The 230,686-nt window shown below is 30.0% G+C and carries 205 protein-coding genes, 18 tRNA genes, 4 pseudogenes, 4 riboswitches and 4 other annotated features (2 of these 235 cut by a window edge); of the genes and pseudogenes, 183 read left to right on the top strand and 44 right to left on the bottom strand.

All coding sequences use genetic code 11. The features are described from left to right. The 7 genes from proC to ACQZHJ_RS17765 all read left to right on the top strand — a co-directional run. Nucleotides 1-195, top strand: partial view of a pyrroline-5-carboxylate reductase gene (proC, locus tag ACQZHJ_RS17795; protein WP_430486806.1) — the 3' end only. It extends 606 nt beyond the left edge of the window; 195 of the gene's 801 nt are visible here — the last part of the coding sequence; its start codon lies beyond the left edge, outside the window; the stop codon is at nucleotides 193-195. 406 nt (nucleotides 196-601) lie between these two features. Continuing rightward, entirely contained in the window at nucleotides 602-1,087 is a 486-nt protein-coding gene (locus ACQZHJ_RS17790) for a PTS sugar transporter subunit IIB (protein ID WP_430486805.1), read from the top strand. Nucleotides 1,088-1,131: 44 nt separating this feature from the next. Continuing rightward, nucleotides 1,132-1,923, top strand: a complete 792-nt coding sequence (locus ACQZHJ_RS17785; protein ID WP_430486804.1) for a PTS mannose/fructose/sorbose/N-acetylgalactosamine transporter subunit IIC — start codon at nucleotides 1,132-1,134, stop codon at nucleotides 1,921-1,923. Beyond that, nucleotides 1,923-2,729 carry a PTS system mannose/fructose/sorbose family transporter subunit IID gene (locus ACQZHJ_RS17780; protein WP_430486803.1) on the top strand — a complete coding sequence of 269 codons (807 nt, stop codon included), beginning with the start codon at nucleotides 1,923-1,925 and terminating at the stop codon, nucleotides 2,727-2,729. The genes ACQZHJ_RS17785 and ACQZHJ_RS17780 overlap by 1 nt, the downstream gene beginning before the upstream one ends. 102 nt (nucleotides 2,730-2,831) lie before the next feature. After that, on the top strand, nucleotides 2,832-3,236 hold the full coding sequence (locus tag ACQZHJ_RS17775) for a PTS sugar transporter subunit IIA (RefSeq protein ID WP_430486802.1): 405 nt from the start codon (nucleotides 2,832-2,834) through the stop codon (nucleotides 3,234-3,236). 22 nt (nucleotides 3,237-3,258) lie between these two features. Then, nucleotides 3,259-3,522, top strand: coding sequence for a preprotein translocase subunit YajC (gene yajC / locus ACQZHJ_RS17770; RefSeq protein ID WP_430486801.1), 264 nt, complete (start codon nucleotides 3,259-3,261; stop codon nucleotides 3,520-3,522). A gap of 141 nt (nucleotides 3,523-3,663) precedes the next feature. Further along, nucleotides 3,664-4,389, top strand: coding sequence for a GntR family transcriptional regulator (locus ACQZHJ_RS17765; protein ID WP_430486800.1), 726 nt, complete (start codon nucleotides 3,664-3,666; stop codon nucleotides 4,387-4,389). Between the two features lie 131 nt (nucleotides 4,390-4,520). On the opposite strand, the gene ACQZHJ_RS17760 is transcribed toward ACQZHJ_RS17765, so the two are convergent. The 5 genes from ACQZHJ_RS17760 to sdaAB all read right to left on the bottom strand — a co-directional run bounded on the left by ACQZHJ_RS17760 (nucleotide 4,521) and on the right by sdaAB (nucleotide 9,752). Then, nucleotides 4,521-5,861, bottom strand: coding sequence for a class II D-tagatose-bisphosphate aldolase, non-catalytic subunit (locus ACQZHJ_RS17760; RefSeq protein ID WP_430486799.1), 1,341 nt, complete (start codon nucleotides 5,859-5,861; stop codon nucleotides 4,521-4,523). Between the two features lie 31 nt (nucleotides 5,862-5,892). After that, nucleotides 5,893-6,750: a tagatose bisphosphate family class II aldolase gene (locus ACQZHJ_RS17755; protein WP_430486798.1), complete on the bottom strand. Its 858-nt coding sequence runs from the start codon at nucleotides 6,748-6,750 to the stop codon at nucleotides 5,893-5,895. Between the two features lie 68 nt (nucleotides 6,751-6,818). Continuing rightward, entirely contained in the window at nucleotides 6,819-7,988 is a 1,170-nt protein-coding gene (locus tag ACQZHJ_RS17750; RefSeq protein ID WP_430486797.1) for an SIS domain-containing protein, read from the bottom strand. 201 nt (nucleotides 7,989-8,189) lie between these two features. After that, the gene (gene sdaAA, locus ACQZHJ_RS17745; protein ID WP_430486796.1) at nucleotides 8,190-9,071 is read right to left on the bottom strand and encodes an L-serine ammonia-lyase, iron-sulfur-dependent, subunit alpha; all 882 of its coding nucleotides are present in this window, start codon (nucleotides 9,069-9,071) and stop codon (nucleotides 8,190-8,192) included. Beyond that, nucleotides 9,072-9,752, bottom strand: a complete 681-nt coding sequence (sdaAB, locus tag ACQZHJ_RS17740; RefSeq protein ID WP_430486795.1) for an L-serine ammonia-lyase, iron-sulfur-dependent subunit beta — start codon at nucleotides 9,750-9,752, stop codon at nucleotides 9,072-9,074. It lies immediately after the preceding gene. Nucleotides 9,753-10,250: 498 nt separating this feature from the next. Between sdaAB and ACQZHJ_RS17735 the strand changes: the two genes are divergently transcribed. The 6 genes from ACQZHJ_RS17735 to ACQZHJ_RS17710 all read left to right on the top strand — a co-directional run bounded on the left by ACQZHJ_RS17735 (nucleotide 10,251) and on the right by ACQZHJ_RS17710 (nucleotide 14,905). Beyond that, a complete protein-coding gene (locus ACQZHJ_RS17735; protein WP_430486794.1) occupies nucleotides 10,251-11,537 on the top strand; it encodes an adenylosuccinate synthase in 1,287 nt (428 codons plus the stop codon). 130 nt (nucleotides 11,538-11,667) lie between these two features. Next, entirely contained in the window at nucleotides 11,668-12,147 is a 480-nt protein-coding gene (locus ACQZHJ_RS17730) for an NUDIX hydrolase (protein ID WP_430486793.1), read from the top strand. Nucleotides 12,148-12,265: 118 nt separating this feature from the next. Next, complete coding sequence (locus ACQZHJ_RS17725) at nucleotides 12,266-12,457, top strand: DUF1858 domain-containing protein (protein ID WP_430486792.1); 192 nt, start codon at nucleotides 12,266-12,268, stop codon at nucleotides 12,455-12,457. 239 nt (nucleotides 12,458-12,696) lie between these two features. Beyond that, nucleotides 12,697-13,239 (top strand): rubredoxin-like domain-containing protein, encoded by a 543-nt coding sequence (locus ACQZHJ_RS17720; RefSeq protein WP_430483659.1) that lies wholly within the window; start codon nucleotides 12,697-12,699, stop codon nucleotides 13,237-13,239. 141 nt (nucleotides 13,240-13,380) lie between these two features. Further along, a complete protein-coding gene (locus tag ACQZHJ_RS17715) occupies nucleotides 13,381-14,121 on the top strand; it encodes an acyl-[acyl-carrier-protein] thioesterase (RefSeq protein WP_430486791.1) in 741 nt (246 codons plus the stop codon). 25 nt (nucleotides 14,122-14,146) lie between these two features. Then, a complete protein-coding gene (locus ACQZHJ_RS17710; RefSeq protein WP_430486790.1) occupies nucleotides 14,147-14,905 on the top strand; it encodes an acyl-ACP thioesterase domain-containing protein in 759 nt (252 codons plus the stop codon). A 249-nt stretch (nucleotides 14,906-15,154) separates the two neighbouring features. Here the strand turns inward: ACQZHJ_RS17710 and ACQZHJ_RS17705 are convergent, their stop codons facing one another. Next, nucleotides 15,155-16,399, bottom strand: coding sequence for an NAD(P)/FAD-dependent oxidoreductase (locus tag ACQZHJ_RS17705; protein ID WP_430486789.1), 1,245 nt, complete (start codon nucleotides 16,397-16,399; stop codon nucleotides 15,155-15,157). A 105-nt stretch (nucleotides 16,400-16,504) separates the two neighbouring features. Here ACQZHJ_RS17705 and ACQZHJ_RS17700 point away from each other — a divergent pair, with 105 nt between their 5' ends. The 11 genes from ACQZHJ_RS17700 (at nucleotide 16,505) to ACQZHJ_RS17650 (ending at nucleotide 18,103) form a co-directional block, all read left to right on the top strand. Beyond that, the gene (locus tag ACQZHJ_RS17700; RefSeq protein ID WP_430486788.1) at nucleotides 16,505-17,086 is read left to right on the top strand and encodes a hypothetical protein; all 582 of its coding nucleotides are present in this window, start codon (nucleotides 16,505-16,507) and stop codon (nucleotides 17,084-17,086) included. Between the two features lie 184 nt (nucleotides 17,087-17,270). After that, nucleotides 17,271-17,345, top strand: a tRNA-Glu gene (locus ACQZHJ_RS17695). A 4-nt stretch (nucleotides 17,346-17,349) separates the two neighbouring features. After that, nucleotides 17,350-17,425: transfer RNA gene (locus ACQZHJ_RS17690), tRNA-Val, on the top strand. A 13-nt stretch (nucleotides 17,426-17,438) separates the two neighbouring features. Then, nucleotides 17,439-17,515, top strand: a tRNA-Asp gene (locus ACQZHJ_RS17685). A 7-nt stretch (nucleotides 17,516-17,522) separates the two neighbouring features. Then, a tRNA-Glu gene (locus ACQZHJ_RS17680) sits at nucleotides 17,523-17,597 on the top strand. Nucleotides 17,598-17,605: 8 nt separating this feature from the next. Beyond that, nucleotides 17,606-17,681: transfer RNA gene (locus tag ACQZHJ_RS17675), tRNA-Val, on the top strand. Nucleotides 17,682-17,695: 14 nt separating this feature from the next. Then, nucleotides 17,696-17,772 (top strand) — tRNA-Asp (locus tag ACQZHJ_RS17670). Nucleotides 17,773-17,777: 5 nt separating this feature from the next. Beyond that, nucleotides 17,778-17,852 (top strand) — tRNA-Glu (locus ACQZHJ_RS17665). A gap of 5 nt (nucleotides 17,853-17,857) precedes the next feature. Beyond that, nucleotides 17,858-17,933: transfer RNA gene (locus tag ACQZHJ_RS17660), tRNA-Val, on the top strand. Nucleotides 17,934-17,945: 12 nt separating this feature from the next. Next, nucleotides 17,946-18,022 (top strand) — tRNA-Asp (locus ACQZHJ_RS17655). Between the two features lie 5 nt (nucleotides 18,023-18,027). Continuing rightward, nucleotides 18,028-18,103: transfer RNA gene (locus ACQZHJ_RS17650), tRNA-Thr, on the top strand. A gap of 83 nt (nucleotides 18,104-18,186) precedes the next feature. Here the strand turns inward: ACQZHJ_RS17650 and ACQZHJ_RS17645 are convergent. Together ACQZHJ_RS17645 and ACQZHJ_RS17640 are read right to left on the bottom strand one after the other, a co-directional pair. Next, on the bottom strand, nucleotides 18,187-19,188 hold the full coding sequence (locus ACQZHJ_RS17645) for an ATP-binding protein (RefSeq protein ID WP_430486787.1): 1,002 nt from the start codon (nucleotides 19,186-19,188) through the stop codon (nucleotides 18,187-18,189). Further along, nucleotides 19,185-20,183 (bottom strand): DnaD domain protein, encoded by a 999-nt coding sequence (locus ACQZHJ_RS17640; protein ID WP_430486786.1) that lies wholly within the window; start codon nucleotides 20,181-20,183, stop codon nucleotides 19,185-19,187. The genes ACQZHJ_RS17645 and ACQZHJ_RS17640 overlap by 4 nt, the downstream gene beginning before the upstream one ends. A 191-nt stretch (nucleotides 20,184-20,374) precedes the next feature. Between ACQZHJ_RS17640 and ACQZHJ_RS17635 the strand changes: the two genes are divergently transcribed. Beyond that, complete coding sequence (locus tag ACQZHJ_RS17635) at nucleotides 20,375-21,427, top strand: peptidoglycan DD-metalloendopeptidase family protein (protein ID WP_430486785.1); 1,053 nt, start codon at nucleotides 20,375-20,377, stop codon at nucleotides 21,425-21,427. Here ACQZHJ_RS17635 and ACQZHJ_RS17630 read toward each other — a convergent pair. The 4 genes and pseudogenes from ACQZHJ_RS17630 to ACQZHJ_RS17615 all read right to left on the bottom strand — a co-directional run. After that, entirely contained in the window at nucleotides 21,424-22,620 is a 1,197-nt protein-coding gene (locus ACQZHJ_RS17630) for a S8 family serine peptidase (protein ID WP_430486784.1), read from the bottom strand. The genes ACQZHJ_RS17635 and ACQZHJ_RS17630 overlap by 4 nt on opposite strands. A 66-nt stretch (nucleotides 22,621-22,686) precedes the next feature. Then, complete coding sequence (locus ACQZHJ_RS17625; protein ID WP_430486783.1) at nucleotides 22,687-23,118, bottom strand: DMT family transporter; 432 nt, start codon at nucleotides 23,116-23,118, stop codon at nucleotides 22,687-22,689. A 52-nt stretch (nucleotides 23,119-23,170) separates the two neighbouring features. Beyond that, the gene (locus ACQZHJ_RS17620) at nucleotides 23,171-23,650 is read right to left on the bottom strand and encodes a dUTP diphosphatase (protein WP_430486782.1); all 480 of its coding nucleotides are present in this window, start codon (nucleotides 23,648-23,650) and stop codon (nucleotides 23,171-23,173) included. Between the two features lie 586 nt (nucleotides 23,651-24,236). After that, nucleotides 24,237-24,338, bottom strand: a pseudogene (locus ACQZHJ_RS17615) (2'-5' RNA ligase family protein); the annotation flags it as partial. 396 nt (nucleotides 24,339-24,734) lie between these two features. Here ACQZHJ_RS17615 and ACQZHJ_RS17610 point away from each other — a divergent pair. The 22 genes from ACQZHJ_RS17610 (at nucleotide 24,735) to ACQZHJ_RS17505 (ending at nucleotide 44,580) form a co-directional block, all read left to right on the top strand. Further along, nucleotides 24,735-25,988, top strand: coding sequence for a UDP-N-acetylglucosamine 1-carboxyvinyltransferase (locus ACQZHJ_RS17610; protein WP_430486781.1), 1,254 nt, complete (start codon nucleotides 24,735-24,737; stop codon nucleotides 25,986-25,988). Between the two features lie 20 nt (nucleotides 25,989-26,008). Next, on the top strand, nucleotides 26,009-26,800 hold the full coding sequence (locus tag ACQZHJ_RS17605; RefSeq protein ID WP_430486780.1) for an MBL fold metallo-hydrolase: 792 nt from the start codon (nucleotides 26,009-26,011) through the stop codon (nucleotides 26,798-26,800). 15 nt (nucleotides 26,801-26,815) lie between these two features. After that, nucleotides 26,816-27,370 carry a GerMN domain-containing protein gene (locus tag ACQZHJ_RS17600; RefSeq protein WP_430486779.1) on the top strand — a complete coding sequence of 185 codons (555 nt, stop codon included), beginning with the start codon at nucleotides 26,816-26,818 and terminating at the stop codon, nucleotides 27,368-27,370. 145 nt (nucleotides 27,371-27,515) lie between these two features. Beyond that, on the top strand, nucleotides 27,516-28,016 hold the full coding sequence (locus ACQZHJ_RS17595; protein WP_430486778.1) for an SEC-C metal-binding domain-containing protein: 501 nt from the start codon (nucleotides 27,516-27,518) through the stop codon (nucleotides 28,014-28,016). Between the two features lie 216 nt (nucleotides 28,017-28,232). Then, complete coding sequence (locus tag ACQZHJ_RS17590; RefSeq protein ID WP_430486777.1) at nucleotides 28,233-28,874, top strand: lactate utilization protein; 642 nt, start codon at nucleotides 28,233-28,235, stop codon at nucleotides 28,872-28,874. Nucleotides 28,875-29,104: 230 nt separating this feature from the next. Continuing rightward, nucleotides 29,105-29,476: an HsmA family protein gene (locus ACQZHJ_RS17585; RefSeq protein ID WP_430486776.1), complete on the top strand. Its 372-nt coding sequence runs from the start codon at nucleotides 29,105-29,107 to the stop codon at nucleotides 29,474-29,476. 149 nt (nucleotides 29,477-29,625) lie between these two features. Continuing rightward, entirely contained in the window at nucleotides 29,626-30,105 is a 480-nt protein-coding gene (gene rlmH / locus ACQZHJ_RS17580) for a 23S rRNA (pseudouridine(1915)-N(3))-methyltransferase RlmH (protein WP_430486775.1), read from the top strand. A gap of 154 nt (nucleotides 30,106-30,259) precedes the next feature. Next, a complete protein-coding gene (locus ACQZHJ_RS17575; RefSeq protein WP_430486774.1) occupies nucleotides 30,260-31,840 on the top strand; it encodes an SIR2 family protein in 1,581 nt (526 codons plus the stop codon). 55 nt (nucleotides 31,841-31,895) lie between these two features. Continuing rightward, the gene (locus ACQZHJ_RS17570) at nucleotides 31,896-32,732 is read left to right on the top strand and encodes a hypothetical protein (RefSeq protein WP_430486773.1); all 837 of its coding nucleotides are present in this window, start codon (nucleotides 31,896-31,898) and stop codon (nucleotides 32,730-32,732) included. 187 nt (nucleotides 32,733-32,919) lie between these two features. Next, on the top strand, nucleotides 32,920-34,491 hold the full coding sequence (locus tag ACQZHJ_RS17565) for a DNA primase family protein (protein WP_430486772.1): 1,572 nt from the start codon (nucleotides 32,920-32,922) through the stop codon (nucleotides 34,489-34,491). 168 nt (nucleotides 34,492-34,659) lie between these two features. Next, nucleotides 34,660-36,261: a recombinase family protein gene (locus ACQZHJ_RS17560; protein WP_430486771.1), complete on the top strand. Its 1,602-nt coding sequence runs from the start codon at nucleotides 34,660-34,662 to the stop codon at nucleotides 36,259-36,261. 135 nt (nucleotides 36,262-36,396) lie between these two features. Beyond that, nucleotides 36,397-37,242 (top strand): hypothetical protein, encoded by an 846-nt coding sequence (locus ACQZHJ_RS17555; RefSeq protein ID WP_430486770.1) that lies wholly within the window; start codon nucleotides 36,397-36,399, stop codon nucleotides 37,240-37,242. Between the two features lie 168 nt (nucleotides 37,243-37,410). After that, the gene (locus ACQZHJ_RS17550; RefSeq protein WP_430486769.1) at nucleotides 37,411-38,466 is read left to right on the top strand and encodes a hypothetical protein; all 1,056 of its coding nucleotides are present in this window, start codon (nucleotides 37,411-37,413) and stop codon (nucleotides 38,464-38,466) included. Between the two features lie 140 nt (nucleotides 38,467-38,606). Continuing rightward, a complete protein-coding gene (locus tag ACQZHJ_RS17545) occupies nucleotides 38,607-38,858 on the top strand; it encodes a Mor transcription activator family protein (protein WP_430486768.1) in 252 nt (83 codons plus the stop codon). Nucleotides 38,859-39,011: 153 nt separating this feature from the next. After that, a complete protein-coding gene (locus tag ACQZHJ_RS17540) occupies nucleotides 39,012-39,326 on the top strand; it encodes a hypothetical protein (RefSeq protein WP_430486767.1) in 315 nt (104 codons plus the stop codon). A 115-nt stretch (nucleotides 39,327-39,441) separates the two neighbouring features. Continuing rightward, nucleotides 39,442-39,885 (top strand): JAB domain-containing protein, encoded by a 444-nt coding sequence (locus ACQZHJ_RS17535; protein ID WP_430486766.1) that lies wholly within the window; start codon nucleotides 39,442-39,444, stop codon nucleotides 39,883-39,885. A 2-nt stretch (nucleotides 39,886-39,887) separates the two neighbouring features. Continuing rightward, nucleotides 39,888-40,193, top strand: coding sequence for a DUF960 family protein (locus ACQZHJ_RS17530; protein ID WP_430486765.1), 306 nt, complete (start codon nucleotides 39,888-39,890; stop codon nucleotides 40,191-40,193). An 11-nt stretch (nucleotides 40,194-40,204) separates the two neighbouring features. Beyond that, a complete protein-coding gene (locus ACQZHJ_RS17525) occupies nucleotides 40,205-40,561 on the top strand; it encodes a hypothetical protein (RefSeq protein ID WP_430486764.1) in 357 nt (118 codons plus the stop codon). Between the two features lie 291 nt (nucleotides 40,562-40,852). Further along, on the top strand, nucleotides 40,853-41,938 hold the full coding sequence (locus ACQZHJ_RS17520; protein ID WP_430486763.1) for a DNA cytosine methyltransferase: 1,086 nt from the start codon (nucleotides 40,853-40,855) through the stop codon (nucleotides 41,936-41,938). Nucleotides 41,939-42,025: 87 nt separating this feature from the next. Further along, a complete protein-coding gene (locus ACQZHJ_RS17515; RefSeq protein WP_430486762.1) occupies nucleotides 42,026-42,850 on the top strand; it encodes a TdeIII family type II restriction endonuclease in 825 nt (274 codons plus the stop codon). Between the two features lie 347 nt (nucleotides 42,851-43,197). Further along, the gene (locus ACQZHJ_RS17510) at nucleotides 43,198-43,350 is read left to right on the top strand and encodes a zinc-ribbon domain-containing protein (protein ID WP_430486761.1); all 153 of its coding nucleotides are present in this window, start codon (nucleotides 43,198-43,200) and stop codon (nucleotides 43,348-43,350) included. A gap of 198 nt (nucleotides 43,351-43,548) precedes the next feature. Then, nucleotides 43,549-44,580 (top strand): TRM11 family SAM-dependent methyltransferase, encoded by a 1,032-nt coding sequence (locus tag ACQZHJ_RS17505; RefSeq protein ID WP_430486760.1) that lies wholly within the window; start codon nucleotides 43,549-43,551, stop codon nucleotides 44,578-44,580. A gap of 115 nt (nucleotides 44,581-44,695) precedes the next feature. Here ACQZHJ_RS17505 and ACQZHJ_RS17500 read toward each other — a convergent pair whose 3' ends face one another. The 5 genes from ACQZHJ_RS17500 to ACQZHJ_RS17480 form a co-directional block, all read right to left on the bottom strand. Further along, entirely contained in the window at nucleotides 44,696-46,036 is a 1,341-nt protein-coding gene (locus tag ACQZHJ_RS17500; RefSeq protein WP_430486759.1) for an MFS transporter, read from the bottom strand. 129 nt (nucleotides 46,037-46,165) lie between these two features. Further along, on the bottom strand, nucleotides 46,166-47,170 hold the full coding sequence (locus tag ACQZHJ_RS17495) for an extracellular solute-binding protein (RefSeq protein WP_430486758.1): 1,005 nt from the start codon (nucleotides 47,168-47,170) through the stop codon (nucleotides 46,166-46,168). Beyond that, nucleotides 47,160-47,939, bottom strand: a complete 780-nt coding sequence (locus ACQZHJ_RS17490; protein WP_430486757.1) for a DUF3919 family protein — start codon at nucleotides 47,937-47,939, stop codon at nucleotides 47,160-47,162. The genes ACQZHJ_RS17495 and ACQZHJ_RS17490 overlap by 11 nt, the downstream gene beginning before the upstream one ends. 19 nt (nucleotides 47,940-47,958) lie before the next feature. After that, complete coding sequence (locus tag ACQZHJ_RS17485) at nucleotides 47,959-49,356, bottom strand: sensor histidine kinase (protein WP_430486756.1); 1,398 nt, start codon at nucleotides 49,354-49,356, stop codon at nucleotides 47,959-47,961. After that, nucleotides 49,346-50,020: a response regulator transcription factor gene (locus ACQZHJ_RS17480; protein WP_430486755.1), complete on the bottom strand. Its 675-nt coding sequence runs from the start codon at nucleotides 50,018-50,020 to the stop codon at nucleotides 49,346-49,348. Before ACQZHJ_RS17480 ends, ACQZHJ_RS17485 begins: the two co-directional genes overlap by 11 nt. A 199-nt stretch (nucleotides 50,021-50,219) precedes the next feature. Here ACQZHJ_RS17480 and ACQZHJ_RS17475 point away from each other — a divergent pair, with 199 nt between their 5' ends. The 6 genes from ACQZHJ_RS17475 (at nucleotide 50,220) to ACQZHJ_RS17450 (ending at nucleotide 55,116) form a co-directional block, all read left to right on the top strand. Continuing rightward, on the top strand, nucleotides 50,220-51,098 hold the full coding sequence (locus ACQZHJ_RS17475) for a hypothetical protein (protein WP_430486753.1): 879 nt from the start codon (nucleotides 50,220-50,222) through the stop codon (nucleotides 51,096-51,098). 16 nt (nucleotides 51,099-51,114) lie between these two features. After that, nucleotides 51,115-51,795 (top strand): response regulator transcription factor, encoded by a 681-nt coding sequence (locus tag ACQZHJ_RS17470; protein WP_430486752.1) that lies wholly within the window; start codon nucleotides 51,115-51,117, stop codon nucleotides 51,793-51,795. 90 nt (nucleotides 51,796-51,885) lie between these two features. Next, entirely contained in the window at nucleotides 51,886-52,815 is a 930-nt protein-coding gene (locus ACQZHJ_RS17465) for an ABC transporter ATP-binding protein (RefSeq protein ID WP_430486751.1), read from the top strand. After that, entirely contained in the window at nucleotides 52,815-53,591 is a 777-nt protein-coding gene (locus tag ACQZHJ_RS17460; protein WP_430486750.1) for an ABC transporter permease, read from the top strand. The genes ACQZHJ_RS17465 and ACQZHJ_RS17460 overlap by 1 nt, the downstream gene beginning before the upstream one ends. An 88-nt stretch (nucleotides 53,592-53,679) precedes the next feature. Next, nucleotides 53,680-54,582, top strand: coding sequence for a sensor histidine kinase (locus ACQZHJ_RS17455; RefSeq protein WP_430486749.1), 903 nt, complete (start codon nucleotides 53,680-53,682; stop codon nucleotides 54,580-54,582). Nucleotides 54,583-54,777: 195 nt separating this feature from the next. After that, nucleotides 54,778-55,116 (top strand): zinc ribbon domain-containing protein YjdM, encoded by a 339-nt coding sequence (locus ACQZHJ_RS17450; protein ID WP_430486748.1) that lies wholly within the window; start codon nucleotides 54,778-54,780, stop codon nucleotides 55,114-55,116. A 99-nt stretch (nucleotides 55,117-55,215) separates the two neighbouring features. Here the strand turns inward: ACQZHJ_RS17450 and rd are convergent, their stop codons facing one another. Continuing rightward, nucleotides 55,216-55,377 (bottom strand): rubredoxin, encoded by a 162-nt coding sequence (rd, locus tag ACQZHJ_RS17445; protein WP_430486746.1) that lies wholly within the window; start codon nucleotides 55,375-55,377, stop codon nucleotides 55,216-55,218. Nucleotides 55,378-55,743: 366 nt separating this feature from the next. On the opposite strand from rd, the gene ACQZHJ_RS17440 reads away from it, so the two are divergent. The 3 genes from ACQZHJ_RS17440 to ACQZHJ_RS17430 all read left to right on the top strand — a co-directional run bounded on the left by ACQZHJ_RS17440 (nucleotide 55,744) and on the right by ACQZHJ_RS17430 (nucleotide 61,701). Then, nucleotides 55,744-57,909: a YhgE/Pip family protein gene (locus ACQZHJ_RS17440; RefSeq protein WP_430486745.1), complete on the top strand. Its 2,166-nt coding sequence runs from the start codon at nucleotides 55,744-55,746 to the stop codon at nucleotides 57,907-57,909. A gap of 21 nt (nucleotides 57,910-57,930) precedes the next feature. After that, on the top strand, nucleotides 57,931-60,087 hold the full coding sequence (locus ACQZHJ_RS17435; protein ID WP_430486744.1) for a YhgE/Pip family protein: 2,157 nt from the start codon (nucleotides 57,931-57,933) through the stop codon (nucleotides 60,085-60,087). A gap of 126 nt (nucleotides 60,088-60,213) precedes the next feature. Next, nucleotides 60,214-61,701, top strand: coding sequence for an N-6 DNA methylase (locus ACQZHJ_RS17430; RefSeq protein ID WP_430486743.1), 1,488 nt, complete (start codon nucleotides 60,214-60,216; stop codon nucleotides 61,699-61,701). On the opposite strand, the gene msrA is transcribed toward ACQZHJ_RS17430, so the two are convergent. Then, nucleotides 61,698-62,171, bottom strand: a complete 474-nt coding sequence (gene msrA, locus ACQZHJ_RS17425; RefSeq protein WP_430486742.1) for a peptide-methionine (S)-S-oxide reductase MsrA — start codon at nucleotides 62,169-62,171, stop codon at nucleotides 61,698-61,700. The two genes, ACQZHJ_RS17430 and msrA, sit on opposite strands and share 4 nt — an antisense overlap. A 21-nt stretch (nucleotides 62,172-62,192) precedes the next feature. Beyond that, the gene (locus ACQZHJ_RS17420) at nucleotides 62,193-62,783 is read right to left on the bottom strand and encodes a sugar O-acetyltransferase (RefSeq protein WP_430486741.1); all 591 of its coding nucleotides are present in this window, start codon (nucleotides 62,781-62,783) and stop codon (nucleotides 62,193-62,195) included. Nucleotides 62,784-62,919: 136 nt separating this feature from the next. Between ACQZHJ_RS17420 and ACQZHJ_RS17415 the strand changes: the two genes are divergently transcribed. The 4 genes from ACQZHJ_RS17415 (at nucleotide 62,920) to ACQZHJ_RS17400 (ending at nucleotide 67,529) form a co-directional block, all read left to right on the top strand. Then, on the top strand, nucleotides 62,920-63,717 hold the full coding sequence (locus tag ACQZHJ_RS17415; protein WP_430486740.1) for a staygreen family protein: 798 nt from the start codon (nucleotides 62,920-62,922) through the stop codon (nucleotides 63,715-63,717). Between the two features lie 93 nt (nucleotides 63,718-63,810). Further along, a riboswitch (SAM riboswitch) is annotated at nucleotides 63,811-63,919 on the top strand. Nucleotides 63,920-64,051: 132 nt separating this feature from the next. Beyond that, complete coding sequence (locus tag ACQZHJ_RS17410) at nucleotides 64,052-65,338, top strand: O-acetylhomoserine aminocarboxypropyltransferase/cysteine synthase family protein (RefSeq protein WP_430486739.1); 1,287 nt, start codon at nucleotides 64,052-64,054, stop codon at nucleotides 65,336-65,338. Beyond that, nucleotides 65,339-66,205 carry a homoserine O-acetyltransferase/O-succinyltransferase family protein gene (locus tag ACQZHJ_RS17405; protein WP_430486738.1) on the top strand — a complete coding sequence of 289 codons (867 nt, stop codon included), beginning with the start codon at nucleotides 65,339-65,341 and terminating at the stop codon, nucleotides 66,203-66,205. Nucleotides 66,206-66,239: 34 nt separating this feature from the next. Then, nucleotides 66,240-67,529 (top strand): homoserine dehydrogenase, encoded by a 1,290-nt coding sequence (locus ACQZHJ_RS17400; RefSeq protein WP_430486737.1) that lies wholly within the window; start codon nucleotides 66,240-66,242, stop codon nucleotides 67,527-67,529. Nucleotides 67,530-67,570: 41 nt separating this feature from the next. On the opposite strand, the gene ACQZHJ_RS17395 is transcribed toward ACQZHJ_RS17400, so the two are convergent. After that, nucleotides 67,571-68,926 carry a YjiH family protein gene (locus tag ACQZHJ_RS17395; protein WP_430486736.1) on the bottom strand — a complete coding sequence of 452 codons (1,356 nt, stop codon included), beginning with the start codon at nucleotides 68,924-68,926 and terminating at the stop codon, nucleotides 67,571-67,573. Between the two features lie 310 nt (nucleotides 68,927-69,236). On the opposite strand from ACQZHJ_RS17395, the gene hcp reads away from it, so the two are divergent. After that, nucleotides 69,237-70,886 (top strand): hydroxylamine reductase, encoded by a 1,650-nt coding sequence (gene hcp, locus ACQZHJ_RS17390; RefSeq protein WP_430486735.1) that lies wholly within the window; start codon nucleotides 69,237-69,239, stop codon nucleotides 70,884-70,886. Between the two features lie 82 nt (nucleotides 70,887-70,968). On the opposite strand, the gene ACQZHJ_RS17385 is transcribed toward hcp, so the two are convergent. After that, a complete protein-coding gene (locus ACQZHJ_RS17385; RefSeq protein ID WP_430486734.1) occupies nucleotides 70,969-71,163 on the bottom strand; it encodes a hypothetical protein in 195 nt (64 codons plus the stop codon). Between the two features lie 91 nt (nucleotides 71,164-71,254). Next, nucleotides 71,255-72,547: an NCS2 family permease gene (locus ACQZHJ_RS17380; RefSeq protein WP_430486733.1), complete on the bottom strand. Its 1,293-nt coding sequence runs from the start codon at nucleotides 72,545-72,547 to the stop codon at nucleotides 71,255-71,257. Nucleotides 72,548-72,731: 184 nt separating this feature from the next. On the opposite strand from ACQZHJ_RS17380, the gene ACQZHJ_RS17375 reads away from it, so the two are divergent. From ACQZHJ_RS17375 to ACQZHJ_RS17315, 13 genes and pseudogenes are all read left to right on the top strand, one after another. Continuing rightward, nucleotides 72,732-73,505: an SDR family NAD(P)-dependent oxidoreductase gene (locus ACQZHJ_RS17375; RefSeq protein ID WP_430486732.1), complete on the top strand. Its 774-nt coding sequence runs from the start codon at nucleotides 72,732-72,734 to the stop codon at nucleotides 73,503-73,505. 67 nt (nucleotides 73,506-73,572) lie between these two features. Then, nucleotides 73,573-74,451, top strand: coding sequence for an SDR family oxidoreductase (locus tag ACQZHJ_RS17370; RefSeq protein ID WP_430486731.1), 879 nt, complete (start codon nucleotides 73,573-73,575; stop codon nucleotides 74,449-74,451). A gap of 158 nt (nucleotides 74,452-74,609) precedes the next feature. Next, a complete protein-coding gene (proB, locus tag ACQZHJ_RS17365; protein WP_430486730.1) occupies nucleotides 74,610-75,419 on the top strand; it encodes a glutamate 5-kinase in 810 nt (269 codons plus the stop codon). A gap of 3 nt (nucleotides 75,420-75,422) precedes the next feature. After that, the gene (locus ACQZHJ_RS17360; protein WP_430486729.1) at nucleotides 75,423-76,670 is read left to right on the top strand and encodes a glutamate-5-semialdehyde dehydrogenase; all 1,248 of its coding nucleotides are present in this window, start codon (nucleotides 75,423-75,425) and stop codon (nucleotides 76,668-76,670) included. A gap of 190 nt (nucleotides 76,671-76,860) precedes the next feature. Further along, a complete protein-coding gene (locus ACQZHJ_RS17355) occupies nucleotides 76,861-79,614 on the top strand; it encodes a sigma 54-interacting transcriptional regulator (RefSeq protein ID WP_430486728.1) in 2,754 nt (917 codons plus the stop codon). A 235-nt stretch (nucleotides 79,615-79,849) separates the two neighbouring features. After that, nucleotides 79,850-80,155, top strand: coding sequence for a PTS sugar transporter subunit IIB (locus ACQZHJ_RS17350; protein WP_430486727.1), 306 nt, complete (start codon nucleotides 79,850-79,852; stop codon nucleotides 80,153-80,155). 74 nt (nucleotides 80,156-80,229) lie between these two features. Then, nucleotides 80,230-80,535: a PTS lactose/cellobiose transporter subunit IIA gene (locus ACQZHJ_RS17345; protein ID WP_430486726.1), complete on the top strand. Its 306-nt coding sequence runs from the start codon at nucleotides 80,230-80,232 to the stop codon at nucleotides 80,533-80,535. Between the two features lie 88 nt (nucleotides 80,536-80,623). Then, the gene (locus ACQZHJ_RS17340) at nucleotides 80,624-81,520 is read left to right on the top strand and encodes an N-acetylglucosamine kinase (RefSeq protein WP_430486725.1); all 897 of its coding nucleotides are present in this window, start codon (nucleotides 80,624-80,626) and stop codon (nucleotides 81,518-81,520) included. Between the two features lie 19 nt (nucleotides 81,521-81,539). Continuing rightward, the gene (locus ACQZHJ_RS17335; RefSeq protein WP_430486724.1) at nucleotides 81,540-82,631 is read left to right on the top strand and encodes a DUF871 domain-containing protein; all 1,092 of its coding nucleotides are present in this window, start codon (nucleotides 81,540-81,542) and stop codon (nucleotides 82,629-82,631) included. Nucleotides 82,632-82,906: 275 nt separating this feature from the next. Further along, entirely contained in the window at nucleotides 82,907-84,241 is a 1,335-nt protein-coding gene (locus ACQZHJ_RS17330) for a 6-phospho-beta-glucosidase (RefSeq protein WP_430486723.1), read from the top strand. Between the two features lie 90 nt (nucleotides 84,242-84,331). Beyond that, a complete protein-coding gene (locus tag ACQZHJ_RS17325) occupies nucleotides 84,332-85,615 on the top strand; it encodes a PTS sugar transporter subunit IIC (RefSeq protein ID WP_430486722.1) in 1,284 nt (427 codons plus the stop codon). 234 nt (nucleotides 85,616-85,849) lie between these two features. Next, a complete protein-coding gene (locus ACQZHJ_RS17320; protein WP_430486721.1) occupies nucleotides 85,850-86,464 on the top strand; it encodes a DNA-3-methyladenine glycosylase in 615 nt (204 codons plus the stop codon). 42 nt (nucleotides 86,465-86,506) lie between these two features. Next, nucleotides 86,507-87,980 (top strand): annotated as a pseudogene (locus ACQZHJ_RS17315) (4Fe-4S dicluster domain-containing protein). A gap of 59 nt (nucleotides 87,981-88,039) precedes the next feature. Here ACQZHJ_RS17315 and ACQZHJ_RS17310 read toward each other — a convergent pair. Continuing rightward, entirely contained in the window at nucleotides 88,040-88,717 is a 678-nt protein-coding gene (locus ACQZHJ_RS17310; protein ID WP_430486720.1) for a hypothetical protein, read from the bottom strand. A 637-nt stretch (nucleotides 88,718-89,354) separates the two neighbouring features. Between ACQZHJ_RS17310 and ACQZHJ_RS17305 the strand changes: the two are divergent. From ACQZHJ_RS17305 to ACQZHJ_RS17290, 4 genes and pseudogenes are all read left to right on the top strand, one after another. Beyond that, nucleotides 89,355-90,405: pseudogene (locus tag ACQZHJ_RS17305) on the top strand (carbamoyl phosphate synthase small subunit). Nucleotides 90,406-90,417: 12 nt separating this feature from the next. After that, nucleotides 90,418-93,621 carry a carbamoyl-phosphate synthase large subunit gene (gene carB / locus ACQZHJ_RS17300; protein ID WP_430486719.1) on the top strand — a complete coding sequence of 1,068 codons (3,204 nt, stop codon included), beginning with the start codon at nucleotides 90,418-90,420 and terminating at the stop codon, nucleotides 93,619-93,621. 642 nt (nucleotides 93,622-94,263) lie between these two features. Beyond that, on the top strand, nucleotides 94,264-94,917 hold the full coding sequence (locus ACQZHJ_RS17295) for a VanZ family protein (protein WP_430486718.1): 654 nt from the start codon (nucleotides 94,264-94,266) through the stop codon (nucleotides 94,915-94,917). 280 nt (nucleotides 94,918-95,197) lie between these two features. Further along, entirely contained in the window at nucleotides 95,198-95,482 is a 285-nt protein-coding gene (locus ACQZHJ_RS17290; RefSeq protein WP_430486717.1) for a hypothetical protein, read from the top strand. A 51-nt stretch (nucleotides 95,483-95,533) separates the two neighbouring features. On the opposite strand, the pseudogene ACQZHJ_RS17285 reads toward ACQZHJ_RS17290, so the two are convergent. Next, nucleotides 95,534-97,436, bottom strand: a pseudogene (locus ACQZHJ_RS17285) (glutamine synthetase). Between the two features lie 311 nt (nucleotides 97,437-97,747). Between ACQZHJ_RS17285 and murI the strand changes: the two are divergent. The 9 genes from murI to ACQZHJ_RS17240 all read left to right on the top strand — a co-directional run bounded on the left by murI (nucleotide 97,748) and on the right by ACQZHJ_RS17240 (nucleotide 107,709). Beyond that, a complete protein-coding gene (murI, locus tag ACQZHJ_RS17280; RefSeq protein ID WP_430486716.1) occupies nucleotides 97,748-98,530 on the top strand; it encodes a glutamate racemase in 783 nt (260 codons plus the stop codon). A 182-nt stretch (nucleotides 98,531-98,712) separates the two neighbouring features. Beyond that, entirely contained in the window at nucleotides 98,713-98,982 is a 270-nt protein-coding gene (locus tag ACQZHJ_RS17275) for an STAS-like domain-containing protein (RefSeq protein ID WP_430486715.1), read from the top strand. A 234-nt stretch (nucleotides 98,983-99,216) separates the two neighbouring features. After that, on the top strand, nucleotides 99,217-99,729 hold the full coding sequence (locus ACQZHJ_RS17270; RefSeq protein WP_430486714.1) for a peptidylprolyl isomerase: 513 nt from the start codon (nucleotides 99,217-99,219) through the stop codon (nucleotides 99,727-99,729). A gap of 26 nt (nucleotides 99,730-99,755) precedes the next feature. Then, nucleotides 99,756-100,130: a DUF3783 domain-containing protein gene (locus tag ACQZHJ_RS17265; RefSeq protein ID WP_430486713.1), complete on the top strand. Its 375-nt coding sequence runs from the start codon at nucleotides 99,756-99,758 to the stop codon at nucleotides 100,128-100,130. Between the two features lies 1 nt (nucleotide 100,131). After that, nucleotides 100,132-100,803, top strand: coding sequence for a S24 family peptidase (locus tag ACQZHJ_RS17260; protein WP_430486712.1), 672 nt, complete (start codon nucleotides 100,132-100,134; stop codon nucleotides 100,801-100,803). Between the two features lie 138 nt (nucleotides 100,804-100,941). Further along, nucleotides 100,942-102,669 carry a S8 family serine peptidase gene (locus ACQZHJ_RS17255; RefSeq protein ID WP_430486711.1) on the top strand — a complete coding sequence of 576 codons (1,728 nt, stop codon included), beginning with the start codon at nucleotides 100,942-100,944 and terminating at the stop codon, nucleotides 102,667-102,669. Between the two features lie 11 nt (nucleotides 102,670-102,680). Beyond that, the gene (locus ACQZHJ_RS17250) at nucleotides 102,681-104,387 is read left to right on the top strand and encodes a S8 family peptidase (RefSeq protein ID WP_430486710.1); all 1,707 of its coding nucleotides are present in this window, start codon (nucleotides 102,681-102,683) and stop codon (nucleotides 104,385-104,387) included. 2 nt (nucleotides 104,388-104,389) lie between these two features. Beyond that, nucleotides 104,390-106,306 (top strand): S8 family peptidase, encoded by a 1,917-nt coding sequence (locus ACQZHJ_RS17245; RefSeq protein ID WP_430486709.1) that lies wholly within the window; start codon nucleotides 104,390-104,392, stop codon nucleotides 106,304-106,306. An 83-nt stretch (nucleotides 106,307-106,389) separates the two neighbouring features. After that, nucleotides 106,390-107,709 carry a peptidoglycan-binding domain-containing protein gene (locus ACQZHJ_RS17240; protein ID WP_430486708.1) on the top strand — a complete coding sequence of 440 codons (1,320 nt, stop codon included), beginning with the start codon at nucleotides 106,390-106,392 and terminating at the stop codon, nucleotides 107,707-107,709. A 32-nt stretch (nucleotides 107,710-107,741) separates the two neighbouring features. Here ACQZHJ_RS17240 and ACQZHJ_RS17235 read toward each other — a convergent pair whose 3' ends face one another. Continuing rightward, on the bottom strand, nucleotides 107,742-108,794 hold the full coding sequence (locus ACQZHJ_RS17235; protein WP_430486707.1) for a YkvI family membrane protein: 1,053 nt from the start codon (nucleotides 108,792-108,794) through the stop codon (nucleotides 107,742-107,744). A gap of 154 nt (nucleotides 108,795-108,948) precedes the next feature. On the opposite strand from ACQZHJ_RS17235, the gene ACQZHJ_RS17230 reads away from it, so the two are divergent. The 10 genes from ACQZHJ_RS17230 (at nucleotide 108,949) to ACQZHJ_RS17185 (ending at nucleotide 119,001) form a co-directional block, all read left to right on the top strand. After that, nucleotides 108,949-110,034, top strand: coding sequence for a hypothetical protein (locus ACQZHJ_RS17230; RefSeq protein WP_430486706.1), 1,086 nt, complete (start codon nucleotides 108,949-108,951; stop codon nucleotides 110,032-110,034). Between the two features lie 94 nt (nucleotides 110,035-110,128). After that, nucleotides 110,129-111,064 carry a TIGR01212 family radical SAM protein gene (locus ACQZHJ_RS17225; protein WP_430486705.1) on the top strand — a complete coding sequence of 312 codons (936 nt, stop codon included), beginning with the start codon at nucleotides 110,129-110,131 and terminating at the stop codon, nucleotides 111,062-111,064. A gap of 133 nt (nucleotides 111,065-111,197) precedes the next feature. Beyond that, nucleotides 111,198-111,941 (top strand): 2-phosphosulfolactate phosphatase family protein, encoded by a 744-nt coding sequence (locus tag ACQZHJ_RS17220; protein WP_430486704.1) that lies wholly within the window; start codon nucleotides 111,198-111,200, stop codon nucleotides 111,939-111,941. A 263-nt stretch (nucleotides 111,942-112,204) separates the two neighbouring features. Further along, nucleotides 112,205-112,642, top strand: coding sequence for a hypothetical protein (locus ACQZHJ_RS17215; RefSeq protein ID WP_430486703.1), 438 nt, complete (start codon nucleotides 112,205-112,207; stop codon nucleotides 112,640-112,642). Between the two features lie 266 nt (nucleotides 112,643-112,908). Next, complete coding sequence (locus tag ACQZHJ_RS17210; RefSeq protein ID WP_430486702.1) at nucleotides 112,909-113,616, top strand: MIP/aquaporin family protein; 708 nt, start codon at nucleotides 112,909-112,911, stop codon at nucleotides 113,614-113,616. Nucleotides 113,617-113,648: 32 nt separating this feature from the next. Continuing rightward, nucleotides 113,649-114,209 carry a glycerol-3-phosphate responsive antiterminator gene (locus tag ACQZHJ_RS17205; protein WP_430486701.1) on the top strand — a complete coding sequence of 187 codons (561 nt, stop codon included), beginning with the start codon at nucleotides 113,649-113,651 and terminating at the stop codon, nucleotides 114,207-114,209. Nucleotides 114,210-114,287: 78 nt separating this feature from the next. After that, nucleotides 114,288-115,790, top strand: coding sequence for a glycerol kinase GlpK (gene glpK, locus ACQZHJ_RS17200; protein ID WP_430486700.1), 1,503 nt, complete (start codon nucleotides 114,288-114,290; stop codon nucleotides 115,788-115,790). A 163-nt stretch (nucleotides 115,791-115,953) separates the two neighbouring features. Continuing rightward, nucleotides 115,954-117,384 carry an NAD(P)/FAD-dependent oxidoreductase gene (locus tag ACQZHJ_RS17195; protein WP_430486699.1) on the top strand — a complete coding sequence of 477 codons (1,431 nt, stop codon included), beginning with the start codon at nucleotides 115,954-115,956 and terminating at the stop codon, nucleotides 117,382-117,384. Nucleotides 117,385-117,397: 13 nt separating this feature from the next. Then, the gene (locus ACQZHJ_RS17190) at nucleotides 117,398-118,651 is read left to right on the top strand and encodes an FAD-dependent oxidoreductase (protein ID WP_430486698.1); all 1,254 of its coding nucleotides are present in this window, start codon (nucleotides 117,398-117,400) and stop codon (nucleotides 118,649-118,651) included. 2 nt (nucleotides 118,652-118,653) lie between these two features. Continuing rightward, complete coding sequence (locus ACQZHJ_RS17185; protein WP_430486912.1) at nucleotides 118,654-119,001, top strand: DUF1667 domain-containing protein; 348 nt, start codon at nucleotides 118,654-118,656, stop codon at nucleotides 118,999-119,001. A gap of 460 nt (nucleotides 119,002-119,461) precedes the next feature. On the opposite strand, the gene ACQZHJ_RS17180 is transcribed toward ACQZHJ_RS17185, so the two are convergent. Further along, a complete protein-coding gene (locus ACQZHJ_RS17180) occupies nucleotides 119,462-120,637 on the bottom strand; it encodes a class I SAM-dependent rRNA methyltransferase (protein WP_430486697.1) in 1,176 nt (391 codons plus the stop codon). A gap of 150 nt (nucleotides 120,638-120,787) precedes the next feature. Here ACQZHJ_RS17180 and ACQZHJ_RS17175 point away from each other — a divergent pair, with 150 nt between their 5' ends. From ACQZHJ_RS17175 to ACQZHJ_RS17155, 5 genes are all read left to right on the top strand, one after another. Next, on the top strand, nucleotides 120,788-121,108 hold the full coding sequence (locus tag ACQZHJ_RS17175; protein ID WP_430486696.1) for a hypothetical protein: 321 nt from the start codon (nucleotides 120,788-120,790) through the stop codon (nucleotides 121,106-121,108). A 53-nt stretch (nucleotides 121,109-121,161) separates the two neighbouring features. Beyond that, a riboswitch (TPP riboswitch) is annotated at nucleotides 121,162-121,262 on the top strand. Between the two features lie 161 nt (nucleotides 121,263-121,423). Continuing rightward, nucleotides 121,424-122,089 (top strand): thiaminase II, encoded by a 666-nt coding sequence (gene tenA / locus ACQZHJ_RS17170; protein WP_430486695.1) that lies wholly within the window; start codon nucleotides 121,424-121,426, stop codon nucleotides 122,087-122,089. Continuing rightward, nucleotides 122,089-122,697, top strand: coding sequence for an energy-coupled thiamine transporter ThiT (gene thiT / locus ACQZHJ_RS17165; protein WP_430486694.1), 609 nt, complete (start codon nucleotides 122,089-122,091; stop codon nucleotides 122,695-122,697). The genes tenA and thiT overlap by 1 nt, the downstream gene beginning before the upstream one ends. A 215-nt stretch (nucleotides 122,698-122,912) precedes the next feature. Then, nucleotides 122,913-124,841 (top strand): ABC-F family ATP-binding cassette domain-containing protein, encoded by a 1,929-nt coding sequence (locus ACQZHJ_RS17160; protein WP_430486693.1) that lies wholly within the window; start codon nucleotides 122,913-122,915, stop codon nucleotides 124,839-124,841. A gap of 163 nt (nucleotides 124,842-125,004) precedes the next feature. After that, nucleotides 125,005-125,613: a DUF1643 domain-containing protein gene (locus ACQZHJ_RS17155; protein WP_430486692.1), complete on the top strand. Its 609-nt coding sequence runs from the start codon at nucleotides 125,005-125,007 to the stop codon at nucleotides 125,611-125,613. 152 nt (nucleotides 125,614-125,765) lie between these two features. On the opposite strand, the gene ACQZHJ_RS17150 is transcribed toward ACQZHJ_RS17155, so the two are convergent. Beyond that, on the bottom strand, nucleotides 125,766-125,981 hold the full coding sequence (locus tag ACQZHJ_RS17150) for a (2Fe-2S)-binding protein (protein ID WP_430486691.1): 216 nt from the start codon (nucleotides 125,979-125,981) through the stop codon (nucleotides 125,766-125,768). 343 nt (nucleotides 125,982-126,324) lie between these two features. Then, nucleotides 126,325-126,611, top strand: a binding site (T-box leader). A gap of 96 nt (nucleotides 126,612-126,707) precedes the next feature. On the opposite strand from ACQZHJ_RS17150, the gene ileS reads away from it, so the two are divergent. Then, the gene (gene ileS / locus ACQZHJ_RS17145) at nucleotides 126,708-129,827 is read left to right on the top strand and encodes an isoleucine--tRNA ligase (RefSeq protein ID WP_430486690.1); all 3,120 of its coding nucleotides are present in this window, start codon (nucleotides 126,708-126,710) and stop codon (nucleotides 129,825-129,827) included. A gap of 82 nt (nucleotides 129,828-129,909) precedes the next feature. On the opposite strand, the gene ACQZHJ_RS17140 is transcribed toward ileS, so the two are convergent. Further along, a complete protein-coding gene (locus ACQZHJ_RS17140; RefSeq protein ID WP_430486689.1) occupies nucleotides 129,910-130,236 on the bottom strand; it encodes a rhodanese-like domain-containing protein in 327 nt (108 codons plus the stop codon). A 329-nt stretch (nucleotides 130,237-130,565) separates the two neighbouring features. Between ACQZHJ_RS17140 and ACQZHJ_RS17135 the strand changes: the two genes are divergently transcribed. The 5 genes from ACQZHJ_RS17135 to ACQZHJ_RS17115 all read left to right on the top strand — a co-directional run bounded on the left by ACQZHJ_RS17135 (nucleotide 130,566) and on the right by ACQZHJ_RS17115 (nucleotide 135,042). Then, the gene (locus ACQZHJ_RS17135; RefSeq protein WP_430486688.1) at nucleotides 130,566-131,564 is read left to right on the top strand and encodes a LacI family DNA-binding transcriptional regulator; all 999 of its coding nucleotides are present in this window, start codon (nucleotides 130,566-130,568) and stop codon (nucleotides 131,562-131,564) included. A gap of 99 nt (nucleotides 131,565-131,663) precedes the next feature. Continuing rightward, nucleotides 131,664-132,089: a thioredoxin fold domain-containing protein gene (locus ACQZHJ_RS17130; RefSeq protein WP_430486687.1), complete on the top strand. Its 426-nt coding sequence runs from the start codon at nucleotides 131,664-131,666 to the stop codon at nucleotides 132,087-132,089. A gap of 6 nt (nucleotides 132,090-132,095) precedes the next feature. Further along, complete coding sequence (locus ACQZHJ_RS17125; RefSeq protein WP_430486686.1) at nucleotides 132,096-132,788, top strand: cytochrome c biogenesis CcdA family protein; 693 nt, start codon at nucleotides 132,096-132,098, stop codon at nucleotides 132,786-132,788. A gap of 112 nt (nucleotides 132,789-132,900) precedes the next feature. Then, nucleotides 132,901-133,536, top strand: coding sequence for a hypothetical protein (locus ACQZHJ_RS17120; RefSeq protein ID WP_430486685.1), 636 nt, complete (start codon nucleotides 132,901-132,903; stop codon nucleotides 133,534-133,536). A 135-nt stretch (nucleotides 133,537-133,671) separates the two neighbouring features. Continuing rightward, nucleotides 133,672-135,042, top strand: a complete 1,371-nt coding sequence (locus ACQZHJ_RS17115; RefSeq protein WP_430486683.1) for an MATE family efflux transporter — start codon at nucleotides 133,672-133,674, stop codon at nucleotides 135,040-135,042. Nucleotides 135,043-135,086: 44 nt separating this feature from the next. On the opposite strand, the gene ACQZHJ_RS17110 is transcribed toward ACQZHJ_RS17115, so the two are convergent. Continuing rightward, nucleotides 135,087-135,266 carry a hypothetical protein gene (locus tag ACQZHJ_RS17110; protein ID WP_430486682.1) on the bottom strand — a complete coding sequence of 60 codons (180 nt, stop codon included), beginning with the start codon at nucleotides 135,264-135,266 and terminating at the stop codon, nucleotides 135,087-135,089. A 111-nt stretch (nucleotides 135,267-135,377) separates the two neighbouring features. On the opposite strand from ACQZHJ_RS17110, the gene ACQZHJ_RS17105 reads away from it, so the two are divergent. The 7 genes from ACQZHJ_RS17105 to ACQZHJ_RS17075 all read left to right on the top strand — a co-directional run bounded on the left by ACQZHJ_RS17105 (nucleotide 135,378) and on the right by ACQZHJ_RS17075 (nucleotide 145,346). Then, nucleotides 135,378-135,956 carry a nucleoside recognition domain-containing protein gene (locus ACQZHJ_RS17105; RefSeq protein WP_430486681.1) on the top strand — a complete coding sequence of 193 codons (579 nt, stop codon included), beginning with the start codon at nucleotides 135,378-135,380 and terminating at the stop codon, nucleotides 135,954-135,956. 12 nt (nucleotides 135,957-135,968) lie between these two features. Continuing rightward, a complete protein-coding gene (locus ACQZHJ_RS17100; protein WP_430486680.1) occupies nucleotides 135,969-136,487 on the top strand; it encodes a spore maturation protein in 519 nt (172 codons plus the stop codon). A 442-nt stretch (nucleotides 136,488-136,929) separates the two neighbouring features. Beyond that, nucleotides 136,930-139,527, top strand: a complete 2,598-nt coding sequence (adhE, locus tag ACQZHJ_RS17095; protein ID WP_430486679.1) for a bifunctional acetaldehyde-CoA/alcohol dehydrogenase — start codon at nucleotides 136,930-136,932, stop codon at nucleotides 139,525-139,527. A gap of 153 nt (nucleotides 139,528-139,680) precedes the next feature. Beyond that, nucleotides 139,681-140,925, top strand: coding sequence for an aminopeptidase P family protein (locus ACQZHJ_RS17090; protein WP_430486678.1), 1,245 nt, complete (start codon nucleotides 139,681-139,683; stop codon nucleotides 140,923-140,925). A 109-nt stretch (nucleotides 140,926-141,034) separates the two neighbouring features. Next, a complete protein-coding gene (locus ACQZHJ_RS17085; RefSeq protein ID WP_430486677.1) occupies nucleotides 141,035-141,373 on the top strand; it encodes a phasin family protein in 339 nt (112 codons plus the stop codon). A 196-nt stretch (nucleotides 141,374-141,569) separates the two neighbouring features. Next, nucleotides 141,570-143,183: an ABC1 kinase family protein gene (locus tag ACQZHJ_RS17080; RefSeq protein ID WP_430486676.1), complete on the top strand. Its 1,614-nt coding sequence runs from the start codon at nucleotides 141,570-141,572 to the stop codon at nucleotides 143,181-143,183. 92 nt (nucleotides 143,184-143,275) lie between these two features. After that, a riboswitch (Lysine riboswitch) is annotated at nucleotides 143,276-143,451 on the top strand. Nucleotides 143,452-143,630: 179 nt separating this feature from the next. After that, nucleotides 143,631-145,346: a Na+/H+ antiporter NhaC family protein gene (locus tag ACQZHJ_RS17075; protein ID WP_430486675.1), complete on the top strand. Its 1,716-nt coding sequence runs from the start codon at nucleotides 143,631-143,633 to the stop codon at nucleotides 145,344-145,346. A gap of 40 nt (nucleotides 145,347-145,386) precedes the next feature. Here the strand turns inward: ACQZHJ_RS17075 and ACQZHJ_RS17070 are convergent, their stop codons facing one another. Both ACQZHJ_RS17070 and ACQZHJ_RS17065 read right to left on the bottom strand, forming a co-directional pair. Next, nucleotides 145,387-145,896 carry an FUSC family protein gene (locus tag ACQZHJ_RS17070; protein WP_430486674.1) on the bottom strand — a complete coding sequence of 170 codons (510 nt, stop codon included), beginning with the start codon at nucleotides 145,894-145,896 and terminating at the stop codon, nucleotides 145,387-145,389. A gap of 32 nt (nucleotides 145,897-145,928) precedes the next feature. Further along, nucleotides 145,929-146,522 (bottom strand): FUSC family protein, encoded by a 594-nt coding sequence (locus ACQZHJ_RS17065; RefSeq protein WP_430486673.1) that lies wholly within the window; start codon nucleotides 146,520-146,522, stop codon nucleotides 145,929-145,931. Nucleotides 146,523-146,683: 161 nt separating this feature from the next. Next, nucleotides 146,684-146,940: a binding site (T-box leader), on the top strand. Between the two features lie 75 nt (nucleotides 146,941-147,015). Here ACQZHJ_RS17065 and metG (ACQZHJ_RS17060) point away from each other — a divergent pair. Further along, complete coding sequence (gene metG, locus ACQZHJ_RS17060) at nucleotides 147,016-148,953, top strand: methionine--tRNA ligase (RefSeq protein ID WP_430486672.1); 1,938 nt, start codon at nucleotides 147,016-147,018, stop codon at nucleotides 148,951-148,953. A 207-nt stretch (nucleotides 148,954-149,160) separates the two neighbouring features. Then, the gene (gene metG, locus ACQZHJ_RS17055) at nucleotides 149,161-150,705 is read left to right on the top strand and encodes a methionine--tRNA ligase (RefSeq protein WP_430486671.1); all 1,545 of its coding nucleotides are present in this window, start codon (nucleotides 149,161-149,163) and stop codon (nucleotides 150,703-150,705) included. Nucleotides 150,706-150,966: 261 nt separating this feature from the next. Here metG (ACQZHJ_RS17055) and ACQZHJ_RS17050 read toward each other — a convergent pair whose 3' ends face one another. Further along, entirely contained in the window at nucleotides 150,967-151,647 is a 681-nt protein-coding gene (locus ACQZHJ_RS17050) for a Crp/Fnr family transcriptional regulator (RefSeq protein ID WP_430486670.1), read from the bottom strand. A gap of 102 nt (nucleotides 151,648-151,749) precedes the next feature. Here ACQZHJ_RS17050 and ACQZHJ_RS17045 point away from each other — a divergent pair, with 102 nt between their 5' ends. The 12 genes from ACQZHJ_RS17045 to tnpA all read left to right on the top strand — a co-directional run bounded on the left by ACQZHJ_RS17045 (nucleotide 151,750) and on the right by tnpA (nucleotide 162,562). Beyond that, complete coding sequence (locus ACQZHJ_RS17045) at nucleotides 151,750-153,249, top strand: DUF445 family protein (RefSeq protein WP_430486669.1); 1,500 nt, start codon at nucleotides 151,750-151,752, stop codon at nucleotides 153,247-153,249. Nucleotides 153,250-153,267: 18 nt separating this feature from the next. After that, nucleotides 153,268-154,041 (top strand): TatD family hydrolase, encoded by a 774-nt coding sequence (locus ACQZHJ_RS17040; RefSeq protein WP_430486668.1) that lies wholly within the window; start codon nucleotides 153,268-153,270, stop codon nucleotides 154,039-154,041. A gap of 239 nt (nucleotides 154,042-154,280) precedes the next feature. After that, nucleotides 154,281-155,303, top strand: a complete 1,023-nt coding sequence (locus tag ACQZHJ_RS17035) for a ubiquitin-like domain-containing protein (protein ID WP_430486667.1) — start codon at nucleotides 154,281-154,283, stop codon at nucleotides 155,301-155,303. Between the two features lie 154 nt (nucleotides 155,304-155,457). Continuing rightward, nucleotides 155,458-156,006, top strand: a complete 549-nt coding sequence (gene rnmV / locus ACQZHJ_RS17030) for a ribonuclease M5 (RefSeq protein ID WP_430486666.1) — start codon at nucleotides 155,458-155,460, stop codon at nucleotides 156,004-156,006. A gap of 11 nt (nucleotides 156,007-156,017) precedes the next feature. Next, entirely contained in the window at nucleotides 156,018-156,875 is an 858-nt protein-coding gene (gene rsmA, locus ACQZHJ_RS17025) for a 16S rRNA (adenine(1518)-N(6)/adenine(1519)-N(6))-dimethyltransferase RsmA (RefSeq protein ID WP_430486665.1), read from the top strand. A 98-nt stretch (nucleotides 156,876-156,973) separates the two neighbouring features. Next, on the top strand, nucleotides 156,974-158,281 hold the full coding sequence (locus ACQZHJ_RS17020; protein WP_430486664.1) for a hypothetical protein: 1,308 nt from the start codon (nucleotides 156,974-156,976) through the stop codon (nucleotides 158,279-158,281). Between the two features lie 139 nt (nucleotides 158,282-158,420). After that, nucleotides 158,421-159,002 carry a hypothetical protein gene (locus ACQZHJ_RS17015; protein ID WP_430486663.1) on the top strand — a complete coding sequence of 194 codons (582 nt, stop codon included), beginning with the start codon at nucleotides 158,421-158,423 and terminating at the stop codon, nucleotides 159,000-159,002. 100 nt (nucleotides 159,003-159,102) lie between these two features. After that, nucleotides 159,103-159,873 carry a prolipoprotein diacylglyceryl transferase gene (locus ACQZHJ_RS17010; RefSeq protein ID WP_430486662.1) on the top strand — a complete coding sequence of 257 codons (771 nt, stop codon included), beginning with the start codon at nucleotides 159,103-159,105 and terminating at the stop codon, nucleotides 159,871-159,873. Further along, the gene (locus ACQZHJ_RS17005) at nucleotides 159,863-160,702 is read left to right on the top strand and encodes a hypothetical protein (RefSeq protein WP_430486661.1); all 840 of its coding nucleotides are present in this window, start codon (nucleotides 159,863-159,865) and stop codon (nucleotides 160,700-160,702) included. Before ACQZHJ_RS17010 ends, ACQZHJ_RS17005 begins: the two co-directional genes overlap by 11 nt. Nucleotides 160,703-160,722: 20 nt before the next feature. Further along, nucleotides 160,723-161,577 carry an Mrp/NBP35 family ATP-binding protein gene (locus ACQZHJ_RS17000; protein WP_430486660.1) on the top strand — a complete coding sequence of 285 codons (855 nt, stop codon included), beginning with the start codon at nucleotides 160,723-160,725 and terminating at the stop codon, nucleotides 161,575-161,577. A gap of 167 nt (nucleotides 161,578-161,744) precedes the next feature. Further along, entirely contained in the window at nucleotides 161,745-161,933 is a 189-nt protein-coding gene (locus ACQZHJ_RS16995; RefSeq protein ID WP_430486659.1) for a ferredoxin, read from the top strand. A 173-nt stretch (nucleotides 161,934-162,106) separates the two neighbouring features. After that, entirely contained in the window at nucleotides 162,107-162,562 is a 456-nt protein-coding gene (gene tnpA, locus ACQZHJ_RS16990; RefSeq protein WP_124044959.1) for an IS200/IS605 family transposase, read from the top strand. A 103-nt stretch (nucleotides 162,563-162,665) separates the two neighbouring features. On the opposite strand, the gene ACQZHJ_RS16985 is transcribed toward tnpA, so the two are convergent. The 3 genes from ACQZHJ_RS16985 to ACQZHJ_RS16975 form a co-directional block, all read right to left on the bottom strand. Continuing rightward, on the bottom strand, nucleotides 162,666-163,109 hold the full coding sequence (locus tag ACQZHJ_RS16985; RefSeq protein WP_430486658.1) for a PadR family transcriptional regulator: 444 nt from the start codon (nucleotides 163,107-163,109) through the stop codon (nucleotides 162,666-162,668). Nucleotides 163,110-163,111: 2 nt separating this feature from the next. Then, complete coding sequence (locus ACQZHJ_RS16980) at nucleotides 163,112-163,957, bottom strand: DegV family protein (RefSeq protein ID WP_430486657.1); 846 nt, start codon at nucleotides 163,955-163,957, stop codon at nucleotides 163,112-163,114. A 148-nt stretch (nucleotides 163,958-164,105) separates the two neighbouring features. Further along, the gene (locus tag ACQZHJ_RS16975) at nucleotides 164,106-165,173 is read right to left on the bottom strand and encodes a DUF3048 domain-containing protein (protein WP_430486656.1); all 1,068 of its coding nucleotides are present in this window, start codon (nucleotides 165,171-165,173) and stop codon (nucleotides 164,106-164,108) included. A 260-nt stretch (nucleotides 165,174-165,433) separates the two neighbouring features. Here ACQZHJ_RS16975 and ACQZHJ_RS16970 point away from each other — a divergent pair, with 260 nt between their 5' ends. The 6 genes from ACQZHJ_RS16970 to ACQZHJ_RS16945 all read left to right on the top strand — a co-directional run bounded on the left by ACQZHJ_RS16970 (nucleotide 165,434) and on the right by ACQZHJ_RS16945 (nucleotide 175,033). Further along, a complete protein-coding gene (locus tag ACQZHJ_RS16970) occupies nucleotides 165,434-167,551 on the top strand; it encodes an anaerobic ribonucleoside triphosphate reductase (RefSeq protein WP_430486655.1) in 2,118 nt (705 codons plus the stop codon). A 98-nt stretch (nucleotides 167,552-167,649) separates the two neighbouring features. Further along, nucleotides 167,650-167,749: riboswitch (purine riboswitch) on the top strand. Between the two features lie 86 nt (nucleotides 167,750-167,835). Continuing rightward, nucleotides 167,836-168,828, top strand: a complete 993-nt coding sequence (gene add, locus ACQZHJ_RS16965) for an adenosine deaminase (RefSeq protein WP_430486654.1) — start codon at nucleotides 167,836-167,838, stop codon at nucleotides 168,826-168,828. Nucleotides 168,829-169,011: 183 nt separating this feature from the next. Beyond that, nucleotides 169,012-170,157: a homocitrate synthase gene (gene nifV, locus ACQZHJ_RS16960; protein ID WP_430486653.1), complete on the top strand. Its 1,146-nt coding sequence runs from the start codon at nucleotides 169,012-169,014 to the stop codon at nucleotides 170,155-170,157. A 158-nt stretch (nucleotides 170,158-170,315) separates the two neighbouring features. Further along, a complete protein-coding gene (locus tag ACQZHJ_RS16955; protein WP_430486652.1) occupies nucleotides 170,316-172,235 on the top strand; it encodes an aconitate hydratase in 1,920 nt (639 codons plus the stop codon). Between the two features lie 18 nt (nucleotides 172,236-172,253). Further along, a complete protein-coding gene (locus tag ACQZHJ_RS16950; RefSeq protein WP_430486651.1) occupies nucleotides 172,254-173,249 on the top strand; it encodes an isocitrate/isopropylmalate dehydrogenase family protein in 996 nt (331 codons plus the stop codon). A gap of 425 nt (nucleotides 173,250-173,674) precedes the next feature. Continuing rightward, nucleotides 173,675-175,033 (top strand): MATE family efflux transporter, encoded by a 1,359-nt coding sequence (locus tag ACQZHJ_RS16945; RefSeq protein WP_430486911.1) that lies wholly within the window; start codon nucleotides 173,675-173,677, stop codon nucleotides 175,031-175,033. Nucleotides 175,034-175,107: 74 nt separating this feature from the next. Here the strand turns inward: ACQZHJ_RS16945 and ACQZHJ_RS16940 are convergent, their stop codons facing one another. Then, nucleotides 175,108-175,716 (bottom strand): HD domain-containing protein, encoded by a 609-nt coding sequence (locus ACQZHJ_RS16940; protein WP_430486650.1) that lies wholly within the window; start codon nucleotides 175,714-175,716, stop codon nucleotides 175,108-175,110. Nucleotides 175,717-175,825: 109 nt separating this feature from the next. Between ACQZHJ_RS16940 and nrdG the strand changes: the two genes are divergently transcribed. From nrdG to ACQZHJ_RS16915, 5 genes are all read left to right on the top strand, one after another. After that, nucleotides 175,826-176,335 (top strand): anaerobic ribonucleoside-triphosphate reductase activating protein, encoded by a 510-nt coding sequence (gene nrdG, locus ACQZHJ_RS16935; protein WP_430486649.1) that lies wholly within the window; start codon nucleotides 175,826-175,828, stop codon nucleotides 176,333-176,335. Between the two features lie 141 nt (nucleotides 176,336-176,476). Next, on the top strand, nucleotides 176,477-177,028 hold the full coding sequence (locus ACQZHJ_RS16930; protein ID WP_430486648.1) for a YcxB family protein: 552 nt from the start codon (nucleotides 176,477-176,479) through the stop codon (nucleotides 177,026-177,028). A 182-nt stretch (nucleotides 177,029-177,210) separates the two neighbouring features. Beyond that, nucleotides 177,211-178,689: a leucyl aminopeptidase gene (locus ACQZHJ_RS16925; RefSeq protein WP_430486647.1), complete on the top strand. Its 1,479-nt coding sequence runs from the start codon at nucleotides 177,211-177,213 to the stop codon at nucleotides 178,687-178,689. A 68-nt stretch (nucleotides 178,690-178,757) separates the two neighbouring features. Continuing rightward, nucleotides 178,758-179,396, top strand: a complete 639-nt coding sequence (locus tag ACQZHJ_RS16920; protein ID WP_430486646.1) for a histidine phosphatase family protein — start codon at nucleotides 178,758-178,760, stop codon at nucleotides 179,394-179,396. Between the two features lie 134 nt (nucleotides 179,397-179,530). Continuing rightward, nucleotides 179,531-180,019, top strand: a complete 489-nt coding sequence (locus ACQZHJ_RS16915; protein ID WP_430486645.1) for a DUF3426 domain-containing protein — start codon at nucleotides 179,531-179,533, stop codon at nucleotides 180,017-180,019. Nucleotides 180,020-180,059: 40 nt separating this feature from the next. Here the strand turns inward: ACQZHJ_RS16915 and asnS are convergent, their stop codons facing one another. Then, on the bottom strand, nucleotides 180,060-181,457 hold the full coding sequence (gene asnS / locus ACQZHJ_RS16910; protein WP_430486644.1) for an asparagine--tRNA ligase: 1,398 nt from the start codon (nucleotides 181,455-181,457) through the stop codon (nucleotides 180,060-180,062). Nucleotides 181,458-181,523: 66 nt separating this feature from the next. Continuing rightward, nucleotides 181,524-181,772: a binding site (T-box leader), on the bottom strand. Nucleotides 181,773-181,878: 106 nt separating this feature from the next. Between asnS and ACQZHJ_RS16905 the strand changes: the two genes are divergently transcribed. Then, nucleotides 181,879-182,856: a cytochrome b5 domain-containing protein gene (locus ACQZHJ_RS16905; RefSeq protein WP_430486643.1), complete on the top strand. Its 978-nt coding sequence runs from the start codon at nucleotides 181,879-181,881 to the stop codon at nucleotides 182,854-182,856. Nucleotides 182,857-182,892: 36 nt separating this feature from the next. Here the strand turns inward: ACQZHJ_RS16905 and ACQZHJ_RS16900 are convergent, their stop codons facing one another. After that, entirely contained in the window at nucleotides 182,893-183,591 is a 699-nt protein-coding gene (locus tag ACQZHJ_RS16900) for a metallophosphoesterase family protein (protein ID WP_430486642.1), read from the bottom strand. A gap of 182 nt (nucleotides 183,592-183,773) precedes the next feature. Here ACQZHJ_RS16900 and ACQZHJ_RS16895 point away from each other — a divergent pair, with 182 nt between their 5' ends. Next, on the top strand, nucleotides 183,774-184,850 hold the full coding sequence (locus ACQZHJ_RS16895; RefSeq protein ID WP_430486641.1) for a M24 family metallopeptidase: 1,077 nt from the start codon (nucleotides 183,774-183,776) through the stop codon (nucleotides 184,848-184,850). Nucleotides 184,851-184,994: 144 nt separating this feature from the next. Here the strand turns inward: ACQZHJ_RS16895 and ACQZHJ_RS16890 are convergent, their stop codons facing one another. The 4 genes from ACQZHJ_RS16890 to murC all read right to left on the bottom strand — a co-directional run bounded on the left by ACQZHJ_RS16890 (nucleotide 184,995) and on the right by murC (nucleotide 189,844). Continuing rightward, entirely contained in the window at nucleotides 184,995-186,221 is a 1,227-nt protein-coding gene (locus tag ACQZHJ_RS16890; RefSeq protein WP_430486640.1) for a NupC/NupG family nucleoside CNT transporter, read from the bottom strand. 96 nt (nucleotides 186,222-186,317) lie between these two features. Further along, a complete protein-coding gene (locus tag ACQZHJ_RS16885) occupies nucleotides 186,318-187,136 on the bottom strand; it encodes a purine-nucleoside phosphorylase (protein ID WP_430486639.1) in 819 nt (272 codons plus the stop codon). Nucleotides 187,137-187,235: 99 nt separating this feature from the next. Then, a complete protein-coding gene (locus tag ACQZHJ_RS16880) occupies nucleotides 187,236-188,255 on the bottom strand; it encodes a LacI family DNA-binding transcriptional regulator (protein ID WP_430486638.1) in 1,020 nt (339 codons plus the stop codon). A 215-nt stretch (nucleotides 188,256-188,470) separates the two neighbouring features. Then, on the bottom strand, nucleotides 188,471-189,844 hold the full coding sequence (gene murC / locus ACQZHJ_RS16875; protein ID WP_430486637.1) for a UDP-N-acetylmuramate--L-alanine ligase: 1,374 nt from the start codon (nucleotides 189,842-189,844) through the stop codon (nucleotides 188,471-188,473). A gap of 359 nt (nucleotides 189,845-190,203) precedes the next feature. On the opposite strand from murC, the gene purR reads away from it, so the two are divergent. The 41 genes from purR (at nucleotide 190,204) to ACQZHJ_RS16670 (ending at nucleotide 229,723) form a co-directional block, all read left to right on the top strand. Then, nucleotides 190,204-191,007, top strand: coding sequence for a pur operon repressor (gene purR / locus ACQZHJ_RS16870; protein ID WP_430486636.1), 804 nt, complete (start codon nucleotides 190,204-190,206; stop codon nucleotides 191,005-191,007). A 110-nt stretch (nucleotides 191,008-191,117) separates the two neighbouring features. Next, on the top strand, nucleotides 191,118-191,390 hold the full coding sequence (gene spoVG / locus ACQZHJ_RS16865) for a septation regulator SpoVG (RefSeq protein WP_430486635.1): 273 nt from the start codon (nucleotides 191,118-191,120) through the stop codon (nucleotides 191,388-191,390). 211 nt (nucleotides 191,391-191,601) lie between these two features. After that, complete coding sequence (gene glmU, locus ACQZHJ_RS16860) at nucleotides 191,602-192,966, top strand: bifunctional UDP-N-acetylglucosamine diphosphorylase/glucosamine-1-phosphate N-acetyltransferase GlmU (RefSeq protein WP_430486634.1); 1,365 nt, start codon at nucleotides 191,602-191,604, stop codon at nucleotides 192,964-192,966. Nucleotides 192,967-193,022: 56 nt separating this feature from the next. Continuing rightward, on the top strand, nucleotides 193,023-193,982 hold the full coding sequence (locus ACQZHJ_RS16855; protein WP_430486633.1) for a ribose-phosphate diphosphokinase: 960 nt from the start codon (nucleotides 193,023-193,025) through the stop codon (nucleotides 193,980-193,982). A 270-nt stretch (nucleotides 193,983-194,252) separates the two neighbouring features. Then, a complete protein-coding gene (locus tag ACQZHJ_RS16850; RefSeq protein ID WP_300348576.1) occupies nucleotides 194,253-194,939 on the top strand; it encodes a response regulator transcription factor in 687 nt (228 codons plus the stop codon). Then, nucleotides 194,939-196,348: an ATP-binding protein gene (locus ACQZHJ_RS16845; protein WP_430486632.1), complete on the top strand. Its 1,410-nt coding sequence runs from the start codon at nucleotides 194,939-194,941 to the stop codon at nucleotides 196,346-196,348. The genes ACQZHJ_RS16850 and ACQZHJ_RS16845 overlap by 1 nt, the downstream gene beginning before the upstream one ends. 21 nt (nucleotides 196,349-196,369) lie before the next feature. Next, on the top strand, nucleotides 196,370-197,527 hold the full coding sequence (locus ACQZHJ_RS16840) for a S1C family serine protease (RefSeq protein ID WP_430486631.1): 1,158 nt from the start codon (nucleotides 196,370-196,372) through the stop codon (nucleotides 197,525-197,527). Between the two features lie 133 nt (nucleotides 197,528-197,660). After that, nucleotides 197,661-198,227, top strand: a complete 567-nt coding sequence (gene pth, locus ACQZHJ_RS16835; protein ID WP_430486630.1) for an aminoacyl-tRNA hydrolase — start codon at nucleotides 197,661-197,663, stop codon at nucleotides 198,225-198,227. 28 nt (nucleotides 198,228-198,255) lie between these two features. Next, on the top strand, nucleotides 198,256-201,765 hold the full coding sequence (gene mfd, locus ACQZHJ_RS16830; protein ID WP_430486629.1) for a transcription-repair coupling factor: 3,510 nt from the start codon (nucleotides 198,256-198,258) through the stop codon (nucleotides 201,763-201,765). 100 nt (nucleotides 201,766-201,865) lie between these two features. After that, a complete protein-coding gene (locus ACQZHJ_RS16825) occupies nucleotides 201,866-202,891 on the top strand; it encodes a peptidylprolyl isomerase (protein ID WP_430486628.1) in 1,026 nt (341 codons plus the stop codon). Nucleotides 202,892-203,090: 199 nt separating this feature from the next. Next, complete coding sequence (spoVT, locus tag ACQZHJ_RS16820) at nucleotides 203,091-203,639, top strand: stage V sporulation protein T (RefSeq protein ID WP_430486627.1); 549 nt, start codon at nucleotides 203,091-203,093, stop codon at nucleotides 203,637-203,639. 105 nt (nucleotides 203,640-203,744) lie between these two features. Beyond that, on the top strand, nucleotides 203,745-205,277 hold the full coding sequence (locus ACQZHJ_RS16815) for a putative polysaccharide biosynthesis protein (RefSeq protein ID WP_430486626.1): 1,533 nt from the start codon (nucleotides 203,745-203,747) through the stop codon (nucleotides 205,275-205,277). A 27-nt stretch (nucleotides 205,278-205,304) separates the two neighbouring features. Beyond that, nucleotides 205,305-206,756 (top strand): nucleoside triphosphate pyrophosphohydrolase, encoded by a 1,452-nt coding sequence (gene mazG, locus ACQZHJ_RS16810; protein ID WP_430486625.1) that lies wholly within the window; start codon nucleotides 205,305-205,307, stop codon nucleotides 206,754-206,756. A gap of 216 nt (nucleotides 206,757-206,972) precedes the next feature. Next, nucleotides 206,973-207,248, top strand: a complete 276-nt coding sequence (locus tag ACQZHJ_RS16805; protein ID WP_003450698.1) for an HU family DNA-binding protein — start codon at nucleotides 206,973-206,975, stop codon at nucleotides 207,246-207,248. 116 nt (nucleotides 207,249-207,364) lie between these two features. Further along, the gene (locus ACQZHJ_RS16800; RefSeq protein WP_430486624.1) at nucleotides 207,365-207,625 is read left to right on the top strand and encodes an RNA-binding S4 domain-containing protein; all 261 of its coding nucleotides are present in this window, start codon (nucleotides 207,365-207,367) and stop codon (nucleotides 207,623-207,625) included. 131 nt (nucleotides 207,626-207,756) lie between these two features. Next, complete coding sequence (gene yabP / locus ACQZHJ_RS16795) at nucleotides 207,757-208,056, top strand: sporulation protein YabP (RefSeq protein ID WP_430486623.1); 300 nt, start codon at nucleotides 207,757-207,759, stop codon at nucleotides 208,054-208,056. Nucleotides 208,057-208,072: 16 nt separating this feature from the next. Next, a complete protein-coding gene (yabQ, locus tag ACQZHJ_RS16790; protein ID WP_430486622.1) occupies nucleotides 208,073-208,447 on the top strand; it encodes a spore cortex biosynthesis protein YabQ in 375 nt (124 codons plus the stop codon). A gap of 96 nt (nucleotides 208,448-208,543) precedes the next feature. Further along, nucleotides 208,544-208,864 (top strand): FtsB family cell division protein, encoded by a 321-nt coding sequence (locus tag ACQZHJ_RS16785; protein ID WP_430486621.1) that lies wholly within the window; start codon nucleotides 208,544-208,546, stop codon nucleotides 208,862-208,864. Nucleotides 208,865-208,925: 61 nt separating this feature from the next. Then, nucleotides 208,926-209,333 carry a S1 domain-containing RNA-binding protein gene (locus ACQZHJ_RS16780; protein ID WP_430486620.1) on the top strand — a complete coding sequence of 136 codons (408 nt, stop codon included), beginning with the start codon at nucleotides 208,926-208,928 and terminating at the stop codon, nucleotides 209,331-209,333. Nucleotides 209,334-209,573: 240 nt separating this feature from the next. Further along, nucleotides 209,574-209,662, top strand: a tRNA-Leu gene (locus ACQZHJ_RS16775). Nucleotides 209,663-209,667: 5 nt separating this feature from the next. Further along, nucleotides 209,668-209,743 (top strand) — tRNA-Met (locus ACQZHJ_RS16770). 3 nt (nucleotides 209,744-209,746) lie between these two features. Next, a tRNA-Met gene (locus ACQZHJ_RS16765) sits at nucleotides 209,747-209,823 on the top strand. Between the two features lie 16 nt (nucleotides 209,824-209,839). Beyond that, nucleotides 209,840-209,928: transfer RNA gene (locus ACQZHJ_RS16760), tRNA-Leu, on the top strand. A 5-nt stretch (nucleotides 209,929-209,933) separates the two neighbouring features. Continuing rightward, a tRNA-Met gene (locus tag ACQZHJ_RS16755) sits at nucleotides 209,934-210,009 on the top strand. Between the two features lie 3 nt (nucleotides 210,010-210,012). Then, nucleotides 210,013-210,089, top strand: a tRNA-Met gene (locus ACQZHJ_RS16750). A gap of 17 nt (nucleotides 210,090-210,106) precedes the next feature. Then, nucleotides 210,107-210,195 (top strand) — tRNA-Leu (locus tag ACQZHJ_RS16745). Between the two features lie 393 nt (nucleotides 210,196-210,588). Next, a complete protein-coding gene (gene spoIIE, locus ACQZHJ_RS16740) occupies nucleotides 210,589-212,979 on the top strand; it encodes a stage II sporulation protein E (protein ID WP_430486619.1) in 2,391 nt (796 codons plus the stop codon). Nucleotides 212,980-213,195: 216 nt separating this feature from the next. After that, complete coding sequence (gene tilS / locus ACQZHJ_RS16735; RefSeq protein WP_430486618.1) at nucleotides 213,196-214,605, top strand: tRNA lysidine(34) synthetase TilS; 1,410 nt, start codon at nucleotides 213,196-213,198, stop codon at nucleotides 214,603-214,605. Between the two features lie 2 nt (nucleotides 214,606-214,607). Then, nucleotides 214,608-215,159, top strand: coding sequence for a hypoxanthine phosphoribosyltransferase (gene hpt / locus ACQZHJ_RS16730; RefSeq protein ID WP_430486617.1), 552 nt, complete (start codon nucleotides 214,608-214,610; stop codon nucleotides 215,157-215,159). A 74-nt stretch (nucleotides 215,160-215,233) separates the two neighbouring features. Then, nucleotides 215,234-217,039: an ATP-dependent zinc metalloprotease FtsH gene (ftsH, locus tag ACQZHJ_RS16725; protein ID WP_430486616.1), complete on the top strand. Its 1,806-nt coding sequence runs from the start codon at nucleotides 215,234-215,236 to the stop codon at nucleotides 217,037-217,039. Between the two features lie 189 nt (nucleotides 217,040-217,228). Next, nucleotides 217,229-218,899 (top strand): formate--tetrahydrofolate ligase, encoded by a 1,671-nt coding sequence (locus tag ACQZHJ_RS16720; protein ID WP_430486615.1) that lies wholly within the window; start codon nucleotides 217,229-217,231, stop codon nucleotides 218,897-218,899. 202 nt (nucleotides 218,900-219,101) lie between these two features. Beyond that, nucleotides 219,102-219,881 carry a type III pantothenate kinase gene (locus ACQZHJ_RS16715; RefSeq protein WP_430486614.1) on the top strand — a complete coding sequence of 260 codons (780 nt, stop codon included), beginning with the start codon at nucleotides 219,102-219,104 and terminating at the stop codon, nucleotides 219,879-219,881. A gap of 6 nt (nucleotides 219,882-219,887) precedes the next feature. Next, nucleotides 219,888-220,856 (top strand): tRNA dihydrouridine synthase DusB, encoded by a 969-nt coding sequence (dusB, locus tag ACQZHJ_RS16710; protein ID WP_430486613.1) that lies wholly within the window; start codon nucleotides 219,888-219,890, stop codon nucleotides 220,854-220,856. A 292-nt stretch (nucleotides 220,857-221,148) separates the two neighbouring features. Continuing rightward, a complete protein-coding gene (greA, locus tag ACQZHJ_RS16705) occupies nucleotides 221,149-221,625 on the top strand; it encodes a transcription elongation factor GreA (RefSeq protein ID WP_430486612.1) in 477 nt (158 codons plus the stop codon). Nucleotides 221,626-221,649: 24 nt separating this feature from the next. Continuing rightward, nucleotides 221,650-223,155, top strand: coding sequence for a lysine--tRNA ligase (lysS, locus tag ACQZHJ_RS16700; RefSeq protein WP_430486611.1), 1,506 nt, complete (start codon nucleotides 221,650-221,652; stop codon nucleotides 223,153-223,155). Between the two features lie 190 nt (nucleotides 223,156-223,345). Continuing rightward, nucleotides 223,346-223,420 (top strand) — tRNA-Asn (locus tag ACQZHJ_RS16695). 118 nt (nucleotides 223,421-223,538) lie between these two features. Then, nucleotides 223,539-223,707, top strand: a binding site (T-box leader). 178 nt (nucleotides 223,708-223,885) lie between these two features. Continuing rightward, nucleotides 223,886-225,289 carry a glycine--tRNA ligase gene (locus ACQZHJ_RS16690; protein ID WP_430486610.1) on the top strand — a complete coding sequence of 468 codons (1,404 nt, stop codon included), beginning with the start codon at nucleotides 223,886-223,888 and terminating at the stop codon, nucleotides 225,287-225,289. A 122-nt stretch (nucleotides 225,290-225,411) separates the two neighbouring features. Further along, nucleotides 225,412-226,530: a M20/M25/M40 family metallo-hydrolase gene (locus ACQZHJ_RS16685; RefSeq protein WP_430486609.1), complete on the top strand. Its 1,119-nt coding sequence runs from the start codon at nucleotides 225,412-225,414 to the stop codon at nucleotides 226,528-226,530. Between the two features lie 214 nt (nucleotides 226,531-226,744). Continuing rightward, on the top strand, nucleotides 226,745-227,443 hold the full coding sequence (locus ACQZHJ_RS16680; RefSeq protein ID WP_430486608.1) for a hypothetical protein: 699 nt from the start codon (nucleotides 226,745-226,747) through the stop codon (nucleotides 227,441-227,443). A gap of 73 nt (nucleotides 227,444-227,516) precedes the next feature. After that, nucleotides 227,517-228,386, top strand: a complete 870-nt coding sequence (locus ACQZHJ_RS16675; protein ID WP_430486910.1) for a S66 family peptidase — start codon at nucleotides 227,517-227,519, stop codon at nucleotides 228,384-228,386. Nucleotides 228,387-228,481: 95 nt separating this feature from the next. Then, nucleotides 228,482-229,723: an NAD(P)-dependent oxidoreductase gene (locus ACQZHJ_RS16670; protein ID WP_430486607.1), complete on the top strand. Its 1,242-nt coding sequence runs from the start codon at nucleotides 228,482-228,484 to the stop codon at nucleotides 229,721-229,723. Between the two features lie 153 nt (nucleotides 229,724-229,876). Here the strand turns inward: ACQZHJ_RS16670 and hydE are convergent, their stop codons facing one another. Beyond that, on the bottom strand, nucleotides 229,877-230,686 hold the 3' portion of the coding sequence (hydE, locus tag ACQZHJ_RS16665; protein ID WP_430486606.1) for a [FeFe] hydrogenase H-cluster radical SAM maturase HydE. 234 nt of this gene lie beyond the right edge of the window; 810 of the gene's 1,044 nt are visible here — the last part of the coding sequence; its start codon lies off the right edge, out of view; its stop codon occupies nucleotides 229,877-229,879.

Below are 230,686 nucleotides of genomic sequence, written 5' to 3'. Positions count from 1 at the left end.
CTTGCAGCCCAATCAGTATTAGGTTCAGCTAAGATGGTTCTAGAAACTGGAGAACATCCTGCTAAACTAAAGGATAATGTTTGCTCACCAGGAGGAACAACAATAGAGGCTGTTTTAGAATTAGAGGAAAAAGGATTTAGAAACTCTGTAATGAGTGCAATGAAGGTTTGTTCAAAAAAATCTAAAAAAATGTAAGCTTTTTTTATTGACAAAAATTAAAAGAACATATATAATTTAATCATGATAATCATTATCAATTAGAAATTGGTTATTATTCATTAACTGGATAGATAAAAACAAACATAACAAACAAACATAACAAACATAATAAAACTCCTACAAAAAACTCCTATATGCCATAGGAGTTTTTTTTATGTCTATTTATATTTGATTTTACAATAATATAGAAAAATTAGTAAAAAATACATAAAAAGTTAAAATTAAATAATAATGAAAACTATTGCAAAAGAATATTAAAAGCTTTAAAATGTAATTGTAAGAAAAAATTGGTAATTACAACATTAATTTACAACAAGGAGGTATTACTAATTTTAATTACATACTTATATAAAAGTGATAAGTGAAAAAGGGGGATTTAGAAATGCCAATAGTACATTTCAGAGTTGATGGAAGATTAATTCATGGACAAGTTGCTTTAGCATGGTCTAAAATGACTAATCCAAACCATATTATAGTAGCGAACGATATGGTAGCTAGTGATCCAAATCAGCAAGCTATATTAAAATTAGCTGCACCAAAACAGGTTAGATTATCAATGCAGCCTGTAGACAAAGTTATAGCATACTTAAATAGAGGACTTGCTCCAAATGAGAAAGTATTTTTATTAGTTAAGGATGTTGTAGATGCTAATAGAATCTATGAGGGCGGATTCAAGCATATGGACTTAAATATAGGAAATATGACTCATAAACCAAATGCTAGAAAGTTAAGCGAGAAGTTATTTGTAACAGAGGCTGAGTTTACAGCTTTAGAAAGCTTACTGGCTAAGAATGTTAATTGCTATTTCCAAATGGTTCCGGCTGATGGGAAGCAAGATATTAGACCTTTAGTAGAAAATTATAAATAAATTAAAGGGAATCATTAAAATTTAATAATTAGGGGGATATGTTTATGCAAGAACTAGGAATTATTCAAATCTTACTACTCTCTGTATGGGCTTTCCTAAGTATCAATGAGATGTTAGGTCCTTACCTTGGTTTATGGCACAGACCATTAATCGCTGGTGTTGGAGCTGGTCTTATCTTAGGAGATATTAACACAGGTCTATTTGTAGGTGCTACTTTAGAGATGATGTCTATGGGAGTTCACTCATATGGTGGAGCTGTTGTACCGGATTATACTACAGGAGCAATCCTTGGTGTTACTTTTGGTTACTTAACTGGAAGTTACGAAAGTGGTATCGCTCTAGGAGTTCCAATAGCTTTATTAGGAGCTTACCTAGATGTATTAGCAAGATTATCAACTGGAATATGTGCTCACAAAGCTGATACACATGCTGCAAATGGAAACTTAAAAGGAATGTGGGGATGGCACTTATTTGGATCAGTTCCATGGGGATTATCAAGAGCTATACCTGTATTTGTAGGAGCATTCTTCGGATCAGAAGTTGCTGTTGCTTTCATTGAAAAAGTTCCAGTATGGTTAACTAATGGATTTGCTGCTGCTGGGCGTGCAATGCCTGCATTAGGAGTTGCAATATTATTAAACTACCTACCTGTAACTAAGCAATGGTATTTTGCTATCATGGGATTCATACTAGTATGTTTCTTAAACTTACCAATGTTAGCAGTTGGTTTAGTAGGTCTTATAACTGCTATAGTTTATGTTGAGTTATATCATAAAAATGAAGGAGCTTCAACTAATAACGAGGCTGATTTTGAGCAGATAGGAGGCGAATTCTAATGGAATCTAAAATAACTAAAAAAGATTTGTGGCAAGTCTTTTTAAACCATTTATTATTACAAATTTCTTGGTCATATGAAAGAATGCAATCTTTAGGATTTGCTATTTCTATATCACCAATTTTAAAGAAAGTTTATAAAGATGACCCAGAGGGTATGAAAAAAGCTTTAACTAGACACATGGAGTTCTTTAATACTTGTCCTAACTATGGTGCAACTGTAATCTTAGGAATCGTTGCAGCTTTAGAGGAACAAAAGGCTGATCCAGATCTTATCAGAGGTATTAAAACTGGTATGATGGGACCTTTAGCAGGTATCGGTGATAGTATGATGTTCGCAATCTTAGGACCATTACTAATATCTATACCAGCATCTATGGCTTTAACTGAAGACTTTACTGGTGCTTTAATAGCTCTTGTTATAACTCAAGTAATATTCATAAGCTGGAACTTATTTGTTAAGTGGAATCTTATAAAATTAGGTTATCAAAAAGGTGCTGATCTCGCTACAAGTTCAGCTGGAATGATGGAAAAAGTTACTTTTGGAGCAGGTATATTAGGATTAGTAGTTGTTGGTGGTATGATAGGTTCAATCATCAATATTACAACTCCAATTCAAGCTAAATTTGGTGAGTATGAGTTTATACTTCAAACAACTTTAGATGGATTATTCCCTAAGTTATTACCAGTTCTAGCTGTTTTAGGTGTATTCCACTTACTTAGAAATAAGGAATGGAGCCCAGTTAAGATTGTTATATGTATGTTCGTTCTATTCACTACATTAGGTGCTTTAGGAATAGTTGCATAGTAATAGCATTAAAATAAAAAATTAGTTTAAATTTATGAGTTTCCATCTATTTTATAGGTGGGAACTCTATTAATAAATAACGGTATTTTAGGAGGAGAAAAGATGATAGGTGTATTAGTAGCAACTCATGGAGAAATGGCAAGTGGAATAACAGATGCAATAGACATGATATGTGGTACTCAAGAAAAATTTGAAGCAGTATCTTTAAAAAGAGGACAAGACGCTGAAAGTTTTGGAGAAGAGTTAAGTGAGAAAATCATTGAGTTAAATGATGGAGATGGAGTAGTAGTTCTTGTTGATTTATTAGGAGCAACTCCAATGAATCAAGCAGCTTTAAACTTATATAAGTCAGAGACAGTAGAGGTTATTACAGGAGTTAACTTACCAATGGTGGTTACAGCTACAATGGAAAGAGATTGTGTTGATAGTATAAAAGAATTAGTTGAAAAAGTTCAAAACGATGGAAAAGATAGTATTTGTGCAGTGAGAGCATTACTAAGCATATAGGAAAAGAAAGTGAGGAAACCTTATGAAAACTTTTATGATAATTTTATTAGTATTGGTAGCATTATTCTTAGTTTGGTATTTAATAAGCTTTAGAGGGGTTAATAAAGACAAAGTTAGAGCAATAGAACAGCAAAGTAATTTAAAAGCTGGTTCGAATGTTATTCTAACTAGTGGAATACATGGAAAGGTTTCAAAGGTTAACAAAGAAACCGTTGAGATTGTAATAGATAGTTCAAAGAATATTACTATGACAGTAGAAAGGTACTGTATCTCTAGGGTTCTATAAATTTGAAAATAATTATTTTTTATAACTCACAGTATCTTATTAAAGTACTGTGAGTTAATATTTTTTATAGGTAATTATTGAAAATATAGCAAAAATATGATAACACTATAAATAGTAATATTAGGAAGTCGGGGTGACAAAATGTTTAAGAGGAGCAGAGGAATAGCACTTTATCATCAATTAGAAACAGAACTTATAGATCTTATAAATAGAGGTGAGCTAAAAGAGAATGATAAGCTACCGTCTGAAAGAGAATTATGTGAGCAATACAATGTTAGTAGGACAACTGCTAGACAAGCTATTGGAGAGTTAGAAAGAAAAGAGTATGTTTATAAGGTTCATGGGAAAGGTACATTTGTATCTCCAAAGGTTTATAAGCAACAATTATTAAAATTTTATAGTTTTACAGAAGAGATGAAAAAACTTGGTAAAAATCCATCTTCTGAGATATTATCATTTGATTTAATAAGAGCAGATAATAAAATCGCTGAAAAGCTAAGAGTAGAAGAAAATTCACAGGTCTATGAAATATTAAGATTAAGAGTAGCTGATGATACTCCAATGATGTTAGAGTTCACATATTTACCTGAGTATAGATTTGTAGGGTTAGAGGAGGAAATGCTTCAAGAAAGACCAATGTATGATATATTTAGAGAAATATACAATGTTAGTCTTACAAAGGCTAAGGAGAGTTTTAAACCTATATTAATGGTTAAGAGTGATGCAAAAATACTTAACGTAGAAGATGGCACAGCAGCAATGAGAATTGAAAGGGTAACTTTTGAAAATAATAGGATAATAGAATATACTGTAAGTGTTTCAAGAGGAGATAAGTTTGAATATACTGTAATTCTTGAAGAGGATTAATATTGTTAGAACACTAATGACTTTAATTTAGAATAGACTTTTTATGGGATTATTATTGGAATTTTAGATTTTTATAATAATTTATATATGAAATAAAAAGAGATACCGATTAAATGGTATCTCTTTTTGTTCTATATATGAATTAAATCTTTTTCAACTGAGTATTGTGTTGCAAATGAGTAATCATCAATACATTCTTTAACTTTATCTTTTAATAAAGATTCAGCATTATTATTAAGCTGATTTAATCTTATTTTCTTATATTGTGATGGCATGTATTGACTTATTAAAGCTAGTGGAATTTCAGTTGTACCAAGGTTTGATAACATTTTGTGTAATGAGTAATCAACCTCAGAATTTGGAAGGTAGTATCTACATCTATCAGAGAAGCTATACTTTCTTTCAAATTTAATCATCTTTCCAGTACCTTTATAATGATTTTTCCAGTTTTCAGGCTCTTTAACCATTGCATAGTCTAATATAGTTTTGAAGTTAGATACTTCAATATTCTCGTCATGGGCAAACAAATCTTCTTCTATACAGCCTAAAGCAAATAAACCTTCTCTTAAGGCAAATGTTAAAGCAGGTCCAACCTTTAATATTGCAAATCCATCTTCTACTAATTCTTTTAAGGCATATGGAGTTTGGTAATCTGTTGAATGAGCCTCAAAAACTAAACTAGGATAGTTTTTTAATGTTTCAGATAAAGCCTTAGCCTTTTCTCTGTTATATTCCCATACTGTATCAGTGTTAAATTCAACTCCAGGTTGAACAACAACTGCTATTACATCTTCATTAAATACATTTTCAAGACCATGAGAAGTAAACGCATCTTTAAAAGTTTTTATAGTTGTTTCAAGATTACTTGGTTTAGTTGCTTGAAGTTCTTCCTCTTCCTCATCTTGTCCACCACCTGGAATAGGTACTTCGCTACCTACTACATATACAGGATGAAGTGCGTCCCTATCAGATTTACTTAAAAGGTTAAAAGCATCTTCTGCAACTTCACAAAGTGTAGCAGCTCTTTCTGCTATTATTTCATCACCAAATTTACCAGATTCTAAGTCTTTCCCAATGTGCATGCTAGTATCTATGTGTATTTTTGAGAAACCTGCTAAAACATATTCTCTTATTAAGAATTTAGAATAGTTCATAGCAGTTTCTTCATCAAGTGATTTCCAAACTAGAGGGCCTAAATGATCTCCTCCTAGTATTATTTTTTCTTTAGGAAAACCAACTTTATCAGCTATTTCAAAAACAAACTCTTTGAAATCAATTGGCTTCATTCCGGTATAGCCACCAAATTGATTTACTTGGTTTGCAGTAGCCTCTATAAGTAAACATTCATTGTTTGCTAAAGCACTTTCCATAGCAGCCTCTATAACATAGTTATTAGAAGAACAGACAGAATAGATACCAGCCGGAATGCCATCCTTCTGCATTTTTATAATTTCTTTCATTGGGTGTAACATGTAAAAACCTCCTTAATATTTTTAATAATTATTAAGCCTTACCGTTGCTGCCACAAAGAAGAATCTTATGCTTTACGATTTCTTTCATTGCATCTTTACCTGGAGTCATGTACTTTCTTGGGTCATTAGCTTTTGGATTAGCATTAAAATATTCTTTTACTGCATCTGAGAATGGAATTTTTAAGTCTGTAGCTACGTTAACTTTACATATTCCAAGTTCTATAGCTCTTCTAACTAGTTCATCTGGGACATCTGAGGCTCCATGTAAAACTAGTGGTACTGATACCTTTTCTCTTATTTCTACTAATCTATCAAAATCTAATTTAGGAGTTCCCTTGTATAATCCATGAGCAGTTCCTATAGCTATAGCAAGTGAGTCTATTCCAGTTTTCTCAACAAACTCTTTAGCTGCATCTGGGTCTGTGTAAGAACCTGCATTTTCATCAACTACTAGGTCATCCTCAACTCCAACAAGTTTACCAAGTTCAGCCTCAACAGTAACATCATATCTATGAGCAAAATCAACAACTTTTTTAACTATTTCTACATTGTCATCAAAAGAGTGATGAGAAGCATCTATCATGCATGACTTAAATCCAGTTAGTATATGACTTTTAATAAGTTCAGTATCTTCAAAGTGATCAAGATGTATAGCTATTGGAATATTGTACTTTTGTGAAGCAACTTCAGCCATAGCTACGATATAGTCTGGACCAGCATAGTCGATTGTTCCAGGAGTACCTGCGATTATAACAGGAGAGTTAAGTTCAGCAGCAGTTTCAGCAACTACTTGAAAAGTCTCTAAATTGTGTATATTAAAAGCAGGAATAGCGTATCCTCCTTTTTGAGCTCTTATAAGCATATCCTTAGTAGATTTAATTTTATTCATAAAAAACACCTCTCATAATTAAATTTATTTTATTAGTTAACCACTTTACACCAATTTGCTTTTTAAAATTATTTGTATTCGTGAATTATTACACCTTGAACAACTCTATTAACAGTTCCATCTGGTCTTGGATTATCAGGTGAAATTTCAAGTCTTAATGAGTTGAAGAATGAAATCATTTGTCCAAATAATATATAGTTAAATGCTGCGAATGTATCATTTAATTTAGAACCATCAGCAGTTATATACTTGTGAGAAATTTCTTTAAGGTCTTCTCGGTTTTCATAAGATAAAACAGCAACCTTTTGAGTTCCTTCATCACTATAAACTTCTTTAATTAAGTCATAGTCATAAAGAGAAGTATGCTTATTAGTTGAGCATAGGAATATAACTAAAGTATTTCCGTTTATTATTGACTTAGGACCATGTCTAAAACCTAAGATTGATTCACAAACAGTAACTTGCTTACCAGAAGTTAATTCTAAGTTTTTAAGAGACATTTCATGACAAAGACCTTTTAAAGCACCAGAGCCAACATAAACTATTCTTTCAGCAGCTAAATCAGATATTTCTTTTGCAGCTTTCCATTGATTATCAAGAGATGCTTGTCCTTTTACAGCTAATTCGTGAACTATATTTTTATTTTCTTCTAAATTAGCTATATCAAATAGAAGTAGAGTAGCTAAAGTCATACAAGTAAATGAACTTGTCATAGCAAAACTCTTATCGTTTGATTTGTCAGGCATTAATAAAACTAAGTTACCTTCTTTCTCTTGAGATTTCTTAGCTAATTGACCATTTTTGTTACAAGTAACAACTATGTGAGCTAGGTTTGGAACTTTCTTTTCAAATAAATCATAAGTACCAACACTCTCTGGACTGTTTCCAGAACGTGCATAAGAAACTAGGATAGTAGCACAATTTTCATCGATGTATTCATCTGGATTAGCTACAAAATCAGTTGTTGCAATAGCTTCAACTCTTTTACCTAATTTTTTAGCTAAGTAAAGATAGATTGTATCTCCAACATAAGCTGAAGTTCCTGCTCCTGTTAATATCACTCTTACGTTTTCTTTATTTAAGTTTTTATCTAAAAAATCATTAATCATGTCTTTATTACTTTCAACTATTTCTACAGTTTCTTTCCATAATTCAGGTTGCTGATATATTTCGGTCGCTGTATAAATAGCTTTTAAGCTTTCTAACTCTTCTTGTGTAAAACCAAAAATTTTATTCATAATCTCACCCCATTTATCATGTTATCATTACCAGTTGTTTCAAATAGAAACAATTTATAAAAAAATAATGATGTTATTACAAGTTTATATTACAATAATATTGGAATAAATGTCAATAATTTACTTAAAATCAATTATAAATAAAATATAAATAATAATAAAATAGCGTACAAATTATTTGTACGCTATAAAGTATTTATATTATTCTTCTTTTCCAAAAACTTTTTCTTTTAATTCAAGACCAGTTTTAGTTATTGCTAATCCACCAAGAGCAGTTTCTCTTAAAGCAGCTGGTAAGGATCTTCCAACTCTGTACATTGCTTCTACAGTATCATCAAATGGAATTTTACTATGTACACCTGCCATAACCAAATCTGCTGTAGTTAATGCGCTTACGGCTCCAGCAAAGTTTCTTTTAGCACAAGGAACTTCTACTAGGCCAGCTATTGGATCGCATACTAATCCTAGTATATTTTTTAATACAATAGCACCTGCATCTAAAGCCATTTCAGGAGTTCCACCCATCATTTCTACTGTGGCAGCAGCTCCCATAGCAGCAGCTGATCCACATTCAGCTTGGCAACCACCTTCTGCTCCAGCTAATGTAGCATTCTGAGCTATAATCATACCAACAGCAGATGAGGCAAGTAATCCCATTATAAGTTCATCATCATTAAGCTCAAGTCTTTCTCCAACAGTTAAAATAACAGCTGGCAATATTCCACAAGAACCGGCAGTTGGGCAAGCAACTATTCTTCCCATAGAAGCATTGACCTCTGAACAAGATAAGGCTCTAGCCATAGCACCTACCATGACATTTCCTGTTAAAGTATTACCTTTCTCTAAATATTTTCTAAGTTTATAGGCATCACCACCTATTAAACCACTTACAGAGTAAACCTTTTTTTCTTGTCCTTCATTAGCAGCATCTTTCATTACATGAAGAACTTTTTCCATTCCTTTAATTACATCTTCTCTAGTACAATTTTTATTTTCCATTTCGTGTTGTATAGCATATTCAGCTAAGGAGAAGTTATTATCTCTACATATTTCTAATAATTCAGCACCTGTTCTAGCAATCATTTATATTTCCTCCTTTACTGGGTTTATAACAACTATTTTTTCAACGGCTTCAACCTTTTTGATTTCATCTATTACTTCTCTATTAAGAGGATTATCCATTTCAAAGACCATTCTTGCAGCTTTGCCTCTTTCTGTTCTAAATACCTTCATGAAGGCTATATTAACGTTATGCTCATAAACTATAGCAGTTACTTTTGAAACAGCTCCAGGAACATCTTTGTGGGATATTATTAATGTTGGATATTCACCAGTAAATTCAACAACACTTCCATTAACTTCAGTGATTTTTATGCTTCCACCACCTATTGATGACCCAACTATCTCATGGAAGTCACCATCAATATCTTCTATTATGAATTTAACTGTATTAGGATGAACATCTCCTAAGTTAGCTTCTTTAAATTCTATTTGGATATTATTTTTTTTAGCGATTTCTAAAGAGTTTCTAAGTCTTGTGTCAGAAGGTTCCATACCTAGGATACCTGCAACTAAAGCCTTATCAGTACCATGACCTTTATAAGTTTTTGCAAAAGAACCATGAAGTAAAAAAGTAACTTTCTTCATAGGCTTACCGCAAATAGCTCTAGCTACTTTACCAAGTCTTGCAGCACCAGCTGTATGAGAACTTGATGGACCAATCATAATAGGACCAAGTATATCGAAAACACCATAAGTATTCATTTTTATTCTCCTTTGTATATGTAATAAAATAAGGTAAATTTATTTTTAAATATGTAATTGTTTTATTACTTATAGTATAGCATTTTTTTATTATTTTCTTTAAAGATTTAACTTAAATTTAATAGCTAAAATAACTATTTATTTTTAGTATTTTTCTATAAGTCAAAAAATTATTTACTAAAATACTAATTTGTTGTTAAGAATAAAGATAGGGTATTTGTTTAGGTTATTATGAAAAATTTGACGGATAAGTATTATTTAATTAAAGAATATATAATTTGATTAAATAAAATGAATTTTATTGATGAAAATATGTTAAAACATTCGTTTTTATTGCCTTGACCTAAGTGATTCACTCTGTTAATATGGTATAGGACAATGAAATTTATAGTAAAAATGCCTATAAATACGAATATTGTTCCTTTGAAAAATGTGTATTAACCGTTATGGTTTATAATAAAAGAATGTTAATGTTCTTTTTATGAGGAGGAAATGATAATGTCAGCATTTGTTGTATTAGGAGCTCAATGGGGAGACGAAGGAAAAGGGAAAATGACAGATTACTTAGCAGAAGAGGCACAAGTAGTTGTTAGATTCCAAGGAGGAAATAACGCTGGACATACAGTTGAAGTTGAAGACAAACAATATAAGTTACACTTAATACCTTCAGGAATATTACATGACGATAAATTAAACGTAATAGGAAATGGTGTTGTAGTAGATCCTAAAGCACTATTTACAGAAATAGATTATTTAGAAGATTTAGGAGTAAAAGTAACTCCAGAGAAATTAATAGTTAGTGATAGAGCGCACCTTATAATGCCATACCACATAACTTTAGATAAATTAAAAGAAAAAGCTAGAGGAAAAAATGACATAGGAACTACTTGCAAAGGTATAGGACCTTGTTATACAGATAAATATGAAAGATCAGGAATAAGAGTTTGTGACCTTATGCACAAAGATACTTTTGCTGAGAAATTAAGAATAAACATCGAAATGAAAAATGGATACATCAAGTTACTTGGTGGAGAAGAATTAAACTTCGATGAAATATACAATGAATATATGGCATTCGCTGAGAGATTAAGACCATACGTTAAGGATACTTCAGTTGAAATATACAATGCTATTCAAGCTGATAAGAACGTATTATTCGAAGGAGCTCAAGGAATGCTTCTAGATATAGACTATGGTACTTATCCATATGTTACATCATCAAACACAACTTCATGTGGAGTTCCAAGTGGAGCAGGTATAGGACCTAACATGGTAACTAATGCTGTTGGTATAGCTAAAGCTTATACTACAAGAGTTGGTAAAGGACCATTCCCTACAGAGCTTGAGAATGAAACTGGTGAGTGGATAAGAGAAAAAGGTCATGAGTATGGAGTAACTACTGGAAGATCAAGAAGATGTGGATGGTTAGACGTAGTTATCTTAAAAACAACTACTAGAGTATGTGGATTAACTTCATTAGTAGTTACTAAAATAGATACATTAGCTGGATTAGATAAAATCCAAATGTGTGTTGGATATGAGTTAGACGGAAATATTATAGATTACTTCCCAGCTAGCTTAGAAGATTTAGCTAGATGTAAACCAGTATACGAAGAGTTCGAAGGTTGGGGAGAAGAAGTTGCTGATGCAAGAAGCTACGAAGAATTACCAGAGAACGCTAAGAAATACTTAAGAAGAATTGAAGAGTTAACAGGAACTAAAGTTTCTATCGTTGGTGTTGGACCAAAGAGAGATCAAACTATAAGAGTTAGAGCTGAACTTTAATATATAATACTTAACAATACTATCTAAAAATAGCTTAGGATGAGTCCTAAGCTATTTTTTTATAAAGAAGTATAATATACTTAACTTAATATAAAAATATTCATAAGTTTAGGTTTAAAAGGAGAACAGTATGGGTTATATAATGGATTTAAGAAAAGAGCTTCCTAATCCTCATAGACCACTTATAATGTGTTCAGCAGGGGTTATAATAATTGATAATTTAGGAAGAGTATTATTACAGTTAAGAACAGATAATAATAAATGGGGACTTCCTGGAGGAAGTTTAGAGTTAGGTGAAAGTTTTCAAGAGGCTGCAACGAGAGAAGCTTATGAAGAAGTTGGCTTAATAGTTAGAAATCTTCAATTATTTAATGTTTATTCTGGAGAATGTTGTTACAATAAATATCCTAATGGAGATGAGATTTATAATGCTTCATCAATATTTGTCACATCAGAGTATGAAGGTGACGTTGTGTTAGATGAGGAGGAGAGTGCTAACGCTATTTTCTTTTATAAACATGAAATGCCTAATTTAGAAAATATAAATCCACCAGATAGAGTTATTATTAAAGATATAATTGAAAAGCTAGAAATAAATAAGTATATATAAGAAGGTTTTTTATTTTGAGGTCCAATTCAGAGTAGAACACTTGTCTTTAAAAAATTGTGAGAGTATAATAAAAAATATAGACTTTTAATTTAAATATAGTTAAGAGAGGTGTAGTTAAATGATAACTAAAGATATGACAATCGGAGAAATAATAAGAAAATTACCAACAGCTGCTGAGGTTCTAATGAGCTTTGGAATGGGATGTGTTGGATGTCCATCAGCTCAAGCTGAAACTTTAGAAGAAGCTGCTATGGTTCATGGAATAAACTTAGATGATTTAGTAGCTGCTATAAACAACATAGAATATTAATTTTCTGTAATCAGATTATCCTTTGAAGTATTCATTATGAATACTTCTTATTTTTTTACTAAAAATTTTAAAAAAATAAAAATAACTATTGCTAAATAATAATTATTATTATATAATAATGTCATAAGGTTGATGGAGATAAAACATCAACAAATAAATGACAGAAATTTAAAAGACTTAAATATGATTTTAATTGAATTTAGATAAAAAAAATTGTTTGTTTGTAGGAGGAATATATTATGAAAAAATTTGTTTGTACAGTATGTGGATATGTTTATGAGGGAGAGCAAGCTCCAGAAAAATGCCCAGTATGTGGAGTAGGAGCTGACAAATTCATGGAGCAAAGTGGAGATTTAGCTTTCGCTGATGAGCATAGAATCGGAGTTGCTAAAGGTGTAGATGAGAGAATAATAGAAGGATTACAAGCTAACTTCATGGGTGAGTGTACAGAAGTAGGAATGTACTTAGCTATGTCAAGACAAGCTGATAGAGAAGGATTCCCAGAAGTTGCAGAAGCATATAAGAGAATAGCATTCGAAGAAGCTGAGCACGCTGCTAAATTCGCTGAAATGTTAGGTGAAGTTGTTGAAGCTGATACAAAAGCTAACTTAACTGCAAGAGTAAATGCTGAGCATGGTGCTTGTCAAGGTAAAAAAGATTTAGCTACTTTAGCTAAACAATTAAACTTAGATGCAATCCATGACACAGTTCATGAAATGTGTAAAGACGAAGCTAGACATGGAAAAGCTTTCGCTGGATTATTAAACAGATACTTCCAATAAGATAAAGCCCACAATTTATAGTAATTTGTTTGTACAGATATATTAGATTTAAAACACCACTGAGTTAGATATCTCAGCGGTGTTTTTGTGTTTGAAAGGAATTTTTTGATTTGTTATACTCCAATAGAGGAGTGAGATAAAATGGGAATTATATATGAAAAAATATATGAAATTACTTATGGAGAAGTTGATGCAAGAAAAGATTGCAGAATAACATCAATGATGAGTTTCTTTTCAGACTGTTGTTTAAATCAAGAAGAGGATAACTTAGGTAACTTAAATAGTGATGAAAATGAAACAACATGGGTATTTTTTGATTATGACATAGTTATGTATAGATATCCGAGATACAGAGAAAAAGTAAAGATTAGAACTTATGTAGAAGCAATAAGAAAATTTTATTCTACAAGAATATTTGAAGCCTATGATATGGAGGGTAATTTAGTATCTAAAGCTAGTGTATTAGCTTTTTTAATAAATAAGAATACTAGAAGACCAGCAAGGATAAGTGAAGCTGAATATGAGGCTCATGGACTAACTAAAGAATCTTCTAAATTATTAAGAGACAAGCTTAAGTTTGAAAATTTTGATGAATACGAAGTAAAGCTAAACTTCAATATAAGATATTTAGATATAGATTTAAATAGACATGTAAGTAATATAAAATATATAGAATGGGTTTTGGAAACTGTTCCTTTTCATATTGTTTCTGAATATAGAATGAAGAGAATAAAAATAAAATTTGAAAAAGAAATTACATATGGTCATAATGTAAATATAAAATCAAAAATAATAAGAACTGATGAGGGAATAAAAGTTCTTCATAAAGTTCAAGATGAAGAAGGAAAAAATATTACTCTAGCAGAAACTTATTGGTATTAAAATAATTACTTAGGAGATAAAAGGTATGAGTGAAAATAAATTTTCAAAAAAATATGATGTCTTATATTATGATTCAGATGTTAACAAGAATATAAAAATGGTTTCTTTAATGAAGATATTTGGAGATGTTTCAGCAGCACATGAGGAATCTTTAGCTTTAGAAGGAATGAAATATCTTCAAGATCATGGATTGAGTTGGATAATATATAGTTATTCTATAGATGTTAAAAAGCCTATTGAATATAAAAGCTCTATAAAAGTGGAAACTTACCTAGACGGAATAAAAAAGTTCTATGCTTGTAGGGTTTATAAAGTTTATAACGAGCAAGAAGAACTTATTGCTGAAGGTAGGATAATATTCCTTCTAATAGATTTAGAAAAGCGTAGAGCTGTTAGAATACCAAAAGAATACTGCGAATTAATAAACATGCCTGAAGGCGGAGAAGTGGAATTAAAATCTACTAAGATTGATAAGATAGAAAGAGAAGATTTAGAGGCAAAAGTTTTAGTTAGAAGAAATGATATAGACTACAATAAGCATGTTAACAATACAAAATATTTAGAGTGGGTTATTGAAGCTACTCCAGAGTGTATTTTAGATGATTATAGCTTAATAGAGTCTAAAATAAAGTATGAAAAAGAAGTTAGACTTGGTGATGAAGTTAAAGTGCTTTGTCAGTGGGATGAAATAGAGGAAGGTTATAGATGCCTTTATAGAATAGAAAAATGTGGTGAACATGAAACAGCTGCATTAATAGAAACTATCTGGAAAAAAGAGTTTTAGGTTATATCAAAATAAACTATGTTTTAAGTAAGTGATTATTTCTAGCTATATCTTCAGACCTAACTTAATTTCGCAAAGTGTTTCTATTGTTTATTAAGATGGTCTTTCATTTATATCTAGAAATAATCACTAGTTTAAAACAAAGCATTTTAATAAAACTTACAAACAGTATGAAGAGAATAGTTTGTAAGTTCTATTAATATAGTTTTGATATAATCTATTTTAGTTAAAATATATAATTAATATAGATTATAAAGTACAAGAAAGGGCAGCAACGAAGCCTGAACTCCAAGCCCATTGAAGGTTAAATCCACCACAATCTCCATCTACATCTAGTAATTCACCACAGAAGTAAAGATTATCTACTAATTTTGATTGAAGTGTTTCTGAATCGACTTCCTTAGTATTTACTCCACCTGTTGTAACCTGTGCAGCGTTAAATCCATTTGTTCCAGTACATTTAAATTCCCAAGCTTTCATAAGTTTTATAAGAGCTTTTTTCTCCTGCCATGTAAGTTCATAACAAGGTTTATGTAAATCGTCTATACCAGCTTCTTTTAGTATTATAGGAATCATTTTTTTATTAACAACACCTATAAGTGAGTTTATAACTTCTCTACAAGAGAATACTGCAAAGTGACCCTCTAAGAAGTCTTCTACTTCTTTTTGTGATTTTTCTGGCATCATATCAACTATTATTTTTACATCTTTTCCTTTAAGACATCCTAAAGAAGCTTCTCTTGAAATTTGAAGAATTGGAGGACCTGAAATTCCATAGTCCGTAAATAAAACCTCTCCAAATTCTTTCCTTAAGCTCTTTCCATCACATACTACTTCAGCAAATCCGTTAAATTTGATTCCTGATAAAGCTTTTAATCTAGGGTGATTTAATTTTAATTGAACTATAGCTGGACTAGGTTCTACTATAGAATGACCAAAATTTTTAGCTAAAGTATATGCTGATCCGTCTGAACCTGTTTTAGGAGCTGATTTTCCTCCACAAGCCATAATTAATTTTTTACATTTAATTATAGGTGAATCCTCATTTCCTGTTGATAAAACAAATTTTCCTTTAGATTTGTGTATGCTCTTTACTTTATAAGCACTATAAAGTGGAATCGCACGTTCTTCTAAAGAAATTTTTAAAATATCTACAACGGAAGAAGCTTGTAATGATTGAGGATAATTTTTACCTTTTTCAAGTTCTATTATTGGCAATCCTAAGTTTAAGAAAAAAGCCTTAGTATCCTCAACAGAAAATTTACTTAATGTTTTAATAAAGAACCCATCATTTTGACTATGATAATTTGAAAATGGAAATCCTATTAAAGAATTTGTTATATTACATCTACCATTACCAGTAGTAAGAATTTTTTTACCTATTCTATCAGTTCCTTCTATTACAGCTACATCTAATCCAAAATCCTTAGCTGAAATAGCAGCAGTTAAGCCAGAAGCTCCACCACCTAAAACTATTATATCGTGATATATCATGTTCTAATCTCCTTTTATAAATAGATTCAATTAGATAATAATAAGATTTTAACACAATTAATATTATTCTTAAATGGAGTAATAATAAAGTGTGAGGTGGTTCTTATGAAGTTTAAAATTACAGATGAAAATACTGAAGAGTATAATAATGAGTTTAAAATAAGACGAATGAATTTTAATCAAGTAGTTGTTGATTATCCAGGTAAAGCAGGAATAAAAACTTTTAAAATGGAAAGTGGAGAGTTAGTTTCAGATGGAGAAGTAGATGATATTATAAAAAAACATTTAGAGTTATTAAAAATAAAAATAAATAGAGGTACATCTGCGTTATTTTATAAAGATTTAATTGACGCTTTAGAAGATAATTTTGAAAAGGTTGAAAAAATAATTGTTTTAAATGATTTTTCTAGAGGCGCAAATAAGAGAGGGATTTGGGATAAGAATATACTTTTATACCTAAATGATAGCTATCCGATAAAAATAGAAGCTAGCGGAAGGAATTTTAGAGAAGAAAGCTATAAGTTTAATATTAAGGTCATAGAAGAGCCAGAATTCTTGGAAACATGCGATTTTAACGTGGAAAAATTAGAAGAACAAATAGCCTGGAGAAGCAATCAAATAGATAATTATAAAAAAATAGTTGAAAAAATAGAAAAAGAGAGTAATTTTGAGGAAAAATGCGAATAAAAGAATTAAATTTAAAAAATAAGCTAATATGACCTAAAATGAACTAAAAAAGTGTTGACATAAGTTTAAGATTAAGATATTATATTCCTTGTCAGGTCGCCAAGTGCGAAAGACAAAAACAAAATAAACATTTTAGTTTAAAGCTAAAACTGGTCAAAAATGATGTGGTTTTAAGAGTTAATGTGGCCCCTTGGTCAAGCGGTTAAGACACCACCCTTTCACGGTGGTAACAGGGGTTCGATTCCCCTAGGGGTCACCAACATGGTCGCATAGCTCAGCTGGGAGAGCACCTGCCTTACAAGCAGGGGGTCACAGGTTCGATCCCTGTTGCGACCACCATAAAACTTTTAATGGCTCAGTAGCTCAGTTGGTTAGAGTACCGGCCTGTCACGCCGGGGGTCGAGGGTTCGAGTCCCTTTTGAGTCGCCACATTTTTGGCCCCTTGGTCAAGCGGTTAAGACACCACCCTTTCACGGTGGTAACAGGGGTTCGATTCCCCTAGGGGTCACCATATATTACGGTCGCATAGCTCAGCTGGGAGAGCACCTGCCTTACAAGCAGGGGGTCACAGGTTCGATCCCTGTTGCGACCACCATTAAAGTTTTTAATGGCTCAGTAGCTCAGTTGGTTAGAGTACCGGCCTGTCACGCCGGGGGTCGAGGGTTCGAGTCCCTTCTGAGTCGCCAGTTTTGGCCCCTTGGTCAAGCGGTTAAGACACCACCCTTTCACGGTGGTAACAGGGGTTCGATTCCCCTAGGGGTCACCATATTAGGTCGCATAGCTCAGCTGGGAGAGCACCTGCCTTACAAGCAGGGGGTCACAGGTTCGATCCCTGTTGCGACCACCATAAACTTTAAATGGCTCAGTAGCTCAGTTGGTTAGAGTACCGGCCTGTCACGCCGGGGGTCGAGGGTTCGAGTCCCTTCTGAGTCGCCATACGCGCTGGTGTGGCTCAATTGGCAGAGCAGCTGACTTGTAATCAGCAGGTTATCGGTTCAAGTCCGATCATCAGCTCCAAAGGAACTTCAGTTCGACTGAAGTTCTTTTTTTTATCGTAATTTACATTCATTTATTTATGCTAAAAAAATGCAACTTATCTTTTAAGTAAGATAAGTTGCATTTTTTCTTTTTGTTTTTTCAAGATTTTTCTTTATTCTAATATCATCACCATAAGTTTTAAATAAAACAAAGTTTCCAAGCAATCTTGAAGTTATTCTCTCAGCATAAGTTTGCTTAAGTTCTTCTAAGTTTAAGTTTGTTGAGATAAGCATTTTTTTATTAGATAAAAGTTTTTTATTTAATAAAGTAAATAACTCTGTAGTAGAGAAGTCTGTTACTTGTTCAGCACCTAAGTCATCTATAACGAGTAAATCGCAATTTAATAGTAAATCTTCTAATTCAAAGTTGTTATTAAATCGTATATCTTTTAAATCTCTCATAAGCTCATCAGAAGTTCTATAAACAACAAGGAAACCACTATCTAATAAAGCTTTTGATATGCAATAAGTCATGAAGGTTTTCCCTGTACCTGGACTTCCAAAGAAAAGAATATTTTCATTATGTGAAGCAAACTTAGGAATGTACCCATTAACTATTCTATCAATCATTATTTGCATATTTTCTCTAGGAGAATATTTTTCATTCCCTCTTTTTACTGGTGAAAATACGTTTATATCAAACTTTGAAAAGTTATTTGATCTTAAGGCATCAGCCATATGAGAATTTTCATAGTAAATTTCAACTAGCTTTTTTTTATAACAATCACATTTTTCTGTTACTATGTAGCCTGTATCTTTGCATTTAGGACATCTATAATGCATATCTAAATAATCACTTGGATAGCCATACATAGCCAATAACTGATCTTTTTCTTCTCTTAAGTTATTAATGTCTTTTTTCATTTTTTCAAATACAGATTTATCTGGATTTCTTAAAGCTAGCATTGATAACTTTATAGATAATTTGCCTATTTCTCTTTCGTATTCAAAGACTTGAGGTATCTTTTCCTTAATTTCTTTTTGTCTGTTAGTTAAATCTTTCTTTTCATCCTGACGAATCTTTTCATAAATATCCATCAGTTGAGTTTTATAACCTTTAATCATTCAGTATCCCATCCTAACAATTGTTTTTCTAAGGAATCATAGTCATAATCTCTTTGAGTAAAATTAGCTGCTCTAGCAGGTTTCTTTTGAATAGGTTGATTAGTATTATTAAATGGCTTTTGTATGTTAGATGACTTTTTAACGTCTTTTTTAGCTACATCATCTAAAGTTTTAATTCCATCTTTAAACCATTTTGACAAAATACCATCTATGTATTTAAAATCAGCTCTGTTAAGTCTTTCAAAGCATATATCACAAGCTTTAAAAATTAACTCCACAGAGAAGTTATAAGTTAGAAGCCACTTTTCCATCATAGTTTCTTGTGGTTTCATTATTTCTGTATTTTGAATTCCTAAATATTTAAGAATTTTTCTTATTTTTACCCACTTATCTTCTGTTTTAGTTATATAAGCTTGGGCTTCATCGATTGATTTTATACCAGCTGTATGCCAGCCAAGTGCCACTGTTTCAATATATCTAACATCTTTCTTCCCTTTAGATACACAGTACTCTATTAGTATTAGTATTAGCTCTGAAGAGAAATCAAGCTCTGTTTGCCAAGAAAGATAAGTTGTCATTTCCTTAGTTGACAATGGTCTACAAATAAGTTTTTCTATATCTTTAAGCATATCCTTTGTGTTGCTCTCATCTAGTGCTGATAATAAATCAACCGAATTATGAGTTGATGAGTGATTACCTTCTGAAAGATCAATAAATTCTATACTAAAGTTATTCATTTTATCTATAGGAACTAATTTTATAACGCCTTCTTCATGCCAATAATTAAGAGCATTCATTACATCTGATTCTAAAAGGTTTAGGTTCGTTGCTAAAATTGAAGAATTAACTCCAAGTTCTCCAGAAAAGCTATATTTTAGCATTAATAAATAAACCTTAACAAATTCTCCTCTAGCTTTAGGCATATATTCTTCTATGAATATATCACTAACGGGAGTAAACTTAGTGGCTGAGTTTTTTAACATAAAAGTACTCAACAAAATAACCACCTTTCTAGTTTTATATAAGTAGTTTAATTATATCAAAGTGTCTTTTCTATAACAATAAAGTAAACTTCCATTAAATATAAAAAATATTTTATTTTAATGAATAATTTTGGCGATAATGGAAACATTAATTTACGTGTTTAATTTTAAACTAAAATTTTTATTAAAAGGAGAATTTTACGATGAATATTTCAGAGGGAGAGGGGAAAAGTAAAGTTTTTGTTTTTCTTTTTACCTTAATAATTTTATTTACTACATTCAATACAAAGGTTTTTGCTAACTCTTTTTATTCAGAAAAGGGAGAGTTTGAGTATATTGTTGAAGATGTAGAATGTATGGCAAATATTTATGTAGAAGCCTACGAGTTAGCTCTTAATAATAATGTTGTTGGGTATATATCAAGCCCAGATATTGTTGATGAAGTAATCAAAAATATTGAAGATAAATATTACACAAGAGCTTCTAATAAGGGATTTTCAGTAGAGGACATTGATTTTGATACAAAAATAGATTTAAGAAAAAATAGTATTTTAACAAGTGAGATAAGTTCTGCTGAGGAGATATCAAAGATGATATTAGATGTTAATGACAGTATTCCTGACCCCTTGGTTAAAATAACTGTAGAGGCAGAGAAGGAAGAGACTGTTGCCATTGAGCCAGCAGTAGAAGTAATAAAAGTAGATGATATGTATTTAGGAGATAAAAAGGTTGAAGAAGGAAAAGAAGGAGAAAAAGTAGTTAAGAAGAAGTTGACATTTGTTAATGGAAAAGAAATTGATAGTGAGATTGTAAATCAAAACGTTATAAAAGAAGCAGAGAGTACAAGGGTTTACAAAGGTATAAAAAATCCTATAGTTTCAAATATGGCTTTTCTAAAGCATCCAACAAGAGGGGGAGTTGTAACATCAGCCTTTGGAGAAAGAAGTAGAGGAGGACATAGAGGTGTTGATATAGGAGTACCTAGTGGAACACCTATAGGCGCTGCCTGTGATGGTGTTGTAACATATGTTGGGTATGATGATATCTATGGAAATATGATTAAAATAAGACATGATGATAATACTGAAACACTATATGCTCATGCTAGTGAGATTTTAACTACGGTAGGAAGAGAAGTGAAAAAAGGAGAGACCATAGCCAAAGTAGGTAGTACTGGAAGGAGTACTGGGCCTCACCTTCATTTAGAGTTAATATATAAAGGAAATCCTATTAACCCTGTAGATTATATAATTTAAATATTTTCTAGCAAGAAAGATAAATCTATAACTCCTTCGCCAACAGCTGATGAAGGAAGTTCATATTTGTTATTAGAAGCGATTTTAAGTAATGAGCATAAATCCTTATAAGTTAGGTCTGGCTTTGACTCTAAAAGTAGTGCACATACTCCAGATATGTAGGCACAGGCTAAAGAGGTTCCTTGGAATACCACATAGCTAGTATCTAATTTATGAGGATATAATTTTAATCCATTTCTTTCAGAGATATATTGTTTATCTGAGTTTAAGCACATTATATTAGCACAAGCCGCTGAAAAGTCAGGTTTTTTTAAATTTTTACTTCCCATAGAAGAATATTTAAAGATTGTAGTTGGTGTTCTAGTAGAATCAAAGCCACCAACTGTTATACACCATGGAGAAAGAGCAAATCCTTTAATAGTATCTTCTCCACTAAGGCTTCCAGAAGGCACTACAGGAATAATATTTTTGCTGACAGCTAACTTAAAGATTTCATTGAAATAATCAGCGATAATAGTATTATGACTTGTAAGCTCAAAAGGAAGACAAAGAACCTTTATAGGGTTAATTTTTTGAGTAATTAAAGACTCAATGGCAAATAAAATATCTGAAACAAACCCTTTTCCGCTAGCATCAAAGGCTTTAACACATGAAAGTTTAGAGTTTTCTGCAACACCTTTAAATACAAATTGAGATGAATAACCACTTCCGCATAAAATTCCACTAATTGCTGTACCGTGACCATTATCATCATATGGATAAGAAAGATTATTTAAAAGGTCTAGAAAAACTTCTATTTTGTTTCGTGGATTTAATAAGTCCTGATGAGGATAAACCCCGCTATCAACTAAGCCTATCGATACATTCCTACCAGTAAAATTAAATGATTTATTAGCAGAAATTCTATTAGCAGTTCCTATGCTTAAACCACATAAAGTAGCCTGTTCATCAAAAGAAATAAACTCTATTTCAGGATATTCAATTAATCTATTAATAGCTTTTGGTGTAAGAATAGCGCAAATCAAATTTAGGGAATTAATTTCTCTTACAACTGTACCTTTAAGTTGGGGTATTTTTTTAATCATATCTTTCATAAATTTCTTACATCTAATTAAAACCCGATACTTAGTATAATAAGAGCGATTTATATAAATTTTTAGATTGCTATCCAATTTGTGTTTCATTGAAAACATAATAAATACTCCCATATTATTTATTATTTTATAATATATGAATGGGAGTATGATTTTGACAATGTATTAACTTTTCCACTTAAAAATGATAATTCCAATTACCATAAGTATAATTCCAAGATAGTTGTTTGCAGTGAATTTAATCTTCTCAGTATCAAAAAGAGCAAAGGCATCTATTATACCTGCTGTTAAAAGTTGAGATATTAAGATTATAGAAACTCCAAAGGTTGGGCCTAAGTTTCCTATAGCAGCCATTACAGTATAAGTAATGACAACACCGATAGCTCCACCTAGTAAATAAATTTTGTTTATTGAACGAACCTCTCCAAAATTACCTTGTCTTAAAGCTAACATAATAAATAAAGCTAGAACAAAGGCAGAGCCTTGAACAATAGTATTAGTTTCCCAGACACCTATTTTTTCAGAAACTCTAGTGTTAAAAACACCTTGAATACTCATAGCTGCACCTGAGATAATTGCTAAAATAATACCAAACATAATAATCACCTCAAGTATAGTATTCCAAATATAAAAAAAATAACTCTCTAAATTAGAGAGCTATCTTACAACATTCATTTTTAAAAAAATTTTCTTCTATTTGATTTATTGAAAAACCTAAGCTAATTCCTAAGCTTATAAAATCTTCAAATAATGTTTTATAGTGATCAATAGATGGAGATATTATTAAGTCATTCACGTCTATAAGTAAAGTTAAAAACTGGTCGCTTAAACAATAGTCATTTGGTTTAACTATTAATTTTTGCAAACAATTATAGTTTCTATTTAGACCTATAGTAAGGATTTGTTTTAAACAATCGACATACTTTTCTAAGACTAATTGCTTTGAAGCTCTAGACTTATTGCCATCGTTCCAATAAATAAAACATTTTGTTTCATCGGCTAATTCGCTTATCTTGATTTGAAGCGATAAGTACATTCTAGTAGTGACTTTATAATTATTTAAGTTTTTATCAATAACAAGTTCCTTGTTAAACTTATCTTGCTGAATAAAAAAATTATTTAACTCCATTGGTATATCCCCCTATCTTCTTAAGCAAAAAATGCTTATAAAAATAATTTTACAGAATCTTTCCACAATTGAAAAGATTAGAAAACGAATACAAATCTAAAAAGTTACGAAATGTTCAATATACAACTATTTTAACCTAAAATAATTGTATATATGCCCGAAAAATACTAATATAAATACACACGAATTATATTATTTAGTAATTTCTTAGATCATATGATTTTACAGGGATTTCTCTTTTGTTGTTTTGAAATCTCCAAAGCTCTATTTTAGAAATTTTTAAGATATTCTTCTTAGAAGATTCTCTTAGATTGAAAATTGTAGGCTGTGCATTATTTTTTTTATGATTATCTTTAAAGTTTGTATTATTAATAGGTATATATAGAGGTGAATCTATACGTTCTCTTACATTAAATTTATGCAACTTTAACATATCATTAAATAATCTATGCAATTTTTTTATATAACCTTTATTTTCAATTTGTAAATTAAGAGCTTTATTAGTGCTTTCATTGAATTGAACACTACCAGTTAATTCTATCTTGAATTTTTTATAAGGTTTAATTAACTTGAGAACAACCTCGTCTAATTTATCTAGATCAGGGTTATCTATTGTTTCAAGGGGAATGTGTAAACTTATGTGATTTCTAGGTAGTTTATACTTTCTCAATAAGCCTCTTTGAAGTGATTCAAGTGATTTACTAGATTCCTCATCAAACAATGCTACTAAATAATATTTCATAACAAAACCTCTCTTGAATATTAGTTTGTACCAAATAAATACAAACTTTGTTATAAATTATAACATATAGAATTTTTAAAAAAAATAACAAGGTAAAAATTAAAAATAAAAAAGTATTTTAAGATATTGTAAAATGCATAAGAATAGAGTGTTCAGAATAAAAAAAAATCTTTAAATATTGGCTTATTATGATATAATGAAAATTATGAGTAATACTTTAAATTTCACCGTTTAAACAGTTTAGATGTGGTTAGACGGAATTAGAAAAATTAACTAAACAAGAATAAAAAAAGAAGAAAATGGTAATTGTATACATATAAAAAATTAGCAAGGGTGAATTGTATGAATAGATTAATTATAAATGGCGGTAAAGCGTTAAAAGGGTCTATAGACATAAACGGAGCGAAGAATGCTGCTGTAGCTATATTACCAGCAGCTGTATTAGCTAGCAAAGGTGAATGTATAATAGATAATGTACCGGATATAGCTGATGTACGTTGCTTAGAAAGAATAATAAAAGGCTTAGGATGCCAAGTTGAAAAAATAGATAACAATACATTAAAAATAAATGCGCAAGAAATTAAAACTGTTGATGCCTGTGGAAGTGATGTAAGAGGAATGAGAGCTTCATATTATTTTATAGGAGCCCTTTTAGCACGTTTTAAAGAGGCTAAAGTTGAACTTCCAGGAGGATGTCCAATAGGCGTTAGACCTATTGATCAACATATAAAAGGATTTGAAGCCTTAGGAGCAAAAGTTTCAATAGAACACGGTGTTGTAAATATAATGGCTGAAAAATTAGTTGGAACAAATATATTCTTTGATGTTGTAAGTGTAGGAGCTACAATAAACCTTATGATAGCAGCTACATTAGCAGAAGGAACTACTATATTAGAGAACTCAGCAAGAGAGCCTCACGTAGTTGACGTAGCTAACTTCTTAAATGCTATGGGAGCTAATGTTAAAGGTGCAGGAACGGATGTAATAAGAATCAAAGGTGTTAAAGAATTAAAAGGATGTAACTATAGTGTAGTACCAGACCAAATAGAGGCAGGTACATTCATGATAGCTGCTGCTGCTACTAGAGGAGACGTAACTATACAAAATGTTATACCAAAGCATTTAGAGTCAATTTCAGCTAAGCTTTTAGAAATGGGAGCAAAAGTTGAAGAGGGAGACGATAGTGTTAGAGTATATGTTGATGGACCTTTAAAAGGAGTAAACATAAAAACAGCTCCATATCCAGGATTCCCAACTGATGTTCAACAACCTATGTGTACTTTATTAACTACTGCTAGTGGTAGAAGTACAATAGTTGAAACTATATGGGAGAATAGACATCAACATGTAGATGAACTTAAGAAAATGGGAGCTACTATTAAGGTTGAGGGAAGATCAGCTATAATAGATGGAGTAGAATCACTTACAGGAGCTATAGTTAAGGCAACTGACTTAAGAGCAGGTGCTGCAATGGTTATAGCAGGATTAATTTCTGATGGAGTTACAGAAATAACAAGCATTGAACATATCGATAGAGGATATCCTCATATAGAAGAGAAGTTCAGAATGCTTGGTGCTGATATAATCAGAAAATAAATATTAAATGGGGGAAATATATGATTTTTTGCTCACTATATAGTGGAAGTAGCGGAAATAGTATTTTAGTTGGATCAAAAAACACAAAAATATTAGTTGATGCAGGATTATCAGGCAAGAAAATAATAGAAGGCTTACAAGAAGTAGGGCAAGACCCTAGTGAGATTGATGGTATATTCATAACTCATGAGCATAGTGACCACATAAAGGGAGCTGGAATATTATCAAGAAAGTTTAATATTCCTATATATGCTAATGAACTTACTTGGAAGGCTATGGAGAAATCCCTAGGTAAAATAAAAGAAGAAAATATAAAAATAATGCCTAAAAGAAGCACACTAAGTATAAAGGACGTAGATATAACATCTTTTAATACTCCTCATGACTCAGTGGCTTCAACAGGCTATACTATAAAACACAAAGGTAAAAGTGCAAGTATTGCAACAGATATAGGAACATTTACAGAAGAAATTCTAAGAAACATTAGAGAATCTGATGTAATATTACTAGAAGCTAATCATGATGTTCAAATGGTTAAGTTTGGCCCATATCCTTATGACTTAAAAAGAAGGGTACTTAGTGAAGTAGGCCACTTATCAAATGAAGACTGTGGTAAAGCTATAGTAGATATTATGAAAACTGATAAATACAGAAAAATAATATTAGGACATTTAAGCAATACTAACAATGTACCAGAGTTAGCTGAGCAAGCAGTTATTAATGTGTTAAATGCACATAAGATAAATATAGGTAAAGATTTAGAGCTTAAGCTAGCAGATAGACATAAGCCAAGTAGTTATATAAGTTTTTAAGTAAGGGGAATTTATATGAAAAAAGGGATGATTTTATTAATTCTATCAGCACTTTTATTAGTTTCATGTGGTAAGATAGGAGAAGATAAATTAGCCGCTAGCAACAACGAGAGGGTAAAAACAATAGCTAACGATTTAATTGGCGACATAGATTTATCTTTATATTTTGATGGTACTAAAGATGAGGCTTATCCTAAGATTGAAGAGCAAAAGATTCCTGTTAATGGGGAAGAAATTGTAGGTCAATACTTAATACAAGCACTTATTCAAGGACCTTCGCAAAAAGGAAGTTTAGCGCCTATACTACCTAAGGATACTAAGTTGTTATCTTTTGATATAAAGGATGATATAGCTATCATAAATCTAAGTAAGGAAGCAGTTGTAAATATGAGTGTAGCTAAAGAACAAGCAGCATTAGAAGGAATAACAGCAACCATAACTCAGATACCTAATATAAAAAAGGTTAATATACTTATAGAGAATCAGATGATAAACTCTTTAGGAGGAAATTTTGATGTGAGTAAGCCATTTACTATGCAAGAGATAGTGAATCTTAAGTTAAGTAAATAGGTTATTTTGCAAAAAAATGTAAACAAACAATTTCAGATATATTAAAAATATAGATTTATATCTATATTAATTAGTAAAATATTGAAAAATATTGGCTAAATTATTATAATTTTTATATAGAGTTGATTAAAAAGGAGAAGGAAGTATGAGTTTATATAAGCAATGGACAGACATGGTTGTAGAATATGTTAAAGTTAAAGGAGAAGCTGCATTCTGGAAAGAATATAGTGATGTAGAAACTAGAATCTACAAAGACTTATTAGCTAATCACGCAGAAGTTAAGAAAGCTACAATAGCAGACTTAGCTAAAGAGTATAACACTACAGAAGAGTTCGTAATGGGATTCATCGATGGAATAAACGATAGTTTAAGAAATCCATACGATTTAGAAAAAGTTGAAGGAAGCACAGAATTAGCATTTGATATAGATTTCGAAAGTCTATACTACAATATGTTAGACGCAAAAGCTGACTACTTATTCAATTTACCACAATGGGATGGAATATTCTCAGGAGAAAAGAGAAGAGAAATCCAAGTTAGATACAGAGATTCAAAAACTGTAAGAAATGAAGAAGTTAAAGTTGGAAGAAACGATGCTTGCCCATGCGGAAGCGGTAAAAAATATAAGAAATGTTGTGGAAAATAGTCCACTTTTCAAAATAGGTAGATATTTATATCTACCTATTTTTTTGCTTTTTTATATGCATTAATTAAGATTAATTTTTAGATATATTAAATAGATAACATGATTATATTTTAAGAGTAATTAAGATAGAGTGTTGAAAATATGAGGTAGTAAGTTATAGTTAAAGTATGGGAATGGTATAATTAAAAGTAATAAAGAAGTGGGAGTGATTTTATTATGGATAATAATGTTTTGTGGTTAAGAGAAACTAGAATTAACAAGACTATTGAAGCTTTAAAAGCCAATAATATGAATGGATACTTAGTTAATTCAAAGGATGAATTAATAGAAAAGATTAAAGAGATTACTAATGAAGGTGATGTTGTAGCTACAGGTGGTTCAATGAGTTTATTTGAAACTGGAGTTATAGATCATCTTAGATGTGGAAGATATGAGTTTTTAGATAGATATAAAGAAGGATTAACTCCAGAAGAGATTAAGGCTATTTATAGAGGTGCATTTTCAGCTGATGTTTATTTTTCAAGTGCAAATGCTATAACAGAAGAGGGAGAATTATATAATGTTGACGGTAATGGAAATAGAGTAGCAGCAATGTTATATGGACCAGATAAAGTTATAGTAGTAGCAGGATTTAATAAGATAGTAGCAGACTTAGAAGAGGCTATAGAGAGAAATAGAAAAATTGCAGCACCAATTAATGCAAAGAGATTAGATAGAAAAACTCCTTGTACTAGAGTAGGAACTTGTATGGAGTGTAAGAGTCCAGAAAAGATATGTAGAGAATATACATTAATAAGAAGCCAAGGAAATCCAGATAGAATACATGTTATATTCTTAAATGAAGATTTAGGATATTAAGCTTTAGAGGAAAAGTAGGAGTTATTATTTGCTCCTACTTTTATTTTTTTTATAAAATGATTAATAACAATACTTTTTAATCAGTTATTAGCTAAGCTTTTTTATATAAATTAATAAATTTTTGATGTAAACATACACTTATTGATAAGTAATTAATAGTGAAGTATTGTAAATAAACTTATACCATAATATAATATGAACATGGTTCAGATAATAAGGAGATGAATATAATGTCAAAAGAATTAATGATAGCAATAATATTTATGAATTTAGCGTTAATATTTTATAGTATCGGTGTATGGTCAGAGAAAATACAAAAAACTCTAAAACCATGGCACTTAGGATTTTTCTATTTAGGTTTAATCTGTGATACAACAGGAACTGGAGCAATGGAAAAAATAGCAGGTGGAATAAACCTAAGCTTCCACACAATTACTGGAGCAACTGCTTTAATATTAATGTTAGTACATGCTGTTTGTGCAACTGTAGTATTAGTGAAAAAAGATAAAAATATGATGGCAAAATTCCATAAGTTCAGTATAGTAGTTTGGGTTATTTGGTTGATCCCATTCATTACTGGTGCTGCAATGCACATGATGTAATAAATAAAAAGCTTAGAGTAAAAATAAAGACTTAATTAAGATTAAATTCTTAATTAAGTCTTTATTTATGTTATTATATGTAATGGTAAGTTTGTAGAAAAATAATAAGATAATTAATCATAAAGTAGTAAGTTAATAAGGAGATAATAATGAATATAACAGTTATTTCAGTAGGAAAATTAAAAGAAAAATATTTAAAGCAAGCTATTGATGAGTATTCAAAGAGACTAGGTAGATACTGCAAATTAGAAATAATAGAACTTCCAGATGAAAAGACGCCAGATAATGCATCTGAAAAAGAAGAACTTCAAATAAAAGAAAAGGAAGGTAGATTAATACTTTCAAAAATAAAAGATAATATGCATGTAATTGCAATGGACTTACAAGGAAACCAAATAACTTCAGAGAAGTTCTCAAAGTACATAGAAAACTGTGGAGTAATGGGTAATTCAAACATAGCTTTCATAATAGGTGGAAGCTTAGGTTTATCACAAGAAGTTATAAAGAGAGCAGATTATAAACTATGTTTCTCTAAAATGACATTTCCACATCAATTATTTAGAGTTATGCTATTAGAACAAATTTATAGAGCTTTTAGAATAATGAAGAATGAACCGTACCATAAGTAACGGTAAATAATAGAAAGCAATACTTCAAGTATTGCTTTTTTATTTTAAAATAATTAGGTTTAATTTAATAAATTCTAAATGGTTGTATAATTGGAATAATTATGTATGATAAAATATTATTATAATAACATTATTTTTTAAGGAGAGGAAAATTTTGAGTAAATCAATATTGGATATATTAATTAAAAAAAATGAATTTCCAGTCATATTTATAGGTTCAGGTATTTCAAAAAGGTATCTTATTGGATATCCAAGTTGGGAAGAGTTACTTGAGGAATTATGGAACAAGACAGGGAAAAATAATTTTTTTGGTAGACTTAGTACAATGAGAGAAAAACTAAAAAAAGATGGAATAACAGAAGAAAGTGAATTAGATTTTTTAGTAAATACATTAATTGCAACAGAAATAGAAGAGAAAATTAATGAAAAATTTTTCAGTGATAAATTGGAGATTTATGGGTTAACACAAAAAGAAGCTTATAAAAATATGATATCTCCATTTAAAAAAATATTATCTAATAGATTTTCAAAATATCAAGTTAGAGAAAGTTTTAAAGATGAATTAGTTGAATTTAGAAATATGTTGATGAAATCTCAAATAATATTATCAACAAATTATGATACTTTTATAGAGGATGAATATAATCTTTCAAGTAAATATGGAGTTAAAAAATATATTGGACAGCAAGGATTCTTTAAACAAACATTAGGTTATGCAGAATTATACAAGATCCACGGATGTACCTTAGAACCAAATTCATTAATAATAAATCAATTTGATTATGAAAGATTTGATAAGGACTCTGTATTAATAAGTGCAAAGATTATATCTATGTTGTTACATTCTCCAATAATATTTTTAGGATATTCTCTAACTGATAGAAATATTAGAAAAATAATAAGAGATTTTACAAGCTCATTAAGTGAAGATGAAAAAATAGAGCTAGAAAAGAGATTGATATTGGTACAATGGGAATCAGGAATGAAAGATATAAAAGAAGAGGTAATAATAGATAAAGATTTAGGATGTAGATTAACAGTTATAAAGACTGATAATTTTATAGAAATATATAGAAAATTAGCAAGAATAAATCAAGGGGTAGCTCCTTCTGAAGTGAGACGTTATCAACATGTAATTAAGCAGTTAATAGTAGAACGTGGAAAGGCTGGACAACTTAATACAATGCTAGTTTCACCAAGTGAGCTAGATGATATTGAAAAGGTAATTGGGAATAAAAATATAGTTGTAGCTATTGGTGATAGTAAAATAATATTTAATATGCCTAATATTGTTGAATATATATATGATTATATTTCGGAAAATAATGAACAAAATTTAGATACTATGTTAAGATTTATAGCAAGTCAACAATGTAATTCTATATTACCGATTTTAAAATATGTAAATGAAGATAATATAAGTAAAAGTAGTTTACATGAAAAAGAAAAAGCAAAATTACGAAAAAGATTAAGCAAACAAGCAGATTTATCTGTTCAATTAGATGCACTACAATACAAAAAGGATTATAATAGATTGGATGAAATTATAAATGGAGAATTTGCTAAATATAAGGAATACTCACTAATAGCTTATAATTTTGATAAAATAGGGATTGATAATATAAAAAAATATATACTTAAAGAAGTAAAGATGAGTATGGATAGTGGAGAGATTACTATAGATACTGGTTTAAGAAGATTAGCATTGATATATGATTTAAAGAATAGTATATAGGTTAATGAGAGAACTTTATGAATTAATTATATATTAAGATATGGAGTATAAAGATTTGAGGAAAAAATTAATAAATTTTGCTGATATAACCAAAATTTATAATGAGATATATTTTAATGATGGTTATTCTAAAATACAACAGAAAGTAGTAACTGAGAAGGTCAGAAGAATGGCTTTAAAGATAGATAATAAAAATTTTAAAAATTTTTTAGCTATTGAAGAATTAAATGCCGAAGAAGAACTGAAATTTTTTAAAAAAGCAATAAAACCTATAAAAAATAAGGAGACAAAATTTAAATATAAAACATTTTGTTTAATTATTACGATGATGATAATTAGTCGTGAAGAACATAGTATTATTGAAGGTATTAACAAAGATATAATAATAAAAGATGACTTAGATAAAGAATTATTAAAAAATAAAGTTTATAAAAAGAAAAATATTGTAAAAAATATTTGTAGCAACAATTTTAAAGATTCTAGAAGAAGAAGAGTTAAACGAAAGAAAATAAAACGACTTTGTAGTGAAGTAGAAAAGAATACTAAATTATCTAAAATAAATGGAAAGCGAAAAATAAGAAAAATAACTTTTAGGGAATTTTTAGATAAAGGAATGGATATATCATTTAGAATAATAATGTATTACATTGATTTTTTAAGATTTAGAATGAGATGGATTGATATAGCATTAGCTAATGAATTTTTAATGATAAGTGGTATGAGTTATTCAAGTAAATGTATATTAAAAGAAAAAATTAATAAATTTTTAGAAAAAGAAATATATAAAAACAATAAATGTATAGCTATTAACAATGAATTAAATAAAGAAGAAATTAATAAAATTTTAGACAATAGATTTAAAGATATTGTTTTGAATAGATTGATTAAATAATAAGATTAAGATATTGATTATAAATCAATATCTTTTTTTATTTAAAATTAGAATATAAGCCATTTATGATGATAATAAAGGTTGAAATTTACTTAATTTAATAATAATTTTTAAAAACAGTAAATTTACTATTAGAAATATATATTATCCTAAAAGTATAAAGTTAGAATAAATGGAGGGATAAGAAATGAGTGATAAACACTTAAAAAAAATATTTAAAAATAAAGGTGAAGTTTTAGATGAAGAAGCTGTTAAAGAAGTAAAAGCTAAAAAAAAGTTAAAGAAATTATATCAGCCTATAAATAATAATTCAAAAGAACTAGATTATTGTAAAAAAGAAAAAAAGAAAGATAAGAAGAAAAAGAAAGATAAAAATATATGTAATAGTATATTTTCAGAATTAGATTTTGAAAAAGATAAATTAAATGAAATCAGTTATTTAAAAAATCAGGATCATAAAGGGATAAGTCATAATAGTATAGTTTGGAAAATAATTTCTGAGAAAGAAGTTATATTTAATAATTACTTAATGAAGTACAATGATGATTATGGATATTTTGACAAATTAGATAATCATAGAGCTAGAGTATTCATTTATTCCAAAATTCCACAATATGGATTAAAAGTTCTTAAGGATTATGATATTGTAAGTATTTTAAACTTGCTAAAGATACACCCAGCTATTCAAGTTTATGATGATAGTGAGGATAGAAATAAAAAACTTATAAATTGCCAAAATTGTGTTTTAAAAATAAGTAAAAATAAAGAGATAGAGATTAAGGAACATAGTAAAAAATATTTGTTTTTAAATTTTATTAATGCTAAATATTTAGAAGATGATGAATATGATTTTAAAAATTCGAGATTTAGATTTTTTATTGAATCATTAGCTAATAATGATGAAGAACTAATGAGGTTAATAAGACAAGTTATGGGTTATTGTTTTTCTAATTTAAATAATGCTAAGAAAGCGTTTATATTCTATGGAAAATCTAATACAGGAAAAAGTGTTTTATTAAATTTATTAATTAACATATGTGGTGAAAATAATGTTTCTAATATAGAAATGCAAGGTTTAAATAAACGTGAAAATATAGCAATTTTATATGGTAAAAAATTAAATGTTTGTAATGAGTTGCCTGATTATAAAATGACTGATACAGGTGTGTTTAAAGCGTTGGTTAGTGATAATGATAAAGTTACAGGTAAAGCGTTGTATAGTAACCCATTCGCGTTTTATAACAAAGCAAAGTTAGTTTTTGCGTGTAATAATATGCCAAGTTTAAACTCTAATAAAAGTTTAGATTACAATGCATTTTTTAATAGACTAATAATTATTCCTTGTTTGAATAGTATTCCTTCACATAAGCAAGATAAAAACCTCTTCAAAAAACTTTTAAAAGAGAAAGATTTAATTTTTACTTGGGCTATGGGTGGGTTACAAGAGTATATAGATAATGGGAATCAGTTTATAGAACCTAATCTTACTAAAAAATTTATGATGGAGTATGTAGCATCAGTAAACATGGTAGATTCATTCATAAAGGAGCTTTGTGAATATAAAGAAGGAGAATATAGTTTTAAATATGAAGTTGAAGAGTTATTTATAGCTTATTATGGACATAAAAAGGAAACAATGCCTAAAGAATCAGAAATAAAAGAGTTAATAGAAAAATTAAGAAAAGATTATTTATATAAAAGAATTAATAGAGATGGAGAAAATAAATATGGCTTTTTAAATTTAAAACTTTTAGTGTGATATTGGAACTTTGGAATTGTGGAATACGGATTAAATAGATTTTTAAATATATATTATAAAAGTGATGATGAAAGAAGGGTACTTTATGGAGGCAGATAGTTTAGAAATTATCATTGAGATGATAAGTGAGGTTATAGGTAATATTATTGAAGTGGAGGAATAAACAACATGAAAAGAGCTGTTATATATGCAAGAGTAAGTACTGTAGAGCAAGCAGAAGAAGGTTATAGTATAGATGCTCAACTTGATATGGTTAAAAACAAGTGTGTAAATGAAGGAAGAATTGTAGTTGATAATTATGTGGATAGAGGTATAAGTGGTAAGTCATTAAAGAATAGATTAGCTTTGCAAAGGTTACTTGAAGATATAAAAAATGGAGAAATTGATGAAGTTTGGGTTTGGAAGACAAATAGATTAGCAAGAAATCACTTAGACTTGCTTAATATTATAAATATATTTGATAAATATAATGTTTCATTTAAAAGTTGTACTGAGCCATTTGAAACTAATACAGCTACAGGTAAATTATTATTAAATTTACTAGCTTCTATTGGAGAATTTGAACGTGAAACAATTGTAGATAATGTAAAAATGGGTCATAAAGAACGTGCTAAAAGAGGAGAATGGAATGGTGGACGAGTCTTAGGGTATGACAGTATAAGTTTAAATGGAGATGAAGAAAAGAAGGTTCTTGTTATTAATAAAGAAGAGGCTATCGTAGTGAAAAAAATATATGATTTGTATTTAAGTGGATTAGGACTTAAAGCAATTACAAATAAGATGAATAAAGAAGGATATAAAACAAAAAAGAATAATTTCTTTAGTATATCAGGAATTAAAGAAATATTACTAAATCCACTATATTGTGGAGATATTAGGTATAACTACAGAGAAAATTGGAGTGAAAAGAGAAGAAGAGGTATAAATAAAAACCCTATAATCGTAAAAGGAAAGCATGAAGCTATAATTTCTAAAAAAGAATGGAATGAAGTTCAATGTCTTTTTAAGAGCAAAAGTAAAAGACCAGCACGAGTTTTTGATGGGAGTTATTTATTAACAGGATTATTAAAATGTCCAGTATGTGGAGCGTCAATGGTAGCAGGAAGAGTGAAAACTAAATCAAAAAATGGAGAAGTAAAGGTAATAAGATATTACCATTGTGGAAATTGGAGAAATAAAGGGAGTGCAGTTTGTAAAAGTAATGGAATACGTGCTGATAAGGCAGAAGAGTTTATTATTAATAAAATAAATAATATTCTTAAAAATGAAAATCTATTGAATGAGGCAGTAAATAAGTTTAATAATAAAAGTTTAGTTGGAACAGAGCCAATTGAAGAAGAAATAAAATTAGTTGACAGTAAGCTAAATAGTTTAAATTTTAAGAAGAACAAGGTTTTTGAATTATATGAGGATGGAATAATAGAGAAAGAAATTCTGAAATTAAGAATAAAGGTGTTGGAGGAATCAATTGAATTAAATTTTAAGAGAAAAAAAGAGTTAGAGGAAAAGATAAGAGATAATACTATTAAAAAAGTTAATTTTAAAGATGTGAAAATAGTATTAAATAAAATAGCTGATATATTTAGTAAGTTTAGTAAGGAAAATCAAAAGATGTTATTACACTTATTGATTGATAAGATAACAATAAATGAGAAAAGAGAAATTAAGTCTATAAGTATAAAATTTAATGATGAAGTAAATGAAAAATTTATTAAGATAAATAAGGGTGAGCCATTGGGTTCACCCTTTTTCTTTTATATAGAATTTTAATATATAAGAGAATTTTACAAGAGATAATTCAAGTGAAAAGATATAAAATTTGAATTAATATAAAATTTGGATTAATATAAAACTGTTATATCTTATATTGTAATAAATAGTATTTATAGGAAGGGGAGTATTAAAATGAAAAAGAAAAAAATGATTGTTTTAGTAGTAATAGCTATTATATTTATAGGAATAGGAGGAGTGGTATTAGGAATCAATATTGTAAAAGATAAAAAAATTGATAAATTATTAAGTACTTCAACAACTTATATTAATAATAAAGAATATGATAAGGCTCTTGCAACGCTAGATGTGATTTTGAGTGAAACAGATAATGAAAAAGCTAATAAAGAAAAACAATTAATAAATGATTATTTAAATGCTAAAAAAGCTTATGATTCAAAGAACTATAATGAAGCTTTAAATGATATAAATAAAATTGGAAATATATCAGAGTATAAAGGATTAGGTGAGGATGTTAATTCGTTAAAAAGTAAAATTGAAACAAATATAAAAGAAGAAAATGAAATAAATCAATCAATAAAGAATATAAAAGAACTTATTGATAAAAAGGATTATAATTCAGCTAAAAATAGTATAAATGATTTAAAGAAAAAGGATTTAAATGATAAATATAATGAAGAAGTATCTAAATTAGATGAAATAGTAGATAAAAATATTAAGAAAGAAGAAGAGGAAAAGGCTAAAAAGCAAAAAGAACAAGAGGCTAAAGAAAACCAGATTCCAGAATCTAAAAGTCCAGTATTTGGAGAAAAAACTCCTTGGTCAAAAGATGGATATACATCTTATAAGGGAATAAGATTACCATTACCAAATGGAGATCCAACACAAATATCAGGGAAATTATTAAACCAAATATGTAAATTACCTGTTGATGAAGCGTTTAAAATATTAAAGAACTATGGTTGGAGCGATAAGGGAGCTTATGAAACAATATACGAATACCAAAATGGTATTAATTAAGAGGATGAATATTTTTATTCATCCTCTTTATTTATATAAAAAATAATGAATTTTAAAAGGATTAATTCAAATGAAAAAATATACAAATTTAATTATTATAAATTTGTATAAATAGAATTTTTAGGAAGGAGATATAAAAAAAGATTATATTTTAAAGGAGGAATTAGAATGAAATTTTTTAAAAAAACACATATAATTGCGTTTATTATGATTGGGATTTTAAGTTCAATATTTATTGGGTGTGGTTCAAGTAAGAATTTATCTTTAGACTCTTTACTTGAAAATCTTCAAAATGGAGATATAAGTAAAGCAAAAAATTTAATGATTAAATCATCTAATGATGAGAGTTTTAAGTTATATGATTTAGATTCAATATCAGGTGATATTGAAAAAGCTTATTATAAAAAGATAACTTTTAAAGTTGTAAAAATGGATGAGCAAGATAAAACAGCCAGTGCAAAAGTTAAATTTGAATATCCTGATATGAATGACTTAAATCAAAAGTCTTTTAAAGAGGTCTTTAAAGATAAGGAAGCTATTAGTGTAGATGATTCAAACAAAAAGATAGTTGAAAATATAGTAAATAATCTTAATAATGACTCATTTAAGAAAATAGATAAGGAGATAGATTTAGACTTTGAAAAGGGAAATGATGATTGGTTAATTAAATTTAATGAAGACCTTGATTCTGTTTTATGTAAGCCTCTTAATGATATATATATTGTTTGTGATGGAACTAAATATACTATAGAGGGTTTGAAAGCTCTTAAAAATCTAGATGTAGATTGGTTTAAGAAAAATAGTGATGGATTTAAAAATGAATCTATAGATGAAGAAAGTAAAAAATATATGAAATACTTAGTTAATATATCAAAGCGTGATAAAATAAGTTTTAATGATTACAAAGTAGAAGACGATAGTTTGAGTATAAACACAACAATTGAATCTCCTGATATTTGTAAACTATATAAAGATAATTATGATGACATGGAAGAAAAATTTATGAATCAGGCTACAGAAACAAATGCTGAAGAAGTATCATTTAAGTTAATTAGTGATTATTTAAATAATAAAAAATTTGATATGATAGAAAATAGATTAGATATAACTACTGAATATAGTATATCTGACAATAAAGTTAAATTCAGCTTTGATAATGGATTAGGAATAGAAAATTTATTTAATGCTATTTTTGGAAATATAAATAATATGGGTAATTTTTAGATATTAAAAGGAAGCATAAATTTTTATGCTTCCTTTTAATTTATATAATTAAGAATTTTACAAGTAATAATTCACATGAAAAGACATTGAATATTGCATATGATTTTAAGAGAATATTGATTTTTGAGGTGTAGGATGACATGAGAAAGCCAAATGAAGATTTTAAAGGCATATATAAAAATATTGCTGATTTGTTAGGAGAAGAGGCTACTATAAAGTTATATAAAAATTATAAAGGACAACAAATAACGTTTCCTATGAGATTGTATTCTAAAGAATATGTTTTAAGGATTATAAAAGATAAATATAATGGTAACAATTTAACTGAATTATCTAGAGAATTAGATTATTCTGAAAGGTGGATGAGAAAACTTATAAATCAAATTGAGTAAATAATGTAGTTAGAAATATATATTATAGAAATGATTCATAAAGACTCTACTAATTATTAAAATTGTAGATTACAAATAGTAATTATTATAATTTTAAATATATATTATAATGGTGATATGGATAAATACATTTATAGTGGAGGGGTTGGATATATGAATAAAGATAATCAACGTATTAAAATAACAAAGTTTCTTCAATGGAATGATAAAAATGGTTATTATACAGATGAAGAATGTGATTTAGAAGAAGAACCTAGAATGACTTATGAAGAGGCAGTTAAGTATTTCTTCGGAGTATTAAATGATGACTTTTATTATAATATAGTAGATAATATTTTTGAGTTAACTTATGAAGAAGCCATTAATTATGCAAGAGAGAATGGTTTTTATGATAAGACATATGATAAGTTAGTGTTATTAATAAATAATGAAGATGTAACAGAAGAATTTTATAGAAGTTTAATCTAAAGGGGCTATTACCTATATATTTAGGTAATAGTTTTTGTTTTATATGGAATAAAGAGAACTGATTATTAAATAGTAAATAATTAGTTCTCTTTTTAATTTTAAGGAGTGATGAAAAGTGAAAAAAAGAATTAATTTGGTTTCAGTAAAGCTTATAAAAGAAGGATCTATTTTATATGGTCAAAGAAGAGTATTAAGTCCAAAAGAAGCATTTGATTTAGGGAAAAAGTTTTTAGTGGATTCTGATAGAGAGAAAATGATTTTACTTTGTTTAGATAGTAAAAATCAACCAACAGCTATTAATACTGTTAGCATAGGGTGTTTAAACTCATCAATAGTTCATCCTAGAGAAGTTTTTAAGGTGGCTATATTAAGCAATTCAGCTTCAATAATTGTGTATCATAATCATCCGTCAGGTGATGTTAAGCCTAGCAAGGATGATATTAATATAACTCAAAGGTTAAAAGAATCAGGGAAAATATTAGGTATAGATTTAATTGACCATATAATAGTAGGTTCAAGTGAAATGTATTATAGCTTTAAAGAGAAAGGAAATATTTAAATATGTTTATTAAAAATAATAGATATATAACAAGAGGAATAAATAAAGAGTTGGATTTAAGATTACAACTTATTCTTTGGAATATTATTGATAGTCTAAAAGAAGAGGGGAAAGACCTTGATTACTTACAAGTTTTCAAACTAAGAAAGTATGAAGAGAAAATTATAATTGAACATAATCAGGAAGTACCAAAATATAAAGAAAATTATGTTCTAGATTTAAATGACATAGAGATTAATAAAATTATAAAAGTCTTTGTAATAGATAGTGAAGATTATTCAACTATGATGTTAGCAGAGGAGTATTAGGAGGTAAGATGATGAGGAAATTAAGTAAAGTGAAGACATTTGAATATAGTTCAAATGAATTACTTGGAGTAATGAGATTTGATTTTTATGACGGAGGATTATCTAATCAATGGAATCCTAGAGATTTAATAATTGAATTGAATGATAAAAAAGAAATAGATTTAAAGAAGTTGCAGAAAGAATTAAACTACATTCAATTTGACTTGATAAAGAACTTTGATAATGTAGTAAGTATTTGTAATGGTAAAGGATATGATAATGAAACTTTAGTTTATATAGATTTAGACATTGCTAAATTTGTAATTAAATTAGTTCCTCTTAAGGATGATTATTCATATATCTATAGTTATTTAAAGGAGAGAAAATAATGGATTTAAATAAGATTATTAAGATAGTAGGAAGTATTTTAATCGTAATAGTGGAAGTTTTAGATGATAAATAATTAAATTTTATGGTGTATATGAATATAAGAAAAGAGGTTGTTATCATGAATTCCGCTTCTCTTATATTTTTTAGTTAATATATAATTTTTTAGATTGGATTATTAACTAATTGATGAATAAAATTAAGCTCTAAGGAAAGAATTTAAGAAAAATAGTGGACCGATTTTGACAAAAATGATATAATTACAAAGACATAATATTTCAAGAGGTGTGAAAATGAGTAAAATAGCAATTTCATTTTTTGCAGGAGCTGGTGGATTGGATATAGGAATACATGAAGCTGGGTTTGATGTAAAATTGAGTGTAGAATTAGAAGAAAAATACTGTGTGACATTAAAACAAAATAATCCTACATTTAATGTAGTAAATGGAGATATTATGGATTATTCAAAAGAAAAAATATATAGTGATGCAGGATTAAATTATAATGATGAGATTGATTTAATATTTGGTGGTAGCCCATGTCAGAGTTTTAGTACAGCTGGTAAACGACAAGCCTTTTCGGATGAAAGAGGAAAAGCTATGTTAAAATTCATTGAGTTAATTGAAGAGGTAAAACCAAAAGCATTTTTATTAGAAAATGTAAAGGGGTTATTATCAGCAACATTAAAACATCGTCCTTTAAATCAAAGAGGAAAAGATTTTCCTCCATTAGATGAAGATGAGGAAAATGGAAGTGCATTAAGGTATTTATTAAATCAAGTCAAAGATTATAACGTTGTATATAAAGTGGTAAATTCAGCTGAATATGGAGTTGCTCAAAAAAGAGAGAGAGTAATTTTTGTTGGAATAAGAAAAGATTTAAACAAAGTATATGAATTTCCAAATCCTACTCATGGAGTAGGAAGAAAATATCCATTTGTTACATTCAATCATGTAATACAAAGCTTAGGGGATATAGAACATAATTATGTTAAGTATTCAGAGGAAAGATTAAAATATATGAAATTAATACCTAAGGGTGGAGGAAATTGGAGAGATTTAAATGAACAAATAGTTGAAAAAGCTATGGGTGGAGCATATAAATCAGGTGGAGGTAAAACTGGATATTTTAGAAGAATAAAAGCTAATGAACCAAGTCCTACATTACTAACATCTCCAATACAGAAAAGTACTAATATAGGGCATCCGTATGAAGATAGACCTTTAAGTATAGAGGAATATATTGCTATTCAAGGATTTCCTAAGGGATATAAAATAAATGGAACAATTAACAATAAATATACTCAGATAGGAAATGCAGTTCCAGTAAAATTAGCAAAAATATTAGGTGAAAAATTAATAGATATATTATATGAGTAGGATTTAATATCCTACTTTTTTTCTTATTTTCTTAGTTTTAATGTATAATATAAGATAAATACAATGAATAACAGGGATGGGATATATATGAACATTGAAACTAAAAATAAAGTTGAAGAGCATTTAAGAAGCGTAATGAAGAGAATCTTAGAAAAAAGAACCATTCATGAGCCATTTAATGAGGAAGATATAAAAAATAAAAATCCTTTTGGATATAGATTAGTACCAATAGAAGTTTGGAAAGGTTCTAAATTTGAACGTTCATTTGTTACATCTTTGGGACAAGGTATATTTGAGCAAATAGCAAAAATAATAGCAGAAGGCTCAGGAGCTGTAGCAGAAAATCAATATGTAAAATCTATTAGATTAAATTCATGGCAAATAGAAAGAATAGACAATATATTAGATAAACAAAGAAAGCAAAGAAAAATAGCTAAGAATAAAGCTAAAGATAATTCTAATAGAGTAAAAACTATAAATGAAGAGTTAGAATTTTTAAGAGAGCTAGAAACTGATAGATACCAAGATGTTAATGTTTTATTTGATTTATATATTAAGCGTGAAAATGGAATGGAAGAATATTATTCATTAAAAACAGTAAAGCCTAATTTAGACCAAACTGAAACAGCGAAAAAGGACATGCTAAGATTAATGACAGCAGAAGAAAATTCAGAAGCATATTTTGCATTACCTTATAATCCAGCTGGTGAAGGGGAAATATATAAATTAGCACATTCAATACCATATAAATTATTTGATATGGATAATGATGAGAATGTTTTAATAGGAAAAGATTTTTGGAATAAGATAGGTGATAATGATAATACCTACGATGAATTATTAGATATATTCAATAAGGTAGGAGAGGAATATATTATTAAGATTAAGAGTGAATATTTTGGTATTAAATAATATAGAATTTAAGAGAAGTTTATAATATCACATTCATAGTATAGTATTATTCATATAAATACAGGCTATTATATGGGTTTTACATATTATGAATTGTGATTTTTTTTGTAAATTTACCGTTCGTTTAGTAACGGTGAACCGTACCATAAGTAAATAAGAGCTTATAAATTAGTATTCAATTCAAGTTATTTATAAAAATGCTTAAAAAAGGTTGCAATTAATTATATACTATGTTATTATAAAATAGTAGCAGAGTAGCTAACAAAAAAAGTTTCATTTAGATAAATAGTTCTCAAAATTAGAGATTATATATCAATTTAGAATCTTTAATTTTAGGAGGAATATTTATGTCAGATAAAACATTAAAATGCAGAGATTGCGGAGAAGAATTCATATTTTCAGTAGGAGAGCAAGAATTCTACAAAGAAAAAGGATTTGAAAATGAGCCAACAAGATGTTCAGCTTGTAGAAGAGCTAAAAAAGAACAAAATAGAAGATAATTTAAGATTATTATAGGTTGTAGTTTAAACTACAACCTTTTTTTATGAAAAAAATAGTTTAAGGTAATTTGTTTTTGTGTATAAAATAGCTTTAGAAGCTGTATAGTAAAATTTAATGTTTTAACTATTATTTTTGATGTTATAATATTAAAGATAAAAACGTAAATTAAAATATTAAGAAATGAGGATATTTTTTATATGAAAAGATATGCGATACTTGCAAATCCAGGACATAATCGTATTTATTTTGATACAGCACTTAAGATTTCAGTTTCTGAATTAGAAGCAATTGCAGATGCTTATGATATGGAGATAAGTGATATAGAAGAAGGAGACATGGGACTTCCAGCTTCTATATGTTTTTCAACTAAGAGAGAGCTAAATGAAGAAGATTTTAAAGCCTTAGGATTTTCATCAATATACTATGCTTTATTTGAAATAGTTGAAGATGGGCTTTTAAGACCAATAGTTGTGCCAGATTTTCATACTTTCCCAGAGAGTATGGTCCAAATATTAAAGTACAATGGAAAAACTAATGAGCAATTTACAAGACTTATGGTTAACCTTGCTTTAAGTGCTTGCAAAACAGGTAGTAAGAAAATAACTTTACTTGATCCTATGTGTGGAAAAGGAACTACTTTATATGAAGGATTCATAAGAGGCTTTGATGTTAGAGGAATAGAAATCAATGAGCAGTGGGTTCAGGAGATTCAAACATATGTTGTTAGGTTCTTAAAAGAAGGTAAGTATAAACATAGAGTTGAGAAATCTAAAATATCAGATTCTAAAAAGAAGAAGGTTGCTAATGTATTTAATTTAACAGCAGCAGCAAAAAAAGAAGACTTCAATGCAAAAGAAGTTCAAACATTCCAGTTATTCAACTCAGATACAAGAAAAGCAGATTTATTAATGAAGAAAAAGTCATGTGACATAATAATATCTGATTTACCTTATGGGGTTCAGCATGGAAGCAAAAATGATAAGAGTTCAGTAATGGAGAGAAGTCCATTAGGACTTTTAAAAGAAGCTATACCAGCATGGCATACTGTTTTAAAAACTAAAGGAAGCCTAGTTTTATCATATAATGAATTCACAATGAAATATGATGATGTAGCAATAGCTTTAGAAAAGAATGGCTTTAAAGTTTTAGATGAAACTCCATATAATAATTACTTACATAGAGTTGATCAATCAATAAACAGAAACTTAATAGTAGCAATTAAAGCTTAATAAATAGGAGAATCACAAAATGTGATTCTCTTTTTTTATAAAAATAGGACTATATCAAGTTTTGATACAGTCCTATTTTGTGGGTTTACGATTATATTATTATGAAAAACATCTTTTAGTTGTTTATTTTAGCTTTCTTTTTATTAATATTTATAGTTATTTGTAATATTACTAAGCCTAGTAATGCAAATACTGCACCTAATAATATAAATGTGAAGGCACCATTCCATCCGTAAGCATCAGCTATTAAACCTATTACGAAGTTAGCACTAAATTGACCAACTAAGTAAGCTGTTAATCCAGCAAAACCATCAGCTGAACCTACTGCGAATTTTGGAACTAGGTCTATTAAGCTTAAGTTTACAAGCATAGCTGGTCCATATATGAAGCAACCAACGCAGGCAACAGCTATCATAGTTACTAAGAAGCTATCTGTTTTCCAGTAAGCAAATACAGCTGCGAAAACACCTAACATACATAGTATTCCAAGTGGAGCTCTATTTCCTTTAAATACTTTATCTGATAACCATCCGATTAATATAGTTGATGGTATTGCAGCATATTCGAATAAGAACATTGCCCAACCGGCTTCATCAAATGAGAATCCTTTTGCTTGTGTTAAATAAACAGGAATCCAGTCAACCATACCTTGTCTTACTATATATACGAATATATTAGTTATAGCTAATATCCAAATAAACTTATTTCTTAAAACATACTTAAACATAATATCTGTCATAGAAAGATTATTTACATTTACATCTTTGTCATCATTTATGATATCTTCATCTTCATCATGAATTTCTGGTAAACCTACTGATTGAGGAGTATCTGCTCCTATTACATACATTATTAATGCTATTACAACTGCTATTACTGCAGGAACTAGGAACAAACTTCTATAGTTATTAGCTCCGAAAGCAAATAATGCCATTGTTGATAAAGGTTCAACAAGTCCTCCACCTATATTGTGTGAAGTATTCCAAGTACTCATGACAAGACCACGCTGATCTTTCTTAAACCACTTTCCTATTACTATATGACATGATGGAGCACCCATTGATTGGAATATACCATTTAAAATCATTAAAATTATAAACATCCAAACTTGAGTTGAAAATGCTAATCCAACGTTTACTAATGCAGAAGCAAGTAATCCTACTATTAAGAATTTTTTTACGTTAGATTTATCTGCTAATGTACCAAGTACAAATTTACTAAGTCCATATGAAATTGCGAATGCACTATTTATAAGTCCTATTTCAGCTTTTGAAAAGTGAAGATTAGTTATTAATAATGGCGCTGACATTGAGAAATTTTTTCTCACAAGATAGAAACACATGTATCCTAATACAATCATTAAGAAAACACGTACACGATAGCTCTTGAAAGCACCTTTTATTTTGTCTTCAGGTAATTGTTTTTTTGCTGGTGCTGGTTGTAAAAAACTAATCACTAACAAAACCTCCTTAAAAAATTTAATATATTTATTCTACGGAAGTAATGTTAACGGTTTTAAATATTAGAAAAACATCACAAATATATTAGAAATGTAACAATTTGTGATGTTTTTGACAAAGTTTTATTAGTTTTCTTTCCATATTTTAAGAGCATTATTATCATTAGCGGAGGGTTTAGGAGTATTATACTTTTCAGAAGTTTCAAATTCTAATATTGGTGTTGAATATGAAAAATCCTTAAGACGTTGTTGTGTTTTATTTGAGATAATGAAATCTACAAAGGCTTTAGAGGTATCTAAATTTGTTTTTTTATTTATGATTCCAATTCCATGTATGTCCACTCCAAAGTTTTTAGGAGTTATTATTATAAAGTTAGATTCTGTTTTTTTCATAAGTTGAATATTACTTAAATAAGCAATTCCTATAGTGTATTCTCCAGAAGCTATATTTTGAACAACATTGTATCCTCTAGTTGATAATAAACCTGCATTGGATTTGATTTTTTTGATTATATCAGTGTATTTTTCTTCACCTAAATATTCATCTAAATGATTTAAAAAGCTATATCCTGTACCAGATGTTAATGGATTTGGCATGGCGATAGCACCTTTAAATTGAGGATTTGCTAAATCCTCAAAGGTTTTAGGTAACATGAGATTACTAAAATTTTTGTTCCAAGAGTCTATATTAATAACTATTGAAAAAGGATGAACCTCAAAAGCTGTCCATTTTCCAATTTTTGATTTAAAGCTATCAGTTATATAGTCACTATTTTGGGGAATATATTGTATTAATGAATCAGATTTATTTAACTTTTGTAAGCTTAATTTGGTTCCGCTTAAGAATATATCTGCTTTAGGAGATTTTTTTTCATCTTCTATCCTAGAGATAGCTTCTTGCGTAGGTAATTGTATGTATTCATAAGAACAATTTGTTTCTTCTTTAAATAACTCTAAAATAGATTTTGTTTCCTCTTCTCTTAAACAGGAATATACAACTAAATGTTTCCCAGATAGATTTGGAATAGATTGTTTACTAACTTTTTTTATAAGGATTATAGAAAAAATTAAAATAAATATGCAGGCTAAAGTACTAAGTAATTTATTTTTTTTATTAAGTTTAAATTTCATCTAAATTTCCTTCCATATATATTTTTTTTCCGTTATCATCAGCTAAAAATTGAATAATTATATATTTAGGATAAACATCTATATATATTAAGTTATCTGTTTGAGATTCTATGTTTTTATTTATTTTAATTTTTAAAGTATATAACTTAGAATCTGAAAGTTTTGTTTTATTAAGCTTATCTTTATCATTCATGATTTTAAACTTTGATAATTTAAAAACTAAAATTTCTTTTTCTTCTTCTGTTAAGTGAGATTCTTCAGAATCTTTTATACATAATACATTTGAATTTGCATTATTCAATATATCAATTAGGTGTTTATATGTATTAAAATAGTTCATAAGTTTTTTATGTAAGTTATTTGTTAGATAAGAATCACCTGTATAATCCTCATTATTAAAAATTAGAGTATTATTTAATGAAAATGTATCTACTTTATTGTTATATACTATTCTTCCATAAATTTTTGCCGATGAGTTTTTACTTTCTAAAATTTCATTTTCCTTAGAAGATGAGTTCTTTATTGAACTTATTAGATCTAGTATATTATCCATTTCTAGTTTGTTTGTTATGTGTGTATCTCTATAAAAATCAGTATTTATAATTATTTGTTCTGGTATTGATACATTTAATGATTTTAGAGCTGTTTCTTTATTTTCAACAACAGTAACTTTTCCGTACAAAGTATTTGAGTTATTATTAAATAAAAATATTAAACATGCAATAAAAGCAAAAAATAATAATAAAAAGTAAAAAATATATTTTTTCATGCTTAAATCCTTTCAAATATTACTTTGAACTATGTTTATAGAATATAATTCTACAAGTAGTTCCTTCATAAAGTTCACTTTCTAATAAAAAATCACCGTTTTGTTTCTGCATAATATCTTTACAAATATTGATACCAAAGCCATGTCCATCTTTGCTAAGTGGATTTTTAGTATCAAAACCAATACCATCATCTTTTATAGTTATTTCAAAATAATTTTCAGCTATTCTTGAAGATATATCTATTACCTCACAGCCACTATATTTTATTGCATTATCTAATATATTTAAAAAAACTTGTTTAGTTTTGTTATAATCACCATAAGCAAAGTGAAGTATGCAAGTATTTTTAACGACTATATGATAATTATCTAATCTAGGTTTAAGTAGGGATATACATTCATCTAAAATTTTTCTTAAGTTTATAAATTCATTTGTAATTTGAAAGCTATCCTTTTCATTTTTAGCTATGGTTAAAATCTCATTTACTAGATCTAAAAGTCTCTCACCTTCAGCTCTTATACAATCAGAACTCTCTTTTAATTGTTCCTTATCTTTTAATTCGGGGATGACATAAGAAAATCCAATTATAGATGTTAATGGAGTCCTAAATTCATGTGATATATTATCAAAAAATTCTTTTTGATTTTTTTGAGATTTCTTTATTTCATTTATGTATAAATTAATATTTTCACTCATTTCATTAAAGGTATTTGCCAATACTTCAGTCTCATCTCCACTTTTAATATAGATACGTTCCTTATAATTTCCTTTGGATATATTTTTTGAATAGTTAGTAAGCTTAATAAGTGGATAAGTTATCTTTTTTGCAAAAGTATAGAAAAGATAAATCCCTATTATGGCAAATATTAAAGCGACTACTAAAACTGTATAAAAAGATTTTCTTACGATATTAAAAGTATTGATATCCTTAAAGATAAATCTTATAATTCCACAAGTCTCATTATTATAAAAAACTGGAGAGGAAATAAATATATTAGGAATGCCATCAATATCCTCTATTATGTATGCTTTATTACCTTTAGAAGCTTCATCAACATCTTTATTGTATTGAGAAATGTCCTTAGTGTTATTTGTGTCAGAAATTAAATCTTTAGAAGCATTAAAAAATTGAACTCTAAAGTCAAACATTTCTTTTAATTCATTACATATATAAGGAGCAAATTCTTCTAAGGTAGTATTTATATCATTATTCTTATTTTCATTTATTATATTTTCAGCATAGATTTGAGCAGATTTACTATCAGCAATAAGCGAGTTAATAGTACTATTTAATAAATTAGTTCTTAATATTCTAAATGTTAGTGTACATACACATATTATTATGGGAATTAGTATAAAAATACTTGTTATAACTATTTTACTTCGTATATTTAATTTTAGGTTCTTATTGAACATCTATTTTATATCCTAATCCATATATAGTTTTTATGTAATTTTGAAATGGACCTAATTTCTTTCTAAGTCTTTGAATTAGCATATCTACAGTTCTACTTGTTCCTTCAAAATCATATCCCCATATCTTTATTAATAGTTCATCTCTTGTAAAAACTTTTCCTTTGTTTTGGCATAGATAACTTAAAAGTTGAAACTCTTTAAAGGTTAAATCTATGTATTCATCATCTAATAAAAGTTTTTTTTCATTTATAAATAATTTTAATTTCCCTAGAGTTATTTCATCTTCATTAGAATTTTTCTTAGGGTAAACTGAACGTTTTTTTATTACATTTAATCTTAATAATAATTCTGTGCTATTAAATGGTTTAGTTATATAATCATCTGCACCTAACTGCAATCCAAGCAATTTATCGCTTATATTACATTTTGCTGTTAGCATAATTATAGGAATATCCTTAATTTTTTTGATTTTAGGTATTAAATTAAAACCATCAATATCAGGAAGCATAGCATCTAGTATTATTGCATCTGGTTCATTTTCTAGCAGTATATCTATTGCGGATAAAGCGTTTTCAGAAAGTAGAACTTCATATCCTGCAACTTCTAATGTTATTTTTAACATCTTTAGTATGCTAACTTCATCATCTACAACTAAAATTTTCACATTAAAACCTCCTTCTCAATTTAAAAACAATACTTCTATTATACCAAATAGAAAAAATTTTAGAGTACTTTTAAATATAAATTATAAGGTCATTTATATTTTTATTCCTGTAAATTTTAATAATATGGTTTTTTCATATTTCCAATAGTATAATTTAAAGTAATATATTGTAATTAAATGTATATTTAGGAGGGTAAATATGAGAAAAAAGCTAATTATAGCAATCATATTAGGTGTAGTTTTAGTTAGTGGTACTACAGCTGTTGTAGCAGTACATAATTCAAGTAAAAACAAAGAAGCATCTACTGAAAATTTAAAAGATAGTGAGACAGTTGATATAAAAGAAGTTAATCTAGAAGAAAAGATAGATACAATTAAGGATGAAGGTGAAGAAAAAGATGAGATAAAAGAAGATATCTCTAAGGGTGAAGAGCCTGTAAAGAAGAATACTATAGATAACAATAAAGCTGAGGATAACAAAGATGTTGAAGTTAATAATGAAGTAGAAGAAAAAGAAGTTAAGCCTAAAGAGCAAACTATTGATGAGGGATATCAAATATATTATAAAGCTAGGGATGCTTATGAAAGAGAAGAGTTTGATGAAGCTATAAGATTATATGAAACCATAACTAATGCGGATGCTCTAGCAAAAGTAGAGGGTGAAAAGTGGAGATTCTACACTTCTAAGGATATAAATGACCAAATTGATAAGGGACAGAGATTATATGATGAAGGAAAGTATCTTGATGCTAAAATCTTCATGAGTAAATTGATGAGAGGAAATTATATGATGCCTAAACAAGAGGCTAGAGCTCAAGATATATACAATAAAGCAGAAGCTAGAGTTACTCCAGAAGATGAAAGCAATTCACATAAGGAGTTTACTTATGATAAAGCTTTAGCTATATTAAAGCAAAATATAGGTGATAATCCAGATAATATTTATGAATATTTCCAAGAAAATTTAGATATAAATGGAGCTAAAACAATTTATATTGGTGTAAGAAGTAAGAAAAATCCTGAAAGTGGGACTATGTATGTAGTTGGATCAGATGGAAGTGTAATTTCAGCAGGATAAGATTAGGAGACAAGTTATGATAAAAGTTTTAGTTGTTGAAGATGATGATGCTATAAATAATTTATTAGCTAATATATTAAACGATGAAGGATATTATGTTACTCAAGCTTTTTCTGGAACAGAAGCTAGGTTTTGTTTAAAAGAAAAAAGTTATGAAATTATATTATTAGATTTAATGTTGCCTGGAACTTCAGGAGAAAATTTAATAGAAGAGATAAAAGAAAAATATAAGAGTCAAATAATTGTTATATCAGCTAAAAGTGATATTGATAGCAAAATAAATGTTTTGAAAATGGGTGCTGATGACTATATAACAAAACCTTTTGATCAAAGAGAAGTCTTAGCTAGAATAGAGGTTGTTTTAAGAAGGTTTTTTAATCAAGATAATGATAAAAAGGGAACTTTATTCTATAAGGATATAGAGTTAGATAGTTTAAGTAGAAAAGTTTATTTGGGAGATGTTGAAGTTTTATTAACTACAAAAGAGTTTGATATTTTGGAACTTTTACTTACTAATCCAAGGAAAGTATTTTCTAAAAGCAATATCTTTGAAAGTATTTGGAAAGATGATTTTTTAGGGGATGACAATACTGTAAATGTTCATGTTAGTAACTTAAGGAGTAAATTAAATAGGATAAATGACAAAGAAACTTATATAAAGACTGTATGGGGAATTGGATTTAAAATGGATGAGTAAACTTAAGACTTTCTTAAGGTTTTTCTTTAAATAATCTTAAAATATAAATTCTAATATCAAATTATAAGATAAAAATAAGGAGGAATCATAATGGAAGAAGTAATTTTAAAAACCAATAACCTTACAAAGAAGTTTGGACATGTAGTGTCAGTAAATAATATTAATATGACAATAGACAAAGGTGATATATATGGATTCATAGGAAAAAATGGATCAGGAAAAACTACAACTTTAAGATTAATAACCTCTTTAATATTTCCTAGTAGTGGGGATATTGAAATCTTTGGAGAAAAATTAGAAAAGTGTAGTATGTTAACAAAGAGTAGAATAGGTGCAGTTGTTGAAGGGCCAGTATTTTACCCAAACTTATCAGCTAAGGATAATCTAGAATTTTATAGAATACAGAAAGGAATAGTAGACAGAAATATAATTAGTGAAGTTTTAGAAAAAGTAAACTTAAAGGATACAGGGAAAAAGAAGTTTAAGAATTTTTCCTTGGGGATGAAACAAAGACTTGGAATAGCATTAGCTATTATGAATAATCCTGACTTTTTAATTTTAGATGAACCGTTAAATGGATTAGATCCTATGGGAATAGCTGAGCTTAGAGAAATGATTAAAAATCTAAATGAAGAGTATAATATAACAATTATTTTATCAAGTCATATCTTAAGTGAATTAGCGCAAGTTGCTACTAAATTTGGATTTATAGATAATGGACGTCTATTAAAGGAAATAACAATTGATGAATTAAATGAGGAATGTAATAAGAGCATTTTAATTAGAGTAGATGATGTTGAGAAAGCTACTATGATAATAGAAGAAAAGTTAAATACAAATAACTTTTCTGTGATTAATAATAAAGAAATAAGACTGTATGATTACTTAGATAATCCATCAGAGGTATCATTTCAACTGAACAGCAATGGGGTAAGAGTTAATTCTATTAACGAGATAGGGTTAAATCTAGAAGATTATTTTTTAAATTTAATTGCTGAAGAAAATAGAGGTGATATTTAATGATGAATTTAATAAAATCAGAAGTTTTTAAATTAAAAAGAGAAAAGAACTTGTATATTGTTTTACTACTTATAGTTATACTTTTTTCAGTTATATCTAATTTTACTTATGAAAATGTAGTTATAGGGCTGAAAAATATTTTAGGAACTAATAGAGTTAATTTAAATAGTGGCTCTTATATTATGGTTGAGATGCTAAAGTCTGCAGATATTTTAATTCTTTTATTTTTACCTATAATATCCTCTATATTAATGATAGATTTTTCATCAGGAACTATAAAGAATAATATAATATCTGGTTATTCAAGAAGTAAAATTTATTTAAGTAAATTAATAGTTTGTAGTATTACTTGTATACTTATAGTTTTGTTTTATGTAGTTATAGCATTTTGTATGGTAACAATAAAAAATGGATATGATGGTTCTTTAGATTTAAACTTAATATTAGAAACAATAAAGGTTATATTAATACAAATTCCGATTTATATTGGAATAATTTCTACAGCTTTTATGATAGGTATACTAACTCAAAATAAGACAGTTGTAATATCTATTTATTTGCTTTATCAGTTTGTAATAGAAATAATTTTTATAGCTTTTGGAGACAAACTTTCTAATATAATGCAATATGAACCAATAAGTAATTTGGACAAGGTTGCCCACATAAGCACAAATACATCAGGTGATAATTTAACTTTCATATTAATTGGAATAGTTATGATTGTAGTAACTATTTTTATTGGATTAATAAAAATGAATAGGATGGATATTAAATAACAGTATTTTCTTATATTTTAAAGACTAGTCCATAAAACGGAAAATTATTATCATGATTAAAATATAAATAATGTTTAGGATGATTGGGATGAAGAGTATAGTTATAGTATTTTTTTTATTTGTAGTTATAGTTTTATTAATGAAATTATTTTTGATGAAAAAGGATATAAAAAACATAAATGATAGCTTGGAACTCATAAAAAATAAGAATACTAATAAAAGAATAACGAGCTTATCTATGAATAAAGATATTGTTAGTTTAATTAATGAAATTAATTTTGTTTTAGATGATAGAGACAAGGAAAAACTTTATTATGAAAAGAATAATAAAAATATAAAAGCTATGATAACTAATATATCCCATGACTTAAGAACACCTCTAACGTCAATAAAAGGGTATATTCAGTATGTTAATAATAGGGATATGGATAAAGAAGATATACAAGCATATTTAAATATAGTAAATGAAAAAGCTATTGTTCTTCAAGAATTATTAGATAGCTTTTTTGAATTAGCTAATATTGAGGAGAAAAAATATCCTATAGAAATAGAAGAGGTAAACATAAACAAGGTATTAACTGATATTGTACTAAGCTTTTATGAAGACTTTAATATGAAAAACATAGAACCAAAAGTAATGATCCAAGAAGAAAATATAGTAGCTTTAGCTGATAAAAGAGCTAGTAAAAGAGTCTTAGTAAACTTGATTCAAAATGTTTTAAAGCATGCTGAAAAAGAAGTAATAATAGAACTCTATTGTGATGAAAAAAATGTATTTATAGAATTTCAGAATAAAGCATTAAATATAAGAAAAGAAGATGTAGAGTTTTTGCATAATAGATTTTTTACTGTTGATAAATCTAGAAGTAGCAAGAATAATGGATTAGGACTTGCTATAGCAAAGGAATTAACTGAACAAATGAATGGTAGTTTTGATATAAGTTTAAAGAATGAAAACTTAAGATTTAAAGTATCTTTTTCGAGAATTTAATTAAATTTATTCCAATTCAACTGATTATTGTGATAAAAGAAGGTTTAATTAATCTAGCTTTAAAAAGCTTAAAATTTGTCATTATTAATAGACTATGATATTATATAAGCCTATAAGTAAATCCCTATAAGTATAAAAGGCAGAAGCTTGTTTAATACTAATGGGAATTGAAACAAATGAACGGAGGAATGTATAATGGATAAATTACCAAATTGCCCTAACTGTGGTTCAGAATACACTTATGAAGATGGAGCTCTTTTAGTTTGCCCAGAGTGTGCTCATGAGTGGACTCCAGGATCAGAGAGTGCAGCTGAAGATGTATTAGTAGTTAAAGACTCAAACGGAAATGTACTTCAAGATGGAGATACTATAACTATAATAAAAGACCTTAAAGTAAAAGGTGCTTCATCAGCATTAAAAAAAGGTACAAAAGTTAAGAACATACGTCTAGTTGAAGGTGACCACAATATAGATTGTAAAATAGATGGATTTGGAGCTATGAGCTTAAAATCAGAATTTGTTAAAAAAATCTAATTGATTTGGATAAAAAGAAAAAGAAGTAGGTAATTACCTACTTCTTTTTTAAGTAAAATATATAACTAATATATATAATATATTTACTAGTTATATATTTTATTCAGATTCTGAAAATTCATCTTTTCCAACACCGCAAACTGGACAAACCCAATCTTCAGGAATACTTTCGAATGAAGTTCCAGGATTAACTCCGTTATCTGGATCACCTATAGCCGGATCATAAATATATCCGCAAACGTCACAAACAAATTTTTTCATAATAATCTCTCCAATCTATAAATGAATTTATAATTATTATATACAGATAGGTAATGTATTTATGTGATTAAAAACAAATTTTTAAAAATTAAAATTTAAAAGCAAAGAATATGATTACTTACAAGAGAATTAAAGAGATATATTGAGATATAATATAATTAAAGTCATATTAGATTTTATGTATTAATTTATATGTAAACGATAAATAGAGAAAAAACTATAAAAAGCAGAGAAAAAGGTTTATTTGTAAACTAATTTTTGATAGTATATTAATTAAGAGTTTTTTAAAACTCTTTTTAAATTTAATATTGAAATAATACATAGGGGAGTGTGTTTATTTTATCTTTATTAAACGGAGGTGTGTGAATGAAGTGGAATAACATTTTAAAGGTATTTAAAAGGGATGTTAAGGCAATTATTAAAAATCCTATGGCAATTTTAATAATTGGCGGAATATGCTTTATACCATCACTTTATGCGTGGGTAAACATAGTTGCTTGTTGGGACCCTTATGAAAATACTAGTACAGTTCCTATTGCTGTAGTAAACAATGATAAAGGGGCTTCATTTAATGGAAAAGAAATGAATGTTGGAAATGAAGTTATTGAGGAACTTAAAAATAACCATGATATTGGATGGAAGTTTGTTAATAATAAACAAGCTGATATGGGATTGGTTGATGGAACCTATTATGCCATGATAGAAATTCCAAGTGATTTTTCAGAAGACTTAACAAGTATTTTATCTGAAAAACCAGAAAAGCCAGAAATAATTTACAAGGTAAATACAAAGGCTAATCCTGTTGCAGGAAAGATAACAGAGGTTGCAGAGAGTACTCTTGTAAATCAGATAACATCTAATTTTATAACTACAGTTAATGAAACTATATTTTCTTCTTTAAACGGGGTAGGATCAAATATTGATGAAAATAAGGATAATATAATTCAGCTTAAAAATTCTATAATTGCTATGGATAAAAATATGAGCTCAATTAAAAATATGCTTAATAATATAAATAGCAGTTCACAGAATTTAAATACATATTTACAAGAAGTGCAGCAAACAATGCCTTCAATAACAAGTGGATTAAATAATATATCACAAAATGCATCTGATACAGGTAAGCTAATAAGCACTTCAAAAGAGTCATTAAATAATGCTTTTGATAATGTAAGATTAAATTTAACTGAATCACAAACATCATTAGATAAGGTTCAAAATAATTTAGATGAATTGTCTAATGTAACAAGTGATGTTGGAGCTTCAAAAATAAGTTCAACTATAAATAAGTCTATAAATGAGATAGACAATGTGAATAATAGTGTTACAGCAGTTATAAATTTTTTAGAAGAGGTAAATAAGACAACACCAAATGATAAAATAGCAAGTATGATAACTTCATTAAAAGGAGTTCAAAGTTCATTAAATGATGAAAAAGCAAAACTTAATGAGTTACAAAATAAAGTTAATAGTGGATCAAGTGTAGATAAGGGATTATTAAATTCTATAAATGATTTAACTAAGAAAGTAGAAGGACAGGTTAATGATGCATTAAATAAATTTGATAATGAAACAAGACCAGCTTTAAATACTATGGCTGATGGATTAGTTAAGGCTACACAAGGAGCCTCAGATTTATTAAAGCAGGCTAATGGATTAGTAGATCAAATAAATAATCTATTAAGTACGGCTGGTCAGGGTGCACAGTTAGCAAGTAGTACATCAGAAAAATTAAAGAGTAGCTTAGATCAATTTTCAGGAGTAATTAGTGAACTAAGTAGTAAACTTCAAAATGTAAGTGATGATGATCTAGGGAAAATAGTTAGCATTCTTCAGAGCAACCCATCATTTATGGGAGATTTTATTGCAAATCCATTTAATATAAAAACTGATGCTATATATAAAGTGCCTAATTATGGTTCTGGTATGACACCAATATATTCAGTTTTAGCATTATGGGTAGGTTCTTTAATATTAATATCATTATTAAAAACTGAAACTGTAGAATTTGAAGGTAGTGAAAATATAAACTTAAGAGAAAGACATTTTGGAAAGATGCTTACTTTTGTAACTTTAGGAACTATACAAGGTTTTATAGTTGCATTTGGAGATAAATTCTTATTAGGTGTTCATACCGTAAATGCACCATTATTGATTTTTATGTCTATGTTTGCATCAGCTATTTTTACAATAATAGTATTTACGCTTATGTCACTATTTGGGAATATGGGAAAAGCATTAACTATCATATTAATGGTACTTCAATTAGCAGGTAGTGGTGGTACTTATCCTATACAAGTTGACCCATTATTCTTCAGAATTGTTCAACCAATGTTCCCATTCACTTATGCTATATCAGGATTTAGAGAGGCAATAGCGGGGCCACTTGTAAGTACGGTGGTATTAGACTTTGCAATGCTTAGCATAATGGGAATTGTATTCTTATTTTTAGGATATATACTAAAGGGTCCTTTAAATCCTAAGGTTAGAAGATTTGAAGAAATGTTTGAGGAATCTGGAATAGCAGAATAATCTGTATTTAAGAGGTGAAGTATGAAAAAAATTTTTAAGGTATTTCGAAGAGATTTAAGAAATATAAGAAAAAATCCAGCAGCCTTATCAATAGTAATTGGTTTATGTATTATACCATCTCTTTACGCATGGATTAACATTAAAGCTTGTTGGGATCCATATGTTAATACAGGAAATTTACCAGTAGCTGTAGTTAATAATGACCAAGGAACTGAGGTTAATGGTGAAGAGGTTAACGTAGGTAAAGAGATAGTTGATGAACTTAAGAAAAATGATGCCATAGGATGGCAATTTGTAGATAGCTGGCAAGGGAATTATGGATTAAATGAAGGTGACTATTATGCAATGATAGAAATTCCAGCAGACTTTTCAGCTGGATTAACTAGTTTAACTACTGGTAATCCTAAAAAGCCAGATATAATATATAAAGTTAATGAAAAGACAAATGCTATAGCAACTAAGATAACTGATGTTGCTAAGGATGAGGTAACAAAAGAAATAAAGGCTAACTTTGTAGATACTGTAAATAAAGAAGCTTTTGATATGTTGAATAAACTTGGTGGAAAGCTTGAGAGTAATAAGCCGGAAATTTTACAAATAAGGGACACGTTGGAAAGTGCAAATAGTAGCTTAAAAGAAATTCAGAATTTTGTACAAAAAGCCAATGGTGATTCTGAGAGTTTAAGTAATTATTTAAATAGTGTAAAAAATGATTTACCCAAAGTAACAGAACAGATTAATAATTTACAAGGCACAATAGAGGCTAGTAAAAGCCTTATAACATCAACACAACAAACTGTAAGTTCAGTTTCAAATAGTTTTAGCAATGATGTTATACAAATGCAGTCAATGAATCAAGAGTTACAAAGCTTGCTTTCAAAGCTTAAAGAGTTAAACAATTCTATGGATACAGCAAAAATGATTGAAACTGTAGATAAGCTAATAAGTACAACTGATTCATTAAATAAAATTATTGCAACAAATATAGAATCATTAGAAAAAATAAATTCAGTTAAGCCAAATTCTTCAATAAGCAATTTAATAGAAATGCTTAAGAAGAGTCAAAGCTTAATAGCACAAGAAAAAGAGCAATTAGTTGCTTTAAAAACTGCTTTAGGAAATGGTGAAAGCAAAGAAAATATAGCAAAAGCAATAGAGTCTATATCAAATATAAGTAATGAAATGAGTTCATCATTGATTAATGTATCAAATAATTTTTACAGCAATGGAGTTCCAGCTTTAAATACTATAGGAAGCTCATTAAAAGGTGGGTTAGATACTGCAAACTCAGTTCTAGAAACAACTAGAGTTGTGGTTCCACAGTTAAATGCATTAGCTACATATGGAATAGCAAGTAGTGATGTTGCTAGTAAGCAAGCAGATCAAATTTCAGGAAAGCTTAATGAGTTTCAAGATGAGATAAGTAAGCTTATAGAAAAGACATCAGGGTTAACAGAAGAGAATTTAAATAACTTAATAGATTTAATGAAAAAGAATCCAGATGAAATAGCTTCATTCATATCATCTCCAGTAAGTGTTAAACAAGAAGAAGTATATGATGCAGGGATATTTGGAGTTGGACTTACACCATTTTATACTGTTTTAGCAATTTGGGTTGGTTCACTTTTATTAACATCATTATTAACAGCAGAGTGTGAAGATTTTGAGGATGGAACGAAGTTAAATCTTTTACAAAAACACTTTGGTAAAATGTTATTATTTCTATCAATATCTTTAATACAATCAATTATAATTGTTTTAGGAGATATATACATATTAGGAGTAAATCCAGTTAATATGCCACTTATGTTCTTCTTTGCAATACTGAGTTCCATTGTATTTACAGTAATTATATTTACTTTAGTATCTGTATTTGGAAATATAGGTAAGGCAATAGCCATAGTAATTATGGTATTCCAAGTTGCAGGAGCAGGTGGAATTTATCCAATACAAACAAACCCTAAAATATTTGAGGTTTTACAACCTTTATGGCCATTTACTTATGCTATAGATGGGTTTAGAGAAGCAATAGCAGGACCAATGTGGGATGCTGTTAATAAAGATATAAAAGCACTTGGAATATTCTTCATAGTCTTCCTTTTAGGATGTGTTCTTAAGAAGCCATTCCATAAGATAACTGAGTTCGCTGAACATAAATTTAGAGAAGCAGGATTATAAAAAAGAGAGTAAAGACTTGTGTCTTTACTCTTTTTATTTTATAAATGTATACATGTATTAAAATTTCCAAAAAATACGTGGTAAAATAAAACAAGGAAAAATTTTCTTGTTAATGCGAGGTTTTTTATGGGTAGAAAAGAAAAGTGTTTGTATAAGCGTGTTAGCATAGAACACAAAAGCATTATTGATGTTAGGGAAATTGGGTATTATGCTACACCTGCCTTTGTTGCGAGATATATAGGAAGAAGAATGTGGGAAATAAACAGTAAGGGAAAAACACTTTTAGATCCATGTTGTGGAAAAGAGGAGTTAACTAGTTATTTTAATGACTTAGGGGTTAAAACTCTAGGAATGGATTTAATAAGATATAAGGAACACTATAGTTGTGAGTTCAAGAAAAAAGATTTTATAAGTTATTATTGCACTCATAAAAATACTAAGGAGTGGGAGTATGATTATTATATTGCAAACCCACCATACAATTGTCATGAAGTTGATTTTATAAAAAAGAATAAGGAATATTTAAAGGGATTTTTTCAAGAAGTAGGAGTTCATAATATGTATAGCATGTTTATATATGCGATTATAGACAAGGCTAAAGAGGGAGCTATTATTGGACTTATAACTCATGACTCATTTTTCTCAGCAAAGAACCATAAATCACTTAGGAAAAAAATAATAGATGAATGTTCAATAGAAGAAATAACTATGTGCCCAAGAGAACTTTTTCATAATCAGGGAGCTGATGTTAGAACAAGCATAGTTATTTTAAGAAAAGGAAAGAAATATCAAAAAAAAGTAATTGTGAATAATAGGGCTAAATCAATGTGTGAGTTTAGAGAATTACTTAAAAAGAATTTAGAGGGAGAGTATAGTGAGAATTTATATGGAATTGATGAAATTATCCTAAATGGCAAGAAAGATAATTTAGAATTTCTCATAGAATGTCCAAAAGATATAAGAAGGCTTTTTAATAACATTAGATTAGGAGAATGCTTTAAGTGTGTAACTGGTATATCTACAGGAAATGATAAAAAATATTTATCTAAAAATAAAGAGGGAGTTTTTAATATACCTTTTTATAAGAATCCAGGTAAAGATAAATTTTATACAGAAAGAGTTATTTACTTGCATGAAGATTTTTTGAACATAGAAAAGAATGTTGAAAACTTTAATGTTAGAAATAAAAAATTACTATATAAGCCTGGGTTAACATGTTCATCAATTGGAATTGAGTTTGCAGCTTGTATATTGCCAAAGGGAGCAACATTTGGTGTGAACCCTAATATAATATGTGAAACAGAGGATATGTGGTGGCTTTTAGCCTATCTAAATTCATCCTTAGTGACTTATATGGTTAGAGGGGCTTTGATAAGAAGCAACATGATAACTTCAGGATATGTATCTAGAATTCCACTCTTAGACTTTAAGGATAAAGAAAAAGAAGAACTTCGGGTTTTAGCTCAGAAAGCCTATAAAAATAGACGAGCTAATTTAACAATAGCTTATGAGCTAAGTTGTATAGATAATATAGTCAGTCATGCCGCTAAAATATCAAAGGACTCCGAAGAGTTTATATTAACTTTTAAAAAGAATTTAGTTCATGCAACTTAATCTAATCTTATGTGGCAATAACCATTAGGATTCTTTTTAAGATATTTTTGATGATACTCTTCTGCTTTATAATAATTCTCAAGTGGTTTAACTTCTGTTACAACCTTTTTTGAATAGAATTTTTGAATGTTTTCTTTACTTTCTAAGATTTCATTTAAGTCAGAAGAGTCAACATAATAAATACCTGTTCTATATTGACTACCAACATCATTACCTTGTTTATTTAATGATGTTGGATCTATTATAGTCCAAAATTCATTTAATAAAGAAGTTAGTGGTAAGATGGTTTCATCGTAAGTAACTGCACAAACTTCAGCAAAATAAGTATTTTTAGTACAGATTTCCTCGTAAGTAGGATTTTCTGTACGACCATTTGCATATCCAACTTCTGTAGCTACAATTCCATTTATTCTTGATAGAAATTCTTCTACTCCCCAGAAGCACCCGCCTCCAAGCACTATTTTTTTCATTAGATTTACCCTCCAAAATAGTTATCCTTGAACTTTAATTTCTTTTATAATTCTTGCTGGATTCCCACCTACTAAAACATTGTCAGGGACATCTTTAGTAACTACAGCTCCAGAAGCTACAACTACGTTATTTCCTATGTTTACACCAGGGTTTATAGTTGAATGTCCACCTATCCAAACATTATTACCTATTGTTATTGGTTTACCAAATTCAGTTTTCAACCTTTCAATAGGATCTAATGGGTGAGTTGCAGTATATAAATGAACTCCAGGAGCTAAGAAACAATTTTCTCCTATAGTTATTTTACAAACATCAAGCATTACACAATCAAAATTTGCATAAAAATTATTTCCTACTGAGATGTTATAGCCATAGTCACATTTGAAGTTTGGTTCTATATAAATACTTTCTCCAGTTGAACCAAATAAATTCTTTAATATAAGACTTCTCTCTTCAAAAGTCTTGTCCATTTCTTCAATATTATCAGGAAGATTTAAATTATTAAATTTTTGAAATAAAACCCTAGCCTTAAATCTATCTCTAACTAATTCAGTATCTCCAGGGTTATAAGGTAATCCGTTTATCATTTTTTCTTTTTCTGTCATTACCATAAAGCACTCTCCTTTGTAGTATTATTCTCAAGTTAATTCTACCAATAAGGAAAATTTTTTTCATTAGCTTATCATAAATATAATCAAATATTCATATAATTAATGGCTAATAGTATTATTTTTGAGGTGTTAGGTTATGTTTAATCCTAGAAGGTTAAGTGTTGAGTTTAGAACAGGGATTACAGATGAAAAGCCTGTAGAGGGAAGAAAATATACATTGACTCATTGTGATGAAACTGGAGAATTATTTCTCACAGTTGCGTTGACATATGCATATGATAAGATAAATTCAATGAAAAGAGACGAAGTTTTTGGAGAATGGAAGAGAGTAGATAAAAGATTTATATTTAAGATATATGTTTATGTAGATGGAAATGGTGGAAAAGCTGATGCTGCAAAAAGAGAAAGAATTTTTAGAAAAGAGTTACCACTTGCTTTATCTGCTATAAAGTATGGAGATAGAAAATTCTTAGAAGACAATAAGAATTTATTAGATAGTCCTATAATAGTTAGATTTATATCAGCTTATGATGAGTTTAATAAGATTGAGAATTATGGAACATTCAGAAATTATAATATAAGAGTTGATGAAACTCGTTTAGAAGGTAATGAGACTAAAGAAGAGCTTTATAAGCAAGAAAGTATTCTAGACGATAATGATCCATTTATAAACACTTTCATAGTAACTATTTTAAATCCTTATATTAAAGAGGAAGTAGTTAAGCTTTATGAGAAAGATGTTTACTATTGTTTAAAGGATGTTGAGCTGTTAGAGGTTGCTAAGATGGATACTGAAAACAAATGTGAAATGAATTATAAAGCATATGTTGGAGTAAAAGTCGGAGAAAATCAGCCACTATATAATAATTTTATAATTGAATTTTTTATTACACCTACTGGCATTTTGACAAAGAGTGTTAAAAATCCTAGATAAAAAAACTTTAATGATTTAATTAGTGGATAATATTGAATTTAGTGATTTAATACATTATAATTGGTTTAAAATTAAAAAATCGTGTTTATACATCTTTTATTAAGAATGGTGGAGGGACTGGCCCGATGAAGCCTAGCAACAGCTGATTATCATAAATCAGAATTGTGCTAAATCCTGCAGGAATAATCCTGAGAGATAAGAGATTATAGGTATATTTGTGTAGTTTTTTATTATGCATTTACAGCTATTTCTTTATCTTTTGGATAGGGAAATAGCTTTTTTATTTGGGGATATAATTTTAAAAGATGTATTAAATAAAAGGGGGCATTTAATAATGGGTAACAATTTTAGTAAAGAAACATTATGTATAAGGGGCGGGTTTAATCCTGATTCAGGAGATCCAGTAACTCAACCTTTAGTTCAAAGTACATCTTATAAATTTGAAAACTGTGATCAAGTTGCGAATCTTTTTGACTTAAAGGAAGCAGGGCATATATACACTAGAATAAGTAATCCTACAGTTAGTAATTTAGAAGAAAAGTTTGTAAGTCTAGAAGGTGGAGTTGGCGCAGTTTGTGTATCTTCAGGTCAATCAGCTACTTTACTAGCAGTTTTGAATATTTGTAAGGCTGGTGAACATATAGTAGTTCTATCAACTGTTTATGGAGGAACATTCAATCTTTTAGGAGTGACTTTAAAAAATTGGGGGATTGAAACAACATTTATATCACCAGACTGTAGTGAAGGTGAATTAAATGAAAGTATTAAAGATAATACAAAACTTATACTTGGAGAGAGCTTAGGAAATCCATCCTTAAGAGTTTTAGATATGAAAAAATTCTCTAAAGTTGCAAAGAAAAGAGAAATACCAATAGTGATAGATAATACTGTTGCAACACCTTACCTATTCAATCCTTTTGAACATGGAGCTAATGTTGTGGTTCATTCAACAAGTAAATATTCAGATGGTCACTCTCTGGCATTAGGAGGAATAATAGTTGATGGAGGTAATTTTAATTGGGAAAATGGAAAATTTCCATGTCTAGTAGAACCTGATGAGAGTTATCATGGAGTTAAATATGTTGAAACTTTTGGAAATGCTGCATATATAACTAAACTAAGAGTTACACTACTTAGAGACTTAGGATGCACAATTAGTCCATTTAATGCATATTTAACTAATATTGGATTAGAAACTCTTCATCTGAGAATGGAGAGACATAGTTCAAATGCATTGGCATTAGCAAAATATTTAGAGCGTAATGATAATGTTACTTGGGTTGATTATCCACTATTAGAATCTCATAAGGATTATGAATTTGCTAAAGAGTATTTAGTTAAAGGGGCATCTGGACTATTATCTTTTGGAATAAAAGGTGGTATAGAGGCAGCAAAGAAATTTATAGATAATCTAAAGTTAGCTCAATTAGTTGTTCATTTAGGTGATGTTAGAACAACCCTTCTTCATCCAGCTAGTACAACTCATAGACAATTATCTTCAGAAGATCTTGTTAAGGCTGGGGTTACAGAGGATTTAATAAGAGTTTCAGTTGGAATAGAAGGAATAGATGATATTATAAATGATTTTGAGCAAGCTTTTAATAAATTAGGTGATGAGTAAATGAGTTTATATTTAAAAACTTTGGAGCTAGAAGGAATCAAAACTTTAAACTCTAAGGAAATCTTTCTACAAAATGAGGCATATGATAATAAAAAACGAATTGGAATACTAAACTTAATGCCATTAAAAGGAGAGACCGAGGGGCATATATTAAAAATGTTATTAAGTTCTAAGGAAGAAATATTTGTTGATTTTATAAGGATTAAATCTCATAAATCAAAGCTTACATCACAGGAATATTTGAATAAAAATTATAGTACTTTTAATGAGCTTAAGAATAAATTGGATGGAGTTATAATAACAGGAGCACCACTAGAAACTTTAGAATTTAATGATATTTCATATAAAAATGAGTTAAGAGAAATAATTGAGTTTCTAAAGAATAATAAGCGACCAACCTTCTATATTTGTTGGGGTGCGCAAATGGCTTTGAATTATATTTATGGGGTTAGAAAAATCAATGTTAATAGTAAAATATTTGGGGTATTTTCTCATGAGGTTTTATTAGAAAATGAAATTTTAAAGGGTATAGAAAATGGTTTTAAATGTCCTCATTCAAGGCATTCAACCTTATGCAAAGAAGATATTATAAAAGATTCAAGGCTTAGGGTTTTAGCTGAAAGTGAAATAGGAGAGTATAGCTTATTAAAAGGAAGCTATAATGATTATTATGTTTTGGGGCACTTAGAATATGATAAGGAAGTTTTAAAGAATGAGTATCTAAGAGATAAGAATAAAGGGGCAAATATAGAACTTCCTAGAAATTATTTCCTGGGGAATAATATAGAAAATGAAATTATATTTTCTTGGGAAGAAACAGGAAAAAGAATATATAAAAACTGGATTAATTTTGTGAAAAATAATTAAAGCAATAAGTAATATTCTAAGGGGGATTTATTTTATGAAGAATATAAAGATAGCTTTGCTTGGCCTAGGTAATGTTGGTAGTGGGGTTTGGAAGATATTTAATGCTAACAAAGAAGAGATTGTTAAAAGGTCAGGATATAATATTGAGATTAGTAAGGTATTAGTTAGAAATATCGATAAGCCAAGATTAGTTGATGTTCCCAAAGAACTTTTGACAACAGATTATAATGAAATTTTAAGCAACGATGATATAAAGATAGTTGTTGAATTGATGGGTGGAATAGAACCAGCAAAGGAATATATAATTAAAGCAATGAGAAGCAAAAAGCATATAGTAACAGCAAATAAGATGCTATTAGCAATACAAGGTGATGAACTTTATGAGATTGCAGATGAAGAAGGGGTAGGATTGAATTACGAGGCCAGTGTAGCTGGAGGAATTCCAATAATAGCAGGCATAAATGAGAGCCTGACTGCAAATAAGATAGAAAGTCTCTATGGAATTATAAATGGAACAACAAATTATATTTTAACTAAGATGCAGTTTGAAGGAGCTAGCTTTGAAGATGCTTTAAAAGAAGCTCAAGAGAAAGGATATGCAGAGGCTGATCCAACTTCGGATGTTGAGGGATACGATGCTCAGTATAAATTATCTATTTTAGCTTCATTAGCTTTTGGAACTAAGATAAATACTGAGAATGTATATAGAGAAGGAATTTCCAATATAACAAAGAGTGATATAGATTGTGCAAATCAATTTGGGTACGTTATAAAGCTTTTAGGAATTATAAAGGAGGTTGAAGGGGAACTAGAACTTAGAGTTCATCCAACAATGATACCTAAAAGACATCCATTAGCTAATGTTCATGACTCATTTAATGCCGTCTTTGTAAGAGGAAATGCAGTGGGAGATTTAATGTTCTATGGAAAGGGAGCTGGAGATTTACCAACAGGAAGTGCAGTTGTCAGTGATATCATATCTATATTAAGAAACAATATAAGCTTAGAGGCAGAAGGATTAGTAACCAAAAATAACTTATGGGTTAGAGAAACTAGAAGCTTTGATGAAATAAAGAGCAAATATTATATGATGATATCAGTTGAAGATAAAATTGGGGTTTTAGGAACTGTAACAAATGTTTTTGGAAAGAGTAATGTTAATGTAAAGTCTATTGCCCAAAGAGAAGTTGAAAATAATTTTATAACACTAGTTCTGACAACTCATGAAACTAAGGAAGAAAGTATAAGTAAAGCAATAGAAAGCTTAGAGAAATTAGAAGAAATATGTACAGTTCATAATGTTATAAGAATAGAAGATTTTTAAAGAAATAAAAGGTTGTCCATTTGGACAACCTTTTTTATCTCTTAGAATAATAAGTGAGCAACAAGTGCTATAACTGGTAAAGTAACTAGTGTTCTCATTAAGAAAATCATGAATAACTCTTTTAAGTTTAGAGGAATCTTTGATCCTAAGATAACACTTCCAACCTCTGATAGGTATATTAACTGAGTTACTGAAACAGCAGCTACAACGAACTTAGTCATTTCACTAGTTATTGTTTTTGAAGCTATAACTGATGGTAAGAACATATCAGCAAATCCTACTATAACAGTTTGAGATGCTGCAGCAGCTTCTGGAATTCCAAGTAATTGGAATAATGGAATGAATGGAACTCCAAGCCATTGGAATACTGGAGTGTACTCTGCAACCATAAGAGCTAAAGTCCCCATTGCCATAACTACAGGTAAAACGCCTATCCACATTTCAAGTACGTTCTTAATACCATCTGTAAAGAATTTTCCTAAGCTACTCTCGTTTTGAGCTTTTTCTACTGCTTTAGCTACTCCGAAAGTGAAAGGAGTGAATCCTTCAGGAACATCCTCAACATTTTGAGGTTCTACATTGTTGTAGTAAGCATCAGTTTTTTTATCTAATGGCCAAACTCTTGGTAAGATTATAGCAGCAACTACACCAGCAAGAGTTACAGTTAAATAGAATGGAATAAACATATTTTCTAATCCAACCTGTGATAAAACAACGAAACTGAATGTTATTGAAACAACTGAGAACATTGTACTAACTATACAAGCTTCTCTTTCTGTGTAAAATCCTTCTTCATATTGCTTTGATGTAAGTAAAACACCAATAGTTCCATCTCCTAACCAAGAAGTCATACAGTCGATTGATGAACGACCTGGTAATTTGAATAAAGGTCTCATAACCTTAGTAAGTAATGCTCCACAGAATTCTAATAAACCAAAGTTTAAAAGTAATGGTAAGAATAATCCTGCAAAGAAGAATACAACTATAAGTGTTGGTAATAAATCGTTCAATATGAATGCACCAGTAATATCTGATTTTATTATTTCAGGACCAAATCCTGTGAAAGCTAAGATTATGAATAATCCGCCTAATATTCTAGCTATACTCCAAATCCAGTTAACATTTAATAACGAATTTAGGAATGAATTTTCTAATATAAATTTTGGTTTTAAAGTTTTCACTATTATTGTTAATACTGCAGCCAGTACAACAACTATGGTAGCCATAATAGGTAAGTAATCCCCAATTAACCCTTTTATTCTACCTGTGAAAAATGCTATTGGTATTGATATATTTCCACCATCATTTATAGGAACCATAAACAGTATTACACCTATTAAAGATGGGATGATAAACTTAAGTAAATCTGACATTTTATATTTTGTCTTAGTATTCATAAGTAAGTCCCCCTTTTTATTGACAAATTAATTAGTATAATGCTCATTATACAGAAGTTTATGCATAAAATCAATAAAAATATGCATAAAAATAATTAAAATTGTATAAATATTCAATAATATACTGTGCATATACATAATTTGTGATTGTTAAATAAATTTTCTTCTTGGTAACATTAGTTACAGATAAGAATTAGATATAGGACTATAATTTAAATTGTCGAAGGCGATGAGAAATATTAGCTGAGATGAATTACATTTGAATTTAATAATTTACATATAAGAAATAAAAAAACGGAGGATTAGAATTATGAGTATGTTTTGTTTTCAATGTCAAGAAACAGCAGGATGCAAAGGTTGTACAGTAAGAGGTGTATGTGGAAAAACTGAAGATGTAGCAAAAATACAAGACCTTTTAGTTTTTGTTACTAAAGGATTAGCTACAGTTGCTACTGAAGCAAGAAAAGTAGGAATAGTAGATAAAAAAGTAAATAGAATGATTGTAGATAACTTATTTATTACTATTACAAATGCAAACTTTGATTTTAAGGCAATAGAAAAAAGAGTGATAGATACTCTAGCAACAAGAGAAGAATTAAAGAAAGAAGTACAAGCTAAAGGTGGAAATCCAATAGGACAAGACTTTATGGGATGCGCAACTTGGACAGCTACAACTAGTGAAGAGATGATGGATAAGGCTTCAAAGGTAGGAGTTTTAGCTACTGAGAATGAAGATATAAGAAGCTTAAGAGAGCTTACAATGTATGGATTAAAAGGATTATCAGCATACATGGAGCATGCCATGAACTTAGGATTTGATAAAGAAGAAGTTCATGAATTTATGGCTGAAGCTTTAGTAAAATTATTAGATGATTCATTAAGTGCTGATGAATTAACAGCTTTAGCTTTAGAGACTGGTAAGTTTGGTGTAGACGGAATGGCTTTATTAGATGGAGCTAACACTTCAACTTATGGTCATCCAGAAATAACAAAAGTTAATATAGGAGTTAGAAATAACCCAGGAATATTAATATCAGGACATGATTTAAAAGACTTAGAAATGTTATTAGAGCAAACTGAAGGAACTGGAGTAGATGTGTATACTCATGGTGAAATGTTACCAGGACATTACTATCCAAAATTCAAGAAATATGCTCACTTTGCAGGAAACTATGGTAATGCATGGTGGTTACAAAATAAAGAGTTTGCATCATTCAATGGACCAATATTAATGACTACAAACTGTATAACACCAGTTCAAGATTCATATAGAGGAAGAATATTTACAACAGGTGCTGTAGGATATGAAGGATGTACTCATATAACTCCAGATGAGAATGGACATAAAGATTTCTCACAAATAATAGAGTTAGCAAAAACTTGCAAAGCTCCAACAGAAATAGAAACAGGAGAAATCGTAGGTGGATTTGCTCATAACCAAGTACTTGCTTTAGCTGATCAAGTAGTGGATGCAGTTAAATCAGGAGCTATAAGAAGATTCTTCGTAATGGCTGGATGTGATGGAAGAGCAAAATCAAGAGATTACTATAAAGAATTCGCTGAGAAGTTACCAAAGGATACAGTAATCTTAACAGCTGGATGTGCTAAATATAAATATAACAAATTACCACTTGGAGATATCAATGGAATTCCAAGAGTATTAGATGCTGGACAATGTAATGATTCATATTCATTAGTAGTAATAGCATTAAAACTTGCTGAAGTATTTGGAACAAGCAGTGTGAATGAATTACCAATAAGCTATAACATAGCATGGTATGAGCAAAAAGCTGTAATAGTATTATTATCATTATTACACTTAGGTGTTAAAAACATTCACTTAGGACCAACATTACCTGCATTCTTATCACCAAACGTAGCTAAAGTTTTAGTTGAAAACTTTGGAATTGGTGGAATAACTAATGTAGAAGATGACATGAAAATGTTCTTAGGAGAATAATAATATAAAACCGTTAATAGTCTATTTTTAAATATTATGATAAACCCACAAATGAAACCTAACATAATTATATGTTAGGTTTCTATTTTTTATTAGGGTTATTTAATGAATTGAAATAAGCAAAACTTGCTGAGTAAACTTCTATGTTAGCACCTAAAGCAGTGAAAAATTCTGCTAAAACATTGAGTTGGAGTTCATTATATTTAATTGAATATTCTTTTGATATTAATACACTTAATGCATTTAATTGATCTGGAGATAAATCAAAAAGTTCCATTAATTTGACTCCTTATTATGATTATATAATTATTATATAAAAAAAAGTACTTATTGATATTTCAATAAGTACTTTTCTATATAATTTAAAGCTACATCTGAGTTGCATGAAGAACAAAGTATAGTAAAAAGATTGCTGATATAACGTACATAGGGATTGATATATCTTTGTACTTCTTTGAAGCTAACTTACAGATTGGATAAGCTATAAATCCAAAAGCAATACCATCAACGATACTGAATGTTAAAGGTATTATAGTTAATGTAATAAATGCTGGGAATGATTCTGTAAAATCATCGAAGTTTATATCTGTGATGTGTTGAATCATTAAACCACCTATTATTATTAATACAGGTGCAATTGCTGAGTTTGGAATTAATGATATAACTGGTATAAAGAAGATTGATATTAAAAATAAAAATCCTGCGAATATAGCAGTTAAACCAGTTTTTCCACCAGCAGCTATTCCAGCTGTTCCCTCAACAGTTGAAACTGAGGGACTTGTTCCACATATACCACAAACTATTGTAGATAGTGCAACGGCATTTAATGCCTTTTGTCTTTTATGAGGTTGTTTTAACATTCCATCAACTTGACCATGAAGTAAACCTATATTCTCAAATACTAATACTAAAGTAAGTGAGAATGTTGCAATCCAAAATGAAATTGAGCCTAGTCCACTAAAGTCAGCTGACATGAATACTTCCTTATATTCACCAAAGTTAGGTAAAGATAACTGGAAGCTTGATAAATCAACAATCCCAAATAATATTGATATAACAGTTCCTGACAGGATTCCTATTAAGAATGAACCAGGTATATCTTTTATAAATAAAACAAGCATTATAATCATAGTTATGAAGAAGACAATAACTTCTTTAGATGAGATATCACCTAATCTAACCAGTGTTGATTGATCTCCTACTATTAATCCTGCTTTTTGTAATCCTAAGAAGGTTATAAAGATACCAATTCCAACAGTTATAGCTTGTTTAAGTGATGTTGGAATAGAACTTGTTAACATCTCTGCAAGAGGTGTAAGCGCTACCACAACAAATAAAATACCAGCCACTATAACAGCTGCTAAAGCTTGTTGGAAACTAAGACCCATAGTATTTACTATGGTATACGTAAATAGTGCATTAATACCCATACCAGGCATTATTATAAGTGGTGAGTTACTCATTAATGCAACGAGTACACAGCCTATTAATGATGCTAAAACTGTAGCGATTATAAGTGGTTGCATAGCTATACCACCGTCACTAAGTATACTAGCATTTACTACAATTATATAAACTGCAGCGAAAAAAGAGGTAAGACCAGCAAGTAATTCTGTTCTTATGTTTGTTTCGTGTTCTTTTAATTTAAAAAAGTTTTTCATCCTTTCTCCTTTTCAAAAATAGCTCCCTCGCCCTCCCACATCTGTTGATGCAAGTGTTATTATATCATATGTTAAACGTTTAATAAAGAGTTTTTAAATAAAGGTTTACAATAAAATGCTTGACAAAATAAGTAAAATAGTAATAAAAATTTTATAAGGATTTTAATAGAAGGGAATTAAAAAAATGAATAAAAAAGTTTTAATAACAGGAGCTACTAGTGGGATTGGGTATGAATTTGCAAAGAGATTCATAAATGAAAAATATGATCTTGTTTTAGTAGGTAGAAATGAAGATAGGTTAAATGAATTAAGATTGTTAGCAAAGAAAAATAATGTAACTGCTTTCACATATAAAATAGATTTAACTTTAAGTGATAGTGTAGATAAACTATATGAATTCACTAGAAAAGAAGTTGGAAATATAGATGTTTTAATAAATAATGCTGGTATAGGATTTAATGGAGAATTCAATGAGATAGAGTGGGAAAAGCACTTAGATGTAATAAATTTAAATATAGTTAGCTTAACAAAATTAACTAAATTATATTCAGATGATATGGTTAAAAGAAGAAAAGGAAAGATATTAAATATAGCATCCACAGGAGCATATCAACCAGGTCCTTTAATAGGGGTTTATTATGCAAGTAAGTCTTATGTTTTATCTTTTTCTGAAGCATTGAGAGAAGAACTTAAGAATAAAGGTGTTGATATTATAACTTTATGTCCAGGTGCAACAAAGACTAATTTCTCTAAAAGAGCAGGAAAAGGTGATTTAGAGGTAGCTATGAGTGCAGAGAAGGTTGCAGAAATAGGATATAATGCTTTAATGAAGAACAAAGCTATATGCATTCCTGGTCTTATGAATAAGACATTAGTATTTCTTTCTAAGATTGCACCTACTGTTATTAATGCTAAGATGGTTAAAAAGATACAAGGAAAAGCTATAAGTAAAAAATAATTGAGAATAATAAGCTTATAAATAATTTAAAAAATAGCCCAATAAATTAAATTTAGGAGGATTATTTATGAGCAATAAAAATATGTTTCCAACTAGTTTTAAAGGACAAAATCAAAGTCTACATCCTGGTATAGAGGAAGATATGGAGCCATTACCTATATATGATTTACCAGAGTATATAAATGATGGTAAGAGATTAAAAGATAAGGTTGCAATAATAACCGGAGGAGATAGTGGAATAGGAAGAGCTGTGGCCTTAGCCTATGCAAGGGAGGGAGCTAAGGTTTGTGTAATTTATTTAGCAGACCAAGAGGATAAAGATGCAGAGAAGACAAAAGAGCTAATAGAAGCTGTTGGAGGAGAAGTACTTTTAATAAAAGGTGATATATCAAATGCTGATTTTTGTAATAAAAGTGTTAGTGATGTTGTTGCAAAATGGGGAAAAATTGATATATTAGTTAATAATGCAGCTGTTCAACATGACTCTAAAACTTTAGATGATATTGGACCAGAGCAGTTAGAAACTACATTCAAAATAAATGTTTTCGGTAATATTTATATGACAAAGGCAGCTGTAAAGCATATGGAATACGGAAGTTCTATAATAAACACAACTTCAATAACAGCTTATAGAGGAAATGAGATTCTATTAGATTATTCATGTACAAAAGGTGCATTAACTACATTGACAAGAACTTTGGCTACTATGTTAGTTAAGGATGGAATTAGGGTGAATGCAGTAGCCCCAGGACCTATATGGACACCGCTAATTCCTTCATCTATGAGCAAAAAGAAGGTTTCAGAGTTTGGTAGTAATTCACCAATGGGAAGAGCAGGGCAGCCAGTTGAGTTAGCGGGAGCATATGTTTTTTTAGCTTGTAATGAATCATCATACATATCAGGAATAACAATACATATTAATGGTGGAGAAATTATAAATGGATAATTGAAAAGTTTTGCATAATTATCTTGAATTTTTTGAATAAATATAAGTTAAAAGTTATAGTTTTGTAGTTTCACGATTTAAAGTAATAGAATATAATATACTTATGATTTAACGAATAAAATATATATTTTTTTTAATAAAAAGGGGGAAACCTACAAATGAGAAAAACACTTAAGGATAGTAAGAGAATAGTTATTAAAGTTGGAACTTCTACTTTAACTTATGAAAATGGAAGTACAAACTTAATGAGAATAGAGAAATTATCAAGAGTAATTTCAGATATATGTAACATGGGGAAAGAAGTTGTACTTGTATCATCAGGTGCAATTGGAGTTGGAGTTGGAAAACTTAGATTAGAGAAAAAGCCTGAAAGCATAAGAGAAAAACAAGCTGTGGCAGCAGTTGGACAATGTGCTTTAATGCATATATATAACAAATTCTTTGGAGAATATAGTCATGTTGTGGCTCAAGTTCTTTTAACTAGGGATGTTTTAGAAAACGAGAGAATGAAAAGCAATGTATGTAATACTTTTGATACATTATTAGAAAAAGGGATAATCCCAATAGTTAATGAAAATGATGCTATTTCAATAGATGAAATACAGAACATATTAAACTTTGGAGATAATGATAATCTTTCTGCTATAGTTGCAACATTAGTTAAGGCAGATACATTAATAATATTATCTGATATTGATGGGTTCTATGATTCAGACCCAAGAACTAATAAGGACAGTAAGATGCTTAAGGAAGTTTATGAAATAACTCCTGAGATAGAAGAGTGTGCAGGTGGTGCTGGAAGTACTAGAGGAACTGGTGGAATGGTAACTAAACTTTCAGCAGCTAAGGTTGCAACAAAAGAAGGAATAGATATGATTTTAGCCAATGGAGAAAATCCAGAGATATTAGTTGATATATTAAATGGTGAAGATATAGGAACTATGTTTGTGGCTAAAAAGGGGGAGTAAGAGATGAATAATGAACTTATTATAAAGGGGAAGAAGGCAAAAGAGGCTGCTTATGAGCTTTCAATAGCTTCTACTAATGAAAAAAATAATGGATTATTAAAAATAAGCGAAGCTTTAATAAATAGATGTGATGAGATATTAGAAGAAAACAAAAAAGACTTAGAAAAAGCAATTGAAAAAGGTACTTCAAAAGCTATGTTAGATAGATTAAAGCTAGATAAAGATAGAGTTGAAGGTATTGCTAATGCTGTAGCTGATGTAGTTAAGTTAGATGATCCAATAGGAGAAGTTACTTCTATGTTTAAGAGACCAAATGGGCTTAGAATAGGAGTTCAAAGAGTTCCACTAGGAGTAGTTGGAATAATATATGAAGCAAGGCCAAATGTAACAGCAGATGCTGCTGCACTATGCTTAAAGACTGGTAATGCTGTTATTTTAAGAGGTGGAAGTGAGGCTATAAATTCAAACTTAAAAATAGTTGAAGTTATAAGTGATGCTTTAAAAGAAGCCGGTCTTCCAGAAGGCTCAGTTCAAATATTAGAAGATACATCAAGAGAAACTGCTACAGAATTCATGAGATTAAATGATTATTTAGATGTTTTAATTCCAAGAGGGGGAGCTGGACTTATAAAGGCAGTAGTTAATAATGCCACTGTTCCTGTAATAGAGACTGGAGTTGGAAACTGTCACATTTATATAGATAGTGAAGCTGATATTCCTATGGGAGTAGATATAATAGTCAATGCAAAGACTTCAAGACCAGCTGTGTGCAATGCTGCTGAAAAATTATTAGTTCACAAAGATATTGCTGAAGAATTTTTACCACTAGCAATCAAAGCTTTAAAAGAAAAAGGCGTTGAAATAAGAGGATGCGAAAAAACTAAATCAATAGTTAGTGATATTAATGAAGCTACTGATGAAGATTGGGGAAAAGAATATCTAGATTATATTCTTGGAGTTAAAGTTGTAGATACTTTGGACGAAGCTATAAGTCATATAAATAAATATGGAACAAAGCATTCAGAATCAATAGTAACTAAAAATTATTTTAACTCAGAAAAATTCCTTCAAAGAATAGATGCAGCAGCAGTTTATGTTAATGCCTCAACAAGGTTCACTGATGGAGGAGAATTTGGATTTGGAGCAGAAATAGGAATAAGTACTCAAAAATTACATGCTAGAGGACCTATGGGACTTAAGGAATTAACAACAAGTAAGTATATAATTTATGGAAATGGACAAATAAGATAAATTATGAGAGGGCTTTTAAAATTAAAGCCCTTTTGTTTTATCAAATCCGTAATTTTTACTAAATAATTAACTTTTAGATATTGTATAATATTTATAAGTATTTTTTTATAAAAATTAATATAAGGTAATAATTATTTAATGGTGTAAGAGCTTTTAAATTTAAAGTTATAAGTTTAATTGGAGGCTTTAGATGAGAAAAATCGATGATGTATTAAAAGCGGTTATTTTACTTGATAGTAAAGGTGATAGAGGAGTAACAGCAAGCGAAGTCGGTGAATATTTAAAACTAGACAGAGCTAATGTTAGTAGATACTTAAATAAGTTATATAAAGAAAATAAGATAAATAAACTTGAGGGTAGACCAGTTCTTTATAGAGTTGGAAGAGAAGAGGAAAAGTTAGAAGAAGATCTTAATGTTATGGAAGAAGAAGAGGAGTTATTAAACGAAGTTCTAGGTGAAGAGGTAGAAAATAGTTTAGATAACTTGGTGGGAGCAAATGAGTCCCTACAAATTCCCATACAGCAGGCTAAAGCAGCTATTTTATATCCACCTTCAGGATTACACACTTTAATATTAGGAGAAACAGGTGTTGGTAAATCAATGTTTGCAGAAGCTATGTATTCTTTTGCAAAAGAATCTCATATCTTGAATGAAAATTCTCCTTTTATTAGATTCAACTGTGCAGACTATGCTGATAATCCTCAGCTTGTAATAGCTCAGATATTTGGGGTTAAAAGAGGAGCATTTACGGGTGCTGATAGAGATAAAGATGGTTTATTAAAGAAAGCTGATGGCGGAATATTATTCTTAGACGAGATACACAGACTTTCACCACAAGGTCAGGAGATGCTATTTACATTTATAGATAAAGGTACTTTTAGGCCACTTGGAGAAACGGAAAAACAAGAAGAGGCTAGAGTTCAGATTATAGCAGCTACAACAGAAGATCCAAAGTCATATCTATTACAAACATTTACCAGAAGGATTCCTATGACAATAGTTTTACCTCCTTTAAGAGAAAGAACTATTGAAGAGAGGTATGCTTTAATAGAAGATTTTATAAAATCAGAATCTTTAAGACTTAAAAAGAGCATTTATATAAATAAGAATGCGTTAATCTCATTCCTATTATATGATTGTTCAAATAATATAGGTCAATTAAAAAGTGATATTCAGTTATCTTGTGCAAAGGCATTTTTAAATTACAAATCACATAAAAAGAAGCACATAATAATTGAACAGTCAGATTTACAGGCTAGTGTCAAAAAGGGAATAATGAGACTTAAAGAAAATCGGGATAAGTTAAACAGACTTTTTGATACTGTTGAAGATATATTACGCTTTTCATATAAGAAGGACATAAATAATAAAAAGTTAGATAAAGATAAAAATGATGAAGGTGAATCATTCTATGAAACTATTGAAACTAAAATTGATGATTTAAAAGATAAAGGTGTAAATGAAGATGAAATAACAGATATATTAAATGTAGATATAGAGGATTATTTCAGAAAGTATATGAAAAACTTGAAAGGTAGTTTCAGAAAAGATGAAATTCTAAAAATTGTTGATGCTAGAATAGTAGAAATAGTTGAGAAAATATTAGCTTATGCATCTGAAAAATTAGGTAGAGAATATGATGATAAAGTTTATTATGGGTTAGCACTTCACTTACAAGGAAGTTTGGAACGTATAATAAATGGAAATAGAATTTATCATCCTAAATTAAATAGTATTAGAGCTGATTACAATAAAGAGTTCATAATCGCGATGGATTCGGTTAAGATGATTGAAGATGAATTTGGTGTACAAGTTTCATTAGATGAAATTGGATATATAACAATGTTCTTAGCAACAAATTCAGATGTAATAACAAAAAAAGATATATATAAGGTAGGAGTTCTTGTAATAATGCATGGAACAAGTACTGCAACTTCTATGGCAGAGGTAGCTAATACTTTAATTGGAGAAAACTACGTTGAAGCTTTAGATATGCCACTTTCAATGAAAGCTGAAGATATGTTTGAAAATGTTAAGGAAAAGGTTAAGGAATTAGATAAGGGTAAGGGTGTTTTAATTCTTGCTGATATGGGTTCACTAGTTAACTTTGGAGAAATATTAAAAGAAGAATTAAAATTAAAAGTTAAAACTGTAGATATGGTAAGTACTCTTTCAGTAATTGAAGCTGGTAGAAAAGCTTTAAGTGGAAGGGATATAGATTCAATTTACCAATCTTGTTTAGATATAAATAAATATGGAATAAAAAGTGAAAGAGTTGAAGAAGAAGATAAAAAAGAAATTGCTATAGTAACTACATGTTTTACTGGAGAAGGTTCTGCTGAAAGGTTAAAGAGAATAATAAGCGAAAAGCTTCATAACATAGATAATGTAAATATTATTCCTTTAGATATTCTTGATAAGGATAAATTCGCTAAGAAACTAGAAAGAGTAAGAAAAGAATACACTGTTGCAGCTATTGTTGGTACTGTAAATATGTTTATAGATGATATTCCATTTATATCAGCTGCTGATATATTTACTGAAAAAGGAATAGAACATTTAGATAAGATTGTTGATAGAGAAAGCGATTTTAACAAGGTTTGTGAATCATTAAAAACTCAAATTAAAGATATAAACTGCTATAACTTAGTAAATGATATTAGAACATTTATAAATAACATAGAAGGTAGTTTGGAAATTGAGGTAGAGAAGGCTGCACAGATAGGGATATTAATGCATATTTGTTTCTTAGTTGATAAGTTAAGGAATAAGGGGAAAGAAACAATTTTTTCAGAGCTTAATCATTATAGAGCTAACCATAATAAAGAATTTATCATGGTTAAGAAAAGTTTGAAAATTGTTGAAGTAGATTATGGAATAAATATTGGTGATAATGAGATTGCTTATATAGTAAAAATGTTACTAAATAATAAGATAGATTAGTTAGTGTGCTAAAAATAAAGAAGTGTGTATAGTGTGTACACACTTCTTTTTATGTTTACACTACTACAAAAATGGCTTGTTTACTATGTTTAGAGGGTTTTAAAAGTTTAACTATTAACACAGAAAAGTTGGCACGGCAATTGCTTTAATATAAAGCATAAGAAAAAAATAAATTAAAAAATAAAAAAAATAAATTAACAATAGATTAGGTTATTTATTCGAGGAGGAATATATTATGAAAAGAATATTATTAGTTTGTTCAGCAGGTATGTCAACAAGTTTATTAGTTAGCAAAATGCAAGAGGCAGCAAAAGCTAAAGGTGTAGAGTGTCATATAGAAGCAGTTGCAGAAGCAGAAGCTAAAAACAAAATCGATGAAATCGATGTATTATTATTAGGACCACAAGTTAGATTCTTATTATCAAAATTCAAAGGATTATTAGATCCTAAAGGAGTTCCAGTAGAAGTTATTGAAACTATTGCTTACGGAACAATGAATGGTGAAAAAGTATTAAATAGAGCTTTAGAAATCGCAAAATAATATAACGTAAAGTGGTATAATTGGGTATTTGATTGATAGAGAGACGGAATTTAAGACAAAAGGAAGTGTTAAGAATGGAAGAAATCATCATGAATTTAATAATCCACAGTGGAGAAGCTAGAAGCTATGCTATGGAAGCTATGCAACTTGCTAAGACTGGGGATATAGAGGGTGCTAGAGATTTAATAGAAAAATCAGCTGTACAATTAGGTGAAGCTCATAAATCACAAACGGCTTTAATTCAAGGTGAAGCTGGTGGAGATAAGGCAGAAATTTCAATGTTATTAATACACGCTCAAGATCACTTAATGACTACAATGACATTAAAAGACTTAGCAAATGAGATAGTTGATTTATATCAAAAAATAGATGAAAAGTAATATTATTACCTTTATTACTCACATAAATAAGCTCTAATGTTTTAAGCATTAGAGCTTATTAAATATAATTTGTTAAGGAGAGAGTGCGATGGAATATATCATAGGTGTTGATGGAGGCGGAACTAAGACTGAAGCTGTAGCTTATAATTTGGAAGGTGAGGTTGTAAAAACTTCATTAAGAGGATTCGCTAATCTTTTAAATGGTAAAGAAGAAGCCTTAGATAATATAGTGAATTCTATAAAAGAAATTATAGAGGATTTAGGTAAAGAAGAATTAAAAGGTATTTATCTTGGAATTGCGGGTATGGAAGTTGGAGATAATGCTACATACATATTAGAAGCTGTAAAAGAAGCTTTTGAATTAGAAGCTTTACTTATGAATGATGGAGAGTTAGCTTTAAAAGCTATGCTAAAAGGTGAAGATGGAATACTTGTAATAGCTGGTACTGGATCTATTGTATTTGGAATACATGATGATAAAGTAGCTAGATGTGGTGGATGGGGACATCTACTTGGCGATGAAGGTAGTGGATATAAAATATCAATAGATGCCTTAAAAAACATCCTTTTTGAAGAAGATAATTCTATTGAGAAATCAGAGTTATCAATGGCTATAATGAAAGAGTTTAATTGGAATAATGTTGATGAAATAGTTGAGTTTGTTTATTCATCATCAAAAGATGAGATAGCTAAGGTTGCACCTATAGTATCAAAATTTGCTGAGGCAGGAGATAATTTTGCTAAGGGAATCTTAGAAAAAGAAGCAATTGCTTTAGCTAAAACAACACAAAATGTATATGAAAAATTAGGTTTTGAAAAATGCTCAATAGGCTTAGTTGGTGGTGTTGTAAGAAAGAGCAAGATTATGAGAGAAGCTTTTGAGAGATGCTTAAATGAACATATAAATGTTATTGAGTTCATTGATGAGAGTGTTTCAGCAGCAAAAGGTGCTTATTACATAAATTTAAAAGAAAGAAATAAGTAGTAGAAGAGAGGTTTTTATAATGAGAAGATTAGGAATATCAGTTTATCCAAGTCATAGTCCAATAAACGAAATTGTTGATTATATACATTTAGCAGGAAAATATGGTTACAAAAGAATATTCACTTGTCTTATTTCAGCTAGCGATAAGAGTACTGAAGAAGTAATAGAAGAGTTTAAAATAATGTTAAAAGCAGCTAATGAAGAAGGTATGGAAGTAATAGCTGATTTAGATCCAACAGTATTCAAAAATTTAAATGCTTCAATACATGATTTAAAAGTATTCAAAGATATGGGATTAAGCGGAATAAGATTAGATATGGGATTCAGTGGACATGAAGAAGCTGTAATGACATATAATCAATATGGATTAAAGATAGAGCTTAACATGAGTAATGGAACTAAATATGTTGATAATATTATGTCATATGTTCCAAATGTAGAGAATCTATATGGTTGTCACAATTTCTATCCTCATGTTTATACAGGATTAGAGTACAACCATTTTATAAAATGCTCTGAGCAATTTAAAGAATTTGGATTAAAAACTGCTGCTTTTGTAAATGCACAAAGTGCAGATCATGGTCCATGGCCAGTTTCAGAAGGATTATGTACTTTAGAAGAGCATAGAGATCTTCCTATAGATGTACAAGCTAAGCATTTATTTGCAACTGGTCTAATTGATGATGTAATCATAGCTAATGCTTTTGCTTCAGAGGAAGAATTAAAAGCTTTAAGTGAAGTAAATAGAGATATGATAACTTTAGATGTTGAACTTGTAGACGATATTCCTGAAATAGAGAGAAAGATTGTTTTGGAAGAGCCTCACTTTAATAGAGGAGATATATCAGCATACATGATAAGATCAACTCAAAGTAGAGTTAAATATAAAGGAAATCCATTCCCTCCATTCAATACTCCACAGATTAGAAGAGGAGATATATTAATAGACTCAGATTTATACACTAGATATGCTGGTGAACTTCAAGTTGCTATTAAAGATATGAAGAATACAGGAAAAACTAATGTGGTTGGAAGAATTAGAGAAGAAGAAATATTCTTATTAGATTATATAAAACCATGGATGACTTTTGGATTTAGATTAAAAAAATAATAACTTATTTTAAAGATGCATTGAGTGATTAATGCATCTTTTTATGTATTAGTGTAAAAATCCTAGTATTAATGCACAGAATATGAGAAATTTTTTGAATATACCGTGTGTGTAAAGGTTTTTACACAGAAAAAAGTTAGTGTGTAATCAATTTCTATTAAAATTCTTAGTTAAAATGGGCTTTTGGAGGATTTTTAGTAAGTTTTAATTTTGGCATGGTAGTTGCTTTAATAATTAGTGTAGGCAAAAGAGAAAAGATAAGGAGGTTTAGGAGAATGAAAAAAGGTATAAAAATCGTTACTATTGGTGGCGGATCTAGTTATACTCCTGAATTAGTAGAAGGCTTTATAAAAAGATACAATGAACTACCTGTAAGAGAATTATGGTTAGTTGATATAGAAGAAGGTAAAGAAAAGTTAGAGATAGTTGGTAACTTAGCTAAGAGAATGGTTGAAAAAGCTGGTGTACCAATGGAGATACACTTAACTTTAGATAGAAGAGAAGCATTAAAGGATGCAGATTTCGTAACTACTCAAATGAGAGTTGGGTTACTTGATGCAAGAATAAAAGATGAAAGAATTCCATTAAGTCATGGAGTTATTGGACAAGAAACAAATGGTGCTGGTGGATTATTTAAAGCACTAAGAACTATTCCAGTTATCTTAGATATAGATAAGGATATGGCAGAACTTTGTCCGAATGCTTGGATTATAAACTTTACAAATCCAGCAGGAATGGTAACAGAGGCTTTAATTAGATATGGAAGAAACAAAAAAGTTATTGGATTATGTAATGTTCCAATAGGAATGGAAATGGCGGCTGCAAAAGTTTTAGGTGTAGAACATAGCAGAATAAGAATGAACTTTGCAGGACTTAACCACATGGTATTTGGAACAGAAGTGTTTGTTGATGGAGAGAATAGAACAGCAGATCTTATCGATGCATTAGCAAATGGTGAAATTGGACAAATAGTTAAAAATATTTCAGATTTTTCATGGAATCAAGATTTTATAAGAGCATTAAATGTTATGCCTTGTCCATATCACAAATATTATTTCCAAAGCTCAAAAATGCTTGAAGATGAATTGAAAGAATTCTCAAAAGGAGAAACGAGAGCAGAGGTTGTTAAGAGAGTAGAAGCTGATTTATTCGATCTTTACAAAGATCCAAATTTAGATATTAAACCACCTCAATTAGAAAAAAGAGGAGGAGCTTATTACAGTGATGCAGCTTGCAGATTAATCTACTCAATCTATAACGATAAGGGAGATATACAACCTGTAGATATAAGAAACAATGGAGCTATAGAAGGAATAGATGATGATTCAGCCGTTGAAATTTCATGCGTAATAACTAAGGATGGTCCAAAACCACTAGCAGTTGGAAAGTTACCAGTAGCTGTGAATGGATTAGTTCAAGAGATTAAGAGTTTTGAAAGACTAGCTATAGAAGCTGCTGTTGAAGGAAGCTATGAAAAGGCTGTCTTAGCGTTAACTATAAATCCATTAGTTAGATCAGACGAATTAGCTAAAATATTAGTTGATGAGTTATTAGAAGCTCATAAAGATTATTTACCACAATTCAGAAGTTATTTTGAAAATAAAAAATAAAAAAGTATAATTCTAAGCTATCTAGTTGTCAGAAATTATATTTAGATATTATTATAGGTAGCTTAGATTAAATAAAAGGAGGAATTATACATGAAGAAGTTTTTCGAATTTATGGAAAAGTACTTTGTTCCTGTTGCCGCTAAAATAGGTGGGCAAAGACACTTAGTTGCAATCCGTGATGGTTTCGTAACTATCACTCCACTAGTTATAGCAGGATCATTTGCAGTATTAATAAACAATTTAGGTTTTGAATGGTACCAAAACATGATGAACTCTTTCTTACCAGCTAACTGGAAGGATTTTGGAGGATCAATTTGGAATGCATCATTCGGAATAATGTCACTTTTAGTAGTATGTACAATATCCTATCATTTAGCTAGGTCTTATGATAAAGATGGTATGGCTTCAGCTATGGTATCACTAGGATCACTTATTATACTTTATACATTTACTCCAGATGGTACAATACCAATGACTTATTTAGGTGGAGCAGGATTATTTGTAGCAATTATAGTTGCATTAGTAGCAACTGAAATATTTACTAGATTACTTGGAAATCCAAAGTTAGTAATTAAGATGCCAAATGGTGTGCCACCAGCAGTATCTAAATCATTTGCAGCTTTATTCCCATCAATCATAGTATTAGTAATAGCAGCAGCTGTTAAATACATCTTTGTTGGATTTGGAGTAACTAATGTACATGAATCATTATTCTTATTAATTCAAGCACCTTTACAAGGAGCTGTAGGAAGTTATCCAGGATTAATGATATTAGTATTTGTTCAACAATTATTATGGTTCTTCGGATTACATGGTTCAAACATATTAGCACCAGTTATAAATGCTGTGTTATTACCTTTAACAGAAGCGAATATGCAAGCTGTTCAAAGTGGATTAACTCCAGAATTTATCGTAAACAGCCAATTCTTAGACTCATTCATCAACATGGGTGGATCAGGAACAACTATTGGTTTATTAATAGCTATATTCTTAGTTGGTAGAAAGAGTAAGACTCAAATGATGATAGCAAAACTTGGTATAGCACCAGGATGCTTCAACATCAACGAACCTGTTATATTTGGTATGCCATTAGTATTAAACCCAATATACTTCATACCATTTATATTAGCACCAATGGTTTCAGGTACAATAGCTTACTTATTAACACTTTGGGGATTCATGCCAGCAGTATCAGTTATGGCTAACTGGACAATGCCACCAATAATTGGAGCAATACTTTCAACTAACTCATTAATGGGTGGTGTAGGAGCTCTTATATGTATAATAGCTTCAATAGCAATCTACATTCCATTCGTAATGATAGCAACTAGAGAAGAGTTAGAAGAAGAAAAGAAACAAGCACAAAACAACTAATTTTAAATAAATTAAAAAAGCACTTTGATGAAAATCAAGGTGCTTTTTTATGTTTTGGTTAAGGCTCTGTTTTAAGTGAGTGTTGGTTTTAGTTATTATAAAGTAAAATGTTAAATTAAATACTTTTAATTATTTTATGTGATTTATAAATAACTTTTTAGGTGTGGATAAAATTAAATTTAATAAGGATATAATTAATATATTGGATATAAAATTTAAGTTAAGAGGTGCTTTATGAGTTTAAATTCAGAGTTTTATAATAGAGATACATTAATCGTGGCTAGAGAACTATTAGGAAAGGTTTTAGTTAGAAAGATAGATGGAATTACTTTAAAAGGGAGAATAGTTGAAACTGAGGCTTATATAGGAGCTATAGATAAGGCTTGTCATGCTTATGGAGGCAAGAAAACCAATAGAACAGAAACTCTTTATGCAGAGCCAGGAACTGCATATGTGTATTCAATATATGGTATGTATTATTGTTTAAACTTAATAAGTGAGGAAAAGGATGTTGCAGCAGGAGTTCTTATTAGAGGAATTGAGCCTTTAGAAGGACTTGAAGAGATGAGTAAATTAAGATATAAAAAGAGTTTAAATGAGCTTTCTAATTATGAAAAGAAAAATTTTTCTAATCGACCATCAAAATTATGTATGGCTTTAGGAATAGATAAGAGGGATAACTGCATAAATACTATTAGTAGTAAAGAACTTTATGTTGAAGAGGATACTAATCTTAATGAAATAGAAATAGTTGAGGCTAAGAGAATAGGAATAGACTATGCAGAAGAGGCTAAGGAATTTTTATGGAGGTTTTACATAAAAGACAATAAGTTTGTTTCTAAGAAGTAACATAATCTTTGCTATTAATTTATTTAGTAGGGGAGTTTTATCATGGGAGTAAAAGAGGCTAATAAACAATATATAAAATTTGATACTTCTGTCCAAGTACTTAAGTATGAGGTTCTAAAGAGAATAGCAGAAAAAGAGTTTCATGGGGTTTTAGAAGAAGAGAAACTTAGTATAGCAAAAGAGATTGTTGATGATTTAAAACCAAATGTAAGATGTTGTATATTTAAAGAAAGAGCTATTGTAGAGGAAAGAATGAAGCTAGCATTAGGCGGACATAATAATATAAATAATATGGTTGAAGTTATTGATATAGCTTGTGATGAGTGTCCTGTTAACAGGTTTATAGTTACAGATGCTTGTAGAGGATGTTTAGCTAAGAAGTGTAGAGATAGTTGTAATTTTGGAGCTATAACTTTTGATAATAGAAGATGTAAGATTGATTATGAAAAATGTAAGGAATGTGGTAAGTGTAAGGATGCATGTCCTTATAATGCTATAGCAGAGGTTAAAAGACCTTGTATGAGGGCCTGTGTACCAAAGGCATTATCTTATGATGTAGAGAGCAAGAAGGCTGTTATAGATGATTCTAAGTGTATTCAGTGTGGGGCATGCGTTGTTGATTGTCCTTTTGGAGCTATTATGGATAAATCTTATTTAGTTGATGTAATAAGACTTTTAAAGAGTAAGGAAAATGTATATGCAATTGTAGCACCAGCTATATCATCTCAATTCAATCATAATAAGATTGGTAAGGTTATTACAGCTATAAAAGAATTAGGATTTAAAGATGTATTTGAGGCAGCCTTAGGAGCTGATTTGGTGGCTTTAAATGAATGCAAAGAGTTTAAGGAAAGAGGAGAAGTAGAATTTATGACTACAAGTTGTTGTCCAGCATTTGTGTCATATATAGAAAAGAACTATCCAGAATTAAAAGACTGTATTTCTCATACAGTTTCTCCTATGGTTGCTATAGCTAGGCTTATAAAGCGTGACAATGAAGGAGCTAAAACTGTGTTTATAGGAACCTTGTATAGCTAAGAAGATGGAGAGTTTAAGAGAAGAGGTTAGTGGAGATATAGATTATGTCTTAACTTTTGAAGAGCTCTTAGCTTTACTTGATTCAAGAAATATAAAAATAGATGAATGTGAGGAAAGTGAAACTAAGAATGGATCCTTCTATGGAAGACTTTTTGCTAGAAGTGGAGGAGTTACAGAGTCTGTTAAACATATAGTAGAAAGTGATGGAATAGAAGTTGATTTTAGACCAATTGTTGGTGACGGAGTTAAAGATTGTGATGTTAAGCTTAGACTTGCTAAATTAAAGAGAGCACAGGGGAATTTTTTAGAAGGTATGGCTTGCAAAGGTGGATGCATAAATGGTCCAGGCTCTTTAAATCATGATATTAAGAATAGTAAGGAAGTAGATAAGTATGGAAATTTATCTTCTTATGGAAAGATAAAAGAGACAGTAAAACAAATCGATTTAGAAACTTTGAATTTAGAAAAAAATAGATAAAAAATAAGCTGCAAGTTTTACTTGTAGCTTATTTTTTTAGGAGGTTTATTATATTAAAGTTAGTAGCAAACAAAAGAATTTATTCTTCTTAAATCAACTCCAAAATAAACCCATCTCCAGCCAGCCCATCTCCAGCCAGATACAGAACGTCTATCAACTCTAGTTAAATAAGCCCAGTAGCTACGGCCATTTCTTTGCCATATATAGGTATATCTATATAGACAGAACTTTATTGAACCAGGGCTAACACTTTTAACATTTCCTTGACCACTATAAGTAGAGTGTTGAACACCTGCGTCTTTTTGAGATGGTATATAAGATGGTGGTGGTCCCATAGGTGATGGTGATTGAGGGTTTTGCCAGTTTGTTGGCATTGGAAGCATATTTGATATATAGCCAATAGGAGCACTATGCATAAAATCTTGTCCCATGTCTTTTAGTGCATAAGGTAAATCTTGCATTACAGCAGGTACATTAGCAATATTATCGGGTATGTTTTTTATTGCTGGAGGTATTACTGAATATTTAAATTTTTTCTTTGATCTAGATTTATACTTTTTACTTCTATAATCTAAAATATATTCATCATCTATATCATCAGAAATATCAAAGTCTTCATAATACCTTTCAAGAGAATCTTGGTTTTCTTCAGGAAGAATCTCAAACTCACCAACTTCATCTATTTCTTCGTCATCGTTAAAGAATCTAATAAAATCTTCTGGATAAATTATTTCCATAAGTCTCTCCTACAAAAATTTTTACTCAGTATTAAATTATGCTTATTTAGTCCTAAAGGTGAATTTTATAATACATTAGTTTTTAAATTTAATAATTGCCAAAAAATGTAGAGAATTGACGAAATAATTATAGATTTTCAATGAATTCCATTGACAAAATGCTCGATATATATAATAATTATAATTGCTTCAATAGGACAATGAAGTAGGTATAGGTTTGAAATTAAGTTAAGGTGCTAGGTGTTTTACATCTAGCACCTTAACTTTTTATCGTGAAAATTTATTTAAAATTTCCAAATTAGTATTGACTATACAAATTGAATACACTATTATTATTTGTAATAAGATTTATCAATAAAGATAAAATACACTTTAAATTGGTCCCGTGAGGCCAGAAAGAGGTATAGTTATGTTAAATAGAATTTTTTGTTGTACAAAAAAACAGATACAATTACAAAATGAATTAGCTTTGTATTTTAATACAATTCCATATAAAGAGGTATTAGAGTGATTGATTTTTTAGCAATCGCTCTAATACCTCTTTCTTTTAAATAAATAACATTTAGAACGATGGCAATGGAATTAAGACCTTTTAAAGTGTGTTTTTAGAATATGATTTTAACTAGGAGGTCTAGAGATGAAAGCAAAGCTTATATTAGAAAATGGCGTAGTATTTGAAGGTAAAGCCTTTGGATATTTAAAGGAGTGTGTTGGAGAGGTAGTTTTCAACACAGGAATGACAGGATATCAGGAGGTTTTAACAGACCCTTCTTATTATGGACAAATAGTAACTATGACATATCCTTTAATAGGTAACTATGGAGTAAACTTAGAGGATTTAGAATCTAAGGAGCCAAAGGTTAGAGGATTTATAGTAAGAGAAAAATGTCAGTATCCAAACAACTTCAGATGTGAGTTAGAGCTTGAAACTTACTTAGCTCAAAATAAGATTTTAGGACTTGATGGAATAGACACAAGAGCATTAACTAAAATTTTAAGAAATAACGGAACAATGAAGGGAATTATAGTTTTAGACAATTCTACTTTAGAAGATGTAAAAGGAAAGCTTGAAGCTTTTTCAAACAGAGATGCAGTTTCAATAGTTTCAACTGATGAAAAGTATGAAATTTCAGGAGAAGGAAAGAATGTAGCTATAATCGACTTCGGTATAAAGCAAAACATTGTTAGAAACTTCGTAAAAAGAGGATGCAATGTTACAGTGTTCCCTTATGACGTTAAAGCAGAAGATGTTTTAGCAATAAATCCAGATTTAGTGTTCTTATCAAATGGACCGTGGAGATCCAGAGGACATGGGAGATGCAGTAAATGAAATCAAGAAGATTGTTGGAAAGAAACCAATAGTAGGAATATGTTTAGGACATCAATTATTAGCATTAACTTTAGGTGGACAAACTAAAAAGCTTAAGTTTGGACACAGAGGATGTAACCATCCAGTTAAAGACTTAATAAATAACAGAGTTCATATAACATCACAAAACCATGGATACTATGTTGCTACTTTACCAGAAAACATGGAAATAACTCATGTAAGTATGAATGATGGAACAGTTGAGGGAATGAAACATAAAGAATTACCAATATTCTCAGTTCAATTCCACCCAGAAGCATGTCCAGGACCAAAGGACAGCGAATACATCTTTGATGAGTTTATGAAGTATGCACTATAAGGAGGAAATAATATGCCATTAAATAAAGATATAAAAAAAGTTTTAGTAATAGGATCAGGTCCAATAATAATAGGACAAGCAGCGGAGTTTGACTACTCAGGTACTCAAGCTTGCCAAGCTCTTAAGGAAGAAGGGGTTGAAGTTGTACTTGTAAACTCAAACCCAGCAACAATAATGACTGATAAGGAAATAGCAGATAAGGTTTATCTTGAACCTTTAACAGTAGAATTCGTAGAAAAAGTAATAGCAAAAGAAAGACCAGATTCTCTTTTAGCAGGAATGGGTGGACAGACAGGATTAAACCTAGCTGTTGAACTTTATGAAAAGGGAATTTTAGATAAATATAATGTAAATGTAATAGGTACTTCAATAGAATCTATTAAAGAAGGGGAAGATAGAGAACTATTCAGAAACATGATGAATAGAATCAATCAACCTGTTATTCAAAGTGAAATTATAACTGACTTAGATGCAGGTATAGCTTTCGCAAGAATGATTGGATACCCAGTAATAGTTAGACCAGCTTACACTCTTGGAGGAACTGGTGGTGGAATAGCTAATAATGAAGAAGAGTTAATAGAAACATTATCATCAGGATTACAATTAAGTACAATTGGACAGGTTCTTTTAGAGAAGAGTGTTAAAGGTTGGAAAGAAATTGAGTACGAAGTAATGAGAGACTCATTTGGAAACTGTATAACAGTTTGTAACATGGAAAACATTGACCCAGTTGGAATTCATACTGGAGACTCAATAGTTGTTGCACCAAGCCAAACTTTATCAGATAAAGAGTACCAAATGCTTAGAAGTGCTTCAATAGATATAATAAATGCAGTAGGAATTGAAGGGGGATGTAATGTTCAGTTTGCTTTAAATCCACATTCATTTGAATATGCAGTAATAGAAATCAACCCTAGAGTTTCAAGATCTTCAGCTCTAGCATCAAAAGCTACAGGGTATCCAATAGCTAAGGTTGCAGCGAAGATTGCTTTAGGATATGGATTAGATGAGATAAAGAATGCAGTAACAGGAATGACTTACGCTTGTTTCGAGCCTTCACTAGATTATGTAGTAGTTAAGATTCCAAAATGGCCTTTCGATAAATTCCATGGAGCAGATAGAGCTTTAGGAACTAAGATGATGGCTACTGGAGAAATAATGGCTATAGGAAGCAACTTTGAAGCAGCGTTCTTAAAGGGTATAAGATCGTTAGAAATAGGAAAGTATTCATTAGAGCATAAGAAGTTCCAAGATCTTTCAATGTATGAGTTAAGAGAAAGGGTAATTTCTCCAGATGATGAGAGAATATTCGCTTTAGCTGAGATGCTAAGAAGAGGATATAGAATAGACATGGTTTCAAAAATAACAGGTGTTGATATATTCTTCTTAGAAAAATTTAGATGGTTAGTTGAAGAAGAGCAAAAGCTAAAGCAAAGTTCAATTGATGATTTAAATAGAGAGTGGTTACAAAAATTAAAGAGAAGAGGATTCTCAGATAAGGCAATCGCTGATATGTTAAGAGTTTCTCCAGATGAAATCTACAGATTAAGAGATATATGGCACATAAAACCTACTTACAAGATGGTTGATACTTGTGGTGGAGAGTTTGAAGCATTATCACCATACTACTATTCAACATATGAGCAATATGATGAGGTAGTTGTTTCAGATAATAAGAAGGTTGTAGTTATAGGTTCAGGTCCAATAAGAATAGGACAAGGTATAGAGTTTGACTATGCATCAGTTCACTGTGTAATGGCTTTAAGAAAGCAAGGAATTGAAACAATAGTTATAAATAATAACCCAGAGACAGTAAGTACAGACTTCAGTATTTCAGATAAACTTTACTTTGAACCTTTAACTGAAGAAGATGTATTAAACATAATAGATAAAGAAAGACCAGACGGTGTAATTCTTCAGTTTGGTGGACAAACAGCTATAAAACTTGCTAAATTCTTAAAAGAGAAAAACATTCCTACACTAGGAACTACTTCAGACCAAATAGATTTAGCTGAGGATAGAGAGCAGTTTGATGACTTATTAGAAAGATTAGATATTGCTAGACCAAAAGGTAAAGGTGTATGGAATCTTGAAGAAGGATTAGAAGAAGCTAGAAGATTAGGATTCCCAATCTTAGTTAGACCTTCATTCGTTCTTGGAGGACAAGGTATGGAAATAACTCATGACGAAGAGGAATTAACATACTACTTAACAAATGCATTTGAAAAAGATTCTAAGAATCCAATACTTATAGATAAATATCTAATGGGTAGAGAAATAGAAGTTGATGCTATATCAGATGGTGAAGAAGTTCTAGTTCCAGGAATCATGGAGCACTTAGAGAGAGCAGGAGTTCACTCAGGAGATAGTATAACAATGTATCCAGCCCAAAATATATCAGCAAAGATAAAAGCTGATGTATTTGATTATACTAAGAAACTAGCTTTAAGCATTGGAATAAAAGGAATGATAAACATTCAGTTCATTGAGTTTGAAGGAAAGCTTTATGTAATAGAAGTTAACCCAAGAGCTTCAAGAACAGTTCCATATATCTCAAAAGTAAGTGGAGTTCCAATAGTAGATATTGCTACTAGCATAATGCTTGGAGCAAAATTAAAAGACTTAGGATATGGCACAGGAGTTTATAAAGAGCCTGAGTTAGTATCAGTTAAGGTTCCAGTATTCTCAACTCAAAAACTTCCTAACGTTGAGGTAAGTTTAGGACCAGAAATGAGATCAACAGGAGAGGTTCTAGGAGTGGGAAGAAATGTATGGGAAGCACTGTACAAAGGATTTGTGGCTGCTAGTATGTACACTGGAGCTACAGGTAAAACAATTCTAGCTACTGTTAAAAAACATGATAAGAAAGAATTTATGGAGCTTGCTAAGGACTTAGATAAATTAGGATACAACTTCGTAGCAACAACTGGAACAGCTAATGAGTTAAGAGAAGCTGGAATAGATGCTAAAGAAGTAAGAAGAATAGGAGAAGAGTCTCCAAATATAATGGATTTAATCAAAAACAAGGAAATCGACTTAGTTGTAAATACACCAACTAAAGCTAACGATTCTAAGAGAGATGGATTCCATATAAGAAGAGCAGCTATAGAAAGAAACATCGGAGTTATGACTTCATTAGATACTTTAAAAGCTCTAGTAGATCTACAAAAAGAAGGTGCAGATAAGAGAGAATTGGAAGTATTCAACTTAGTATAATAAGAAAATAAAATAATTTAGGCTTACTTAATTTCAAATATGAGATTAAGTAGGTCTTTTTTTATGCTTCTTATTTCTACATATTTTTAATAACAGGATAATTATTTTTAGATTCTAATTAGAATCTATATATTATTTTATATGTGCTTTTAAGTTATGTGTTGTTTGAATTTGCCTTTTAGTAGGGCGAAGTTAGAGAAGATAAATTTAATTGAGAGACTAAATTTATTGTGGATTATTTTTTATATAAAGAAGAGATTTTATTCTAACGGAGCCCTTGGCGAGAATTTTTAAGATTTTTTAGGATACTTATAAAACTTTTTCAGACTTTTTTATTGAAAAATACTTAAAATTTATATTGTTAATCTAATTGTAGTAATTTTGTGGATAAAATGTATTAAAATTTAGTTTATAATAAAAAAGCTGTGATTAAAAAATAAAAAAATACTTTGTGGAAAAATAAAAATTAATTCACTTGTGGATAGTTTTTAAAAATTAAAGCTGTGGATAATTTTTTGAATTTAGAAATGTGTATAACAATTATGTAGAAAAATCTCATGATTTTAAAAAGTACTTAGTTATTATACTATAAAAACATCAATATTCAAGAGTAATTTATAAAATAAATTGGGGGTGAATCTTATGGAAAATTTCAAAATAGTAATGAAAAATTTCTTTATAAAAAGTATTTTATTTATAATTTCAGTTTTTTTAGCAGCACTTTTTTATAAATTAATAGTAAAAGAATGCATAGATGTTTTTATAAAAATAGATTTAAGTGGTAAAAAAGGTTTTATAATATACAACTTTTTTAAAGTAACAAGTGTTATGCTTATTTACCAAGTATTCCTTACTACTACTAGAATGAAAACATCAAAATTATTTAAACTTTTCCTATTTGGGTTATATGCAGGAACTATGTTTATACTTCTATTTGCTAGACCCAAAATGGCTAGAGGATTTCAACTAGATCCATTTGAGGTTTTACACGGTCTTAGAGGAGATAAAACATCTCAGTTATATCTAATAGGTAATATCATTTTCTTTATGCCTATAGGCTATATATTGAGGAAATACAACTTTATATTAGCTGTAGTACTATCTGCTTCTATAGAATTTAATATTGAACTTGCTCAATATGTATTTAAAAGAGGATTTTTTGATTTAGGTGATATTTTTATAAATTTAGTAGGAATTTTCATTGCATACTTTGTTTGTAAGATAGGAATGTTTATTAAAGAAAAAATTTCAGAAAATTATCAGAAAAAGTTTGAAGAGAGTAAAGAAATATCATAAAAAATAAAGAAAAAATTACATAATTTATATAAGAAAAATAAAGAAAAAAACTTGAAAATTTTTGAGTAAATTGACAAAAAATAAAGAAATTTTGAGAAAAAGGTATGTAAAAACTATGTTTACATACCTTTTTTTTCTTGACAAGCGAACATATGTTTTATAGAATTAAGGAAGAAAAAAGAGAACATAAGTTCTTATTTGATTTTTGGACAACTTAGGAATATATAGGACGTTAACATAATATAATAGCATATAACAAATTTTTAGGGGGTTAATTTATATGACTAAGAGCAGCGGTATGTTTGTAAAAATAAATTATAAAATGAGTGGAGCTAATAGATGCCAAAGTGTGTATAAAGCTAAACAGTATAAAGATACAGCTGTAAGCAAATATGTATTGTGTGGCGGATCATACTTTAGAAATAGAGGAACTATAATATTCCATGCCAACAATTTAAGAGAAGCAGAAGAAATTATAAATAATAATCCATTTATCTCATATGAAGATTATTCTTTTGAGATTTTAAGCAAAAATTCAATAAGTTTAGGAAATACATATCATTAATATAAAATAAGAAACCAGTCTTGGAAGACTGGTTTCTTTTATATTATAAGTTTATATATCTAATAAATTTCTTTTGTAAGTAGCATATAAATCATTAAGTTCTTCCATGCTGTTATCAAGTTTGATTTTTAATTCAGAAGCCTTATCAAAGTCGGATTCATTTATTGCATTCTTTAATTGAGTGAATAAACTTCTTCTATGATATGAGTCTTTCATGATTATAAGTCTTAACTCGTTTATAGCCATCCAAGTTGATACATCAAGGTCTAATGCCTTATCACAACAATGAAGTTGCTTAGAAGCTCTTATTTCATCAGTAAATGCAGGAATAATTCTTGAAGTAATCTCAGTTGTCCATCTTTTGATAGTAGCTATTTTGAAACTCTCAATAAGCTTATCTGTAAATACAGAATTAAATTTTAAAGCTTCAAGTTTTTCAGGATACATATCAAAAGCTTTTAAGTTTTCATATACAGTTGCAGGAGCTACTCCGAAGTATTCACTTCTTTCAGCATCTGTGAAATCTTCAAATACATCTTCTTCACTTCTATATGCTCTTGATTTTTCTAAGTATTCTGCATCTTCACCTGGTTTTTTAGATAATTCAGCAAGTAATTCATCTTCAGTTTTATCATTTTCTAAAGCATATCTAATACCATCTAGCATTGACATATAGCTTGCTGCTATACATAAATATGTGTTTGTAAATGGATTTGGTGATCTAAGCTCAAATCTAGTTGCTAGTGGATTATGAGGATCTCTTATTAATCCAGCAAGGATTGTTCTGTTTCTTGAAGGAATTTCAGGACTTTGTCCTAATGAAGTAACTATACAAACAGGAGCTTCAAATCCTGGCTTTAATCTCTTTAATGAATCAGTTGTAGCTGAAATAAGAGGATTCATTATTTCGTAATGCTTTAATAATCCCATAATAGCACCATATCCTACTGTACTTAGGAAGTGGTTTTTAGTAGGGTTAAATAAGTTGATTATTTTTCCGTTCTTTAATTTTAAACTTATGCTTAAGTGAGTATGTTCTCCACTACCAGCAACTCCATCTATAGGTTTTGCAAGGAATGTAACTTCTAATCCATTTGTTCTAAATGTCTCTTTAACTAATGTTCTTATAAATAATTCATTATCAGCAGCTTGCATAGCATCTGAGAATTTCCAGTCAATCTCTAATTGTTCCATAATATGATCGAATTGACCTGATGAAGTAAGTTGTGCTTTAACTCCTCCAACCTCTTTGTGACCCATCTCTGGCTCAAATCCATAGTCATCCATTAATAATAGACTTTGCTCTAATGCAGTTCTAACATTACCTTTAGTTCTTGTCCAATATTGCTCTTGTAAAACTTGAGAAGTAGAAAGTTCTTCTATTGAAGCTTTATCATTTGGAGTTTTAACCCAAAATTCTAATTCTGTAGCAGATGTCAATAAAATATCTTCTATATCATCGAGCTTTATATTTAATTCGTTTAAAAGTTGTGGATGTTCAGTTAAAAGTAATTTTAAGTGGGATTTGAAAGTATCGATTGAGTTCTTTAAGATATGTCTAGAGTCGACAGGTTTGTCTTCGTGAATTAAGAAACAAGGAATTCTAAGTGTTCCTACTGGTCTGTTAGTTAAAGGGTCTAAGAAGTCGTAATTGTAATCAATGAACCAATTACAATCTAAATCGGCAATCATATCTACTTTTGCATTATTCAAAGTTGCGATTCCTGGAAGGACAACTGAAGAACCGTCTGTTTGGACAGCTGTGCCGTGAAGGAAAGATTCTATATCTTTTAAAAACAACTTAGATGGAATTTTTTCATCGGTATCATTACCAGCTAAGTCTACCCCAACTAAAGATACAAATTTAATTTCTGGATGGTCCCTCAAATATAGAGATTAAACTTTCTCTATTGTGATATTTCTTTGGAATTGTAAATAATAAGTCTTTATTCATAATTATTTAGAAGTACTACAATTATAGTAAAGAATTAGGATAATTGTAATAGCCCCCTGTTCACATCCTTTCATTCCTATGGCTTTATAGTTTTTTATTTGCTTTTATACGTATAATTATATAAATTAAAAGTCAAAATATTCGCTATGTAAATATTCTTAAAAAGATTTTATTACAATAGTATAATACTGTCAATATATTTTATAATTTTACATATGTATAAAAAAATGAATTTTAATAGATTTATTTTACATAAAGTTATAAAATTATCTTAGATTATAAACAAGTAATTAAAAAAGTGAGGGATAGCAATGCAAGAAGATTTAAATAATGCTCCTATAGGTTTTTTTGATTCTGGCTTAGGTGGATTAAGTGTTTTAAAGAAAGCTTTAGAAATCATGCCAAACGAGAGTTATATATATTATGGGGATTCTAAGCATGCACCTTATGGAGAGAAGACTCCACAAGAGATAAAAGAACTTTCATTCAATGTTACAGAATTTTTGATTAGTAAAGGTGTAAAAGCCATAGTTATAGCTTGCAATACAGCTACATCAGCTGCAGCAAAAGAACTTAGAGAGTATTATAAAGATATACCTATAATAGGAATAGAGCCGGCTTTAAAGCCAGCAATAAAGAATCATGAAAATGGATCAGTTATAGTAATGGCAACAAAGGCGACATTAACTCAAGAGAAATTTAAAAATCTTATGGATATGTATGGAGAGCATAGAGAAATAATATCACTTCCTTGTCCGGGATTAGTTGAGTTTATTGAGTCTGGAGATTTAAATGGAGAAGATGTTAAGGCATTTCTAAGAGAAAGGTTAAACCCTTATCTAAATAGAGAAATTTCAAGTATAGTACTAGGATGTACTCACTATCCTTTTGTGAAAGATGTTATACAAGAGATTGTTGGAGCCAGTGTAGATATAATTGATGGCAGTGAAGGAACTGTAAAGGAGCTTAAAAGAAGACTTGAAGATAACGATATTGAATCATCGTTAAATAATCAAGGAAGCTTAGAAATATATAATTCTTTAGAAGAAGAATGGATAATAGACCTTAGCAAAAGTTTATTAGGAATTAAGTAGATTTAGGGAACAATATCAAAAAAATAAAGTTTTTCGATATTGTTCCCTAAATTTTTTTATAAAAAGTTTGTTAAAATGTTGACAAAATAAAAGGGGGTTGGTATTATAATAAATGAAAAGAGAATTTTCTGAAAATTTAAACAAAGATTAATGGGAATGTATTTAAGAGGGAGGATTTCACTATGAAAATAAATGTTAGAGAACTATTAGGAGAAAAAATAAACGCTGAGGATGCAATAATCTTAAGAGATTACATAGAAAATAACTTAGAAGGAAATATAGAATTAGACTTCACTGGAATAGATAGAGTTTCAACAACTTTCTTAACTTGCTTATTTACTGATATGATAAATAAAGTAGGAAGAGACAACTTAATTTCAAAAATAAATGTTAAGAATTTATCAAACTATACTGATTATTCAAGAGTTGTAGCGGGAACTACTTTCGCATAATAGATAAAATATGAAATATATAGGAGAAAAAAGACTTATTAAGTTGGACTCTAGAGAGGCAACATAATAGAATCTGTTTTAAAAGATTCTTTATGTTGTCTATTTTTTTATTTTAATATTTTCCTAATATTCCATTGTTAATAGAAATAATATATAATTTTATAAAAGAAGGATTAACATTTTAGTTTAAGTAAATAATACTAAATAGTTAAATTTGAAAGGAGAATTATTAAGATGAATCCAATAGTTACAATAGAAATGGCAACTGGAGAAAAAATAAAATTAGAATTATATCCAGAGATAGCACCAAACACAGTTAAAAATTTTGTTAGTTTAGTTAAAAAAGGTTTTTATGATGGATTAACATTCCATAGAATAATACCTGGTTTCATGATACAAGGAGGATGCCCAGAAGGAACTGGAATGGGTAACCCAGGATATAGAATAAAAGGTGAATTTACAAGAAACCAATTCCCTAATAACTTAAAGCATTCAAGAGGAGTTATATCAATGGCTAGAGCTATGAATTTTGATTCAGCAGGAAGCCAGTTCTTCATAATGCATGCTAATTCACCACACTTAGATGGTCAATATGCATCATTTGGTAAAGTTATAGAGGGAATGGATGTTGTTGATAAAATAGCAGATGTTAAAACAGACTATAATGATATGCCAGATGAGCCACAAGTAATGGCTAAGGTAACTGTAGAAAATGCAGAGGGTATAGGAGAGCCAGAAATACTTTAATTTTAATGTATGGGAGGTAGATTAGCATGAGCATGCTTAATAATAGCAAGGCTATTCTAACTTATGGTTTAAATGAAAAAGAGAAAAAAGACTTTCAAGCAACTGGACATAAAATAATAAATATAACTGATGAAATGGCTTCAATGAAAGTTAAAGACATATTAGATGGTCTTAAGTTTGAGGTAGTTTCAAAAAATAACTTTGAAGAAAAGGTTGTTATATTTAATAATTTCCCAGATGAAGAAATTAGAGAGATGGTTTCTATAGCTAGAGTTATTGCAGAAAACCCTATAATGGCTGTAGTTACAGATACATCAAAGGAATGGCAGTTTAGCTACCTTGTAGAACATTTAATTGAAGAGAGAGAATGGCATAGGAAAATGCAAGGAGGAAAAGCTTAAAATGAGTAGAGTTGGGGAAAGAATAAAAGAGGCTAGAAGCAAGAGTGGAATGACACAAAAAGCTTTAGCTAAAAAGCTAGGTGTAGCAGAGAAATTCATAAATGAAGTTGAAACAGGAAGAAAAATAATCAATGAATCACTTATATCAAAAATATCAAAGGTTTTAAATGCTGATTTAAATGATATAAATATGGTTGTTACTGATGAAGAACTTCAAAAAGAATTAAAAGCTGAAAAGCAAATAAGACAAACAAAACCAGCTGAGGTTAATGAAGTTTGGAATCAGGCTTTCGGTTCAGTTTTGAAAAATGTTCCAATATATGATTATTCATTATCACAGGTTAAAGGTTACAAGCAATTAGCAACAGCTTCTAATAAAATAGATGGCCATGCAGCAAACAAAGTTTTCTATTTAAATATAGAAAATAATGATATGACTGGCTTTAGAATTCAAGAAAATGATTTAGCATTGAGCTATTCAATAAAGGAAATAGAAAATAATTCTATATGCTTAGTTGAATTTAAAGGTAAGAGAGTTGTTAGACAAATTAAAAAGCTTGATAACGTGAAGGCTTTGTTAATAAGCAATAATGGTAGTATGAGAACAGAGACAGCTAATATAAAAGAGATTAAAGCTATAGCTAAGCTTTATAGAATAGAGTTTAACTTATAAGAGTAGATAAAAGGTAGTCCTAGAAATAGGGCTACCTTTTTTTTGTTGACAATAAAATAAGATTTATTTGTTATCAAAACAATATTTTTATGAATAAGATAACTATAAGATATATGAGGATTCAGGAGGTGAGCATGTATGGAAAAAAATTTTTATAGTACGCCTGGTCACTTAAACTTATTGGTAGCTTATGATGGAGACATAAAGGGTGAGATTGATAGATTGGAAAATGCAAGTGTTTATATAATTGATGATAGTTATGCAATAGTTTCGGTTAAAGCAGATAATTACAAAGAAATTGTGGATGGGATAAAAAGTATTGTCTATATAGAATTAAATGGAATATATACGCTGACAGAAAGTCCTGTTGATGATTCGGGAGCTACATTTTTTCATAGAAATCCTTACTTAAATTTAAACGGGAGGGGTGTTATAGTTGCGATTTTAGATACTGGAATAGATTATCTTAATGAAGAGTTTATGAGAGAAGATGATACTACTAGGATTATTAGGATATGGGACCAGACAATAGATAGCGAAAAGATTCCTAAAGGATTTGTACATGGTAGTGAATATACAGAAGAAGAAATAAATAAAGCGATAATGGCTAAGAAAGAAGGACTTGATCCATATGAAATAGTTCCTTCTAAAGACGAGATTGGACATGGAACAAAGATGGCAGGGTTGATTGGGGCAAGAGGAAGAAATAGAGAGATTATAGGCGCTGCTCCAGATTGTAAATTCATAGTAATAAAGCTTGAGGAGGCTGCTAAGAGATATTCAAGTTATTATTTTGCCAAAGGAGATGGTCCTAAATATAGAAATACAGATATATTGATGGCGTTAAAATATATATATGACATGTCATTCAAAATCAATGAACCGATAGTTGTATATATTCCTTTGGGGAGTAATCTTGGAGCACATTCTGGATCGAGTATCTTGGAAAGATATATAGATAATAATATCTCTCAAAAAAATTCCTTAGTAGTTGTAACTTCAAGTGGAAATGAGGGGAATTCTGATACGCACACATCTGGGGTTATAAAAGGTAATGGTGATACAGCTTTAATAGAAATAAATTGTGGAAAAAATCAACAAGGATTATTTTTGCAGATATATGGTAAAAGACCTAGCAAGTTTAGATTAAGTGTAACTTCTCCATCGGGGGAGACCTTTGAAAATGCGAATCCTCAGAAAACAAAACATATACTAGTAAACGATAATCCACCATGGATATTTATTTATGAAGGGACAAGTGTTGAGGTTACTTATGATTCACCGGATGAATTTACTGGGGATGAGAGATTTATTATAAGAATAGAAAATATAAAAGAAGGTATTTGGAGATTTAAGCTTACTGGAGAGCATATAGTTGAGGGGCGGTATGATGCTTGGATTTTACAAAGAGAGCTTTTAGATCCAGAAACCAGATTTTTAAACCCATCTCCATATACTACTCTTACAATACCAGGTACTGCAAACAAGGTTATAACCTCATCTTTTTATAATCAGAATAATGGAGCATCAATTTCTGAGGCTGGACGAGGGTATACAAGAAAAGATGTTATTCAGCCACTATTAACAGCCGGAGGAGTCAATACATTAACTACTAAACCAGGTGGAGGAACTGTAAGGGTATCTGGAGCAAGTGTAGCGGCTGCAGTAGTTGCAGGATGTTGTGCATTACTTTTTCAATGGTCAGTAATAGATGGAAATGATCCTCAGATGTATGCTTCAAAAATGCAAACATATTTAATAAGAGGAGCTAGAAAAAGAGAGGGAGATATATACCCTAATAGACAATGGGGATATGGAATACTTGATATTCAAGGTGTTTTCAATAGTTTGATAAATAATAAATAGGAGTTTGTAGTATGGAAAATAAATCGAATATAGGGATAGATTTTATAAATACAATACCGGAGCAAATACTGTATAGCATAGTTGATGTTTATTCTCCAGATACATTAGAAAATGGAGAGATAGAACTTGTTGTATTATATGGAGATAATGTTATAAGGTTTAGGAATTCTGTAGAAAAAATAGGGGCTAAGTTTGAAGATTTAGGATATGGATTTGGAATATTAATAATAAAAATAGCAGATTTAAATAAAATAAATCAACTTGAAGGTTTACAATATATTGAGTTACCTAAAGTACTGTATACATCAGCTTACGAGAGTAATAGAGCTTCTTGTATTCCATCAGTATGGAGTAACTATGGTTTAACTGGAGAAGGTGTTTTAGTTGGATTTTTGGATACTGGTATAGATTTTACTCATAATGCATTTAAGGATATAAATGGGAATACAAGAATAGAATATATTTATGATTTAGATAATGGCAAAGTTTATGATAAGGCAAATATAAATGAGGCATTAAAAGCAGAGGATCCATATAGTGTAATTCCAGTTCAAGACTTATCTGGACATGGTACACATGTTGCAGGAATTGCATGTGCTGGAGGCAATGTAAATTATGATAATTATGGAGTAGCATATAACAGTAGTATTGCAATGGTAAAAATAACTGGAGAAAAGAGTTTATCAGCGGCTTTGAGCACTCAACTCATGAGAGGATTAAAGTTTTTGATTGATAAAAGCAACGAGATAAATAAACCTTTGGTGGTAAATATAAGTTTAAGCACAAATGATGGTTCTCATAATGGAAGCAGTTTGCTAGAAAAATATATTGAAACATTTACTCAGCTTCAAAAGGCAGTAATAGTTGTGGCAGCTGGAAATGAAGGAAATAACGCTCATCATGTTGGAGGGAAAATAAGGAAAGAAGAAGTTATGGACTTAAATATTGCTAGTGGAGAGCGGGGAATAATATTAGATTTATATAAGCCAGTTCTTGTAGATTTGACTGTAGAAGTAATATCACCAACTGGAATAAGCACTGGAGAGATAACGCTATCAGAAGCTTATAAGGAGCGGTTTATAGGAAAAGAAAAAATAGTAGTTTATAGTACTGGGCCAAAGCCTTTCGATATTCAAGGACAAACAACAATAAGTATATTGCCTTTAGGAAAGAATATAACTCCAGGGGAATGGAGGATTTCATTAAAGAAATTAAATAATTATGAAGGATATTTTGATGTTTGGCTACCTATTGCTGAGGGTTTAAATGTAAAAACTAAGTTTTTGCAACCAGATGTCTATAATACATTAGGAATACCAGCTACTGTATCAGGTGTTATTTCAGTTGGAAGCTATAACTATTTAAATAATAATCTATCATCGTTTTCGGGTAGAGGCGTAGTTAGACCAGAGTGGCTTATAAAACCAGACTTAGTTGCACCAGGAGAAAATATTTTATCTACAGTTGAAGAACAGGGATTTGATACTAAAAGTGGCACATCCATGGCCGCACCTCAAGTTGCTGGGATATGCGCCTTGCTATTCGAGTGGGGAATAGTAAAAAGAAATGACCCGTTTTTATATGGTGAGAGGATAAAATATTATCTTATAAAGGGAGCAAAAAGGACGTTTTTTGGAGAGGCATATCCAAACCCTGATATAGGTTATGGATTTGTTTGTTTGGATAGAACTATGGAGCTTTTAACAAATAGGAGGTAGGTATGGAGAATGATTCTAAAAACTTAGAACCTACTATAGGTGAAAGTCAAAACGAAGTAAAAGATAATGATGGAAATAAATTTAACAGTATAGATAGTAATCAAATTTTAGATAAGGAAAATACATCAGAGACTAAGGTTGATGTTAAAGATTTTCTTTTGACTGACCCAGATACGATGAATTTCTTAGTTGAGTATACTGGAGATATAAAAAGTGAAGTTAAGGATTTGAAAAATGTTGATGTTTATATAATAGATGACACATATGCAGTACTTTCAATGAAAGATGTTGATTATGATAAAACTATACAAGATATAAAAGGTTTAGTTTTTATAGAATTAGGTGGTATTTATACATTGAGTACAACATCACCTTTGGAAGCTTCTAAAGCACAAACTTTTCATAAAAGCTCTTATCTTCAATTAACAGGTAAGGATGTGATTGTTGGAATTATTGATACTGGAATAGATTATTTGAATGAAGAATTCATGACTAAAGATGGTAAAACTAGAATACTTAAAATATGGGATCAGGGAATAAGGAGTGATAGGTACCCTAAAAATATGTTCTATGGAACAGAATATAATCAAAATGAGATAGATGCAGCTATAGATTTAAGTAGAAGAGGAGGTGATCCATATACTATAGTTCCTTCAAAAGATGAGGTTGGGCATGGCACTGAAATGTCTTGCATAATTGCTGGAAGTGGAAAAGATGAGCAACTTGCAGGGGTTGTACCAGAAAGTGATATAGTTGTGGTTAAATTAGATCAAGCTTTCAAAAAATATATTGATTACTTTTTTGTTCAGGGAGATACTCCTAAATATAGAAATGTAGATATTCTTTTAGCAATGAAATATTTATATGGGCTTAGTTTTGAATATAAAAAGCCAGTTGTAATATATGTTCCGGTTGGGAGTAATTTTGGGGCTCATGATGGAACTAGTATTTTGGAGCGGTATATAGATGAAATATCAAATAAAAGAGGAATTGCAGTTGTAGCCTCTTCTGGAAACCAGGGAAATACTGATACACATACAGATGGAGTAATATTAGAAACTGGTTTAAATAAAACAATTGAGCTTGAGGTTGGGAAAGACCAAAAAGGCTTAATGATGATAATATTAGGGTATAAGCCAGATAAGTTTAGGCTATCAATAATATCTCCTTCTGGTGAAATTATTGAAAATGCTAATCCTATTCCAAACTATGGTGGGAAAAAGAAGTTATCTATAGAAAATGGTTATAAGATAACTTTTGTCTATGAAGGAACAGTTATGGATATTTTTTATGATTCACCAGATGAGCTTACAGGAGGAGAACGTATAGTTATAAGAGCTAAAAATTTAAAGCCTGGTATATGGAGATTTAAGCTTACTGGAGAATATATAGTTTATGGAAAATTTGATGCATTTATATTGCAAAGAGAGCTTTTAGCAAAAGGAACAAAATTTCTAACTCCATCTCCATATACTACATTAACAATACCTGGAGCCGCTGAGAAAATGATAACTGTGGCATTTTATGACCAAGATAGCAATACTATTGTTTCTGAGTCTGGAAGGGGATATTCAAGAAATAGACTTATTCAACCTATGATTGCAGCTGGTGGTGTAAATGCAGTTACAGTAAATCAAAAGGGAGAAAAGGTTAGTGTAACTGGAGGAAGTGTTGCAGCTGCAGTGGTGAGTGGATGTTGCGCAATGCTTTTTCAATGGGGAATAGTTTATAATAATGATCCAACACTGTATGTATCAAAACTTCAAACTTATTTAATGAGAGGAGCGGATACTAGAGAGGGTGATGTGTATCCCAATCAGGAATGGGGATATGGGACTATAAATATGATAAAGGTATTTGATAGCTTAAAGGCAAATAAGTTATTTATCAACACAGCAGTTAATCCATTTTCAGAGTAATTATTAATCTTTTTATTACTTGTTAACAAATAATAATATAGGGTCATAAACTATAAGGAATTAATATAATTAGGAGAAGTTTTATGGCAACAGGTGGATTGAAAGTACAATGCTTTAGCCAAGAGAAGACATATATACCTATTGATAAATGTAAGGTTAAAATAACACCAACTGGAGAAGATGGTGTTCAAGTAGGAAATACTAAGGAATTATTTACAGATAGTACTGGGACTACAGATACTATAGATCTGGATGCTCCACCTATAGAAAATTCAAATGAACCTGGTAAAGTGCCTTATAGCTTTGCAGATGTTACTGTGGAAAGGGAAGGATTTATACCAGTACTGGTAAAAGGAGTTCAAATATATCCTTCAAGAATTGCTCTTCAAGATATTGAAATGCCAACTGCTAATAGAAATTATTATAGAGATGAAGAAATTATAGATGTTCAAGCTAACACACTTGTAGGAAACTTTCCTCCAAAGATTCCAGAGGCGGAAGAGAAAGATTTACCACCTCCAAAGGGAACTGTAGTTTTAGCTCAACCCGTTGTTCCAGAGTATATTATAGTTCATAATGGAAGACCAGATGATAACTCAGCAGCAAATTATAAGGTTAACTATAAAGATTATATTAAAAATGTTGCTTCATGTGAAATTTTTTCAACTTGGTCTGAGAATACTATAAGGGCAAATGTATATGCTATAGTTTCTTTTACTTTAAATAGAATATATACAGAGTGGTATAGAGGAAAAGGTAAGAATTTTGATATAACAAATTCAACAGCTTTTGATCATGCATTTAATTATGGAAGAAATTTTTATGATAACATAAGTAGAATTGTAGATGAAATTTTTTCAACATATATGAAGAGATTTGATGCTAAGCAACCATTATTATCTCAGTATTGTGATGGTATAAATGTTCAATGTCCAGGGTGGATGACACAATGGGGAAGTAAATATCTTGGGGATGAAGGAAAGGCTCCATATGAGATACTAACTTCATTCTATGGTAGTGATTTAGAGTTGAAAACTGCTCAAAAGGTAAAGGGAAGTCCTAAATCATTCCCAGGATACACATTAAAGGTAGGATCAACTGGAGAACCAGTTAAAGTTATACAAGAACAACTTAATGCTATATCTAAAGCGTATCCATTGATTCCAAAGAGTGCTGTAGATGGGAATTTTACAGATAAAACTAGAGATGCTGTTAAGACATTCCAAAAAGTGTTTAATCTACCTCAAACAGGAGAGGTTGATTATGCAACTTGGTATAGAATATCGGATATATTCGTTGCTGTAACTAAAATTGCAGAACTTAGATCAAGTGTAGATAAGAAAATATTCTATCCACCAACAATAATGGATAGAAAAGCAAATGTACCTAAAATACTTTATTAGATAAAATTAGGAGAGCAAAATTTTGCTCTCCTTTATTCTTTGAATTTAAATAGATAGAAGTATATACATTGAGCTATAAATACTAAGCTTAAAACCCCAAACATTGGGTATAGTGTGGATATTAAATTTGAGAAACCTATCAATGAGATAGGCAACGCTACTATTAAAACTATAAATATAGCTTTTTTATAATTAAGTTTAAAGCTTTTACTTATGGTCTTGCTTATGGAATAAACATCGGAAACTTCTGTTGAGAACATCTCAGCTAATATAATCATTAAAAGCATTATTTGAAGAGGCTTACCAAATCTATCTACAATATAAAGAAGTGGAATTTCGTATTGATAGATTTGAGGCTGGTTAACCATAAGCATTGAGTTTATGAATATACATATAGTTGTTAATAAAATTGAACCTAAAATTATACCTTTAGTCATTATTTTTCTATCTTTTATTTCATTACTTAAAGGTACTATTACTCCACAGCAACAAAGAATATTATATCCACAATATAGAACACCCGAGGTCAAAAAGCCTTTTGACAGTTTAGGTTCCATTGATGTGAGTGAATTAATTGTTATTGGGTCATTAGAAAACAGAACATATAAAATCATAAGTGTAGTTATCAATATTATTAAAGATGGGACTATAATAGAGTTTATTTCAACAAGTCCTTCAGTGCCTCTAAGAAGTATTATAGATGCTATAAGTGCCATTATTATAGATCCTATAATCTTAGGAATGCCAAAGTATTGATTTAATAAAGCACCACTACCAGCTAAGATTATTGATGCACTAGATATCAAGTAAAGAGTAGTTATTATTCCAGTTAATTTACCTAAAATATTTGGACTAACTGTGTTTATAACTTCACTATAAGAATTTAAGTTATTTTTTATGCTAATTCTCGATATTATGTTGCAAAGAATAATATAAAAGGCTCCTGTTAAAAGAATTGCTAGAAAACTCTTATAACCATATACAGTAAAAAAATTTGTTATTTCTTTACCTGATGCTAGTCCAGCTCCAACAATTGTTCCAATAAAAACAAAAGCTACTTGAAAAATCTTGATTATATCTTTCATTTAATCACCTCCCTAACTAAATATATAAGTAGGAATTACAGTTTATTCTTAAAAGATGATTAAAATTATGTTTATTATTTATTCTTCTATTAATAGTTTTAGTCTATTTGGAAAACCTAAAATAGGACTTATTTTAGATTAGGAGTGATTTAGAATGATTAGAAAAGGTATTTGTGCTTTTTTGGGAATATTTATGTTTATATCAGTAGGGTGTAGAAACAATTTTAATAGTAATGAGAATACAGAAGATTTTAAGAAGAGTGTTGAAAGTATATATTTTAATAATGAGTTTGCTATGTCTATCGCAGATAAGTATATGCTGGCTTTTAAAGATGGTGATTTAAATACAATAAAATCCTTATCTACTGAAGAAATAGATGAAAATATAATAATAAAGCCAAATGGAGATGTTACAGTAACTGGTATAAAAGAAGAAGGAGTTTCTCAAATGGGTGGGAAAGCTATGTTTAAGTATGAGGTTACTAGAGCAAAAGAAGGAGAGCCAAAGGCTTATTTAGAAGAATATTATTTAGAGGTTAATAAGACGCCAGAAGAAGAATATAAAGTTTCTATGTTTAAATCAGTTTCTAAATATAATATTTTTAAAGAGAAAGAGAAGCTTAAAATAAGAAAAGATGATGATGTAGAAATAAATACACTTATAGAGCTTAAAAATATCCCAGATAGAGCTTATCCAAAGGTTAATGTAATAGATATAGCAAAAGTTGATGTACCTAAAGACGATTTTTCTGCCTTGGGATTGTCCTTTACAGGGGATAAGGTTGCAATATCAACTTACTCAGGAAATAACTCTTACATAGGAGTTGTTGATATTGAAGATTCAGAGGCTACAACAGCAGAGGAAGGGCAAGATGAAGGAGAAAAAAATAAGGGTGAGGATAATGGAAAGACTGTAGGAAAGAAAATTGTTAACTTAGACATAATTGAGGGAGCTAAGATTAAAAGCTTAAACTTTTCAGATGATGATGGATATGTTGTTGTAAATTATGATAAAGATAATGCAAGAAGATTTAAGGTTTATCAAAGTAATGGGGATATTGTGGCTTTAGAGCTTGATGATATTTTCTCAGAAGCTTCTTATAATTTAGTTTACGAAAAAATAAAAGACAATAATATAGTGATGGAGGTAACTCCATTAGCTGGTTCTACAGGAATAGATACTGCATTAACTGGTAAGTATAAAATATCTCTAAAAGATTTTAAACTTCAGAAATTATAGTATAATAGTATAATAAGTTAATCATAAATATTTTAAGTTTATGATTAACTTTTTTTATACTTAATAATTTGATTTTAATGAAAAGGTGATATACATGGAAAAAAGGAAAATGTGGGGAGATAAGAGATATAATACCCTAAATAGATTTTTAAGAGAAAAATTTGGAGAAAAAGTATTTAAAATTAGTTTAGATGGTGGATTCACTTGTCCAAATAGAGATGGAAAAGTTGCTAGAGGTGGATGTACATTTTGTAGTTCAAATGGTTCGGGAGATTATGCTGGATCAAGAGCTTTAAGTATTGGAACACAGTTTGATAATGTAAAAGATATGATGAATAAGAAGTGGAAGGAAGGAAAGTATATAGCATATTTCCAAGCTTACACAAATACATATGCACCAGTAGATGAGTTAAGAAGAAAATATGAGGAAGCAATAAATAAAGAAGGTGTTGTTGCATTAGCTATAGGAACAAGACCAGATTGTATAAATGAAGAAGTTTTAGATTTATTAGCTGAAATGAATAAGAAGGTCTATACTTGGGTAGAACTTGGTCTTCAAACAATTCATAATGATAGTGCAAAACATTTTAATAGAGGATATGACTTAGAAGTCTTTGATAAAGCTATGGAGGGGCTAAAAAGTAGGGGAATAGATACTGTTGTTCACTGTATATTTGGTCTTCCTGGAGAAACTAAAGAAATGATGTTAGAGACAGTGGACTATGTTGCTAGATGTGGCGCACAAGGAGTTAAGTTCCACTTACTTCACTTAATGGAAGGCACAAGAATGGTTAAAGACTATGAAGATGGTACTTTAAAATTCTTAACACAAGAGGAATATATAGAATTGATATGCGAGGGAATTAGCAGAATACCTCAAAATATGGTTGTACATAGATTAACTGGTGATGCACCAAGAAAACTTCTTATAGGTCCAATGTGGAGCTTAAAGAAATGGGAAGTTTTAAATGCTATAGATAAAGCATTAGAAGATAATGATATTTATCAAGGAAAGAAATTTGAAGAATAAATAATCTTAGATAGGACTATGTCAGAATTAATAAAGGAGCTTAATTTCACAAAGTAAAAGAAATTTTAAAGGCTTATTAAATAATTTTGATATAGTCTTTTTATGGAGATATTAAATATAAGGTGGGGAAGAAATGAAAATAGATGTTATAGTTTCAGCAAATCATATAGATGAAGAGGCTTTAAGGGGAAAGATAGCAGTAGTTATAGACATGCTTAGAGCAACATCTGTAATAACTACTGCTTTAGCTAACGGAGCAAATAGGGTTATACCAGTGGTAAGTGTAGAAAAAGCTTTTGAAATTGCAGAGGAGATTAAGGCTTCAGGAGAAGATGTTTTATTAGGTGGAGAAAGAAACGCATTAAAAATTGAAGGGTTTGATTTTTCTAATTCACCATTAGAGTTCAAGGAAGAGAGTGTAGAAGGCAAAACTGTAATAATGACTACTACTAATGGAACAAGGGCATTAAACCTTTGTGCTAAGGCTGATAAAGTAATTGTTGCATCTATGCTTAATGGACAAGCTGTAGCAAAATATCTTAAAGATGAAGATAAGGAAATTATTTTTGTAAACTCAGGGACTAATGGAGAGTTTTCAGGAGATGACTTCATATGTGCTGGATATATGATAAGTGAACTAACAAAACTTTGCGATACAGAACTAACTGATATAGCTAAAACAGCTAAGTACATATATGAGAATAATGAAGACATAACTAGTTTTATAAAAGATGTTAAGCATTATGGAATTCTTAAAAATTTAGGATTAGAAGAAGATTTAAAATATTGTTCAACAAAAGAATTTACTGACTTAGTTTTTGAATTTAAGGACGGAGAAATAAAATCTATAGATTCTAAGGTTTCTATATTAAACTAAAATAAATTTGTGGATTATTTTCAGAAAAAATGAAGAAATTATAGAAAGTAAATTTTGCAAATAAAAACTACTTTTAATACCATCTTTTTAAAGTAATTGAAAATATGTTGATGAAATATGTCTCTATTTTATAGGTATTTTAAAATATTAATGTTTTTTGTTTAATTTGTTAATAAATAGTTAAAAAATATAATTTGTTTACCGATAATCAGGAATATATTATGAAAATAGAATGACATAATTTATAAAAGGGGATGTTTTTAATGAAGAAAAAGTTTTTAGTAGTTTTAGTTTCCGCTATAATGGGACTACAGTTAGTTGGATGTGGAAGCTCTAATGATACTGCAAAGGCAAATGCTTCTGAGAGTAAACCAGCGGCTACAGATAGTAACAAAGTAGTTGATAATGATAGTGTAACTAATGATATCGCTGAGGTTTATCTTGAGGTTAAGGAAGAATACTTAGAAGTGAGTCAAACTAAAGAAATGAGCGAATGGAATGATGCAAAAGCAGAAGCATTAAAGGATTTAAAAAATATAAAAGAGATGGCTCCAAAGGATGATAAGAATGCAACTCAAGCTATTTCTGATATAGAACAATTAATTGATAAATATCAAAATGCTTTAGATGGAAATGGTGCAGATCCAACAGGAATACAAGATTTAGAGTCTCAAGTTAAGCAATTATTATTTGATAAATAAATTTAGAAAATTAGAGGAGGATGCTTTAGAGCATCTTCTTTATTTTTATTGGATAACTTTGTTAAAAATTTAATTAATTGAAAACGATTTATAGGGGTGGTATAATAAAAATGTAAAAAATAAATAGAAAATATATACGTATATATTCACTTGTGTAGGAGTTGTTAGAGTTGAGCACGAGAAATTTTGAGAATTTCTGCGTTTAACTCTTTTTATTTTTGCTTTTTTAAAATTAAATAAAGTATTTATTAGGTGGGTGAATAGTCATGTTAAATCAATTTTGGGCTGAACTTGTTGGAACTGCATTGTTAATACTATTGGGAGATGGAGTTGTTGCTAATGTGGTTCTTAAAAAGACGAAGGGGAATAATGCTGGACTTATTGTAATCACTGTAGGATGGGCTATTGCAGTAGCAATTCCTGTTTATATTTTTGCTAGAGTGAGTGGAGCTGTCTTTAATCCAGCAGTCACAATTGCTTTGGGAATAACAGGAGGATTGACTTGGAATCAAGTGATAGTTTTCTGTATAGCACAATTTATAGGAGCCTTTATAGGGGCTGTGCTTGTTTATTTAACTTATCATGATCACTTTAATTCTACCGAAGATAAGGAAGCAAAGCTTGGAACATTCTGTACTATACCAGCTATTAGAGATTATAAATGGAATTTCTTTGTTGAATTTATAGGAACTTTTGTTTTAATGTTTGGTATTTTAGGACTTGGAGATGCTGAAATGGCTCCTGGAATAATGCCATTAGCAGTAGGGCTTTTAATACTAGTCATAGGGGTTTCTTTAGGTGGACCAACTGGGTATGCTATAAACCCAGCAAGAGATTTTTCACCAAGACTTGCTCATTTTATGCTACCTATAAAAGGAAAAGGTGATTCAGATTGGGCATATAGTTGGATTCCAATATTAGGTCCGATAGTTGGAGCTATAGCAGGTGCTTTAGTATATACAAGTATATTTTAAAATATATTTAGACAATTTAAGGAGGCTATTTAATGTTAAATTTTAAAAAAATACTTGAGGATAATCCTATTGTTGCAGCAGTAAAAGACAGGGAACAATTGGACAAGGCATTAGAGAATGATGTTGATGTTATTTTTGTTCTTTTTGGAAATATATTAGATATAATAGATATTTCAAAAAAAATTGATGAAAAAAATAAGGTTGGAATATTGCATATTGATTTAGTTGATGGACTGAGTAATAGAGAGATTGTATTACAATATTTAAAAGAAAAGACAAAGTTCCATGGGATAATTAGTACTAAGGCTCAAACTGTAAAAAATGCTAAGAAGCTAGGATTAATAGCTATACAAAGGGTATTTATTTTAGATAGTCTTTCATTCCAGAGCACAAAAAATCATTTAATAGATGAGTGTGATGCGGTGGAGATGTTACCTGGATTGTTGTTTAAAGTAATAAAGGAATTATCAGAGACAATAAGAAAGCCACTTATTGTTGGGGGATTAATATCAGATAAGGAAGATGTTATGGAAGCCTTAAAGTCAGGGGCAACTTGTATATCAACAACTAAAGAGGAAATTTGGAGTGTTTAAAAAGAAATAATAATTAAATTTTATATAGAGCTATGGGACAAGGTTAAATATTATTTGAAATTATGAGGTGAGTTTGTTATGAAAAAATATGTAGTGGCATTAGATCAAGGAACAACAAGTTCAAGAGCTATAATTTTTGATGAGAATCAAAATATACTAGGTTTAAGTCAAAAAGAGTTTACTCAGATTTATCCAAAAGAGGGATGGGTTGAACATGATCCTATGGAGATATGGGCAACTCAATATAGTGTTCTTCAAGAAGTTATGGCTATGAGTAATATAACTCAAGAAAATATAGCTGCAATAGGAATAACGAATCAAAGGGAAACTACAATAGTTTGGGATAAAAATACAGGAGTACCAATCTATAATGCTATTGTTTGGCAATGTAGAAGAACTGCTGATATATGTGATGAATTAAAGAAAAGAGAAGGTTTAGAAGAATATATAAAAGAAAATACAGGACTTGTACTTGATGCATATTTTTCAGGAACAAAAATAAAATGGATATTAGATAATGTAGAAGGTGCTAGAGAGAAGGCTGAGAGAGGAGACCTTTTATTTGGTACAGTAGATACATGGTTAGTCTGGAAACTTACAAATGGAAAAGTTCATGTAACTGATTATACTAATGTTTCTAGAACTATGATATTTAATATAAAAGAACTTAAATGGGATGAAAGAATGCTAAAGGAATTAGGAATTCCAAAGAGTATGTTACCAGAGGTGAAAAATTCATCTGAAGTTTATGGATATGCAAACTTGGGATCAAAAGGTGGAATCAGGGTTCCTATAGCAGGAATAGCTGGTGATCAACAAGCTGCATTATTTGGACAGGCGGCCTTTAATAAAGGTGATGTTAAAAATACCTATGGAACTGGATGTTTTTTACTTATGAATACAGGAGATGAACTAGTTCAGAGTAAATCAGGACTTTTAACAACAATTGCTATTGGATTAGATGGAAAAGTTCAATATGCTTTAGAGGGCTCAGTATTTGTTGGAGGAGCAGTTATACAATGGCTTAGAGATGAGTTAAGAATTATTAGTGATTCTAGTGATACAGAATATTTTGCAACAAAAGTGCCTGATAATGGTGGTGTATATGTTGTGCCAGCTTTTGTAGGTCTTGGAGCACCTTATTGGGATATGTATGCTCGTGGAACTATTGTTGGTTTAACTCGTGGAACCAATAGGAATCATATAATAAGAGCAGCTCTTGAATCAATAGCATATCAAACAAGAGATGTTTTAGAAGCTATGATAAATGATGTTGGGTATGATATAAATTGTATAAAAGTTGATGGAGGAGCAAGCAGAAATAATTTCTTAATGCAATTTCAAGCAGATTTAGTTGGTAAAAAGGTAATTAAGCCTATAATCACAGAAACAACTGCTCTAGGAGCAGCTTATCTTGCTGGATTAGCAGTTGGATATTGGAAGAATAAAGATGAGATAGCTAAGTTTTGGTTTGCAAGTGAAGAGTTTGAACCAACAATTTCTGAAGAAAAAAGAAATAAGTACTATAAAAAATGGAGGAAAGCTATCGAAAGATCAAAGAATTGGGCTTTAGATGATTAAAAAGTCTGGAAATGTTTACAGAAATGTGATATAATTAAAATGAACTTAATAAATTAATTTTAATTTGTGTAGAAGAGAGAATAGAGCTAAACACAAAAAGGATATTACCATGTCTTTTTTGAGTTTGGCTCTTTTTTATTTTTATAAAAAGGAGCGATATTTAATGGTTTATGATGTAGCAATTATTGGATCTGGAGTAGTAGGTGGAGCAATATTTAGAGAATTAACAAAATATAATTTAAAAGTTGTAGAATTAGAAAAAGAAAATGACGTTGCTATGGGAGCATCTAAGGCAAATTCAGCAATAGTTCACTCTGGTTATGATCCAGAGCCAGGAACATTAATGGCAAAATATAATGTTGAAGGAAATAAGATGTTTGATAAGCTTTGTAAAGACTTATCTGTTCCTTTTAAAAGAAACGGATCTTTAATTATAGGATTTGATGAAGAGGATGAAAAAGAGTTAAAGAATTTATATAATAGAGGACTTCAAAATGGCGTAGAAGGAATGAAGATTTTATCAAAAGAAGAAGTTTTAGAAATGGAGCCTAATTTAAATAATGATGTAAAAGAAGCTTTATTCTGTCCAACAGGTGGAATCGTTGGGGCATATGAGTTTACAATAGCTCTTTCAGAAAATGCAGTTGAAAATGGTGGAGAACTTAGATTAAATTCTAAGGTTGTAGCAATAGAAAAAAATGAAAATTTCAAGATAACAATAGAAAATGGAGATATAGTGGAAGCTAGATATATTGTAAATGCTGCTGGAATTTACGCAGATAAGATACATAACATGGTTTGTAAAGAAGGGTTTAAAATAATTCCAAGAAAAGGTGAGTATTATGTTCTAGATAAGAGCCAAGGAAGCTTGTTTGAAAAGACAATTTTTCAATGTCCAACTAAACTTGGTAAAGGGGTTTTAGTTACGCCTACAGTTCATGGAAATTTATTAGTAGGCCCAGATGCTATTGATACTAAAGATAAGGATTCAGTTTCAACAGAATATGATGGATTAGCAAAGGTTAGAGAGGTTTCATTAAAAACAACTAAGGCAGTTAACTTTAGAGAAAACATTAGAAACTTTGCAGGCCTTCGTGCTATAGTTAATTATACTGATTTTATAATAGGAGAAGCTAAAGATGTAAAAGGGTTCTTTGATGTAGCAGGTATAAAATCACCAGGACTAAGCTCTGCACCTGCAATTGCAGTTGATGTAGTTAAAATGCTTGGAGAATGTGGACTAGCATTAGAAAAGAAAAATGATTTTAATGAGAAGAGAGAACAGATTCATTTTATAGAACTTTCACCAGAAGAAAAAGCTGAGTTAATAAATAAGGATAGTAGATACGGAAGAATAATTTGCAGATGTGAAAACATAACAGAGGGAGAAATTGTTGATAGCATAAATAGAACTTTAGGAGCTAGAACTATTGATGGTGTAAAAAGAAGATGTCGTCCAGGTTGTGGAAGATGTCAAGGTGGCTTCTGTGAACCTAGAGTTCAAGAAATAATTTCACGTGAGACTGGAATGAAAATAGAAGATGTGCTTTTAGATAAAAATGGTTCATATATAATAAGTGGAAAAACTAAGTAGGAGGATTATGGTTATGAAATATGATTTAGTAGTTGTAGGTGGAGGCCCAGCAGGATTAGCAGCAGCATTTGAGGCCTATGAAAATGGAATAGAAAAAATATTGATTATAGAAAGAGACAAAGAACTAGGTGGAATTTTAAATCAATGTATTCATAACGGATTTGGTCTTCATACATTTAAAGAAGAACTTACAGGACCTGAGTATGCAGGGAGATTTATTGACATGGTTAAGGAAACTGATATAGAAGTTATGTTAGATACCATGGTTTTAAATATTGAAGGAAAAACTATACATGCTATAAATACTGAGAAGGGATATTTAAAAATAGAAGCTGATGCAATAGTTCTTGCTATGGGATGCCGTGAAAGAACTAGAGGAGCTATAAGTATTCCAGGAGATAGACCTTCAGGAATATTCACAGCTGGAGCTGCTCAAAGATTTATCAATATGGAAGGATACATGGTTGGTAAAAAGGTAGTTATTTTAGGATCAGGAGATATAGGTCTTATAATGGCAAGAAGAATGACTCTTGAAGGGGCTGAAGTAAAGGCTGTTGTTGAACTTATGCCATATTCTAATGGATTAACTAGAAACATAGTTCAGTGTTTAGAAGACTACGATATACCTTTATATTTATCTCATACAGTTATTGATGTTAAAGGTGATGGAAGATTAGAAAAAGTAATCATAGCTAAAGTAGATGAAAATAGACAACCTATTAAAGGAACAGAAATAGAATTTGATGTTGATACATTATTATTATCTGTTGGATTAATTCCTGAAAATGAACTTTCAAAGAATGCTGGAGTTGACCTAGATTTTAGAACAAATGGACTTGTAGTTTCAGAAAGTATGGAAACTAATCAAGATGGAATATTTGCTTGTGGTAATGTAGTACATGTTCATGATTTAGTTGACTTTGTTACTGAAGAAGCAAAAAATGCAGGTAGAAATGCAGCAAAATATATCAAAGGTAAAAAGAGAAAAAATAACTTTGTTGAAATTAAAAATGGAGAAAATATAGGGTATACAGTTCCTCAAAAATTTGAAATTGAATCTTTAGATGGAAACTTAAATGTATTTATGAGAGTTAGAAATGTATTTAAGAATAAGCAAATTGTTGTTAGAGATGAGGAAGGCAATGTAATTCAAAAATTTAAAAAGCCTCATGTAGTTCCAGCAGAGATGGAAAGAATTACAATACTTAAGGATAAGCTTAAGGATGCTAAGGGAACAATAACAATTTCATTAGAGGATGGTGAATAGTGATGATGAAAGAATTAATATGTATAGTATGTCCTAGAGGATGTCATTTAACAGTAGATACAGAACAAGAAAAGGTTACTGGTAATACTTGTAAAAGAGGAGAAATATATGGACTAAATGAGGTCAAGAATCCTACAAGAATAGTAACTTCAACAGTTAAAATAGACGGATGTAATAATATTGTCATCCCAGTTAAAACAAAAGAGCCAATTCCAAAAGGAATGATATTTGATGTTATGAAGGAAATTAATAAAGCATCAATAAAGCTACCTATAAAAGTTGGAGATATTATTATAGAGAATGTTTTAGGAACTGGAGTTGATATTGTTTCAGCTAAGACTGTCATTTAATAAAGTTTAGGAAAGCTAATTCTTAGAATGAATAAATAATTTGAATTATCCTACCCCATGCTTTTATAAAGAATTTTAATATTGATTTTTAGAATTAGTTTTTGAAATAAGAAAAGGTATCTGTTTATTAAACAGATACCTTTTCTTTTAATACATCTAATATTATATGTACATTAATTAGGATAGAATAAAACTCCTAACTAGCATTGTAGCTTAAAATAGATTATTAAATATAAATTGATTATGACCATATTAATGAGTGTATGCCATTTTTGTAAAGCACCTCATGATTATAATAATTTTATATTTAATTTTAAGTATTTACCCTATAAAGTTTTAGAGTGTATGCCATTTTGTAAAGCACCTCTTTAATTTATAAGCTTTAGCTTTTTTATCTTTTTCTTGCTACACTATTATATTACCCTGTATTATTTTTTATATTCATTAAATCAAAAAGTTTTTAAAATACTTGGAATATGAAGAACTTTAAGTAGTATGACTCATCAGAGTTCCAAAGTATTGGGTGATCTGAACTTTGAGTTCTAACTTCTATTTGTCTTAATGTTCTTCTAGCATCATGAGCAGCTTCAGCAACAGTTCTCTTTAATTGTTCTTCATCCATGTAATGTGAGCATGAGCAAGTTGCGAAGTAACCACCTTCTTTAACCATTTTGATTCCTCTAAGGTTTATTTCTTTATATCCTCTTATAGCTTGCTTAACTGTGTTTCTTGATTTTGTGAAAGCTGGTGGGTCTAGAATAACAACATCAAATTGTCTTCCTTCTCTTGACCAATCTCCTAAAACATCAAATGCATTATGCTTTTCAAATTTAACTATATCTTGAAGGTTATTAAGTTCAGCATTTTTTGTAGCACAATCAACAGCATGTTGAGAAACATCTATTCCTAAAACTGATTTAGCTCCTGCTATACCAGCATTTAAAGCAAATGAGCCAGTGTGAGTGAAGCAGTCTAAAACATCTTTTCCTTTACAGATTCTATGCATAGCAGCTCTGTTTTCTTTTTGGTCTAGGAAGAAACCTGTTTTTTGACCATTCTCAAGGTCAACAATGTATTTAACACCATTTTCAACTATTTCTACATCTGTATCAAATGGTTCAGTTAAGAATCCTTTAGTTTGTTCTAAACCTTCTATTTCTCTAGTCTTTATGTCACTTCTTTCATAAACACCTTTAGCGCCGTACTCTTCAACTAGTATTTTAACTACTAAATCTCTGTATTTATCCATACCTAAAGTTGAAATTTGTATTACATAGTAATCTTCAAATTTATCTACAGTTAAACCAGGAAGAAAATCAGCTTCTCCAAATATGAATCTGCATGATGATGTATCTATTACAGTTTTTCTGTATTCCCATGCATCTTTAAATCTTCTTTTGAAGAATTCTTCATCAATTTCTTCATCTATGTTTCTTGTCATTATTCTTATTGTTATTTTACTTCTATCGTTTATGTAACCTTTTCCTAGGAAATATCCTTTATGATTATAAACTTCAACTATATCTCCGTTTTCGTAGTCTCCGTCATATTCGTTTATTTCATCAATGTAAATCCAAGGTCTACCTTGTTCAGCTTTTTTATTCTTGCCTTTGTGTAAATAAAACTTACTCGCCATTTAAATAGCTCCTTCCAAAATAATTCTTATAAGATTATAACACATAATAGGCCTTTCAATAGGAGAAATGCTTATATAATTTTTATCAAAAACTTTTAGAATAAAGATAAGGTTTTGAATATATATTTTAATAAGAGTAATTTTTAAGGAATGAATAAAGTGATAAAGGCTATTGTTTTTCCAACACCTAAAAGGTTGAAAAGATACATAAAAAATACTGACTTTAAAAAGAAGGCTAAAGAGTTTGCTACTCCAGAGAGAGCATTAATCTATGGAACTATAGGAACGGGAGTAGCTATAATTTCATTAAGTGATGCACCTGCGAAGCCTTTTGTTATCGGAAGTCTTCTATATCATGGAGTTGCTTATGAAATTTTAGAAAAATGGTATGATGAATATGGAAGTGATGAGGAGATTATGAAAATAATGATGCAAAATAAAAATTACTGGAATCACTTTCGAATAATGTGATAAATAATAAAAAACTGGAATTAGTAGAAGAAAAATAATATAATAAAGAGGAACTTTATAGCTAGGGGTGCCTTTGGCTGAGAGATAACATTTGTTATTAACCCTTAAACCTGATCTGGGTAATACCAGCGTAGGAAAGCCTGTTTAAGAGTTTTATAAGAGTATTAACTTAAGATTATAGTAACTTTTTTTATAAATAAGCTGCATCCTACAGGATGTAGCTTTTCTTTGTTTCTATACCTTTTATTTAACTTTTAGGTAGTCCTTATTTGGCTGTTTAGTTTAATCATAAAGATTAAAGGAGATATCTATAATATGAGATTTACAGAAGAACTATTAAAAGAGGCTATGCCAATATGGGAGAAATATTTAGATCACCCATTCATAAAAGAAATTGGAGAGGGAACTTTGGATAAGGATAAGTTTAGAGAATACTTAGTTCAAGATTATCTTTATTTAAAAGAGTATGCAAAAGTATTTTGTGCAGGTGTAGTAAAAGCTAGAACTATGGAAGAGATGAGATTTTTCTATAGATCAACAAAGGGAACTATGGAGGATGAAACTGCAGTACATATTGAGTACTTGAAAGATTTTGGTATATCAGAATTAGAGGCTGAAACTAAAAAGTATAAAAGTACTACAATAAGCTATACAAGCTATATGCAAGGAATAGCTTTAACAGGGGATATAGAAGATATAGCAATAGCGACACTTCCTTGTACATGGAGCTATAGTTTTATAGGGAGACATATTGCAGAAAAGTATGCAGACAAACTTGAAAAAAATTTCTTTAGAGCATGGATTGATGAGTATTCAGCACAAGGATTTACAGAGTTTACGAATGAGTGGATAGAATATGTGGACAAGACTTGTTCAAAGCTATCAAGAGAGAAGAAAGACAGATTAATAGATATATTTAAGAGAGCCAGTCTTTATGAGTTAGATTTTTGGAACATGGCTTATGAAGAAGGTGAAGAATAATGAGTGTATATTTAATAGGTGCTATTTCAGTAGTATTATTAGTTTTATATTTTATGGATTTAAGAAAGCATAAGATAACAACAAAGGAAATAACTATGATAGGAATGAGTGTAGCTATTTCATATGTGCTTTATATGATTCCAATTGTTAGATATCCTCAAGGTGGAGAAATTACATTCTTTTCAATGTTACCAATAATGTTACTTTCATTGGTTTATGGAAGATCAGTTGGTGTAACTGGTGGATTAATATTTGGACTTTTAAAAATACTAAATAGTGCATTTATAGTTCATCCTATACAGTTTTTATTAGATTATGTTTTATCAAATATGGCTTTGGGACTAGCAGGAAGCTTTGGGGTTGATAAGAAGTACAAGATATTCTTAGGGTCACTTATGGCAGGTTCTTTAAGCACATTTATATGCATAATATCAGGTGTAGTTTTCTTCGGACAGTATGCTCCTCCAGGAATGAATGTATGGATTTATTCAGCTATATATAATATTAGTAGTGCTGGATTAGAAAGTTTACTTACTGCTATAGTATTAACAATAATGCCAGTAAAATTATTAGCAAAAAGAATGAAGCCAGTAGCAAATAGAGTTTAAATATATTAAAAGTTAAAGTAGAAAAGTATAGTAGGTTGTATCAAAATATCTTATAAATAAAACTTATAAATGATATGAATGGAATTAAGAATTTGTTCGAATGTATTTATAAGTTTTATTATTAGGAGTTGATACAACCTATTTTTAGTTTTGGAAGAAAGTTAACTTTATATTATAATGAAACTAAGATTTGTTTTGAAAAGGATGGATAAGAGATGAATTTAATAACTCTTGAAAATATAAGTAAGAGCTATTCAGAGAAAATTTTAGCTGATAATGTGTCTTTAGGAATAAATGAAGGAGAGAAGATTGGGCTTATAGGCGTTAACGGAACAGGAAAATCTTCTTTCTTAAAAATAGTTGCAGGAGTTGAAGAACCTGATGAAGGAACTATAACAAAGGCAAATAGAGTAAGAATAGAATATCTTGCTCAAACTCCAGACTATGATGATAACGCAACTGTTTTAGAGCAGGTTTTTAAAGGTAATTCAGATGAAATGAGAATACTAAGAGATTATGAGGAGCTTTTAGAAAAAATAAATAATGGAGAAAGCAGTGATGCTGATTCAGAGAAATTAATAAAGCTACAAGGAAAAATAGATGCTCTAAACCTTTGGGATATGGAAAGTGAAGCTAAGAACGTCTTAACTAAGCTTGGAATAACTAACTTTGATGAGAAGGTTGGAAATCTATCAGGTGGTCAAAAGAAAAGAATAATGCTTGCTGCTGCCTTGATAACACCAAGTGAACTTTTAATATTAGATGAGCCTACAAACCACTTAGATAATGATACTATAAGCTGGCTAGAGGATTATTTAAATAGTAGAAAAGGTGCTCTTTTAATGATTACTCATGATAGATATTTCTTAGATAGAGTAACTAATAGAATACTTGAACTAGATAGAGGTAGACTATTTAGCTATGATGGAAACTATTCAGTTTTCTTAGAAAAGAAGATGGAGAGAATAGCTATAGAAAAAGCTAGTGAAGAAAAGAGACAAAACCTTATGAGAAAGGAACTTGCTTGGGTTAGAAGAGGAGCTAAGGCTAGAACAACTAAACAAAAAGCAAGGCTTCAAAGATTTGATGAATTAGTAAATCAAGAAGGGTTCATTGAAAATGAAAATATAGAAATCTCTGTTATGGGAACTAGATTAGGTAAAAAGATAATAGAGATAGATAATTTAAATAAAAGCTTTGGAGATAAGAAAATAGTTGATGATTTTAACTACATAGTACTAAGAAGTGATAGAATAGGTATTGTAGGGCCTAATGGAATAGGTAAATCAACACTTATGGGAATGATAGAAGGAAAGATAGCACCGGATAGTGGGGAGATAATAAAAGGAGAAACAGTAAAAGTAGCATGTTTCTCACAAGAAGATACTCATATGCATCCTGAAATGAGAGCCATAGATTATATAAAAGAAGCTGGTGAATATCTACAAACTGCTACTGGTGAGAGAATAACTGCTTCTCAAATGTGTGAGAAATTTTTATTTGATGGTACACTTCAGTGGACAATGATAGGGATGTTATCAGGTGGAGAAAGAAGAAGACTTCATCTTCTAAGAGTTTTAATGGAAGGACCAAATGTACTATTACTAGATGAGCCTACTAATGACTTAGATATTGAAACTTTAAATAGACTAGAAGATTATCTAGATGATTTTGGGGGAGTTGTTATAACTGTATCCCATGATAGATATTTCTTAGATAGAATTTGTAACAAGATATTTGCTTATGAAGGTGATGGAAAAATAAATATCTACACTGGAAACTATTTTGATTATCTTCTAACTAAACAAGAAGAAAGTGAAGAAATCAAAGAAAAAGAGGTTGCTGTGGATAAAACTAAAAAGGAAGCACCTGTGGATAAGTCTAAAGATAAGAGTAAAGTGACTAAATTTTCGTTTAAAGAGCAAAGAGAATTTGAAACTATAGATGAAGATATAATGATGCTTGAAGAAAAGATAGAGGAATTAGATGGCTTAATGACTAAGCATGCCTCAGAGTATGGAAGACTTCAAGAACTTATGGAAGAGAAGGCTAAAGTTGAAGAAGATTTAGCTTATAAGTATGAGAGATGGGAATATCTTAATGAATTAGCAGCTCAAATAGAGGAAAATAAGAAGAATAAATAGAATTTATAAAATAAATGGGTTAAACACTTAGGTAAGAAATTAATTTTATATAAATTTGTAGAATTTATAGAAATTCGATTATATACTAAACTAAAGTGAGAATATACTTAGTATTAACACACTAAGTTAATGAACAAGAGTTGGTAAAAAGGGGAGCGCTTTTATGCAAAAGTATTATAAGAATTCAAATAATATAAATGTTTTAGTAGATCATGAAAGTGGGAGAGGTTTTAAAGTAACTTTTCCTGTTAATGAAGAGGGCGAAAGTAATATATTAGTTATTACTAGATCACCTAAATCACATAATATTGAGGATTTAAAGAAAGAATTAAATAGAGCAGTAAAATATTTAGTAAATAATGAAGATGAATTAGGAATAATTAAAGAGGTAAACTTTGTATTCCTATTCCCTGTTATAGAGTATAGCAAAGATGTTATAGAAGAAGTTTATAATACAAAGGGAGAATTATTCCTTTGTGGAAATGATGGATTCTTTGAAAATGGGGAATACTTTAAAAATGATTTAATAATATTTGAAAGCTTGATAAATAGTACACATGTAATTTTTGCTTGGGGAGAACCTTCAAATAAGGTTATAAAAAAAGTTTATGAAAGCAGATTACATTATTTATTAAAGGGATTCAAAGTTGTAAAAAATAATTGTTTTGATGTGAAAAGATTTTATGTTGTAGGGAGCCTTACAAACCAAGGTTATCCTAGACATTATAGCAATTGGACAAAGAGTACGCCTTTAAGTGAATTTGAAATTTAACTAAAAGCAGATTAAGGATAGTTTATAAACTATATCTTAATCTGCTTTATTTTTATTTATATATGTTTTAAGAATAAAAAAAAGAGTGCCGAATTGGCACTCTTTTAGGGAGATACAAAATTAAAACAGTAAATAAGTTTTGCTTAAAAGAATTATTGGTTGTCTTCAATTAATTCTTCAATTTTATCTCTGCATCTACAACCTCTACATGCACCTTGTGTTGCGCCAGTCTTTTCAGCGACAGCTTCAACTGTGTGTGCACCGTTTCTTATAGCCTCTTTTATTTTGGCTCTTGAGATTGCTCTACAGACACAAACTTTAGTCATTTTATCAATTACTTGTTGATTTAAATTATTGTTATCAGTCATACTATTTTCCTCCTATTAAAGTAAAACAGCACGATTAACAAAAGGGAATGGAATGTATTTGATGATTTAATTATAAGTTAGTTGATAAGAAAAGTCAACATTAAATAATAAAAACTATTAATTAGTTTTGTTTATTGATATTATAATTGTTTAATTATCAATAAATATAATGTGCAAATAAAGTTTTTTTATTAGAAATAAAATTTCATTAACAAACTAATTTTAGAGTAATTTTAAATTTTATAGAAAAAGTGAGATTTTATATTATGAAATAAATAAGAAAAGCTTTCAAATATATGGATTTACTTCGTTGACTTTTTAAAAGTGCTATTATATAATTTTTTTAAAGACTGTGAACAGGGCAAGTACTTAAGTAGAAGCTTTTTCAGAGAGTAGTTGGTTGGTGCGAAACTATAAGGATATTTAAGGAAAATCACCTGGGAGTTGGAGGCTGAAAGGAATTAGATTCTTATTAAGTTTATCCCGTTTATCCACGTTATAGGATGCGAGCATAAATAATGTGCTTTTAATTATGCCTATCAAAAACATGCAAATTTTTAATATTTATAATTGAATCAATAGATAGGTTTAAACTTTAGGTGGTATAGCGAATATAACTTCGTCCTTTTAGGATGGAGTTTTTTTATTTTTCAATAAAGTTTTGGCTAAATAATCAATTATAAGTAAATAATTTAAATATTAAAGAAGTAGGAAAGGAGTTTCAATATGTACAAAAAAGTTGAATTACCTAAAGGTTTTGTTGGCGTAGAAAAAGAAGTTGCAAACCTTTGGAAAGAAAAAGATGTAATCCAAAAGAACTTTGATATGAACCAAGATGGTGAATATTTCACATTCTATGATGGGCCTCCAACAGCAAACGGAAAGCCTCACGTAGGACATATCTTAACAAGAGTTATGAAAGATATAATCCCAAGATATAAAGTTATGAAGGGTTATAAAGTAATAAGAAAAGCAGGATGGGATACTCACGGACTTCCAGTTGAACTTGAAATAGAGAAGAAATTAGGAATCTCAGGTAAGCCTCAAATAGAGGATTATGGAGTAGAGAAATTCGTAACTGAGTGTAAGGACAGTGTTTTCACATATGTTAGCATGTGGGAAAAAATGACTGAGCAGATTGGTTACTGGGTAGATATGGAGAATCCATATGTTACTTACCACAACCCATACATAGAGTCAGTATGGTGGGCTTTAAAACAAATGTGGGATAAGAAACTTTTATACAAAGGTTATAAAACAATGCCTTACTGCCCAAGATGTGGAACAAGTTTATCATCACACGAAGTTTCACAAGGATACAAGGATGTTAAGGACTTAACAGCTGTAGCTAAGTTCAAAGTTAAAGGAGAAGACAATAAGTACTTCTTAGCTTGGACAACAACTCCTTGGACTTTACCTTCAAACGTAGCTTTATGTGTAAACAAAGCTTATGACTACGTTGAAGCTAAACAAGCTGATAATGATGAAATCTACATCTTAGCTAAAGATTTAGCACCTAAAGTTTTAGGAGAAGGATTCGAGATAGTTAAAGAGTTCAAAGGTGAAGAATTATTAGGAATGGAATATGAGCAATTATTACCATTCGTAACACCAACTGAAGGAAAAGCTTTCGTAGTTGTTCATGGTGACTACGTAACTTTATCAGATGGTACAGGAATCGTTCATATAGCTCCTGCTTATGGAGAAGACGATAACTTAATTGGAAAGCAAAATGGATTAGCATTCTTAAACTTAGTTGACTTAAGTGGTAACTTTGTTAAAGAAGTAACTCCATGGGCTGGAAAATTCGTTAAGAAATGTGACCAACAAATAGTTGATTACTTAAAAGAAGAAAATAAATTATTCAAAGCTGAAAGACATACTCACTCATACCCACATTGCTGGAGATGTGATACACCGCTTCTTTACTATCCAAAAGAGAGCTGGTTTGTTGCAATGTCAACATTAAGAGACAAACTTTTAGCTAACAATGATAAGATAAATTGGTACCCAGATAACATTAAGAACGGAAGATTTGGTAAGTTCTTAGAGAATGTTATAGATTGGGGTATCTCAAGAGATAGATACTGGGGAACACCACTTCCAATATGGGAATGTGAATGTGGACACAGAGAATGTATCGGAAGTATTGAAGAATTAAAAGCTAAAGGAATAAATGTTCCTGATGGTATAGAGCTTCATAAACCATACATTGATAAAGTTCATTTAAATTGTCCTCACTGTAATAAAGAGATGAAGAGAACAGCAGAGGTTATTGACTGTTGGTTTGACTCAGGATCAATGCCATTTGCACAACTTCACTACCCATTTGAGAACAAAGAATTATTCGATGAAAACTACCCAGCTCAATTCATATCAGAAGCTGTTGACCAAACAAGAGGATGGTTCTACACAATGTTAGCAATATCAACTGCTATATTTGATAGAAATCCGTTTGAAAACTGTATAGTTTTAGGTCATGTTCTTGATGGTAAAGGCTTAAAGATGTCAAAATCTAAGGGTAATGCAGTAGATCCATTTGAAGTACTTGATTCACAAGGTGCAGATGCTACTAGATGGCATTTCTACACAGCGAGTGCTCCATGGTTACCAACTAGATTCTCAATAAATGATGTTGCTGAGACTCAAAGAAAGTTCTTAAGCACATTATGGAATGTTTACTCATTCTACGTTTTATATGCAGACTTAGATAAGTTCAACCCATTAGATTATAAAGATTTCGTATCAGACAATGTAATGGATAAGTGGATAATGTCAAAACTTAATACTTTAATTAAGGATGTAGATAACCACTTAGAAAACTACAGAATTACTCAAGCTGCTTTAGAAATTGAAGAGTTCACAGATGAGTTATCAAACTGGTATGTAAGAAGAAACAGATCAAGATACTGGTCAGAAGAGTTAACTGATGATAAGATAGGTGCTTACACTACTTTATACAGAGTATTAGTTACTCTATGTAAAGTTGCTGCTCCATTCGTACCATTTATAACTGAAGAAATCTACCAAAACTTAGTTGTTAACCTAGATAAAGATGCTTTAGAAAGTATCCACTTAGGAACATGGCCAGAAGTTGATGAAAAGGCTATAGACAAGAAGTTAGAAGAGAAAATGGACTTAGCTTACAGAATAGTTAAGCTTGGTAGAAGTGCTAGAAATGGTGCTAACATCAAGAATAGACAGCCACTTTCAAAAATGCTTCTTTCAACAACTGAGCTTCCTGACTATTATGGAGACATAATTAAAGATGAGTTAAATATCAAGGAAGTTGAATTAGGAGCTGACCTTTCTAAGTATGTTAACTTTGAAATTAAGCCTAATTTACCTGTTTTAGGAAGAGTTTACGGTAAGTTAATACCTGCTATAAGAAAAGAAATAGCTTCAAGAGACCAAATGGAATTAGCTCAAAAAATCCAAAATGGTGGAACAGAGGTTATCACTATAGATGGAAATGAAATAGAGTTAAATGCTGAAAGCTTACTTGTAACAATGCAAGGATTAGAAGGATTCGCATTTGCTGGAGAAGGTTCAGTTGGTGTTGTTTTAGATACAACTATCACTCCAGAGTTAAGAGAAGAAGGTCATGTAAGAGAAATGATATCAAAAATCCAAAACATGAGAAAAGAAAGTGGATTTGAGGTTGCTGATAAAATAACTCTTTATGTTGCTGATAATGATATGCTTATAGATGTAATCAAGAAATTTGAAGATGTTATAAAGAAAGAAACTTTAACTGAAGAAATTGTTTATAATGGAGAAGCTGATTACTCAGAAGCTAAAATTAACGGTGAATTATTAAAAATGGCTGTTCAAAAAAGAGCTTAATTTAAATAAAAAAAGAAGGTAAGAAATTACCTTCTTTTTCTTTTATCTCTGTTTTAAATAATAATCTTATGTAAAAAATTATTTAGTCCAAAGGTCTTTCGGCACCTTCATTAACTAACTTTGAGAAACCGCCCATCATATTATAAAGATTTTCAAAGCCGTTATCCTCTAAAATTTCACAAGCTTGCATACTTCTTGAACCTCTTCTACAGTAAACAAGAATTGGAGATTCTTCATACCCATCAAGTTCATCTAAGTCAAAAAGAAGTTTACCAAGTGGAATAAGTTTAGCATTTTTTATATGACCATCAAATTCATATTCCTCTTCAGTTCTTACATCTAATATTAATAAATCTTTATTTTCTTCTATCAATTTAATTGATTCTGTTATATCTATATCTTTATACATTTAAGTTTGCCTCCTAATAAGTTTTTAATGTTATTATAATATTACATAAGTATGGTTAACCTATGACTAATAATATATTTGATTATACAACATAATTGTGAAATTGTAGAAAATTTAAAGGATTTAATGAGTTTTTGCATTGAATTAATACTTGAATTTTATTACAATTATTAATAAGAAAACGTTTTTAAATTAAAAAAGTTAAAAGGAATTTAAGCAAATTACACAAATATACATAAATTCCTTGTATAAATGTAAAGTTATCATTATAATATTGAAGTACTAAGATAATAGATAGGTAATAAAGTTAAGTATAGGAGTTGAGTTAGATGGCTGCTTCAATTAAAGACGTTGCTAGAGAAGCCGGAGTATCAATAGCAACAGTTTCAAGAGTATTAAATGACATAGACGTTGTAAACGAAGAAACTAAGAAAAAAGTAGTAGAAGCTATAAAAAAATTAGGGTATAGACCTAATATAGTTGCAAGAAGTTTAAAAACACATAGAACAAGAACTATAGGTATATTAGTGCCTGATATATCAAATCAGATGTATCCTGAGATAGTTAGAGGTGCTGAAGACGTAGCAAACATTTACAAATATAATGTTATGTTATGTAATTCAGATTTAGACTTAGAAAAAGAAAAAGAGTATTTAAGAGTACTTAAAGAAAAAATGGTTGATGGAGTTCTTTATATGAGTTCATCACTAGGAGAAGAAACTTTAAATCTAATAAATGAATTAGATTTAAAAACAGTTTTAGTAGAGAATGATGAGCAAAATGGCAAATTCCCAAGTGTAACAATAGATAATGAAAAAGCTACATATGAGGCTACAAAGCATTTAATAGATAAAGACATGAAGAATATAGCTTTCATTGGAGTTGAAGGTGACTTAAATAACGCTTGGGGTAAAAGATTCCAAGGTTATAAGGCTGCATTAGCTGAAGCTGGAATAGAATTCAATGAAGAATTAACATATTTCAAAAACTTAAAGGTTAAAACAGGATATGATGCTATTTTAGCAATGCTTGAAAAAGGACAGAAGATAGAGGGTGTAATCTGTGCTTCTGACGAAATAGCTATGGGAGCTATAAATGCTTTAAGAGATAAAGGAATAAAGGTTCCTGAAGAAGTTAGTGTTATAGGATTCAATGACATTGACTTAGCTCATGTATTCTATCCAAAATTAACTACTGTATCACAACCAATGTATGATATGGGATCAATAGCTATGAGAATGTTAATTAAAATAATAAACAACAAGCCTTTAGAGCAAGATCATTTCGTTTTAGAACATGATTTAGTTAAAAGAGATAGTTGTAAGTAATTAATGCATAAAAAATGCATAATCATTAGGTAACATAATATAAAATTATGTTACCTTTTTTTATACAAAAAATAGGGGTATTTTAATAAGGGGGATAATATGGGAAATAAAAAGAAGATGATAGTTATATCTTTAATTCTACTTACTTTGCTCGGTATATACTTTGGAAAAAATTATATTGAAGAACGAAGAGATAAATCTAGTGAAGAAACTAATGTTATTACAAATTTAGAGGATGCTAAAAGTGGAATTCCTACACTTATAATGTTTAAGACAGATACTTGTCCATATTGCGTTGAAATGCAAGAAGAAATAAGTATAGTTGCTAATAAGTATCCTGGTAAGTTTAATGTTTATTATGCTAGGTTAGAGGAAGAGAAGAACTTAGAATTAGCATATAAATATGGTGCATATGTAGTTCCTACAACAGTATTCTTAGACAAAGACGGTAGTGAGTTTTACACTCATCAAGGTCTTATGAGGTCTAATGATATAGAAAATGTAATAAAATCTTTGGGGGTATAAAATCCTATGGAGTTTTTAGCATATTTTAATCAAGTTATTTCAGATAATACTATTTTAGCAGTAATATTATCATTCTTTGCTGGCGTAGTTGCGTCATTTAGTCCTTGTACATTATCATCTATTCCTTTATTAATAGGATATGTTCAAGGAAATGGAGTTAAGGACGATAAGAAAGCCTTAAGATATTCAATAATTTTCTCTATTGGAATAGCTTTAACATTTACTAGTATAGGAGTTATTACAGCTATTATAGGAAAAGCTTTTTTAGGAGCGGGGAAGTTCTGGTATATAATCCTTGCTTTAATAATGATTGTTTCGGGTCTTCAAGTAATGAATATAATAAATATTTTTGGAGATAAAAAAGATGCTTGTAAAATACCAAAGAAGAGAGAAGGTTTTTTAGAGGTGTTTTTCTTAGGAATAGTAAGTGGAGTTTTGGCTTCACCTTGTGCAACACCAATAATGGCGGCTATAATAGCATTTATTGCAGCAAGTGGAAACTTACCATTAGGGGTTATAATGCTTCTTATGTATTCAATGGGACATAGTATTTTAATAATACTTACAGGAACATCATTTGGTTTTGTGGAGAAAATAGCTTATTCAGAAAAAGGACAAAAGGTAGGAAATATATTAAAGAATATATTAGGTGTGATAATTATTTTAGTAGGATTCTATCTTTTCTATTTAGGGGCATAAACAATTTTAAACCAAATAAGTAGAAAGTGTTAAATTAAAATGAACTCAATCAAAATAGTTGTTAAATTTGATATTATCTATATTAATAACTATTTTTTATTGGGAGGAACGTATGAAAAAAAACATAAGAAATAAGATGTCAGTTGGACAATTCATAAAATCAACATTTAATATAATTAAAAGTAATTTACTTGATATAGTTTTTATATCTGTACTCTTTGCAATACCAGCAATACTAATAGGAAGGATAGGAATATTAAGTTTCCTTAGTATATTCTGTTCAGGATTTTCAGCAATAGCTATAATAAAGCTTGTTAATAGTTTTGCTAGAGGAACTAAGCTTACTTGGGTTGAGACAATTAAAGAATCCTTTAAAAATCCAATATTCCCATTAGGTGTATTCATAATTCAAACTTTTGTAGTAAGTTTTGGATCTGGAATATTTGCACCATTAGGAATAGTGTTACAAGTCTTTTTCATATTAGCTATGCAGATTGCAGTAGTTGAAGATAGTACAGTAGTTAATAGTATAAAGAGAAGTTTTGATTTAATAAAAAATAATTTCTTAGATGTATTGTTAAAGCAGTTCGTTTTAGTTATGATACTAAACCTTATTACAATGGCTTTAGCTATGTTCTTAAATCAAAGCATTCCTGCTATAATAATATTTACGTTAATATTAAATATTGCATTAAGCTTTAATTTAGTAGCTGGAAATGTAATTTATAGAGATTTAAGCACTAATTAGTATATAAAGACTAAAAGTAGAGATTTACTTTTAGTCTTTTTTAATTGAAAATATGTCTGACTAAAAATTAAATATTAATGTATAATAGACTAATGCATATATTTAAGAAATGTTGATTCAAAGGAGGAGAGGATTATGAAAGATCAGAAATTATTAGGGGAAGAATCAGAAATAAAGCTTTTACTTAAATACTCTGTACCTGCAATTATAGGGATGCTTGTAAATGCACTTTATAATATTGTAGATAGAATGTTTATTGGACATATACCAGAAGTAGGTCCACTTGCCATAACTGGTGTTGGAATAACAATGCCTATTATGTCTATACTACTTGGTTTTGGAATGCTTATAGGAATAGGAGCTACAGCAAATATATCCATAAAGTTTGGACAAAACAATAGAAAAGATGCAGAGAAGATTTTAGGAAACTCTGTAATATTAATTGCAATAATATCATTAATATTAACAGCTGTAGGTATTATATTTGCAAATAACATATTGAACTTATTTGGAGCTAGTGAATCAACAATTTTTTATGCTAAGGAATATATAAATGTAATACTTCTTGGGACAATATTCAATTTAATGTCATTCTCTTTATATAGTACAATAAGAGCAGACGGTAATCCAAAGATGTCAGCAGCTATAATGATTTTAGGATGTATTATAAATGTTATATTAGATGCTGTATTTATATTTGTACTTAATTGGGGAATTAAAGGTGCTGCATGGGCTACAGTAATTTCTCAAATAGTTACTACAGTAATAATGCTTTATTACTATACTTTAGGTTCTTCAAATCTTAAATTGAAATTTGAAACTTTTAAATTAGAGTGGAGATTAGTAAAGATAATTTTAGCAATAGGAGTTGCACCATTTTCAATGCAAATGGCAGCAAGTGCTGTTCAGATAATAGCTAACAATGCTTTGAAAACATATGGTGGAGATTTAGCCATAGGCGCTATGGCAGCAATATCATCTATATCAATGATATTCTTGATGCCTATCTTTGGAATAAACCAAGGATCACAGCCTATAATAGGATATAATTATGGAGCTAAGCAGTATCATAGGGCTCAAAAAACAGTTAAGCTAGCTATAATAGCAGCTACTGTAATATTAGTTATTGGTGGAATACTAATTCAAACATTCCCAGAAGTAGCAATAAGTATGTTCAATGCAGATCCTCAGTTATTAGATATTGGAGTTCCAGGATTAAGAATTTACTTATTAATGATGCCTATAATAGGAATACCTATAGTTGGTTCAAACTACTTCCAATCAATAGGCAAAGCAAAGCTTGCAATGTTCTTAAGCTTATTAAGACAAGTTATTCTTTTAATACCACTTACAATCATATTACCTAGAGTAGCAGGATTAGGATTAATAGGAGTATGGTTAGCAGGTACAACATCAGACTTTTTATCAACTGTTATTACAGCATTATTTATGGTAAAAGAGTTTAGAAGAGAAGATGGAATAGAAGAGACAGAAGAAGCAATATAATAAAAAAAGCTGAGTTTAGAATTTTCTAAGCTCAGCTTTTCTATTTATATAATACCTTCATCTTTTAATAAATCTTCAAGTTTTCTTACTTTCTCTGTTAACGTAACGAATTTTTGTTTTATAGCATCTTTTGATAAATCTTCTATTTGACCTTCTAATTCTTCAACTGTTTTTAAAACCTCATCTATATCTTGTTGAGCTAATTTTAAGTTATTTTCGTTCATATAAATTCTCCTTTGAAGTAAATTCGTTCTTTGTAGTTTTATGGTAACACTACTATTCTATCTATGCAAGGCATATATTATACAGAAATTACTTATGATTTGGGAGGAGAGATGATTAATTATATATGGTTTGCAATTATAGCTTCAGGGTTGATTTTTAGCATAGTGACAGGCCAGGGAGAGTTGATTACAAAGGGCTTAACGGAATCTTCGGAAGGTGCAGTAAAGTTTATTATTTCCTTAGTTGGAATCATGTGTTTCTGGTGTGGAGTTATGAAAATCGCAGAGAAAAGTGGATTAACTTCAAAGGTAGCTAAGCTTTTAAATCCTATATTAAGGAAGTTGTTTAAAGAAAGTGCACATAGTGATGAAGCTATGGGAGCGATTGTCATGAATCTTACAGCTAATATGTTTGGTTTATCAAATGCTGCAACTCCTCTTGGAATAAAGGCAATGATTGAATTAAATAAGATTAATAAAGAAACCGATGGAAAAGCATCAAATGACATGGCTTTGTTCCTAGTTATAAATGCTGCATGTATTCAGTTAATACCATCTACAGTAATATCTATAAGAGCAGCAGCTGGATCAAGTGAGCCTGCTAGCATTATAATTCCAGCAATAATATGTACATTTATAGCATGTTGTGTAGGCGTTGCTTGTTGCAAAATACTACAAAGATATTTTTAAGGAGGGAAAAGCTTGTTTGTAAATAACATAATTCCAATAATATTTCTTTTAATTGTTCTATATGGAATGTTTAAAGGAAGAAAAGTTTATGAATGGTTTTTAGAGGGTGCAAAAGAAGGACTAACAGTATGTTTGAAGATTTTCCCTGCTTTATTAGCTATGATGATTGCAATAAGAATATTTAAGGATGCTAATTTACTTAATTTATTAAATGATTTTATGGAACCCTTTGTTTCGTTTATAGGCCTACCAAAAGATGTTGTACCTTTAGTTCTTATAAAACCTTTATCAGGAAGTGGAGCATTAGGTGTATATACTGAATTAATAAATACATTAGGACCAGATACAAGAGAAGGATTAATATCATCTGTAATAATGGGAGGAACAGAAACTATATTTTACACAATAACAGTTTATTTTGGAGCAGTAGGAATAAAAAAGATAAGACATACATTTTGGGCTGCATTTATGGCTGATTTAACAGCCATAATTATGGCTGTATTAATAGTAAGTATATTTTTTGGTCTATAGCTGAATAAAATAACAAAAATATAGCAATATAATACTAAAGAAAGTGATGAACAAAAGAGGATTTAATTTTAATATGAATATGATACAGAAATAATCCAAAAAATTACAGAAATCGTTTAACTAAAATGTAAATCTTTAAAGTTGATAAAAAAATCACAAAATAGTTAAAAAAATAACGAATTTTTGTCGATAAAATGTAAAAAATGTAAGAAAATGTCTGGATTTCATCTTTGAAAGATGATATTATAATCTCGTAAGGTTGGTAAACAACTTTGCAATGAAGTATGAAAAGCTTACAAATGAAAAAAATTACAAAAAATAATGAAAAAATATCACTAAATGGAATATTATTAAAGTTAAAAACTTAACTAAAACGCTTTTAATTAAATTTTACATATATTATGAAAAAATATTAGAAACTAATCTAAATGAGGTGGGTATCATGAAAGTAACAAACGTAGATGAATTAATGCTTAGATTAGAGAAAGTAAGAGCAGCTCAAAAAGAGTTCTCAAAATTCTCACAAGAGCAAGTAGATGAGATATTTAGACAAGCAGCAGTAGCAGCTAATAATGAAAGAATCAGATTAGCTAAAATGGCAGTTGAAGAGTCAGGAATGGGAATCGTTGAAGATAAAGTTATCAAAAACCATTTCGCTGCTGAATACATATACAACAAATACAAGGATGAAAAAACTTGTGGAATAATAGAAAAAGATGAATCATTCGGTATCACAAAAGTGGCTGAGCCAATCGGAGTTGTAGCAGCAATCGTTCCTACTACAAACCCAACATCAACAGCTATATTCAAAGCTTTAATATCATTAAAGACTAGAAACGCTGTATTCTTCTCACCACACCCAAGAGCTAAAAACTCAACAATAGAAGCAGCAAGAGTTGTTTTAGAAGCAGCAGTTAAAGCTGGAGCTCCTAAGGATATAATCGGATGGATAGATGAGCCATCAGTTGAAATGTCACAAGTATTAATGGCAGAAGCTGATATCATACTAGCTACTGGTGGTCCAGGAATGGTTAAAGCCGCTTACTCATCAGGTAAACCAGCTATCGGAGTTGGAGCAGGTAATACACCAGCTATCATAGATGAAACTGCTCACTTAAAAATGGCAGTAAACTCAATATTATTATCAAAAACTTTCGATAACGGAGTTATCTGTGCATCAGAGCAAACTGTATTAGTTGTTGATGAAGTTTACGATGAAGTAAGAAAAGAGTTCGCTGACAGAGGAGCTTACTTCTTAAAAGATAAAGAAATAGATAAAGTAAGAAAAACAATTTTAATAAACGGTAACTTAAATGCTAACATAGTTGGTCAATCAGCATGGAAAATAGCTGATATGGCTGGTGTTAAAGTTCCAAAAGACACTAAAGTTTTAATAGGTGAAGTTGAATCAGTTGAATTAGAAGAGCCATTCTCACACGAGAAATTATCACCAGTATTAGGAATGTACAGAGTTGCTAACTTCGAAGAAGCTTTAGTTAAAGCTGAAAGATTAGTTGAACTTGGTGGATTTGGTCATACTTCAGTTTTATATACAGATAGAATGAAGTCACAAGACAGAATCATGAAATTTGGTGCTACTATGAAAACTGGTAGAACAATAATCAACATGCCATCAACTCAAGGAGCAATCGGAGATATCTACAACTTTAAGCTAGCACCTTCATTAACATTAGGTTGCGGATCATGGGGTGGAAACTCAGTTTCAGAAAACGTTGGTCCTAAACACTTAATTAACATTAAGAGTGTAGCTGAAAGGAGAGAAAATATGCTTTGGTTCAGAGTTCCAGAAAAAGTTTACTTCAAATATGGTGCTTTAGGAGTTGCTCTTAGAGAATTAAAAGATTTAAACAAGAAAAAAGTATTTATAGTAACAGACAACGTACTAGCTAGTCTAGGATATGTTGATAAAATAACAAATGTTTTAGAAGAAATAGGTGTAGATTTCAGAGTATTCTCAGAAGTTACTCCAGACCCAACTTTAGCATGTGCTAAAAAAGGTGCTGAAGCAATGAGAAGCTATCAACCAGATGCAATCATAGCTCTTGGTGGAGGTTCACCAATGGACGCTGCTAAGATTATGTGGGTAATGTATGAGCATCCAGAAGTTGCTTTCGAAGATTTAGCAATGAGATTTATGGATATAAGAAAGAGAGTTTACCCATTCCCAACTATGGGTCAAAAAGCTATGATGATTTCAGTTCCAACATCAGCTGGTACTGGTTCAGAAGTAACTCCATTCGCAGTTATAACTGATGAAGAAACAGGAGTAAAATACCCATTAGCAGATTACGAGTTAACTCCAGATATGGCTATCATAGATGCTGAACTTATGATGAACATGCCAAAAGGATTAACAGCTGCATCAGGAATTGACGCATTAACTCATGCTTTAGAAGCTTATGTTTCAGTTTTAGCATCAGAGTACACTAACGGATTAGCTTTAGAAGCTATCAGATTAATATTCAAATACTTACCACAAGCTTACGCTGAGGGAACTACAAATGTTAAAGCAAGAGAGAAAATGGCTCACGCTTCAACAATGGCAGGTATGGCATTCGCTAACGCATTCTTAGGAGTATGTCACTCAATGGCACACAAATTAGGATCAGAGCACCATATAGCTCACGGAGTTGCTAACGGAATCTTAATCGACCAAGTAATAAGATTCAACGCTGTTGACAACCCAAGAAAACAAGCTGCATTCCCACAATACAAGTATCCAAATGCTAAGTGGAGATACGCTGTAATAGCTGACTACTTAGGATTAGGTGGAAAGAATGAAGATGAGAAAGTTAACAACTTAATCAAAGCTATAGATGGTCTTAAGAAGACTGTTGGAATCCCTGCAACAATAGCTGATTGCGGAGTTTCAAAAGAAGCCTTCTACGCTACATTAGAAAAAATGAGTGAAGATGCATTCGATGACCAATGTACAGGAGCTAACCCAAGATACCCATTAATCAGTGAAATCAAGCAAATGTACACTAACGCTTTCGAAGGCAAAAAAGACAGAGTTTAGTAGTTTTGTACTAAGATGAATAATAAATACTCACTAGGTAACTAGTGAGTATTTTTTTTAATTTAGATAAAAATAAAAATATGTCATTCTAAAGATAAGATTTTAAAAGGTATATATGGTAAAATTTAATAAATAGGAATTGGAGGGATTTAGATGAACAAATTAGTTTTTACTAAGAACAGAGAGAATTTATTAAAGAAATTAGATGATAATTCAGTACTAGTATTGTTTGCAGGAGAAGCAAAGAGAAAGACTGCTGATGAGTATTTCCCATTTACTCCTAATAGAAATTTCTATTACTTAACAGGAATAGATGAAGAAAAACATATTTTAGTTATTAAAAAGATTGGTGGAATCACCGAAGAGAACTTATATATATTAAGACCTAATTTAGAGCAAGAAAAATGGACTGGAAAGACAATTAGAGATTATGAGGCTAAAGAGGTTTCAGGAATTGAAAATATAAAATACTTAGAACAATTTGAAGGTGATTTAAACACTTTATTTGTTAATGGAATAGCTGAGATCTTATACTTAGATTTAGAGAGAGTAGGATTTAACGAAGAGGTTAGTAAGAGTCAAGGATTTGCTAAGGAAATAAGAGAAAAATATCCTCAGGTGGTAGTAAAGGATACTTATAGTAAAATAGCTGATCTAAGACAGATTAAATGTGCAGAAGAAGTAGAAGAAATCAAGAAGGCTGCAGACATAACGGCTAAGGGTGTAGAACTTTTAATGAAAGAGTGTAAGCCTGGAATGAAGGAATATGAATTAGAGGCTTACTTTGATTTCTATTTAAAGCAGCATGGTGTTAAGGATTATGCTTTCAAAACAATAGCAGCAGCTGGAGTTAATGCGGCTACTTTACATTATGTAGATAATAATAGTGAAATCAAAGATGGGGATTTAATTCTATTTGATTTAGGTGCTCAAGTTAACTACTATAATGGAGATATATCAAGAACATTCCCTGCTAATGGTAAATTCTCAAAAAGACAAAAAGAAGTATATGAGGAAGTTTTAAAGGTTAATGAAGAGATAATAAACTCTATAAGACCTGGAGTAGGTTTTGTTGAGTTAAATGAAAAGGCGAATAACCTTTTAGCAGAAGCTTGTGTTAGACTTGGACTTATTGAAGATAAGAAAGAGTTTAGAAAGTATTACTTCCACTCAATAGGACATAGCTTAGGACTTGATACTCATGATGTTGGAAAGAGAAATATAATCCTTGAAGAAGGAATGGTATATACTGTAGAGCCTGGACTATACATTGAAGAAGAGTGTATCGGTATTAGAATAGAGGATGATGTTTTAGTTACTAAAGATGGTTGTGAAGTTTTAACTAAGGATTGCATAAAATCAGTAGAAGATATAGAGAAGTTTATGAGTAATAAATAATTCTAAATTTAAGTTTACTTTAAGAATAATAAGCTTTATTTCTGAAGAAATTAAGAGTAGAATTAAATAAATTCATAAGAAAATACTATGGTTTTAGGAGATGATCAATATGATAAATGAATTAAAAAAAGCTATGTTAGCTGGAGTTGGAACTGCTGCTACAGCTTATGAAAAAGCAGATTCTTTCATAGGAGACATGGTTTCTAAAGGAAGAATGACTGTTGAAGATGGTAAAGTATTATCAGAAGAATTAAAAAGAAATGTACAAGAAAGAACAAATGAAGCTACAAATGAAATAAATGAAAAATTAGAGAAGCTTAAACCTTTTTCAAAGGATGACTTCAAAGCTATGTATGATGAAGCTAATAAAGAAACTCTTGAAGAAATAAATAAATTAAGAGAGAGAGTAGCTGTTTTAGAAGATAAATTAAATAATAGAGAAGAGTAAGGTTTTTGAGATATATCTCAAAATCAATTGATGATAAAACTTATAAATATATTAGGGAACTTAGGTTAAGTTTTTTAAGATATTTATAAGTTTTATTTAGATTTTTGATATAAGTAAGGTTATAAATTAAAAAATTAAATTGCTTATGGAAAATAACAATAGTTTTTCTAAGTTAGATAGTATAGGAGGTGAGTTTATGAGTAAGAGACAAGGTGTTCAGAGGTTAAGAGAAATTGTTAGGGTTTTTACTTATTATGGTTTTGATTTCTTAGTATCTAGCAAATTACCTAATAGCAAAAAAGGTGAACCTAGACCACAGGCTTTTAGAGAGGCTTTAGAGGAATTAGGGGCTACATTTGTTAAGATAGGACAAATACTTAGTACAAGGCCAGATTTACTTCCTAAGGCTTATATAAAGGAGCTGGAGAAGCTTCAGGATGAGAATGAGATAACTAGTTTTGATAAAGTTAAAGAAATATTTCAAGAATCTTTTGGAACAAGTATAGATACTTACTTTACGTATTTTAGTGAAAGACCATTAGCATCAGCATCTATTGCGCAAGTTCATAGAGCTACTTTGCTTGATGGAAGAGAGGTTGTTGTTAAGGTTCAACATTATGAAATTGCAGAGAAGATGAAGCTTGATTTAAGCATACTTAGAAGATTAAGTAGATTTACAACAGCACATATGTCTAATATTCCTGTAAATCCATTTGAAGCATTTAAAGAAATTGAAGATGCTACGCTTAAAGAACTTGATTTTATAAAAGAGGCTAAGAATACAGTTAAATTTAAAGTTTTAAATAAAAATGTTGCATGTGTTAGTGCACCTACAATTATAGATAGATTGACTTCTAAAAAAGTTTTAACAATGGAGTATATTGAAGGGTACAAAATAACTGATGATAAGATATTAGAGCGTGAAGGATATGATAGAAAAGATATAGCGAATAAATTAGCTAATTCGTTTTTTAAACAAGTATTTGAAGATGGATTTTTTCATGGTGACCCCCATCCAGGAAATCTTTTCATAAAAGATGGTAAGATATATTTTATAGATTTTGGCCTAGTTGGAGAACTAGATGCAAATCTTAAAAAATGGCTTACGAAGGCTATGATAGCAATGGCTTTAGATGATATAGATACTTTAGTTGATTTCGTTAATGCTATTGCCATAAGAAAGGGACCAGTTAAGACTTCGATTTTATATGATGACTTAAACAACATAGTTTTAAGATACATAAATGCTTCTTTAAAAAGTATAAAAATATCAGATTTATTCAAAGAGATATTTGATATAGCTGAAAGAAATAATTTGCAAATGCCTAAAGAACTTGTTACTTTAGTAAGGTCTATAGTGATTTTAGAAGGGGTTGTAGCGAAAATTGATCCAGATCTAGAGATTATGGAGTGTATTTTCCCTTACATAAAAGAAAGAAATAAAGAGGCAATGCTAGAAAGTTTAGATAAGGATAAACTTATAATTGGTGCATATAAATTTGCAGAAAAAAGCCTTGAGATTCCTACTAAGTTTTCAGAGCTAGTGGATAGTTTATCAAATGGAAGAACTAAGATGCAGATAGAGGTTAATGGACTGGATAAGCCTTTAACTGATTTAAATAGAATGGTTAATAGAATATCATTTGCACTTATTGTTGGATGTATGATAATAGGCTCTTCTTTAATAGTAGATGCTAGGATTGGTCCTACTTTTGAAGGAGTTCCATTATTAGGTGTTATAGGATTTGTTGTTTCTGGAGTATTTGGATTTTGGCTTTTAATTTCTATAATAAAGTCTGGATTTTTTTAATAAATAGTTAATAAAGTTATAAAATGGTTGAAACACTCATAGTTATAGTGTATAAATATATACAATATAATAATTCGAAAAGTGAATAGTTTAAAAGAGGTAGAGGCGCGAGCAATCAATAGTACTAAGACAGAGTTAAGCAACGTAGAAGTGTTAGGAAAGGGATTATCGCCGAAGTTTCTAGTCAAAGCTTTGAGGCTAGATGCTGGGGTTGCACAGAATATGTGTAACACTGTCACAAGAAAATTTGTGGAGTGCTATCATCTTAGGGAATCATACTAGTAAGAATATGTTTATTTAACAGAGAAGTTTCGTACTATTAAGACCTTAGGTTGATTAAGCCTAAGGTCTTTTTTTATTAATAAATATAAAAGTATTTAGAGATAATAGTAATGAAAATAGGGCCTCTATAGATTAATTCACTAATATTTTAAGGGGGATTTCAAAATGAGAAACAGAACAAGATTTCAAGTTTTTTTAGCAGTTTTTATTATGACAATGCTATGTTCAACTTTAGTTTTTGCAACTGAAGATATTGCGGCGGTAAACTCAGCTAAATTTGGCTTATGGACGGTTTTACCACCATTAGTTTCAATAGTGCTAGCTTTCATAACAAAGAATGTTATAGTTTCACTATTCATAGGTACAATGACAGGATGCGTAATGTTACAACTAAACGGATTTAACGTAATTCAAGCGTTAACTCAAGGATTTATAGATTTTACTTATAGAGCTTTAAACTCTTTAGCGGATCCATGGAATGCAGGTATTATCCTTCAAGTTTTAGTTATAGGAGGAGTTATTCACTTAGTAGCTAAAATGGGAGGAGCTAAGGCGATAGCTGAAGCTTTAGCAAGAAAAGCTAAGACAGTTAAAAGTGCACAGCTTACAACTTGGCTTTTAGGGTTAGCAGTTTTCTTTGATGATTATGCAAATTCATTAATAGTTGGTCCTATAATGAGACCAGTTACAGATAAATTAGGTGTTTCAAGAGAAAAATTAGCTTTTGTTATAGATGCTACTGCAGCTCCAATAGCGGGGTTAGCAATAATATCAACTTGGATAGGATTAGAGGTTGGATTAATAGGAGATGCGCTTCAAAGTGTTGGAATAGAAGCAGATGGATTTGGAGTTTTCTTAGAAACTATACCTTATAGATTTTATAACATATTAATCTTAGCTTTTGTTGTTATATCAGCAATTACTTTAAGAGAGTTTGGCCCAATGCTTAAAGCTGAGAGAAGAGCTAGAAAAGGTGAAGTATTACCAGTTACAGAAACAGCAACAGATAGTGAAGATTTAGAACCAATAGAGGGAATCAAGTTAAGTGTATGGAATGCAATAATTCCAATAGGTGTTTTAATAGGCTCATCATTAATTGGATTTTATTACAGTGGATGGGTAACTGTAATGGGTGGAGAAGATTTGGCAATAATAGAGATGATGAATAACTCTCCACTAAGCTTTGCAAGCATACAGGCTGCTTTCTCAAATGCTGATGCTTCAATAGTTTTATTCCAATCAGCATTATTAGCTACAATAGTTGCTTTAGCCTTAGGTGTAGGTAGAAAAATATTTACTATATCAGAAGGTATAGGAATATGGGTTGAAGGAATGAAAGGTCTTTTAATAACAGGAGTAATTCTTATATTAGCTTGGTCATTAAGTTCCGTAATAAAAGAGTTAGGAACTGCTGCTTATTTAGTTGGAGTATTATCAGATACAATACCAGCATTCTTGTTACCAGCTATTATATTTATACTTGGTTCAGTAATTGCTTTTGCAACAGGTACAGCTTATGGAACAATGGGAATATTAATGCCTTTAGCAATCCCATTAGCATTTGCTATAAATCCAGATTGGCAGTTTGTAATAGTTAGTACATCAGCAGTTTTAACAGGAGCAATATTTGGAGATCATTGCTCTCCAATATCAGATACAACAATCCTTTCTTCAACTGGAGCAGGCTGTGACCACATAGAACACGTTAGAACTCAGATATGGTATGCGTTATTTGTTGGAGCTATAACAGTAGTATTTGGATATATTCCAGCAGGGTTAGGATTAAGCTTTTGGGTAGTATTACCAATATCTTTAATAGCTTTATTTATACTAACTATGATATTCGGTAAAAAAGTAGAAGAGCCAGCGGCTAATAATTAATATAAATAAAAAAGAGAAGAATCTAATTCTTCTCTTTTTTTTATGCTTCTTTGGTCTTTTTATAAGGATATACAAGTCTGTTGACTAAAATACCTATTATAACTCCAATGAACGTATCTATAATTCTATTGAAGGCATAATTATATGAGCCAACTCCCTTTAGACTTGTCATAATTGCAAAGACAACAATACAAGCACTATTTACGGCTCCTTTGCATTTAAATAAAATACAAAAGTATATTGCCACTGTTGTTCCTAAAGCTGTTAAGAAAGCGTAAGTAAGAAAATGATCTAAATTCAATATGTTAAAGATAGCAGTTAAGGTTAAACCTACAATGGCACCAATAGAAGTACCAAGCATTCTGTTCTTTCCCATCTTATAAGAATTTTCAACAGTATCTTGCATACACATCATAGCAGCTATACAAGCAAAGAAGGCACTAGAGCGACCTAAAAGCTCAAAGGTTATTATACAAATAAAAACTGCCAATGAGGTTTTTAGATTTCTAGCTCCTATAGTTTGCAGGCTAAAGTTGAACAAATATTTCACCCCTAAATCATATAGTGTTATGCTAAATTATATTATTTTTTCTTCTTATTTTCAAAGTTTTCTATGTCTTTTTTTATATCATCTTTAACTTCTTTTTCAAGTCTTAGGATTTTCTCTTCTATGTTTTCTATGTCTTTCATAACTTTTTTTTCATACTTATATATGTAATTATTTATTAGAAGAGCAATTATTATACCTATAAATGTGTCTATAACTCTATCGAATGCATATACATAAGGTGTTTTTCCATGTAGATTAGTCATTATAGCTATTAATACTATACAGGCAATTACAACAGAACTATTTTTTTTAAGAAGATTAAGTAGATAAATTGTTAATATAATTCCTAACCCTGTTATAGTTCCTTGAAAATTGGTAAGTTTAAATGATATAGCTATGAATGTTAAAGATATACCAACGCAGGCTCCTGTTATAGTTCCAATCATTCTATCTTTTCCGATTTTCATAGAGCTTTCAACGGTATCTTTCATACATATTACAGCGGCTATACATGCATAAAATGGATAGGGTCTACCAATTAGTTCAAAGACAACTATACAAAGTGTAACAGCTAAAGCTGTCTTTAGATTTCTTGCACCTATTTTAGGCAAGGTTAATCCTTTCATGAATTAAGACCTCCTAACGATTTGTGATATTGAACCAATATAGATAGTATATAATATTTTCATATTATTACAAATAACAAGAAATATAGAATATAGGAGAATTTAAAGCTAAAAACGATTGACAGTACAGTTAATCTAATCTTATAATTTAAATTAAGTAAATAAATGCTATGAAGAGAAGAGTAATGAAGTAGACTGTGTAAAAGAGAGCTGGGTTAGGTGAAAGCCAGAGACGGAAAACTTTATGAAGATGGACTTGGAGCAGACTTTTTGAGGAATTTAATCTTAGAGAAGTACGGTAGCAACCGTTATATTGCAGAGTAATAAAATAAGTTTTTGCTTAGGAGTTACTTACTGAGATATTTATGGAGACATAAATGTGAAATAGAGTGGTATCGCGTAAATTAACGCCTCTATGGGAATTCCCATAGGGGCTTTTTATATTTAAAATATTGGAAACAATAGTAGTAATAGAAAGAGGAGGAAGAAAAGAATGTGTAAAAAACCATATTACATCACAACACCTATTTATTACCCATCAACTAACCTACATATAGGTAATACTTATACTACTGTAGCAGCTGATGCTATAGCTAGATTCAAAAGACTTACAGGACATGAGGTAATGTTCTTAACAGGAACAGACGAGCATGGTCAAAAAATAGAGAGAATAGCTAATGAAAAAGGTATTACTCCAAAAGAGCACGTAGATGAAATAGTTGCTGGAATAAAAGACCTTTGGGGAATGATGAACATAAGCTATGATAAATTCATAAGAACAACTGATGATTATCATGTAAAAGCTGTTCAAGAGATTTTTAAGAAATTATATGACCAAGGAGATATCTATAAAGATTCATACGAAGGTTTATATTGTACTCCATGTGAGTCATTCTGGACAGAAACTCAATTAGTGAATGGAAACTGTCCTGATTGTGGAAGACCAGTAGAGAAAGCTAAGGAAGAAGCTTACTTCTTCAAGATGAGCAAATATGCTGATAGATTAATTCAATATATAGAAGAGCATCCAGATTTCATTCAACCAGAATCAAGAAAGAATGAAATGTTAAATAACTTCTTAAGACCAGGTCTACAAGATCTTTGTGTTTCAAGAACAAGCTTCACTTGGGGAATTCCTGTAAGCTTTGATGAGAAGCATGTTATCTATGTTTGGATAGATGCATTATCAAACTACATCACTGCTTTAGGATATGGTCAAGAGAACCAAGAATTATACAAAAAGTTCTGGCCAGCTGATGTTCACTTAATAGGAAAAGACATTTTAAGATTCCACACAATTTACTGGCCAATAATGTTAATGGCTTTAGGTTTAGAATTACCTAAGCAAGTATTTGGCCATGGATGGTTACTTGTTGATGGAGGAAAAATGTCAAAATCAAAAGGTAACGTTGTTGATCCAGTAGTTTTAGTTAATATGTTTGGAGCAGATGCTGTAAGATACTATTTATTAAGAGAGATACCATTTGGTTCAGATGGATTATTCAACAATGAAATATTCATAAAGAAAGTAAATACAGACTTAGCTAACGATTTAGGTAACCTTTTATCAAGATCAGTAGCTATGGTTGAGAAATACTTCGATGGAGTTATTCAAGCACCAACTTGTAAAGAAGCTATAGATGATGAGTTAATAAACTTAGCTTTAGCTACTCCAGGAAAAGTAGAAGCTAGCATAGACGCTTTAAAAATCCCAGAAGCTTTAGAGAGTATTTGGACTTTAATAAGCAGAGCTAACAAATATATAGATGAAACAACTCCATGGATACTTGCTAAGGATGAAGAGAAAAAAGCAAGATTAGGTACAGTTTTATATAACTTACTTGAGACATTAAGATTTGTTTCAGTTATGATTTCACCATTCTTAACAGAAACAAGTGCAAAAATGAATGCTCAATTAAACACTAAAGTTACAACTTGGGAAAGTTTAAAAGAGTTCAACGGAACTGTTGCTGGAGATAAAGTTGTTAAAGGTGATGCTATGTTCCCAAGAATAGATGTTGAGGAAAAATTAGCTGAACTAGAAGCTTTAAAACCAGCTCCAGTTAAGCCAGCTAACGAAGAGTTAGTTAAGAACCCAATAAAAGAAGAAATAACTATAGATGACTTTGACAAGATTGATTTAAGAGTAGTTAAAGTTTTAGAGTGTGAGCCAGTTAAAAAAGCTAAGAAGTTATTAAAACTTAAAGTTGATTTGGGTGGAGAAGAAAGACAGGTTATTTCAGGAATAGCTATGCACTACAAACCAGAAGAGTTAGTTGGAAAGTATGTAGTATTAGTAGCTAACTTAAAGCCAGTTAAATTAAGAGGAGAATTATCACAAGGTATGATACTTGCAGCAGCACCAGCTGATGATTCAGAACTAGTATTAGTTAACCCGGGTGAAATGTTAACTGGAAGTCAAGTAAGATAATTTTAAAGTTTTATAGTGAATCTATAAAGTATGTTGAGAGTATTTTATATATTAGCAACATGCTTATAGATTTACTTAAATAAATTTTTAAGTTTATAACATATGTTATAAAAAGACTCTTATATTCAAACATAATTAAGTTTTGGAATATGGGAGTTTTTTTATAGCATATGCTATGGATAGAAGGATTTTAAGGGGGCTAGTGAGTTGAAAGTTGTTATAGGTAATGCGTGGCCTTATGCCAATGGATCTTTACATATAGGTAGAGTATCCTCTTGGATGGCAGGTGATATTTTAGCAAGATACCATAGAGCGAAGGGTGATGAAGTAGTTTTTATTTCAGGTTCAGATTGTCATGGTGCACCAATTTTAAATAAGGCTAAGGAGCTTGATAAGTCTCCAGAAGAGGTTATAAATAAATATCATAGAGAATTTGTTAGATGTTTTAATAAGCTTGGATTTTCTTTTGATATTTTTACTAGAACGGATACTGAGTATCATGAAAAATCAGTTCAAAATATTATAAAAGAGCTTTACGACAAAGAATTTATTTATGAAAAGGAAACTGAGGAGTTTTACTGCTCAAAATGTTCTGATAACTTAGATGAATTTGGGGTTAGGGATGGTCTATGTAAAGAGTGTGGAACTAAGGTTGAAGTTAAGAAATCAAACAACCTATTTTTCAAGTTATCATACTTTCAAAATCATATTCAAAAGATTGTTGATGAGGAACAGGGATGGAGAGATAATGCTCTTAAAATAACTGAAAGATACTTAGAGGGTGGATTAAGAGATAAGATTTTAACTAGAGAAATAGATTGGGGAATTGAAGTTCCTATAGAAGGATTTAATGATAAGCGAGTCTATGTTTGGATAGATGCTCTTTTAGCATATGTAACATCATCCAAGAAATTTATAGAGGAAAGAAATGAAGACTTATATAGCTATTGGAATGAGGAAAATAGTAGAGTTTACTTAGTTCATGGTAAAGAGAATATACCTTTCCATACAACGATGTTTCCTGCGATGTTGGCTGGTATTGGAATAGATAAATGTAATATAAGAATAGTTTCCTCTCAGTATTTAACATTAGAAGGAAAGACATTTTCAACTAATAGAAATTGGGCAATTTGGGTTCCTTATATTATTGAGAGATATAATATAGATTCCATTAGATATTATTTGATAAGTAGAGGGGCTGAAATTAAGAATTCAGACTTTACATGGAGAGATTTTATAAATGCTAATAATAATGAGCTTTTGGGGGAGTTTGGAAACTTTATAAATAGAATATTAGTATTTATAAAGAAGCATTTTAATGGCAATATTACTGGATATGCATTGCCTCTTCAATGGAAAAACTTAATTAGAAGAGCTTATGCTTCTATTGGAAATAAGTTTGAAAATGGAGAATTTAGAAGTGGAATAAGTGAAGTTTTTTCTCTTATAAAACAAGGGAATGACCTTTTCGACAGGAATAAGCCTTGGGTATTAATAAATAGCAATTCAGAAAAATGTAAGGAAATTATTTATATATGTTCTCAAATTGTTATAGCAGTTTCTGACTTAATGAATCCAATAATACCTTTTACTTGTGATAAGATAAGGAGATTTTTGGAGTTGAAAGAGACTAAGTGGTGTTTTGATGAAGAAAAGAATATAAAAGTTAAGAATGTGGAATTTCTATTCGATAAGCTAGATAGGAAGCTAGCAATAGATGAATTTAATAGATTAAAAAATAAAAAGATATAAAATTAAATTAAGCCTTGCTTCTAATCGTTAGAAACAAGGCTTAATTTACATCTTAAGGTTTAAGGTTAGGAATTATTATATAGAAATTTTAAATTGATTAAACTTAATAGCCCTTGACATTTGCGTAAGGGGGACAAACCGTTCAAGGGCTATTTAAGGGGTAAAATTAAATTAGTGTTTTAGCTACGTTACAATTATTATATTAATCTCCTTATGTGGCATTTATGTGTCAAAAAGTGTACAAAAATATTAACATTTTATTTAAAATAAGTTTCTTTTTAAAGCAGCAATATCTTTAATAGTAATAGTATCTCTTGAAAATTCTATTAAGCCAGCATCTCTCATTTTCATAAGTTCTCTAGATAAAGATGGTCTTTGGATACCAAGCTTATCTGCCCAGTCTTTTCTTGAAAAATCAAGCTTTATAGTTAAAGATTTTTCTTTGTTATATTTTTGTAGAAGATAATGGCAAATCATTTCCCTTATAGACTTCATTGTAACTTGTTTAAGTTTAGAACTAAGATTTAATGCTTTGTTTGAAAGTATTCTAAGTAATTCTCTTAAAAAACTTTCATTAGTTGAACAAAGTTTATATATGTAATCTTTATTTATATGTAAAACGGTACTTTCTTCTTTAGAGACAACTGACATAGGATAAGAATTTCTATCGCCAAACAGAAGGTTTTCTCCAAAAACATTTCCTCGCTTTAAAGTTGCAACAACCAATAGATTTCCACTAGGATCTAACTTTTGAATTTCTATAACTCCATCTATTATTACGCTTAAAAAATTACAATACTCACCTTCTGAAAATAATAAATCTTCTTTTGAATATGATTTTACTGAAGTAAAACTAGAAGTAAGCAATAAGTTTAAATCTTCATTAGTAAAATTAGAAAATAATCTACATTCTTTTAAAGCAGTTAATTCTTTAAAGTTCATTTTATCACCCACCTTTTTAAAATAAGTAGTATTATATTATTATGAATATATAATAGTTTACACTATTTTAAGCAAAACTTAATAGATAGGAGTGGAAAAAAAGTGAAGATTTATCTTATAGGAGCTTTAATTGGAGCCATAATAGGTTACATAACAAACTGGTTAGCTATAAAAATGTTATTTAGACCAAGAGAAGCTAAATACATATTTGGAATGAAGGTTCCTTTTACACCAGGGCTAATACCAAAAGAAAAAAGTAGAATAGCAAATAAAGTTGGTGAAACTGTAGGAACTCATTTATTAAATTCAGATAGCTTAAGTAAAGCTCTAAAAAATGATAGAGTAAAAACAAAATTTGATGCAATTGCAAAGGAAAAAATAAGATCTATAATTGAAAGTGATTCAACAATAGAGGCTAGTTTAAAAAAGCTTTTAGGAGAAGGCTATTATTCAGTTAAAGAAGATACAATTAGTAGTATAAGCAATGCTATATTAACTTCAATTCAAGATGAGAATTTTAAGAACAAAGTTAAATTTCAAATTGTTGAAGTAATAAAAGAGCAATTAAATAAAAAGCCAGAGAAGATAACTGAGTTCATAAATAGCGAGAGATTTAAAGAAATAATAAAAGAAGCTTTATCTGAAGAAAAAACAAGTAAAGCGATAGAAAAAGTTATTTTAAAGGAATTAAAGTCTCTAGAAGTTGATGAGAGAAGTGTTGGTGAAATTATCCCAGAAAAACTTAAGCCTTGTATAGAAGAGTATATAAAATCTCAAAAGGATACTCTTGCAGAAATAATAAGAAGACTTGTTAGGGATGAGGAAGTTTCTTATAAAATTAAGGCTGCAATTAATGAAAACATACCTTCAATAGTATCAATGTTTTTAAATGGAGATGTTATTTATGGCAAAGTTGTTTCTTTAATTGATAATGCTTTAGAAAAAGATGAAAATAAAGAATATTTATGTGATGCGGCATTAGTATTTGTTAACGAAAGCATGAAGAAAAAGGTCAGTGATATTACTAATAATATTGGAGAAGAGAAGCTTCAAGTTATATCAGAATCATTAGGTGGAAGAATTTCTAGTAAAGTATTTGGAGAAGAAAATACTAATATATTAATTGATAAAATAAATGTTAAATTTTCTGAGTTTAATAGTTATGATGAAATTCTTAAAAAGCTCTTTGGAGAGTATGAAAGTACCTTAATAATGAACATAGATTTAACGATTTCAAGGTTTGTTAACGACTCAAGATTAATTTATCAAATAAATGAAGTAATTGAAAAGGTATTTGATAAATTTTTACAAAATACCTTAAAAGATATATGTTATAATAGACAAAAACTAGAAGATAATATTACTGGTGTTTTAGATAATCTGTATAATGATTTTGTAGATAATAAGTCATCTAAAGTACTTGAAATTGTAGATATTTCTTCAATAGTTGAGGAGCAGATTAATGCTTTTGAAGTTGATTATGCAGAGGAAATAATCTTAGGTATAGCAAACAAAGAACTTAAAGCCATAACTTGGCTTGGGGCCTTACTAGGTGGAGTTTTAGGAATACTTTCACCACTTTTATCTACAATGTATATGTAAAGTTCAAAGGAGAAAATTATGAAATATAGAATATTTGATACGCATGCACACTACGATTCAAAGGATTTTGATGAAGATAGGGAAGCAGTAATAAAAGAACTAAAAGAAAATGGAGTTGTTGGAGTTTTAAACTGTGGTTCTGACCTTTATGGATTGAGAAAATCAGTAGAACTTTCAAGAGATTTTGATATATTTTATGCAGCAGTTGGAATACATCCAGAAAATGCAGATGAGTTTAATAATGAAGTAATAAAAGAAATAAAAGATTATGTTAAAGAAGAAAAAGTTAAAGCAATAGGTGAAATAGGCTTAGATTACTATTGGGAAGAAAATCCACCAAGGGAAGTACAAAAAGAAGTCTTTAGAGCACAAATGAAGCTTGCTGAAGAACTAAATTTACCAGTAATAATTCATGATAGAGATGCTCATGGAGATACTTTAGAAATCATGAAGGAGTTCCCTAATGTAACTGGTGTTGTACATTGTTTCTCAGGTTCAGTTGAGTTTGCTAAAGAGTGCATAAAACTAGGATATTACATTGGATTTACTGGTGTTTTAACATTTAAAAATGCAAAGAAACTAGTTGAGGTTTGCAAAGAGATACCATCAGATAGAATGCTTGTTGAAACTGATTGTCCATTTATGGCTCCAGTTCCTCTAAGAGGAAAAAGGAATAAGTCAGATTATATAGAATATATAATAGACAAGATGAGTGAGATTAGAGGGATTTCAGGGGAAGAAATGAATGAGATTCTTTTAAACAATAAAAATAGCTTATTTAAAATCAAATAGAAAGTCACGTAACAAAGGATAAATAATAGTCATAATAAATAAAGTACACTAATATACTATAGTGTACTTTTTTACACATAAATCAACCATTTTTTTGTCCAATCCCTGTATAAGCAGAGGTCGATTATTTATTATAATTTACAACTAAAAGTATAAAAAACTAGAGTCAGAAAATTTGACATACTTGAAAAGGTAATATATAATGTCGAAATGACTCTTGCCTAAAAGGGGGAAGTTACATGAAAAATTTATTTAAGGCATTGAAAGAGAAGGTTGCCTCGAAAAACAGCAAAATTATATTAGGTGTATTTAGCGTAGTTTTAGTATGCTTCGCAATCATTGGTGCAACAGCACATAAGAATATAATTATAGATTTAGACGGAAATAAAATTGAGGTTGCCACATTTAAAGGTAATGTACAAGCAGTTTTAGATCAAGAAGAAATTTATTTATCAGATAAGGATAAAATAGAACCTAGCTTAACAAGCGAAGTTTCTGATAATGATGTTATAAGCATCAAAAAAGCAGTTCCAGTGGAAGTGATGGTTGATGGAAAAGAAATGAAGATAGATTCTGCAGAGGATTCAGTAAAGGATATGCTGGCTAAAGAAGGAGTAACTCTAAATGAGTTAGATAAAATAGAACCTTCAGTTGATACAGAACTATCTAAGGATTTAAAGATTAAAATTACAAGAGTTGAAGAGAAAACAATAGTTGAAAAGGAACCAATTGAATTTGAAACTGTGGTTAAAGAAGACGACACATTAAAGAAAGGTGTTGAAAAGACTACACAAGAAGGTACTAATGGAGAAAAAGAAATAACTATTAAATTAGTTATGGAAGATGGAAAAGAAGTAGCTAGAGAAGTAGTTGAGTCTAAGGTTGTTACAGAACCTGTTAACCAAATTGTAGCAAAGGGAACTAAGGAAGAATTAGTTCTATCAAGAGGAAGCGATAATATAAATTACAAAAAGAAAATGGTGGTTGAAGCTACAGCCTATGCAGGAGATACAATCACTGCAACTGGTACAGTACCAAGAAGAGATCCAAATGGGTTAAGCACAATAGCAGTTGACCCTAACGTAATACCATTAGGAACTAAGGTTTACGTAGAAGGATATGGTTATGCAGTAGCTGAAGACACTGGTGGAGCTATTAAGAGTAATATTATAGATTTATTCTTAAACTCAAAATCTGAATGTCGTAGCTGGGGAAGAAGAAACGTTAATCTGTATGTTATAGCGTACCCTGGTGAATGGTAATATTTAAAGAGGGACTCTAAAAGAGAAAAATCTTTTAGAGCCCTCTATTTCTTTTTGAGAGTAAAACAGTAAGAATTTAAGCAGTTTGTTGACAGTTAAATAAGATATAGGTAAATTAAATATAGTACATATAATAAGAAAGGGAGTTTTAACCTTGATTAAAGAAGTTATCGTAGTTGAAGGTAGAGATGACATAACAGCAGTTAAGAAAGCAGTTGATGCTGAGATGATAGCTGTTGGTGGATTCGGAATAAATGCAAAAGTTATAGAGAGAATAAAAGAGGCTCAAAAAAGAAAGGGGGTTATAGTACTTACTGATCCTGACTTTGCTGGAGAGAAGATAAGAGCTATAATTTCAAAAAGAGTTGAAGGTGTTAAGCATGCTTACATAGGAAGAGCTGAGGGAACAAGAGCTAAGGACGGAAATATAGGTGTTGAAAATGCTTGCCCAGAGGCCATAATAAGAGCTTTAGAAAGTGCAAAAATAACTCTAGAAGAAAAAAGAGAAGAGTTCACAATACAGGATTTGATATACTTTGGATTATCAGCTGATCCAAAGGCTAAAGTTAGAAGAGAGTTACTTGGAAAAGAATTAAGAATTGGTTATGGTAATGCAAACCAAGTTCTTTCAAGATTAAACAACTATGGCATAACAAAAGAAGAATTTGTTAATGCTATAGAAAAGATAGAAAAGATGATATAGGAGAGTAGTGAATGGATATAAACGAGATAAAAGATATTAAAACAAAGGAGCTTGTACAAAAGTATAATTTTAGATTTTCAAAAAGTTTAGGACAAAACTTCTTAATTGATGATTCTGTACCAAGAGATATAGTTAATGGTGCGGATGTTAATGGAGAAGACTTAGTAATAGAAATTGGACCAGGGGTTGGAACACTTACTGTGCAATTACTTAAAAGAGCTAAGAGGGTTGTTGCTATAGAGTTAGATAGTTCATTAATTCCAATATTAACAGCAGAACTTGGAGATAATCAAAATTTCCAACTAATACATAATGATGCTTTAAAAGTTGATTTCAATGAAATCATAGGAGATGAAAAAAGCGTTAAGCTAGTTGCTAACTTACCATACTACGTAACAACTCCTATAATAGTAAATCTATTAAAGGGTGGATATAACTTCAAATCATTAACTATAATGATTCAAAAAGAAGTAGCTGAGAGAATGAATGCAGAGCCAAACTGCAAAGATTATGGTGCATTATCAATACTAGTTCAATATTACTGCAATACTGAAATAGTTAGAAAAGTACCACCATCATGCTTTATACCAAGACCAAAGGTTGATTCTATAGTTATAAGACTAGAAAAATTAGAAGAGCCAAGCGTTAAGGTTAATAATGAAAAGTTATTCTTTGAGATTGTTAGACATTCATTTAATATGAGAAGAAAAACTTTATGGAATGCAACTAAGAATGTAAAGCTTGATAAAGAGCTTATGGCAAAGGCATATGAAGAGGCAGGAATAGATCCAAAGAGAAGAGGAGAAACTTTAAGTTTGGCTGAGTTTGGAGCTCTTTCAGATGCAATAGACAAATATATGAATAAGTAGAAATGTTGAGAGAATAAGAATTTTTAAATTTTTATTCTCTTTTTTTTTATTCTTTCATATACTGTAGAGAATAAAATTATATTGGAGGGACCAGAGAATTGGCACATAATAAATCATATAGAAGTTTTATAATTTTACAAGAAGATGAAAAAGGACATTCTATGGCTTCAGATAAGCCGTTAACTGGATATGCCAAAATAGAAACTAAAAATGATAAGTGTAGGGTTTCTTTTTATGCTCAAAATTTAAAAAAGGAATATAAAGACTGTTGCATGATTCTTATATGCAATAAAAAAGACTTTAAAAAGAATATAAATCTTGGTCCAATGAACATAAGTCAACATGGAAAAGCTGAAATGAATATAGAATACGATTCTATCAACATAGGTGATTTAAACATATCTTATGACAAAATAGTAGGAGCTGCAATTGGAAAAGAGATTAATGGTAGAACAGTATTCTTTATGTGTGGATTTTTAAATAGTCAAATGCCTAAGGACAATTGGAAAAATTATGAGATGAAGAAGATTAATGCAGGTGAAAAGAGCGATAAGACTGTTAAAGAGTACAAATATAAAAAGGATGAAGAGGATAAAAAGGTAGATAAGAAAAATAAAGAAGAAAAAAAATCAGAAAAGAAAAAAGATTATAATGAAAGTAAATATTATGATGATAAGTATTCAGATGAAAAGGTTGATAAAGAGGAAATAGAAAAAGAAGTTCCTAAGAAGGAAAAAATAGAGTGTGAGGTAGAAAGTAAGCATTATGATAGAGATGACCATGATTATTATATGAGAGAGAAAGATAGTCATGAAAATAAAGAGGAAGTTAAGAGAGATTTAAAGGCAATAGAAAGCCTTGAGAGAACTTCAGATACTTACGTTGGTGATTCATATGAATTAGAAAGCAGATTCAATAGGTATGAGAAGAGTATAGAAGAGAATAAGTTGAGATCTAAGAAGAAAATGATGGAAGATACTTATGAAGTTGATTTTGATAGTCCTATAGGTGAAGTTTTAGTTGGAGCCTTAGAAGGATGTGAGAAGGTATGCGGATTTGCTGAAGATATTAAGAGATGTGCGTGGTACAAAGTTAATATAGATAGCTTTGATGATATGTGTAATATGTCTAATTATAATAAGTATGCAATGATGTATTATCCTATGATAAATTATTATCCTTATATTAACAAATCAGGCCACTTCTTCTTTGGAATAAAGTGTGATAAGAATGGAGAAATAAAATACATGCTATATGCTATTCCGGGAACTAAGGGGAGAAAAGATCAACCTTATGGAGGAAGAACAGGGTTTGTTACTTGGGATAAACATGGAGATGAAGGAAATGGCTATTGGATAATGTTCTATGACTTCGAAAATTCATCTGTAGTTATTCCTATGAAATAGAGTGACTTTAGAAAACTGTTTATATAGACCTTAATCTATATAAACAGTTTTTTATTTATGCAATTTATATAATAGGGTAATTTTTGTAAAGGAGATGAATATATTTTAATATAGACTTTAACTTAATGAGGGAAGAGAGGTGGAACTATTGAATAAAAAGCAATTTGGAATAACCTTAATATTAATTCTTCTTATGTTAATATTGGTTACAGGAGAAAATATGTTTAATAGTAACTTAGAAAAAGTTGCTTTAATAAACAATAATATTGAAGGGCTAAATACTTATACAGCTTTAGATGGAATATTAACTTACAAACTGCCTGATAGTTGGGATGTTGAGGAGAAAAAGTATCCAGGAAATTATATTATTTATGATAACAATTTTACAAGTGATAGTATGGGTATTTGGGGATATGTTCAAATATTAAATGTAGATGAAGAGTTAGCAAATATAATTAATAAGGATAAAGAAAAAATAGTTCAAGATAAAATAAGTGAATATAAAGTTGTGGATGAAAATATAGATGGAGAAGTAGTGAAAAAGGTAGTCTTTAAAGAAAAAAATGATAAGGGACTTACGTATATAAACACAGTTTACTACAAGCAAATAGGTGAAGATAAAGTAGCAAAGGTTTTATTTAATGCTAGTGAAGAAAGAGAGAAAGAGGATTATTCTATTATTTATAAAACTATAGTTGATAGCTTAATTGACAATGATTAGAAAATTTGATTTGATTTTGTATAAGTATTATAATTAATTTTAAAAGAGAAGCATAAAGCATGCTTCTCTTTTAAATTTACAAATAAATATGGAGGAGTTTATGAGGATTGTTTTAGGGGAGATTTTTGGCTTGAAGATTTATAGCTATGGATTTATGATAGGAATAGGCATAATTTGTGCCGTACTATTATTTATGAACAGAGCTACCAAAAGGGGTTATAATGAAGATAAGCTATTTAATGCAACAATATTAACTGTAATCTCTGGAATACTTGGGGGAAAGATACTTTATATAATTACGGAATGGAAGATGGTAATTGAAGACCCTAGTATTATATTTAGAGATTTTGGAAATGGATTTGTTATTTATGGAGCAATACTTGGAGGCGCTTTAGCTATAGCTTTATATTGCCTTAAAAACAAATGGAGTGTATTAGAAATTGGAGACCTAATTATACCAGGCGTAGCTTTGGCACAAGGTTTTGGTAGAATAGGATGCTTTCTTGCAGGATGCTGTTATGGAGCAGAGACTACAAGTGCTATAGGTATAGTTTTTCCAGAAGGGTCATTAGCACCAGCTGGTGTACCATTATATCCAACACAAATTTTCTCATCAGTTTTTGATTTTGCATTAGCATTATTTTTACTATGGTATGGTAATAAAAACAAAGGAAAAGGAAAAACTCTTAGCATGTATATGATTTTATACAGCATAGGAAGATTCTTTGTTGAATTTTTACGTAATGATCCTAGAGGTAATGTTGGAATGTTATCAACATCTCAATTTATATCAATATTTATATTAATAGGAGGTATTTTACTATATAATATAAATAAAATAAAAGGGAGAAAAGAAACAAGTGAAAAATAAAAAATTGATTTTAGTAACATTGATTGTAATTTTAGGTTTAGCCATTGTTGGATGTTTTGCTCAAGATATTAAGAATAAGATTTGGGGAAATAAGAATACTGATTTTGAGTATATAAAAGAAAATAAAGCAGATAAAATTGTTATTCAAAGTACGAGAGACCCTGGATTTAGATTCTTAGTTAAAGAAAAAATGGTAATAGACAATATATACAAAATGTTATCAGATGCAGAGGTAGTTAATAAGAAAACAGATTTACCTCCAGACTATATATTTGAAATCCATGTTGGTGATGAAGTAAAAACTTTTTATTATGTAACTGGAGTTAAGAATAGTGGAGAAGGTAATTTCTATGATGATAATCATTTCTATAGAATATCAAAAAGACTTGATAACTATTTAATGCAGAACATGCAGGTAATAAGAAAACCTAGAGAGTTTGATAAAATATACTATGATTCAATATTAAAAGTTTTAGAACAAGATAAAGATGATTTAAATAAGGATAATTTAAAAGTTGGTATCGATATACTTGGTGATAGGGATTGTACAAGATACATGTTATCAACAGATATTGAAGATTTCCAGAAACAAATGAAAGAAATAATACCAAATGCTTCAATAATGAACCATAATAGGGATGATTTTGATATAATAATTACTGTAAGAAATTATGGTTATACTTCTACTATGTTTAGAACTGTTATAACTATAGAGAATAAAGTAACTCATTCAGAAAAGAAATTCTATGTAGATGGGGAGTACAAAAACTCTTGGGACATTAAAGTTTACGACAGCTGGAAGGATGTTCAAAAGGAATGGGATAGTTAAACGAATGGAGGAATTTTGTTATGGGAAGTTGTGCAAGTTGCGCAAATAAGGATAAATGTAGTTCAGCTAGCAAGGATGGAGGATGCAGTTCATCTGTACCTGCAAAATTAGGAACTAACTATGGAAATATTAAAAATGTTATTGGCGTTATAAGTGGTAAAGGTGGAGTTGGTAAATCAACTGTTACTGGTATATTAGCTACTCAATTAGCTAAAAAAGGCTACAAGGTTGGAGTCTTAGATGCTGATATAACTGGACCATCAATGCCAAGATTTTTTGGAATAAATGAAAAAAGAGCTGAAATGATTGCTATGGATAGCGAAGGAAAACAGGTTAAATTTGTTCCAGTTGAAACTAAATTAGGAATAAAGGTTATTTCAATGAACCTACTTATGGAAGTTGAAGATGATCCTGTAATTTGGAGAGGTCCAATGGTTACAGGAGTATTAAACCAAATGTTTAGAGATACTTCTTGGGAAGAATTAGATTACTTATTAATAGATATGCCACCAGGAACAAGTGACATAACATTAACAGTAATGCAGACATTCCCTATAAAAGAATTAGTAATAGTTTCAACACCTCAAGATATGGTTTCAATGATAGTTAAGAAGCTTGTAACTATGGCTCACAAAATGAACGTAGATGTAAGAGGAGTAGTTGAAAATATGGCTTACATAGAGTGTGAGTGTGGTAAGAAGATGAAAGTATTCAGCAAAAAGTCTTCAGAAGAGCATGCTGAGTATTTAGGGCTTCCATTAATCGGAGAGTTACCAATAAACTTAGACTTAACAGAGGCTTTAGAAGAGGGAAGAGCAGAAGAATATGTTGCTGATAACCCACTGTATTCATTAATATTTGAAGGATTATATTAAGATAATATAAGAAGGTATGACTTATTTAAGTCATACCTTTAATTTTTTCTATTTTTAGAGAACTATATTTTATAATTTAAGAGAAAATATTGGTATTAAGACTTACATAGAATAAAGAAATTAGAGAATACTATTAATGTTAATTTAATTTTGAGGAGGAAATAGCAATGAAAGCAGCAGTAGATAAAGATACTTGCATTGGATGTGGATTATGTCCATCAATAGCACCAGATGTATTTGATATGGATGATGATGGAAAAGCTCATGTAATAGTAGAGGAAGTTCCGGATAACAGTAAAGATGGAGCTAAAGAAGCTGAAACAAGTTGTCCAGTTGGAGCTATTTCAGTAGGGTAATAGAAAAAGATTCTAATAGATTTATATTCTATTAGAATCTTTTTTTTGTTTAATGAAAACCACTCGCTATGCGAGTGTGTTCAGATGAGCTTTAGCGATGTAATAAAAAACCTCCTTTTGTTAAAATGAAAATAGGTTCGCAGCCAATTTTCGTAACAAAGGGAGGTTTTTAAATGGATACAAACAGTTTAGCACATACAAAATGGAATTGTAAATATCATATAGTATTTGCACCAAAATACAGAAGGAAAGAAATATATGGAGAGAAAAAACAAGAGATAGGTAAGATATTAAGACAGCTTTGTGAATGGAAAGGAGTTAAGATAGTCGAAGCGCACGCTTGCGTAGACCATATACATATGCTTGTTGAAATACCACCAAAAATGAGTGTTTCAAGTTTCGTTGGATTTTTAAAAGGTAAGAGTAGTCTTATGATTTTTGAGAAGTTTTCAAATTTAAAATATAAATATGGAAATAGACATTTCTGGTGCAGAGGATTTTACGTTGATACTGTCGGAAAAAATAAGAAGGCAATTGAAGAATATATAAGAAATCAAGAACAAGAAGATATGATAGCTGATCAAATTAGTATAAAAGAATATATGGACCCTTTTAAGGGTAGCAAGTAAAGAAGTATGCGGCTGGCGGACCAATTTAAGCGTCTTAAGACGCAACGCAAGTAGCATGCCCTTATAGGGCTGAGGAAATACCACCAGCTAAGCTGGTGGATTTTTATTCATTATATAGATTAGCATATATTATTTTAAAAACCTCTAAAGCCTCTTTAATTTTAGGTTTTAATAAATGCTTTTTTTGTTCAAATTCTTCAAAACCTTCAGGTGTTAATGAATATACTTTTTGTATTTTTCTGTTAGGATCATCCCAAGCCCCAATTACAAAACCCTGCTTTTCTAATTTTTTTAGAAGTGGGTATATTCCTCCTGTACTTGGAATCCATAATCCGTTAGTATGTTCACCTATTTTTTGAGCTAAATCATTTCCATTAGTTGGCTTAACGCTTAAAATATATAAGGCATAGATAGGAAGAAGACCTTTAGTAAAAACTTGACCAACTGCCTCCTTTTCCTTCTGAACCTTTTTAAGCTTAGCTACTTGTTTTTTATATTCATCATAAAGGCGTTTTTCTTCAGCTTTTATAAAGTCATCATTGTACATAATTAAATTTCCTTTTGAATTGATACCCCTAACATTCCAGGACCAGCATGAACACCCATAGCAGCACCAATAGCTCTAACCTCAGATTTTACTAGGTTAGGATGATTTTCAACAGAAGCAAGTACTTGTCTAGCTTCCTCTTCAGCCATTCCATTAAGTACAGCTATACTACACTTTCCAGCATCAAGATATTCTAGTATTATATTAGTTATTTTCTTTAAAGATTGCTTTCTTCCTCTAGCTTTAGCAAAAGTACAGTAAGCACCATGCTCATCTACTGTGATTATTGGTTTTAGGTGAAGTAAGTCTCCAACTGTACCAGATACTTTTCCTATTCTTCCACCACGCTTTAAATACTCTAAAGTATTTAGCGTATAGAAGCCAGTAATTGATTCTCTAATGCTTGGAAGAGCTTCTATTATATATTCATAGCTTTTTCCTTCTTGAACAAGTTTAGCAGCTTCTAAAACTATAGAACCTAAAGGGTAACCAATTATTTTACTATCAAATAAGTATGATTTCATTGAAGTTCTTTCTTCAATTACTAATCTAGCAGCATTAAATGTTCCAGATAAAGCACTAGAAATAAATATTCCTATTATGTGAGTATATCCTTCTGCTTCTAGCTTGTCTAAAATTGAGTTTATATAATCTGGACTACATAATGAAGTTGTAGGAACTTCGTTATGTAAGTTTTTATAAACCTCTTCTGGTGTTATATCAAAAATGTCATTATATTCTCTATCTTTGTATATTATTTTTAAGGGTAGTACATTTATATTAAATTTTTTTATTTCATTTATAGTTAAGTCACAAGAACTGTCTGTTAATATAGCGATTTTTTGCAATTCATCTGCCTCCAATCAATTATCTTTAATTGAATTATATATCAATAGTGATAGCATTATCAATACTGATAATGGTATAAAGAGAAAACAATCTGTTAATAAAATATTAAAACAGATTGTTTTTCAAGAAAACGGTTTACTTATGAACTTAATTGAAGTTTAGATTGGAGTTTTTATCTACAATATGCCATATAGTATTACCTCTAGATAGTTTTAAAGGTGCTCCATCTTCAGTTAATAATTTAGTTTTACTATTCACATTGTCTTTGCTCCAATTAATTTTTTCTATCTTTCCATTGGTTAATATATATCCAGGACCTTCACCAACTAAATCTATATCTATATGTGTATTATCTGATTGAAGAGACATATCAGTAATTTGAACTACTATATTTTTAAATTTTAATGCTTCTCCTGTGTTTTTATCTGTAGCAAGTTTTCCATCCATATACTTTTCATAGAATCCATTTATGTATTTATATGAAGTTTTATAATAGTTGCTTAAATCCATACTTAGATTTGATGCATAGTTGTTTGAATCTAATAAAGCATTATCTAAAAAATCAAAATGACTTTCTTTTGAATATTGATAATTATTACTGATTATAAAGTTTCTCACATTTTCTGCAGATGTGTATAAGTTGTGAGGAGCTTTTCTAGCATTGTCTCTCCAAAAGGGCGCACCAGTTGAAATTTCATTTATACTATTTAAAGAATCATCGCTAGATATTGTGGCTAAAGCCTCAGCACTTCCACCACAATGAGCAAAAGGAAGTTCATGTTCTCTAGATAGGTCTATGAAATATGGGCGTACACTTCTAACAGGACCTATAACCTTAGGTGAGTTTTCATAAAATACTGCTAAGAATCTAGGGATACCTCCCTCAGCCATAGTTTCATATATTATATCTGCTTCTGAAAGACCACTTTGAGGTCTAGCATCTTTTGAGTTCTCTACTATACACATAAATGGAATATTCTCAATTGCTTCTGCTTCTAAAATTTGGCCTGTATATGGACTAAAAGTTTTTAAATCTTCATCTATATGATTAGATGTGGTTTCAATAGATTCAGCTTTTGTTAAGTCTATAGAGTCTATTTTTTTTAAGGTATCTACTTTTTCAGGTGCTTTCAAAGGCATTATTATGTTACCTATGAATAATCCAACTAACAAACTCATTACTAATTGTAAAGAAATGATTATTAATTTTTTCATTTAAAATCCTCCTGTGTATTAAAATACATATTGATTATTATGTGACATTATATGGAATTTTATTCATCATATGGAGAAGTAATTTATATATTTTTCTTAATGTCAACTGAAGAGAAATTGAACATAGGCTAAGAAAAAAGAGAAAAAACGGAGATAATAAGGTCTTTTTTGACTATAAGGATTTTTAAAAATTAGCATAACTATTAATAGTGGAGTATAATAATCCGAGTACAATATATAGTGGAGTGGAGGAAGTATTAATGCTACATGTTGTGAAAAGGGACGGTAGAGAATCAAGATTTAATGCGGATAAAATCGCTAATGCAATAAAGAGAGCAGCCAATGAAGTTGGCGTTACAATAAGAGAAAGTCAAGTTTTAGATACTATACAAAAAGTAATTAACTATATAGAAATGTCAGGTAAGACAAAAGTAACGGTTGAAGAAATTCAGGTATTAGTTGAAAAAGCTTTAAAGGATAATGGATTTAATCAAATAGCAACAGCTTATAAGGCATATAGAACAGAAAGAACTAAAGTTAGAGAAATTAAGTCAGACTTAATGAAAGCTATAAGTAAGATCGGTGTAGAGACAGATAGAGATAATGCTAACGTAGGAAATAACTTCTCATCAAAATTATTAAGAATAGCTTCAGAATCTAATAAATGGTTCAATTTAGCAACTATGCCTAAGGAGTTATCAAGAGCACATGAAAATGGAGATGTGTATTATCATGATTTAGATAGTTATAACTTAACTACTAACTGTTTACACATACCTACAGGTGAATTATTACAAAGTGGATTTAATACAGGATACGGAACAATAAATGCACCAAGAAGAATAGAAACAGCAGCTGAGTTATCATGTATATTATTACAATCAACTCAAAATGATATGTTTGGTGGCCAATCACATCCAGACTTTGATAATGATATGAGTGTTTTTGTAGATCCTACAAGACAAGAAATTAGAGAAGAATATATCGGATTAGGATTAGAAGGCGAAAAGTTAGATGAGCTTGTAGAAAATAAGTTAAGAGAAAGAGTTCATCAAGCTATGCAAGGTGTTGTATATAACTTAAATACAATGCATTCAAGAGCTGGATCACAGGTTCCATTTAGTTCATTAAACTTAGGAATACCAAACAATGCAGACGCAGCTTTAGTTTGTGAAGTATTCTTAGAGGAATATGAAAAAGGATTAGGAAAAGGTGAGCAGCCAATATTCCCTAACATCATATTTAGAGTAAAAGAAGGGGTTAACAGAGAGCCTCAAGACAAATACTTCTATTTATATGAATTAGCATGTAGAGTAGCAGCAAAAAGAATGAACCCAACCTTCATGAACATAGATGCGGATTTTAATAAAGAATATTATGATAGAGGATACATGCCAGCAACAATGGGATGTAGAACTTATCTTATGAAAAACGTTAATGGAGAGCCAGGATGTAAAGGTAGAGGCAATATAGCTCCTACAACTATAAACTTACCTAGACTTGGTATATTAGCTAAAAATGATATTAATAAATTCTTTGAATTATTAGATGATAGATTAAGAGTTTCAAAAGAATCTTTAATGCATAGATATGGAGTTCTTAAGAACTTAAAAGTTAAAGACTTACCTTTTGTAGCTGGTCAAGGACTAATGAAGGGTGCAGAAAATTTAGGACCAGATGATTCAATAGAACCAATATTAAAGCAAGGAACTTGGGGAATTGGATTTATAGGACTTGCAGAAACATTAATAGCTTTAACTGGTAAACATCATGGTGAAGATGATGCTTCAAGAGAATTAGGATTAAAGATAATAGGTCATATGAGAGAATACTGTGACAGATTATGTGAAGAAACTAGCTTAAACTGGAGCTGTTATGCTACACCGGCAGAAGGATTATCAGGTAAATTCATAAAGCAAGACCAAAAGGCATTTGGCTTAATAAAAGGAGTAACTGATAAAGATTACTACACAAATAGTTTCCATGTTCCAGTTTACTATGCAACTTCAATTAAGCATAAGATAGATGTTGAGGCACCATATCATAATTTATGTAATGGTGGACATATAAGTTACTTAGAAGTTGATGATTGTCCAAATGCTGAAGCAATAATGAAGATATTAAATTATGCTTATAAGCAAACTAATATAAGCTACTTAGGAATTAACTTCCATATAAGATATTGTAAAGATTGTGGAACTTACCTTCATAATAATGAGTGTAAGTGTAATAATTGTGGAAGCCAAGATATTCAAGGTATATCAAGAGTTACTGGATATTTAAGTCTTGATGAAAGATTTGGTCCAGGAAAATACCATGAGAGAGAGGATAGACGTTCTCACTTAGAAGGTAATAAAAAAGCTTATCATTGCGTATAATAGAATATAATTAAACTTATAAGAGACATATCAATAATTTGATATGTCTCTTTTTTACAAAAAAGATTATTGACTTAAAATTTTTATATGGTACAATAGAAAACAAAAATAAAAGGCTTCGTATAACCCCAATAATATGGTTTGGGGGTTTCTACCAAGAACCAGTAATTCTTGATTACGAAGGAAGCATCATTTAATTTTTATGCTTTCTTCGTAATCAAGAATTTTTTTTTTGAATATTTTTAGACTTTATATAAACCAATGCATTTTAGGGAGGAAGTATAATGAATTTATTAAACTTACCAAAGATAGAATTACACTGCCATTTAGATGGTTCTTTAAGAGTGGAAACTGCTATTGAACTAGCTAAAAAAGAAGGAATAAAGTTAGAAAGCTATGATTATGATAAGGTTAAAGAATTACTGGTTATTCCTGAGAACTGCTCTTCATTAGATGAATATTTAAGAAGATTTGACTTGCCTGTTAGCATACTACAAAAGTCAGAGAATTTAGAGAGAGTAGCTTTTGAATTAATGGAAGATGCTAATAAGGAGAATGTAAAATATATAGAAATAAGATTTGCACCACTATTTCATTTAGAGCAAGGTATGACTCAAGAAGAAGTAATAGAAAGTGTAATAAAAGGAATTAGAAGGGCTGAGGAAATATATGATATAAAAGGAAATGTAATTTTATCATGCTTAAGACATCATTCAGTTGATAGTGTTTATGAAGTTATAGAGGCTGGTAAGAAGTTTATAGGTAAAGGTGTTGTGGCTATAGACTTAGCTGGTTGTGAACTGAAAGACTTTGTCAAACCATATGAGGAAGTTATGAGAGTAGCTAGAGAAGCTGGTTTTAGAGTAACAATACATGCTGGAGAAACTGGATATGGAAAAAATGTTAAAGATGCTATAGAACTTTTAGGTGCTGAGAGAATAGGTCATGGATTATTTATTTTCAATGATGAAGAAGCTTATAACTTAGTTAAGGATAAAGGTGTGACATTAGAAATGTGTCCTAAGAGTAATATAGATACTAAGGGAGTTAAAGAATATGTTGAGCACCCTATTTACAAATATCATAAGGATGATATAAAAGTTAATTTAAGCACAGATAACAGAACAGTTTCAAATATAACACTTACTGAAGAGTTTAGTAATGTAAATGAAGCTTTCCATATAAGCTTTGAAGATTATAAAAAAATATATTTAAATAGTGTTGATGCTGCATTCTGTACAGAGGAAGTTAAAGAAACTCTTAAATTAGCGATTTAATCTTAATAAAAATAATTTGTTTTGGTCGAAATATATATTTCAATAGATAATATTAAAAAGGATGACTTTAAATAGTCATCCTTTTTTTAGTTTAAACATATAAATATTTTTATTATGAGAGTATATAGAAAAATGGTATTTGCTATGATAATATACTTCTTAAAAATGAAAGGGGAGCTTAATTTGGCAGTTATAAATAAAGAAACTGGAGAAAAAATTTATATTGTTGATACTACTTTAAGAGATGGAGAGCAAACAGCTGGGGTAGTTTTTGCTAATCATGAGAAGGTTACTATTGCTAAAATGCTTAGTGATTTGGGCGTAGATCAACTTGAAGTTGGAATTCCTACTATGGGTGGGGATGAAAAAATAGCTATTAAAGAAATTTGTAAGAAGAATCTTAAGATTAGCATAATGGCTTGGAATAGAGCTAATAAAAATGATATTGCAGAGTCTATAGATTGTGGCGTAGATGCTGTTGCAATATCAATTTCAGTATCAGATATACACATAAAGCATAAGCTTAAGAGTTCTAGAGAATGGGTTATAGAAAATATGGTTAAGTCTGTTGAATTTGCAAAGCAGAATGGACTTTATGTATCAGTAAATGGAGAAGATGCTTCAAGAGCTGACGATGAATTTTTATGCAAGTTCATATTAGAAGCTAAAAATGCTGGGGCAGATAGGTTTAGATATTGTGATACTGTGGGAGTTATGAATCCATTTAAAATAAGAGAAAAAATAGAAATGATTAAAAAGAATACTTGGATGGATATAGAGATGCACACTCATAATGACTTTGGAATGGCTACAGCAAATGCTATAGCAGGAGTTTTAGGTGGTGCTAATCATATTGGTGTTACAGTAAATGGACTTGGTGAGAGGGCTGGAAATGCAGCTTTAGAAGAGGTTTTAATGGGTCTTAAATATGTTCATGGATATGATATAGGAGTTAAGACTGAAATGTTTAAGGACTTATCTGAGTATGTTTCAAAGGCATCAGGAAGGCAATTGCCAGCATGGAAAGCTATTGTTGGAGATAATATGTTTAGCCATGAATCAGGAATACATGCTGATGGAGCTTTAAAGAACCCAGAAACATATGAAGCTTTTAACCCTAGTGAAGTTGGTTTACAAAGGCAGATTGTAATAGGAAAACATTCGGGAAAGGCAGCTTTAGTAAATAAGTTTAGAGAGTATGGAATAGCATTAAAAGAAGGAGAGGCTACATGTCTTTTAGAAAAGGTTAGAGAGCTTTCTGTAATGCTAAAAAGAAGTCTTTTTGATAAGGAAATAGTTCAGCTTTATAAGGATTACTGTATTAAATAAATAAAAAAAAGGAATTTTATTAATAAAAAAGTGGGGCATTAATAAAAATTTACTTTTTTAATTTAACAATAAAATTTTTAAAAGCTTTAGAAATTACAATGTTTAATAGATATTAATGAAAAATTTTAGTAAGCAATAAATAAAGAGGGGGACTTAATTTGGGTGAAAATTTAGTTTATAAGATATTAAGAAATCATCTTGTTGAGGGAGAGTTAAAACAAGGCGAGTTTATTGGAATAAAAATAGATCAGACATTAACACAAGATTCTACTGGAACTATGGCATATTTACAACTTGAAGCTTTAAATATAGAGAAAGTAAAAACAAAGCGAAGTGTTGCTTTTGTAGATCATAACATGCTTCAACAAGGATTTGAAAATGCTGATGACCATAAATATATAAAGACTGTTGCTAATAGATATGGAGTACATTTTTCAAAGCCTGGTAATGGAATTTGTCATCAGGTATTTTTAGAGAGATTTTCTTGTCCTGGGGACACTTTAATAGGTTCAGATAGTCATACTCCAACAGCAGGTGGATGTGGAATGATAGCTATTGGAGCAGGTGGGCTTGATGTTGCTCTAGCTATGGCAGGAAGTCCTTATAAGATAGTGGTTCCAAAGGTTTGTAAGGTTAATTTAGTTGGAGAACTTAAAAATATGGTTTCAGCTAAAGACATTATTTTAGAAGTGCTGAGGAGAGAAACTGTAAAAGGTGGCGTAGGTAAAGTTTATGAATATAGTGGAGAAGGAATAAAAAGTCTTTCAGTTCCACAAAGAGCTACTATAACAAATATGGGAGCAGAGCTTGGAGCTACAACATCTATATTTCCTAGTGATGAAAATACTCTTGAGTTCTTAAGAAAGCAAGGAAGAGAAGTGGATTATTTAGAGCTAGGACCAGATGAGGATGCTATTTATGATGAGGAGATAACAATAGATTTAAATGAGTTAGAGCCAGTGGTTGCAATGCCTCATAGTCCTGATAATGTTAAAAAGATAAAAGAATTAGAAAATATAAAGGTAGATCAGGTTGCTATAGGAAGCTGTACGAACTCTTCTTATGAGGATTTAATGAAAGTAGCCAAAATTCTAAAGGGAAAAAAGGTTCATAAGGATGTAAGTTTAGTTATTGCTCCAGGTTCAAGACAAGTTATGGAGATGCTTTCTAGAAATGGGGCTTTAGGAGATATCATAAGCTCAGGAGCAAGAATTTTAGAAAATTCATGTGGTCCTTGTATTGGAATGGGACAATCACCAGGCACTGATGAAGTTTCATTAAGAACATTCAATAGAAATTTCTATGGAAGAAGTGGAACCTTATCAGCTAATGTTTACTTAGTCAGTCCAGAAGTAGCAGCAGTTTCAGCTTTAAAAGGAGTTTTAACTGATCCTAGAGAATTAGAAGTAGATTTAGACTTAAAAGAAGATTATGATTTTATAATAGATGACAGTATGATAATTTCACCAAACTGTTCAAAAGAGGAAGAAATTATTAAGGGACCAAATATAAAAAGTTTTCCACTAAATATTGAGCTAAAAGAAGAGTATTGTGGAAAAGTATTGTTAAAGGTTGGGGATAATATTACAACTGATCATATAATGCCTTCAAATTCAAAACTACTTCCTTTTAGAAGTAATATTCCATACTTAGCTAACTATTGTTTTAATACTGTAGATGAAGATTTTCCAAATAGAGCTAAGGATAATAATGGGGGATTAATAATTGGAGGAGAAAATTATGGACAGGGTTCTAGTAGAGAGCATGCTGCTTTAGCGCCATTATATCTAGGAATAAAAGGTGTTGTTGCAAAGTCGTTTGCTAGAATTCATAAAGCTAATTTAATAAATAGTGGAATTATCCCTATGGAATTTTTAAATAAAGATGATTATGAAAATATAGGTTCTCTAGATGAACTTAAAATAGAAAATATTTTTGAGGGATTAGATTGTGGAGTTTTAAATATTAAGAATATAACTAAAAATAACTATTTTTCTGTGGAAATAAACTTATCATATGAAGAAAAAGAAATGATAAGAGCTGGTGGAAAAATAAATTACCATAAGAGAAATAAATAATTTTTAGGAGGAGAGTTTATGAGTAGAGTAACTTTAATACCTGGAGATGGAATTGGACCAGAGATAGTTGAGGTAATGAAAAAGGTTGTTGAAGCAAGTGGTGCTGATATTCAGTGGGAAGAAGTTCAAGCTGGTGAAGGACAAATAGAAGTTTCGGGAGAAGTTCTTCCTAAGGAAGTTATAGAATCAATAAAAAGAAATAAGGTAGCTATAAAAGGCCCAATAACAACTCCTATTGGATATGGATTTAAAAGTGTAAATGTAACTTTAAGACAGGAGCTAAATTTATATGCAAATGTTAGGCCTGTTAAAAGTTTTAAAGGAATAAAATCTAGATATGAAAATGTTGATTTGGTTATAGTAAGAGAAAATACTGAGGATTTATATGCTGGTATAGAGCATAAGCTTGGAGAATATGGAGCTGAAAGTATAAAGATTATAACTAAAAGTGCTTGCGAAAGAATAGTTAATTATGCTTGTGATTATGCAAAAAACAATAAGAGAAATAAGGTAACTGGTGTTCATAAAGCAAATATAATGAAGTTAACAGATGGACTTTTCCTAAAAATATTTAGAGAAGAGTGTGAGAAATGTGGAGTTAATTATGATGATTTAATAGTTGATGCAGCGGCTATGAACTTAGTTATTAATCCAGAAAAATATGATGTTTTAGTTATGCCAAATCTTTATGGAGATATTTTATCAGATTTATGTGCAGGACTTATTGGAGGGTTAGGTCTAGTTCCAGGAGCAAATATTGGTGAAAAATATGCAGTTTTTGAAGCTGTTCATGGAAGTGCTCCTCAGATAGCAGGAAAAAATATTGCTAATCCTACCGCTCTAATTCAATCTGCAATAATGATGCTTAGACATCTTGGAAAATATGAAAGTGCAGATAAAATAGAATCAGCTTTAGTAAAAATTTTTGAAAATGGAGAAATTTTAACTCAAGATTTAGGTGGAACCTCTTCGACTAAAGAATTTGGGGATGAAATTATAAGAAATATCATATAAAACAAAAATAATCCACAGGTGAACAAAACATAAAGGCCTGTGGATTATTTTTTATTTTAACAACTGTGGATAATTTTCAAAAAAATATTCTGTGGATAATTTTTTTGAACGTATTATTGTTAGTAATTTTGGTGTACTTTCACTGAAAATTACAGTGAGATGTATATTGTACAATAAAAATGAGGATAAATTCAACTAAAAAATTAATAAGTAGTAAAAGTTTTTTTATGTATATTTTAAGTTAGTGTAAAGATTAATCTTAAAATATTGACTTTATTAATTATTTATTAGACAATTAATAAGATTTTAGAAGCAGATGGGCGGCTGAGCACTACCCATTTGCTTCTATTTTTTTATGTATATTTTGAAATAAGGGGGAAATGATTTTGTTTAAAGCTTTAAAGAATAAAGAATTTTTATCTACAATGATAATGATGGCTGTTCCTATAACAATACAAAGTTTTATAACTTCATCATTAAATTTAGTTGATAATTTAATGGTAGGTAAGCTTGGAGAAGAAGCAATTGCTTCTGTTGGATTAGCTAATCAATATATATTTATTTTTACATTATGCATTTTAGGGATAAATGCTGGAGCTAGTGTTTTTATGTCTCAGTTTTGGGGAAAGAAGGACCTAAAAAATATTAAAAAGGTTTTAGGTCTTGATATATCTATAGGTTTTATTGTTTCAACAGTATTTGCGTTAGGGTCGGGATTTTTATCTAATGAAATAATGGAGATTTTATCTAATGACCCAAAAGTAATTGAACTTGGAGCAAGATATTTACAGATAGTCGCTATAAGCTGTATTTTTACTAATTTTACACAAGCTTATTCATCAGCACTTAGAAGTACAGAACAACCTTCTGTTCCTATGTACGCAAGTCTTATAGGAGTACTTGTTAATGCATGTTTAAACTGGGTATTCATATTTGGAAATTTAGGTTTTGCTGAAATGGGAGTTGCAGGAGCAGCTTTAGCTACTACTATTGCTAGATTTATAGAGATGATAGTTATAGTTGTCTTTGTTTATTTAAGTAAGAATAAAGTAGCAGCAAAAGTAAAAGAGTTAATGTCATTTGATTTACCTTTTGTAAAAACTTATTTTAAAACTTCTTGGTCAGTAATAGTTAATGAATTAGTGTGGTCTTTAGGAATGACTGCATATTCTATAGCCTATGCTATGATAGGAACAAATGCCGTAGCTAGTATGCAAATAGCAACTACTCTTAATAATATGTTTATGGTGTTTTTAATTGGTTTAGCTACTGCTTCATCTATAATGATTGGAAATAAAATTGGATCAGATGAAGAAGATACTGCAAGAGAGTATGCTAAGAGTATAGCAGCTATATCAGTTATTGTTGGATTTATTTTAGGAGTTTTAATATGGATTACTGCACCACTTGTACTTATGCCGTTTAATGTGAGTGATTCAACTTACCTAGATACTCTAAAAGTTTTAAGAGTAATAGGACTATTCTTTACTATAAGAGCCTTTAATATGGTTATGATAGTTGGGGTCTTCAGGGGTGGTGGAGATACAACTTATTCAATGCTAGTACAATCAGGAACCATATGGCTTTATGCAGTTCCTATGGCATTTTTAGGATCAACAGTATTCTCACTTCCTGTATATAGTGTTTACTTCTTAATATGTACAGAGGAATTTTTAAAGTTAATATTTGAGCTTGGAAGGCTTAAATCTGGTAAGTGGATAAAGAATGTTATAAGTGGAATAGAGGTTGAAGAAAAAAACGAAGAAAATTTAATACCTGTTTAATAAAAAAAGGTTATACTAATAAAAAACAAATTAGTATAACCTTTTATTTTATGAATATAAAAGAGTTCAGCTATCTAAATTATTATATCTTTAAATGTTACACAAGTTTTAGATGACATAACTTGAAGAAATTTATTACTATCTAAAAGTATTCTTTCTATATTATTTTCTTCAGAAGGAAAGTCTCCAATCTTATTACATAATGAAAGTAGTGCAACATCATGAATATCAGTAGTATTTATTAAATCTATTATGCTGTAGGATATTCTGTTTAAAACGAAAATAGGAGCTGAATGATGCTTAACAAGAGCTATTATATATTCATTTAGAATCTCATCTTCACTACAATCTCTTAATATTCTTCTAGTTATTTCTCCACCTATTCTATCATGAATTGGGTTTAGAGTTCTTACCTTTCCTATATCATGAAAAAATGCTGCCCACATAAAAGCTGTAGAGTTATTAGATAAATGTTTGTATTTTGATGCAATATCAACAACATTTAATGTATGAGTCCAAGGATTAGAATAATTAGATTTGTTTTCTTCGTTAAGTTGATTAAAAATATTAAAAGGAGAATTTTTAAATCTATCCTCATTTTTTAATTGATTTAAAAATCTTGATGGTTTATTATCATTTAATAAGTGATTTTGGATTTCTAAAAATAATTCTTTTTTGTTCATGTTATGTACCCCCTAAATTAAATACTTATTTAGAGGATTAACACATGTACAACTTTTTAAACATAGATAAGAAAAAATATACATATATAAATTAAGGGAGGATTTACTTGTGAATAAAAGTATTAGATTATCAGGAATAGCGTATGAGAGTTTAGTTAATGGACCAGGAATAAGAAGAGTTTTCTTTGCACAAGGATGCAATCATAATTGTAGAGGGTGTTTTAATCCAGATACTCATGATTTTATGGGTGGTGAGGAAATGGATATGGACTTGCTTATAAAAGACTTATCAGAAAATCCATTTATTGATGGAGTAACTTTTAGTGGTGGAGATCCATTAGAGCAGTCAGTCAAGTTTCTATATTTAGCTAAAGAATCAAAAAAGTTAGGTCTTAATGTTTGGAGCTATACAGGATATAGATTTGAGTACTTATTAGAAAATGCAAATGAGGAAAATAAGTGGAAAGAATACTTAGAAAACATAGATGTTTTAGTTGATGGAAAGTTTGAAATAAATAATAAACAAGATGGTTTAAGATTCAGGGGGTCAACTAATCAAAGAATAATTGATGTTAAAAAAAGTCTAGAAGAAGGAATGGTTGTACAGTTAGAATTTTAAAGTAAATTAAGATTCTGTTAAAAGCTTGAAATGTAATTTCTTTATAATAGTTTAATATTAAAAGCTATGGTAAAATTATAAATATATAAATATTGGAAGGTAGCGACTTTAAGTGCTTAAAGGGGAGTAGGGAGCAAAAGTATGTTAGAATTTATACTGGACAAAGATGAGTTTATAAGGTGTCGTAGGGATTTTACAAGTAGAGAATTTCTATTTTGGATTTTAATTGAGCTTCTTGGGGCCGTATTTGTATTTATAATGACTATGGTGTTCATTAAAGCTAGTGAAAATCTTAATAATTCTTTTTATTTTGTAACATTGTTATTTTGGATTATTTTCTCTGTTATCTGCAATAGAAAAAATAAGAAAACAATGGAAGATGACATACAAAATAATGTTGAATTTTTAGAACAAAAGAATATGTTTGGTAAATGCAAAATAGAAATTATGAGTGATGGGCTAAGAGTGGAATATAACAATGGCGTTGCCGGAAGGATGTATCCTTGGAAAATAATTAGAGAGGTATTTTCTTTTAAAGAGAATGTATATATTTATATATCTTCTATTGATTATTTATCAATACCAAAGGAAGCTTTTGAAAACAAGGCTCACAGATTATCTTTTTTAAATAAAATAAGTAGTGATAGAAATAACGTTAAAGAACGTATTCTATCTATTATTGGATTAGCATAAAGACTTAACTAAAAAAGTTAAGTCTTTTTTTATTAAATTCATAATTGGTGACTTAGGTTACGTACTTTTGAAAAAATTTAGAGTATCATAATTTTATAATTTTTTTTAGATAAAATATAAATAGAATACTAAACTGAGGTATGATATATTAATTATAAAATTTTAAAAGAGGTGGGAAATATATGTATAGTTTTGAGGTTAAAAAATTAAAATGCACAGATACAAGTGCTATCTTAGTACCATATTTTGAAGATGAAACAAAAATACCTAATGAAGAGGTACAGAGTAAGATAGATATACTAAATAAAAAAGGTCAATTTAAAGGCGCTTACGGAGAGATATTTAGCACAAATAGAATGGTTGGAGATGATATTCAAGACTTAATATTATTAGGACTTGGAAAATCAGAAGATTTAACTAAAGAAAAGCTTAGAAAAGCTTTTGGTAAAGTTGTAGCTGAAATAAAGAGGTTAAAAAGTGATTCCATATTTATAAGATTTGATGCTGGAAAACTTTCTTTAGAAGATTCAATTCAGGCAATCGTTGAAGGTATGGCCTTAGCATCATATACTTTTGACAAATATAAGAGTGATAAAAAAGAAGAGGCTAATGTTTGTGTACATATTGGTGGACATAATATTAAAGAAGAAGAGATAGAGTTAGCTAAAAAGGCTGTAGAGGAAGCAACTTTACTTGCAGAAACAACTTGTTTAGCTAGAGATTTAGTTAATGAACCGTCAAATATAATGTATCCAAAAACTTTAGCTGAAAAAGTTGAAGAAGCTAGCAAAGAGTATGGATTTGAAGTTGAAGTTTTTGATGAAAAGAGAATAGAAGAGTTAAAGATGGAAGCATTCTTATCAGTAGGAATGGGTTCAGATAATTTACCAAGACTTATAGTTATGAGATACTTTGGTGATAAAGATAATATGGACCAAAGATTAGCTTTAGTAGGAAAGGGATTAACTTACGATTCAGGTGGATATTCAATAAAGCCTACTAATGGAATGGTAACAATGAAATCAGATATGGGTGGAGCTGCTGCTGTTATAGGAGCAATAAGTGCCATAGCTAAGAGAAATCTAAAAATAAATGTAATAGCTATAGTAGCTGCTTGTGAAAATATGATATCAGGTCATGCTTATAAGCCTGGTGATATTATAGGATCTATGGCAGGAAAAACTATAGAGATATTAAATACAGATGCTGAAGGAAGACTTACTTTAATAGATGCTGTAACTTATGCTATAGAAAAAGAAAAAGCTAGTGAAGTTATAGATGTAGCTACATTAACAGGTGCAGCCTTAGTAGCTTTAGGTGATGATGTTACTGCAGTTGTAACTAATAATGATGAGTTTTATAATGAGCTACAAGAAGCTACAAAGGTAACTGGAGAAAAAGTATGGCAATTACCAAGTTTTGAAGAATATAATGAACTTATAAAATCAAGTATAGCAGACTTAAAGAATATAGGTGGAAAATATGCTGGAACAATTACAGCTGGTTTATTCATTGGTGAATTTGTTCAAAATAAACCATGGTTACACTTAGATATAGCAGGTCCTGCATTTGCTGAGAAAAAGGGTGCTTATTGTCCAGTTGGAGGAACAGGAGCAGGCGTTAGAACACTATATGAATTAGCAAATAGAAGATGTAAATAGTATAATATAAGTAGGAAGAGGAAAGCTTTTCCTACTTTTTTTATATTATTTATGACGAGGGAGATATTATGACGAAGGTTTATATAGTAAGACATGGGGAAACTGAATGGAACGTAGCAGGAAAGATGCAAGGATGTAAAGATTCAAATCTTACTCCTCTTGGTGTTGAACAAGCTAAGTGGCTAGGAGAGAGGTTAAGAGATAAGCATATAGATAGAATATACTCTAGTCCACTATATAGAGCCAGACATACAGCAGAGCTTATAAAAGGTGAAAGAGATATAGAAATATTAGATGAACATGATTTAAGAGAACTTGAACTTGGTGAATGGGAAGGTCTAAGAAAGTGTGATGTTGAAAAGATAGACAAGCATAATATGCTTAATTTCTGGGAGAATACTGAGGCCTTCAATCCACCAAATGGAGCAGAAAGTTTTTATGAATTAGTTGATAGAGCTTATAATGTTATAATGAAATTGGTAAGAGAAAATAAAGATAAAACTATATTAATAGTTTCGCATACAATAACTATTAAAAGTTTTATGGCTGAGCTTCAAGGTCATGGAGTAAAGGGAGTTTGGAACCCACCATTTTTAAAGCAAACTAGCTTAACAGAGATAGATTTTAATGATGAAGAATTTAATATAATCATGAATGCAGATACTTCTCACTACAAAGAAGAGGTAGTTTTAGGTAAAGGCGTTTAAAGATTAGAGGGAGTATCTAGAATTTTTTTTGATACCCCCTTTTATTTTTAATAAACTGAGAGTAAAATAAACAAGAGAAATATGAATAATAAGTTAATTAATTCATTAAAATTTAAAAATATGAGGTGGTTACTATGAAGAAATTGAGAGTTGGAATAATATTAGTTATAGCAATATTTACTTCAGTTTTATTTGCTGGATGTTCTTCATCAAATGATGATAAGGTCTATAATATGAATCAAGAGATAAATGTAGGAGATTTAACATTGAAGGTAACAGGAACTGAAAGATTAGAATCAATAGATAATCTTAAAGCTGAACAAGGAAAAGAATTATTAGTAGTTAAATACATTATGAAAAATAATACTAATGATGATAAAGCTTGCAGTAGAATAGAATTTACTTTAGAAGATAAAAATGATAAAGAAATAAAAAGTGTTTTCATACCTGAAGATTTAAAAAAAGCTACAGAACTAAAAATAGCTAATGATAAAGCTGTACCAGCTAATGGTGAATTAGAGGGTTCTGTGGTATTCCAAGTTAATAAGGGTGCAAAAGACTTAGTTTTAGACTATGAGCCAGAAATATTAGATATTGATTCAGTACATGTTAAATTAGGTTAATAAAAAAAGAAGTGGAGTTAATTCCACTTCTTTTTGTTTATTAGAATTCTGAAGAACCAGTAGTTCTTGGGAATGGTATTACGTCTCTTATATTAGCCATTCCTGTGATGTACATGATTAATCTTTCGAAACCTAGACCAAATCCTGAGTGAACAGTTCCACCGTATTTTCTAAGTTCTAAATACCACCAGTAATCTTCTTCATTTAAGCTTAATTCAGCCATTCTAGATTTTAAGACATCAAGTCTTTCTTCTCTTTGGCTACCACCTATGATTTCTCCGATTCCAGGAACTAAGCAGTCCATAGCAGCAACTGTTTTTCCATCTTCGTTTAATCTCATGTAGAATGCTTTGATATCTTTTGGATAGTCAGTTACGAATACTGGTTTCTTGAAGATTTCTTCTGTTAAGAATCTTTCATGTTCAGTTTGAAGGTCTATTCCCCACTCAACTGGGTATTCGAACTCTTTTCCTGACTCTTGAAGTAATTTAACAGCTTCAGTGTAAGTAACTTTTCCGAATTCTGAGCTTACAACATGGTTTAATCTATCTAATAATCCTTTATCAACAAATTGATTAAAGAAAGCTATTTCTTCTGGACACTCATCCATAACGTATTTTATAACGTATTTTAACATGTTTTCAGCAACTTCCATGTCATCTATTAAATCAGCAAATGCCATCTCAGGCTCAATCATCCAGAACTCAGCAGCATGTTTAACTGTGTTTGAGTTTTCTGCTCTGAAAGTTGGTCCAAAAGTATAGATGTTTCTGAATGCTAAAGCGAAACATTCAGCGTTTAATTGTCCTGAAACTGTTAAGTTAGTTTCTTTTCCAAAGAAATCTTCTGAAAAGTCTATAACTCCTTCTTCAGTCATTGGAGGGTTCATCATATCTAAAGTAGTTACTCTGAACATTTCTCCAGCTCCCTCACAGTCTGAACCTGTTAAGATTGGAGTATGAGTATAAACAAATCCTTGATCTTGGAAGAATTTATGGATAGCGTAAGCTGCCACACTTCTTACTCTGAAAGTAGCTGAGAAAGCGTTACTTCTTGGTCTTAAGTGAGCAATTGTTCTTAAGTACTCAAAAGTATGTCTTTTCTTTTGTAGAGGGTAATCTGAATCAGACATTCCTTCTACTAATATTTCATCTGCTTGAATTTCAAATGGTTGTTTTGAATCTGGAGTTACTACTAAAGTACCTATAACTGATATTGATGAACTTATAGGTAATTTTGAAACCTCTTTATAGTTAGATATTTTTTCACTATCAAAAACAACTTGAACGTTTTTGAAGAATGAACCATCATTAACTTCTATAAATCCAAAAGCGTTTGAAGCTCTTAGAGTTCTTATCCAACCTGATACTTTTACTTTTTTATCACTATATTCACTAGTGTTTCTGTAAAGACTTTTAACTAAAACTACATCTTTCATTATTGTATCCTCTCTTTCTTATAATAAGTTTTATTCCAAATAAAAAAAGCCATTCATCCACATGATTAATGGGACGAATGGCATTATTCGCGGTACCACCCAAATTGCTATTAAAAATAATAGCCGGCTTTATGAACACTAAATATGTTCTTCAAGTGTAACGGTTTGAATCCGTCTAAGTCTACTCTCCTAAGAAAGGATTTCGGTTAGAAACTCAGAGATGTTCTTCAGAATAGGTTTCACTACAGAACTCTCACCATAATCTGCTCGCTAGAAGCTACATCCTAAACTTACTCTTCTCGTCATAGTAAATAAAAAAACTATTTAGTTTGATTAATAATGATTTTACAATAAAATATTAACATTTGCAATATTAACCACATAGAAATATATAGATATAGTATGTATTTAAGGAGTTTTTATGTGCGATTTTTTTGAAGAAAAGTTTGAACAAATAAATAAATTAAAGTATTTAATGACTTTAGCAAGAAATGATGAAAACTTAAAAAAATATAGAGATAAAATAGAAGAAGTATTTAATGAATTTGATAATTACAGCACAAGAGAAGAAGAACAAGATATACTTATATTAACACCAGAGGAGTTAGCTGGATTCAGTGGAAAGGATGGTAAGCCAGCTTATGTAGCTATAGATGGGATGATTTATGATGTAACTAACATAGAATTATTCAAACAGAGTCCACATAATGAGTTAAAGCTAGGAAAAGATTTAACTAATGAATTTAATGAATGTCATGAAGGTAATGTAGGTATTTTAAATAAGATACCTGTTGTTGGAATGCTAGCTGAACCAGAGGAAGTTGAATTGATTGAGGAAGTTGAGCCATACTATTCTGAAAAAAGGCTAAAAGTAATTAGTACAAAAGAATTGGCAACATATAATGGTGAGGGAGATAAACCAGCTTATGTAGCTATAGATGGACTTGTATATAATGTTACAAATTTACCATTCTTAAAAGTGAATCCACATGATGAACTAAAGTTAGGTACAGATATAAGCGATGAGTATAGAGCGTGTCACAATGGGAATAAGGGATTGTTAGAAGATATTCCTGTAGTAGGTGTATTATATGATTTCCCAGAAAGTAATAGAGGAAAACATGAAAATCAGAATATAGAACCATTAGATAATAATGAGGTTAGAGAGTTTAAAGTAAATGAATTGATAAGTTTTAATGGGAAGGATGGAAAACCACCGTATATAGCTGTTTTCGGAACTGTTTATGATTTAACTGATATTGAAGATTCTAAACTTATGGATGTTAAATTAGGTTGTGATTTAACAGGAGAATATAAGGAGGTTTATGGGAATGATAAATCTTATTTGAGGGATATTCCTATAGCAGGAGTTTTAACTTGTAGTTGTATAGAAGTTTAATAAAAAATAAAGCTAGTTATAAACTAGCTTTATTTTTTATTCTTTTCCTAATTCATAAGAATAAACTAATTTATGAGGGAAGTTCTTTAATTCCATATCCTTCATAGTTCTTTTAAATTCATAAGGAACAGTTTTAATCTCAACTTTTAATTTAAATTCATTAGATATATCTAGAATTACATAAGTTGCATGAGGTTTTCCGTTTTTAGGTTTACCAACACTACCGTCGTTTATAATAACCTTATCACCAACTTTTTTAGCATAAGGTATGTGAGTGTGCGCACAAACTAAAACATCTTCCTTAAGTTCACTCATAATCTCATCAAGTTCAGAATAGTCTTCTTTAAGGTATTCATTAATTCTTCTAGGACTACCATGTACAAACTTTATAGATTTTCCACAAACATTGATAGAAAGATCATTTGGAAGATTATCAAGATAATATCTATTAGATGTTCTAAGCTCTTCTACAGTCCAAGGTAGAGAAAATGAGTTTATGTCTGTATCTCTAATATATGTATAATCATTATCTACAACAGAAGCATCATAATTTCCCTTTAGACAAAGAATATTTCTTCTTTTAATAAGTGCTATTACTTCATTAGGATGAGGTCCATAGCCAACTAAATCTCCTAGACATATTATTGAATCGATATTTTGATTATCTATATCTTCTAAAACTTCTCTTAAAGCATATAAGTTACCGTGTATATCTGATATTACTGCAATTCTCAACTTTATGGCCTCCTTAGTAAAATAGTAAATTTATTTCATAGTAATTATTATATAACAAAATGATGGACAAAATATAAAAATAAATATTACAAAGTCGATAATCTATAGAAATTATTAGATAGTATAAATTTGTGATATAATTTATTTAAAGAAATTTAACTATTAAAAGAGGAGTGATTAGGGTGAAAGACGGAAGATTAAAAAGAATCATAGAAGCTATGGAGGAAAAAAAAATACCTCAAATGTTAGTTTCTTCACCTGCGGCAATATTTTATTTAACTGGTAAGTGGATAAATCCGGGAGAAAGAATGGTTACACTTTACATAAATACTAATGGAAATCATAAATTTATAGTAAATGAATTATTCCCAATAAATGAAGATTTAGGTGTTGATATACTTTGGTATAACGATACTATGAACCCAATAGATACTTTACATGAAGTAATAAATCATGATGAAGTCTTAGGGATAGATAAGGATTGGAAAGCTCATTTCTTAATACAACTATTAGAGAGAAACTCAGCAAAGAACTTTGTGAATGGATCTCCTATAGTTGATAGAGTAAGAATGAGAAAAGATGAAGAAGAAATAGCTTTAATGAAAGAAGCTTCAAGAATAAATGACATAGCTGTAGAAAAGGCTATAAATAGCTTAAAAGAAGGTATGACAGAGAAGGAAGTAGTAGAAGTATTAGGTAAGTGCTATGCAGAGTATGGATGCCAAGGATACTCATTTACACCAATAGTTGCTTTTGCAGCTAATGCAGCAGATCCTCATGCAGAATCAGGTGAGCAAAGATTAGAAAAAGGAATGGGTGTATTAATAGATACTGGATGTAAAAAAGATTACTACTGTTCAGACATGACTAGATGTGTATTCTTTGGTGAGCCAACTGAGCATCAAAAAGAAATATTTAATACAGTATTAGAAGCTAATAAAAAGGCTATAGAAATGATTAAACCTGGTGTTAGATTCTGTGATATAGATAAGACAGCAAGAGACGTTATAGAGGAAGCTGGCTATGGAAAATATTTTACTCATAGAACAGGTCATTCAATAGGAATAGAAACTCATGACTTCGGTGATGTAGGAGCTACTAATACAGATGAAGTTAAACCAGGAATGATATTCTCTGTTGAGCCTGGAATATATCTTCAAGGAGATATGGGGGTAAGAATAGAGGATTTAGTATTAGTTACTGAAGAGGGTTGTGAAAGATTAAATCATTTTAATAAAGAATTATCAGTAATAAAATAATTATTTAAAAGTACAAATCTTAGAATTCATATTATTTGATTTATGAATTCTAAGATTTTTTTATTTTAATATACAAAAAAAGAACATTCTTGAAATCAAGAATGTTCTCATATTTTATAATACAATCTAAAGTTTTCTTAAATATTAAGCACTGAATAAGATACCAGCTATTGTAGCTGTCATACAAGTAGCTAATACACCACCTAAAAGTGCTTTTAATCCTAACTTAGCTATAGTTGGTTTCTTTTCTGGAGCTAATCCACCGATACCACCTAATTGGATTGCAACTGAACTTAAGTTAGCGAATCCACAAAGAGCATAAGTTAATATCATTACAGTCTTAGGTTCTAATGTTCCGTTAGCTATGTAAGTTCCTAATTGAGAATATGCTAAGAACTCATTAACAGCTAACTTGATTCCTAATAAGTCTCCAGCAACGAAAACATCTTTCATTGGTACACCCATAATGAATGCTAGAGGAGAGAATAATCTACCAAGAATCCAGTTTAAGCTTAACCAAGGAGCTCCGAAGATTCCACCGATTGCACCGAATAATGCGTTAATCATAGCTATAAGAGCAACGAATGCAAGAAGCATAGCACCAACGTTTAATGCTAATCCTAAACCTTCTGAAGCACCGTTTGCAGCAGCTTCTATAACATTTTCACTTTCAACTTTAAGCTCAAGAGTTCCGCCACCTTTAGTTTCTGGTTCTTCTGTTTCAGGAACTAAGATTTTAGCAAGTATTAATCCAGCAGGAGCAGCCATGATTGAAGCAGCAAGTAAACTACCTGCGTTAACTCCCATTGCTACGTAACCAGCCATAACACCACCAGCAACTGTAGCCATACCACCTACCATGATTGCACATAATTCTGATTTAGTCATGTTCTTTATGTAAGGCTTAACTAGAAGTGGAGCTTCTGTTTGACCTAAGAAGATATTACCAACAGCACTGAAAGTTTCAGCACCACTTGTTCCTAATAATTTAGCAACCCCTTTAGCAATAACTTTAACTATTACTTGAACTACACCTAAATGATATAAAACACTCATTAATGATGAGAAGAAGATAATTGTTGGTAATACTTGTAAAGCAAATATCATACCAATTTTATCTGTATCAAGTAATGGTCCAAATAAGAATGAACTACCTTCCTTAGTAAAATCTAAAAGTTTAGTTATTCCACTACTAACCCATTCAAATACTGCTCTACCAGCAGGTACTTTTAAGATTAGTAAAGCGAAAACTATTTGTAGTAAAAGACCTGTTCCGACAAGTCTCCAGTTGATCTTCTTTCTGTTTTCAGAGAAAAGAACAGCTATACCAATAATACATATAAGACCTATTACACCAATAATCCTATCCACCTTTGTTCTCCTTTTCTTATGTTTTTTTTGTTCATTTTATTTTATACTAGTTTTGTATTTAATAAAAGTTAAAAAATGTAATTTTAATTAACTTTATTAAATTTCTTTTATAATGTTTGTCATTAATTCAATAAAAGTTTTTCTAACTTTGGCTGAAGTTTCCATAACTTCTTCGTGGTTAAGTGGTTGCTCTAATATACCAGCAGCCATGTTAGTCATGCATGAAACACCTATAACTTTCATTCCACTGTGGTTTGCTATTATAACTTCTGGAACTGTTGACATACCAACTGCATCAGCACCTAAAGTTCTTGCCATTCTTATTTCAGCAGGAGTTTCGTAAGTTGGGCCACTAAACATAGCATATACACCTTCTCTTACTTCTATTCCTAAGTTTTTAGCAATATCTTTAACTTGTGCTCTTAACTCTTTGTCATAAGCATTTGACATATCAGGGAATCTAGTTCCAAATTCGTTTAAGTTTTTACCGATTAGTGGGTTAGCTCCTGATAAGTTTAAGTGATCTGATATTATCATTAAATCTCCAGGAGTATAGTTTGTATTTACTGCACCAGCTGCATTAGTAACTACTAAAGTTTCAACTCCTAATAGTTTCATAACTCTTACTGGACAAGTAACTTCTTGCATTGAATATCCTTCATAGTAGTGGAATCTTCCTTGCATTGCAACAACTTCTTTTCCTTGGAATTTTCCTATAACTAATCTTCCGGCATGTCCTTCTACTGTAGAAACTGGGAAGTTTGGAATTTCGTTGTATGGGTAGAACTCAGCATCTTCAATTTGATCTGCTATAGCACCAAGACCTGATCCTAAGATTAATCCCATTGTTGGGTTGTATTTGCTTTTTCCTTTTATGTAGTCTGCTGCTGTTTTGATTCTGTTTGATAAATCCATAATATACACCTCTTAATGAAAAAAAATTTTGTTTGGAATATTTTTAGTTTGTGGTAACGCTTACTTTAAAATGTATAAAATTCTAAATTAATTTTAAAATTATTTTATTAACATCTCAGAACCCCTTAATACAAGTTCTGGTGTTATTGTTATGCTACTTAATTCTTTTTTTGATTCATTATTTAATGAATCAATCAATAAATTCATACTAAGTTCTCCAAGTTCTTTGCTTGGACCATTTATATGGCTTAGATTTATACCTAATGTTTCTAATATAGGTATATTATCGAATGAAATTAATGAAATATCCTTTGAAATTTCAATATTTTCTTCTCTTAAAGCTTTTAAACAACCTAATGTCATAAGGTTATTACATACAAAAATTGCTGAAGGTCTATTCTTCATTGATAGAATTTCTTTAGTGCATTTGTAACCAGTTTCTTCTTCATAGTCACCATAAAAAATTAGGTCATTACGTATGCCTAAATTATTCATTATTAATGCTTTTTCATACCCTAGCAATCTATCTTGAGCTGGCTTTGATGTCATACGTCCAGTTATTATAGCTATGTCTTCATGACCGGCTTTAATAAGTGCTTCTGTAGCATCAAAAGATCCTTTTATATTGTCAACAAAAACTCCGTTAAAATTATGGTACTTAAGACTACCATCAACTAAAACAACAGGAATTCCTAAGCTTGTTATAGCTTTAAGATATTCACTATTTAGGTCGTTTTCAACAGAGGTTGGACAAATAATTATACCTCTAATTCTTTGTTCTTTTAATGTTTTGATAGATTTAATTTCTTTATCAATGCTTTCATCAGAATCACAAAGAATTAAGTTCAAATCATGTGCTTCTGCAACGTCGCTTATTCCTTTTATTATGGCTCCAAAGAAAGGGTTGGTAATATCAGGAACTATTACTCCGATTGTATTAGTAATATTTTTAGAAAGACTTCTAGCAATAGCACTAGGAGTATAGTTATATTTATTTATAACCCTCATAACTTTTTCGCGAGTTTCTTCTTTAACATATCCAGAATTATTAATAACCCTAGATACTGTAGCTAATGAAACACCAGCTTCTTTTGCAATATTGTTAATTGTTATAGACATATCACTCTCCCCCTCTTACAATATTATAGTTTAACTCAAGAAATAATTAAACAAATATTTTCCTGTAGTAAAATGTATGTTTAATATCTTGTGTTATCGCTTACATAATGTTGTAAAAGAAACTGAGTTAGTCCACATGTAAATGATAACATCATTTTGAATAGATTGCAAATAAAAAAAGGCTATTTTATTAAAAAAATAGCCTTAAATTTAACTTACTTTAAGAAAAGTTCACCAACTTTAACTACATCACCGGCTCCAACTGTTAGAAGTAAGTCGCCTTCTGATACGTTTTTCTTAACAAAGTTTAGCGCCTCTTCATGAGAGTGAACATTTGTACACTTAATTCCTCTAGCTCTTATGGCATCACCAAGTTGAACTGAGTTTATTTCTCCAAGGTTCGTTTCTCTAGCTGCATATATGTCCATTAAAATAAGCTCATCACAATCATCAAAACACTTAGTGAAATCTTCAAAAAGAGTTTTTGTTCTTGTATAAGTATGTGGTTGGAATACACATATAGTTTTATGATGAGGCATTTTCTTAGCTGTGCTTAGAGTTGCTTTTATTTCAACAGGATGGTGAGCATAATCATCTATAACTGTTACGTTATCTTTTTTACCTTTATACTCAAATCTCTTATGAGCTCCACCAAATGATGAAAGTCCAGAAACTGTAGCTTCAGCAGGAACTTTAAATATTTCTGCTAAACAAATTGCAGATAATGAATTTGACACATTATGCATACCTGGAACATTTAAAGTAAGCGTAAGAAGTTTTTCCTCTCCTCTGTACGCATCAAAAGTAGCACATCCATTATCATTAAATACTATATTTCTAGCTTGGATATCTCCACCGTTTATTCCATAAGTTAATACATTACATTTAGCACCTTCAAGAACTTCAAGAACTTTTTTATCATCTGCATTTCCTATGATGTAACCATCATTAGGAATTAAAGAAACAAATTGTTTGAATGTATCTTTTATGTGGTTTATGTCTTTGTAGAAATCTAAGTGGTCTGCATCTATGTTCAGAATAATTCCTACATATGGGAAGAATCTTAAGAAACTTTGCTTATATTCGCAAGCTTCAGTTATGAAATACTCACTATTTCCAACTCTAAAGTTTCCATTGATTATATCTAAATCTCCACCAACTAATATTGTAGGATCTAAATCTGCACTAAGAGCAACATGTGAAATCATAGAAGTAGTAGTAGTTTTTCCATGAGTACCAGCTACTGCAACATTAAATTTATGACCTTTCATAATTTGTCCTAAAAATTCAGCTCTATCCATAAGAATAAGGTTATCCTCTTTAGCCTTAACTATTTCAGGATTATCACTTGGTATTGCCGCAGTATATACTACTATGTCAACATCCTGTAAGTTATCTTTACTGTGACCTATGTATATTTTGGCACCTTCTTTTTTTAATCTATTGGTAATTTCTGATTCTTTAGAATCAGATCCTGAAACTTTGTATCCGGCATTTAATAGTACAGCAGCTAATCCGCTCATACTAACTCCGCCAATTCCTATAAAATGAACTTTTTTATTAATATCTTTTAATAAATCGAAAGCCAAGATATCAACTCCTTTACTTATATACACTAATAATTATATACACTTTTTTGGAAAAGCACACAAAAAAATTCTTTTTAAAAGTATTTTATGATGATTTATTGAAATTTGTACTACTTAATATTTATATAGTCTTTATATAGTTATTATAATAACTTAATAATTATTAAGAAAAATTTAGTAAAATTCGCTTTATGCAATAGATAAACGGTTAACAGAGGTAATAAAGTTTGTTATAATGATTTTAAATACAGAATAAAATTTGGAAAATGTATAAAAACATATGTGTTTTATAAATAATAAAAATATGAACTATACGTGGAAAATATATACTGGAAATTTATATAGGTCAGGTGATTAATATGGAGAAACTAAGCAGAAACAGTAGAGTATCGATAATAACTAAGGTTCTTATCGAAAATCCTAATAAAATAATTGGATTAAATAAGTTCTCAGAACTTTTAAATGCAGCTAAATCAACAATAAGTGAAGATATAGTAATTGTTAGAGAAATATTAGCTAAATTTTCTATGGGAAAAGTAGAAACTATAGCTGGGGCTGCAGGTGGAATAAGATATATTCCTGAAATGGGTGAAGAAGATAAGAATAAATTTTTAGAAGAGTTATGTGAAATTGCTAGTGAAAGCAATAGAGTAGTTCCAGGAAATTTCTTATACGTAACTGATATAATGTTTGATCCTAACATAATAAGTAAAGCTTCTGTTATTTTAGCATCATATTTTCAAGAGATGGATATAGACTATGTAATAACAGTTGAAACAAAAGGAGTTCCTTTAGCTTATGAAGTTGCTAAATGTTTAGGGGTCCAACTTATAACAGCTAGAAGAGATAGTAAAGTAACTGAAGGTTCAACAGTTTCAATAAACTATGTTTCGGGAACTTCAGGAAAGATACAACAAATGTGTCTATCAAGAAAATCATTAAAGCAAGGAAGTAAATGCATATTCATAGATGACTTTATGAGAGGCGGCGGAACTGCTAAGGGGTTAGTTGATCTATTAAGAGAATTTGATTCAGAACTTATGGGAATAGGTGTATTAATAGATAATAAATTATCAACTAATAAAATAACTAAAGATTATGTATCATTAATTGATATTGTTGAGATAAATGAAGATGGAGTAAAAATGGTTCCTTCAGTTTAAGAACTATATGTTACTATTATTAATAAAATTTACAAAATATATGAAAAAAAGAAGGAATTTTATATTTTGTATAGAATATACATAGTAACAACAACTGGAGGTGTACAATAATGAATATTACAGATGTAAGAATTAGAAAAATATCTGCAGAAGGTAAGATGAAAGCAATTGTTTCTGTAACTTTTGAGAACCAATTTGTAGTTCATGATATTAAAATCATTGAGGGATTGAATGGTCTTTTCATAGCTATGCCTAGCAGAAAAACACCAGATGGAGAGTTTAAGGATATAGCTCATCCTATAAATACAGAAACTAGAGAGCAGATCCAAAGAGCAATTCTTGATGAGTATGAAAAGGTTAAAAATTTAGAAGTTCAAGAATAATTTTAATAAAAGGAAGGTTTCTTCCTTTTATTTTTTTGTCGTAATAATAGTGAATTACTTATTAATTTAATGAATAAGTTATTATTGAAATAAGTAATTTATTAAAATATAATTGAAAATGAGAAAAATGAAGATTTTACAACAAAAGAAGAGATTAAATTTAAATAGTATAGCTTATATAATATAATGAGTATCACAAAGAGGTGTTTTTATGAATAAATGTGCTATAATATTAGCGGCAGGACAAGGTACGAGAATAAAATCTAAGTTACCGAAAGTTCTACATAAAGCTTGTGGAAAAGAAATGGTTAATCATGTTATAGATGCCATGAGAAGAGCTGAAATAGAGGATGTTAACGTAATAATAGGAAAAGGTGCAGAATTAGTTAAAGATAGAACTAACTCAAAAGAAGTAAGTTATTCTTTACAGGAAGAGCAGTTAGGAACTGGTCATGCAGTAATTTGTGCTAAAGAATTTTTAGAAGGAAAGACAGGGGTAGTTGCAATCTTTACTGGAGATGCTCCTTTAATAAAACCTGAAACAGTTAAAAATTTAGTAGATACACATATTGCTGAGAAAAATTCTGCTACATTATTAACATCAGTAATTGAAAATCCAACTGGTTATGGAAGAATAGTTAGAAGTGGTGAATCAGTTGAGAAAATTGTAGAACATAAAGATTGTAATGAAGAAGAAATAAAGATACAAGAAGTAAATGCAGGAATGTATTGCTTTGATATAGAAAGTTTATTAACTTCTTTAGAGAAGCTTTCAAATGATAATGCTCAAGGAGAATATTACTTAACAGATGTTATAGAAATATTAAAGAAAGAGAGCAAAAAAGTTGGAGCAATGATTACAGATTTTGAAGAGACTTTAGGAGTGAATTCAAGAGCTGAACTTGCAAGAGTTGAAAGCATAATGAGAAATAGAATAAATAGAACTCATTTAGATAATGGTGTTACTATAATAGACCCTCTAAACACATATATAGAGCCAGATGTAGTTATTGGTCAAGATACTATAATCTATCCAGGTAACGTGTTAGAAGGAAAAACAGTTATAGGAGAAGATTGTGTTTTATATCCTAATTCAAGAATAAACAACAGTACTATAGGAAATGGTGTTGAAATACAAAGTTCAGTTATCTTAGATAGTAAGATCGGAGATGAAACAACAGTAGGACCATTTGCTTATGTTAGACCAGAAAGTAACATAGGAAGTCATGTTAGAGTTGGAGATTTTGTTGAAATTAAAAAATCAACAATAGGAGACAATACTAAAGTATCTCATTTAACTTATATTGGAGATGCTGAAGTTGGAGAAAGATGTAATTTTGGTTGCGGTACTGTAGTAGTTAACTATGATGGTAAGAAAAAACATAAAACAATCATAGGCGATGACTCATTTATAGGATGTAATACGAACTTAGTTTCACCTGTAGAAGTAAAAGATAATACTTATATAGCTGCAGGATCAACAATAACTAAAGAGGTTCCAGAAGGTAGTTTAGCAATAGCTAGAGCTAAGCAAAAGAATATAGAGGGCTGGGTTGAAAGAAAAAAGCTTAAATAAGCATTAAATATACAAATGCCAAAGGCTAGGTTTAATTTTAAGGAGGTCTTCATTAAATGGAAAATCATTCAAAAAATATCAAAATATTTACTGGTAACTCACATCCAGAGTTAGCTAGAGAAATCGCAGAGGCTTTAGATATTCCTCTAGGCAAATCAGAGGTAAGTACTTTCAGTGATGGAGAAATATCAGTAAATATAAAAGAGACTGTTAGGGGTTGTGACGTATTCATAGTTCAATCAACTTGTAGTCCTGTAAATAATAACTTAATGGAGTTATTAATAATGATAGATGCATTTAAGAGAGCATCAGCAGGAAGAATAAATGCAGTTATACCTTACTATGGATATGCTAGACAAGATAGAAAAGCTAAGTCAAGAGATCCAATAACAGCTAAGCTAGTAGCTGACCTATTAACAGCAGCTGGTGCTGATAGAGTTCTTACTATGGACTTACATGCAGCCCAAATACAAGGTTATTTCAACATTCCAGTAGATCATTTATTAGGCTCACCTATATTAGCACAATATTTTGTTGATAAAGGTTTAGCAGATAGAGATGACGTGGTTGTTGTTTCACCTGATTTAGGATCAGTAACAAGAGCAAGAAAGTTTGCAGATAAACTTAATGCTCCTATAGCCATAATTGATAAAAGAAGACCAAAAGCAAACGTATCAGAGATAATGAACATCATAGGAGATGTTAAAGATAAGGTTTGTATATTAATAGACGACATGATAGATACTGCGGGAACAATAGCAAATGCAGCTAATGCCTTAAAAGACTTAGGAGCAAAGAATGTATATGCATGTTGTACACATGGAGTATTATCAGGACCAGCTTTTGAAAGAATAAATAACTGTGCAATTGAAGAATTAGTTATGTTAAATACTATAGCTCTTCCTGAAACTGATGGATTAAAAAAATTCAAATCATTATCAGTTGCTCCTATTATGGCTGATGCTATAAGAAGAATCTATGATGATGAGCCATTAAGTGGATTATTCCAAGACTAAAAAAGAGCGCATAGTCGCTCTTTTTTTTATAAAATCATTATAAAATGCAACTTTTTTTTAAACAAAACCGTTTAAATTTGATTAAAATGTAAAAAAAAAATAATTTTGTTAATTATAAATTGATAAAAATGACTAAATGTTTTACACTTTATTTATATACATTAATAATTTGTGAAATGGGAAAGATTTCATTGTTTTTAAAGTATTAAAGCACATAAAATAAGGACAAATGTAGAAAACTACAGAAAGGATTTTTAAGAGGTGAATTTTATGGAAGGTTTATTAGGAAAGATTTTAATTGTAGATGACGATGAAAATATATGCGAAGTTATAAAAATGTACTTAGAAACTACAGGATATAACGTGAGAGTAGCTCATGATGGAAAAGCTGCTAAGGAGGAGTTTGTTAATTTTAGCCCTAACTTAGTAGTATTAGATATGATGTTACCAGGAATAGATGGTATGGAAGTATTAAAATGGATAAGAAAAGATAGTAACGTACCAGTAATAATGTTAACTGCTAAAGGAGAAACTTTTGATAAAGTATTAGCTTTAGAAATCGGGGCTGATGATTATGTTGTTAAGCCTTTCGAACCAAAAGAATTATTAGCTAGAGTAAAAGCTGTTATGAGAAGATATTCAGGAGAAGAACCAGATAACGTTGTATTAAACTTCCCTGGATTAACTATAGATGCTAACTCATATAAAGTTATATACAATGGAGAAGAAGTTAAAACGCCACCTAAAGAGTTTGAATTATTACACTACCTTGCAAGCAATAAAAATAAAGTATTTACAAGAGATCAATTATTATGTGAGGTTTGGGGATATGATTACCCAGGCGATTCAAGAACAGTTGACGTTCACATCAAGAGATTAAGAGAAAAATTAAATGGTGGAGAAGACTGGCAATTAGAAACTGTTTGGGGCGTAGGATACAAATTTGAGGTGAAATAATGAAGTGCCGTGGCTTAGTACCTAAATTAATTTTAACACTAAGCATAACGATATGTATTACTTTCTTTATAGTAGGTATTATTCTTTCAAGTTTGTTTAGAGAAGAATACTACCAAGAAAGGCTTAATAGCTTATCTGGAGAAGCAGAAGTAATAGAGCAAGTTGTAAATTCATATTTAAATAATAATTCTACTAGAGAAGAGCTTAATAGATCGGTAAAATTTATTTCAGATTCTTTAAAGGTTGATATTTATATAATTGATAGTTATGGATACATATATTCAGTTTCAAATCAGGAGGATGAATATTTAAAATACACTAAGATAGATGACTCAGATATGAAAGAGTTAAGAGATGGAAAAGTTATAGAACAGAAGGATAAAAAAGAATTTATTTATTCTAAGCCTATTTTTAAAGATGGGTATTTTACTGGAGCTGTTTCAATAGTAACTCCATTAAGTGTATTATCATCATCCCTTGTTAGAATAAATCAGATTGTTTGGATATGTGTAGCTGTGGCTATAATATTCTCGGGCTTAGCAATATATTTTATTTCTAAGAGGATTATAATAAAACCTCTAAATGTTATAAATAATGCTGCTAAGAAGATTGCTAATGGAGAAATTGGAAATAGAGTTAATGTTTCTTATGATGATGAAGTTGGAGAGCTAGCAGAGTCATTTAATATAATGGCTACTTCTCTTGAAGAAGCTGAGCTTAACAGAAGAGAATTTATATCTAATGTTTCTCATGAATTAAGATCTCCGATGACTTCAATTAAAGGGTTTATAACTGCAATATTAGATGGTGTTATTCCTAAGGATAAAGAAGGTTATTATCTTACAATAGTAAATGATGAGATAGGCAGATTAACAAGGCTTATTAATGATTTGCTAGATTTATCCGCTATGCAAGCAGGAAAATTGGAATTTAATATAAGTGAATTAGAGTTAAATAGAATAATAGAGACAACTGTATTAAAGATGAATCAAAAGGCTGCTGATAAGAATATAAAAATAGAAGTCACTTTAGAAAGTGAAAAGCAGTATGTTTATGGAGACAATGATAGACTTATACAGGTTGTTACTAATTTGGTTGATAATGCTGTTAAATATTGCGATGAAAATGGTGTGGTTAAGGTATCAACCAAGACTAAAGGAAGTAAGATTATTGTTAGCATATTCAATACTAGTAAAGGAATTGCTGAATATGACTTAACACATATTTGGGATAGATTCTATAAAGTTGATAAGGCTAGAAGTAATAAAACTAGTACTGGTCTAGGTCTTTCTATAGTAAGAAATATAATATTACAATTAGAAGAGGATATTTGGGCTGAAAATGTCATTGATAAAAATGGTGATATAACAGGTGTTAGATTTAATTTTACTTTAACAAAAGTTAAATAAAATATTGCATAGGAGGTCTTTATGGGGAAATTTTTTAAAGGCTCTAACAAGGGGAAGGATCTCCATGAACTAAATGAAAATAACTATGACAATATAGTAATAAAAAAAGATAAAAAGAAATTTTGGATAAATAGTATAATAAAGCTTTTTAGCTTTATTATACTGGTTTTTTTAATATCTTTTATTGCGTTTAAGCATTACACAAAGGATTTGAGAATTGAAGAACAGCAATCAAAACTTTTAGAAAAAGTTAAGGATGGTAGGTATGATATAACTAATTTAATTAATAGTTGTTCAGCAAGTATTGTTACTGTAGGTAGTGATAGAAAAGTCTTGGCTTTAGGGGATGATAGTGACAAGAATGTTACTGGAGTTATAATTAGATCAGATGGATATATTTTAACTAGTTATAGTGCTATAAAAGATTTCCCTAATATTTATGTTAAATTATCAATTAATGATGTAAGTCCTTTTGAGGCAACTTTAGTTGGTGATAATGAAGAAACTGATATAGCTGTTTTAAAAATAGAATCTAGTGGATTGCAGAGTATTTCAGCATCAGAGCTAGAAGTTTTAGAGGTTGGAGAGAGAGTAGCAACATTAGGGAATGTTACTTCAGAAGAATCATTAGGCTTTGTGGCTAATGGTATAGTAACTTCACCTATGAGAAAAATTACTATAGGTGAAGAGAAACATTCAGATTCTAAGATTTTTTCTCTTATAGAAACAAACTCACTAATAAATTCAGAAAATAATAGTGGTATTTTATGCAACTATAATGGTAAAGTTGTTGGTATAAATAGTACATATTTTAGCGGAAAATTTGCCAAAAACGGTGTATATTATGCACTAGATATAAACGATGCTTTAAGGATAGCTGACTCTATAATAAGAGAAGGCGATGTAGGAGTTAGCGTAACACTTGGAGTTACAGGGACTACAGTAGCTGATGAGGCTCATAATGTTTTTGGAATTTATGTAGAGGATGTTGATAAGGGAAGTAACGCTTTTAATTCTGGAATAAGACCTACGGATATTATTGTAGAAGTTGATGGAGAACAGGTGAGAAATATAGAAAACTTAGCTGAACTTCTAAAGAAACATGTAGTAGGAGATATAATTAAAGTTAAAGTTATAAGAGGAGAATCAATGAAAGATATTTCAGTAACTTTAGCATAATTTATTCATAGAAAAATAAAACCCTTCACGTAAGTTTGTGAAGGGTTTTTTGTTGTTTTATACTAATAGTAAAAGTATAATTAAAGAATGATTTAATTAAAATAATTAAAAACATAAATATATGGAGGGCAATATGATTTTAATAGTTGGATTAGGTAACCCAGGAAAACAGTATGAGCATACTAGACATAATATTGGATTTGATGTAATTGATTATATGGCAAATAAGTATAATATTGATGTAAATAGGGAAAAATTTAAAGGTCTTTGTGGTGAAGGCTTTATAGAGAATAAGAAGGTTATTTTATTAAAACCTTTAACGTATATGAACTTAAGTGGAGATAGTATTAGAGAACTAGCAAACTTCTATAAGTTAGAAAATGACGAAATAGTTGTTGTTTATGATGATATAAGCTTAGATATTGGAAAACTTAGAATAAGAGAAAAAGGTAGTGCTGGTGGCCATAACGGAATCAAGAGTATAATACAAAATCTTGGTGGAGATGTATTCCCAAGAGTTAAAGTTGGGGTAGGACAACCTAAAGATAACCTAGTGAATCACGTTTTAGGAAAATTCTCAAAAGAGGATAGAGAACATGTAGAGAAGGTGATTCCTATTGTAAGTGATGCTATAGCTGAAATAGTTAAGCATGATGCAAAGGAATCTATGAATAAGTTTAATGGTGTTACAGTAGAGTAGTTTATTATTTAGAATGGTGGTGTTTAGAGTGAGGTTACAGGGGTTAATGACTCCTTTATTAAATAGTGATTCTTTCCAAAAGCTTAAAGGGTTTATGGAAAGGGAAAGTTATCCTGTAATGGTAAATGGATTATCAGACTCGGGTAAAAGTTATTTTATAAATGGAATATATGAGGACTCAGATAAGCCTATAGTTGTTGTTACGCACAATGATATTGAGGCTAGAAATATATATGAAGATTTATCGTTTTATCTTCCTAATGTTTATTATTTACCTTCTAGAGAAATAGTTTTTTATAATATTGATGCTATTTCAGGTGATTTAAGATGGGCAAGATTAAAAGTTATAAAAGAGATGCTAAGAAGTACGAAAAAAATAATAGTTACTTCTATAGATGCCTTTGCGGCTACATATACGCCAAAGGAACTTTATAAAAATAATATATTAAAGATAAAAATTGAAGATGAGATAAATTTAAAAGAAGTATCACAAAAACTTATCGAATCTGGATATGAGAGATTAGAGACTGTTGAAGGTAAAGGTGAGTTTTCACTAAGAGGAGGCATATTAGATGTTTTTCCTCCTAATTCTGCGCATCCATATAGAATAGAAATGTTTGGAGACGAAGTAGATTCTATAAGAACATTTAATGTTGAGTCTCAAAGAAGTATAGAAAAAGTTAAGAGAGTTGAAATATTCCCTGCTAAAGAGATTATCTTAGATAAGGAAACTATTGATAGGGCTATAGAAAAGATGAGAGCAGAGCTTTCAGAATTTGAGGAGAAGGTTTCTGATAAAGAGGTTAAAGGAAGATTAAAACAAATTATTGAAAGAAATATAGAATCTTTAAAAGAAAATTGGAGTTTTGAAACTATAGATAGTTATCTTCCGTTTTTCTTTGAAAAGCCTGCGACTTTATTTGATTATTTAAAGAATTATACTTTTATAATTGATGATGCAAAAAGATGTAATGGTAAATTAGAAAGTACTATTTTTGAGTTTAATGAAAATTATGAGGCATTCTTAGAGAGGGGGAATATTCTTCCTTCACAGATTAATTTAAGTTTAAGTGCAGATTTAGTTAGAGAATCATTTAAGGGCAATCGTTTGATAAACTTAAGCCCATTAGGAGAAGGTGGTAGCTTTATTGAAGCTATAAATAAAGTTGATTTTAAGCAAACCACTATGAATGGATATCAGGGGCAGTTTGAACTTCTTATAGATGACATAAGAGAAAAAAAGAAAAATGGATTTAAAACATTAATTCTTTCTGGAACTAGACCAAGAGGAGAAAGACTAGTAAATACTTTAAGAGATCTTGATATTGAAAGTGTTTATAAAGATGATGTTGATGATATAAAAGAAGGAGAAGTTGTAATAACTTTTGGAAATCAGAATAAAGGTTTTGAATATCCAAACTTAAAGGTTTCTTTAATATCAGATAAAGGCGTTTTTGGAGAAAGTAAAGTAAGTAAGAAAACAAAGAAAAAGAAAACCAAAGGTGTCTCAAAAATAAAAAGTTTTGCAGAGTTAAAACCTGGTGACTATGTTGTTCATGTAAATAGCGGAATAGGTGTCTATAAAGGAATAAAACAAATTGAGGTTCAAGGTCATAAGCGAGATTATTTAGATATTGAATACTCAAAGGGTGATAAGCTTTATGTTCCAGTTGAGCAATTAGATTTAGTTCAAAAATATATTGGTTCAGATAGTGCTTCTCCGAAGATAAGTAAGCTTGGAGGTAATGAGTGGCAAAAGGCTAAAGCTAAGGTTAGAAAATCTATCAATGATATAGCTGGTGATTTAGTAAAATTATATGCTGCAAGATCAACTGTTAAGGGATATAAGTTTTCTAAGGATACACAATGGCAAAAGCAGTTTGAGGATGAATTCCCTTATGATGAAACACCAGACCAATTATCAGCTCTTGAGGATATTAAAGGTGATATGGAGACTACAAAGGTTATGGATAGATTGCTTTGTGGTGACGTTGGTTATGGTAAGACTGAGGTTGCAGTAAGGGCTGCATTTAAATCAGTTATGGATGGAAAGCAAGTAGCATTCTTAGTTCCAACAACTATACTTGCAGAGCAACACTATAAAAATATGAAAAAGAGATTTGCTGGATTCCCAATTACTATAGATATGATAAGTAGATTTAGAACTAAGAAACAGCAGACAGAGACTTTAAAGGCTCTAAAAGAAGGAAATGTTGATATATTAATAGGAACCCACAGATTAGTTTCTAAAGATATTCAATTTAAAGATTTAGGACTTCTTATTGTTGACGAGGAACAAAGGTTTGGAGTAACTCAAAAAGAGAAAATAAAGAGTTTTAAGAAGAACGTTGATGTCCTTACTCTGAGTGCAACGCCAATTCCAAGAACTCTACACATGTCTCTCACAGGGGTTAGAGATATTTCTGTAATAGAAACTCCACCAGAGAATAGATATCCAATTCAAACTTATGTTGTGGAGCAAAATGACCAGCTTATAAGAGATGCAATTTTAAGAGAAATAAATAGGGATGGTCAAGTATTCTTTGTTCATAATAGAGTTGAGAGTATTCAAGAAGTAGCTAATTATATTAAAGAACTTGTTCCAGAGTGTAAGCCTACTATTATTCATGGTCAGATGACAGAAAGACAGTTAGAAACAGAAATGATAGACTTCATGGAAAGAAAGTATGATGTGTTGGTGTGTACATCTATCATAGAAACAGGAATAGATATTCCAAATGTTAATACTATGATTGTAAATGATGCAGATAAGATGGGGCTTTCTCAGCTTTATCAGTTAAGAGGTAGAGTTGGAAGAAGTAATAAGGTTGCGTATGCTTATTTCTTATATCAGAGAGATAAAGTGTTAACAGAAGTTGCTGAAAAGAGACTAAAAGCACTTAAAGATTTTACAGAATTAGGTTCTGGGTTTAAGATTGCTATGAGAGATCTTGAAATAAGAGGCGCAGGAAATATGATGGGATCAGCTCAGCATGGTCATATGGCATCTATAGGATATGATTTATATTGTAGAATGTTAGAGGATACAATAAGGATTATAAAGGGTGAAATTGACAGAGAGCCAATTGAGACAGTTGTTGATCTAAAAGTAGATGCGTTTATTCCATCTAGTTATATAGCTGATGAAATTCAAAAAATTGAAATTTATAAGAAGATTGCGGCAATAGAAAACGAAGATGATTATAAATATGTTGAAGAGGAACTAGAGGATAGATTTTCTAATATTCCAGGAATGGTTTACAATCTTATGGATATAGCTTATATAAAAGGAAAGGCTAAGCTTTTAAATATTGAAGAGATAAAAGAAAAGAATGAAGACATTTATTTTACTTTTGAAAGTAGAGAGAGAACTAATAAGAAAATATTTAAGTTCTTAGTAGAAAATTATAAGAATGATATAATGATTCAATTTGGAGATAAACCTGTATTTTTATATAGAGGGAAAGAAAAGAGAAAAGAGGATATATTACAGACATTTAAGGAAATGTTAGACGGTATATTAGCTTTAAATAATTAATAATTTATAAATTGAAATATTATTGTAACATTGATATACTAAAATGGAATCTGACTAGAATATTATGTAAATTATAATCGGAGAAAGGCGAGGTATTAAAATGGTAAGTGTAAAGAAGGTAGTAGCATCTGCATTAGTTGGAGCTTTGATGTTCACAGCTGTAGGTTGTGGAATGGTAGAAAAGACTCAAGCAGCTATTGACAAGACTACTGTAGCTACAGTTAATGGGGAAAAAATTACATTAGGAGAGGTTGACTCACATTTAAAAGGAATGTTTACTCAATTAGAGAGTCAATATGGAAAGGATTTTAAAGAGAATCCAGAAGTTGCTCAACAAATAGTACAACAAAGAAAGAGTGTTGTAGAAGGTATTGTAACTGATAAAGTATTAGTTATAGAGGCAGAAAAATTAGGAATAACTCCAAAGGAAGATGAAATAACTAAGAAAGTTGATGAGCAATTCAACAATATAAAAACTAGCTTAGGAGATAACTTTGATAAAGCTTTAGAAGCAGAAGGTTACACAGAAGAAACTTTCAAAGCCTTTTTAAAGAATCAAGTTATAGCGCAAGCAACAGTAGATAATGCTACTAAGGATGTAAAAGTTACTGACGAAGAAATTCAAAAATACTATGATGAAAATAAACAACAGTTTGTAGTTCAAGCTGGTGCTGATGTAAAACACTTATTATTCCCAACTGAAGAGGAAGCTCAAAAAGCATACGACGAAATACAATCAGGAAAAACAACTTTTGATGATTTATTCAATAAATATGAGAAAAACACAGACCCTAAGAAAGAGCCTATAGCTGAAAACTTAGGAAGAGTAAACTATGATAACCAAAACTTTGATCCTGCATTTATGGAAGGATTAAAGCCTTTAAAAGATGGTGAAATTTCAAAACCAGTTAAAAGTTCATTTGGATATCATATAATATTAGCTACTAATGTTTCTGATAAAGAAACTCAGTTAACTTTAGATCAAGCTAAAGAGCAAATAAAAGCTACTTTAGAAAATCAAAAGAAAAGAGAAGCTTATCAAAAAGCTTTAGATCAATGGAAAAAGGATCTTGGAGTTAAAGTTTATGATGATAAACTAAGTGAAGGCTTAAATGTAAGCAAATAATATAAAAAAGGAATCTATAGAAAATTCTATAGATTCCTTTTTTTTATCTAAATACATCCTAAAAAGTTTTCATTAATTGGTTATTAAAATGCAACATAACATAAATATAATCAATGTGTATAAAATTTCAAATAAATTAAATACTATTATTGTAGACAAAGATTAGTAATTAGTATTTACATAAGGGAGGTACATACAAATGAAGGCCACTGGAATAGTAAGACGTATTGACGATTTAGGTAGAGTTGTTATACCTAAGGAGATTAGAAGAACTCTAAGAATTAGAGAGGGAGATCCATTAGAGATTTTTACAGATAGAGAAGGTGGTGTAATACTTAAAAAATATTCACCAATAGGAGAATTGACTGACTTTTCAAAGGAGTATGCTGAAGCATTACAACAGTCAACTGGACATATTATTTTAATATCAGATAATGATGCTTTTATATCTGTAAGTGGAACTCCTAAAAAAGAATTTATAGAAAGAAAAATAAGCGATGAATTAGAAGAGATAATGGAAAAAAGGAAAGCTATTATATTGGGTGTGGATAATAAAAATGTTATACCTATGCACGCAGATGATGAAGAAAATAAATATAGTAGTCAAGTAGTTGCACCAATATTAGCTGAAGGAGACACAATAGGCTCTGTAATAATTTTATCTAAGGAAGGAAAAACTTTAGGTGAAGTTGAGCAAAAGCTAGCAGAAACAGCAGCAGCATTCTTAGGAAAGCAAATGGAACAATAAAAATAAACAGTAATCATAATTTAATATTTGTACTTTAAACAGTAATAATACCTCTAAATTTACAATAATATAAAATAGTTTAGTTTTTAAATTTGGAGGTATTTTATGAAGAAACAGTCCCTTATAAAAGGTAGTCTTGTGCTTGCTGGTGCTGGTATATTAGCCAAGTTTCTTGGTTTGTTTTTTAGATGGCCATTGATAATGTTAATAGGAGATGAAGGGTTAGGGTATTATCAGATGACATATCCACTTTACATGTTATTTGTAGCTATCGCTGCAGGTATTCCTATAGCAGTATCAAAATTAGTTTCTGAGAAAAATGCATTAGGGAAATATGAAGAAAGCTTTCAGGTAATAAAAGAAGCCTTGAAAGTTATGGTTTTATTAGGTTTAGGGACAAGCATTTTTTTAGCTGTAGGAGGAAAGTTCTTGTTACCTTTTTTAAAGTGGGATAACAAAGCATATTATTCTATTTTAGGAATTTGTTTAGCACCATTATTAATAGGAGTTATAACGCCTATTAGAGGTTTTTTTCAAGGATTTCAAAATATGACACCTACTGCTATTTCACAAATTATTGAACAGATAGGAAGAGTAATAGTTGGAGTTGGACTAGCTTATATACTTATAGATAAAGGTATTGAGTACTCTGCTGGAGGTGCAGCATTTGGAGCAGTAGCAGGAGCTTTTGTGGCTGCATTATACTTAATACCTAAGTACAGGAAGGTTAAGAAAAGTTTTAATGTAGGTAAAGTTAAGGGTAGTCATAAAATATTTATGGAAATAATCAATATAGCATTACCAATATCAGTAGGAGCAGCAGTAGGGAGTATAATGGGAGTTATAGACTCGGTTTTGGTACCACAAAAACTTTTAGAGGCGGGTTTTACAGGACAAGAGGCAACCATTTTGTATGCTCAATTAACTGGGAAAGCTACAGTTTTTACAAATGTTCCTATGACATTAGCAGTAGCTTTATCGGCATCTATAATACCAATAATTTCTGAGCTATATACTTTGAAAAATAATAAACAAGTAGAAGAAAAAATAAATACTACAATGAAACTTTGTATGATAATTGCTATACCTTGTTTTTTAGGATTATTTTTTATGGCAGAGCCAATAATGAGTCTTTTGTTTCCAGGAAAGTCTGAGGGATTCATTATATTAAAATACCTATCAATAAGTGTACCTTTTTTAGTTGCAACACAGATTACAACATCTATATTACAAGGAATGGGATATTATTATAGACCGGTTTTTCATTTGCTTATAGCTTGTGGAATAAAAATATTCTTAACAGTTAAATTAATTCCAATAGAGTCTTTAAATATATATGGGGCAGTTATAGCTACTATAGTTTCTTATACTGTAGTTATGATATTAAATTTAATATATATGGCTAGAAAGTTTAAATACTTTCCTAATTTAATCAATGTTTTAATAAAACCTATTTTAGCTTCAGTGTTAATGATAGGTACAGTTTTATATTTATATTCAGAAGCATTAAAATATAGTGGAAGTAACAGTATAGCTTGCTTAATAGCTATATTTATGGGTATTATTATATATATGATATCATTGGTTGTGCTTAAGATATTTAGCGTAGAAGAGATAAAAGGAAGGCTAAAAAATTAAGCTATAAAGTGCGAAGGAGAGTATAGAATGCTTAAGATAATGGGTTTAGGACCAGGTGCCTATGAAGCTTTAACAATAGGTGCTTTAAAAGAACTAAAAAACAATAAAAATATTTATTTTAGAACTGAAAAACATCCAACTGTTGATTTCTTAAAAGAGGAAGGAATCAAGTTTGAATCTTATGATCATGCATATGAAATGTATGATAGTTTTGATGATGTTTATAAGTATATTGCAGAGGATGTAATAACAAAGGTTAAAGAAGATGAGGATTTAATCTATGCAGTTCCAGGACATCCATTAGTGGCTGAGAGATCTGTAATAAATTTAATAGATTTATGCGAAGAAAAAGAAATAGCTTATGAAATATTACCAGCTGTTAGTTTTGTAGATGCTATGATGGAAGCATTACAAGTTGATCCTGTAGAAGGATTAAAAATAGTTGATGCTTTCGATATGAAGAATCAAATTTTAGATAAAAGAGTAGGAACTATAATAACTCAGGTTTACAATAATTTTATTGCTTCAGAGGTTAAATTAAGATTATTAGAGGGATACAAAGAAGATACTGAAATAATATTTGTTAGAGCTGCTGGAGTAGAAGGATTAGAAAGTATTAGAAAAATAAAATTATATGAGTTAGATTGGCAGGAAGATATAGATTACCTAACTTCAATATATATTCCAAAGGATTTAGATAATAAAAAAGACTTCCAGGACTTATTAGATATAATTGAATTATTAAGAAGTCCAGAAGGATGTCCATGGGATGGAGAGCAAACTCATGAAAGCTTAAAGAGTGCTCTATTAGAGGAGTGTTATGAGGTAATTGATGCTATTGAGAATGAAGATGAGGATGCCTTAATAGAAGAATTAGGAGATGTTTTACTTCAAGTTGTATTCCATGCCTCAATTGGTAAGGAAGATGGATATTTTGACATAATGGATGTAATAGACGCTATATCTGGAAAGATGATTAATAGACATCCACATGTATTTTCAAATAGTGAAGTTGAAAATTCAGAGGATGTTGTAGCTAACTGGGATGAAATAAAGAAAAAAGAGAAGAGCATAGAAACTTTAACTGATGAGATGGAGGCTATAGCTAAGTCACTTCCAGCAACGACTAGAGCTTATAAGGTTCAAAAGAAAGCTAAGAAGGTTGGATTTGATTGGGATGATGTAAATTGTGCTATGGATAAGGTTAGAGAAGAATTAGAGGAAATAAAAGAGGTTTATAATTCAGAAGATAAGTCAATAATAGAAGGTGAAGTTGGAGACTTACTTTTTGCATGCATAAATGTTGCTAGATTCCTTGAGGTTGATGGCGAATTAGCTTTAGATAAAACTATTAAGAAATTTATAAAGAGATTTTCTTACATAGAAAATGAGGCAAATAAGAAAAATAAGAATCTAAATGATATGACTTTAGACGAGATGGATAAACTATGGGATAAAGCTAAAGAGAGTGAAAAATAAGCGTTTTTAGAAATTTATGGTTTTACATTGGTCTAAAAAGTATAAATTTTTTAAAAAATGCAAAAATATCAGTATTTTTAGGGCAAAAATTGAAAGTATTGACTATACAAAGGAAGAAATATATATTATGATAATATAAGTTGATACTAGTTGAATTGTATAACTAGTAAACAATTATTGCAGTAAATTAACTGGAATTTTAAGGAGGATGTAAAAGTGAATAAAGCAGAATTAATAACAAGCATGGCTGAAAAAAGCAACTTAACTAAAAAAGATGCTGAATTAGCTTTAAAAGCATTCATAGAAAGCGTTAGCGAAACTTTAGAGAACGGAGACAAAGTTCAATTAGTTGGATTCGGAACTTTCGAAACTAGAGTAAGAGCTGAAAGAGAAGGAAGAAACCCAAGAACTAAAGAAGTTATAAAAATACCTGCTTCAATAGCTCCAGTATTCAAGCCAGGTAAAGAGTTAAAAGAAAGAGTTAACGCTTAATTTATATAATAAGTTGTGTTAATTTAACTTTAAAAAAGCCCGAGTCTTACTCGGGCTTTTTTATCAATATTGGATAATTTAAATTTATATAAATGATTTAATAGGGAGGATTGAATATGAGATTAGATAAGTATTTAAAAGTTTCTAGAATAATAAAGAGAAGAACTGTTGCTAAAGAAGCTTGTGAAAGTGGAAGAGTTATTATAAATGGTAAAGTAGCTAAACCTTCAAATGATATCAAAGAAGGCGATACAATAGAAATACTATTCGGTAATAGAACTTTAAAAGCTAGAGTAGTTAATATAGCAGAACATGTTAGAAAAGAGAATGCTAAAGAAATGTATGAAATATTAGAAGGCGAAGAAGATACTGAGTAATTATGAACCTTTTAATTTTAATGAATAGTGTATGACTAATATAATTTGAAAATTATATTAGTCATTTTTTTTTGGAGAATTGAATAAGCATAAGGTAGGATAAATATTTTTATACATAGGAGGCTTTTCTTATGCTTGATAAAAAGAATGAAAGTAAACCAATAGAAAATACCAGTAGCATGTCTTTAGAAAATAGAAAATTACTATCACTTACAGGAGTAAACGAGGTTATAAGCTTTGATGATGAAAAAATAAGTTTAAAAACTAATTTAGGGGCTTTATTGATAAAAGGATCAGGATTAAAAATGAACAAATTGGATGTTCAGAACGGGGAGGTAATAATAGGTGGATATATAAGTAATATTAATTACTTAAATAAGAAGAATAAAGTAAAGAGAGGAAGGAATTTAATTTCTAAAATTTTTAAATAGTAAATAGGTGGGAGTTATGCTTTTAGATATAAATATTCAGTTTAGAATTGTTATTTTTGCAATAATCTCTGGAATAATATTAGGTTTTTTATTTGATGTTTATAGAGAGATAAGAGGGGTATGTAAAAATAAAGTTTTAGTAATTATAGAAGATGTATTGTTTTGGATATGGTCTAGTATGGTTATTTTTATTTTCTTATTGAAGTTTAATTATGCTTTTTTAGGTATGTACGTTTATGTATTTATGGTGTTAACATTGATAGTTTATTTAAAAAGTATATCCAAGTACTTCAGGAGCATACAACATAAAATTTTAGCTATACTATTAAGGTATGTTAGAATAATATGCAAAAACATTAGATATTTATTTAAAAACACATTTACAAGTTAAAAATGTAAAGCAAGAGGGAAAAATTGCTTGAATTAAGGTATAATAGTGTTTACAATAGACTTATATCATACCATTTTTAGTATGGGGGCTATAAGTGTGAAGAAAAGAATGAATTTGAAGAATGTGGTAATAATTATATTGATTGCTATATTCTGTATATCCTATATTAGACAAGAAATTACAATGAATAAAATACAAAAAGAAATAGAGGCTAAACAAACTCAACTTAATGAGCTTGAAAGCAAAAATAAAAAGCTACAAGATGAGGTAAACCAATCTTCAACAGATCAATACATAGAAAGAATGGCTAGAGAAAGATTAGGTATGATTAAAGAGGGTGAAAAAGTAATCACAAACTCTGATTCACCTCAAGATAAAGCAAGTATTAGTCAACAAGAGAACAAACAAGAGAAATAAGGTTATTATTAAAAATAACATATATTTTATTTATAAAAATTTAAGGAGGAGTCTTTTAAACATGACCTTAATGGCAGGAAACATATTAGAGGGTAGAATAATTAACATCACAAACTTTGGTGCGTTTGTTGAAGTGGAAGGAAAAACAGGTTTAGTTCATATATCTGAAGTAGCGGATACTTATGTTAAAGATATAAGAGAACATCTTAAAGAAGATGATAAAGTAAAAGTGAAAGTAATATCAGTTGATGATAAAGGCAAAATTAGCTTATCAATAAAGCAAGCTATGCCACCAAAAAAGAAATCTGTTAAACCTGCAGATTTTGATTGGAAAAATGAAAAGAAGGCTGTTAAGCCAAAACAAAACTTTGAGGATATAATGTCAAGATTCTTAAAAGATAGTGAAGAAAGACTTCAAGACGTTAAGAAACATCAAGACGTTAAGCAAAGAAAAAGAAAATCAATATAAAGCTATGCTTTAAAAATCTCTTAGAATTTCTAAGAGATTTTATTTTTTTGAAAAATCTTATTAAAATTATTGTTGAATTAAAAGTTTTTTTAGTTTTTTTAGAAAAGTAAAACCCAGTATTTATGGGGGGTTTAGCATATTTATTATATTTTTTGAAAAAAACTTTAAAAAATATGTTGACAGTATTGTCAGGCTTATGTATAATAAATCTTGTCGTTGGGAAACACACCAACAAGACATGCCGAAGTGGCGGAACTGGCAGACGCACAGGACTTAAAATCCTGCGATGCTAACACATCGTACCGGTTCGATTCCGGTCTTCGGCACCAAATATCGCGGGGTGGAGCAGTTGGTAGCTCGTCGGGCTCATAACCCGAAGGTCGTAGGTTCAAGTCCTGCCCCCGCAACCACATGGCGGGATAGCTCAGCTGGCTAGAGCATTCGGTTCATACCCGAAGGGTCGCAAGTTCGAATCTTGTTCCCGCTACCATTTAAATTTAATATATGCCGAAGTGGCGGAACTGGCAGACGCACAGGACTTAAAATCCTGCGATGCTAACACATCGTACCGGTTCGATTCCGGTCTTCGGCACCAAATATCGCGGGGTGGAGCAGTTGGTAGCTCGTCGGGCTCATAACCCGAAGGTCGTAGGTTCAAGTCCTGCCCCCGCAACCACATGGCGGGATAGCTCAGCTGGCTAGAGCATTCGGTTCATACCCGAAGGGTCGCAAGTTCGAATCTTGTTCCCGCTACCATTTAAATTTAATAATATGCCGAAGTGGCGGAACTGGCAGACGCACAGGACTTAAAATCCTGCGGTGCTAACACACCGTACCGGTTCGATTCCGGTCTTCGGCACCAAAAACTCATCTTAAATAAGATGAGTTTTTTATTTTTTACATGAAACATTTCTTATTATAAAAATAGAATTATTTAAATAAATAATCATAAAAGCATTTCAAAATTCAATCTTAAATTATTTCCAAAAATAAAATTAAAAAAATTCTTTGTTCAACAAAATATTATTAAAAGTATAATTTAGAACTTCTTTAAAAGACAATAAATTTATTTAAAATAACTTAGTTCTTATGAAATTAGTAATTGGATTAAAGAAACTAAAAAATAAAATATAAATAATAGAAAGATTTGTTTTAAAATGTCCTAAAAAAATAAAATTTAACCTCACTAATTTACAAATATTTCCTTTTGAAATTGTTATAATGTTGATAAAGATAGAAGGTTAGGGGGATAAATATGCAATATGGAGTTAAAATTGATAATTATAAGAGAGTAAAAAAATCAGAAGGGACAAAGAGTAATATAAGAATAGAGGCATCTACTATTGGATTAATAATGGCTACTATAGCTGGGATTTTAATAAGTAGAGTTTATCTTGATATGACTTTTGGTATAATTAAGGGTTTAGCTCCTTTTGGATTGGCATATTTAATTGCAACTGCAAGCTATGAGAAAAAGTATTTGATTGTTTCTAGCTTAGGAGTTATTGTTGGATATACTACTTTGTTTGAAAAGGTTATAAATTTTCCAGCTTACATAATAACAGCATTGTTGATAACTATTTTTTCTTTAACTAAAGTTAGTAAGAAGATAAAGAGTATAGTTAATTTTTCTTTGATCTTTTCAGTTTTATTTATTTATGGATTTTTAATTGGGGAATTAGATATTATATTTAATTTAATTAGTGCTATATCTGTAACAGCTTTAGTTTATCCAATATATTATGTTGTTAAATATACATTGAAATGCGTAGAAGAAATAAATACTCAACACTTTTTTAGTATAGATGAAATAGTTAGTATTGAATTATTTCTTTGTTTGTTAGTAGTAGGTATCGGAAATATAACTTTATATGATGTAAGTTTTAGAAGTATAGTTGCAGTATTATTTGTTGTTAGTATAGCGTTTATATCTGATACTAATATGGGAGCAGGTGCTGGAATCACAATGGGTATAATCCTTGGTTTTACTACAGGAAATCTTATGGATAGTATAGCCATATATGGAGCTTGTGGTTTGGTAGCTGGAATATTTAGAGAATCAGGTAAGCTATTAACTGCTTTATCATTTAACATAATATTTATTATAGTAACTTTATACTCTGGGGTATTTAATAATATCGTATTTATTGAAGTTTTAGTAGGAACATTATTATTTATGTTTGTTCCTAAAAAAGTATATAACAAGGTTTCTTTAGAAATAAATAAAGAAAAGAAGGCTGATTTCTGTAATGAAGCTAGATTTAATAAGATAAAAGATGAATTAACTGATAGACTAAAAGATTTTACGGATGTTTTAGGAATGATGGGTAAGTCTTTAAATAATTTAGTAGGAAATGATAAGTTATCTATAAAAAATAAAGGGAATGCTTTAGTTGAGAATTTATCAGACAGAACTTGTAGCGACTGTGATATGAGATATATGTGTTGGAAGAGAGAACTTCATCAAACATACAATGCTTTTTCAGAGCTTATAAGCAACTATGAAACTAGCTCTGGAGTATTTCCGCATGAGTTAGAAAGAAAGTGTGTTAAGAAATATGCTTTAATGAAAAATTTAGAAGATACAATGAATATATATATGATTGATGAAACTCTAAGAAGTAGATTAGGTGAAGGAAGAAAGATTCTTTCTAACCATATAAATAATATGTCAGTAACAATAGGAGAAATTGTTGATGAATTTGGAAATGAACTTCATTTATGTACTGATATTGAAAGAAATATAAGAAAAGCACTTCTTAAATATGGTATTAAGTTTGGTGATTTAATATGCTATAACGATAGAAATGGAAGACTAAAAGTTAAAATGCAAATGGAAAACTGTATGGGAGCACAAAATTGTATAAAAACAGTTCTTCCTATAATAAGTGAATCTATTGGCAAAAATATGAGTATTGGAAGTGAAGGTTGCAATATAAATGCAAAGAATAATATGTGTGAAGTAGTTATTGAAGAAGCACCTAAATATCATGTTACTTCTCATGTAGCTGTTGCTACTAAAGAAGGAGAAAAGTTTACAGGAGATTCTTATTCTTATGGTAGAACTAAGGATGGAAATTATATAACTGTAATATCAGATGGAATGGGATCTGAACCAGAAGCAGGCTTAGAAAGTAAGGTTTCCGTTGAAATAATAGAAAAGTTTATGGATGTTGGCTTTGATGAAAAAATAGCAATAGATGCTGTAAATGCAATAATGAGTATAAAATTCAGTGAAGATGAAAAGTTCTCAACTTTAGATATGAGTAAAATTGATTTATATACTGGTAATGTTAAGTTTATGAAAGTTGGAGCTATTGAGAGTTTTATTAAAAGGGGAAATAAAGTTGAAGTTATAAATGCTAATACTTTACCTTTTGGAGTTTTAGAAGAGCCAGATATAGATACTGTAGAAAAAAAGGTTGGAAATGGAGACATACTAATAAATATAAGTGATGGAATTTTGGATGTTAGAAAAGATGGTAGTTTTGATACAACTTGGTTAATAGAGTTCTTAAAAGCTACTAAGTATAGACAACCTAAGGATTTATCAGTTGCTATTTTAGAAAAGGCAAAGGAACTAAGTGGTGGTAAAGCTAAGGATGATATGACAGTTGTTGTTTCAAAAGTTTTTGGAATAAATTAAATTTTAGGGGTGCTTAAAGGAAAAATAAAATCTAGAGAATTTACAGTTAGATTTTATATTAATATTCTTTAAGCACTTATTTTATTTTTAAATAAATAGAAAAGAGAGTAGTTTGAGAGAGGTAAAGTTAAATACACGAACTTTTTTGAAAACATAAGGCTTTTTTTATGTGTTATAATATTAAGGCAAAATATAATATTTGTGGAGTGAGTTAAGATGAAGAAAAAAGTTATAGAATTTATAAAAGAAAACTCCATGATCCAGAGTGGAGATAAGGTTTTAGTAGCTTTATCAGGTGGACCAGATTCAGTTTGTTTATTACATATTTTAAGTGAATTGAGAGAATTATTACATATAGAGGTGTATGCAGCACATGTTAATCATTGCTTACGAGGAGAGAGTGCCTTAGGTGATGAAGCATATGTTGAAGAACTTTGTAAAAAACTAAATATAAAATGCTTTGTAAAAAGAGTAGATATAAATAAAATAAGTGAAGAAAGAAATATTTCCACGGAAATGGCGGGAAGAGAAGAGAGATATAGTTTCTTTGAAGAGTTAAAAGAGAAATACTCTTTAGATAAAATTGCCATAGCTCATAATGCTAATGATCAAGCAGAAACACTTATCATGAGAGCTTTAAGAGGAACCGGGATAGAGGGTCTAGTAGGAATAAGACCTGTTAGAGATGAAATATTCATAAGACCTATTTTAGTGTTAAGAAGAAATGAAATAGAGGAATATTGTGAAGAAAATAAGTTGAATCCAAGAATAGATGAAACTAATTTAGAAGAAATATATTCTAGAAATAAAATAAGGTTAAAAGCCATTCCTTTTATACAAGAAAACTTTAATCCAGATATAGTAACTACATTAAATAGATTAGCCTATAGTTGTAGTAAGGATGTAGAGTTTATTCAAGAAGAAGTTGAAAAAAGGTATCCTAAGCTATGTTCAAAAGAAGGAAAGAGCATAGTAATAGATGAAAAAGCTTTTGAGGAAAAAGAAGCTATTTTAACAAGAATAATTAAAAAAGCATTAGTTGAAGTAAGTGCTAAATACAATAATTTTGAGTTAAAGCATATACATGACATAATTTCCTTAAAAGGAAGAGGAACAGGTAAAAGAGTAAACATAACTAATGGAGTAATTGCCATTAATGAGTATGGAAAGATAAGAATAACTTTAGTGGAGAAAGTTAAAGTTAAGGAAGAAAAAGTTTTAAATTTAAGCAATATTAAAAAAGAATTAGATGAAAATAATAAAGTTGTAATAGAAGACAAAATTTTAGGAAATTATGAACTAATAGTAGAAGATTTTAAAAAAGGTGAAAAATTTTCAAAAGATAGATTTATAAAGTCTTTTGATTATGATAAAATTTCCAGTATAGATATTAGATTTAGACAAAATGGGGATAAGATAATTCCTTTAGGAATGAAGAGTAGCAAAAAACTAAAAGATATTTTTATAAATAATAAAATTCCAAAAGAAGAGAGAGATTTTATTCCTTTAGTGTTATTTAACAATGAAATAGCATGGATAGTTGGATCTAATGTTAGTGAAACATTTAAAGTTACAAATAAAACTAAAAAGGTGATTAAGATTACTTTTAAAGGAAAGGAAAATTAATTATGAGAAAAGACATAAGAGATGACGTTAAAGAGATTTTATATTCAGAGGAACAATTAGCTAAACGTGTAAAAGAAATGGCTGAAGAGATCAGCAATGATTACCAAGGAAAAGACCTATTAGTTGTAGGAATATTAAAAGGTTCAGTTTTATTTACATCAGATCTTACAAGAAACATAACTATTCCATGTGAATTAGACTTTATGGCTGTTTCAAGCTATGGTAATTCATCTCAAACTTCAGGAGTTGTTAGAATCTTAAAAGACTTAGATAGTGATATTGAAAACAAGCATGTTCTTATAGTTGAGGACATAGTTGATACAGGAACTACTTTAAGTTACCTTTTAGAGTACTTAAAAGCTAGAAAAGCTGCAAGTATTGAGATAGTAGCTTTATTAGATAAAGAAGCTAGAAGAACTTCAAATGTTTATGCTAAATATAAAGGATTCGATGTTCCAGATGAATTTATAGTTGGATATGGAATTGACTATGCTGAAAAGTATAGAAACTTACCTTTTATAGGTTCATTAAAAGAAGAAATCTATAAGAAATAATTGAAAATATTGTAAAGTAAGAATTCTTATGATAAAATTCTTAGAAATGATAGTCAGAGAGGGGGGCCATAGATATGAAAAAAATACCTAATCTGGTTACTTATGTGGCGGTTTTGGCTTTAGTGCTTATGTTAGCTTTCACGTTTTATAAAAGTGGAACACAAGGGAAAGTTATATCATATAGTGATTTCCAAGAAAAGTTTGTAAGTAATCAAATTGAAACTATGACGATAAAAGAAGATAAAATGTCTGTTGAAGGTGTTCTTAAAGACGGAAAAAGATTTGTGACATATGCTTCAGATAAAATGGTAGACCACATGTTACAAAGTACAGAAGGTGTTAGCACTGTAATTAAATATGCTCCACCAAGTAATATGGGAGTCTGGGTTAGTATTTTACCAACAATACTTATAATGGGTATGATGTTCTTTGCCTTCTTTATATTTTCACAACAAGCTCAAGGTGGCGGTGGAAATAGAGGAGTTATGAACTTTGGTAAAAGCAAAGCTAAAATGGCAAATTTAGATGGGAAAAAGGTTACATTCAATGATGTTGCCGGAGCTGAAGAAGAAAAAGGTGAGTTAGAAGAAATTGTTGATTTCTTAAAACAACCAAAGAGATATATAGAAATGGGTGCTAGAATACCTAAGGGAGTTCTTTTAGTAGGACCTCCAGGAACAGGTAAAACGCTTCTTGCTAAAGCTATAGCAGGAGAGGCAGGAGTTCCTTTCTTTAGTATATCAGGGTCAGATTTCGTTGAAATGTTTGTTGGGGTTGGTGCTTCAAGAGTAAGAGACTTATTTGAGCAAGCTAAAAAGAATGCCCCATGTATAATATTCATAGACGAGATTGATGCTGTAGGTAGACAAAGAGGTGCAGGCCTTGGAGGTGGTCATGATGAAAGAGAGCAAACATTAAACCAACTTCTTGTTGAGATGGATGGTTTCGGTGTTAATGAAGGAATTATCATGATAGCAGCTACAAATAGACCAGATATATTAGACCCAGCTTTATTAAGACCAGGTAGATTCGATAGAAGAATACTAGTTGGAGCTCCAGATGTTGGAGGAAGAGAAGCTGTATTAAAAGTTCATACTAGAAACAAGAACTTAGCAGAAGATATTGATTTAAAAGTTTTAGCTAAGATAACACCAGGTTTCAGTGGTGCTGATTTAGAGAACTTAACAAATGAAGCTGCATTATTAGCTGTTAGAAGAGGTAAGAGTAGCATAGATATGAAGGACATGGAAGAGGCTATAACTAGAGTAATAGCAGGTCCTGAGAAGAAGAGTAGAGTGGTAAGTGAATATGATAGAAGAATCACTGCAGTACATGAGTCAGGTCATGCTGTAGTAATGAATCTCTTAGAACATTGTGACCCAGTTCATGAAATCAGTATTATTCAAAGAGGAATGGCGGCAGGTTATACAATGAACTTACCAGAAGAAGATAGAACTCATGTATCAAGAAATGGACTTAAAGATCAGATGGTTGGCTTATTAGGCGGAAGAGTAGCTGAGAAGTTAGTTATAGGAGATATAAGTGCAGGAGCTAAAAATGATATAGATAGAGCAAGTCACATAGCAAGAAGTATGGTTATGGAATACGGAATGAGTGATGAGATTGGTCCAATATCATTTGGGGGCGATGATGGTGGTGAAGTCTTCTTAGGAAGAGATTTAGGTAAGAGTAGAAACGTAAGTGAACAGACTAGTGCTAAAATCGATAAAGAAATTAAAAAGTTAATAGATGAAGCTTATGAAAGAGCAGAGAAAATATTATCTGAAAATATGAGTAAATTAAACGCTGTAACAGATGTCTTACTTGAGAAAGAGAAGATTGATGGTGCAGAGTTCCAGGAGATAGTAAAAAATTCTTAGTAAGAATTTTAAAAGAGACATTTAAATGTCTCTTTTTTTTATGGTAAGATGCTTATAAGACTTAAGTGTAATAATAATTATACGAATATTGAAACTAATTTGATTAAAAATGTTCGATAAAACTCTTTGTTTTTTAGAGAATTATGGGTATAATATTAAATATATTAGTTTGGAATGAGGTGCGGAATTATGAAGAATGATATTGAAATAGCACAAAGTGCAAAAATGGAACCTATAGTAAACATTGCAAAGAAAATAGGATTAGGTGAAGATGATATTGAACTTTACGGAAAGTATAAGTGTAAGATATCATTAGAGGCTATAAATAGATTAGAGAATAATGAAGACGGTAAGCTTGTTTTAGTTACAGCTATAAATCCAACACCTGCTGGAGAAGGAAAATCAACAGTTACAGTTGGTTTAGGACAAGCGTTAAACAGAATAGGAAAAAATACTGTAATAGCTTTAAGAGAACCTTCTTTAGGTCCTGTATTTGGAATAAAAGGAGGAGCTGCTGGTGGTGGATACTCACAGGTTGTTCCAATGGAGGATATAAATTTACACTTCACAGGAGATATGCATGCTATAACTTCAGCAAATAACCTTTTATGTGCTGCTATAGATAATCATATTCATCAAGGAAATCAACTAGGAATAGATTCAAGAAGAATTGTATTTAAAAGAGTTATGGATATGAATGATAGAGCGCTAAGAAGCATAGTTGTAGGTATGGGTGGTAAGATAAATGGATTCTTAAGAGAAGATGGATTTATGATTACTGTTGCATCAGAGATAATGGCTATTTTATGTATGGCTAATGATTTAGAGGATTTAAAAGAGAGAATGGGTAATATTTTAGTTGCCTATAATTTAGCTGGGGAGCCTGTTTATGCTAGAGAGCTAGAGGTTCAAGGTGCTATGGCATTACTTATGAAAGATGCTATAAAACCAAACTTAGTTCAGACTTTAGAAAATACACCAGCTATAATTCATGGTGGACCATTTGCTAATATTGCACATGGATGTAACTCAATAATAGCAACAAAGACTGCTTTAAAAATGAGTGATATAACTATAACTGAAGCTGGATTTGGGGCAGATTTAGGAGCAGAGAAATTCTTAGATATAAAGTGTAGGTATGGCGGATTAAACCCTGATTGTGTGGTTCTAGTAGCTACTATAAGGGCTCTAAAGCATCACGGTGGTGTTAAGAAAGATGAACTTAATGTTTCTAATGTAGAAGCTTTAAATAAAGGGATAGAGAACTTAGAAAAGCAAATAGAAAATATAAAATCATATGGAGTACCAGTGGTTGTTGCTATAAATAAATTCATAACTGATTCAGATGAAGAAGTTAAAGCTATAGAAGACTTCTGCAAGAATCTTGGAGTGGAAGTAAGCTTAACTGAAGTTTGGGAAAAAGGTGGAGAAGGTGGAATAGACCTAGCTAATAAAGTTATAAAAACAATAGAAAATGAACCTTCAAACTTCAAAATGATTTATGACTCAGAAGAAAGTATTAAAGATAAAGTTTTAAAAATAGTTCAGACTATATATGGTGGAAAAGGAGTTAACTATACTCCTCAAGCTTTAAAGCAAATAGCTGAAATAGAGAAGTTTAATTTAGATAAGCTTCCAATATGTATGGCTAAAACTCAATATTCTTTATCAGACAATCCAAGTCTTTTAGGAAGACCAGAGAACTTTGATATAACAGTTAAAGAAGTTAGAGTTTCAAATGGTGCTGGCTTTATAGTTGTACTAACTGGAGATGTTATGACAATGCCAGGATTGCCAAAGGTTCCAGCGGCTAATAGAATGGATATTAAGGATAATGGGGAAATAGTAGGATTATTCTAAATGTTTAGATAATTTTGAGGCTTATATGACACTATTTAAAATTTAGTCATATAAGCCTTTTTTTATTCAAAAACTAGTAATTGTAATTGCTTGACAAATATATAGTAGTTGTTAAAATTAATATTGTTATATAAAGGGTACATGGTATTTTCCGGGCAGCTTTATTAGCTGTCTTTAATTATATTAAGGTGGTGTAAAACACATGATTTTATTAATAGATGTAGGTAATACGAATATAGTTTTAGGGGTTCATGATAATAATAAATATATAGCGTCATGGAGAATATCTACAGATTCTAAGAAAACATCAGATGAATATTCAATACAAGTAATGCAACTATTTAATCAAGCAAAGTTAGAGCCAGAAGAGGTTGAGGGAATAATCATTTCTTCAGTAGTTCCTAATATAATGCATTCTTTAGAGAACATGGTTAGAAAATGCTTCTGTAAAGAGCCTATAGTAGTAGGACCTGGAATAAAAACTGGAATGAACATAAAGTATGATAATCCAAAAGAGGTTGGTGCAGATAGAATAGTAAACGCTGTAGCAGCTCTTGAAAAACATAAAAAGCCTATGATAATCATTGATTTTGGTACAGCTACAACATTCTGTGCCATTACTGAAAAGGGTGATTACTTAGGTGGAAACATATGTCCAGGAATTCAAATATCAGCTGATGCTTTATTTGAGAGAGCAGCTAAGCTTCCAAGAATAGAGCTTGAAAAACCTAAGAGTTTAATTTGTAAAAATACAGTTACAAGTATGCAGGCTGGAATAATATATGGATATATTGGAAAAGTTGAATATATAGTTAAACGTATGAAGAAAGAGATGATGGACTTAGGAGAAAAGGAACCATTTGTATTGGCTACAGGAGGGTTAGCTAAACTTGTTTATAGCGAAACGGATGTAATTGATGAAGTAGACCGTAAATTAACTTTAGAAGGACTTAAAGTACTTTACGAAAAAAACAAGGAGTAGAAACTAATGAAAATATCAAACATAGTTTTAGAAAATAATGTTTTCTTAGCACCTATGGCTGGAGTAACAGATATATCTTTTAGAGGATTATGCAAAGAAATGGGAGCAGGAATAGTTTGCACTGAGATGGTTAGTGCAAAGGCATTGTACTATGGAAGTGAAAATACAAAAGAATTAATGAGAATTGCTGATGAAGAGAAACCTGTATCATGCCAGATGTTTGGAAATGATCCAGAAATAATGGCTTATGTTACAGAAAAACACTTTAACACAAATGATGATATATGTATAATAGATGTAAATATGGGATGTCCAGCACCTAAGATTGTTAAAAATGGTGAGGGCTCAGCCTTGATGAAAGACCCAAAGCTTGCTTATCAAATTATAAATAGCATTAAGAAGGTTGCAACAAAACCTGTAACTGTTAAGTTTAGAATGGGATTTGATGATGAACATATAAATGCTGTTGAGTTTGCTAAAATCATGGAGGAGGCCGGAGCAGATGCTGTAGCCATTCATGGAAGAACTAGAGCTCAAATGTATGAAGGTAAGGCTAATTGGGATATAATTAGACAAGTAAAAGAATCAGTAAACGTTCCTGTTATAGGAAATGGGGATGTTTTTAGCGCTGATGATGCTTTAAGACTTAAGAATGAAACTAACTGTGATGGAATTATGGTTGCAAGGGGAAGCATGGGGAATCCGTGGATTTTCAAGCAAATAGTACAGAATTTAAATGGTGAAGAAGTTTATATACCAACACCAAGTGAAAAGATAGATATGTGTATAAGACATTATAATTTAGCTCTTAAGTATGATGGAGAGCATAAGGCAGTTAGAGAAATGAGAAAGCATACAGCTTGGTATATTAAAGGTTTAAATAATTGTACTGAGATAAAGAACAAATTAAATATAGAAGCAGACCCAAATAAGGTTATGGAGATTCTTAGAGAATATAAAGAGTACTTAAAGTAAAAAATAAGTATAATATTTATCATAAATGAGTATATAACTGGATATAATAAAGCATCAACAAAATATTGGATGTTTAATTTATACAAATAAAGGTGAGAATTAAAGCTAAATAATGCTTTTTTGTTTAGTCTATTCTATCTTATGTAATATATGGTTTGACATAATAAAATTTAGGAATTATAATAACTTGAATAATCAGGCTTTAATAATCTTAAAGTTTTTATGAATTGTATATTAACAGGTTAAGTTTAAATATGATATTATAATAATATGTTCAAAGGGGAGAAAGAAAATGAGCGAAAAGAAACATATAATGACATATGAAGGTGTTAAAAAATTAGAAGATGAATTAGAATATCTTAAAACAGTAAAAAGAAAAGAAATAACTGAGAAGATAAAAGTTGCTTTAGGATACGGAGACTTAAGTGAGAACTCAGAGTATGATGAGGCTAAAAACGAGCAAGCTTTCACTGAAGGAAGAATAATTCAGTTAGAGAATATGCTTAAGAATGCTGTTGTTGTTGATGAATCAGAAATATCAACAGATGTAGTAACAGTTGGATCAATTGTTAAAGTTATGGACTTTGATTTTGATGAGGAAGTTGAGTACTCAATCGTTGGTTCAGCAGAGGCAGATCCAATGAACTTTAAGATATCAAACGAATCACCAGTTGGTGAAGGTCTAATGGGTAAAAAAGTTGGAGATGTTATAGAGATAGAAGTACCAGGAGGAACTACTAAGTTCGAGGTTCTTGGAATAAGAAGATAGATAATTAGATGGAGGGATTTTTAAATGTCAAATGAGGAAATGAATATTCACGAAGCAGAAGCTCAATTAAGTGAACAAGAGATGTTAAGAAGACAAAAACTTGTAGAATTACAAGAAGCTGGTAAGGACCCATTTGATGTATACAAGGTAGAGAGAACACACTCTTCTGCTGATGTAAAAGATAATTTTGAAGAGTTAGAAGGTAAAGAAGTTAAAATTGCTGGAAGACTTATGTCAAAAAGAGGTCAAGGTAAAGTTGTATTCGCTGACTTAGCTGATTTAGCTGGAAAAATTCAATTATTCATAAAAATTGATAATGTTGGAGAAGAAGCTTTAAAAGAATTTAAAACATTTGATTTAGGTGACTGGGTTGCTGCAACTGGAGAAGTATTTAAAACAAAAATGGGTGAGGTTTCAGTAAAAGTAACTTCATTCGAATTAACTTGTAAATCTTTAAAACCATTACCAGAAAAATGGCATGGATTAAAAGACCAAGACTTAAGATACAGACAAAGAGAAGTTGATATAATAACAAACCCAGAAGTTAAGGATACTTTCATTAAGAGATCTCAAATAGTTAAAGCTATAAGAGAATTCTTAGATAACAGAGGATTCTTAGAGGTTGATACACCAATACTTTCACCAATCGCTGGTGGAGCTGCGGCTAGACCTTTCATAACTCACCACAATGCTTTAAATATAGATATGTATTTAAGAATTGCTACAGAGTTATACTTAAAGAGATTAATAGTAGCTGGATTTGAAAAAGTTTATGAGATGGGTAAAAACTTCAGAAATGAAGGAGTTTCAGTAAGACATAATCCAGAGTTTACTGCTATAGAGTTATACGAAGCATATGCTGACTACAACGATATGATGGAAATCATGGAAAACATGATTGCTTACGTTTGTGAGAAAGTAAATGGAACAACTAAAGTTATGTACGAAGGAACTGAAATAGACTTCACACCACCATGGAGAAGAATCACTATGGTTGATGCAGTTAAAGAGTTCGCTGGAGTAGACTTTAATGAAATTAAGAGTGATGAAGAAGCTCAAGCTATAGCTAAAGAGAAAAACTTAGAATTCCCTAAACCATTAGACAAAGTTACTAAAGGTGAGGTTCTAAACATGTTATTCGAAGAGTACGGTGAAGAGCACTTAATCCAACCTACTTTCTTAGTAGATTACCCAGTAGAAATTTCACCTCTTACTAAAAAGAAAAGAGGAAACGAAATGTTCACTGAGAGATTTGAAGGTTTCGTATATGGTAGAGAGGTATGTAATGCATACTCAGAGCTTAACGATCCAATAGTTCAAAGAGAAAGATTTGAGCAACAAGCTCAAGAGAGAGAATACGGAGATGATGAAGCATACATGTTAGATGAAGAATTCATGAGTGCTTTAGAAACTGGTATGCCTCCAACAGGTGGATTAGGAATCGGTATAGATAGAATGATAATGTTCTTAACAGACTCATCATCAATCAGAGACGTTATATTATTCCCAACAATGAAACCACAAAAATAGTTTATTATATTAGGAGTTTACGCAATGTAAACTCCTATTTTTATTTAATTAAAATAAGTAATTTAAATTGATATAAAGCATGTACAATTGAGTATAAATTTGATAAGAAAAACACGCAAAATTTTTTAAAAAAATAATAAAAAAACTATTGTATTTTATTTGATGTATGCTATAATAATATTGTAAATGTTCCTCGGTAGCTCAATGGTGGAGCACTCGGCTGTTAACCGATAGGTTGGAGGTTCGAGTCCTCTCCGAGGAGCCATTTTTTTTACTCAAAAATAGATGAGAAAGAATTTATAAATATATAAAATTTATATGTTTATAAATTCTTTTTTTATTGACATATAATTTAGTTTTGATAAAATTAAGAATATAACTTAATATGTACTGTGATGAAGAAGAGTAATCTTAAAATTCTTTTTTAGAGAGATAACGGTTGGTGAAAGTTATTAAAGGTTTAAGATGAAGGGAGCTTTTGAGTACAATTGTTTAGAAAGATGAGCTTTTGCTAAAAAGGGTGGAACCGCGGAATTTAATTTCGTCCCTTTGGATGTGAAGAGCTTTTTTTATTTTATATAAGCCCTTGTGCTTTTAATCTTTAAAGTATTTCTAGCAGAATTATTGTCTGTTAGAAATATTCTACCGGAAAAGTCTAAATTTCTTTTTGAAAGAGAAGAATTTACTATAAATAAAAATAATTTATTTAATATAAATGGAGGTAATTAAAATGGCAGTAGAAAAAACTATGGATAAAATAGTAGCCTTATGTAAGAATAGAGGATTCATATTCCCAGGTTCAGAAATTTATGGTGGACTTGCAAACTCATGGGATTACGGCCCACTTGGAGTTGAGTTCAAAAATAACGTTAAAAAAGCTTGGTGGAAGAAATTCGTTCAAGAAAGCAAATACAATGTTGGACTAGATTCAGCTATATTAATGAATAGAGAAGTTTGGGTTGCATCAGGTCACGTTGGTGGATTCTCAGATCCTCTAATGGATTGTAAAGAGTGTAAAGCTAGATTCAGAGCTGATAAACTAGTTGAAGACCATATGACAGAAAGCGGAGTAGAAGTTGCTAACGCTGATGGATGGACTAATGAAGAATTAATGGACTACATAACTAAGAACAACATAGTTTGTCCTAAGTGTGGAAAATTAAATTACACAGATATCAGAAAGTTCAACTTAATGTTCAAAACTTTCCAAGGTATAACTGAGGATAGTAAGAACGAAGTTTATTTAAGACCAGAGACAGCTCAAGGTATATTTGTAAACTTTAAATCAGTTCAAAGAACTACTAGAAAGAAAGTACCATTTGGAATAGGTCAAATAGGAAAATCTTTCAGAAATGAAATAACTCCAGGTAACTTCACTTTCAGAACTAGAGAGTTCGAACAAATGGAACTTGAATTCTTCTGTAAGCCAGGAACTGACTTAGAGTGGTTTAACTTCTGGAAAGAAAGCTGTTGGAACTTCCTATTAAACTTAGGAATGAATAAAGATAACATAAGAATGAGAGATCATGGAGAAGAAGAGTTAAGCTTCTACTCAAATGCTACTTCAGATATAGAATACTTATTCCCATTCGGATGGGGAGAATTATGGGGAATAGCTGATAGAACAGACTATGACTTAAATAAGCATGCTGAGCATTCAGGTCAAGACATGACTTACTTAGACCCAACTACAAATGAAAAATATGTACCATACGTTATCGAGCCATCATTAGGAGCTGACAGAGTTGCATTAGCATTCTTAGTTGAAGCTTATGATGAAGAAGAATTAGAAGGAGCTAATGGAAAAGTTGATGTAAGAACAGTTATGCATTTACACCCAGCTTTAGCACCGTTCAAAGCTGCTATATTACCACTTTCTAAGAAATTATCAGAGAAAGCTGATGAAGTTTACGCTGAGTTAAGCAAACATTTCAACGTTGACTATGATGAGACTGGAAGTATCGGTAAGAGATATAGAAGACAAGACGAAATTGGTACTCCATTCTGTATAACAGTTGACTTCGATACATTAGAAGATGGATGTGTAACTGTAAGAGACAGAGATAACATGGAACAACAAAGAGTTAAAATAGAAGACGTAAGAGCTATAATAGAAAAAAGCTTAGAATTTTAGTTTTTAAAGACCTAGATTAAAAATCTAGGTCTTTTTTTGCGTGTTTTGTTATTATGGACAAGTGTTCATTTATGGTATAATTAGATAAAATTTATTGCATGCTTTAAGGGAGGCTTAATAATATGATAAATGAAAAAAGAGTTTTAGATAGTTTTTTAGATTATATACAAATAGATAGTGAAACTTATAGTGAAGCAGAGTTTGCTAAAAGATTAGAAAAAGATTTAGTTGAAGCTGGATTAGAAGTTGAGTTTGATAATAGTGGAGAAAAAGTTGGCTCAAATACAGGAAACTTAATAGCTAGATTAAAAGGTAATGTAGAAGGAGAAACGATTCTTTTTGCATGTCATATGGATACTGTTAAGCCTGGTAAAGGAGTAAAGCCAGTAATAAAAGACGGTTTTATATATAGTGATGGAACAACTATATTAGGTGGAGATGATAAAGGTGGAATAGCTGCTATCGTTGAAGCTATGAGAGTTATAAAAGAGAATAACATAGACCATGCTGATATAGAAATAGTATTTACAATAGCTGAAGAAACTGGACTTTTAGGAGCTAAAAATTTAGATTACTCAAAAATAAAAGCAAAAAAAGGATTTCTTTTTGATACAAGTGGAGATCCAGGTTTAATAACTACAATTGGACCTGCTCATGATACTTTAAAAGTTACTATAAAAGGTAAACCAGCTCATGCAGGTGTTTCACCAGAGTCTGGAATAAGTGCAATTCAAATAGCTTCAGATGCTATTGCTAATATGAAACTTTTAAGAGTTGATGAAGATACTACTGCTAACATAGGAAAAATATCAGGTGGAGTTGCCAATAATGTAGTTTGTCCAGAAGTTGTTATAGACGCGGAGGCAAGAAGTACAGTTACTGAAAAATTAGATGTTCAAACAAATCACATGGTAGAAACTTTTAAAGCTTCTGCTGAGAAATTTGGTGGAGAAATTGATATTCAAGTAAATAGAATGTATGGACCATTTGTTGTAGATGATAATGATGATATAGTTTTACATGCTAAGAGAGCTTTCAAAAACTTAGGAATAGAAGGCGTTACTAAAGCTTCAGGTGGTGGAAGTGATACAAATATATTCAACTGTAATGGAATAAAAGCAGTTAACCTTTCAAGTGGAGAAAGAAAACCTCATACTTTAGAAGAGCACATGAAGATTGAAGATTTAGAAACATTATCAAAAGTTGTTCTTGAATTAATAAAAGAAAGCATAACTAAGTAGTTAATTTAATTATTTAAAAGATGAAGGAAAAAATTTCTTCATCTTTTTTTATTTTTTAGAAAATAAATTTAAAAAGGTCCCTAAATAGAATTAGAGCTTTGTATTTAGTAGTGTAAGTTAGTTAATGAAAAAAGTATTACTCAAATAAATTTAAATTATTACTCAGAAAATAAAAAATTAAGTATAGGGAATTTCTATTTAGGAGGATTTTGAAATGAAAAAATTAATGTTAGGATTGTTAGTATCTTCAATAATTGGTGGAGCAGGAATGGGACTTTTAGCTATGTCAGGAGAAACAACTACTAGAGCAAATAGTTTTGTTAACAGTGAAGTAGAAAACAGTGAATTGGCTAATATAGAAGAAGTGAAAAAGGAGACTTTGCCAGAAGTTTTAGGGTTGAGTAATCTAACTCAAGAGGCTGAAGAAAAGATTGTAGAGAGTATAGGTGCGGATTTAGGATTTGTTAATATAAAGGAATTTGATGAAGATTCAGCTAAGATGGTAAAAGAGTATTTTGGCATAGATGGAATGGACGGTTTATCTGAAACAGAGAGAGAAAAGAAAGTAGGAGAAAAATTAGGTGTTATTAGTTTAGCTTCTTTAGAATTAGCGTCAGAAAAAGTTGTTAGTGAATCATCAAAAGTAAATAATGTAGATGAAAGTAAATCTAAAAATAAAGTTGGGAATAAAGTCAATGCAAATAGTAATTCAGTAAGTTCTTCAAGTAATAAGTTAAACAATAATACAGGTAATAAATATGACGATGATATCTATGATGACCAAGATGATTTATATGATAAGGACGACTGGGATGATGATTCAGATGACGATATTTACGACCATAACGATAATGATTTAGATGATAATGACAATGATGATGATGACAATGATGATGATGACATGGAGGACTAATAAATATTAAATTTATTCCATTAAAATTTTTAAGTGTTATTATATATAATAACACTTATTTTTATGGAGGTTTATTATGAAGAGCTTTTTAAAAAGTGGAGATAAAATTGGAATAATAAGTTGTTCCAATGGTTTGAGTAGAAAAAATAAGGATATAATAGAAATAATAAGAGATGATTTAAAGAATTTAAATATAGAGATAGTTGAAGCAGAAACTTTATATGCTAAAAAACATAATCTTTTTAGTGGTACAGGAAAAGAGAGAGCAGAAGCTTTAGAAAAATTATTTTTAGATAATGAAATAAAAATGGTTTTTGATGTTTCAGGCGGAGATTTGGCAAATGAAGTATTGGAATTTTTAGATTTTGAATTAATAAAAAATAATTCAAAGCCTTTCTTTGGATATAGTGATTTAACAGTTCTTTTAAATTCCATATACTCACAAGCTGGAGTAGAAACTTATAATTATCAATTAAGGAATTTAGCCGGTATTTATAAAGAACAACAATTAAATAATTTTAAAAATACTTTCTTAAAAGGGAAAAATGATTTATTTAATATAGACTACAATTGGATAAGAGGGGAATCTCTTGAGGGAATAGTTATAGGTGGAAATATAAGATGCTTTTTAAAGCTTGCAGGAACTAAATATATGCCAAGTTTTAAAGGAAAAATATTATTTTTAGAGAGCTTTAGTGGAAATACTGCTAAGATGATAACTTATCTAACGCAATATAATAATATGGGAGCATTTGATGAAGTTAAAGGAATAATTTTGGGTGAATTTACTGAGATGGAAAGAGAAGCATACACACCTAGTATTATTGATTTAGTTAAAGATATTTTAGGTGAAAGAAAGATTCCTATTATAAAAACTGGAGATTTAGGTCATGGAGCAGATGCTAAGTGCATTCCTATTGGAAAGTATTTAAGTTTTAAATAAGTGACTTGATTAAATTATTTTGATAAGATAATATATTATGAAAACAATAAAGAATTTTCATGTAAGTTGTTAAGATAACAGGGGGTTATTAAATCATGACATTAAATGAGCAAAACTTAAAAGAAGAAGCTTTAAGATGCTTTATGTGTAAAAATCCAAGATGTAAAGCAAATTGTCCAATAAGCACTCCTATTCCAGAAGTAATAGGGCTATTTAAAGAAGATAAGTTAGAAGAGGCAGGAAAGATTTTATTTGAAAACAATCCATTATCAGTAGTTTGTTCTATAGTATGTCCTCACGAAAATCAATGTAAAGGTAATTGCATAAGAGGAATAAAAGAAACACCAGTAAACTTTAGTGAAATTGAAAGAGTAATATCAACTGAGTTTTTAGATAAATTAGATCTTAAGCAAGAAAATCAATTAGAAGATAAGATTGCTATAATTGGTGGAGGTCCAGCTGGAATAACAGCAGCATTTATTTTAGCTAGAAAGGGATATCAAGTAACTATTTTTGAAGAAAATGATAAAATAGGTGGAGTTTTAAGATATGGTATTCCTGACTTTAGATTGTCTAGAGAATTAATAGATAAATATGAAGAAGCTTTACTTAAGTTAAATGTTAAGATTAGACCCAATACTTTAGTTGGGCAAGTCATAACTTTAGATATGCTAAAAAATGATGGATATAAAGCTATATTTATAGCAACAGGTGTGTGGAATCCTAAAACTTTAGGAGTTAGAGGAGAAACTTTAGGTAATGTTCATTATGCTATAGATTATTTAAAAGCACCAAAATCATACAACCTTGGAGAGAAGGTTGTAATAATTGGAGCTGGTAACGTAGCTATGGATGCAGCAAGAACTGCTAAGAGAAATGGGGCAGACACTTATGTTCTATATAGAAAAAGCTTTGAAGATATGCCTGCTACAAAGGTAGAAATAGAAGAGACAAAAGAAGATGGGGTTAAATTTGAACTTTATAAGGCTCCAGTTGAAATATTTGAAGACGGGATTAAGTACATAAAAACAGAAAGACTTACTTCAGAGGATGGAAGAGTATCATTTAGAAGTATAGAAGGTAGTGAAGATGTATTTAAATGTGACTCAATAATAGTTGCTATAAGTCAAGCTCCAAGAGATAACATAGTTTCAACAAGTAAAGATCTTTCAACAAATAAATGGGGATTATTAGAGACGGATGAAAATGGTATTACAACAGTAAATGGGGTATTTGCTTCAGGAGATGTTGTAAGTGGACCTAAGACTGTAGTAGAAGCTGTTGCTAATAGTAAAAAGGTAGCAGAGGCTATAGATGAATTCTGTAAAAATAATTAGTATATAAATTTTTATATTTGTTTTAAATAACTATATACTTAAATATTAGAATATAGATTTACAATAAAAGAAGCTCTAGATTATTTAGTAAGTATTTTTAATTTACTAATAATCTAGAGCTTAATTACTTTTTATATAAATTTTAAGTCGTTACTAACTGTTTTTTGGTTTGAATCCATTGTCTCTAAAACCAGGTCCATCAGAAACAACTCTTCCGATTCCTCTGATTTTACCTGAAATGCAGCCTCTACAGTGAGCAGGAGTATCTCCAGTACATATTTTTCCAGGGTATAAAGCATAAAGCTTTCTGTATTCGCCTTCAGTAACATTAGGCATTACTACATTTGCTCCACATTTAAGTGCTATAACTCTTCCTTGTTTATTTAAAGTTTCCATAGCAGTTGTAGCTGGAATATTTATATCAGGCAAAAGAATTCTAACTATAGCCATTACCTTTAAGGCTAATTCAAATTGCCCACCTTCTGCATCAGCAAGAGGAGTATCTTCATTTGGTATAAATGGACCAATACCATTCATATCAACATCAAGTTCTTTGAAGAATAAAATATCATCAGCTAATGATTCTATAGTTTGTCCAGGAAGACCTACAAGACATCCGCTTCCAGTTTCGAATCCTAATTTCTTTAAGTTTCTTAAACATTCAATTCTATTATCATGACTCATACCTGGATCTAATTTTTCATAAAGCTCTTTATCTGTAGTTTCTATTCTTAATAAGAATCTATCAGCTCCAGCTTCCTTTAATGCTTTATACTCTTCAAATGGTCTTTCACCAATACTTAAAGTTAAAGCTACACCTAATTCTTTAATTTGTTTAACTATGGGAACTAACCTATCAACAGTGAACCAATCATCTTCTCCACCTTGAAGAACTAAAGTTTTATAACCATAACCAACAGCTTTGTTAGCAAAGTCCATGATTTCTTCAGGAGTAAGTCTATA

Source organism: Clostridium sp. B9, from assembly GCF_050509515.1.
Lineage (GTDB): Bacteria > Bacillota > Clostridia > Clostridiales > Clostridiaceae > Sarcina.
The sequence above is the reverse complement of the archived record's forward strand: the minus strand, read 5'-3'. Positions and strand labels throughout refer to the sequence as shown.

What these genes read in the sequence shown, in the direction of transcription:
- ACQZHJ_RS17790 (WP_430486805.1), top strand. Translation starts at nt 602, where the DNA reads ATGCCAATAGTACATTTCAGAGTTGATGGAAGATTAATTCATGGACAA.
- ACQZHJ_RS17785 (WP_430486804.1), top strand. Translation starts at nt 1,132, where the DNA reads ATGCAAGAACTAGGAATTATTCAAATCTTACTACTCTCTGTATGGGCT.
- ACQZHJ_RS17780 (WP_430486803.1), top strand. Translation starts at nt 1,923, where the DNA reads ATGGAATCTAAAATAACTAAAAAAGATTTGTGGCAAGTCTTTTTAAAC.
- ACQZHJ_RS17775 (WP_430486802.1), top strand. Translation starts at nt 2,832, where the DNA reads ATGATAGGTGTATTAGTAGCAACTCATGGAGAAATGGCAAGTGGAATA.
- yajC (WP_430486801.1), top strand. Translation starts at nt 3,259, where the DNA reads ATGAAAACTTTTATGATAATTTTATTAGTATTGGTAGCATTATTCTTA.
- ACQZHJ_RS17765 (WP_430486800.1), top strand. Translation starts at nt 3,664, where the DNA reads ATGTTTAAGAGGAGCAGAGGAATAGCACTTTATCATCAATTAGAAACA.
- ACQZHJ_RS17760 (WP_430486799.1), bottom strand. Translation starts at nt 5,861, where the DNA reads ATGTTACACCCAATGAAAGAAATTATAAAAATGCAGAAGGATGGCATT.
- ACQZHJ_RS17755 (WP_430486798.1), bottom strand. Translation starts at nt 6,750, where the DNA reads ATGAATAAAATTAAATCTACTAAGGATATGCTTATAAGAGCTCAAAAA.
- ACQZHJ_RS17750 (WP_430486797.1), bottom strand. Translation starts at nt 7,988, where the DNA reads ATGAATAAAATTTTTGGTTTTACACAAGAAGAGTTAGAAAGCTTAAAA.
- sdaAA (WP_430486796.1), bottom strand. Translation starts at nt 9,071, where the DNA reads ATGATTGCTAGAACAGGTGCTGAATTATTAGAAATATGTAGAGATAAT.
- sdaAB (WP_430486795.1), bottom strand. Translation starts at nt 9,752, where the DNA reads ATGAATACTTATGGTGTTTTCGATATACTTGGTCCTATTATGATTGGT.
- ACQZHJ_RS17735 (WP_430486794.1), top strand. Translation starts at nt 10,251, where the DNA reads ATGTCAGCATTTGTTGTATTAGGAGCTCAATGGGGAGACGAAGGAAAA.
- ACQZHJ_RS17730 (WP_430486793.1), top strand. Translation starts at nt 11,668, where the DNA reads ATGGGTTATATAATGGATTTAAGAAAAGAGCTTCCTAATCCTCATAGA.
- ACQZHJ_RS17725 (WP_430486792.1), top strand. Translation starts at nt 12,266, where the DNA reads ATGATAACTAAAGATATGACAATCGGAGAAATAATAAGAAAATTACCA.
- ACQZHJ_RS17720 (WP_430483659.1), top strand. Translation starts at nt 12,697, where the DNA reads ATGAAAAAATTTGTTTGTACAGTATGTGGATATGTTTATGAGGGAGAG.
- ACQZHJ_RS17715 (WP_430486791.1), top strand. Translation starts at nt 13,381, where the DNA reads ATGGGAATTATATATGAAAAAATATATGAAATTACTTATGGAGAAGTT.
- ACQZHJ_RS17710 (WP_430486790.1), top strand. Translation starts at nt 14,147, where the DNA reads ATGAGTGAAAATAAATTTTCAAAAAAATATGATGTCTTATATTATGAT.
- ACQZHJ_RS17705 (WP_430486789.1), bottom strand. Translation starts at nt 16,399, where the DNA reads ATGATATATCACGATATAATAGTTTTAGGTGGTGGAGCTTCTGGCTTA.
- ACQZHJ_RS17700 (WP_430486788.1), top strand. Translation starts at nt 16,505, where the DNA reads ATGAAGTTTAAAATTACAGATGAAAATACTGAAGAGTATAATAATGAG.
- ACQZHJ_RS17645 (WP_430486787.1), bottom strand. Translation starts at nt 19,188, where the DNA reads ATGATTAAAGGTTATAAAACTCAACTGATGGATATTTATGAAAAGATT.
- ACQZHJ_RS17635 (WP_430486785.1), top strand. Translation starts at nt 20,375, where the DNA reads ATGAATATTTCAGAGGGAGAGGGGAAAAGTAAAGTTTTTGTTTTTCTT.
- ACQZHJ_RS17630 (WP_430486784.1), bottom strand. Translation starts at nt 22,620, where the DNA reads ATGTTTTCAATGAAACACAAATTGGATAGCAATCTAAAAATTTATATA.
- ACQZHJ_RS17625 (WP_430486783.1), bottom strand. Translation starts at nt 23,118, where the DNA reads ATGTTTGGTATTATTTTAGCAATTATCTCAGGTGCAGCTATGAGTATT.
- ACQZHJ_RS17620 (WP_430486782.1), bottom strand. Translation starts at nt 23,650, where the DNA reads ATGGAGTTAAATAATTTTTTTATTCAGCAAGATAAGTTTAACAAGGAA.
- ACQZHJ_RS17610 (WP_430486781.1), top strand. Translation starts at nt 24,735, where the DNA reads ATGAATAGATTAATTATAAATGGCGGTAAAGCGTTAAAAGGGTCTATA.
- ACQZHJ_RS17605 (WP_430486780.1), top strand. Translation starts at nt 26,009, where the DNA reads ATGATTTTTTGCTCACTATATAGTGGAAGTAGCGGAAATAGTATTTTA.
- ACQZHJ_RS17600 (WP_430486779.1), top strand. Translation starts at nt 26,816, where the DNA reads ATGAAAAAAGGGATGATTTTATTAATTCTATCAGCACTTTTATTAGTT.
- ACQZHJ_RS17595 (WP_430486778.1), top strand. Translation starts at nt 27,516, where the DNA reads ATGAGTTTATATAAGCAATGGACAGACATGGTTGTAGAATATGTTAAA.
- ACQZHJ_RS17590 (WP_430486777.1), top strand. Translation starts at nt 28,233, where the DNA reads ATGGATAATAATGTTTTGTGGTTAAGAGAAACTAGAATTAACAAGACT.
- ACQZHJ_RS17585 (WP_430486776.1), top strand. Translation starts at nt 29,105, where the DNA reads ATGTCAAAAGAATTAATGATAGCAATAATATTTATGAATTTAGCGTTA.
- rlmH (WP_430486775.1), top strand. Translation starts at nt 29,626, where the DNA reads ATGAATATAACAGTTATTTCAGTAGGAAAATTAAAAGAAAAATATTTA.
- ACQZHJ_RS17565 (WP_430486772.1), top strand. Translation starts at nt 32,920, where the DNA reads ATGAGTGATAAACACTTAAAAAAAATATTTAAAAATAAAGGTGAAGTT.
- ACQZHJ_RS17560 (WP_430486771.1), top strand. Translation starts at nt 34,660, where the DNA reads ATGAAAAGAGCTGTTATATATGCAAGAGTAAGTACTGTAGAGCAAGCA.
- ACQZHJ_RS17555 (WP_430486770.1), top strand. Translation starts at nt 36,397, where the DNA reads ATGAAAAAGAAAAAAATGATTGTTTTAGTAGTAATAGCTATTATATTT.
- ACQZHJ_RS17550 (WP_430486769.1), top strand. Translation starts at nt 37,411, where the DNA reads ATGAAATTTTTTAAAAAAACACATATAATTGCGTTTATTATGATTGGG.
- ACQZHJ_RS17545 (WP_430486768.1), top strand. Translation starts at nt 38,607, where the DNA reads ATGAGAAAGCCAAATGAAGATTTTAAAGGCATATATAAAAATATTGCT.
- ACQZHJ_RS17540 (WP_430486767.1), top strand. Translation starts at nt 39,012, where the DNA reads ATGAATAAAGATAATCAACGTATTAAAATAACAAAGTTTCTTCAATGG.
- ACQZHJ_RS17530 (WP_430486765.1), top strand. Translation starts at nt 39,888, where the DNA reads ATGTTTATTAAAAATAATAGATATATAACAAGAGGAATAAATAAAGAG.
- ACQZHJ_RS17525 (WP_430486764.1), top strand. Translation starts at nt 40,205, where the DNA reads ATGAGGAAATTAAGTAAAGTGAAGACATTTGAATATAGTTCAAATGAA.
- ACQZHJ_RS17520 (WP_430486763.1), top strand. Translation starts at nt 40,853, where the DNA reads ATGAGTAAAATAGCAATTTCATTTTTTGCAGGAGCTGGTGGATTGGAT.
- ACQZHJ_RS17515 (WP_430486762.1), top strand. Translation starts at nt 42,026, where the DNA reads ATGAACATTGAAACTAAAAATAAAGTTGAAGAGCATTTAAGAAGCGTA.
- ACQZHJ_RS17510 (WP_430486761.1), top strand. Translation starts at nt 43,198, where the DNA reads ATGTCAGATAAAACATTAAAATGCAGAGATTGCGGAGAAGAATTCATA.
- ACQZHJ_RS17505 (WP_430486760.1), top strand. Translation starts at nt 43,549, where the DNA reads ATGAAAAGATATGCGATACTTGCAAATCCAGGACATAATCGTATTTAT.
- ACQZHJ_RS17495 (WP_430486758.1), bottom strand. Translation starts at nt 47,170, where the DNA reads ATGAAATTTAAACTTAATAAAAAAAATAAATTACTTAGTACTTTAGCC.
- ACQZHJ_RS17490 (WP_430486757.1), bottom strand. Translation starts at nt 47,939, where the DNA reads ATGAAAAAATATATTTTTTACTTTTTATTATTATTTTTTGCTTTTATT.
- ACQZHJ_RS17485 (WP_430486756.1), bottom strand. Translation starts at nt 49,356, where the DNA reads ATGTTCAATAAGAACCTAAAATTAAATATACGAAGTAAAATAGTTATA.
- ACQZHJ_RS17475 (WP_430486753.1), top strand. Translation starts at nt 50,220, where the DNA reads ATGAGAAAAAAGCTAATTATAGCAATCATATTAGGTGTAGTTTTAGTT.
- ACQZHJ_RS17470 (WP_430486752.1), top strand. Translation starts at nt 51,115, where the DNA reads ATGATAAAAGTTTTAGTTGTTGAAGATGATGATGCTATAAATAATTTA.
- ACQZHJ_RS17465 (WP_430486751.1), top strand. Translation starts at nt 51,886, where the DNA reads ATGGAAGAAGTAATTTTAAAAACCAATAACCTTACAAAGAAGTTTGGA.
- ACQZHJ_RS17460 (WP_430486750.1), top strand. Translation starts at nt 52,815, where the DNA reads ATGATGAATTTAATAAAATCAGAAGTTTTTAAATTAAAAAGAGAAAAG.
- ACQZHJ_RS17455 (WP_430486749.1), top strand. Translation starts at nt 53,680, where the DNA reads ATGAAGAGTATAGTTATAGTATTTTTTTTATTTGTAGTTATAGTTTTA.
- ACQZHJ_RS17450 (WP_430486748.1), top strand. Translation starts at nt 54,778, where the DNA reads ATGGATAAATTACCAAATTGCCCTAACTGTGGTTCAGAATACACTTAT.
- rd (WP_430486746.1), bottom strand. Translation starts at nt 55,377, where the DNA reads ATGAAAAAATTTGTTTGTGACGTTTGCGGATATATTTATGATCCGGCT.
- ACQZHJ_RS17440 (WP_430486745.1), top strand. Translation starts at nt 55,744, where the DNA reads ATGAAGTGGAATAACATTTTAAAGGTATTTAAAAGGGATGTTAAGGCA.
- ACQZHJ_RS17435 (WP_430486744.1), top strand. Translation starts at nt 57,931, where the DNA reads ATGAAAAAAATTTTTAAGGTATTTCGAAGAGATTTAAGAAATATAAGA.
- ACQZHJ_RS17430 (WP_430486743.1), top strand. Translation starts at nt 60,214, where the DNA reads ATGGGTAGAAAAGAAAAGTGTTTGTATAAGCGTGTTAGCATAGAACAC.
- msrA (WP_430486742.1), bottom strand. Translation starts at nt 62,171, where the DNA reads ATGAAAAAAATAGTGCTTGGAGGCGGGTGCTTCTGGGGAGTAGAAGAA.
- ACQZHJ_RS17420 (WP_430486741.1), bottom strand. Translation starts at nt 62,783, where the DNA reads ATGGTAATGACAGAAAAAGAAAAAATGATAAACGGATTACCTTATAAC.
- ACQZHJ_RS17415 (WP_430486740.1), top strand. Translation starts at nt 62,920, where the DNA reads ATGTTTAATCCTAGAAGGTTAAGTGTTGAGTTTAGAACAGGGATTACA.
- ACQZHJ_RS17410 (WP_430486739.1), top strand. Translation starts at nt 64,052, where the DNA reads ATGGGTAACAATTTTAGTAAAGAAACATTATGTATAAGGGGCGGGTTT.
- ACQZHJ_RS17405 (WP_430486738.1), top strand. Translation starts at nt 65,339, where the DNA reads ATGAGTTTATATTTAAAAACTTTGGAGCTAGAAGGAATCAAAACTTTA.
- ACQZHJ_RS17400 (WP_430486737.1), top strand. Translation starts at nt 66,240, where the DNA reads ATGAAGAATATAAAGATAGCTTTGCTTGGCCTAGGTAATGTTGGTAGT.
- ACQZHJ_RS17395 (WP_430486736.1), bottom strand. Translation starts at nt 68,926, where the DNA reads ATGAATACTAAGACAAAATATAAAATGTCAGATTTACTTAAGTTTATC.
- hcp (WP_430486735.1), top strand. Translation starts at nt 69,237, where the DNA reads ATGAGTATGTTTTGTTTTCAATGTCAAGAAACAGCAGGATGCAAAGGT.
- ACQZHJ_RS17385 (WP_430486734.1), bottom strand. Translation starts at nt 71,163, where the DNA reads ATGGAACTTTTTGATTTATCTCCAGATCAATTAAATGCATTAAGTGTA.
- ACQZHJ_RS17380 (WP_430486733.1), bottom strand. Translation starts at nt 72,547, where the DNA reads ATGAAAAACTTTTTTAAATTAAAAGAACACGAAACAAACATAAGAACA.
- ACQZHJ_RS17375 (WP_430486732.1), top strand. Translation starts at nt 72,732, where the DNA reads ATGAATAAAAAAGTTTTAATAACAGGAGCTACTAGTGGGATTGGGTAT.
- ACQZHJ_RS17370 (WP_430486731.1), top strand. Translation starts at nt 73,573, where the DNA reads ATGAGCAATAAAAATATGTTTCCAACTAGTTTTAAAGGACAAAATCAA.
- proB (WP_430486730.1), top strand. Translation starts at nt 74,610, where the DNA reads ATGAGAAAAACACTTAAGGATAGTAAGAGAATAGTTATTAAAGTTGGA.
- ACQZHJ_RS17360 (WP_430486729.1), top strand. Translation starts at nt 75,423, where the DNA reads ATGAATAATGAACTTATTATAAAGGGGAAGAAGGCAAAAGAGGCTGCT.
- ACQZHJ_RS17355 (WP_430486728.1), top strand. Translation starts at nt 76,861, where the DNA reads ATGAGAAAAATCGATGATGTATTAAAAGCGGTTATTTTACTTGATAGT.
- ACQZHJ_RS17350 (WP_430486727.1), top strand. Translation starts at nt 79,850, where the DNA reads ATGAAAAGAATATTATTAGTTTGTTCAGCAGGTATGTCAACAAGTTTA.
- ACQZHJ_RS17345 (WP_430486726.1), top strand. Translation starts at nt 80,230, where the DNA reads ATGGAAGAAATCATCATGAATTTAATAATCCACAGTGGAGAAGCTAGA.
- ACQZHJ_RS17340 (WP_430486725.1), top strand. Translation starts at nt 80,624, where the DNA reads ATGGAATATATCATAGGTGTTGATGGAGGCGGAACTAAGACTGAAGCT.
- ACQZHJ_RS17335 (WP_430486724.1), top strand. Translation starts at nt 81,540, where the DNA reads ATGAGAAGATTAGGAATATCAGTTTATCCAAGTCATAGTCCAATAAAC.
- ACQZHJ_RS17330 (WP_430486723.1), top strand. Translation starts at nt 82,907, where the DNA reads ATGAAAAAAGGTATAAAAATCGTTACTATTGGTGGCGGATCTAGTTAT.
- ACQZHJ_RS17325 (WP_430486722.1), top strand. Translation starts at nt 84,332, where the DNA reads ATGAAGAAGTTTTTCGAATTTATGGAAAAGTACTTTGTTCCTGTTGCC.
- ACQZHJ_RS17320 (WP_430486721.1), top strand. Translation starts at nt 85,850, where the DNA reads ATGAGTTTAAATTCAGAGTTTTATAATAGAGATACATTAATCGTGGCT.
- ACQZHJ_RS17310 (WP_430486720.1), bottom strand. Translation starts at nt 88,717, where the DNA reads ATGGAAATAATTTATCCAGAAGATTTTATTAGATTCTTTAACGATGAC.
- carB (WP_430486719.1), top strand. Translation starts at nt 90,418, where the DNA reads ATGCCATTAAATAAAGATATAAAAAAAGTTTTAGTAATAGGATCAGGT.
- ACQZHJ_RS17295 (WP_430486718.1), top strand. Translation starts at nt 94,264, where the DNA reads ATGGAAAATTTCAAAATAGTAATGAAAAATTTCTTTATAAAAAGTATT.
- ACQZHJ_RS17290 (WP_430486717.1), top strand. Translation starts at nt 95,198, where the DNA reads ATGACTAAGAGCAGCGGTATGTTTGTAAAAATAAATTATAAAATGAGT.
- murI (WP_430486716.1), top strand. Translation starts at nt 97,748, where the DNA reads ATGCAAGAAGATTTAAATAATGCTCCTATAGGTTTTTTTGATTCTGGC.
- ACQZHJ_RS17275 (WP_430486715.1), top strand. Translation starts at nt 98,713, where the DNA reads ATGAAAATAAATGTTAGAGAACTATTAGGAGAAAAAATAAACGCTGAG.
- ACQZHJ_RS17270 (WP_430486714.1), top strand. Translation starts at nt 99,217, where the DNA reads ATGAATCCAATAGTTACAATAGAAATGGCAACTGGAGAAAAAATAAAA.
- ACQZHJ_RS17265 (WP_430486713.1), top strand. Translation starts at nt 99,756, where the DNA reads ATGAGCATGCTTAATAATAGCAAGGCTATTCTAACTTATGGTTTAAAT.
- ACQZHJ_RS17260 (WP_430486712.1), top strand. Translation starts at nt 100,132, where the DNA reads ATGAGTAGAGTTGGGGAAAGAATAAAAGAGGCTAGAAGCAAGAGTGGA.
- ACQZHJ_RS17255 (WP_430486711.1), top strand. Translation starts at nt 100,942, where the DNA reads ATGGAAAAAAATTTTTATAGTACGCCTGGTCACTTAAACTTATTGGTA.
- ACQZHJ_RS17250 (WP_430486710.1), top strand. Translation starts at nt 102,681, where the DNA reads ATGGAAAATAAATCGAATATAGGGATAGATTTTATAAATACAATACCG.
- ACQZHJ_RS17245 (WP_430486709.1), top strand. Translation starts at nt 104,390, where the DNA reads ATGGAGAATGATTCTAAAAACTTAGAACCTACTATAGGTGAAAGTCAA.
- ACQZHJ_RS17240 (WP_430486708.1), top strand. Translation starts at nt 106,390, where the DNA reads ATGGCAACAGGTGGATTGAAAGTACAATGCTTTAGCCAAGAGAAGACA.
- ACQZHJ_RS17235 (WP_430486707.1), bottom strand. Translation starts at nt 108,794, where the DNA reads ATGAAAGATATAATCAAGATTTTTCAAGTAGCTTTTGTTTTTATTGGA.
- ACQZHJ_RS17230 (WP_430486706.1), top strand. Translation starts at nt 108,949, where the DNA reads ATGATTAGAAAAGGTATTTGTGCTTTTTTGGGAATATTTATGTTTATA.
- ACQZHJ_RS17225 (WP_430486705.1), top strand. Translation starts at nt 110,129, where the DNA reads ATGGAAAAAAGGAAAATGTGGGGAGATAAGAGATATAATACCCTAAAT.
- ACQZHJ_RS17220 (WP_430486704.1), top strand. Translation starts at nt 111,198, where the DNA reads ATGAAAATAGATGTTATAGTTTCAGCAAATCATATAGATGAAGAGGCT.
- ACQZHJ_RS17215 (WP_430486703.1), top strand. Translation starts at nt 112,205, where the DNA reads ATGAAGAAAAAGTTTTTAGTAGTTTTAGTTTCCGCTATAATGGGACTA.
- ACQZHJ_RS17210 (WP_430486702.1), top strand. Translation starts at nt 112,909, where the DNA reads ATGTTAAATCAATTTTGGGCTGAACTTGTTGGAACTGCATTGTTAATA.
- ACQZHJ_RS17205 (WP_430486701.1), top strand. Translation starts at nt 113,649, where the DNA reads ATGTTAAATTTTAAAAAAATACTTGAGGATAATCCTATTGTTGCAGCA.
- glpK (WP_430486700.1), top strand. Translation starts at nt 114,288, where the DNA reads ATGAAAAAATATGTAGTGGCATTAGATCAAGGAACAACAAGTTCAAGA.
- ACQZHJ_RS17195 (WP_430486699.1), top strand. Translation starts at nt 115,954, where the DNA reads ATGGTTTATGATGTAGCAATTATTGGATCTGGAGTAGTAGGTGGAGCA.
- ACQZHJ_RS17190 (WP_430486698.1), top strand. Translation starts at nt 117,398, where the DNA reads ATGAAATATGATTTAGTAGTTGTAGGTGGAGGCCCAGCAGGATTAGCA.
- ACQZHJ_RS17185 (WP_430486912.1), top strand. Translation starts at nt 118,654, where the DNA reads ATGATGAAAGAATTAATATGTATAGTATGTCCTAGAGGATGTCATTTA.
- ACQZHJ_RS17180 (WP_430486697.1), bottom strand. Translation starts at nt 120,637, where the DNA reads ATGGCGAGTAAGTTTTATTTACACAAAGGCAAGAATAAAAAAGCTGAA.
- ACQZHJ_RS17175 (WP_430486696.1), top strand. Translation starts at nt 120,788, where the DNA reads ATGAATAAAGTGATAAAGGCTATTGTTTTTCCAACACCTAAAAGGTTG.
- tenA (WP_430486695.1), top strand. Translation starts at nt 121,424, where the DNA reads ATGAGATTTACAGAAGAACTATTAAAAGAGGCTATGCCAATATGGGAG.
- thiT (WP_430486694.1), top strand. Translation starts at nt 122,089, where the DNA reads ATGAGTGTATATTTAATAGGTGCTATTTCAGTAGTATTATTAGTTTTA.
- ACQZHJ_RS17160 (WP_430486693.1), top strand. Translation starts at nt 122,913, where the DNA reads ATGAATTTAATAACTCTTGAAAATATAAGTAAGAGCTATTCAGAGAAA.
- ACQZHJ_RS17155 (WP_430486692.1), top strand. Translation starts at nt 125,005, where the DNA reads ATGCAAAAGTATTATAAGAATTCAAATAATATAAATGTTTTAGTAGAT.
- ACQZHJ_RS17150 (WP_430486691.1), bottom strand. Translation starts at nt 125,981, where the DNA reads ATGACTGATAACAATAATTTAAATCAACAAGTAATTGATAAAATGACT.
- ileS (WP_430486690.1), top strand. Translation starts at nt 126,708, where the DNA reads ATGTACAAAAAAGTTGAATTACCTAAAGGTTTTGTTGGCGTAGAAAAA.
- ACQZHJ_RS17140 (WP_430486689.1), bottom strand. Translation starts at nt 130,236, where the DNA reads ATGTATAAAGATATAGATATAACAGAATCAATTAAATTGATAGAAGAA.
- ACQZHJ_RS17135 (WP_430486688.1), top strand. Translation starts at nt 130,566, where the DNA reads ATGGCTGCTTCAATTAAAGACGTTGCTAGAGAAGCCGGAGTATCAATA.
- ACQZHJ_RS17130 (WP_430486687.1), top strand. Translation starts at nt 131,664, where the DNA reads ATGGGAAATAAAAAGAAGATGATAGTTATATCTTTAATTCTACTTACT.
- ACQZHJ_RS17125 (WP_430486686.1), top strand. Translation starts at nt 132,096, where the DNA reads ATGGAGTTTTTAGCATATTTTAATCAAGTTATTTCAGATAATACTATT.
- ACQZHJ_RS17120 (WP_430486685.1), top strand. Translation starts at nt 132,901, where the DNA reads ATGAAAAAAAACATAAGAAATAAGATGTCAGTTGGACAATTCATAAAA.
- ACQZHJ_RS17115 (WP_430486683.1), top strand. Translation starts at nt 133,672, where the DNA reads ATGAAAGATCAGAAATTATTAGGGGAAGAATCAGAAATAAAGCTTTTA.
- ACQZHJ_RS17110 (WP_430486682.1), bottom strand. Translation starts at nt 135,266, where the DNA reads ATGAACGAAAATAACTTAAAATTAGCTCAACAAGATATAGATGAGGTT.
- ACQZHJ_RS17105 (WP_430486681.1), top strand. Translation starts at nt 135,378, where the DNA reads ATGATTAATTATATATGGTTTGCAATTATAGCTTCAGGGTTGATTTTT.
- adhE (WP_430486679.1), top strand. Translation starts at nt 136,930, where the DNA reads ATGAAAGTAACAAACGTAGATGAATTAATGCTTAGATTAGAGAAAGTA.
- ACQZHJ_RS17090 (WP_430486678.1), top strand. Translation starts at nt 139,681, where the DNA reads ATGAACAAATTAGTTTTTACTAAGAACAGAGAGAATTTATTAAAGAAA.
- ACQZHJ_RS17085 (WP_430486677.1), top strand. Translation starts at nt 141,035, where the DNA reads ATGATAAATGAATTAAAAAAAGCTATGTTAGCTGGAGTTGGAACTGCT.
- ACQZHJ_RS17080 (WP_430486676.1), top strand. Translation starts at nt 141,570, where the DNA reads ATGAGTAAGAGACAAGGTGTTCAGAGGTTAAGAGAAATTGTTAGGGTT.
- ACQZHJ_RS17075 (WP_430486675.1), top strand. Translation starts at nt 143,631, where the DNA reads ATGAGAAACAGAACAAGATTTCAAGTTTTTTTAGCAGTTTTTATTATG.
- ACQZHJ_RS17065 (WP_430486673.1), bottom strand. Translation starts at nt 146,522, where the DNA reads ATGAAAGGATTAACCTTGCCTAAAATAGGTGCAAGAAATCTAAAGACA.
- metG (WP_430486672.1), top strand. Translation starts at nt 147,016, where the DNA reads ATGTGTAAAAAACCATATTACATCACAACACCTATTTATTACCCATCA.
- ACQZHJ_RS17050 (WP_430486670.1), bottom strand. Translation starts at nt 151,647, where the DNA reads ATGAACTTTAAAGAATTAACTGCTTTAAAAGAATGTAGATTATTTTCT.
- ACQZHJ_RS17040 (WP_430486668.1), top strand. Translation starts at nt 153,268, where the DNA reads ATGAAATATAGAATATTTGATACGCATGCACACTACGATTCAAAGGAT.
- ACQZHJ_RS17035 (WP_430486667.1), top strand. Translation starts at nt 154,281, where the DNA reads ATGAAAAATTTATTTAAGGCATTGAAAGAGAAGGTTGCCTCGAAAAAC.
- rsmA (WP_430486665.1), top strand. Translation starts at nt 156,018, where the DNA reads ATGGATATAAACGAGATAAAAGATATTAAAACAAAGGAGCTTGTACAA.
- ACQZHJ_RS17010 (WP_430486662.1), top strand. Translation starts at nt 159,103, where the DNA reads ATGAGGATTGTTTTAGGGGAGATTTTTGGCTTGAAGATTTATAGCTAT.
- ACQZHJ_RS17000 (WP_430486660.1), top strand. Translation starts at nt 160,723, where the DNA reads ATGGGAAGTTGTGCAAGTTGCGCAAATAAGGATAAATGTAGTTCAGCT.
- ACQZHJ_RS16995 (WP_430486659.1), top strand. Translation starts at nt 161,745, where the DNA reads ATGAAAGCAGCAGTAGATAAAGATACTTGCATTGGATGTGGATTATGT.
- tnpA (WP_124044959.1), top strand. Translation starts at nt 162,107, where the DNA reads ATGGATACAAACAGTTTAGCACATACAAAATGGAATTGTAAATATCAT.
- ACQZHJ_RS16985 (WP_430486658.1), bottom strand. Translation starts at nt 163,109, where the DNA reads ATGTACAATGATGACTTTATAAAAGCTGAAGAAAAACGCCTTTATGAT.
- ACQZHJ_RS16975 (WP_430486656.1), bottom strand. Translation starts at nt 165,173, where the DNA reads ATGAAAAAATTAATAATCATTTCTTTACAATTAGTAATGAGTTTGTTA.
- ACQZHJ_RS16970 (WP_430486655.1), top strand. Translation starts at nt 165,434, where the DNA reads ATGCTACATGTTGTGAAAAGGGACGGTAGAGAATCAAGATTTAATGCG.
- add (WP_430486654.1), top strand. Translation starts at nt 167,836, where the DNA reads ATGAATTTATTAAACTTACCAAAGATAGAATTACACTGCCATTTAGAT.
- ACQZHJ_RS16950 (WP_430486651.1), top strand. Translation starts at nt 172,254, where the DNA reads ATGAGTAGAGTAACTTTAATACCTGGAGATGGAATTGGACCAGAGATA.
- ACQZHJ_RS16945 (WP_430486911.1), top strand. Translation starts at nt 173,675, where the DNA reads ATGATAATGATGGCTGTTCCTATAACAATACAAAGTTTTATAACTTCA.
- ACQZHJ_RS16940 (WP_430486650.1), bottom strand. Translation starts at nt 175,716, where the DNA reads ATGAACAAAAAAGAATTATTTTTAGAAATCCAAAATCACTTATTAAAT.
- ACQZHJ_RS16930 (WP_430486648.1), top strand. Translation starts at nt 176,477, where the DNA reads ATGTTAGAATTTATACTGGACAAAGATGAGTTTATAAGGTGTCGTAGG.
- ACQZHJ_RS16925 (WP_430486647.1), top strand. Translation starts at nt 177,211, where the DNA reads ATGTATAGTTTTGAGGTTAAAAAATTAAAATGCACAGATACAAGTGCT.
- ACQZHJ_RS16920 (WP_430486646.1), top strand. Translation starts at nt 178,758, where the DNA reads ATGACGAAGGTTTATATAGTAAGACATGGGGAAACTGAATGGAACGTA.
- ACQZHJ_RS16915 (WP_430486645.1), top strand. Translation starts at nt 179,531, where the DNA reads ATGAAGAAATTGAGAGTTGGAATAATATTAGTTATAGCAATATTTACT.
- asnS (WP_430486644.1), bottom strand. Translation starts at nt 181,457, where the DNA reads ATGAAAGATGTAGTTTTAGTTAAAAGTCTTTACAGAAACACTAGTGAA.
- ACQZHJ_RS16905 (WP_430486643.1), top strand. Translation starts at nt 181,879, where the DNA reads ATGTGCGATTTTTTTGAAGAAAAGTTTGAACAAATAAATAAATTAAAG.
- ACQZHJ_RS16885 (WP_430486639.1), bottom strand. Translation starts at nt 187,136, where the DNA reads ATGGATTTATCAAACAGAATCAAAACAGCAGCAGACTACATAAAAGGA.
- ACQZHJ_RS16880 (WP_430486638.1), bottom strand. Translation starts at nt 188,255, where the DNA reads ATGTCTATAACAATTAACAATATTGCAAAAGAAGCTGGTGTTTCATTA.
- purR (WP_430486636.1), top strand. Translation starts at nt 190,204, where the DNA reads ATGGAGAAACTAAGCAGAAACAGTAGAGTATCGATAATAACTAAGGTT.
- spoVG (WP_430486635.1), top strand. Translation starts at nt 191,118, where the DNA reads ATGAATATTACAGATGTAAGAATTAGAAAAATATCTGCAGAAGGTAAG.
- glmU (WP_430486634.1), top strand. Translation starts at nt 191,602, where the DNA reads ATGAATAAATGTGCTATAATATTAGCGGCAGGACAAGGTACGAGAATA.
- ACQZHJ_RS16855 (WP_430486633.1), top strand. Translation starts at nt 193,023, where the DNA reads ATGGAAAATCATTCAAAAAATATCAAAATATTTACTGGTAACTCACAT.
- ACQZHJ_RS16850 (WP_300348576.1), top strand. Translation starts at nt 194,253, where the DNA reads ATGGAAGGTTTATTAGGAAAGATTTTAATTGTAGATGACGATGAAAAT.
- ACQZHJ_RS16845 (WP_430486632.1), top strand. Translation starts at nt 194,939, where the DNA reads ATGAAGTGCCGTGGCTTAGTACCTAAATTAATTTTAACACTAAGCATA.
- ACQZHJ_RS16840 (WP_430486631.1), top strand. Translation starts at nt 196,370, where the DNA reads ATGGGGAAATTTTTTAAAGGCTCTAACAAGGGGAAGGATCTCCATGAA.
- pth (WP_430486630.1), top strand. Translation starts at nt 197,661, where the DNA reads ATGATTTTAATAGTTGGATTAGGTAACCCAGGAAAACAGTATGAGCAT.
- ACQZHJ_RS16825 (WP_430486628.1), top strand. Translation starts at nt 201,866, where the DNA reads ATGGTAAGTGTAAAGAAGGTAGTAGCATCTGCATTAGTTGGAGCTTTG.
- spoVT (WP_430486627.1), top strand. Translation starts at nt 203,091, where the DNA reads ATGAAGGCCACTGGAATAGTAAGACGTATTGACGATTTAGGTAGAGTT.
- ACQZHJ_RS16815 (WP_430486626.1), top strand. Translation starts at nt 203,745, where the DNA reads ATGAAGAAACAGTCCCTTATAAAAGGTAGTCTTGTGCTTGCTGGTGCT.
- mazG (WP_430486625.1), top strand. Translation starts at nt 205,305, where the DNA reads ATGCTTAAGATAATGGGTTTAGGACCAGGTGCCTATGAAGCTTTAACA.
- ACQZHJ_RS16800 (WP_430486624.1), top strand. Translation starts at nt 207,365, where the DNA reads ATGAGATTAGATAAGTATTTAAAAGTTTCTAGAATAATAAAGAGAAGA.
- yabP (WP_430486623.1), top strand. Translation starts at nt 207,757, where the DNA reads ATGCTTGATAAAAAGAATGAAAGTAAACCAATAGAAAATACCAGTAGC.
- yabQ (WP_430486622.1), top strand. Translation starts at nt 208,073, where the DNA reads ATGCTTTTAGATATAAATATTCAGTTTAGAATTGTTATTTTTGCAATA.
- ACQZHJ_RS16780 (WP_430486620.1), top strand. Translation starts at nt 208,926, where the DNA reads ATGACCTTAATGGCAGGAAACATATTAGAGGGTAGAATAATTAACATC.
- spoIIE (WP_430486619.1), top strand. Translation starts at nt 210,589, where the DNA reads ATGCAATATGGAGTTAAAATTGATAATTATAAGAGAGTAAAAAAATCA.
- tilS (WP_430486618.1), top strand. Translation starts at nt 213,196, where the DNA reads ATGAAGAAAAAAGTTATAGAATTTATAAAAGAAAACTCCATGATCCAG.
- hpt (WP_430486617.1), top strand. Translation starts at nt 214,608, where the DNA reads ATGAGAAAAGACATAAGAGATGACGTTAAAGAGATTTTATATTCAGAG.
- ftsH (WP_430486616.1), top strand. Translation starts at nt 215,234, where the DNA reads ATGAAAAAAATACCTAATCTGGTTACTTATGTGGCGGTTTTGGCTTTA.
- ACQZHJ_RS16720 (WP_430486615.1), top strand. Translation starts at nt 217,229, where the DNA reads ATGAAGAATGATATTGAAATAGCACAAAGTGCAAAAATGGAACCTATA.
- ACQZHJ_RS16715 (WP_430486614.1), top strand. Translation starts at nt 219,102, where the DNA reads ATGATTTTATTAATAGATGTAGGTAATACGAATATAGTTTTAGGGGTT.
- dusB (WP_430486613.1), top strand. Translation starts at nt 219,888, where the DNA reads ATGAAAATATCAAACATAGTTTTAGAAAATAATGTTTTCTTAGCACCT.
- greA (WP_430486612.1), top strand. Translation starts at nt 221,149, where the DNA reads ATGAGCGAAAAGAAACATATAATGACATATGAAGGTGTTAAAAAATTA.
- lysS (WP_430486611.1), top strand. Translation starts at nt 221,650, where the DNA reads ATGTCAAATGAGGAAATGAATATTCACGAAGCAGAAGCTCAATTAAGT.
- ACQZHJ_RS16690 (WP_430486610.1), top strand. Translation starts at nt 223,886, where the DNA reads ATGGCAGTAGAAAAAACTATGGATAAAATAGTAGCCTTATGTAAGAAT.
- ACQZHJ_RS16685 (WP_430486609.1), top strand. Translation starts at nt 225,412, where the DNA reads ATGATAAATGAAAAAAGAGTTTTAGATAGTTTTTTAGATTATATACAA.
- ACQZHJ_RS16680 (WP_430486608.1), top strand. Translation starts at nt 226,745, where the DNA reads ATGAAAAAATTAATGTTAGGATTGTTAGTATCTTCAATAATTGGTGGA.
- ACQZHJ_RS16670 (WP_430486607.1), top strand. Translation starts at nt 228,482, where the DNA reads ATGACATTAAATGAGCAAAACTTAAAAGAAGAAGCTTTAAGATGCTTT.